We start from the raw sequence: 230686 nt of genomic DNA, 5'->3' as shown, positions 1-230686 counted from the left end.
ACCTTATTACATTAATGGCCAGTTTGCTGGGGTGGCGACCGTGGATCTCTCACTGGAAAACTTGATCGGATTTGTGAAAAACAAAGCCAGAGAACACGATCTCGGTGCGATTGTGCGCGATGCCAACCAGCAAGTGATCACAGAGCACAACTTTCGTATCGAACGCGACATTTACATTAGCCAACAGAGCTTTGGAGACTTCAACTGGAGCCTAGAAGTGGTTAATGCCAGAAGGCAGGTGGCCGATGAAGTGTCGGACATTGTAAAGAGTGTTGAGTTAGGTATTGTCCCTGTGATGCTGCTTTGTTTGATGTTTGGCTACTACCTCATCAATCAGTACCTGATCAAACCGATCGCGGTGATCGCCAAAGAAGTCGACGAGTCACGCCACAGCGGCAGCATAGATATCAACTATCGCAGTCCAGATGAGATCCGCTATCTTATCGACAGTTTTAATCAAAAAACGGTCTACCTAGATCAAGAACGCATGAAGGCGCAAGCCTCTACCAAAGCTAAAACCGCGTTCCTAGCCACACTCTCACACGAGATCCGCACCCCGATGAATGGTGTACTCGGCACGGCACAGATTCTACTTAAAACCGATCTCTCGGTAGAGCAAAGAAAGCACCTTAAGACACTTTATGACTCTGGCGATCACATGATGTCGCTGCTGAATGAAATTCTCGACTACTCCAAAATTGAACAGGGCCACATCGAGCTCGATAGCCACCCGTTCCCATTGAACTCTATTATCGGCAGTATGCATAGTGTGTATCACACCTTATGTAACGAGAAAGGGTTGAAGTTTAGTGTCTATTCCGATGTCGAGGACGAGCGTTGGTATCAAGGCGACAAAGCGCGCTTGCGCCAGATTTTGTTTAACCTGCTCAATAACGCCGTGAAATTCACCTCACAAGGCACAATAGAAGTGTACCTGTCTGAACAAATTGGTGCCGAGAGAAACACATTAACCATTCGTGTGAAAGATACCGGTATTGGCATTCCTCCAGAAGCGCAGGCTCGTATCTTCAAGCCTTTTGAACAAGCTGAGTCGAGCACCACTCGCCGTTTTGGTGGTACTGGCTTAGGGCTGGCGATTGTTAAAGAGATCGCCCTTGTCATGGGGGGCGACATCAAGCTGACGAGCCAAGAAGGCATGGGGTCCGAATTTGAAGTGACGGTGCGACTGGCCAGCTGCAAACCTAAACCACTGGACGTGCAAATTGAGCTCAACCTTGATTATCGCGGCCTTAAAGCACTGATTGTGGAAGACAACCGTACCAATACCATCATTATTGAAACCTTCATGAAGCGAAAAGGCTTTATTACTTATTCTGTGGTCAATGGCGAAGAAGCGCTGCAAGCAGTCGCCACACAAAGTTACGACCTGATTTTAATGGATAACCACATGCCCGTTATGGATGGGGTGGAAGCTATCGCAGGCATTCGTAACATGCCAGGCCGAGAAAAAGACACCCTTATCTTCGGTTGTACTGCCGACGTCTTCAAAGAGACCCGCGAACGTATGATGGGCGCGGGGGCAGACTTTATTGTCGGAAAACCGATTGATGAGCGCATTCTCGACGATGCGCTGTACCAGTTCGCCAATAAACTGTTTCAGTTCAGCGGCCGTAAAGACAGCAATGTCACTTCGCTAGGCGTTTCCAAATAATCTTCATGTTCTGGTACCTTGCAGGGTAACGGAATTACCATAAAGCGCCTCTCTCGCACTCACCCCCGAGCTAACCACGGATAGTCGCTAGCAAACCTAGCTTCTATCGCCCTTGAATCTGTTATTAACCTACAAAATTAAATCGATAACCTGCTGACGGATAGGGGTTTAGCGTAATAGATGTAATAAAACTACAACAAATAGCGAGTTCCACTACTTTGAATGCCGAAATTGGTGATAAATTTACCTTGGAGTTAAAAATACGGCAGGTAAAACTAGTTAAATGGTGATTTAATAGCGGCGTAATCTGGATGAATGTATATATCCAGTCATATGGGTTGCTATTCAACTTTATGTTAGTTTATTGTCCTGTGAGATTGTAAGTGAAACCGAAAGCTCCTTTCTGTATTCGTAACGCGGCTGCCGACACCTTTGCGATGGTCGTGTTCTGTTTTGTATCTGGTATGTTGATTGAAGTGCTTGTCTCTGGCATGACCTTTGAGCAATCATTGGCGTCACGCTTGTTGTCGATCCCAGTGAACATTGCCATTGCATGGCCATACGGTGTATTTCGTGACTGGGCACTGCGCCAAGGTGCGAAAGTCTCCACTTCAGGTGGCATGAAAGCGTTCTCGGACTTGATAGCGTATGTCGCATTCCAATCGCCAGTCTACGCAGCGATTTTGTTTACTGTAGGCGCATCAACAGACCAAATCATCACGGCCGTGTCGAGTAATGCTGTTGTATCTTGCGGAATGGGCGTTCTATACGGCTACTTCCTAGACTTATGTCGCCGTTGGTTCCGCGTACCAGGCTACTACCAAAGCGTATGATTTGCCGATCATTTGATCGAATTAATCACAAAGTAAGCAAACAATTAAAAAAGCGCACCTTTTTTCCCTTTTAGGGTTGACCAAGCGGGACGGAATCATTAAATTACCACCCCGTTAGCCAAGAGCGCTAACCAAATCAAAATACGGTGAGTTGTCCGAGTGGCTGAAGGAGCACGCCTGGAAAGTGTGTATACGGCAACGTATCGAGAGTTCGAATCTCTCACTCACCGCCACATTCTAAGCCCCAGCAGAAATGCTGGGGCTTTTTCGTTGTATTTACCTGAACAAAAACAAAAAAATGCCGTCATCCTCATGCAAATGAGGATCTTCTAAAGCGAGTGACTACCTTAAAATATTTCGTAATCTGATAGCGCGTTAACGTGGTAGCTAGAAGATTAGAATGACTGCCTTTGATACAAAAAAGGTGCTCACGTGAGCACCTTTTGTCTACTTGTCAATGTCTAAATTACGGCTCGCAAGAGTCACCCGTTTTAGCTGTCCAATTCGCCCCTGCGTCGTAAGAACACTGCTCAGCATAAGTGCCGTTCGTGTATGTCAGAGTGCGAGACCAATGGCCTGCCTTGTTGTGAGATGTGGTACGTTGGGCCAGTTCAGCGGTTGGCTCGTACTCTGCCAAGATACGCCCCCATGAATAGGCACCATAGTCATTAGTGTTATTAAAATCTGTACTGATGAAGTTGACGGCATCAAATTCACTGGCGCCTACAGAGTTTGGGTTAACCATGACAAGATGGCCTAGACCGGTTTCTGTTGTGCTGGCAAAGAAGTGTTGTGAGGTCGCGTTGCTATTGGCGGTTTGCACTCGCGTAGTTAATTGCTGTTTTACCGTGCCAGCAAGCGCTGACCAGTCTTCATTGATACAATTATCGGCTTCGGTAGCGCTTGAACTAAACACGTTGAGAACCCCATAGGCCCTAGCGGAGGTTTGCTCAATCCACTCCATTGCAGAGCAATCGTTGGTTGACTCGTTGTCATTGAAAGAAATACTCCACTCGTAAGTGATATCTTCTAAATCAATACGATAGCCAGAGTTGTACTCGATGGTATTTAACACGGTTCTGAGATTGTCTGATACCGCCTCGGTTGTGGTTGACCACCCCTCAGCATCACCCAGGTTCAGGTATGTCTGTTTGTACCAACCTTCAGCGAAATGACCACGCTCATCCCAATCGCCATTAAAGTACTCAACCCATGCTGCAATGGCATTTGGGTTATCTGCTTCAATCGCTACGGTATCGGCATAAGACGCTTTCATCGACGGGACTAACGCCGCTGCGATGGCATGAAGGTTTGTATCTCCTGATTTAACATAGTCACCGTATAGCTCATCAACGGTCACGTTGTAGCGTTGGGCTACGCGAAATTCCTGCTCACTTAAACGATCTTTTATTCGCTCACGAACGTCATAACTGGCCTTTATGTTGTCACAGGTGAGCTTTTCACCTTCTGCATGAAGTTCTTTTTGAATCGTGCCCCAAACAACGGTCGTCAAAGGCGTGGTGTTCTTGATTTCCTGATCCGAAGCAATGGCAAAGGCTGGTGGATAGGTCATCTGATATGCATCTGTTACTTCGCCATAATCAGAGTCAGTAGCACCCACAGGCACATTAACGACCAACGGAACATATTCTGAGCATTCAGCGTATGTTCCACTTGTTAGCAGTTCCCATGAGCCATCTTCACCAGTGATAACTCTTGGTTCTCCGTTATTCAGTTTGCCATCAAAGTTGACGTCTAAGAATACAGTGGCCCCAGTCAGGTAACCATCAATAGCCGTGCCCTTTAGAGTTGCAGACGCTGGTGAGTCGCTGGTAGAACCACCACCTCCGCCGCACGCAGCAACTGCGATCGATAGAGATGTTGTGATTATAAGTTTATTTCTATTATTCATTCTGACAGTACCGTTTTAATGCTTATGCTAGCCAAGTCGAGCGCTATGATAATTAACATGTATCCATACATGCTGTGAGCTTTGTTGAGTAATTACTCTTTTATTACTTTTTTTGCTCAAACTTAAGATGACAGATAAAGAACTCGGTACAATGAATCTTCATTTTAGGGTCATCTACTTGAGTAACTGTCTGACTTATAAGGCAACGTGTCGGAAAAAAACTTGCGAGGTTACCAGCAGTTGATAAGCTGTTTGGCTTATGTATAAGCGTATAGTCATTTGATTGGCTAAGCGTTGTCATTGCAATCTTTGGCTGTTTTGGGGCAATCCATTGGGATAAAGGAGATAAAATGCGGCAGGTTGGAATTTATGAGCAGCTAGTAACACAGCTTATTGATAGTCGAATTGACCGAGAGCGCTTCTATGTGGGTGAACGTGAGCTCAATAGCAGTGAAGCATCAAGTTGGTTATCTCGTTTTCTAGCACACATACTTGAGTATGCCATTGGGGCTGTGCCTGTGAGTGATGACCGCCTACAACATCAAATTGCTTTATCCAACCAATTGTTACTGTGGTTAAAAGAGCAAATTCAAGATGAGGATTTTATCGAAGATAATTTACTCGTCAGCCAAGGCAAAATTCTTACCGCGCTATACGAATTAGAGAATCCCGTCTCAGCCGATTTAAAAAATTATATTAACGAAATTTTTCCTTTAACCGGACTAAGTCAAAGCGAGCTGTTTTGTGGCAGTAATGCTGGATTGTCGCTTGAATCTGAACTAAAGCGAGAGATCTTGTCTGCGGATAAAATCTACTGGTTGGTATCCTTTATTAAGTGGGCAGGGATACGAATTTTTCGTAAAGAGTTAGAGGAATTTACGTCTAGCGGCCGCGAGCTAAAAATTATTACCACCTCTTATATGGGGGCGACTGACTCTAAAGCGGTTGAGTATTTGGCGAGTTTACCTAATACCGAAGTGAAGCTGAGTTACAACACTGAGCGCGAACGTTTACATGCAAAGAGTTACCTATTTTTGCGAAATACCGGCTACCACACCGGATATATCGGATCTTCCAATCTTTCCCATTCAGCGTTAACCAACGGTTTAGAGTGGAATTTAAAAATTACCTCGCAAGAAATCCCACACATCATCAATAAGTCATTGAGTACCTTTGAAACCTATTGGGCATCCAACGAATTCGAACACTTTAGTGGGGATGCAAAGAGCAGCGAAAAACTCAAAAAATCGTTGAGCCAGCAGCGGGGGGATTACGAGACCAGTTCAACCCATTTTTTTGATATTTCGCCTTTTCCTCATCAAAGTGAAATCCTAGAGCAACTTGCAGTTGAGCGAAGTATTCACCAGCGATTTCGTAATTTGGTTGTTGCGGCAACAGGTACTGGCAAAACCCTTATCTCAGCCTTTGACTTTGCGCGCTTTTTAAAAGAGAAGCCACAAGCTAAGTTTCTGTTTGTCGCGCACCGAGAAGAAATTTTGAAGCAAGCCAGGGCCGCGTATCGCGGCGTATTGCGTAATGGCACTTTTGGCGAACTATGGGTTGGAGGTAATACGCCTGAGCACTATCGACAGTTGTTTGTTTCTATCCAAACACTGAACAATCATTTAGATCAGCTTAACCTAACCGCTGACTATTATGACTACATTGTGATTGATGAGGTGCACCATATTGCCGCGATAAGCTACCGCGCACTACTAGAGCATTTTTCCCCTGCCATATTACTTGGCCTTACCGCAACACCAGAGCGCCATGATGGTGGGGATATTCTAGCGGATTTTGGTGGTGTGATTGCCGCTGAGATCCGTTTGCCGGAAGCGATTAATCGTCGTCACCTTTGCCCATTTCAGTATTTTGGTATTGATGATGATACAGACCTTCGCAAAATTGCGTGGAGTCGTGGGCGTTACGATATAGCTCAGTTGACCAATCTTTACACCCACAACCAAGTCCGCTTGGACAAGATTTTGCTGAGTATGCAGGAGATCATCACCGATACAGACAAAATGAAAGCATTGGCCTTCTGTGTGAGCAAAGAACATGCGCTGTACATGACACAACAGCTTCTATTGAAAGGCATTAAAGCGGATGTGTTGACTAGCGATAACTCCCACGAGAGGCAACAAAAGCAGCAAGCCATTCGCACTGGTAGCATTAACGTGTTATGTGTGGTTGATATCTTCAACGAAGGTGTCGATATTCCGGAAGTGGACACGTTATTGTTTTTGCGGCCGACAGAAAGCTTAACTATTTTCTTGCAACAGCTTGGCCGCGGCTTACGTTTGGCTGATGGTAAGGAGTGCTGTACTGTGTTGGATTTTGTTGGCAACTCGCGTCCTGAATATGATTTTGCAAATAAACTTAGAGCGTTAGTGGGTAAAAGTCATCGAGCGATCAGTGAAGAGATAAAGCAAGGATTTCCACACGCGCCTCTCGGTTGTCGCATTGAGTTGAGTAAGCGCACTCAAGAAATGGTACTCAGCAATATCCGCCAAGCTTCGTTAACCCTAAGGCGTTTAGTTGCAATGATCCGCCAGTATCCACAGTATTCGTCACTGCCACTAACGCTGTCGAATTTCCTAACCCTAAATCCTCATATCGACTTGAATGAACTTTATAAGCGAGGGAGTTGGTCGCAGCTGGTTCAGCAAGCCAAAGAAGAAATCAACAAAAATACGCTTGATGAAAATCTCCTTATGATGCTTAAAAAGGTTATCCATAATCGAATTTTGACCTGTGATGATCATGCCTATTTAAGTTTCTTAAAGCAGCTTTGCCATAGCAACTTTGCAGTAGATGATTTGAGTCACCGCCATGCTTTGATGTGTCATTATGATTTCTGGCAGAAAACGGGGCCTGAATCTGGATTCGATTCCATAGAACAGAGCTTAGCGAAACTAAATTCTAGTGAATTAAAAGCAGAGTTATTGGATGTTGTAAATTGGCAACTAGCACAGACCAAGCATGAACAGCCGCCAATGCATGCTTTACCTGAGGTTTCATTAAGGCTGCATGCTCGCTATGCACGTGAACAAATATTGGTTGCGTTTGGTGCGACCACGTTTGAGCGCCAACCGCCAGCTCGCGAAGGTGTATTTGTGCTGAAAGAGCAGAATATTGAACTGATGTTTGTCACCTTAGACAAAAATGAAAAGCAATTTTCACCAACCACCATGTACCACGATTACGCGATTAACGAACATCTTTTTCACTGGCAGTCGCAAAATAGTGCACGCCCAGACAAGGGGCGTGGTTTGGAATACATCCAACATCAATACATTGGTAAGCGTCTGTTTTTATTTGTGCGTGAACAAACCAAAGATGAATACGGCCGTACTATGGGTTTTGTGAATTACGGCGAAGTAGAGTATGTGTCACACACGGGTTCACAGCCGATGAGTATTACTTGGCAGTTAAAAGAGCCAGTACCGCACTTTATGTGGCAACAAGCGGCTAAGTTGGCAGTGGGGTAGTTGAGTTGACATTGGCATTAGGTGAGTTACGTGGCCGCGACAATCGCATGCACTGTGGTATTACTTGCCACAAAGCCCGTTCTAGCATTATGCAACCAAGCCATATACTATTGAATCAAATCAATAGCAGGTTAGAAAGATGTCCATAACTCGCTCTTTTTACGATAAAAACGCAGACTCCTTGGCGGCACAATACAACTCAGTAAAGTTTGAGGATGTGCATGCGTCGTGGAAGCCGTATTGGCCGATTCAGGGCGATATGGTGTTAGATGTTGGCGCGGCGTCTGGGCGTGATGCGAGGTGGATGGCGGAGCAGGGAATGGAAGTCTTTGCGCTGGAGCCGTCGCAAGCAATGATGGATATTGGGAAGGTTAATACCGGAGATGAAGTGACATGGTTACAGGATGAGTTACCTGGCCTCAAAAATGTGCAAAGTCTTGGGATTCGTTTTGACCTTATCCTAGTCAGCGCGGTTTGGATGCATATCGCTCCAGGCCAGCGAAGCAGGGCATTTCGCAAATTGTCTAACCTACTTGCACCAAATGGTAGGCTGGTTATTACATTGCGTCATGGTTCGTTCGCTGATGATCGTGTTAGCTTTCCTGTTTCGGTGACGGAGATAGAAAAGTATGCCAAAGATACGGCTTTGCTCGTAAAAGATATTAGTGATTCAGATGATTCTTTAAATCGTGAGCAAGTGAGCTGGCAGACGGTGGTTCTCAGTCTACCTGATGACGGTTCGGGAGACCTCAACAAAGTACGCCATATCATTGTAAATGACAGCAAAAGTGCCACCTATAAACTGGCGCTGCTCAGGGTGTTGTTGAGAATCGCGGATGCACACCCAGGGTGCGTGAGTGATCATACGGATGGGGAAGTTGCCATTCCATTAGGACTCGTAGCATTATATTGGATCAAAGCATACAAGCGACTTATCGACTATGGAAAGCTTCAACAAAGTAGTGACCCCAACAAAGGGTTAGGCTTTGTTACTGATGATGGTTGGAACAAGCTTAAACACCTGTCCGCAGACGATCTTGCAGTAGGCAACATATTCTTTGGTGATGATGCAAAAGCTCTGCAAAAAGCCATTCAGTCGACCATCAAAACGATGAAAGAAGGGCCAATAAAATTCATTACCACAGGCTCTAGTCACGAAAAGGAGCGTGAGTTTTCTACAGTCGCTTCTGCGAAAAGGCGTAGGTCCCAAGATACTGTTTATTTGAATACGGATTTCTTCGAAAGCTATGGTTTTTTTACCCTCAAACAGAGCCTTTGGGAGTGCTTTAGAATCTATAACGCATGGATTGAGCCACTTGTAGTGAATCAATGGGTGATGCAAATGCAGCGTTTTGAATTGAATAGAAAAAATGAAATTTCGCTGCAAACCTACCACAATTGCTTGGTTTGGTTAGATAAAGATCGTGACACGCGAGAAGTACGAAAAAGAGTTAGTGAGTTGCAACAAAGCAAGCAACGAGTTTCGAGTGTTTGGAGCAATACCAAATTGAGAAAGGCGTTTCACGTAGATCACTGTTTACCTTTTGCATACTGGCCGAACAACGATATGTGGAATTTGATGCCTGCTACTGAAAAAGAGAATACAAGCAAGAATGATCGACTACCGAGTAAGCATAGGCTTGCGGAGTCTAAACATCGAATCATAGAGTGGTGGAACCTTGCTTGGGGAGAGCAGGAGCATGATACACGGCGATTTTTTACTGAAGCCTCGCTGTCTCTGCCTAATCTTCCCGTTCATTGCCAAGATTTCGAAGAAGTGTTTGAAGCTATGGGGTTGCAGATTCGTGGCTTGAAGAGCCGGTTATTGATTGCTGAGTGGTAGATTGGCTGAAGCGTTTGTTGAAACCAATGCGCCTATTTACTCCTGCATTTATCCACCTTTTACGTTATCGCCCCTATATCTTAGGGGCGGCTTATTAATCTATTCTTTATCCTGCTTCCCTCACACTCCGATACTCATAAGTCTCCGAGAACCTCGACAAAATCCAATCTCCTGCTGTGATAGTGGGATAACGGGATTCTTCACCGGGTGATAAACATGAGTCCAACGTGGTGACTGGGGTATCAAAATCCGGTTCGACAAAGAACGGCATTGAGAACCGCGTAATGTTGTCGGTTGGGCTGACCACTCTGTGCGGCGTGGATTTGTAGCGGTTATTGGTCCAGCGCTGCATTAGATCACCAATATTAACCACAAAGCTATTGGCAACGGGCGGCGCATCCAGCCAGGTGCCATTTACGTCCTGTACTTGTAATCCACCAATATTGTCCTGATACAGCAGGGTAATGCAGCCATAGTCGGTGTGTGCGCCAGCCCCATTGCTGTTTTGGGCCTGAGGCGGGTAGTGGATCAGACGAAGCACACTGATAGGGCAGTTGAAATATTGAGTGAAAAAGTCTTCCGGTTGATTAAGGGCCAGTGCCATCGCTTTAAGTATCTTAAGGGCGACTTGCAGAGTGAGGTCATAGTGCTGCTGCATGACTTGTATGAACCCCTCGAGGTTGGGGTACTGGTTAGGGCCGTACAGCTGAGGGCATCGCGCCACCTGGGGGTGATGCTCACTTAAATCGAGCGCCATATCAAACGTCTCTTTAAAATCCTGAGGGCCAGACGGGTCGAGCTGTTCGGCGTTCACCTGGCCCCAACCACGATGGTTGGCAGACTGTTTAATATTGATTTGTTGTTTTTCATTTTGGTCCAAAGCAAAAAACGCATCGGCTATGGCTTGGACTTTGGTAAATTGCTCGGCGGGGATGCCATGTCCCACCACATAGAAAAAGCCTTTATCACGGCAGGCGTTATCGATTGTCGTGATGACCTCCTGCCATTGTTTGGGGTCAGAGCCGGAGAGTGTGGATATATCGATAATGGGTAAGCTTGCATTCATAGAGTCGTCCCAATTTAGCCCAATTGATATTGGGCTAATGTTTTTAGTCGTGTTGTGAAGTGGTGTCTTGTTATTTTGGAATGGTCGCGTCGATGCCTTCGACATACCAGTTGACTGCGGCCAGTTCTTTGTCGTTGAGGGTGTAACCCGCCGCAATCACTTCTTTACCGGTGTTATCGACCATAGGGCCAGTGAACGGGTGGAACTCGCCAGATTTGATTTTTGCGTGAGTTGTCTTAATCGCTGTTTGAATGTCTGCAGGCAGATCAGGGTTGATAGAAACGATCTGTAAGATGTCTTCCTGGAATCCACCCCAGAAGTCTTCTGGTTTCCATGTTTTTGCCATTACCTGCTTAACGGTATCGATGTAATGAGGCGCCCAGACATCGCGAACGGAAAACATGTGCGCTTTCGGAGCAAATTGGCTCATGTCAGAGGCTTGTCCAATACCCATCACGCCACGTTTTTCAGCCGCGATGAGCGGTGCTGGGCTATCCGTGTGTTGAACAATGATGTCTGCACCCTGGTCGATCAGGGCATTGGCCGCGTCAGACTCTTTGCCTGGATCATACCAGGTGTTTACCCAGACAATCTTTATCTCGATATCAGGGTTCACGCTTTTCGCACCAAGATAGACGGAGTTGATGTCACGAATTACTTCTGGAATCGGGAACGAAGCGATATAGCCAATGGTGTTGGTCTTGGTCGCCATGCCGGCTGCAACACCAGAAACATAGCGGCCTTCATAGGTACGCAATCCATAGGTTGAGACGTTCTTTGATTGTTTGTAGCCAGTTGCGTGTTCGAAGGTGACTTTCGGGAAGCGTTTAGCCGCTTTGATGGTGGGGTTCATGAAACCAAATGAGGTGGTAAATATCACATCATGACCAGATTTCGCCAATTGGGTGATGACGCGCTCTGCATCCGCACCTTCAGGTACATTCTCCACAAAGGTCGTGGTGACCTTACCGTCAAAATACTGTTCCATCTCCTGTCGTCCCTGATCGTGCTCATAGCTCCAGCCGTGATCCCCGACCGGGCCGACGTATACAAAGCCCACTTTTAGCGGTGACTCTGCCAGCGTTGAGGTGGAAAAAATGGCAGACATGGTTAATGCTGCCGTGGTCATCCATTTGTTCAGTTTCATGAAATTCTCCATTTCTCTTTATGATTGTTGGAATGTGCCCTGTGCTACTGCAAAATACTGACCAACTTGTTGCTATTGTGTTAATTGTTGATTTGTGGCGGTGCAAGGCTTATTTGATAGGGGGTAGCGCTCTGTTCAGGCGAGTTACTCGTTGGCCAGTAGAGGCCGTGCAAGACTCATTTGAAAGATAATGGTGAAACGTAGCTGATGATGCGCACCAAAGCTGTGCGAACGGAATGTGGGACAGGGGACTGGAGAAATTGCCCTTTGCACGCTTTGGCACAAAGGGCGACGTTAAAGGTGAAAGGCCTTTAGTGTAACTTGGGGTCAAAGGGCTTGCCTAAGCTCGCTGGTGTGGCCAGTTTTTGCTTAAGCGCATCTGAGCTGATGATCACCATCACCACGATGGTCGCCAGATAAGGAGTCATGGCGAGCAGGTTAGGGGAGATATCAAAACCGAAGCCTTGCATCAGAAGATGCAGGATGGAAGCCGCGCCAAACAAATAGGCTCCCAGCACTAAGTATCCGATTCGCCACGACGCAAAGACAACCAGCGCCAGAGCAATCCAACCACGGCCGGCCGTCATGTTCTCCATCCACATGGGGGTATAGACCAGTGACATGTAGGAGCCCGCGAGTCCCGCCATGGCACCACCGAAAAGAGTGGTCAACATACGGACTTTCAATACGTTGAATCCGAGCGCAGTGGCAGAGTGAGGGTTTTCACCAACTGCCCGTAATGTCAGGCCGATGGTGGTTTTATTGACGACCCACCAACATACTCCGACCAACAGCAAACTCAGATAGATAAACACGTCTTGACTGAATAGCAGCGGGCCGAAAAACGGTATGTCCGACAGAAGTGGGATGTGGATATCCTGAAACCCTTCGATGGTAGTACCGACCAGACTGGTGCCAAGAAAAGCACTTAATCCGGTACCAAAAATAGTGAGCGCCAGTCCAGTGGCGACCTGATTGGTATTTAAGACCTGTGTCAACAGACCGAAAATCAAAGCCATCATCATCCCTGAGAAAATCGCCAGGCAGACACCAAAAAACAGATTGCCGGTGTAATAAGCACCTGCAAAACCCGCCATGGCCCCCATGAGCATCATGCCTTCCTGTCCTAAATTCAGTACGCCGGATTTTTCGCTGATCAGTTCGCCGAGTGCGATCAACAGCAAAGGGGTACCCGTTTTCAACGTCGCGATGAGGAACTGTTGAAGCAGTATGATATCCATTAGAGTACTCCTTGATTTTGCGATTCAGATTGAGTGTTTGATGCTGTGGACGTCACCGCATTGATGGACTGACGTGAGGCGGACCTTTTGGAGAGGTAGGCTTTCGGGGACATGACTTTGATGCGATAGAAAATCAGAAAATCGCAGGCCAATAAGAAAAACAGTAAGCAGCCCTGAAATAATCCGGTGATGGCTGTGGGCAGTCCGAGTTCAATTTGGGCTAAATCACTGCCCATATAGAGCGCGCCCATAAAGAGAGCAGAGACAATGATCCCATAGGGATTCAGTCGCCCCAGATAGGCGACAATGATCGCGGCGTAACCATAGCCGGGCGACACCGAAGGGATCAACTGACCAATGGGGCCGGTGACTTCGGCGGCACCGGCAAATCCGGCTAACGCTCCTGCAAATAGCATCACCCCCCAAATGATTTTGTTACCGCTGAATCCGGCATAGCGTGCCGCAAGCTGGTCTTCACCGTAGACACGTATTTTAAAGCCGGGCAGGGTCTTGAATAAGGTGAAGCCACACAGCAGTGCCACTACAATCGCAATCAGAATGCTGACCGACGCGCGTCCTTCATCGAGTATCAGAGGGAGCAATACGCTGTCAGAGAACATCACCGACTCGGGAAAGCCAAACCCTTGTGGATCGGCAAGCGGGCCATGAACAGCCCAAAGCAGGGTATAAAGCCCGATATAATTGAGCATGATGGTGGTTAAAATGATGTTGGTATGGAAGGCCCGGTTCAAAAAGGTGGGTATCGCTGCCCAAAACATACCAGCAGCGGTACCTGCAAGCAGAGCCAGAAATAGCAGGCCGAACCCACTGGTTTCGGTGGCATTGATTGCTACGTATGTGGTGGCGATGGCGCCGACGAGTAGCTGTCCCTCTGCACCGATGTTCCAAATATTGGCCCGATAACAAATCGCGAGTCCAACGGCACACAGTAATAGGGGCGTCGATTTAACCAGCAGCTCGCCAATATTATAAGCATCGCTAAACGGTTGGATAATAAACACATTAAAAGCTTTGACGGGACTGACATCGAGCAGCATAAAAATGAGGCTAGAGGTCAGCATGGTCAAAACAATGGCAATAAATGGAGAAACCCAGGCCATCGCTTTCGAGCTCTCCACCCTTGGTTCTGCATTAAGCATACTGACTCTCCTTGTCTTGAATGAACCCGCCAGCGATCCATTTGCCGATTTCTTCTATGGTGGTGTGTTGAGTGTTGACGGTAGGGGACAGTTGCCCTTCGTAGATAACGGCCAGCTTGTCGCAGATGACAAACAGTTCATCAATATCCTCGGAGATAACCACAATGGCGGTGCCGGCATCTCTTAGTTTAATGATCTGCCTGTGGATGGCGCTTGCTGCACCTATGTCTACACCCCAGGTAGGGTGGGCACAAATCAGTACCTGTGAGGCTTGTTTTACTTCTCGGCCGATGATGAATTTCTGGAGGTTGCCACCGGATAGGCTTTTTGCCTGTGAATAGCGATCACGGCATTTGACGTTATTGTCGGAGATGATCTGCTGCGCTAATGACGCCAGTTTACGATTCTGAATAAGACCATGTTTGGTCAGGGTATCAGAATTGGTTAGAAGGGTATTGTCTTCCAGCGACATCTCAGGAACAGCCCCTTGACCGAGTCTTTCTGCCGGGACGTATGCCATACCCAGTTTGCGGCGTTTACCGGCGTCGAGATGACCAATTCCACGCCCTTTAAACGTGATGCTGTCACTTTTTGCACGAATGTCTTCACCGCTTAACGCCGCCAACAGGTCCTCTTGCCCGTTACCGGCGACTCCGGCGATACCAAGGATCTCTCCTGCGTTCAGCTGAAACGAAACATTGTTCAATCCGCACCCAAATGGATGAGAGGGTGTTAGCGACAGCTGGTGGATCTCAAGTGCCGTTTTATCGGAGATCTTTTTCGGATAGTGTTCAGAAAGCTCCGCGTCGGACCCGACCATCATCCGGGCGATGGAGTCAGCGGTTTCATTGGCAGGGATGCATTCTCCGGTTACTTTACCCGCGCGCAGGATGACTGCTCTGTCACACAGTTCCGTTACCTCTTTGAGTTTGTGGCTGATAAACAAAATGCTGCAGCCTTCTTTGGCAAGTTTTCGCAGTACACGAAATAGCCCGGTGACTTCCAGAGGGGTTAATACCGATGTTGGCTCGTCCAGTATTAGCAGTTTCACGTCTTGCATCAGGCATCGAACGATCTCCACTCGCTGACGTTCGCCAATGCTCAGGCTGTGTACATATCGGTCTGGATCGACGTGAAGGTCATATTTCTTGCTGATGTCGAGAATGTGCTTACGCAGGTCGTCAATTTCTTTGCGAAACTCTTTGTCGAGGGCAAGCTCGATGTTTTCTTGGACGGTTAAGGTTTCAAATACAGAGAAATGCTGGAACACCATGCCAATGCCCATCCGCCTCGCCTGGCTGGGGGAGTCAATGGTGACTTCATGGTTATTCCATAAAATGGCACCGCTGTCTGGCTGGTTAGTGCCATAGATCATTTTGACCAGCGTCGATTTTCCTGCACCATTTTCGCCCAGTAGCGCAAGAATTTCCCCTTTATTGAGCATTATGTCGACATTGTCGTTGGCGATCACGCCGGGAAAAGCCTTACTGACGTGCCAGAGTTCCAGTAGTGGTGGGTTTTTCATTACGCATAGAATCCTTTCAAATGCTTAAGGTGAAGAGCTCAATGCAATAACCTGACCAAGTTTTGTCGTATCGACTGGCCAACGCTTGATCGCTCATCTTTGAAAGGCTTGGGATTTACTGTTCAGTTTGGTGCGTATGCACCAGCTTGGTTGGCGCAGTGGGTAGGTGAGTCATCCAATGAGCTTTGTTGCTTAATTCAATCTATTGAACTAAGCAACATGACAGTAAAGGGAAGGGGGATGTATAGCGCGGAGCTTGTTATTCCAATGAGTCTCTGGCTGACTTGGCTCACTAAAACTCACTATCAACCTGAAACACCAATCGCTCCTTACTATAAGGATGCTCAAGTTCCAACTGCTCCGCGTGCAAATGCAAACGATCGGCCTTCTCACCATATAGCGTGTCGCCAACCATAGGCATATTTAACCCAAGATGGTGAGCGCTGTGGACACGAAGTTGATGGGTTCGACCGGTTTTAGGATACATGTACACTTTGCTTCGGCCATCACGCACTTCAATCAACTCCCAGTGAGTCTCTGCTGGCTTACCATGTTCGTAACACACCAGTTGTCTTGGTCGATCATCTGGGTCGCCACGCATGGGCAGTGAAATGTCACCTTCACTTTGAGTAAGCTCACCTTCAAGTAACGCTACATAGCGTTTTTGTACACCACGGGTAATGAACTGCTTTTGTAAGCTTTTATTGGCGCGTTTGGTTAAGGCGAACACGAGTAATCCAGATGTCGCCATGTCTAGGCGGTGAATCACGTATGGGCCTTCAACATCAGGGAACAGGGTTTGCAGGCGCGTATAGGCAGAGTCTTTAATGGTTTTGCCTGGCACGGACAGTAGACCTGATGGTTTGTTGATGACCACCATCGCCTCATCCTGGAACACAATTTCCAGCTCTTTATCTTTTGCCCAGTTCTCTTCAAGCGGGTTCGGCTCTACGTTCAGGCCTTGCAGCATATGCCCTAAGATAGGCTGGCATTTGTTATTGCATGATGGGTAAAAACTGCCGTGCTTGCGAATTTCCGATTTGGGCGATGCGCCCCACCAAAACTCGGCCAGCGCTAAGGGTGTAAAGCCGTGCGTATAGGCATAGTGCAGCAGTTTGGGCGCGGCACATTCGCCTGCACCGGCTGGTGGGATTGGGGTTGTGGTTGCCGCGAAAATATCAACCAAATCGCGCGTCTCACCCTGTTGATTTAAAAAGCGATACTGCTTGTGAAGCTTGTGCTGCAACGCGTTAGAGAGCGCTTTATGGTGCTCTCTAAGCTCTGCAAGGTTGATTTCAAGTTCCGCTAGGCGCTGCTCTTTAACCGCGAGCTGATCTTCCCACTTGAGCTTTAGGTATTTGAGCGTGTTTTTTTCTGCGACACTTTGCTTGCCGAGCTCGTCGAGTAGGGTTTGAAGGACGTCGCCACTGAGGGTTTGCTGCGCCTCTTTTCGTTGCAGCTTACGCGTGGCACGTCCCTGAATCATGGTCTCGCGATGCGCTTGTTCTTCTTGTTGGTAAGCGGCGCGCTCCGCTGAGATTTGCTCTTTGAGCGTTGTAATTTCTGGCGCATTGGCGAAGGTTTTGTAGGTCGCAAGCGCTTTGGTGATAGCGTCGGTGTCTTCTCGGAAAAAGCCGTCTTCAGTGAGCATATCGAAGACAGGCGGCACAAAACCTGGTAGGAGATTTTGGTCTGCAATCTTGCCAGAAAAGGCATTCAAAAAGCCGATTTCACCCTGCGGGTTTTGTACCAGCAAAACGCCGAACATTTTGCCTCGACCCTGGCTGTCATCATCTATTCCAAAATCATGTTCGAAATCGGTTTGCGTTTGCAGATACTGCTGAAGCTGTTTTGCTGCCAATACGCACAGCGGGTGTGGCGTGTAGTAGAACGGAAACGTAAATTGTTCTGGTAAATCATAGCCTTCGATAGCAACGTCAAATCGGTTAAAGCAAAGGTGGGGCGAGTGCATATTAAAGGCCGTAGGGTCGTAGAAATTTGAGCACGGATTGTACCTATTTTTTTTGGAATTTCCTATGTTCGATCCCGTTAGCAACATGCTTGCTGAGAGGAGGCATTGTAAATCCAGATGCGTAATGAACGATTGGTTGCGGCATTAAACATCAACCTAATGCGGACAGTATCTGGATAGACCATTGCGCCCTCCGTCATCAGTTATACTTCGCCCAGTTTCTAGATTAATAGTGTCGATATATGTTTCTAACACCTTATATTTCAAAAGAAAATTCGAAGTTTCAGTTTACTCGTCAGCAAGCCAGTCATTTTGCGAAAAAAGTGGCAGGGGACTTTAACCCTATTCACGATGAAGACAGTAAGCGTTTCTGTGTGCCAGGTGATCTGTTATTTGCTGCGCTACTGGACAAAGAAGGCATTAGCCAAAAGATGCGTTTCGAGTTTTCTGGAATGGTGAACGACGGTGTAGAGCTTGAGGTGCAACGGAACAGTGACAGTGAGTCGGTTGTAGTGGATGAAAGTGGTAAAGAGTATTTGCGCTTTTCTCACTCTGGCGAGCAGAGCCGTTCGGCGGAATTTATTGAACATGTGGTTTCGAACTATGTGCAATTTTCTGGCATGAACTTCCCGCACATCATGGTGCCGTTGATGCAAGAAAAGCAGATGATGATCAACTGTCAGCGACCGCTAGTGATTTATGAAAGCATGGAAGTGGAATTCTCGCGACTGGACCTTACTTCTCCTGAGGTGGAGTTTAGCGGCGCCACGTTTGATATTGAAGGTAAGCGCGGCATTGTGACTTTGAACTTTAACTTTAAAGAAGACAGTGTTGTCATTGGTAAAGGCGTGAAGCGCATGGTGGCGAGTGGTCTTAAGCCGTATTCGGATCAAGCGATTGATGAGCTAGTTGAGCGATTTAATGCGCGTAAAGATGCGTTCTTTATGCAGCAAGCGGCTTAACTTGTCTGGATCCAAATTACTCAGCAGCCAATTTTCTTTAAGCAATTTTTGTTAAAGAACAAAGTTTGCTAGTCTGGACGTCAAGACGTCGTCCAGTGCGGATGATGAGTTTTAGAGGAAGGGCAAAACACACTTCCTCTTTCCAAGGACAGGAAACATGACCCCGAGTAAAACCAAAACTTCATTCTATCGCCGTTTATATATCGCCCATCTGATAGACTCTGGTTGCAACACCATCCCCAAAATCCAATCCAATATCGAAATCCCTCGCCGCACGGCTCAAGATACCATTAATGCCTTACATGAGCTCGATATCGAATGTCAGTTCACGGGCGCGCTAAAGAATGGCCATTACCAGATAGTCTCTTGGGGGCCGATTGATTTAAATTGGGTTACTGCTAATGCAGAGCGCATAGCGGAGACATTAGGATACTAATAAAAGTAATGTGGCTAATCTATTCACCCATCATTTGGAGAGATTAGCTCGGCTGCAGTTCCGCCTGCCAACGCATAGAATATTGAGAGAAATGCCCAAACCACACCTAGACCACAACAAATGACGACGATGTTCATTATATCGCTACGTAGAATCCATGGATTGTCAAATACACTTAGGAAGTAGTGCGTAATTTGTCGGTCATTGTTGTGCGCTCTAAAGTTAATTTTAGAGTACGGTGTTTTTAATGTATGCCGTATTCTATTAGGTGTTTTTTATTAAGCGATTTCTGAAAAATAGTAATTGTTGAAATTAACCAAACTTATTAGCTAGCGCAGTGTAAAGTTTCAAAGACGCTTTCTATTCGAGTGTGTTTACCCTATCGCAACTGGTAATTTGGTTGCTGATTCATTGTATAGTGATTTTGTATCTTCAATTTTATGGGTTGCTGTGTGGTTGTGCAACTGAGTATTTACCTTGTAAATAAATTACTCTTTATGATAAGGTTTTTCGAGTCAAATCAGTCTGATAGCAATAGTACTTTTTAAAGATTAATTTCTAAGCGATATTTTATTGTCAGCTGAACCGAGAATTCAAAATATTTATAAGTCGACAAGGTGGTAGGGGTATATGCAAGAACAAGGCTCAGCACATTTCGAGAGCATTAAAGAGTTTAAACGCGCATTTTTGCCGATACATAAAGCTAGGGTGGAAGCGGGTAAGAACATTGAAAATAGTGAAGAGGTACTCAAAGATAGTATTCACTCAATTCGTACACACACTCGGTCATTTAAAGGCGTTTTATCTTCAGTTGAAAGCTACTTGCCAAAGAATGCTGTATTACTCGAATCCTCGTTAGAAAAATATATTAAAGGTGGTAAGCCTTCACCATCATTCGAGGAGGCTCAAAAGCATGCTCAAGCGTTTAATCATCTTAACAATCATCTAGGTCAGCTCAGTAAAATCCCTCTCAGAAGCCGACTGTCTGCAGATATTACTAATCAGCTTACTGAATACAGCCAAGCGCTCCCTTCGAAGTGGAAACCCGTTCAGGATATTTTGGAAAGTATTCGCGAAACAGAAAACGAGTTTTTTACACACTATCGTTCACTGCTGAAACAAAAAGAAGAACAGCAAAGGCGTGAGCGTGAAGAAGAAGAACGTAAAAAAGCGGAAATCGAAGCGCAAGCTGCATTGGTAGCGGCACGCCGAAAGAGCTTAAAGAAGAAACTTATTTGGACGATGTTGTTCTTAGCCGCTCTTGGTGGCTTCATCCAAACACAGATGGTTTAAGGTTTACCCAATGATTGAATTTGATACAACACTAACAGAAGCGGATCAGAAGCGAAAAACGCTTGGCCAACAACTAAAACAGATAGTGAATGGCAAATTCGCTGGGCTTCACGATCTGGTGAACTTCCTAGAGAATGATGTTGAGAATGACGCGAGAGCAGAAGCGGAAAAAGCACTGGCACAAGAGCAGGAGCAATTGAATAACAGCATTAAAGAGATGCAAGAATTGCTAGCCCGTTTGCCTGAACCTTTGCGTCCTTGGCTAAAGAGTGTCAATTGGAATGACTACGCGTTTGACCAGAACTTTTTGCCACGAACGCTAGTAACCGGCATGGAAGAAATTGTCTACCATGATGGTCAGCAGTTAGAACATCGCGTTAAAGTGCCAAAAGAAATTCCATTCTATGGTTCGGACAACTGCTATTACTTCCACACGGATGAGCATTCGGTCAGTAGCATCAATGCGGTTGTATTTAGATTAGCGACCATGCTGCCTTATTCTTCTCAGTTTACGTTGATCGATCCGATCAAAATGGGACAAAGTTTCCCATTCACTAAACGTTTGCCTTTTAAGCGAATGGTCGACAATGACGTTTCCCGCGTGCTGGAAGAGATCCTTACCGATATTGTCCGTATTCAAAATAGCTACCTAGACAACAATACCGAACGTTTGATCGATGTCGATGAGGATATCTTGGGTAACGCAAAGTTTGAGCTTATCGTCGCGAAGGACTTCCCTAAAGCTTACGACAGACGCTCGATAGAGCTGCTGGCGAAAATAGCCAACACGGGACCAAAAGCGGGCAAAATGGTATTGCTTGACCTTGATCCTATGGCAGAATTACCGAACGGATTGTCTCTAGATGATCTGTTTGCGCAGCGTCGTCATATGTACGACAGAGGTAACCAAACGAATTGGAATCTGGGCGATAGCTATCGTGACAGTGTCGATGATTCTGAGGTGATGAATGCGATTCTAGATGGTCTTGGACGTGCAAAACCGAAAGAAACGAAACTGGGCTTCTCTGATGTGATTGCTACTGACCCAGAGATGTGGTGGCAGGAGAGTGCGACGGAAGTCATCTCAGCACCTATCGGTGGTTCCGGTAGCCGTAAGAACGACATTGAGCTTTGGTTTGGTGAGCGTAACAAACAGCCGTCTTCACACGGTATGTTGGCGGCAATGACAGGTGCGGGTAAATCTAACCTGTATCATGCATTTATCCTTTCTATGGCGAGCCGCTACAGCCCAGAGGATGTTCAGTTTTATTTGATTGATGGTAAGCAAGGGGTAGAGTTTCAAAACTATCCGCAACTCCCTCATGCGCGCGTGGTGTCTCTCAATACCAGCCCTCAGTTAGCTCGCAGTGTTCTTCAGGAACTGCTTGATGAAATGAATCGTCGAAACGATATGTTTAAGGAGCTAGGCTTCTCTGATTTTATCAGCTATCGAAAAGCGGGTTCACCGAAAGGCAAGCTGCCTCGTCTAATGCTCATTATCGATGAATATCAAACTCTGTTTGAAGATGACAAAACAGGGTTAGGCTCACAGCTCATGATTGCCATTGCTTCGCAAAGTCGAAGCGCAGGTATTCACATGTTTGTCGGCTCACAGAAGTTTGTTGTACCGGGTATGTCACAGCCGCAAGCGACGTTTAGTAATATTAACTTGCGTGTCGCGATGAAAATGAGTGGTGAAGAGATCACGTCTTTGCAAGAGTTCGGCTCTAAGGGCAAACAGTTGATTCGTGGCTGTACTGAAACCGGTCAAGTGGTAGTGAGTCACAATGGTGGTGTTGATGAAGTGCCATGTGACACCGGACGCGTTGCCTACATTGAAGAATCACAGCGTCAAACCTTGATTGACCAATTGATTGAAAAGTGGGAGCAAAGTGGTGGCAGCAATCATACCGTATTGCTTGATGGCTCTGAGCAACCTCAACCAGAGGATAACTTGCAACTGAATACACTCTTTAGTCGTTATCCGCAACGCCCAGATGAAGACGCTTGGATTCAGTTTGCGAACCAACCTCAACACCTAGGGGGCCTGAACGAACATGAATGGTACCCGATTGAAAAACCGTCTGTTTTTTGGCTAGGTAAAGAAATGAATATTCACGGTCAGGCAAAAGTCGTGCTTCGCCGTCGTTCGAATGAGCACATTTTGCTAGTGGGCGACAGTAATGAAGCGCGCTTGGGAATGCTTGGCTATATCGTTGCACAAATGCCTGTCAATGCAGCCAATGAGCACTATGAACTCCACATTTTGGATCGCAGTATCAAAGGGTCACAATGGTACGGTGTGATGGAGAGTGCGAATGAAAAAGCATTGGCAAGCAAAGCAACGGTTTGTGAAATGTATAAAGACTTTGCTCCTCAGCTCGATACGATATGTGCTGAATTGGAGAAGCGTCGTACTATGGATGAAGAGGAGATGCTGTCTGAACCATCTATCTACATCGTGATCAATGAAGCTCAGCGCGTTAAAGAACTCGCCAAGCAAGATAACGCCTTTGGTATGAAGGCGCACGCTGATGAGAGCGCCGCTCACTTTTCGACAATTTTGGAGCACGGCTCAGAGTATGGCATTCACTTAATTTTGAGTTTCGATAATGTCCGCTCATTGACGAAGGCATTTGATCGCAATGAAATCGAAAGCTTCCGCAATAAAATTGCCTTGCAAATGTCTGAGGAAGACAGTTTCCGCCTGTTGAAGACCCGCGATGCAGCGAAGCTTCAAGCGGATGGTAAGAAACCGATTTATGCCTTGTATATCGACCAAATGCAAAACCGCCCTATGAAGTTCAAGCCGTATTGTTACTCTCAAAAGAGCATTCTTGAAGAAAACCTATCTTACTTTGCTCGCTTATATGAGAAGTGGAGCTAGGTATGTCATTAGATCGAGTTGAGGAGCAACTTCCTTTATTGCTGACGGAGTTAGAAGCGTTTAGCAGTCAAGCGAAAAAGCATATCGGTCTTCTTAGTGTTCAGGCAGAAAGTTTTCTGCCTGATCTTCCTGAAGAGCTGCAAATGAAACTACAAACTGAACTGTTGGAAATAGAGGAGTTAGTGAGTCAAATCGCAAACTCTCGCTGTACAGAGCTGTCTGACCAACTCCGGCTTAGGTTGGCTTTGATAAGGAGCTACCTGCATGAGTAAGTTGCGTCAAAGAGAAGCGTTTCAAGAGCTGGCTATTGCCGCGAATCAGACCCACACGCAAGTAGAAACGTCCGTTGACCTAGTGAAGGCTCGGTGGGCGTCACTGCGTGAGCATTACGCTGGGGTGGCGGCGGAAGATGTCGAATCGGAAGTGACGACCATCGTTGCGTTGACGGAGCAATTGCTGGATAAGTTGACAGACTGGAGAGATTGTTGCCAGTTGTACCAAGAGAAAGTAGTGACGGACGTTCACGATTCAGAAAGCCAAACTGAGGAGGTTGGGGAGGCCGTATGCAGCCAAGATGGTTAGTCAGTCAGTTAGAGGAGTTAGATTATCAGGCCGACTATCAGCTCGATTTAGTGATGTCGTTGTTGCAACAATCACAGTCGATGAATGCTCTAACACAAGACTATATTGGTTTGGCTAAGTCCGATGTCTTTGCCTGTCATGAACTGTATGAAGCATTGCTGAAGGGTTATGAGCAAACAAGAGAAGAAGCCCAAACCCGCCACGCGCGTGTTGAAGAGCAATTGGATCACGCCAGTGAGACCGAGCGAGCGAGTACCCGAAGCTTAGAAGATGCGCACAACTTGTGTTCCAAATGGGGTGAGCAGAAAGACAAGGCTGAGCGTTGGTTGTCTCGTGCCAAAGCTCATCTCGCACACTGCCAAAGTGAAGTGGCTAGAGCCCAAGGGGACTATAGCCAAGCTCAACACGTATCGCAATTGGCGTTGGCTGCTCTTGAAGCTGCACGAGCTCGGCCTCCAGTCAAAGTCTACGATGGGCAAGATAGCAACGGTAATGCTCGATATCGCTATGAAAAGCCAAGCACACACGCGGAAGAAGCAGCTCTAGCCGCCGCTAAAGTTCATGAAGCGAATTGTCTCCAAATACTGAATGCGGCAATCAAGCAGCGCAACTTGGCTCAAAAAGAGTGTGATCGTGCGGAGCATCAGGTGAATGGTGCGACTAGAGCCTTATCGGAGTCTCGGCAGTCTGTTGTGCTTGCAGACCAGACGTTAGCTGTTTCAAGTGATGCAAAGCGTCAGGCAAATCAGAGTCTAGATTATTCGATGAAGTGCTTGGCGCTATTAGAGCAGGTCAAGGAGCTTTTGGAAGCGTTCGAAGCGACTTGCCTAGACCAAACTCACACTGTGTCAGGCCTTCAAAATAATGCCAACCAAGCCTTGCTTGAGTTACGTGACCTAGAAAATCAGCAAGAAGCAATTCAAGGTGAGGTGTTTTCGTTAAAGTACACCTTGCAGGATAAGGTTTCGCTATTAATTGCCTTTGATCAACCGCTAAATCATCGCTAAAGCTCAGAGTGAAATATGCCTTCATTTGAACCCGGATATTATAGAAACACACTTACCCATTTAGAAGATGAGCGTGAGAATACCTCATACTCAAAGTCAAACTTTGAGGAACATTGGGAGACGCTGCGAACCCAATGGAATGATGCGGCCGGACGTACCGTTGATACACGCACTATGATTCCTCTTGTCGATGCTTACTCAGAAAAACTGATAAAGAGTAAAAAGTACAATGAGACGATTCAACAGTGCGCCGAGCAGTTTGACAACCTTACTCGATTATTGGTGGACGCATCGCATCATCACGAGCAATACAATCGCTTGATTGCCGAAGTGAATAGCCAAAGCGAAGAGCGAGATCGAACCTTACGTGGTAGCGAAAATACCGTTAAGCAAGCAGAACAACAGCAAGTGGAAGTCGATGAAATCAAACGTTCAGCAGACAGTCACGTTCCGTTAATTTAAGGATGAAATGATGGGGCTAATAAGGGCAACCCTAATTAGCTTGAGCATCTTATTGTTTGGATGTTCTAGCAGTAATAATGTCACTCAGGTTGAAACGACACCACAAGATCAGGACAAAGTGGCAGGCCTAGCCGGTTTGCCAATTGGTGCTGAAGGGCGAGTGCTTAAGTTTTCACCGTACACATTGGAAGAAGTTCAAGATATTCAGTATGCATTGAATGCGCGCGGTCTATATTGGACGGCGGCGCAAACGCCAGCGTATCTCAACAATCAGTTGTGTCCTATACACGTCTACGCACACCGTGGGCATTACAAATACCCTGAAAATTCCTCGTCTTCCGTTCTGATGGGCGCCATTGGCGGTTTTGATGGGGTTGAGGTGGATGTCATGTTGACGCGTAGTGGCTCTTGGGTTGCTCACCATGACAGTCAAACAGGTAGAGCGACCGGAAGAAGCGATGGTAAGCGATATCGAATGTCGCGTATCAATGATAGCGAATGGAACACTTTGGCGGTACGCGGGAAAGATGGCCAATTAACCAATGAGCGTGCCCCTTATGCAATTGATGTGTTTAGGCAGTGGAGAAACAGTCATCACTATGGCCAGCAGCTCAATATTGAGGTCAAAGGTGAGGCGGATATTGTCGAGCTTAACCTTCTGCTAACCACGGCCAGACAAGTCCTCCCAACCGGCAGTTATTTCTTTAGTTCTATGGAATTTGACGTTCTAAAAAAACTCAGGGAGCTTGATAAGCATGTGTACTTGGGATACGTCTGGGAACCGCACCCGACATCCATTGCTAAGGCAAAGCAGGCGGCTCGTTCGGCAGTTAAATCGGATTCGATGTATCAGCGATATAGTCGGGAAGTGAACTGGGTATCCGACTACGAATCACGTAGGCGCTCACGCAAGCAATCGAACAAGCATTCGGCTAAAACAGTGAGAAATGCCCTCGGCACTAATAGTGGTTTACATGTTGATATTCGTAGTTTTGTAGGGGCGCCGACTATCTATACCCGCTCACGTCAAGCTGGGCTGATGCGCGTTGTTACTTACACTATTAATGGCTCTGACTATCATCAATCCGAGCTTGCTTCGCTTAAACGGAAGGGACGTCAGTTGCCGGATGAGACGATAATGGATACATCGAAGTTCGAGGCGTGTCATCGGCTTTATCCGGAGTTAGTCAAACCGACCCGAGATTACAAGGCTCGGACACGCTATGGCGAGGCCATAATGATGTTGCCTAACGATGCTGATTTCAAGCGATTAGACGATCAATTGATGTATCTAGAAGATGATCATTACATTACATCGACGGGGCGAGTTCGTTCTATTAAGCGAGCGAAGACTTCTACTCGGTCGAAACCAAAGACAACCACTAAAGCTGAAACATCTGCCTTTTTTATACCGGAAGATGAGAGCCTGATATTGGACACCAGCCCAATTAATATTGAAGTTCCAAAATAAGAAATCAGTATGGATACAAAGATTAATAAAAATAAAATGAAAAAGTCACAAAACAAGAAACCTAGATGGTTGGCGATTACTTTCTTCGTTATGTCGCTCTGCTATTTGGTACCTGAGGTCGTGTTTAATGCCAAACTGGTGGAAGTGACTGGTGGGGTCGACGTAGATGATGAGACATTACATCTCATTGAACTGTTTGGCCGCTCTATCTCTGGTATTGGTGTTACGCTTCTCGTTGCTGACCTGTTACTTAAAGGACGTTGGGTCAGTAGCATCCCAAGAGCAGTCATGAGCTTCAGCCTTGTTGCTCTATTAATATGGCCAACGGTTTTCTTTGGACAAAAACTCCTGATTGACAAGTTGTTGATAGAGCCTTCAACGGCGAAGCAGCGTCAGGAAGCGTTTTTCTCTTCCATACTACGTTCGAGTTTGGCTGCGAATGCACTGCAAATTCAAGGGTTGCCGTACAACGCTAAACATGCAACATCTTCAACAGAAATGACCTTCTTAGCCATGATGGGAGGGTTGGTTTATGCCAATGATGACTTTATCCAACACGTCGATGATAAAAAGCGTCAGATTCTAAATCGATATATTGAGAATAAGGCGAATAATCAGTTTGAAGAATATTACCGTCAGTACAAAGAAATGAGAGTGCTGGTCTCGGACAACTTCAAAGACTATCAGTCGGGTGTTAAGCAATACAACAAAAATATGGGCAGTATTGCTTCGGTGGCGAACGATGCTTGGGAAGACGTTGAAACGCAAATAGCCAAGGGCTGGAAGGACTATCAGAAAGCTGAGAAAGCCTATTTTGCGCGAGCGGAAGCCCGTGCTCAAAAAGTAGCCCCGAAAATCTATTCTCACTTTGAGTCACGAAACAGATGCATTGATTCTTATGGTGGTAGAAGCGGTAATCGTGAATACTTAAATAGATGTATCACCAACGTCGAAAAGCAGTACGCCAAAACACTAAAAAATGCGGGTATACCTTTTAAGGACATGGATTACTGGCTAAAACGTGAATACCGCAGGACGAAAGGTGAAACGTCATTGGGTGAAACCTTTTCTACGCTCGGACTGTCGGCAATCTTGGCGGGCTTAGAGATTGCCACAGGTGATGGTGGCAAAGAGGATGTCCGTGAAGTGTTCACAAATGAAGTGGCTCACTATACACCTCGCATCCTCGTCTTGTGGAAAGACAAGTTTAAGCGAGAAACAGGTTATCCTATGGGCATAGCTGGTATGAAGGCGTTTCGCCATCACCCTGTTACTGCTCAGAAGGTACGCTCTCGCGCAGCCAAAAAGGGTATTCACCTGAAGAAGAGCTGGCAAGTGTCGCAAATTACCAGCTTTAAGAATACGGTGAAGGCGAAGGTTAGAAAGGAAGTCAACAAAGAGTGGAATGCGAAGATGGCAGAACAGGGGGTTGATATGAAACCCAACTTGTCATGGACAGCATTTCAAAAACACCCTGTTATTCAGGCGCAGATTTTAGAAAAAATGGGTGAGCGCAATTACGTGAAACCTATGATGGCCAGTTGGAACAATAAGCAGTTCTATGACAAGGTCATGCGCGTCAACATCGAACGAGAAACTCGCTACTGGCTTCAGTACATTGAGTCAGCTAGGTCACAGTTCGAAGATGGAGGGCCATTGGCGGAGAAGAGTAAAGCGGCGTTGAGATCCATTATTGTGCCCCCAATTTCCATGACGCTGTCGTTGATGTTGGTCCTGCTTACGTTTGTTAAATTGCCATTTAAGTTCTGGGCACTCATTGACTATGATAAGGACTTTTCAAAACACAGCAAGCCTTGGGAAAAGTACGTTGGACCTTGTTTGTCTGTTCTCTTAATGGGCGCCGTATTCGCACTGCCGTTGGCCGTTGGCAGTTCGAAATTTACCGCCAATGAGTCAACCACGCGCTATTTCCTAGATAAGTTTGATGACTCGGTAACGCCATTTGGTTCGGTAGCATTGAGATGGGTTTTGCATACTCAGCCAATCGTGCAGCCTATCGGCGCGCGCCTAGATCAGAACATGAAAATTACGGACTGGTTTAAAAACTCGGTAGAACATTCGATTGCTGAGATGGATAATTTGGTTATGGCGAAATTCAGTACCAATGAGCCACAGCAAACGAATGAAATGCAGCAAAGTTTCGAGGATCAAAAGCAGGCCATTGTTACTACAGGTCAGTTAGTGGAAGTGCCATTTACGGTGGATACAAATGCACCGAACTTTAAGGTGAGGGTAATGAACATTAAACCCCGCTACACCTCTGGAATGAAGTTACCTGTGGGAAATTATGATGTGGAAGTCAGTGCTCCGGGGTATCAATCGAAACGAATCTGGGTTGCGCACAATAAGCAAAATCAGACACACCGAATCGAATTATCTAAAGGCTAACTTAGCCATACAATAAACCAAAATAGTGACAGTAAAAAGCCCCTGATATCGTATCAGGGGCTTTTTGTATGTGTCGAGAAGTAGTGTTAAAACGAAAACCCGGCCATAAAGCTTAATGTCGTCGCATCGAAGCCGGAATCAAGTTTTTGGCCTTCAACCTCAATGGTGTCGATGCCTCTTAAATGTGCGTGTACGTTAAGTGAAATACGCTCGCTAACGTGATAGCCAATACCAATGAAAGGCTGGTATTTACGCTTGTTAATATCGTAAATAATTTCGGACGTGACATTCGAGGCGCTATCGGAGCCGTAAACGTCTTCGCTGACATTGATGTTCATTTGCGCGATACCGAGTCTGAGCGCCAAACCGTCGAACATGCCGTCATTAAACCGGTAGCCAGTGTACAAGCCGTAATGCTGTGCCGATTTTTTACTGGTAAATGTGGGGTTGGTAATACCAGGGTAAGAGCCTGTTTGAGTGTTGCTCTCGTCAGAAGAGCCTAAATTGAACTGGCCGCCGATAATAAAGTTGTCGTAGACCACAGTTTCTAAGCCGCCAGCAAAACCTTTATGGCTGTCGACGCCAATTAAAAACTGTACTGGGCTTGCGTAACTGGTCGCGGAGGCTAGGAGCGTCAGTGTAAGAGTGATACGAGAAAGAGACACTGTAATTCCTTTTGAATGCGTGTAATTGCAATTAGGCTAAAACAGCTAAGCAGTGAGTTGCAATACAAAATTTCTAGTTTTGCACTCAATAGCAAATAAGGCGCAATATATGTGGGTAAAGACGAGACACTGACTGAAAATAGCCTAAAGAAAACTCCGCCAACCTGTCGGAAAAAGCGGAGTTCTATGTTGTATGCCTTCGACGTTTGCGCTCAGTTCGCTTTGGCTAACCTTCCTAATGAGCGGCTTACCAATTAGTGACCGGCAAATTTAACGCGGATCTTGCTGCCACCAAACATGGTTAGGTTTAGCTCTTTAATCGCTACCTTTGCTTCTTCAACTTCAGGCATAGTTACAAACGCGAAGCCCTTCGACTTTCCTGTCTCTTTGTCTAGTACCAGTGTGCACTCGGTAACTCGGCCGTACTCACGGAACTGAAGGCGTACATCGTGCTCTGTGGTTTCGCGAGATAGGTTGCGTACTAAGATTTGCATAATTGACCATCTGTAATCAAGGGTGAATAACGGGCGGATTGTCGCAGGTTATGCCTTTGAAACCAAGTGATTCCTGCCCGTTTCTTCGATTTTCTTCCCTTCTTTACATGACTTCAGCGCTCTTGCACAAAGGCTAAGGCGTGATGTCACTAAAGCTTACAGCCTGAACCTTGCCATTATTGAGCGATGTAGTCTTGTTTACTTTGCCTTGGTAGTAGTATGGCGTGAAGCTTGGGAGTGTTTCATCTTTGACCGCGTAATACAGCGTCACGGGGTTATGATTAAGTGAACCTGACGTCAGTGTGCCAATGAGCGCGTGTTCAAATTGGTGATAACCATTTCCCCAATGGAACGCTTTGGTCGATTTCGGGTTTAGGCCCACGCCGCCATATTTATGGTCAACCCACACATTCATAAAGCCAGTAGTGGTATCACTGAGCGGTGCTTTAACTTTGTCGGCATCCATAGAAAGCGTCATAGCCGCTTGGTCAAGCTCTGCCCATTCCCAAGAAGAGGCGCCACCACTGTTGGGTCTGCTTTGCCATGACGGGATAGTGGTTCCCTTAAGCGCTGCTTGTTGCTCTTTGGGAAAGTAATGGGCGACATAGTCAAATGGCATATTGTACTGGGCTCTTTCTAGCGTTACTTCCATACCTTGTTTGGCGAAGGCTTCCCAGTCAGGCTTATCGAGTAGCTGTGCGGTGAGATAGGTCATCCAATACGCTTTAATGGTATGACCGAAGTCATTATGTTTAGCGTTTTGCTGCATTACAGCTTTGTGGTGTATCGCTCCGTAGAAGCGCTGCTCGTCATCAGAGTGGTAATCATTAACCAAGACTTGTGTTAGCCATTTGAGATCCGCTAGCCATTTGGTTTTGTGAGGCTCGGGAAGTAGGGGAGCCACGAGTAGCATGTAGCCATTGATTTGATCAAGCTGTGCGACGAGTTCATGTTGTTTGGCACTTTGATCATCACCGTCTTCTAATACCCAAGCTAAGCCAACGTCGTCGTTGAGTTTGTATTTATCAAAGATAAACGCTTGTTGTTCGATGAGCGCCTTTTCTACCTTAGGGTCACGCGTTAGGTAGTAGTACATGGCCAGACCGACAAGGGCGTAAGCTTGGTCTTGTGAGGTGCGTTGTGTCCACTTTAGACCGGGTTTATCGTCTTCGGTGAAGGAGATAAATCCACCGTTCTCGGCGTCTTGAAGTTGGTCAATGAGGTAGTAAGCCCCGTCTTTGGCAAGCTCAAGCGCTTTAACATCGCCGGTAAGGTGAAATAGAACTCCATAAGCGTAGGTCTGACGCGACTTCATACGTGTGTATTCGCGTCCAAAGTGAGGCATGATCCAGCCGTGTTGCAGCTCTGGGCAGACATTGGAGACGTCGAGTAACTCTCCGTTATCGCAGCGAAATGTTGGGAAGTTGCCAACGGGCACACCTTGCGCTGCTTCATGCATCCAATAGGGAGCGAGACCTTGTTTCGCATGTGTGAGCCAAGCTTGTGTGGTTGGGAATGTACCTTCTGGTGTCACTGGTGTTTGTTGCGACGCCATCGCAGCACAAGAGGCAGCAATAGAAAGGGCTAAAATTGAGGTACGAAGAGAATAAGACAACATGACGTATCCTTGTTTTTTATAAGTGTTTGAATTGCTGAAACTATAGCGCCATGACACCTATACAAACTGTTGTGCAGTTCAAGACTTTAACAATGAAAAAAGCCAAGCAGGGGGCGCTTGGCTTGGTCGTAACGCTTTATCAAGCGCTGGTTTTGGAGAGGGGGTGTTGTTTACAGGTAACGTCTTTGATTTTCATAAACAGAATGATAGAAGCAAGCAATAAGGTGATGGCGTTAGCGATGATAATAGGAGGATCGGTCACTAACACCCCATACGCGAGCCAGAGCGCGACACCGGTGACGAAGATGGAATACATTGCGAGAGAAATAGATTGGGTATCTCGGGTTTTAAGAATGTGCAGCACTTGCGGAATGAAGGAACAAGTAGTGCAAAAGGCGGCGATATAGCCCAGCGTAGTAATGTCTAACATTAACCGTGCTCCGTAAAATGCCCTGTCGAGACAGGGCATTGTTTATGATTTAGCTGAAGTATAGGAGGGAAATGAATTATTTCATTTCAACCCAGTACTCCTTGTTGGCTTCAATCAGGTCATCCAAAATCGCTTTCGCTACTGTTGCGCTTGGAATGGTTGCTGAAAGAGTCAGTGCTTGCCATAGTTTTTGGTAAGAGCCTTCTACGTGTGCTTCCACAACCAGCTTCTCAACCGAAACCTGTTGGCTCATCATGCCTTTTTGGAACTCAGGAATCGCACCAATTTGAAGTGGTTTCGCACCTGTGTTGTCAACGATACATGGGATTTCCACCATGGCTGTTGGGTCAAAGTTCGCGATTGCGCCATTATTTGGAACAATGAGTAGCATGCGCTCTTTGGTGTTGAATGCAATCGCTGTAGCTAGGTCAACAATGTAAGACGCGTGCTCTTCGACTTCGATGGTTGTGTCGACAGCTGTACCAGCGGCAATGATGCGGTGACATTCTGTGAACACTTCTTTTTCACGGCCTTCCATGACTTCGTTAGCACGAGTGAACTCTTTGTTTGAGTGCTCAACCACGTAGTCTGGGTACATGTAGTACTTAAGGTATGTGTTCGGAATCGTTTCTGGGTCAAGTGCGTACACGTCACGAACTTTGATGAAGGTTTCCTTCCAAGACTCATCAGTGTGTTGTGCTCCGTTCATTGCGCTTGGTGGCAAGTAGCCGTTCTCTTTGATGTACTCTTTGATGCGTGGCATCAAATCTTCACCTGTTTTCGCATCTTTGAACTCTTTCCACCAACCGAAGTGGTTTAGACCGTAGTACATGATGTCGAACTGTTTGCGATCTTCGTAACCTAGGATCTCTGCGATACGTGTTTCGATACCGATTGGCATGTCACAGATATTCAGAACTTTTGAGTTAGGGCGCATTACGCGACACGCTTCTGCCACGATAGCTGCTGGGTTTGAGTAGTTCAGCATCCACGCGTTTGGCGAGTATTTTTCCATGTAGTCAATCATTTCGATAACTGCAGGGATTGAGCGAAGGCCGTAAGCTACGCCGCCAGCGCCACAGGTTTCTTGACCGACACAGCCATGGCGTAGTGGGATCTTCTCATCTTGTTCACGCATTGCGTAAAGACCAGCGCGAATGTGAGCCATACAGAAGTCGATGTCTGTGAACGCTTCTTCTGGGTCAGTGGTGTATGAGAACTCAATGTGTGGTGCGCGCTCTTTTAGCAAGATTTTACATGCTTCAGCGATGGTTTCTTGGCGCTGAGCGAAGTTGTCGTAGAATTTCAGTTTGCGGATTGGGAAACGCTCTTGGTTTTCAAGCAACATCATAACGATGCCAGGAGTGAATGTTGAGCCGCCGCCTGCGATAACTACTGAGAATTCTTTTTTCATGATATGCCTCACTTGGACTAGGGCGGCACGCTACCGCCCTTTGGTCATTGGTTATTAGTTTCTATTTTGTTTACAGTATTGGGCTAGATTGTCGTTCTAGACCTAGGTGTTCGTTGATGGACTACGTAGCGGGAGCTAGCGTCATGTCGACAGTTTTGGAAGCGCCGTATATCTTTTCGCATTCTTCTCGTAGCTGAGGAACATTCAGTCCAATGATGACCTGGATGGCTTTGCCGTTTTTCACGATATTCACCGCTCCCGTCTGCATAAAGTACTCTGCAGATTCAACTTTGCTTGGGTCTTTCACCGTAACGCGCAGTCTGGTTGCACAGTTGCTTAAGTCTTCGATGTTTTGAGCGCCGCCCAACCCTTCGATGGTTTCAATTGCCTGGATTTGCAGTGGTGTTGCGTTGCCTGCGTCACCTTTGCCAGTGATACCGTGCTTCTCATTGAAGTCTTTTTTGGTGTGCAGTTTCATTTCTGCATCGCCGCGACCTGCAATTGGCACATCAAACTTCACGATGAGGTATTTGAATGTCACGTAGTAGATCACTGTGAAGCAAAGGCCAATGGCGATTTGAGTCACGACCATGCCAGTGTGGTTGCCCAGCAGTGGGATCCAGTTACCTGTTGCAAATTCAATCAAGCCACCACCCATGTTGCCAACCACACCAAAGGTGTACATCACCATCGCCATCGTGCCTGCTAGAATCGCGTGGATAGCGAATAGCCAAGGCGCAATGAACAGGAAGGTAAACTCAAGTGGTTCAGTGATACCTACCAACACTGCCGTTAACGTTGCTGGGATAAGAAGTGCCGCTACTTTCTGACGGTTTTCAGGTTTTGCTGTGTGGTACATTGCTAGCGCAATACCAGTACAACCGAAGATCTTAGAGTTACCGTGCAGTGCAAAGCCGCCAGCAGGGAAGAGATCTTTCATTGATTGCGTTGATTGAGTGAACGCTTCTAGGTTGGTAAACCAGTCAACGGTGATGCCGTTAGGTGTCGCTACGTTACCGAACACAAATGGTGCGTAGACGAAGTGGTGCAGACCTGTTGGGATCAAAATTCGTTCTAAGAAGGTGTAAAGCCACACACCGAATGAACCTGAGCTGACCAAGAAGCCTTGTAGGTTAAGGATGCCGTGTTGAATTGAAGGCCAGATGTAAAGCGTTAACCAAGCCGCTGGCAGCATTGCAAAGAATGAAATCATCGCGACAAATGACGCACCTTGGAAGATCCCTAAGTACGCTGGTAGCTGTTTTTCAAACGTACGGTTGTGGATCCAGGTAACAAAACCAGAGATGATGATGGCACCAAAAATACCCGTATCTAAGGTTTTAATACCTGCAATCTCAGTTAGGCCCGATGTTCCACCAATCGTTTGAGAGAAGTCGACACCGAAGAACTCACCCCAGAATCCACCCATTGCCCCGACAAAGTAGTTGAAGGTTAGGTAAGAGACCATGACCACCATAACGGCACGAGCATGAGCGGTTTTCGCTAGACCAATCGGCAGACCGACGGCAAAAAGTAGCGCCATATTGCGGAAGATAGTCCAGCCACCTTCTTCAATGACTTGTAAAACTTGATAGTACAGACCGTCTTTATCAGCGAGGTCGCCAACAAATATGGGGTTTTTGAGAACAATGGTCAGTCCCACTAAGATCCCGACAAAAGGAAACAGCAAAACTGGGGTAAACATTGCTCCACCTAAGCGTTGTATAGCACTTAACATGGAAAGGTCCTTTTTTATTATTGGTGTAGATATTTGTTTTTGTAATTCTTGTGTCTCTCGACAGGTCCTAAATTACTCCTGAAAATAAAATATGACAAAAGCATGATAAGTAAAGTGTGATTGAGTACAAATAAAGCATGTATTTTGTGATTCATGGCATAAAAAGAGACCTATAGATGATGTTTGTCGCTTTTTTGTCCTGACCTGTGACCAATGTAGGGTGATTGGTTATTGATTTGTATCTTTTGGGGTGATAGCGTGAGGGCTAAGAGGTGAGAACATGCTATACAAAAAGGTAATGCAGGATTTAAAGTCCCGCATTGATTCGGAAGAGTTCGCGATTGGCGATACTCTGCCTACCGAAAAAGACTTGATCGACGCGTATTCAGTAAGTCGTATTACCGTGCGCAAAGCGATAGAAGAATTAGTAAAACTTGGCTTGGTAGAGAAGCGCCAAGGGGCCGGCTCTACCGTGATCGGCAAAACCATGACGGGCTCCATGTCGAGTTTGCGCAGTACAAGCGAATATATGAGCGATACCGGGACCAAACTTGAATACCAAGTCGTCGAGTTTACGTTGATGGACCCTGATGAAGAGGTGGCATCGGCACTGAATATTGGCACCGACGATAAGGTGTATTTTATTCGTCGCTTTAAGCTGATAAATGGCGTGCCTGCTATCTATGAAGACTCGTTTATGCCAGTGGCGATGTTTCCACAAATGAACATCATGTCGCTTCAGGGCTCGAAGTACCAATATCTTGAAAAAGAGTTGGGCTTACACATTGACGGTGCCCTTCAAGACTTTGAAGCCGTGATGCCGGGCGAGCATTTATGTGAAGTGTTTGAATTGTCACCTGAAGTGCCGATTATTTGTTTGCTTTCAACTGGCAAACTGGGGGACGGTCGTATCTTTGAATACACTAAGCTGTACTTCAAACCGAATACCTACTCTTATAAACACTATTTGAAACGTTAGCCTAAACCATACAGAGGGCGCATCCCCTCTGTATGGCCTTTCTATGCTGATACTTAAGCCACGGTTACTCAACCGACAGCTTTCGATGACTCGGCGATATACCTTGACTCACTCATACCCAGTTCAATACAAAGCATTACACGTCTTGACGGCATAAATATATAGACTAATTGTTAATGTGCGGCCGGTAATTCTCTAGGTTCATGAACAAATGGGGAATTTACAGAGAATTGACCTAGTTTACTTTTCTCATACGCTTAACCTGAGTACAGTTTGCCGCCAAACCCCTGAAATTAACTGAATCCAAGGGCGTCTATGCTTTCGACTATTCTTCATTTTGACCAACCTTCAAACTCACCAAACGACATTGCACGCTCGCATCGCGCCGCGATGATTTGGTGCTTTGTCTATGCTGTTGCTTGGGCGCTGGTTTCCTATCATCTTGATCCTACGGTACCTTATGATGCCGTCGAAGCGTTAAACTGGGCCAGTAATGGAGAATGGGGAAGTCCAAATAACCCATGGTTTGTGGGTTTCGTCGCCCGTATTTTGCTGATTTCTTCGTCAACAGAGTTTGCATCGGCGTTTTGGTATGTGGGGCACTTTAGTGTGGTTGCTATCGGTATGCTTGGTTGTTACCGATTGGCCTATAAACTGACGGACTCGATTGCTCTTGCTTGGCTAGGTATGTTGACCCTGAACCTATCCGGTGTGATCAACTTTGATGCCATTCCTTATAACGACAACTATTTGTTGTTTGGCTCTTGGTCATGGCTATTGCTGATGTTTGTAAAGGCGGTGTACGAAGATTCAAAATGGTGGATCCCGTTTGGTATTCTGGCTGGTTGCTCAGCGATGGCGAAGTACACCACATTTGCCCCCGTGGCGATGATCTTCATTCTAAGCCTGACAGTACCGAGTGTGCGTCGTAACTGGAGCGATCGTAATTTTTATCTTGGTATTGCCGCCTTCCTTGCCTTGGTAACACCAAACTTCTTTTGGATGTTCGCCAATAACTTCTCATCGGTGAAATGGGTAAGTGGTCAAGTATCGGCTCAACTAAGCCCTGGCAGTTGGCTGGCACTGCTGTCGGTATTTTATCCGCTGATTTTACTTGCAGGTCTGTTGGGCAAACGAGGCTTACGTTTTACCAATAAGGTCCCAGAAAAAGTATGGCTGACAACATTCGTCTTACTTGCTCCACTGGTGGTCATCATGGGGTGGTTTACCTTTCATAAGGGCGGCCGATTAGTGGAATGGTTGCACCCGTTCTTTATGCCGGCACCAGCGGTATTGGTCGCGTTTTTAGCCAAAGATGTTATCGGCAAGCTGTCACGAGCATACAAAGTATTGGTGAGTATGGCGCTGCTGATGATTGTAGGTTATAGCTCGGTGATGGTCTTCAATGTGCGCAATGCTGGTCAGAACTTTGAAGGTATTAAGGTTTTGGCTCATGACGCTGAGACATTTTGGTACGAGAATACAGACAAGCCTCTTAAGCTGGTGGGCGGCGCTGAGATTTCTGAATGGTTAACTTTCTACATCGCACCGCATCCAGAAATGTCGAACCAATGGAGTAACGAGACTCTGCCGAACGTTTACAACCGCCATATCACTGCGGAAAAGATTGAATCACAGGGTGTATTGTTGCTAAGCCATGTAGGACAGAGCTGTGAAGCTCAAACGTTTAGCCGCTTTACCAATGAATGGCCACAGTTTGAAGTGGCGGTGACCAAGCAGATTGATTACCAAGATTCACCTCAAGAACCGGTTCAGGTGATTTGTGTAGGTATGATTGCGCCTAAGGAGTGAGTGTAAGGGACGCTGAACTGATCACCCGCTCACTTAATTCCCTGAGGACTTAATGACCTAATAATCGATGCGATGTCTGAGGCAAACCTCTGACATCGCATACGAAATACTTTACCGTGACAGTGCGCTAGCACGTGCTACGCGACTTTAATCCCTTCTAAATGCTGCTTACACTGCGCTCTTGCGGTACTAAAAAACGCCTGCAGATAGTGCTTATCTTTTTCTCCATTCCGAACGGCTGCAAACAGTCTGCGCCATAGTCCTTCATCTAAGGGTTTGCTGGTGATTAAGCCTTGACGAGAAAACTCACTGACGGCCCAGTTTGGTAGGGCAGCAACGCCAAGACCCGCAGAGACCATTTGTACAAGCATCAGAGTATTGTCCGCTTGCTTCCATTTGTTCGGTTCCACACCTGCGGGTGTTAGGAAGTGTTTAACGACATCCAGGCGCTGTTTTTGGACCGGATAAGTTAAAAGGGTTTGGTCGGCTAGATCGCTTGGCTCGATATGATCTTTGCCTGCTAGCGGATGAGAGATTGAGGTAACAAGGCGCATTTCGAAGTCAAATAGGGGCTCGTAGTGGATTTCTGAGCGCGGTTGAATGTCTGAGGTGATCACCAAATCCAGTTCGCCACCGACGAGAGCGGGAATAGGTTCAAAACCAAAGCCTGAGGAGAAATCCAGTTCTACATGCGGCCAAGCAAGTTGATATTCTTTCAAAGCGGGCATTAACCATTGGAAGCAGGAGTGACAGTCGATAGCCATGTGCAGGCGGCCGTTGACGTCTTCTTTGAGTCCGGCTAAATCCCCCTCCGCTTGTGCGATACGAGGCAATACGTCATTGGCGAGGTTGAGAAGTATTTCACCTTCAGAGGTAAATTTGACTGGCCGAGTTTTGCGAATAAACAGTGGTGAGCCAATGCGTGCTTCGAGATCTTTAAGCTGATGAGAGAGAGCCGATTGCGTGAGGTGCAGCGACGTCGCTGTAGCAGTAAGTGATCCGGTATCGCGCAGTGACGCCAGTGTTTTTAAATGTTTTAGCTCTATCATGAAAATCCCTCATCCTTTATCCCTTCTCATTAACTTACCGTGCTTTTAGAGATATGTAAACGTCTAGACGTCTAAAAGAACAATTCTTGATGCATGAGAAAATTTCATAACTTGAGTGAATGAATTGCGATTGTTCATATTGGCTCAGTGGGCGATGCTTTAGCCATCCAGACTGCTAATGAATAAAAAGGACAACATCATGACGGCAACACATATTCTCGGTTATCCACGCATCGGCGAAAAGCGTGAACTCAAATTCGCGTTGGAACAATACTGGCGCGGTGAGCTTGATCAGCAAGGCTTAAAACAGGTCGCATCGGAAATCCGCAAACAAAATTGGGACCGACAAAAGCAAGATGGCCTCGACTACGTAACGGTGGGCGACTTCGCTTGGTATGACCATGTACTCGGTACCAGTCTTCTTTTAGGTCATGTGCCTAAGCGACACAATAACGGTTTCCCAGACCTAGACACTCTATTTCGTATTGGTCGTGGTCAGTCTCAAACAGATTGTGGCTGCGCAGGGGAAGCCGCTTCGGATATGACTAAGTGGTTTAACACCAACTACCACTACATTGTTCCTGAATTTTCCTCAGATGATCAGTTTAAAGTGAGTTGGACTCAACTGTTTGATGAAATTAACGAAGCGCAGCAGCAAGGCCATAAAGTGAAGCCTGTGCTTCTTGGTCCGTTAAGTTACCTTTACCTTGGTAAAGAGGTCGAAAATGGCTTTGATCGCCTGTCGCTACTACCTCGATTACTGACTGCTTATCAGGCAATCTTCGCTAAATTTGAAAAACTCGGTATCGAATGGGTACAAGTGGATGAACCTATCTTGGCGCTTGAGCTTGAAAAACCGTGGTTAGATAGCTTTAAGCTCGCTTATCAGGTGATCCGTAGTGATGTGAAAGTGCTGTTGGCGACGTATTTTGACTCTGTTGTAGACTCTTTGGATGCCATTTTGGACCTCGAGGTCGATGGCCTGCACATTGATTTGGTGGCGGCGCCTAACCAATTGGATTCGGTGGTCAATCGACTGCCAGCCGATTGGGTTCTGTCTGCAGGCATTATTAATGGTCGTAATGTTTGGCTTGCCAACCTACACAGTGCACTGCAAACACTTAAGCCCGTGAAAGCGGCGCTAGGTGAGCGTCTTTGGGTTGCATCGTCATGTTCGCTACTTCACAGCCCTGTGAATGTGGAATTAGAAACTAAGCTACCAGAGGGGACTCAGCACTGGTTCTCGTTTGCAAAACAAAAGGTGTCTGAAGTGTCATGGCTTGCTAAAGCGTTAGATGGAGACCAACAGGCGATAGAGCATTGTGCCCAATACAGTCAACCTATCTTACATCGCGCGCTCTCTACATGGGTGAATAAACCGCATGTTCAAAAGCGTGTGGCGACATTGGCGACCACCAACGGTGACCGAACTGCGCCATACGCAGAGCGTGCTCATCACCAACAAGAAGTGTTGAATTTGCCTAAATTGCCGACGACAACGATCGGCTCTTTCCCGCAAACGGTCGAAGTGCGTAAAAGCCGCGCGGCTTTCAAACGTGGCGACATCACTGTGGCAGAATACGAGTCGTTGATGAAAGGGTTTATCAAAGATACTGTTCAGCGCCAAGAAGCGACAGGACTTGATGTTTTGGTTCATGGTGAGGCAGAGCGAAACGATATGGTGGAGTACTTTGCCGAAAACTTGTCGGGCTTTCAAACAACAGAGTTTGGCTGGGTACAAAGTTACGGCTCCCGCTGTGTTAAACCAGCGATTGTGGTCGCTGATATTGAGCGTGATAAACCGATCACGGTGGAGTGGTCCACTTACGCACAGTCACTCACGGACAAACCAATGAAAGGCATGTTGACGGGCCCCGTAACTATTCTATGTTGGACATTTCCTCGTGAAGACGTTTCACGCGAGACCATCGCCAATCAACTGGCCTTTGCACTGCAAGATGAAGTGGATGCGCTGCAACAGGCAAACATCAATATTATCCAAATTGATGAACCTGCGATTCGAGAGGGGCTGCCACTGAAAAAACGCGATCACAAAGAGTACTTAGATTGGGCGGTGAAGGCATTTAAAGTGTCTGCTGCAAGTGCGCGACCTGAAACACAAATCCACACTCACATGTGTTACAGCGAGTTTAATGAAATTATTGAATCAGTGGCCGCGCTGGATGCGGATGTGATTACCATTGAGACGTCACGTTCAAACATGGAGCTTCTGAACGCGTTTGAAGAGTTTAACTATCCGAATGAAATTGGTCCTGGTGTGTACGATATCCACTCACCAAACATTCCAAAAGTGGAGTGGATTGAGCAGTTGATTGAGAAAGCAGCGACCCGTATTCCAGTAGAGCGACTTTGGGTGAACCCAGACTGTGGTCTTAAAACTCGTAACTGGGAAGAAACGGAGGCTTCGCTGACCAACTTGGTACAGGCGGCGAAGAACCTAAGAGAGCGTTTGCTGTAATTGAAACCAGTCATTACAGAATGAAAAAGAGGCTTGCATCTGCAAGCCTCTTTGTTTTGATAGGTTGAGCAATGTGATCGTTTTACTACTGTAGAAGTGGTTTATCACAGTACTGCTGATTGACGATTTGGTCGATCATCAACTGACCACGCGCGTTGCGGATCATGATGCGGTAAGCGAGTCCTAGGTCTAGATTTGCCTTTACTTCGCGATCGGTGCAGTAGTAGTTCATGCTGTTGCGAAGAACTTGGTCTAACGGCAAGGCACCCTTAGCATCGGTGTTATAAATCATCATGATTTCAACAATGCCTTTGCTTGCTGAGGCTTTCATGATGGATAGCGGACCTTGTTCAATCGGCAACCCAGAAGAAATCACGCTGGCGCGGCTCTGCGCCAACAGCTCGAGTTTACGGCGTTCATCGTCGCCATTGCTTGAGCAACCCACTAGCGTGGTTAGCGTAGCGATTGCAAGCCAACTTAGTGTTTTTTTCATTATGCTATGTATCGCTTTTAGAATACTTTCTTAAACGGTTTGACGATCACGTTTTGATAAACGCCAGCTTCAATGTATGGATCGGCATCGGCCCATGCTTGTGCGGCGTCTAGAGAGTCAAACTCAGCAATGACAGTCGAGCCAGTGAATCCAGCTTCGCCTGGATTGTCACTATCAATCGCTGGCATTGGACCTGCGGTTAATAGGCGACCTTCGTCTCTAAGTGCTTGAAGTCTTTCTAGGTGCTGTGGGCGTACACTCAGACGCTTTTCTAGCGAGTTCTCGACATCTTGAGAAAAAATAACGTACCACATATTTGTATCCTTCAAATAGTTCAGTAACTTAATCGTCCTATAAGATGTCACTTTTTCACTGAAAAGTCATCGTTAGCCGTCGCTTAATTTGGATTAATTGGACGTGGGCGCCCATTTACATCGATAGCAACGTAATTGAAGGTCGCCTCACATACTTGATAGCGTTCACCAACACCTTCAACTCTAACTGGTTTCACCCAGACTTCAAGGTTGATAGACATCGATGTGTTACCAATCTTGGTACACTCACCGTAGCAACATACGACGTCACCTACCTTAACTGGGTGTTTAAAAGTGATCCCTGATACGGACACGGTGACGATGCGGCCATGAGAAATCTCTTTGGCAAGAATACCGCCAGCAAGATCAAGTTGAGACATGATCCAACCACCGAAAATATCACCATTAGCATTGGTGTTTTCAGGCATCGCCAGTGTGCGAATGATTAACTGGCCTTTAGGAGTGTTCGATGTTGTATTCGTCATGTTTATTGTCTTCCAGAAACAGCACAGCGACCCGTAGGTCGCTGATTCTTAATCGTTCGCGGAGTATACAAAAGATCCACCAGTGATCAAGATGTATGATCTTGGTTCTCATTTTTGGTGGCTTTATCCTGCGCGTCTTTTGGCATGTGCTTATAGATGTAAATCCCGGTTATCACGGTAAATAGCAGTGTTGCTGTCAAGAGCCCAAACACCTTGAAGTTGACCCAAACATCAAGGGGTAACGCGAAGGCCACATAGATATTGAGGCCAGCGCAAAACGAGAAAAATCCGACCCATGCATAATTAACTTTAGTCCAAACGCGCTCCGATAGCGTGATCTCTTTACCCAGCATGCCTTTGATCAAACCACGGCCCATGGCATGAGTGACGGTGAGCGCAATCGCAAACAACGCGTAAACAATGGTGACTTTCCACTTAATGAAGTTGTCATCGTGGAAGAACAGGGTCATACCGCCAAAAACAGCGACCATCGCAAAAGTAATCAGCTGCATTTTTTCAACGGTTTTATATAACCAATAAGTGACAGCAACTTGCACCGCGGTGGCGACGATAAGTGCTCCGGTAGCGACATAGATATCCTGCATCTTATAAAGAACGAAGAAAATAATCAGAGGGATGAAATCGAGCAGTTGCTTCATGGCTCAGTTAGACCTTTCTATAAATCGTGTGGTTAGTGTAACCAAATGCCGCTTGAGAGCAAACGTCAGTTAACTATTGTAAACAAGAACACAGTTTTCAGTGTTATGATCCACTAGCACTTCAATGTTTGCAAAAAACAATAAAAAAACGGGTTGCCACTAAAGGTGACAACCCGTCTTGGTATCCACTAGTTAATACTAGGCTTGTTGTTTTTCAAGCTGTGCTTCTTGCTCAGCTTCTTCTTCAACCAATGCATCAACGATAACCGCACATGCCGCGTCACCTGTGATGTTTAGCGCAGTACGGATCATGTCAAAGATACGGTCAAGAGCGAACAGTAGCGGTAGACCTTCGATTGGAATACCTGCCGCTAGCAGTACTGCTACAACAAGGAATGAAGGACCAGGAACACCTGCTTGACCAACTGCGCCCAGGGTAGACGTCACGATGATGGCAATGTAAGCACCCATTGATAGGTCAATGTTGAACAGCTGTGCAAAGAAGATAGCAACTAGACCGTAGTAGATCGCGTTACCAGACATGTTGATCGTCGCACCTAGAGGAAGAACGAATGATGCGGTAGAGTTCTTAACACCAAGCTCTTTCTCTACTGTGTCCATAGTGACAGGTAGAGTCGCCATTGATGAAGCCGTTGATAGGGCAACAGCTTGCGGCTTTTTCATTGCACTGATGAACTTCTTAGCCGAAGTCTTAGTGAACAGTTGAATCATCAGTGGGTAAGCTACGAAGCCGAAGATTAGGATAGCAGCGATGTAAACCACGAACAGCTTGAACACAACCATGAGTGCGCCAAAACCGAATGTACCGACCGCTTCTGCCATTAGACCAAATACACCGATTGGTGCGATGATCATTACTTTGTTGATCATCCATACCATCACGTCAACGATAGCGTTTACACCGTTAAGTAGTGGGTCGCGGCGAGTTGCTTCAAGCTTAGATAGACCAATACCGAAGAACAAACAGAACACTAGGATCTGCAGGATGTTTGCTTCATTAAGCGACTGGAAAACGTTGGTTGGGATCATACCGGTTACGGTAGCCCAGAAAGTGGGTAGTTCACCTTTTGAAGCGTATTCAGATGAGAACATGCCTTCGATACCAGCTGTATCGATGTTCATGCCTGGTTGGAACACTTCGCCCATGATAAGAGCCAGTGCGACGGCAAGCGCCGAAGTAAGACCGAAGTAAGCGAGCGTTGTAACACCAACTTTACCTGCGTTGCTGCTGTTGCCAAGGCCTGCTGCACCAGAAATTAGGGCAACGGCAACCAGAGGGATCACCAACATCTTGATTAGATTGATGAAGATGGTACCAAGTGGCGCAAACATAGACGCAGAGTCACCCATAGAGGCACCAACGAAGGTACCGAGGATCATTGCAATCACGACCTGGATGCCAATGTTATTTAGCATCAACTTTTTCTTTAACACTTCCTTAACTCCTGTGCTAATTATTTATCAATTCCTAGGATAGTCTTCTATTTGAACGGTAAATGTCAGACTAATCGTCGATGGCAATTTTTACACTTATTTAGCACTCTGTGCAACCTCATAAATCGAAATCACAAGAAAAACCGCGAAAAAACCGAATAAATGGTGAACGAATACTCGAAAGCAAACGTTTGCTATTGGTTGGTTGAATTAGTGTTGGTTAAGGTTTGTTCAGGAAAATGGATGATGAGGTTGGACGGAAAAGTGATATGTAAAAAAAAGGTTGCACCTAAAGTGCAACCTCTCAAAGTGATATTTGAGCGATTAACGTTGAGTCGCTGCTTTCATAGATTTAACAAATTGAGCCAGCTCGCTCAACATGGTTTCTGGTGCATCGAGGTTTTTCTCGATGATTTTTACAACCGCCGAGCCTGAGATTGCGCCAGCAGCACCAGCGTCGAGCGCTTGCTTAACTTGCTCTGGCTCTGAAATACCAAAACCAAGCAGCGATGGCGGTGCATCAAACTTATTGAGTTTGTCGAGTTGAGTGTTCATCGGCATGTTTGCTTTGGTCTCTGTGCCGGTTACACCTGCGCGAGAAAGCAGGTAAGTGTAGCCGCCGCCAAGTTTCGCTACTTGCTCAATCGTCGCTTCGCTTGCTGTTGGTGGAGCAATGAAGATAGGGTGAACACCGTGTTTATGTGCTGCTTCTACAAACTCTTTGCTTTCGTTAGTTGGAACGTCGGCAATCAGTACCGAGTCAACGCCTACATCAGCACATTGTTTGTAAAAGGCATCTAAGCCTTTTGAGTAAACTAGGTTGGCATACATCAGTAGGCCGATAGGTGTCTCTGGGTATTTTTCGCGAACTTTAGCTAGCAGCTCGAAGCAGATCGTTGGTGTTGTTTTCGCGTCCAATGCACGGATGTTTGCACCCTGAATCGTTGGACCATCTGCCTGAGGATCTGAGAATGGCATACCCAGCTCTAGCGCGTCAGCACCAGACTCAATCAAGGTCTCCATGATTTGTAGTGACAGTTCTGGGCTTGGATCGCCCATAGTGACGAAAGGTACGAATGCGCCTTGGTTCTTCTCGCCTAGGCGAGCGAACATCTCTTTATAACGGTCTTGATTCAGGCTCATTACATTACTCCTTTGTCTTTTAGAATGTCGTGTACAGTGAAGATATCTTTGTCACCACGACCAGATAGGTTGACGACAAGAAGCTGTTCTTTTTCTGGGTTTTCACGCGCCATTTTAAGGGCGTAAGCTAAGGCGTGAGAAGACTCAAGCGCTGGGATAATACCTTCGTGGCGTGCTAGCTCCTGGAATGCATCTAGTGCTTCATCATCGGTAATAGCACCGTATTCAGCACGGCCAGTCGCATTTAGGTGAGCGTGTTGAGGGCCCACAGATGGGAAGTCCAGACCTGCTGACACCGAGTAAGACTCTTCAATCTGGCCATTTGGATCTTGCATTAATGGCGCTTTCATACCAAAGAAGATACCCGTTGTACCATGTTTAAGTGGCGCACCGTGCTGATCGGTGTCGATGCCTAGACCTGCTGGCTCAACACCAATGAGGCGTACAGATTCTTCTTCGATGAAATCTGCGAACATGCCGATAGCGTTAGAGCCACCGCCCACACAAGCAATTACCGCGTCAGGCAGTTTGCCTTCGCGCGCTAATACTTGGTTCTTGGTCTCTTCGCCAATCATGCGCTGGAATTCACGTACGATGGTTGGGAATGGGTGAGGACCTGCTGCAGTACCAAGTAGGTAGTGCGCATCTTCGTAACTTGCTGACCAGTCACGCAGTGCTTCGTTACACGCATCTTTTAGTGTTGAAGAGCCAGAGTGTACTGGAATCACTTCTGCGCCCATTAAGCGCATACGGAATACGTTCGGACTTTGACGCTCAACGTCTTTTGCACCCATGTACACGCGGCATTTCAGACCCAATAGAGCACAAGCAAGAGCCGTCGCTACGCCGTGTTGGCCAGCGCCCGTTTCTGCGATGATTTCGTTTTTGCCCATGCGCTTAGCCAGTAGTGCTTGACCCAGTACTTGGTTGGTTTTGTGCGCGCCGCCATGAAGAAGGTCTTCACGCTTTAGGTACAGCTTGGTTTTAGTACCCTTGGTTAGGTTGCGAGTTAGAGTGAGTGCTGTTGGGCGGCCTGCGTATTCTTGTAGCAACTCCATGAACTCAGAGCGAAACTCTGGATCGTCTTGGGCATCAATGAAAGCTTGCTCGAGTTGATCCAGTGCTGGTACCAGGATCTGTGGCACAAATTGTCCACCGTATTCGCCAAAGTAGGCATCTAATTTAGACATGGTTAAATCCTCAATAGTCAACTTGCTCGAGCACTTGCGTGTGCGTATTGGTTATCGAGCAAGTTTTAATCATTCTTAGTGTTTTGCAGACCGTTAATAATCTCTGATTAGCGCAAACGCTTGGTTCAGTTTCTCTGCGTCTTTCTTTCCTGGTGCTGACTCGACTCCTGAGTTTAAGTCTAGTCCGATGCAGCCAAGGGTACTGGCTTGCTTAACATTGTCTGGAGACAACCCGCCGGCCAGCATCACATCATTCGTATCGTTTAACAGTTGCCAATCAAAGCGTTGACCCGTACCACCGGACTGCTCGCCAACTTTTGCATCCAGTAGATGGCGGTCGACCTTGATGGTTGTTAAATCTGGCATAGCATCGGTTACGCCGTGTGCTTTCCAGATTTTTACGTCATCGCTGAGAAGAGTAGTTAACGCATCCACATAAGCTTGGTCTTCGTCACCGTGAAGCTGAACTGCTGATAGCTTTAATTGATTCGCGGTGTTAGCGACGAACTCGACATCGTGGTTTTGAAACACGCCAACAAACTCAAGAGGTGCGCCGCTCATTACCATACGAGCAGCCTCGACATTAACGTAACGAGGTGACTTTTCAACAAAGATAAGACCGCCTTTTACCGCACCAGCTTGGTAAGCCTTCGCTGCATCATCGGCATGAGTTAGGCCGCATACTTTGTTTTCACCTAGCAGCACTTTACGAACGGCAAGTTCAAGGTTGTCTTCTGCCATGAGCGAGCTGCCGATTAGGAAGCCGTTTGCGTAGTGGCAAAGATCACGAACCTGCTGGTGGTTGTAGATACCAGACTCAGAAATAATGATGGTGCCTTGTGGCAGTTTCGGTGCCAGTTCCTTGGTGCGATCTAAGTTAACCGACAAATCGCGAAGGTTGCGGTTGTTAATACCAACGACCTTAGCGCCAAGCGCAATCGCACGCTCAAGCTCTTCTTCGTTGCTAACTTCAGTCAAAATGTCTAGCTCTAGTGATTCAGCGACTTCAGCAAGCTCACGGTACTCGTCATCATTGAGTACAGAGAGCATGAGTAAGATAGCATCAGCATTGTAGTGACGAGCGAGATACACTTGATAGGTATCGATCATGAAGTCTTTACAAAGTACAGGCTGCTTAACTTGACGGCGTACTTGCGGCAGGAAGTCGTAGTTGCCTTGGAAGTACTTTTCATCCGTCAGTACCGAAATTGCGCTAGCGTGGTTGTTGTAGACCGAAGCAATGTAGTCGAGGTCAAAGTCATCACGGATAAGACCTTTTGATGGTGATGCTTTTTTGCACTCTAGAATGAACGCGGTTTTACCTGTCGATAGCGCGCCATAGAAGCTGCGATCTGACGGAACAAGATCCGCTTTAAAGCTCTCTAATGGCTGAGTTTGCTTGCGCTCCTCAACCCAAATCTTCTTATCATCGACGATTTTTGCTAATACTGTTTCCATTGTTTCTTCCTGTTGATTCGTCGAGTTACTTGCCGTGTGCTGCCAGCTTTTGAACCAGCTCGTAAGCTTTACCTGAGTTCATCGCTTCGATGGCTTGTGCTGCATTGGCTTTGAGGTCTTCGTGACCAAATAGTTTCATTAGCAGCGCAACGTTTACCGCAACTGCGCCTAACTGCGCGTCTGTTCCTTTACCCGTTAGCATATTAGTGATGATGGCGCGGTTCTCTTCTGGCTCACCACCTTTAATTGTTTCGAGTGGGTAAGACTCTAAACCGAAGTCTGCAGGCGTTAGCGTGTATTCGGTGATCTTGCCATCTTGAATTTCAGCGACCAGAGTTTCGCCGTGAATAGCAACTTCATCCAAGCCACTACCGTGAACGACGGCTGCACGCTTCATACCCATTTGTAACATGGTTTCGGCGATAGGACGAACCAGTTTTGCATCATAAACACCCATCAACTCGATGTTAGGGCGCGCTGGGTTAATCAGTGGGCCTAAGATGTTAAAGATGGTGCGAGTTTTCATGGTTTGACGCACTGGCATGGCATGGCGTACGCCACCGTGATATTGCGGCGCAAACAGGAAAGCGACGCCAATTTCATCGACAGCGCTGCGGGTATCTTCCGCAGACATTGCCAAGTCGATACCAAATGAGTCAAGAAGATCGGAAGACCCAGACTTGCTCGATACGCCACGGTTACCGTGTTTTGCCACTTTAAGGCCGCACGCCGCTGCCACAAACGCTGCTGTGGTTGAGATGTTGATGGTGTTGGCACCGTCGCCGCCTGTGCCCACGATATCGGCAAAGTGATAATCCGGACGAGGGAATGGGTTGGCGTTAGCAAGTAGCGCTTTTGCCGCACCTGCTATTTCGTCAGGCGTTTCGCCTTTGATTTTCAGAGCTGTAAGGGCCGCAGACATTAAGATTGGGTCTAGCTCACCTTTAATAATAGTGTCAAACAACGACTGGCTCTCTTCTTGAGTTAGATCCAGTTGGTCGTAAAGTTTGTTGATGATGTTTTCCATAATTACGATTCCTTGAGTTGTTTGATTTGTTAAGCCGATTTTGATTCAACAGACTGTTCAGTTGCCCACGCGATAGCATTACTCAGCAGTGTCGCACCATATGTCGTCATAATTGACTCAGGGTGGAACTGGAAGCCACAGATACGATCTTGTTCGTTCGCCACTGACATCACTAGCCCATCTACTTGAGCGGTCACTTCTAGTGACTCAGGCACTTTTGTTGCCACCAGTGAGTGATAGCGCGCAATGGCTAGCGGTGAAGGTAAACCTTGGTAGATGGCATGATTGTCATGCGCCATCATCGATACTTTACCGTGAATGATTTCACCGGCACCAGCAACGACACCGCCGTAGGCTTCGACAATCGCTTGGTGGCCAAGGCAAATACCGATCATCGGTACTTTGCCACGAAGGGTTTTAATTAGCTCAGGCATGCAGCCAGCATCTGATGGTGCGCCAGGGCCAGGGGAGAGCACGACAACAGGGTTCTCTAGCTCTAGTACGGCTTTGGCGATTTTTTCCGCAGCGATATGGTTACGATAAATCTTTACGTTGTGGCCTAGGCTTCGGAACTGATCCACCAAGTTGTAGGTGAATGAATCAAAGTTATCGACAAAAACGATATTGGCGAGTGTGTTAGTCACTGACTTTGGATTATTAGACATCGTGATTACCCCTTGTGCGCCGTTTTGATTGCTGAAATGACGGCTTGCGCCTTACCACGAGTTTCGTCCGCTTCAGATTGAGGGTCAGAGTCGAATACGACGCCAGCACCCGCTTGAACTTGAGCAATGCCATCTTCGACATAAGCAGAGCGGATAACGATACAGGTATCCAAATCACCGCCGCCATTCATGTAGCCAACTGCGCCTCCGTAGCTGCCGCGAGTTTGACCTTCAAATTGACGAATCAACTGCATAGCACGGATCTTTGGTGCGCCGGTTAGCGTTCCCATGTTCATACACGCTTGGTAACCGTGCAGCGCATCCAGGTCACCGCGAAGCTGACCCACTACGCGTGATACCAAATGCATCACGTGACTATAACGGTCGGTCTTCAAAAGATCGGCTACGTGGCGAGAGCCTGGTTCAGCAATGCGAGCCACGTCATTACGTGCGAGGTCAACCAGCATCATGTGTTCTGCGTTTTCTTTCATGTCGCTACGCAGTTCGAGTTCGATGCGGCTGTCGAGATCTTTGTTGATGCTGCCATCGGCGTTTTTGCCGCGACGGCGTGTACCTGCGATCGGGTAGATCTCAATTTGGTTGGAATCTTTACCGTACTTCAGTGCACTCTCTGGCGAGGCACCAAACAGAGTAAACAGCTCATCTTGCATGTAGAACATGTAAGGGCTTGGGTTGCTTTGCTTAAGTTCTTTGTATGCCGCAAGTGGAGAAGGGCACGGTAGGGTAAAGCGGCGAGACGGGACCACTTGGAAGATATCGCCGCGAACCACGTATTCTTTAAGGTCGCGAACAATTTGGCAGAAGTCTTCATCAGAGATACTGACTTCTTCTTCAATGCCAGCAACTTTCGTTGCCGCTGGTACCGTTTTTAGGTTCTCACACTGCTGGCTAATCTCTGTGATTCGGCCACGAATACGCGCAAGCTCAGCGTATTCGTGGTTGAACAGTGTCGTTTGCAAATCGCAAGATTCTTTCTGATGGTCTACGACCAGAAGGCTTTCAGCGACATAGAATACGAAGTCTGGGCATTGGTTCGCTTTGTCGGCATCACCAAGTGGTTCAAAGTTTGCCACGATGTCGTAGGCAAACAGACCGCCCATGAAAATCGCGTTTTTATCAAGACCCGTAAGGTCAAAGCTGTGCTGAACAAGACGAAGCGCATCAAACGATGAAGCCTCACGAAGGCGAGAGTCTTCATCAAGCGTGTCGTCTGGCATTTCAAACTGAACGATGAGCTCTTTTTCTGTCAGCGTATGCTCAATATCTTGGGTGATGTTTTGAGCAATGATGTTAAGAAGATTCACACCGTTAGTGGTGAGCGCTTCGTAGCGTACTTTGTGTCCTTCACAAACTATACGAACCGCGGAATCGACAATCAGTAAGCTTTGCAAGTCTTGCTTCGAGTCGATTTCAGCAGACTCAAGTAGCAGACTATCAGTTTTGTTTTCACACAAAGTGTGAAACAGTCTGGTTGGGTCTTGCGCGTAAGGCACTTGGAGAGAAAGTACTTCCAATCGACCCTGTTTATTGATGCTAATGGCTTTATTCACAAAAGCTCCTTTTATCTTGAATCTGCTGTTGCAACAATCTTGGTACACCTATTGGTTATCTAGGTATAGTCGCACAATTAAAACGTTTGCCCAACGTTCAATGTTCCCAAATTGTTGCTAAAATAATCGTTTAAATTGAAATCTTTGTAAGATGAATCGAAAAACAAAAAAGCCCACTCAGTTGAGTGGGCTTTAATCAAATTCGGGTTTGATTATGCACGCAAAAAAGCCCACTCGGATTGTGTCCAAGTGCGCCACCAACCTACTAGAGCGTTAACCCCACGGTTTAAAGGTTTTTTGAATGTATGAATATCGAGTAACATACGTGCCTAATCTCAAAATCTGTATCTGCGTACTAGTTAACTAGTTCGAGATATAAAAGTCAACCGAAAATGTGAAAAAATGAAGATAGATTTACACAGTCACACAACCGCCTCTGATGGCCGATTATCGGTTGCTGAGCTCTTGGACAGAGCCATAAGCTTTGACGTGAAAGTATTAGCGATTACCGACCACGATACCTTAGATGCATTGCCTACCGCTCATCAGCTAATTGAAGAGCAGTCACTGCCAATTGAGTTGGTGAACGGTATCGAGATTTCGACGGTTTGGCAGAATAAAGATATTCATATTGTCGGGCTTGGCGTAGACATTGACTCCCCAGCGCTGAACGCGTTGATTCGTGCTCAGCAAGCAAGAAGAGTAGAACGTTCCGAGCTTATCGCTCACCGATTAGAAAAAGCGACCCGAGAAGGTTTGCTTGAGGAAGTCAAAGCGATCGCGGGTGATGCGCCTATAACACGTGCTCACTTTGCCAAATGGCTAGTGGACAACGGCTACGCGAAAAATATGCAGCAGGTGTTCAAGAAGTTTATGACTCGTAATAACACCGGCTATGTGCCACCAAACTGGTGCACGATGGCTGAAGCGGTGGAGGCGATTCATCAAGCGGGCGGTGTGGCGGTACTCGCTCACCCTGCTCGATATCAATTGACGGCGAAGTGGCTGAAGCGCCTATTAGCGGCCTTTGTTGAAGCGAATGGTGATGCTATGGAAGTCGCTCAGCCACAACAAAGTCAACAAGAAAGGCGCAACCTCGCGGATTATGCGATACAATACAATCTATTAGCTTCACAAGGGTCAGATTTTCACTATCCTTCCCCTTGGATGGAGTTAGGTAGAAACCTTTGGCTGCCATCCGGCGTAGAGCCAGTATGGGATCGCCTATCATTAAAGACAGCAACTTCGCTGACGACCACTACAATTGAGAGTGGTGCAGAAGATGGTGAAAAAGAATAACGACGTCGACCTTGTAGCATGTCGACCTTGAAACATGTCGACCTTGAAACATGTCGACCTTGGAACAAGCATCTTCACCGCACTTTCTTTTGATTCATTATTGTATTAAAGCGATAGCTCTTGAAGTCGAACGACAGGGAAGGTCGTACCGAGAGCGTCCTTAAGTTTGAAGGAATAACAATGAGCCAATTTTTTTATGTACACCCAGAAAACCCGCAAGCGCGTTTGATCACTCAAGCGGTTGCCATTGTTCGTAACGGTGGTGTCATTATTTATCCAACCGATTCTGGTTACGCACTAGGCTGTCAGTTAGAGAACAAACAAGCGCTTGAACGCATTTGTCAAATTCGTCGTCTTGATGACAAACACAACTTTACTCTGTTGTGTCGTGACTTATCTGAGTTATCTCTTTACGCACGTGTCGATAACACGGCGTTTCGTCTGCTAAAGAACAACACTCCTGGACCATACACCTTTATCTTCAAAGGCACCAAGGAAGTACCGCGTCGTTTGATGAACCCAAAACGTAAAACCATCGGTATTCGTGTTCCAGACAACCAAATTGCCCTAGATTTGCTTGAAGCATTAGGTGAACCGTTGATGTCAACGTCTCTGATTTTGCCTGGTAACGAAGTGACAGAATCGGATCCGGAAGAGATCCGCGACAAGCTAGAGCATGCGGTTGATTGTATTCTAAACGGTGGTTATTTGGGCGAGCAACCAACCACCGTGATTGACTTTAGTGATGACGAAGCAAAAGTTCTGCGTATTGGTGCGGGTGACCCTGAACCATTCGAGTAGAGTTTTGAATGTTTTCTTACTAAATTAGTGAAGAAACTTGGTGCGTGAACCAGGTTTCTTTGCGATAATACGCGACCGCGATTTTTAGGTCGCATTATCTGGTTTCGACGTCTGTGAAGACGACATTATAGGTAGGTAAATGAGCGAAAAATTACAAAAAGTGCTTGCTCGCGCAGGCCACGGTTCTCGTCGTGAACTTGAAGCCCTGATTAAGTCTGGGCGCGTGAGTGTGAATGGTCAGGTAGCAAGACTGGGCGAACGTCTGGAAGACGAAAATGCGGTCATCCGTATCGATGGTCATACTGTTTCTGCCAAAGCACAAGAAGAAGTGGTTTGTCGAGTTCTGGCCTATTACAAGCCAGAAGGTGAGCTATGTACACGTCACGATCCTGAAGGCCGTCGTACTGTATTTGATCGCTTGCCGAAAATCCGCGGTTCACGCTGGATTTCAGTTGGCCGTCTTGATGCCAACACATCAGGTCTACTTCTGTTCACCACCGACGGTGAGCTGGCTAACCGCCTAATGCACCCAAGCCGCCAAGTTGAGCGTGAATACCTAGTACGTGTATTCGGTGACGTTAACGAGCAGAAAGTTCGCAACGTAGTAAACGGTGTTGAGCTTGACGATGGCATGGCGCGTTTCGAAGACGTGGTTTACGCAGGTGGTGAAGGTATGAACCACACCTTCTACGTAGTTATCAACGAAGGTCGTAACCGCGAAGTACGTCGTCTATGGGAATCTCAAGACACTACGGTAAGCCGTCTTAAGCGTGTTCGTTACGGTGACATCTATCTAGACAAGAAACTGCCTCGTGGCGGTTGGATGGAACTGACTCTGAAAGAAGTTAACTACCTACGTGAGCTAGTAGAACTTCGTCCAGAGAAAGAGACCATGCTAGACCAAAGCCAGAACACTTCTCGTCAACGTGAGCGTTCTCGCAGCCAGAAGATCCGTCGTGCAGTACGTCGTCACGAAGAGCGTGCAAATGCACCAAAAGGTCGTAGCAACCAACAGCGCCGCAATAAGAAGTCTTCAGGCGAGCAAGGCTCTCGTAATAAGACGCGTCGCTAATCCGGTATAAGTGTTAAAAAGCCAGCTTGTTAGCTGGCTTTTTTGATCTTAATAAGTTCGTCATCCCCATTAATCGCGTCACCCTCTTAAAGTTCGTTATCCTCTTTAAATTCGTCATCCTCATGACAATGAGGATCTCTTCAAGCGCCTGACTCTTTCGATTAGTGCGCTGAAGTAACAGCATAGTTTGGCTTTATGGCGCGTTGAATGAGATTCCCTTTTTCAAGGGAATAACGGGCTGTTGAGGAAGGGTAGGATTTTCTACTGATTGTAAAATGTTATCCTACCGATGCATCGGACTCTTCATAAAGTGACTCTCTACCATTCGCTGGGTAACAATGTGTTGAGGGTTAGTAATGACATCATTGGTGTTCCCATACTCCACAACGTCACCTTCGTGCATCACCATGACCTTGTCAGTGATGTGTTTCACTATCCCTAGGTGCTGAGACACGTAAACAAACGCGACCCCCATCTCTTCCTGAAGCTCCAGGAACAGGTTAATGATCTGCGAGCGCATCGCCATGTCTAAACCATTCAGCGCTTCATCAGCGACGATAATAGATGGCTGGAGTATTAACGCTCTCGCCAAACAAACGCGTTGTTTTTGTCCGGTGGCCAGCATTTGCGGATAGAAATACGCGTGCTCTGGCAGCAGCCCCACACGGATCAGCGTATCTTTAACGCGCTGCATGCGCGCTTCTGGCGGCATGTTGGTGTTTCGTTTGAGCGGGCCTTCAAGGATGCGACCAATCTGAATGCGCGGGTTTAATGACGTATTCGGGTCTTGGAAGATCATGCGAATCAGTTTGCATCGCGTCGAATAGTCTTTGTGTTCTAACAGGTCACCATTGACTCGAATTTCACCCGAGGTCGGTTCGACCACACCGGCAAGCATACGTGCCAGTGTCGATTTCCCAGAGCCGTTTTTACCAATGAAGCCGATAGTTTGACCCGCTTCAAGGCTAAAACTGACCGGTTTTACGGCGTGCTGCACCTTTCTCTGGAACAGCTTAGAACGTGTCACAAAGTCTTTTTTTAGGTCGGAGACTTCTAACAAAGAACTCATGCTTTTTTCTCCGTGTTCAGTGGAAAGTGACAACTGAACTTATGATTCTTAATTCGTTTTGCTTCGGGAATTTCCACACACTGCCTTTGCGCGTATGGGCAGCGTGGCCCCAAACGACAGCCAATAGGTAAGTGTTGCAGTGGCGGAATAGAACCAGGAAGAGATTGCAACTTCTCTTTGTGAGGGATCCATTCACCAAAGTCTGGCATCGCTTTCAGCAGAGCCACCGTATATGGATGTTTGGGTTTCGCCAAAATCTTAGCGGTATCTGCCGATTCGACCGATTGTCCGCAGTACATAACCGTAATGCGCGTCGCCCATTGGGTAATGGTGGTTAAGTCGTGACCAATCAACACTATGGTGGTGTTATTGAGCTGGTTCATACGACTCAGTAGTCGCAAAATTTGCGATTGAGTAATCGGGTCTAAGTCGTTGGTTGGCTCATCGGCAAGCAGCAGTTTTGGTTTCGCTGCAATCGCCATCGCAATCATGATTTTCTGACACTCACCGTCCGTCAGTTCGTATGGGTAGCTGTTCATGACGCGAGTGTGTTCTTTAATGCCGACCTTGTGAAGTAGGGCAATGGCCTGTTTTTTGCGCCACTTGAATCGCTCCCACCATTTGCCTTCAAAAGAGCGAGACGGAATGGATTCAATAAGCTGTTTGCCCACTTGCTCAGAGGGGTCTAAACAGGTGGTTGGCTCTTGGAAAATCATCGCCACATCACGAGCAATCACTCGGCGGCGCTCGCGCGGTGTTAATTGCAGCAAGTCAATGTTACCAAGGCGCATGCGGTCTGCAGTGACTTTCCAGTTATCTTTAGTCACGCCAACAATCGCCTTGGCAACTAAGCTTTTTCCTGAGCCCGACTCGCCTACAAGGCCACGTATTTCACCTTCGTTGATGGTGAAACTCATGCGATCCACCGCTTTCACTAACCCCTGAGGGGTTTCGATTTCGATGGTGAGATGTCGAATATCTAATACTGGCATTATTCGATCCCCGCACTTAGTGCACTTCGGATACCTTCTCCGACGATGTTAACAACCACAACGGTAAATAGGATCGCAAGACCCGGCAAGATAACGGTCCAAGGCGCAAGGTAGAGCAGCTCGGCTGCATCGCCAAGTACTGCGCCCCATTCACTGCTTGGCGCTTGGGCACCAAGGCCCAAAAAGCCGAGGGCAGTAATATCAAGAATCGCGATAGACAAAGCGAAGGTGACCTCTGCTGCAATCACTGTTAATAGGTTGGGAAAAATTGAGTTCCACAACAAGTAAAACTCATTCGCGCCATCGAGTCTGGCTGCCATGATGTAATCTTTTTCGACTTCAGTGTGCACGGCAACGTAAATTGAGCGGATAAAGCGAGGGATCAACGCTAAGCAGATCGCCAGCATGATGTTGAACTCACCAGGCCCTAAAAAGGCGACGAAGATGATTGCAAGCAATAGCGATGGGATAGACATTACTGTGTCGAGCAAGTGGTTGAGCGTGCTCGACAGCAGACCGCGCGTCATACCGGCCAATATACCGATGAAACACCCGACTAACGTTGCGATCATTGTGATGACAATTGCCGCGCCAAACGACAAGCGCGAGCCATCGATGATGCGCGACAAAATATCGCGCCCTAAGTCATCAGTACCGAAGAAGAAATCGACAGTACCTTTCGGATCCCATGATGGCGGCACTAACAGGTTAGAGCTTTGTGCCATTGGATCGTATGGGGTGATGAACGGCGAAAGCAGCGTGATAAGGATGATAAAAATCAGGCACCATAAGCCAAACATCGACAAGCTGTTTGAGCGATAGCTACGCCAAAAACGCTCAAGCTGAGTAGGAATGCGCTCTTCCTGATACACGTTATCTGACAGCATACCATTCCTTCCTTACTAACGGGTTGATCATCGCTCCAATCAAATCAGATACAATACTCGCAGCCAATACAATCGTTGCCACCACTAATACACCGGCTTGAATTGACGCGTAGTCCTGATTGGAAAGTGCGTCGAGAAGCCAACGACCCACACCAGGCCAGTTGAAGATAGACTCTGTCATAATGGCGAGCGTGATCATGCTAGAGAGCTGCACCCCAAGTTTAGGGATGATAGGTGGAATCGCGTTACGAAGTACGTGCTCGATAACAATCTCGTAGTTAGAAAGACCGCGAATACGTGCCGCGCGAATGTAGTTTTGTGCCATCACTTCTGTGACCGAGGTTCGCATCATTCGAATGACTTGCATAGTTGGCGACAGTGCCAACACCAAGCAAGGTAGGATCATATGCTCGATGACACTTTGTAGTGCCTCTTTACGATATGGTCCCTCAGAGAGCAGGGCATCAATCAACGCGAAACCGGTGACATGGTCGATTTCGTACAATAGGTCGTACCGCCCGGCCACAGGGAACCACTGATAGTTGAGAGAGAAATACATGATCATCAATAACGCTATCCAGAACAGTGGCGCGGCATAACCGACCATGGAAGAAAATGAGATCACATTATCCAGCCATTTACCTTTGCGCATACCCGCGATGGTTCCGGCAGGAATACCCAAAAATACCGAAATGGTAAAGGCGGCAAAACACAGCTCTAATGTAGCGGGTAGCACAGAAGCGAGTTCTTCAGTAATGGGAACACCGGCTTTGGTTAGACCAAAATCAAGCTGAACAAGTTTGCTCAGATATTCAAACCATCCTGAAAGCATCGGTTGTGTCGCCCATTGCGATGATGGGTCGAGCCTTACTAAGCTGTATCCGACAAAGGTGAGGAGCAGCAACGTGATAATAAATAGATTAAGGCGACGTATTGAATACCAGAACATTTACTTCAACCTCACCACTTGATCAAACGGCTGAGCATTAAACGGACTGGTTCTGAAACCGGTCAGATTGTCATTGTGCGCTTGGTATTTTTGTCCGTGAGCGATAGGCAGCACAGGCACTTCCTCATTTAGAATGTTTTGCGCTTGGCGATATAGGTTAATGCGATATCTTGGTTGGTTGACCTCAAGCGCCAAGTCCAAAATAAAATCGAAGTCGTCATTGCACCACATTGAAAGGTTCAAACCTTCACGTTTTGAGGTGCAAGAGAGCAGAGGTCGCAAATAGTTATCCGGATCGCCGGTATTGCCAACCCAGCCTGTGAGCAACATATCGACAGACTCGATATTAGAAAGCTCTTGGCGATCGACGCGGTCGTCGGTCAACAAATTAAGTGTGACGCCAATATCTGCAAAGTTAGCTTGGATAAGCTCTGCGGTTTTACGTGGGCTTGGGTTATAAACTCGTGGCTCTAGTGGGACTGCCATAGTCAACTCCAAACCATGCGCGTAGCCCGCCTCTCGAAGCAATGCCATTGCATAGTTACGATCGTAGCGAACTTGCACCGTGTCTTTTTGGTGAGCCCAGGAGCTTGGTGGAAGTAGGCTATATGCGGTTTCACCACTGCCAAAGTAAACGGCCTCTAAAATGGTGTCTCGATTAATTGCCAAATTAAGCGCTTTACGAACGCGAGGGTCGCCCAGTGCGCGATGTTGAGTGTTCATGGCAACAAACGCTACGTTCATTGCTGGCTTGGCTTGTAAGACGACTGAGTCTTCTTCCAAGATCACCGGAATTTGGCTCGAAATCGGTGAATTGAGCACATCACACTCGTTACGCAGTAATTTCGCGAGTGCGCCGGCACCTCGGTGCGAAATATCAAATACAACCTGAGACATCTGAGCCGGTCCACGCCAATACTGCTCATGACGTTTTAAACGCACCAAATCGGCTACCTGATATTCGTCTAGGTAAAAAGGACCTGTACCAACCGGCTGGATATCGATATTGAGTTTGTTGTCCGTCTCGAGCAACTGGCTTGCGTACTCGGCAGAGAAAATCGGCGCGTGCGCAGTAGAAATGTTCGACAAAAATGAGTTATCAGGTCTCGAAAGGGTAAATTTGACCGTCACATCGTCAAGCGCTTCGACCTTTTCAACTAGGTTGGCGAAATCGATGCCTGCAAACCACGGGTATACACTACCGCCCACTTCATGAAATGGGTGATTCGAGTCTATGATTCGGCTAAAGCTAAACACAACGTCGTCTGCGTTCAATGGACGAGATGGTGTGAACCAATCTGTGCTCTGAAACTGCACATCATCTTGTAGCGTGAATGTGTATTCTGTACCGGCTTTATTCACGTTCCACGCTTTTGCGAGACTAGGCACAGGTTGATGTGTACCGGAGTTGAGCGTAAGCAAAGTGTCGAACAGTTGCGGTGCAATTGATTCGACGGTAATGCCACCGTCCACGAGTTGTGGATTGAACGAACTCGGTCGGCCTTGGTCGCAATAAACGAAACCGTCTTGTCGTATTTTGGAGTGGTCGACTTTGTCTTCACATCCAGCGAGCAAAATTAAGCCACAGAGCCCGAGTGATAATTTGATTAATGCCTTCATAAACACGCTACATTCTTTGGCGAACGTAATATACCCAAATGACCTAAACCTGTATCTTGAGGTTACTTGGGTATACCTATATTCAGATCAGGGTAATTTACCACTAATTCGCTTGCTAAACCAATAACGACAATTACTTATCGCTGAGTTTGTTAGATAGGTAGCCTCAGTCACCCATCAATATCAAACCAGTTTATACTTTCGCACTAAGCCTCTTAGCTGGTCATAACTCAAGCTTAGCAGTTTGGCTGCACCACGTTGATTGTATTGAGCTTGTTTCAGTGCTTGGTTTATCAATTTAATGTTCTGCTCATCTTGCCAAGACTTAAAGTCGAGAGGGAAGGCCCAGTCGGTGTCTGTTGACTCAGTTTGAGCCTCTACTGACATTGCTGAGTTCTCACTAGATTCTTGTTCTGTTTCTTCGTCTTTGCGTGCCATGGTGCCCAAATCTCCGAATTGGCTGACAAACGGATTGAAAATGAGTGACTCGATGGGTTGTTCGTTGGTTCCTTGCTGATAGACCGCGCGCTCGACGACATTTTTCAGCTCACGCACGTTACCAGGCCAATGGTACTCATGAATGCTTTGCCACGCATCGTCGGTGAAACCTACGAAAAAAGGCAAGCCTAACTCGCGGCACATCTTAATTGCGAAAAACTCGGCGAGCAGAGGGATGTCTTCTTGTCTGTGTCGTAGCGGTGGGAGGTGAATGACATCAAAGGCGAGGCGATCAAGCAGGTCGGGGCGAAACTTTCCTTTCTCAGCAAGTCTCGGTAAATCTTCATTGGTCGCGCATACTAAGCGGACATTGGCCTCTAGCGCTTTGGCGCCGCCAACTCGCTCATATTGACCATATTCAATTACCCGGAGCAGTTTTTCTTGTACAGATAGAGGCGTAGTGGCGAGTTCATCGAGAAAAAGCGTCCCGTTTTCAGCACGCTCAAACCGGCCTTGATGACGACCTTTAGCGCCAGTAAACGCACCAGACTCATGGCCAAACAATTCTGAATCAATAAGCCCTTCACTTAGGGTCGAACAATTTAGGGACACTAAAGGTTGGTCCCAGCGTTTGGATAGATAGTGAAGTCTCTGAGCAATTAACTCTTTACCAGTTCCGCGTTCACCAATGACCAGTACGGGTCTATCGATCGGGGCTAGTCTGGAGACTTTGTCTAATACCGCTAAAAAAGCCGGAGATTCACCGATTAAGTTCTGCGCCATGATTCCCTCTTCAATGTTGGTAAAAAATACCAATTGTTGGCTTATGCATCTTAGCATGGCGACTGGTGAAAGCGAGTGATTAATGTTAAGTTATTGATATGTAAGAAATGAAAATGTTGGCACGGTACTTGGATTACTGCTATCAACAACCAAAGAGTTCATTGGCGAACTCATCCAGATAGGAGATGTATTATGGGTATTTTTTCTCGTTTTGCCGATATCGTAAATTCAAACATTAGTGCCTTGCTTGATAAAGCGGAAGATCCAGAAAAGATGATTCGCCTCATCATTCAGGAGATGGAAGATACGCTTGTTGAAGTTCGCACCAACTCCGCAAAAGCCATTGCTGATAAAAAAGAGCTGGCGCGTAAAGTAACTTCGATTGAAGAGCAAATTGCAGAATGGGCGCAGAAAGCAACATTAGCACTGACTAAGCAACGTGAAGATTTGGCGAGAGCCGCGCTTATTGAAAAGCAAAAGCTTGAAAACGTTGTAAAAGGCTTGCACGATGAGCAGACCTTAGTGGAAGAAACCATTGACAAACTGACCAACGAGATTGCTAAGCTAGAATCTAAAATCACGGAAACTCGCGCTAAGCAGCAAGCATTGGTGATTCGTTCGGAAGCGGCGAGTAACCGTCGCGATGTACAAAAACATTTGCACACAAGCCGCACTCACGAAGCGATGGCAAAATTTGAGCAGTACTCACGCAAAATTGATGAGCTGGAAGCGGAAGCGGATCTGTACTCCAAAACAGGTAACGCCAAATCTCTCGACCAAGAATTTGCTGAGCTGCAAGCCCAAGATGAGATCGATCAAGAGCTTGCCAAACTTAAAGAGCAGATGAACAAAGACAAATAACAACGGAGTAGGAGAAAAACATGTCGACTTTTTTAATTGCGGGTCCATTAATTGTCTTTCTGATTTTTGTCGCACCGCTGTGGCTTTTTCTCCACTACCGCAGCAAACGCAAGTCAGAGAATGGATTGTCTGAACAAGAGTTTCAAAAATTGCAGTCTTTGTCGCAGCGAGCAGAAAAAATGCAAGCTCGAGTCGACAATCTAGAGCGAATTCTAGATGCAGAGGCACCGAACTGGAGGCAGAACTATGACGCATAGAGAGCTGTATAAAGATCCGGTTAACGGAAAGCTCACCGGTGTCTGTGCAGGATTGGCCAATTATTTTGGGCTTGAGGTGTGGCTGGTACGCATTCTGGTTATCTCCGCTGCTTTATTAGGCGGAAGCTTTTTGGTCATTCTTGCTTACGTGGCCATGAGCTTAATGTTGGAAAAGCAACCTGATAATTTTGTTCAGGCAATGAAAACGAAGCAAGAGCACTCTCTAAAGAGTAAACCTTGGCAGCAAGGACAGACAGCTAAGGATCTCATTAATACGTTGGAACGCGACTTTGACTCAATGGAGCATAAAGTGCGAGACATGGAAGCGTATGTCACATCCGAAGCGTTTAAGGTTAATCGCGAGTTCAGTAAGTTGTAAGCAAACAGGCACAGCTTGTTTGGAATGTTAAAGGCGCTGCGGCGCCTTTTATGTGTTCGGTAATTTATGGCTAATGGGGTGATATTAATCTCAGATGGGTATGCCTTCATCACTTAACAGCGATTTGATCTTTCACTTGACTCTGAGCGAACTCTAATCGCTTGAGCTACGCTATTTTGCGACAAATTCATTAATTATTAATAACTTGGTGGCAAGCACTGACTCTCTAGACTATGTTTAAAAGTACAATTAAAACAAGGTAGTTAGAGAATGAATAGTAAGTTTACCTTGCTGGTGGTCATCACAAGTTTCCTCAGTGGTTGTGGTAAGGAGCCACCACCTGTTCCAGAGCCAGAATCTCGTCCCGCTAAGCTTTTCACCGTCTCCGTCGGCAACAGCCAATTTGAACGTACCTTTCCTGCCACCTCGGAAGCTGGAGATAAAGCAGTACTGGCGTTTCGCGTTCCTGGGCAGCTTGAGGAGATTGCCGTCCGATCGGGCCAGCGCGTTACCAAAGGCGACTTTCTAGCCGGCCTTAATCCAGACGAGTATCAACAACTAGAAAAACAGGCACAGGCGAACTTTAGGCTTGCGGATGTGCAATATCAGCGATCACTTAAGCTTCGCAAAGAGCAAGTCGTCTCTGAACAGGATTTTGACCAAGCGAAAGCGAACATGAACTCTGCCCGCGCTAATTGGTCACAAGCTAAAGCCAATTTAGGCTATACACGGCTACTCGCCCCTTATGATGGCACTATTTCGATTATTCCTGCCGACAACTATGAATACATCCAAGCCAAAGAGGGCGTGATGAATATTCAGTCTAATCAGCTACTCAAAGTGAACTTCCAATTGCCTGATGCGTTACTCAACCGTTTTCAAAGCGGCGCTAAAGTTGAAGCGACGATGAAGTTTGATGCCTACCCAAACAATGATTTTGAACTGACTTTTCAGGAAATTGATACTGAGGCTGATCCGAAAACCGGCAGTTATAAAGTGACCATGGTGATGGAGCGCCCATCAGATGTTGGCATCTTACCGGGTATGGCTGGTCAAGTTCGAGTGATAGCAAAAAGCGCGACAGCGACTGTGATACCAACATCGGCGTTATTTATGGAAGCAGACAAGCAGTGCGTTTGGCGCGTTAATGGGCAAGGTATCGTGGAAAAAGTTGCGGTAGAGCTCAACGAAAAACGTCAGGTAGTGAGTGGATTGAATGATGGCGACCAAATTGTGATTTCCGGGGTGCAAGGCATTGATGCCGGCATCAAGGTTCGCGAGTGGGTCAAAGAGAGAGGGCTGTAAGATGAAGTGTCACTATATGACTACACTTTTGCTTGGCCTTGCCGTTGTTGGTTGTAGCAAACCTGAAGTTGGTGAGCGAAAAGAGGTACCTAAAGTACGAGTGGTAGAACTTGGCCAAACTGAGTTAAAAAACCGGCTCTACTTTCCTGCGTTGGCGAGCGCTGCTGATCGCTCTCACTTGAGCTTTCGGGTTGCGGGTGAGATCAGCTCAATTGATCTCAAGGAAGGCGACTTTGTGAATCGCGGCGATGTGTTGGCGGTGTTGGACCCAACTGACTACCAGCTGGCGGTCGATAATGCGCAGGCTCGCTATACCGTGATCGACAGTCAATACCGACGTTCGAGTCCGCTTGTTAAAAAAGGGCTACTGGCTCAGTCACAATTCGATGAGATAGCTGCGCAGCGTGCTTACGCAAGAGCGGAGCTGGATCTGGCTAAACTTCGTTTGTCATTCACTGAATTAAAAGCACCAGTAGATGGCATTATTTCTCGCGTTTCCGCGGAGAAATTTGAGAATGTGCAAATTGGGCAGCAAGTGGTGAACATTCACAGTGTTGAAGAGGTAGAAGTGGTGCTGCAACTGCCAGATAGCTTCTCGCTCAACCAACCTAAACAAGAAGATATAACCAACATAGAAGCTCTGGTCCGCGTGCCATCCGGTAATGAGTACGCTGCATCACTAAAAGAGTTTACGACTGAGCCTGATCCGGCTCTGGGTACTTTTACTGCCACTTTAGTGCTGCCAATGCCTGAGAACGAATACATTCTTGACGGTATGGCGGTGGATGTAACATCGAATGCATCGGACGTTGGAATGAACTTTAGTGTCGGCGTTAGCGTGCCTATTGAGGCGCTCTTCAATCAAGATGGTGATAGTTTAGTCGCGAATGAAAAATTTGTCTGGGTGGTGAATGACGACAGTACCGTTTCAAAACAACAAGTTGTGACCGGTAAGGTATCCCAGTCGACGATACAGATCCTGAGTGGGCTGGAGGCATCGCAACAAATTGTTGTGGCAGGGATTGCACGACTCAGGGAAGGCTTGAAGGTCGAAGTATTACCGCAGGAGGCGAAGTAATGAGCCAAGAACAACAAAAATCATTACCGCAATCCGATGATGAAATCACAGGGGTAGCGGCGTATTTCATTCGTAATCGCGTCATCAGTTGGATGGTATCGCTGATCTTTTTAATTGGTGGGGTGTCAGCGTTTTTTGGATTAGGTCGACTGGAAGATCCGGCGTTTACTATCAAAGATGCAATGGTGGTTACTTCTTATCCGGGGGCGACGCCTCAGCAAGTTGAGGAGGAGGTGACGTACCCGATAGAGAAAGCGATCCAGCAACTGACTTATGTCGATGAGATCAACTCCATTTCCAGTCGCGGCTTGTCGCAAATCACCGTGACCATGAAAAACAATTATGGTCCGGATGACTTGCCACAGATTTGGGATGAACTGAGACGAAAAGTGAACGACGTCAAAGGCTCTTTGCCACCAGGCGTGAATGAGCCGTCGGTCATTGATGATTTTGGTGATGTATATGGGGTGCTGTTTGCATTAACGGGGGAAGGGTATAGCTACAAAGAAATCCTCGATTATGTGGATTACTTACGTCGCGAACTCGAGCTGGTTGATGGCGTGAGTAAGGTATCCGTGACAGGAGATCAGCAAGAGCAGGTCTTTATTGAGATTTCCATTAAGCGAATCAGTGCGTTAGGTATTGCGCCAAGCACCATATTTAATCTTCTTCAAACTCAGAACATTGTTTCTAATGCCGGTGCCACTCGTATTGGCGATAAGTACATTCGTATTCAGCCAACCGGTGAGTTTACGGACGTTTCCGAACTTGGCGATTTGATTTTAACCGAAGGTGGTGCGCAGGGGCTTATCTTCTTGAAAGATGTCGCGGAAATAAAGCGTGGCTTTATCGAAGTGCCGAACAACATTATTACCTACAATGGTGATGTTGCGCTCAATGTGGGCATATCGTTTGCCTCTGGTGTCAATGTTGTCGAAGTGGGTGATCGTTTGTATCGACGACTCGCTGAACTTAAATTTCAGCAGCCTGTAGGTGTCGAAATCAATGAAGTATATAGCCAACCAAAAGAAGTCGATAAATCCGTTCGTGGCTTCGTCGTTAGTTTGGGTCAGGCTGTTGCGATAGTCATTATTGTACTGCTGTTTTTTATGGGGCTTCGCTCAGGGCTATTGATAGGCTTGATATTGCTGCTAACAGTACTTGGTACTTTTATCTTCATGCAATACATGGCTATTGATTTACAACGAATATCGCTCGGTGCACTGGTTATAGCATTAGGGATGCTGGTGGATAATGCCATTGTGGTGGTCGAGGGGATATTAATAGGCACCCAAAAAGGACGAACCAGGCTCCAAGCTGCCACGGACATAGTAACTCAAACCAAATGGCCCTTGCTCGGAGCGACGGTTATTGCCGTCACTGCGTTTGCACCAATTGGGTTATCGGAAGACTCCACGGGTGAGTACTGTGGTACCTTGTTCTCCGTTCTACTGATATCACTGATGTTGAGCTGGTTCACGGCTATCTCTTTGACTCCATTCTTCGCCGATATCTTTTTCAAAGGTCAGAAGATGAACGAGGGCGATGAAAGTAAAGACCCTTACAATGGGTTTGTGTTCGTCGCCTACCGTAAGTTCCTGGAATACTGCATGCATCGTGCATGGTTAACGGTGGTGGTGTTAGTTGTCGCATTGGTGGCGTCTTTGTATGGCTTTACCCAAGTGAAACAATCGTTCTTCCCTGCATCTACAACTCCTATGTTTCAAGTAGACGTGTGGTTGCCAGAAGGGACCGATATCCGTGCGACCAACACCAAACTCAAAGCGATAGAAACTTGGATTGCCGAGCAGCCGGAAACGGATCATATTACGACGACGGCAGGTAAGGGTTTGCAGCGCTTTATGTTGACCTATGCCCCAGAGAAGAGCTATGCCGCTTACGGGGAAATCACCACGCGAGTGAATAATTACCAAGAGTTAGAACCATTGATGGCGCGTTTTCGCGACTATTTGGATGCGACATTCCCAGAAATCAATTACAAGCTTAAACAGATTGAACTGGGCCCTGGTGGCGGTGCGAAAATAGAAGCGCGTATCATCGGATCGGATCCAACGGTACTGCGTGGTATTGCTTCGCAAGTCATGGACATCATGTATGCCGATCCTGGTGCTTACAATATTCGCCACGATTGGCGCGAGCGTACACAAGTACTGGAGCCTATCTTTAACGAAAGTCAGGCAAGACGTTACGGCATCACAAAATCGGATGTTGATGATGTTTTGATGATGTCGTTTTCAGGAAAAAGTGTCGGTTTATATCGTGATGGCACTACGTTGATGCCGATAGTCGCACGACTGCCTGATGAGGAACGTGTGGATATTCGCAACATAGAAGGAATGATGATCTGGAGCCCGGCTCTTAGCGAATTCATTCCATTCCAACAAGTGACTCAAGGTTATGATACTCGCTGGGAAGATCCTATTATTGTGCGCAAAAACCGTAAACGCATGCTAACCATTATGGCGGATCCTGATTTGTTGGGTGAAGAGACCGCGGCTACGTTACAAAGCCGTCTGCAGCCGCAAATTGAAGCCATTGAGCTTCCACCGGGTTATTCATTGGAATGGGGCGGCGAGTATGAGTCGTCTGGTGATGCACAAGCATCGTTGTTCCAGACCATGCCTCTTGGTTATCTGTTTATGTTCCTCATCACCATTTTCCTATTCAACGCGGTGAAAGAGGCGTTAATCGTGTGGTTAACGGTGCCGCTTGCGGTGATTGGTGTAACTACGGGGTTACTGGCGCTGAATACACCATTCGGCTTTATGGCGTTGCTTGGGTTTTTGAGCTTGTCAGGCATGCTTTTGAAGAACGGCATTGTACTGCTTGATCAAATTGAGATAGAGATGAAGTCGGGCAAAGAGCCGTACTTAGCGGTAGTGGATGCCGCATTAAGTCGTGTGCGACCGGTATGTATGGCGGCGATCACCACGATACTCGGTATGATCCCGTTGTTGCCAGATATTTTCTTTAAACCCATGGCGGTGACGATCATGTTTGGCCTTGGCTTTGCGACAGTGCTTACTTTGATTGTTGTTCCTGTGTTGTATCGGATTTTCCATAGGGTGAAACCGATTTAGCTCAGCCAATAACAGTCGTTGCCCTTTTTTGCTTCTGCGTTAAATAACAAGACGCAGCAAGAGAGGGCAACTCTCCCCCATTTTATAATTCTTTCACCCGCACTCGTTTCACTTTCTCCTCCCTACAATATGAGTGTTAGGTCATATTTTTGCGAGCTAGGTTGGCTCGTGCATCCCTTTATTGAACAGTAACTTAGCCCCTCTCGCAATTAACGATAAAAGTGTGATTTCGGTTCAGAATTTCTCTAGCTTCCAAGATGAAATTCTGTTTAGATAGTTTTTGGTTGATTTATCAAGAATTTGAATAGGTTCATGCGGATATTAATATGTGATGACTCTAAAGTCGCACGCAAAAGTTTAGCAAGCTGTATCGATGCGAGTTTCGCGGGCGATATCGTGTTTGCTGCAAACGGGCATGAAGCCATTGAAATTATCGACAATCAGTCGATTGACGTTGTATTTCTCGATATCACAATGCCGGGTATGGATGGCTTTGAGGTACTTGAGGTTTTACGCCAGCGTCAATGCTCCTCAAAAATCGTCATGGTGTCGGGTGATATTCAAGAGTTAGCGCAAGAGCGCTGCTTTGAGCTTGGTGCGTACGCGTTTATCCAAAAGCCATTAACACCAGAAGCGGCATTGCCGTTGTTTGGTGATTTAAATTTGCCTTTCAATCAACCTGAAGTTCTGCATACTCAGTTCTCTAAAGCGCAGATGTTTGAGCGTTTTCAAGAAACGTCCAATATTGCGCTCGGCGCGGGCGCAGCAACAATTTCCATGTTGCTGAAAGAGTTTATCTTATTGCCAGTCCCAACCGTTGGCGAACTATCATTCAGTGAGCTGACTATGATGATTCAGGACACGTTAACTCGCGAAAACAGTTGTGCTGCAGCGCAGCGCTTTGTGGGAGGCGGACTGCATGGTGAGGCACTGGTGTGTATTGAGGGCGACTCCATTGAGCAGGTCGGTGAGCGTCTTGGGTTTTGTAGCGGCGATGTCTCGAATGATGAGATAGTCGTTAACCTTGTGAATGTTTTGGTGTCGTCGTTCCTAGTGTCTTTGTCTGAGCAGTTGTGCCTTGAGTTTTCCCTTCGAGAGCCCCTTAGAATTAATGACTTCAGCCCGGATAATTCTATGTTAGGTGACAACGAACACGTCTTTACGGTGGAATACACGTACGATGCTGAAGCGTTGGATCTATTTTGTTCGGTATTGTTTATGTTTGACGAAGAGTCTGTGGATATCATTCGTCGCCAAATGGAGCTTCTACAATGACAACCATGACTTTAGATCTCTCCGATTTCCACTGGACGATGCAACTACTGGATACATTGGATGCAGGGCTCGTTGTGATTGATCGTGATTATCGAGTTTGTGCTTGGAATAGCTTTATGCAGAACTACAGCGGTATTCATGCAGAAGCCATCATGGGTAAGAGCTTGTTTCACAGTTGCCCAGATTTGCCGGAAAGCTGGTTACGTGCAAAGTTAGAATCCGCCAGTAAATTGAAGACTCGAGGGTTTTCAAATTGGGAAGATAGACCGGTCGTGTTTGAGTTCAAGAACTTTTCACCTGTATCCCAAGGATTACTAAAAATGTACCAGAACATGGTGATCACTCCGCTAAAATCACCGACCGGCGATGTGACGCACTTTGCGATTATGCTTCAAGACGTAAGCGATGTAGCGAAGAGTAAAATGCACCTAAAGCGCTCAAACGAAAAACTTACCGAGATTGGCCGCACAGATGGCCTGACCGGACTGTTTAATCGTGCCTTTTGGGAAGCCAACTTTGTGGATGAATTCCACATGGTGCAGACCACAGGGCAGGTCTCTTCACTGGTGATGTTCGACATTGACCGCTTCAAGCGAGTCAATGACACCTATGGTCATGCGTTAGGCGATAAGGTGATCAAAGAAACCGCCAAGCAACTAATGAAAGCAGCTCGCGGCACCGATGTGTGTGGCCGTTACGGCGGTGAAGAGTTTGCGGTATTGTTATCAGGTACCACAGCCGATCAAGCGAAGTACTTTGCTGAGCGCCTGAGGAAAAAAATCGAGCAAACGCCCGTAGTGCTAGATGGCAATGAGCTTAACTATACCATTAGCCTTGGTATTACTGAGTGTCGTACCGATGATGCCAATCATCTTCAATGGCTAATGAGAGCGGACAAAGCCCTTTATCAATCTAAAGAGCGTGGCAGAAATAAAACCTCAGTGATTTAGGCCAGTTGCTGGAGCCTATCTTTTAAAGCGTTAGTGTGCGAGCAAGCCGTTAGGAAGGGCTGCTCGTTGTGACAACCGCTTGATGCTTGCGCCTAAGTCCAATAATGATCACTGCCAATACAGTAATGACCACACCGCTGACTAACAAGAAGTTCATCACGCCTAATATGTTTTGCGCATCAATCAGTACTCCCACACAATAAGTGCCTACCGAAAATCCTAGTGAGACGGCAGCAGCCATGTAACCTTGTGATGTTGCAGGAGAATAAGGGCTAATTTGATCTGCGAGTGCGGCAATGGAAATGTCATTCCAGGCGCCATTTATGATAGAGAGTAAGATAAGAGAAAGAGGTAGTATCGCCACGATTTGATTGCCATACATTCCCCACATGACGACTGCAACAAATAGATTAATAACAATGGTGACGAGCCAAAGCGCTTGGGAGCCATGTTTTTCCATCCATTTACCCGCAGGTGCCAGAGAAACCAGTGTGATCATGGCTGCGATCGCCATCCCAAATGCACTGCTTGCCACGCTAACTCCAAATGCTTGCTCAATGATGACGGGGCCAAGCTCAACCATGTTAGAACCGATAAACATCGACAGTGCTACGCACACAACAAAGCCAAACCAAATCGCAGCAGAAGGTTTACGACTTTGCGATACCGTTACTTCGTCATTAGCCGGCTCAAAATTGATAGTAGCAGGCGGGGCAATCGCAATGAGTATGAGCAAAGCAAAATCAAACACAATGAGTGAGACTATTTGTGCTGTTTGCGACAAACCAAAATAGTTGAGTGTTCCGACGGATACCCCAGCAATAGCAACCCCCAACATTTGTATCTGAAATAGACGCTTCAGCGCCCGCGTCTGCATCGCTGGCTGATTATTAAGTTTGAGTGCAAATGTCGGGTTTAGAATAAGGATGAGGTTGCTACCTAATCCCACCAAGATAGCGATCAGCCAGTAGTGCCATACTGTTTGACTTGCCCAGAGTAATATCAGTAACGCCTGACAGTGACAGGCAAGGGCGAAGAAGTGTAATTGTCGATGCCATGAAAAACGATCAGCCAACGCGCCTAGTACCGGTGCAACTAGGCCGATAAGACCCAGAATGAGCATGACTTGACCTACTAAAATCGCGCTTCCGGTACGAGACAAAATAACCGGGGCAATGATGATCGCGACCCCAATCCATTGGACAATGCCCATAGAGGCTTGAGAGAACTGCCAAAGGTTGTTTTTATTCATAATAATCATGGCTAAAGAGTTGAAGCATGATTATATAAAAAGGCGAGCACGGGGACGTGCTCGCTCACTGTCAATAAAATTGAAGCCTAATTGAAAGAGCGGTTATTAGCTCAGTACAAGGCGAGGGTTGGAGACAATTTGCTGCCAACGTTTTTTATGATCTTTAAGGTTTAAGTCGAGCTGTTCGAGTCTTACTCGCAGAAGTGCTTGCTCATATTTCTCTTTAACGCTGGACTTCGCTGAATCGATAACCTGGCTTCGCAATTGATCGTATTCCGTCAACTTACTTAGCAGTAACTGAAACTCTTGCTCTAAGGCTGCTTGAAGCTGGTCTGCATTGGGCAACGTAAAGATTTTATCTTTAGCGTTTGCCATGGTCTGCATCAATCTTGCTTTCTCAATTCGGTATGCTGACACGGTTTTCAGATTTGAAGTTAGGCCTAAGCTCGCACACGAGCGAATCAACCATTTGGTAGGATCGAATTGCCACCAGCGAATACCATTGCGGTAGTCGTGCTCGAAGATGTGATGGAAATTGTGGTAACCCTCCCCGAAGGTAAAGAAGGCCAAAATGCCATTGTCTCTCGCGGTGTTTTTACTGGTGTAAGGTTGAGAGCCCCAGATATGCGCTAGAGAGTTAATGAAAAATGTGGTGTGGTGACTGAGTACTAAACGTAAGGCGCCAACAATCAGCAAAAAGCCCAAAACATCACCGTACCAAAGTCCAAGTGCGAGAGGGATACCAAAGTTCGTCGCCAGAGCAAGTAATACATAATGCTTGTGTTGCCACATGACAATCGAATCTTTTTGTAGGTCGCGACAGTTTCGGTAGTCTTCGTAGCGCTCGGCTTGATATTCTCGAAGCATCCAACCTATGTGTGAGTACCAGAAACCACGCTTGGCAGAATAGGGATCTTTGTCGTTGTTATCGACATGCTTGTGATGGACGCGATGGTCTGAAGACCAATGTAAGGCACTGTTTTGTAGTGCAAATGCTCCGCCAATTGCAAAGAGGAACCTTAGAGAGCGATGAGCTTGATAGGTCTTGTGAGACCAAAGGCGATGATAGCCTGCGGTAATTGATATGCCGCAAAACACGAAAGCAATGACGAGCCAAATCCAGTGAGCTGCGCTGTAGCCTTCAACCATGCCGTACCAAATAACACCGACTGTCGCCAGAATAAATGTGCCTAGAAATATCGTCACATTTAGCCAAATTACCGGAGGCTTTTTCACCGTTTCCATTTACCAACTCCATTTAAGCTTACAACTGTTCGCTAGAATATCAGCGTACACGTGTAAGTCAAAGAGTAAGTTGTTAATTTGTTTGTCGATATTTGCATCAATTGAGAAAAAGCATGCAACTTTTCAGTGCATTCTTAGTGAGTGAGTCTTTGTAACTTACTGACTTTATTGAGTTCACATGAATGGCACACATATTGCTCACCATACTGTCGTTAGTTTGTATACAATTAAAAATACAGAAAGGAAGTCATATGGAACACGACAAAGGCGATCTCATTTATGGATTGGACGACAAACCGTCAGTCAAAGCAGCAAGCTATGCGGCACTGCAGCATGTGCTGGCGAGCTTTGTAGGGATCATCACACCGACACTTATCATCGGCGGCGTGCTTGGTTTGGGCGAGCACGTACCTTACTTGATTAGTATGGCGTTGATGGTTTCGGGCGTCGGTACGTTTATTCAAGCTAGGCGTATAGGCCCTGTGGGCGCGGGCATGATTTGCGTACAAGGAACGAGCTTTGCGTTCTTAGGCTCAGTATTAGGTGCGGGTTTCTTAGTCAAAGCCAATGGCGGTGGTCCTGATGAAATGTTGGCGACGATTTTCGGCGTTTGCTTTTTTGGCGCGTTTGTCGAGATAGTGTTGTCTCGTTTTATCGATAAGCTCAAAGTCGTCATCACACCAGTCGTGACCGGCATTGTTATCACTACCATTGGTATCTCTCTAATTAAGGTCGGTGTAACAGACATCGCGGGTGGTGTCGGTGCAGAGGACTTTGGGTCAGCGAACAACCTATTATTAGGCAGCCTAGTGTTAGGCATTATTGTGGCGCTTAATATGAGTCGCAACATTATGGTAAGACTGTCCTCAATTCTTGTGGGATTGTTAGTGGGCTGGTTAGTGGCTTTGATGATAGGAAAAGTATCGATGGCTGATTTCTCTGCTCAGCCGCTATTGAGTATTCCTATTCCGTTTAAGTACGGCTTTGCGTTTGATTGGCAAGCATTTTTGCCTATCGCTTTTATCTATTTAATTACCGCTATCGAGTCAACCGGTGACCTGACGGCTAACTGTATGTTCTCGAAACAGCCTATCAGTGGAAATGGTTATCTGCAGCGCATCAAAGGTGGCGTTCTAGCGGACGGTATTAACTCGCTAATTGCTGCTACTTTCAATACGTTCCCAAATACTACATTCAGTCAAAATAATGGGGTGATCCACTTAACCGGGATTGCGAGTCGATACATTGGCTATTTCATTGCCGGGATCTTATTCGTACTCGGTCTGTTTCCTGTATTGGGGGCGGTATTGATGACTATTCCAAAACCCGTTCTTGGTGGAGCAACACTGGTTATGTTTGGCACTGTTGCAGCGGCGGGCATCAAAATCATCGCTAACGAAGAACTCGACAGACGCAAGATCATGACGATTGCTATCTCATTCGGTTTAGGGCTGGGCGTCATGCTAGTTCCAGACCTGTTGAAACAAGCCCCTAAGTTGGTGCAAACCGTGTTGGGATCGCCTGTTACTATGGCGGGTGTTGCTGCATTGACAATGGCCGGCTTACTGTCGCTAGTCCCAGAGTCGGAGAAGTCGCCAAAGCAAGTTGAAGCGTCTGAGGCATAATCTAAAAAGAGACATCCTGCGGGATGTCTCTTTCGTTTTCACTTAGCGAGAGTTGATGAGCATTTCGGCCAACTCGGCAAAGCCATAGCCCCCGTTACCTGCCGTAACAAAGCTTGGTAGTGTGCTGAGTTTTCCTAACAGAGGAGTAATGTTGTTTACCCCAAACGTCACAGGAAGCCACTCAAACATCGCTTCATCGTTGAGTGAGTCGCCAATATAAGCCACATTGGACAGATTCAACGTTGCAAAATCTGGCTGTTGCTTAAGGTAGTGTTCACTTGATATGCGCTTACTGTGTTCTCCAACCCAAACGTTAATGTGAATGGAGCTTTGAGTGGCTTTCACCTTCTGTCCATTCAATGTCAGTTGGCGAATCTCACTGAGCAGCTTTGCTGCTACATCCTCTTCAACAGGGTCGCGATCTTGCCCAAGATTAATCGCGACATCGCAGAAGCGAAAATCCTGATCACTGGCAAAGTCGATACCGGGATAGTCGCGTAGCAACTGAGTCAGCTGTTTAATGAGAGCTTGCTGTTGCGCTCGCATCGTGGGAAGTGGGCTGAGTGACTGAGTATGGAAACCGGACTGATTCTTCTGCATCCAAAATGCACCATTTTCGCCGATAACACCATGAAGCGGCCACAGTTTCGCAATTTGGTCACACCAACCAGCACACGCACCAGTAACGGCGACAACCTTGATGCCTGCTTTTTGTAGTTTCGATAAAGCGTCGAGTGTTTCTGGCGGAAGTTGTCCTTGCCACGTCAAAGTATCATCGACATCGGTTAGTAACCATTGGATCTCTTTTGCCTGAGCGTGAGACAGCGCTGCTAAAGACTTAGGCATTCATAACCTCTTGTGGTTGCGTTTTGCTATCAAAGTGAATGCGTTTTGATGTTTTACTATCAAAAAGGTGGATGTGTTCTACATCGATATCAAGGCCTAGTTTGTCGCCAATGGCGATTTTTGAGTGCCCCTCAACACGTACGACAAGTTTTTGAGGTTGTGAGCCGAGTGTTTTGCAGTAGAGCAGTAAGTCGGCACCCAGCGCTTCGATGAGCTCCACTTCGACATGGAACCAAGGATTGTCCTCATTGAGAGATAAATGCTCTGGCCTTAGACCTAATTTTATCTCGCCAAGCCCAAGCGACGAGGTATTGATATCCATACGCGCGTCATCAAGTTCAATACCTTCAATGGATACACTGGCATCAAGGATGTTCATTGACGGTGAACCAATAAAGGTCGCCACAAAGAGAGAGGCGGGATTATCGTAGATTTCAAGCGGTGTTCCGACTTGCTCAACGTTGCCTTTGTTGAGGACGACAAGTTTGTCTGCGAGTGTCATAGCTTCCACTTGATCGTGAGTCACGTAAACCGACGTCGTACCTAAGCGGCGCTGTAGACGTTTGATCTCCAGGCGCATTTGAACGCGTAGCTTTGCGTCTAGGTTCGAGAGAGGCTCATCAAATAAGAATACTTTGGGTTCACGAACGATAGCGCGCCCCATGGCAACACGCTGTCGTTGACCACCAGACAGCTGCTTAGGTTTGCGATCGAGCAGACCATTTAGTTCGAGCATGTCTGCCGCCTCCGATACCAAGCGTTGGATTTCTGCTTTTGGTGTCTTACGATTTCTTAGGCCATAAGCCATGTTGTCATAGACGGTCATATGTGGATATAGCGCATAGTTTTGAAACACCATGGCAATATCACGCTCGCCTGGTTCGAGATTGTTAACGGTTTTATCGTCGATTTTCAGGGTGCCAGAGGTAATCTCCTCAAGACCCGCGAGCATACGCAGCAGTGTCGACTTGCCACAGCCACTTGGACCAACCAAAACGACCATTTCGCCGTCTTCAATGTTCAAATTAATGTTTGGGATCGCTTGGTAGCCATTTGGGTAACATTTAGCGATGTTTGAAAGAGTAAGTGTAGACATTTATTTCTCCGAATCTACCAAGCCTTTGACGAATGCTTTTTGCATAGCAATCACAACAATGACGGGTGGCAACATTGCGATGATGGTGGTTGCCATAATTTTGTTCCATTCAATGACGCCATCCACCACACCGAGCATCTGCTTAATCCCCATGACGATGGTGTAGTACTGGACGTCGGTTGTGATCAATAGCGGCCACAGATACTGGTTCCAGCCATAGATAAAGGTAATCACAAATAGGGCAGCGATGTTTGTGCGAGACAGTGGCAGCAAAATATCAAAAAAGAATTTAATAGGGCCGGCGCCATCGATTCGTGCTGCCTCAACCAACTCACTAGGGATCGTCATAAAGAACTGACGGAACAAGAAAGTGGCTGTAGCACTGGCGATCAATGGAATCGTTAGGCCATAGAATGAGTTGAGCATATTGAGGTTAGTAATGACCTCAAATGTCGGCATGATCCTCACTTCAACGGGCAGCATTAGGGTGAAAAAGATCATCCAGAACGCGATCATCCGACCGCGAAAGCGAAAGAACACGACGGCGTACGCGGACATAATCGAGATCACAAGTTTTCCAAGCGTGATACACAGCGCCATGATTAGCGAGTTGGTCAACATGTGTGTAATCGGCAACGCACTGTTGTTAAAAGAGCTTTGGTTACTGAGTAGTTCACCAAACACACTCAGGCCAAGGTCACCAAACCACAGAGGAGTTCCGGTGGCGAATGCGGTATTGTCGTGTGTAGTCGCAACCAAGGCGATCCATACAGGGAGCGCTATAGAGATAATGCCCAGCGCCAAAATGACATGACAGAAAATCGTGAATAGGGGGCTTCTTTCTACCATTAGTACGCCACCTTCTTCTCAACATACTTAAATTGAATCACCGTGAGTAGCGCGACAAGAATCATTAGGATGACCGATTGCGCGGCGGATGAGCCGAGATCTAAACCGATGAATCCATCGTTATAAACTTTGTAAACCAGAGTAGAGGTACTGTTGCTTGGTCCACCTTGAGTCATAGCATGAATGATGGCGAACGTATCAAAGAAGGCGTAGACAAAGTTTACGACCAACAAGAAGAAACTGGTGGGTGAGATAAGAGGGAAGCTGATGGTTAAGAATCGCTTAATTGGACCGCTGCCATCAATAGCTGCCGCCTCATGCAGTGATTTCGGTACCGATTGCAGCGCTGCCAAAAAGAATAGGAAGTTGTAGCTGATCTGCTTCCACGTTGAGGTGATAACGACCATCCACATTGCATGAGTGCCATTTAGAGTCGGGTTCCAGTTAACACCGAACCACTTGAGTATATCTGTGATAACACCAATTGTTGGGTCGAACAGAAACAGCCAGAGTGAGCCTGCGACCACCGGTGCGACGGCATAAGGCCAAATTAAGAAAGTGCGGTACATGGTCGCGCCCCGCACTATATGCTCGGCAAACGCCGACAAAATCAAGGCGCTCACCAAGGCCAATACTGCTACGCAAACACTGAACTGTATGGTGGTAAAAAAGGAGTCAAGGTAATAGCTGTCATTGAGTAGTTTGCTGAAGTTTTCTAACCCGACAAACTCTCGACTAATGCCAAATGCGTCTTCCAATTGTGAAGATTGGAAAACGGCCTGACCGGCTGGCCAGATAAAAAATACGATTGTGATCACCAACTGCGGCGCTATCAGCGCATAAGGCAACCACTTATTTTTGAATACAACTTGTGAAGACATAAACGATACCGAAATGCCGCCACTCAACGACAGTGGCGGCGTAGACAAGACAACGGGTTATTTCTGTGTGCGCTCAAAGCGACGAAGCTGTTCGTCACCACGGCGAACCGCGTTGTTCAGTGCAGATTTAGCTGAGGCTTTGCCTGCCCAAACCGCTTCTAGCTCTTCATTGATGATGTCGCGAGTTTGCAGAAAGTTACCAAAGCGGATCCCTTTAGAGTTGGCCGTCGGCTCCGTCGATGTCATTTGAATGACCGCGGTGTCCGTGCCAGGGTTCGCCCTATAGAAGCCTTGTTGCTTGGTGAGTTCATACGCCTGTTTAGTGATCGGTAGGTAGCCAGTGAACTGGTGCCAATCAGCTTGGACTTCTGCGCTTGAAAGGTAGCTAAAGAATTTCGCTACACCTTGGTATTCTTCAGTTGAGTGACCGCGTAATACCCAAAGAGATGCGCCGCCGATAATGGTGTTTTGTGGCTTTGCAATCAGTGCATCATCGTAAGGAAGCTCTGCAACACCGACATCGATGCCTTTCATGTTCTCTTGGATACCAGCAAGGCCAGCAGATGACCCCATGGTCATTGCACATTCCTGAGTGTAGAACAGTGGCATACCATCCGATTGGCGGCCACCATATTTATACAAACCTTGTTTTGACCATTCGCCAAGCTGCTCAATGTGTTTTACATAAGGTGCAGCGTTGAACTTAAACTCGGCGTCAAAACCACCAAAGCCATTGTTTTGGGTCGCAACCGGAATGTTGTTGCGCGCGCCAAAGTTCTCGATTTGAGTCCAGGATTGCCATGTGGTGGTGAAACCACACTTGGCACCAGAGGCCAGCAGTTTGCGAGACACCTGTTCCATCTCTTTCCAGGTTTTTGGTGCAGACTCGATACCGGCTTTGGCAAACATATCTTTGTTGTAGTACATCACTGGGGTCGAGCTATTAAACGGCATCGACAGCATTTGACCATCGTTGGTGGTGTAGTAGCCCGTTACAGCAGAAAGATAGTTTTCTGGGTTGAACGGCTCTTTGGTATCGGCCATTAGCTCATAGACAGGGTAGATGGCTTGTTTTGCGCCCATCATCGTTGCTGTGCCTACTTCAAACACCTGCACAATAGCTGGCTGCTCTTTCGCGCGAAATGCCGCAATGGCACTGGTCATGGTTTCAGCGTAGCTACCTTTATAGACAGGTTTTATTTCATAGTCATCTTGGCTGGCATTGAAGTCAGCAGCGATGTCATTCACCTTTTGACCTAGAGCTCCGCCCATTGCGTGCCACCATTCGACTTCCGTTTTCGCTTGAGCATTTGTGCTCATTAGCGCCACTGCCACCGCCATTCCAGTGAGGTGTTTTATAGACATATCGTTTCCCTTTAACGTGAAAGTTTCTATTTTCAGTTCGAAAAAGCAGAGGTTCACTTGATGTAGAGTCACTGCTTCAAAATGTTCAAGTGAAAGTTAAACCGGACAAATGACGATTAAGTGACAATTAAATGAACTTATTTGAAATCTTTTATGGCCATTGAAACGCCATAAAAGCGCAATAATAGTGTCACAGAGAGTTGTAATGCTTTCATTTGAATGTAAATGAAAATGGTAAAGGAACCGATGAAATTAACAGCGCATCGCGGCGTATCCAGTCTTGCACCCGAAAATACCTTGGCGGCGTTTGAACAAGCGTCATTGTTGGATGTTGAATGGATTGAGATAGACGTTCAACTCAGTCAGGATAAGGTACCCGTTGTTATTCATGACCGAACGGTCAACCGCTGCACCAATGGCAGTGGTCGAGTCGCCGATTTGAGTGTGCAGGCGCTTAAATCTTTGGACGCGGGGCTTTGGTTTGGTGATGCTTACCAAGGAGAAACGATCCCTACTTTGGCGGAAACCTTACTGTTGGCGCATCGTCATGGCCTGACGGTCAATATAGAACTAAAGCATTATGAAGGTGACGATATAGAGCTTTTGTGTGAGCAAGTCAAAATGGTGATGACAGAGCTAAATGTTGCTTCCCAGCACGTGCTGTTTTCCAGTTTTTGTACCCAGGCCTTGCAGACTATGCAGCGTATTATGCCCACAATACGCCGCGGTCAATTATGGCAGCAAATACCTGCTGATGCGCTGAGCCTGTTGAGTGACCTTGACGCATACAGCGTGCATTGCGATTACCGCTTCCTCGATGAAAAGACCGCACGATGGATAAAGTCTTCGGGTTACCAGCTGTATTGTTACACTCCTAACCATCCTGAGTTGGTTGAGCCACTGTGGGGTTGGGGGGTGGATATGATGATCAGCGATGCACCGCAGGACTATCTATCGCAATCCTCTACGCAGCGTACTCAAGAGCCTGTAGAAGCGTAATATTGAAGAGGGGGGGGGTGCCATTGCTATGCACAATTTGAGTTTACGGCAAAAAAGTATGATTGATCTGATTCATACTCAAGAGTATTGCACTATCGAGGCGCTAGCGAGTCACTTTGATGTCACGACTCAAACTATCCGCCGAGATATTAATCAATTGTGCAGTCTTGGACTGGCGCGTCGCCATCATGGCGGGGTGGGTTTACCAACGACGTTAAGTAATCGCAGCTTTACCTCGCGTAGTGCGACTAATTTGACGGAAAAACAACAGATCGCCAAGCAAGTGGTGTCGAAGATCCCAGATGGCTGCACGTTATTTCTTGGTATTGGCACCACGATTGCCGCGATAGCTGAGCAACTTGGCGATCACAAACATTTGCGAGTCGTCACCAATAACTTTCAAGCTGCGCATATCTTAGCTGAATTCGAACAGGTAGAAACCTGGCTTGCTGGTGGGCGGTTACGCACGAATGATGGCGATGTGGTTGGCGATCATGTGGCGAGCTTTTTTGGCCAGTTTGCTGCTGATATTGGCATTGTGTGCTGCGCGGCGGTGAATAAGGTCTCTAGCGTCACGGACCTGACGGCTTTAGAGCCCAACAAAGAGGAGTTTGCTTTGGAGCATGAACTACGTGAAGCCGCGGTTAGTCAGTCCATTCTTGCAGGAGCACAGCAAAGATGGCTGGTGGCAAACAGCACAAAGTGGCAAAGCAAAGCCAGTGCACGGGTAGCACCATTAAGTTACTTTGATCGTGTATTTGGTCGCCCTAAACTGTGAGGCACTGTGCGTTAAGCCACATGATCTTCCGATTCCGTTTGAGGTGGAAAAGTATGATATATGGCTTTAAATCGCTCTAAATTGTTGAGTAGTGTATCAACCAGCAGTGGATCAAATGCGGCTCCAGCCTGTTCAGTAAGGTATTGCTGAGTGTCTTCAAGACTCCAAGCTAACTTATAGCTTCGTTTACTAAGAAGTGCGTCAAAAACATCGGCTATGGTGATAATTCTTGCTTCTAAAGGGATATCTATTCCACCGATCTTGGTGGGATAGCCAAGCCCATTGAATCGCTCATGATGAAAGTAGATGATGTTCTTAAGGAACGTTACTTCAGCGCTTGAGGCACTCACTACATCGATATCGGCGATCACTTCATCAATGATATCGACGCCATAATCAACATGCTTGTTCATGACCGCGCGCTCTTCCGGTGTATAACGGTGTGGGCTGAATAAGATGTGATCGGGGATACGGTATTTGCCGATATCGTGGAACGGTGAATAAAGCTCAATCCACTGAATGAATCGGTGATCGACAGGCATTTTATGGGCCAGCAACTCGGCCAAAAGTTTGCTGTATTGACTCATACGCTGTAAGTGATCCGCAGTTTCTGGATCTCGTTTATGGCTGATCTTTAGTGCTAGCTTTAAAGCCTGAACAAACATTTGATGCTTATAACGGTCATGGCAAAGTAGGCTGATGATCACTTCTCTGACAAAGAGAAGATCGGTGTGCAAAGCGCCGTTATCAAAGTAATCAGTCTGAGTGGCATTAAAAAACAGCACCGCGCCAAAGCCGCTGTCGATATTAAGCCCCATGGTAAAGCTGCTTTGATGTCCAAGCGCTATAAGACGTCTGTTGCGTGCGTTTGAGTTGAGCTCTTTTAGATTGCCAACGACTCTAATTTCTTGATTTTCAATGATCCTCATCAGTGGGGAGCACTGCGCTGAGTGCATAGCGATCACATCAAATTTATCGGAGTCATCTTGAAAGTCGATGACATGAAAGTTCTCAAGGTGATCGGCTGACGTTACCGCGAGGCACAACCGTGATAGCTGTGGGTATTTGGTTTTTAGAGTGTTAAATAAGTCATCAATGCCGTTGCGGCAACTCAGAGCTCTGTTGGTGCTGGCAATACAATCAATATAGTCCATACATTATTATCATTAGTTTTAATATGGTTAATTAATAGTAGCCAGTGAGAGGCTGTTCCGACAAGTGATCGATTTCACAGCAATGGATGCAATCACGTGAATATCGAAACTGTCGAGGTCACTCGCAACTGGAAAAGCTACTTCTTGGTTTACTAGTACATTGATTCCTTAGGCTCTTAGAGTTAATAATATGCAAATGTATGTTTATAGATGCGGACGTTTGTTCTATGACTGAGCGTGAACAACAAATATTAGATCTGATCAAACTTGACCCGATGATTGCCCAAAGTACGTTGGCAGACATGCTCAACATTAGTCGCAGTGCGGTGGCAGGACATATCACGAACCTGACTCGAAAGGGCTTTATTCAAGGTAAAGGTTATCTTATTGCGCCGGATCGTTTTGCCGTTGTTATTGGTGGAGCGAACATGGACTTGTGCGGTCGTTCTTGTTCAGACTTGGTGATGGGGAGTTCGAACCCTGGCACATTAACAGCAAGTGCTGGTGGGGTTGGACGCACGATTGCTGAGAATATCGCTCGACTCGGAAGCAAAGTTGAGTTTGTCAGTGCGGTTGGCGAAGACTTATGGGGAGAGCAATTATTAGACTCTTGTCGTGACGCCGATGTTGGGGTTGAGCACTGCTTGATCGTTCCTGGCAGAGCGACCAGCACCTATCTCTCGATTCAAGGGCCTGACGGCCAGTTGCAAGTGGCGCTCAATGATATGGCACTGTTTGAGGAGCTCAATGCAGAGCGGCTCGCAAAGCGCTCACCGCTGCTAAATCGTGCAACAATCATTGCTGTTGATGCGAATCTTACCGAATCAGCCTTGGAGCATGTGTTTCAAACACAAGCGGCAAAGCCTATCTTTGTTGATCCGGTCTCGGTACTGAAAGCTGAAAAAATCAAACCTTTCCTGTCGTGCATTCACACCTTAAAACTGGAGTTGGCGGAAGCTGAACTACTCGCAGGGTATCCTGCTTCTCAGCATCATCATCTACCTAAAATTGCCAACAAGCTCCATGATATGGGGGTAAAGCAGCTGGTGATCAGTCTGGGTAATAAAGGCGTGTTTTCGAGCCAAGATCGAAAAGGCCATTTTCACACTTGCAGTGACTCCACGGTCAATTTAACTACAGATGGACGAGAAGGACTGCTGGCTGGCTTGGTTCATGGCTATTTGCAAAGCACCAGTTGGCAGCAAAGTGTGGAGTATGCGTTGGTCTCGGCTGGGCTTGCTCCGCAGAATGATTATGCGAATCTCTTAAAACAAGGAAGACACGGTAGCCAATATCGCACTGCGGACAAGTTTGAAAATGATGCTGACCTTGGACTGTATTACGACTAAAGAGCTCCTGGGAGCTTAAGCAGCGATTACATCTTGCTCAATCGTCGAAGTGGTGACTTTAGGGCAGCCGGCATCATGTATAACATCATTAGCCGCATCACGTGATTGATGGCAACAAAAGCAGGCTCTAGTCCTAATAGCAGCGCTACCGCGGTCATGGCTTCAACACTTCCCGGCACCCAAGCGAGCAATAGCACCTGCCAATCTACGTCTGTAACAGCATGAAAAATGGCGGCAAAACATAGAGTGACGCTCACACCTAGCAATGCAACGATAAACCCAGCTTTAGAGTAGCTCAGCGCCTCTCTCCACGTGGTTGGTGCCAAACGAACCCCAATCAGTACGCCCAAAATAGCAGTAGCAAACATAATCAGAGACTCGGGTACGCTTAAATTGAGCTCTGGCAGTGAACTATGATAGACAGTCGCTGCGATAAGGCTGGTGAGCAAATAGGGCGCAGGCACCCCCAACTTTCCCAATACTTTACCTAGTAACCAGCTCGCAACGGCGAGAAAAGTGAGATGCCCAATGAGCGTGAGGCTAAACGACTGGCTAAGCTTAGAAGCACTGTCTTCGCCGGTCGAAGCGATGACACCTGCCAATACCACCAGTAGCAGCAGACGAATAGAGTGCGAAAAGACAATTTTGGGTGATGGTTTTTCCTGCTCTTCACTTATCACTAATATCGCCGCCATGGCACCTGGGATCGCGCCGAGCAAGGATTCAAATGGTGTCCACTTTTCACGTTTGTAAAGCCAGAAAAAGTTTACGGTGGTTTGTGAAAGCATGCATAGCACCAAACCAAAAAACAGTGGTAGGGAGAATGAGCCTGTCAGCTCAGCGACGGGAACCGTGATTCCAATGCTCATACCAAGTATCAGCTGGATGAGGGTGAGAATGAAATCGGGAAGCTTGATGATTTGGTGACTGCACCGCAGATAAACGATGGTTGCAAATGCCGCTGCGAACAGCTCAGACAGTGGCAGTGGGATCGGGCTTGCGAGCACTGCGCCAGCCAAACCTACCAAGATGGTTTTCCATACCGCCATAACTAGTCCTTTGATTCGATTTAACTTTCTGCTGTCGATTATATACCCAACTCCGTACCTACAGCGAGGATAGTGAGCAATACCTAGACACGAAACTCATCTGCTATTTGTTTGGCAATACCCGTTAGGATACGGCACAATGCGCACTGAAAAGGGCATTGACCTGTTTTGGAAGCACTGACTAAAGAGAGAGAAATGAATTTTAAAGCTGCGATTTTCGATATGGATGGTTTGCTGTTGGATACAGAGAATGTATGCAAAGGTATCTTTGAGAAGGCTTGCGAGGCATTAGGGGTGCCATTTCTCGAAGAGAAGTACTTGTCGATTATCGGCTGTAATTCCAAAACCATTCACGCCAAACTCGGCGAGGCTTACGCTGGAATCATTGACTATAAAGTAATTAATGACGAGTGGCGTCAGCGCTATACGAATGTGGTGTTTCATCAAGCGATTCCCAAAAAGCACGGTGTTATTGAGCTGCTTGATTGGCTTACGTCCAAAAACATTCCAATCGCTGTTGCGACCTCTACTCATCGCGATGTCGCCGAAAAGAAACTGAAACTTGCGGGCTTAGACGGCTATTTTAACTGTTTGGCTACTGGATGTGAGGTGACGCATGGTAAGCCGGATCCAGAGATCTACCACTTAGCGGCAGAGCGACTTGGCGTTGCTTCAGAGCACTGTTTGGCGTTTGAAGATTCCAATAACGGTGTCAAAGCGGCCGTGGCTGCGGCCATGCATACTTATCAAGTACCGGATTTGGTTGCACCATGTGAGGATGTGAAAGCTCTGAATGTGCAAACCAGAGCGTCACTGTTTGAAATATACCAAGAACTGTCAGGTTGTTATCCAATCCGCTAATATCGCTCAATACTCAGCTCGGACATTTCCTGTTTTCCGTTCGAAGTAATCAGCTCCGTGAGTATGTCCGCGGATCCGCAGGCCATTGTCCAGCCTAAGGTACCATGTCCGGTATTCGTATACAGGTTGTTCAGCTGAGTTTTGCCAATAATCGGTGTTCCGTCCGGGGTCATCGGGCGGAACCCAGTCCAGTATTCTGCGCGCCCCAAATCTACGCCTTTAGGAAACAAATCACTGACCACGTGGTTTAGGGTTGCTAACCGTTTGTCTGGGAGTGCGGGATCAAATCCGGCTAATTCTGCTGTGCCCGCCACACGAATGCGATCATCAAAACGAGTCACAGCGACTTTGTAAGTTTCATCCATGATGGTCGACGATGGCGCGTGGCTTGGATCGATAATGGGCAGAGTAAGTGAGTAACCTTTGACGGGATAAATTGGCAGGTCAATGCCATGTGGTTGTAGTAGAGCTTTCGAGTAACTGCCCAGCGCCACCACAAAGTGCTCTCCAGTGATGGTGCCTTGAGAGGTTGTTACACCGACAACACGGTGTTTCTCAGTTATTAGGGCGTGGACTTGAGTATTGAACAGGAATTTTACACCCGATTGCTCCGCCATCTTTTGCAGTTGTTGGCAGAAAAGGTAGCAGTCTCCGGTTTCGTCGTCGGGTAGGTAAAGTCCACCAACCAGATCCCCATTCATATTTGCGAGCCCCGGCTCTTGTTGCAAGCACTGCTTGGTATTAAACAGCTCGAATCGAGTTCCGCTTTCCGCCAATAACGCCATGTCTTTTTCAATCGCGTCCAGTTGCTTGTGAGTACGGAAAATTTGCAACGTTCCTTGTGTCCGTCCCTGGTATTGGAGATTGAGGTCTTGGTTTAGCTGCGCTAAACAGCGACGACTTCGATTGGCAATGGTCAGCATACGGGATTTATTCAATTTATATTTGTCGAGCTGACAGTTGGTAAGCATCTGGCTTGCCCAGCGAAGAAGCTCAGGATTCAGGCTCGGCTTTATCTTAAGCGGCGCGTGTTGCTCAAACAGCCATTTAATGGCCTTAGTGGGAATACCCGGGGCAGCCCAAGGTGAAGAATAGCCATAGGAAATTTGTCCAGCATTGGCGAAACTGGTTTCTTCGCCAGCTCTAGACTGTCTGTCGACAACCGTCACGTCAAAGCCTGCCTGAGATAAATACCATGCACTTGTGAGTCCGATGACTCCGCTTCCCAATACAATGACTTTCACTATCGCTTCTCGCACTTTTGAGTTTTACTCAGAATGAATAATTTACATCTGATTAACAATCGATAAGAATTAATAGTAGGTTTTAGAAATTTTAAAGGCTTGAGATGAAGTCAGCATTGCTAAACGGAGTAAATTTGGTTTGTATAGTTGCTCGGCATGCCAGTATTACCAGTGCAGCCAAGCACCTTAATCTAACGGTCGGTGCAGTGAGTCAGCAATTGCAGCAGATAGAAGATAAGCTAGGTTTTAGTGTTTTTGAACGACATGCTCGTGGAATACGACTGACAGAGCAGGGGACTCGGTTGGTGGATGCGACGAGTCATCACCTGACCGCTATCGAGGAAAATGTATTCCAACTGACTCGTGTTTCTGAGCGTAAACAGATCAGGCTCAAGCTTACTCCCTCGCTTGCGTTTAAGTGGCTAGTGCCAAGGCTTGAGGACTTCCATCGTCGTTATCCTGATGTTCAGATCCATACCTTTGCAGAGGGAGCGCTGGTGGATAGCGACAATCGGGACTTTGATATTGCCATTGATTATGGACCAATCCCCTATAAGCGCATAGAGGCTGAACTGTTGATGGAGGAGTGGCTGATTCCGGTATTGAGCCCAGACTATCTAACAAAACATCCTGAGCTACAGCAAGGAAGTGAGGCTTGGCGGCAGGTAACACTGCTTCACGACATTATGCCGTGGCAGGGGGCACCCAAAGACTACGAATGGCGATTCTGGGCTACTGAGCACTGCTTCGATTTGGAGACCAATAAAGGACACTTTTTCAATCGAACTGATATGGCGATGTCAGCGGCGGAGGCGGGTGTAGGCATAGCGTTAGCCAGACAGGCATTGTTGGGGAGTGAAATTGAACAGGGACGATTGATCGCCCCGTTTGCTCCGATAGCGGCTCATGCTGGGTACTTCATCATTACCCAATTCGATGATCCGTACACTAGGTTATTCAAAGACTGGCTTAAAGAGCAGAGCCAGTCTTTGATGCGCTAATCTAACGCTGACAATAATCGATGTGGTCACCCATTTCGATAAGCTTGTCTAGAATGCGCTCTCCATCGGCTCGCAACCCATTATGTTCATACTCGTTGGTGATCCAAGCTTTCGAGTTAGGGATGTTGGCGAGTGTTTCACGGCTGATGTCCATCTCGACAAACATATCGTCAGCGTAGACGGCGCAACTGACGGGGACGCGGTTTTTCGCCAATACTTCAGCATCGTAGAGTGGGCCCCAATCGTCTTTCTGTGCCAGTTGGTCGGCAGCTTCTTTGAGGGGCTTTAAGCATTCGTATTGCTCAAACATCCAAGGGAACACCATCTCCCCAGTAAAGTAGAAACAGTCGTCGCCCGATCGGTAGTTAAACTCATCATGCAGCTGACGAACTCGCTCAGCAGACCAACTCGAAGCAAAACCTTGGCAATAAATCGACTCGTGCAAGAGCGCGTAAATAGGGTTGGTTTGAAATGCCTGTTGCATCAGCATTTCATTCAAGAATTCATAACGTAATGTTGGTTTTCCATCCACTTCAATGAACGCATTTTCAAGAGAATAATAGGTTGGAAGGAAGGTATCGCTGACACCAAAATTAATCCCGATTTGCTGAAATTGTTCCACAGTGAAAACTTGCCCATTCGGCAATAGCACCTCGTTTGTCGCCAGATGGTCAGCAATCTTTTTACATAGCGACTGGGCATGTGGGAACTGATTGAAAAATTCTTGGTTTTTCTCTTTGGTACGCTTGAACGTCGCCTTATAAACATCATCAGGATGTCGTTCTATTGAGGGCACGCCGCCTGTTATGTAGGCACGATTTAGACTGTCGGGAAACAGTGACAGATAGGTTAGCGAGCAAAAACCACCAAAGCTCTGCCCCAAGATTGCCCATTGTGTGACCCCAAAAGCCTGGCGGATAAATTCCGCATCACGAACAATATTATCGGCTCGGAAATGGCTTAGGTAGTCAGCTTGCTCACCAGGAGACAGATGAGCCAAGGTCTGATGACTAATCACACTGCTGTTGCCAGTCCCGCGCTGGTCAAGCAGCAGCACACGATAGTCCTGAAGGGCGCGTTTTAGCCAGCCGCTGTGACCGTTCGGGCGCGGAGATGGAAAACCAGGGCCGCCTTGAAAAAAGACCAGCCACGGCTTGTCAGCGCAGTCTTTCGCAATAGAGACTTCTCTTGCGAAGAGTTGCAACGAACCTTTGTTTGGGTCTTGGTAGTCGAGAGGAACCGTAAAGTAGTGTGGGGTATATTTTAAACCACCATCAATAAAAGCAGAGGAAGTGTGAGTCATATTCAAGCATCCGTGAAGAATAACAGTACATTTAACAATAGAATCAACGCGCTGTTACTCTGACAGCGCTCGCTGAAGTTAGCGGTTTTCTTGGGAAAACACCACCGTTTAGTGCTGATTCTTTTGATTCGTTTAGCAAGTTAGACTAAGCGGGCGCGTGTCATTTTTAGTCCGTCACGAATGTTGAGCCCCATCAGAGTGAGATTGGTAAAGCCTGCCACAAGTTCGATGCCCTGTATCACGTAGAAGGTGGTATCGAAACTTCCAATACTCGCTAGGTGCTGAAGATAGATAGCGGCAGGAAGCAAAATCAGAAGACCATTGGCGGCAACAAAAGGCATACGCTTTTTCTTCGCACCAATGAGCCCGTTTGTTGCCTTTGGCGCGAGCTTGGCGCCAGTAATTCCCGCTGTCGCCATCGCAGGGATGAGTAACAACACTGCATAACAAATGTAGGTCTTAACCGTTTGAATGGCGTTGTACCCTCCAAAAATTTCGACCAGAACCGTGCTTAGAAAAAATGACAAGATCAAAAGAAATGCCGTTAAAGCGGCGGTGCGGTGTATTGTTGATAGCGTTTTTTTCATACCAATAGTCTCACAGTTGAGTGTTGAGTAAGAGATGATGAGGTGGTCATCACTCGATGAGATATAGATTACGCCGCAATAGTTGCAATTGCAACTATTGCGGCGTAAATGTTTTAAATTAAAATTTATCAGGCTAGGAAAATAGGTATTGATTCAGGGGTGGAAGCAAAAAAACGCACCCAGCGGTGCGTTGTTGATCTTGAATAAATCTAACTGCTTTTGGTTCGCCCAATGGCAGCCAACCAACCGCTGTACAGAGTCTCTCGTTTGTCGCGCTCTAACTCAGGACTAAAGGTGCGCTCAATCTCTTTTTTATCGGCGAGTTCTTGTTGGCTGTTCCAATAACCGACCGCCAGTCCAGCAAGCATTGCCGCACCCAGCGCCGTGGACTCGCGAACTTTCGGGCGAACCACTTTGCTGCCCATAATGTCGGATTGAAATTGCATCAAGAAATCGTTGGCGACAGCGCCACCATCGACACGTATCTGGTTGAGCTTTATGCCTGAATCCTCTTCCATCGCCAATAACACATCTTTACTTTGATACGCGATGGCTTCCAGTGCCGCGCGAATAATGTGATTGCGATTGGTACCGCGAGTCAGGCCAACTAGGCTACCTCTAGCATGAGGATCCCAATAAGGCGCGCCCAGCCCGACAAAAGCTGGCACTAGGTAGACACCGTTTGAGCTGTCCACTTGTGTAGCGAAATACGCCGTGTCTTTGGCGTCCCGAATCAACCCTAACTCGTCCCGCAACCACTGAATCGTGGCACCGCCCATAAACACGCTACCTTCAAGGGCATACGCGACTTCATCGCCAATTTGATAGCCCACTGTAGTGAGTAGGCCATGTTGAGATTTAACGGGCTTGTTCCCGGTGTTCATCAGCAAAAAGCAGCCAGTTCCGTAGGTGTTTTTCACCATGCCTTTTTTCACACATTGCTGACCAAATAGCGCAGCTTGTTGATCGCCTGCGATACCACTGATGGCAATCGCATGGTTACCGCCGCCTATTTGTGTATGGCCATAGATTTCGCTCGATGACTTCACACTTGGCAGCATGGTTCGAGGAATATCAAACAGCGCGAGCAGTTCGTCGTCCCATTCTAGGGTGTGAATGTTGAATAGCATGGTTCTGGAGGCGTTACTCACGTCAGTTACATGCGTTTTACCGTGGGTTAGCTTCCAAACTAGCCACGTATCCACCGTACCGAACAGCAGTTCGTCTTTATCGGCTTTTTCGCGTGCACCTTCGACATTGTCTAGGATCCATGCAATTTTCGACGCCGAGAAATACGCATCCACCACTAAGCCCGTTTTGTTTTGAATCATTTGCTCGTGGCCATTGGCTTTGAGTTTGTCGCAGTAATCGGCGGTGCGGCGACACTGCCAAACGATCGCGTTGTAAATCGGTTGGCCTGTGTTTTTGTCCCACACTATGGTGGTTTCCCTTTGATTGGTAATGCCAATCGCGGCGACTTGGTCACTGCCGATGTCTGCTTGAGCAAGGGCTTCGGTGAGTGACGAGCGCTGTGTTGCCCATATTTCCATAGGATCATGCTCAACCCAGCCTGGCTGTGGGTATATCTGGGTAAATTCTCGCTGAGCGGTGGTGATGATATTAGCGTCATGATCAAAGACGATCGCTCGCGAGCTGGTAGTGCCTTGGTCGAGAGCAATGATGACGTTTTTGTTATTCATAGAGTGTCCGTCTGTCAATGAAGGTAGATGAGGGTGCCTGTTCGTTTTCGACCACAGGTCGAAGGCGACGCAAAGCGCACTAACTGAAGATAATAGTGTTGTTGCCGAGATTGTTCAAAGAGTGTGGCGGAATGTGTGAGCGAAGTGATGGAAATGAACAAATTTAACATTTTGCTATCAAAATGCTCGCAATGTTCGTTTTCGCGCATTATATTGTTCGTATATGCTCATTTTAGATCTTGTATAGTGGAGGCGAACGGTAATGGGGCAAACGAACAATAGTTACGATGTGATAGTGATTGGTGGTGGTATTAACGGAGTTGCTGTCGCTGCCGATGCAGCAGGGCGTGGCTTGGATGTGGCGCTCGTTGAAATGAACGACCTGGCTTCTGCGACATCATCGGCCAGCAGTAAATTAATCCATGGCGGACTTCGATATCTTGAACATTACGAATTTCGTCTGGTTTCTGAAGCGTTGGCAGAACGAGAAGTGTTGTTAAAAAACGCCCCTCACTTAGTTGCTCCACTGCGCTTTCAGTTGCCTCATCGTCCCCATTTAAGACCCGCGTGGATGATTCGCGCGGGCCTGTTTCTCTATGATCATTTGGGCAAACGTGTGTCGCTACTGGGCAGCAACAGCGTGAAGTTTGCTGGCAATGACAGCCCACTGTTGCCGGAAATGAAGATAGGGTTTGAGTACTCAGATTGCGCCGTGGATGATGCTCGCTTGGTTGTCACCAACGCTATGATGGCACGGGATAAAGGCGCTTCCATTTTCACGCGAACTAAATGTATGGGCGCGCGCAGAGTCGCCGATGGTTGGTTAGTTGAAACGACAGACACGTTAACGGGTGAAAGCCAATCCTTAAAGGCAAAAGCCTTGGTGAATGCGGCTGGCCCTTGGGTAGATCGCTTTTTTGATGATCAATTGGCGCTGCCATCACCGAGGCGCATTCGACTGGTCAAAGGCAGTCACATTGTTGTCCCTCGTATGTATGAGGGCGACCATGCTTACATTTTGCAAAATGAAGACAAGCGTATCGTGTTCGTTATCCCTTATATGGATCGCTACTCTGTGGTCGGCACCACCGATGTCGACTATCAAGGCGATCCAAGCCAGGTTGCTATTGATGCCAGTGAAACTGAGTATTTGTGTGAGATCGTTAATCAACACTTCAAGGTGAAAATCAGTCCACAAGACATTGTTTCAGATTGGTCCGGTGTGAGGCCATTGTGTGAAGATGAATCTGATGATCCGCAAGCCGTTACTCGTGATTACACGATTGAACTTGACGATGAACTTGATGACGCCCCATTGCTATCAATTTTTGGTGGCAAGCTCACGACTTATCGCAAACTTGGCCAAGCTGCGGTAGATAAATTGGCTCCGTTTTTTCCTCATATGGGATCGCCTTGGACCCAAACGGCAACTTTGCCAGGGGGTAACTTTTCCACTAGAGATGCTCTTGTTGAGCAGACGGCTAAGCGCTATCCGTGGTTGGATATAGGCATAATCAAACGCTGGGTGCGAGCCTATGGAACGAACTTAGAGCGAATTGTTGCAGGTGCCGAGGAGTTAACAGCGCTTGGAGAGCACTTTGGACACGGCCTTTACCAAGTTGAAGTGGATTACTTAATGAAGAGCGAGTGGGCGACCAGTTGCGCAGATGTTTTGTGGCGAAGAACCAAACTTGGGCTTGAGTTTAATGATCTTCAAATCGAAAAGCTGACAACGTATGTGGAAAGGAGCGTGTCTGTCACGCGATTGGCGATGCTTAAATGTGCAGGTGAATAGCACGATGAGCGCGCACTCGCGCGCTCAATCTTTTCTAGGTTAGCGCTTCTTAAGCGTCACCAGAGAGCTAAGGCGATAAAATATCAGTGAGCCGAGCAGTAACGAGCAACCAATAATCTTGTTAAGTGGCATCGGTTCATCGTAGATAACGACACTTAAAATGAGCGTCCATATGGGCTCTAGAAGCATAAGTAGCGCTGCATTCGTCGGATTAGCCAGTTTCTGTCCGGTGGTTTGCATCAGATAGCGTAAACTCGTTGCCAATACCACACTGAGTGCAAACCACTGCCACGTTGTCGCTGAAATTTCCGTTGGCCAAGTTTCGGTGAATGATGAGAGGATAAGCCCTAGTACGCCCGTTGAAAATAACTGCAGTGTCGCAAGAAGAATAGGGGGCAAGCGCACTGAGTATTTGCTGTTGAAATTGAAATGCAATGCAAGACCGATGGCAGAAATGAAGAACCAAATCTGGCTGGCATTGAACGTCCAGCTTCCTTTCCACGACAGCAAAAACAGTCCCGTTATGGCAATGGGCAATGAAAACCAAAAAGCACGGATAGGTTTAGCTTGAAACAGCACCCAGGCAACGATAGGTACAATCAACATCGAAAGGCTCATGATAAAAGCGCCTTCGCCTAGTGTGTCACTAATGGATACTGCGTAGATCCAGCTAAAAATGGCGGCGCCTAAAAAACCTCCCACGCTTAGCGCACGAAGGCAGTCAGACATCGGCGCTGCTTTGAGCGCTTTGAGACAAAATGGCAACAACAATAGTGACGCTAGTAGAAAGCGCAGCCCGATAAAACCAAAAGGTGGCAACCCAGCAATGGCTTCTTTGGAAAACACCCATCCGGCACCCGCTAGCAGCGTAGTAAAAACTAAAATCAATTCAGCGCGATAGTTCAAAATAGAGAGGTCTTTGTGGTTTTTTGCTTATTCTGCGCCAAATTGTTTCACTTAGCCACAGTAAAGTAAGGGGCAAATAGAATCATTGCTTCATCGGCTACTGTTTGTTGTCGAATGGTGTACGAATAAGTAAATGGACTATATTCATAAGTGCAGAAGTAAAAAAATTTGAATAACCGCACACATCTTGGCTAGAGGTGTTTATGACTTTCGCAACATACAGCAATGATTCACTGACCGTTATCGAGGTCGAGTCGGCTAGGTTTGACGCCAAACTCGTTACTCAGTTTCGCGACTTCGTCGACAATCTTCCAGAAACGGGCAACAAGCCCATTTTACTCGATTTGACTCATGTGAATTTTATGGACAGCAGTGCTTTAGGGGTCGTGATGGCCTTTAAGAAGCATCATCAACATTCTGATATCTCCATAGTGACGGAAAGTGCACCGGTGCTGCAACTTTTCAAGATCACCAAAGTCGATCAAATCGTTAAAGTATACAGTGATTTAGAGCAGGCTATTATGGCTGGTTAGCATACTACGCTCAAAAACAATACAAATCGTACATGCAACTTTCTGTTTTTGTTGACGACTCTCTCGGAGTCATACACACTTAGTGTCAACAATTCGTGACACTTTCTACAGGAACATAAAGTGCGTTTAGAAGTCCTTTGCGAAGACAGACTTGGGTTAACTCGAGAGCTGCTAGATATCTTGGCATCCAATAGTATCGACTTACGCGGTATCGAAATCGATACTACGGGCATTATTTACCTCAATTGCCCGGATATAGACTTTGAAACTTTTCGCGACCTAATGGCCGAAATTCGCCGAATTTCAGGTGTGAAAGACGTGCGTAAAATTCAGTTTATGCCGAGTGAGAGGCACAACACTGAGCTGGTGTCTCTGCTGACGAACCTTCCTTACCCAGTGCTGTCAATTGACCTCAAAGGCGCCATCGATATGGCTAACCACGCGGCTCTCAAACTGCTTGCTAAAAGTGAAGAGGAAGCGATGGGTCAGTTGATCTCTCAGCTACTGCCTAGCTTCAATTTTGCAAAGTGGATTGAAGGTGATATCGCCCGACAGAAGCAGGCCATTGTCATTGATGGTTTGGATTACACCATGGAGATTTTACCGGTCTACATCACCGGAGAGTCTAATGAAACAGTCCTTGCTAGCGCGGTAATGAGTATCCACCCAACCACGCATGCTATGACAACAGAGCCATTGGCAGACAGCAACACATTAGGCTTTGAGCATTTTGTCGGTCTATCTAATCGCCACAAAGCGCTAATGAGTCAGGCTAAGAAACTCGCCATGCTTGATCAGCCTCTATTGATTGAAGGTGAAACGGGCACAGGTAAAGAGATGCTGGCTAAGGCGTGTCACAATCGCTCACACCGTGCCTCTCAGCCATTTTTGGTGCTTAGCTGTGCGTCAATGCCAGACGATGTGGCTGAAACGGAGCTATTTGGTCATGCACCTGGGTCGTTTAATCATCAACATGGTCATAAAGGGATTTTCGAACAGGCCAACGGTGGCACTGTGCTGCTGGATGAAATCGGTGAAATGAGTCCTCACCTACAGATAAAACTTTTGCGCTTTTTACAAGATGGTACTTTCCGTCGTGTGGGTGAAGAGCACGAAGTGCATGTCGATGTGAGAATCCTCGCTTCAACTCGCCATAATTTGGCCGACTTGGCTGAGCAAGGTGCCTTTAGAGAAGATCTCTACTACCGTCTCAACGTCCTCACACTAACCATTCCTCCACTACGAGAGCGCGCCAGTGATATTGCTCCGCTTTTGGAGTTATTTGTTGCAAAACACAGCACCAAGTTAGGGATCACCAAACCAGAAGCTGATGAGGAGTTGCTTGATGCATTAAGCAACTACCCATGGCCTGGTAATATGAGACAGCTAGACAACATGGTGCTTCGCGCGCTGACTCAGGCAAGTGGCGCTAGACTCAAACTCGAAGACTTTAACCTGCCAAAACTGGAAGCGGTGAGCGCGGGTAACGTGAATTTGAACATTGACGGGTCTCTCGATGACATCATGAAAAACTATGAATCAAAAGTACTTGAGAAGCTGTATCAGTCATTCCCGTCCAGTCGTAAGCTAGCGAAGCGTTTGAATGTGTCGCATACGTCTATTGCCAATAAGCTACGTGACTACAACATCAGGAAGAATTAATGGAAGACAGAAGCTCGGCGGTGCAACTGCATCGCTCTGAGGGTAATGTGTTAGTTCGAAGCTCTTCCCCCTCTGATGCTTACACGGTTGCTCAATACTTTCGTGATAACCGCGAGTTTCTAGAGCCGTGGGAGCCCAAGCGAGAGCAAGGCTTCTTTCAGGTCGATACCTGGGCGAATAAGTTACTTAAATTGGAAGAACTGCATCGGCTTGGTTTAGCTTATTACTGTTTGATCTTCGATGCGGATACCAAGGAAATGAAAGGGACAGTGTCGTTTAGTAATTTGGTCCGCTTTCCATTTCACTCCTGCAATTTGGGCTACTCTCTGGCTCAAGATGCGCAAGGGCAAGGGTATATGCGCCGTGCCTTGTCCATGGCTATTCCTTACATGTTCGAATTTCAAAATATGCATCGTATCTCCGCCAGTTACATGCCTCATAACAAACGCAGTGAAGCGGTTTTACAATATATGGGTTTTGAGCGTGAAGGCTTCGCGAAAGATTACCTGCTGATCAATGGCCAATGGGAAGATCATGTACTGACGGCGCTTCACAATCCAAACTGGAAGGAATCATGACCAATAGATTAGAGCAGCAGTTGAACTTACTGATGGAGTTGGACAGGCTTAAGTCTGTTCTGCGCCGAACTCGTATCCGCAGTGCGGAAAGCCGCTTTGAAAACAGTGCCGAACACAGCTGGCATGTGGCGATGATGGCGCTTCTGTTTCAGGAGCACGCGAATGAGCCAGTGGATATTACAAAAGTGATAAAAATGCTGCTTCTGCACGATATCGTTGAAATCGATGCGGGTGATACATTCGTCTACGATACACAGGCATCAGAGCTACAAGAGCAAAAAGAGCTGGAAGCGGCGGAGCGATTGTTTGGTATGTTACCAGATAAACAAGGCGAAGAGCTGTTTGCCACCTGGCGCGAGTTCGAACAAGCAGAGTCAGCAGAGGCAAAATTTGCCAAAGCGCTCGATAGACTAATCCCTATGTTACTCAACTATCACAATCAAGGACAAAGCTGGATTGAGAATGAGGTAACCGCAGCTCAAGCTATTCAGGTGAACCAAAAGATAGAAAAAGGTTCACAAGTGCTGTGGGATAAAGCAAAATCCCTTATTGAAGAAGCCGTCGAAAATGGCTGGTTAAAGAATTAGGAAACTGAATGTCGTACACAACTTTGGATGAATACCAAAGAAAATGGATTTTTACTCATCAATCAATGCCAGTACCAGAGTCTGACTGGCCCCAAATCAAACCTATGACGCAAGCACGTGCTGCGCAGTTTTGGAAAGAAAACATCAGCGCTCAAAGCCCAGATGCAGAACGTTTGAGCAGCCAAGATTGGCCGATGAAAGACAACAACTGGTGGGACGAAGTTGATTGGATGCAGGCGTGGGACGCCGATGAAAATGACTTGCCGGAGGCGGTAGCGCAATTCATCGATTGGCAAGATGATGTGACGGTGTACTTCTGCTATGAAAAGTACAATGTCATCGAGACCAAATGGTCGACGTTTAAGCGTTATTGGAAGAACTTCCTATTTTACGATGATGGTCCAATCCTGTTGGGCCGACGCCGCTCAGAGGCGCTATGGTTCTCAACCGATGGCACCGTAAAACTCGGTAAGCGTAAATAAAGAAAGCCAGCGATATATTCGCTGGCTTTTTTGATTTCGCTCGCTGTGAATAGTGCGCGATTAAAATACCAAACCAAGCTTACGCAGTGAGCTGCCTGCTTGCTCTGCACTGACAAATTGAATGGCATGCATGCCGTTTTTCAGTGCTCCATCGACATTGTAGGGCATGTCATCAAGGAACACGGTTTCACTCGCTTTCAGCTTATTGTGACTAAGTAGTGCTTGATAGATGTCATCGCAGGGTTTTAGCACTCCAAGCTCAGCAGAAACGGTGGCATGTTCAAACAGAGTCCAGAAATCGTAGCGCTGTTTAAGGTGGGTAACAATCTCATGAACATTATCAGTAAGTGCGAAAATACGGTAGCCGGCTTGTTTTAGCTGCCTTATCAGAGCGAGCGTGCCATACAATAAAATCTGCGTTTCTTTCACATAGTAAAAGAGGCGGTCACACTCATCACGAGTCAACCCTAGCTCAGATTGGTAGCGCACTTTCGTTTCTTCTTCGGTGAGATTGCCTTTGTTGAGCTCTAGCCAGGTGTCACTTTGGAAAATCAGCTTTGCTCGCTGGTGGGAGGCGTCGCCTTGCGTGCCAAAGGTCAAATTGACGATCTCGACAGGTGACCATCGAACAATCACATTCCCTACATCAAAGACCACATTTTTTATCGACGTGCTATTCACGATCTGTTCCTTGTTCATCGGGTAGTGAAAAAGCGTATCGTGGTTTGATGACAATTACTGTGTTTTCCAGTCAAAAATCGAACAAAACATAACGTTGCATTCTAGGGAAAAAAAACGGCCGCCTTAAAGGCAGCCGTTTTATGCTAAAGCACGATGTTGCGCTGTTTCATGGTGGTTCGCTGAGCCACGATTATTCGCAAGGCGGCGCTAAATGAATCAACGCCAAACCACCCTGAGAGGTCTCGCGATATTTCTTGTTCATGTCTTTACCCGTTTGGTACATGGTATCAATGACTTTATCGAGAGAGATTAGGCACTTGCTTGTGCGCTTAAGCGCCATACGTGAAGCGTTAATGGCTTTCATCGCGCCCATCGCATTTCGCTCAATACATGGGACTTGCACTAAACCACCGATAGGGTCACAAGTCATACCCAGCGAATGCTCCATAGCGATTTCTGCAGCGATGCACATTTGCTCATTACTGCCGCCACGAAGTGCTGTAAGACCTGCTGCTGCCATGGAAGAAGACACGCCCACTTCGCCCTGACAACCGACTTCAGCACCTGAGATAGATGCATTGGTTTTGTACAAGATACCAATCGCACCCGATACCGCGAGGAAGTCTTTAAGCTGCTTAGTGTCGAGCTCTTTGATGAATCTGTGGTAGTACATCAGAACCGCTGGGATGACGCCGGCTGCGCCGTTTGTCGGCGAGGTAACTACCTGACCGCCTGCCGCGTTCTCTTCACTGACAGCAAAAGCGAACAAGTTAATCCAGTCCATGACTTCCATAGGATCGTTTTCAATCGCTGCATTCGCTTCGAGCTTCTTAAGAAGATTGGGTGCGCGGCGTGTGACATTTAGACCACCGTCTAAAATACCTTCTGTTTCAAAGCCACGTTCCATACAGCGTGTCATTACACGCCAAATTTGTTCGGTTTTTGCGTTAATATCTTCGATGTCTTTAAACGCGAGCTCGTTACGAAGCACCAAACCACCAAGACTCATACCATTTTTTTCAGCCAGAGCGAGCATTTCATCGGCACTGGTAAAAGGGTATTCAACGTTGACGTCTTGCTCATCTTTGCCGTGTTGTAGCTCATGTTCTGTAGCGATAAAGCCGCCGCCAATAGAGTAATAGGTTTCAAAACCAATACGATTGCCTTCGCCATCAAACGCAGAGATGGTCATGCCATTTTCGTGGAGAGGAAGGTTTTCTTCATGAAACAGCATATCGGTTTTGTAGTTGAAAACGATGTTGTGAGTGCCCGAAAGAGGCAGTTCACCTTCATTGATCGCTTTTCTCATTGCTTGATTGGCACTTGAAATCTTAATGGTGTCGGGTTTGTTTCCAAGTAGACCTAGAATAGTGGCACGATCAGTATGGTGGCCGATACCAGTTAAAGAGAGTGAACCATAAAGATCAATTTGCACTCTTTGCACGTTATCGAGTTGGTCTGCGATTAACGTTGTGAACTGATAGCCAGCGATCATTGGGCCGTTAGTATGTGAACTTGAAGGGCCGACGCCAACTTTGTAGATGTCGAATATTGAAAGCATGTTTACTTCTCTTCACTTAGTAGTGTTAAGTCTCTGCGCTAGGGCAAGTTATCTTTATATTATATTGGAGTCTGACATAGTTGACGAAGGAATGTGGTCTGTTTTGCTCACAACGTGAGAGTAATCGCTTGGTTGCTCGGTTCTATCTTTCTGTATGTGCTACTAGTTTATTAATGACGATTGGTTTGCCAAACCTAACTGGTCGGAGCTTATATATCTAACGAATTTACCTATCTTTCTTATAGGCAAAACTTATTTTCTTTTTATCTAGCACGCTGTTAACATTGGCGTCCGCTAAACAATTGCCCCCATTGTCTAAGGAAAAAAGATGGTAATACCTGAAAACAGTAGCATCGTTATTTTTGGTGCTTCAGGCGATCTTACGTATCGTAAGTTGATTCCTGCTCTTTACCATTTGTATGCCAGCGACCAGCTGCCAAAATCATTTGCTATCCTTGGCGTCAGCCGCACCCAGTATAGTGATGAGTCATACCGCGAGAAGCTAAAAGCTTCATTGCAAGAGATGGAAAAAACCGAGCCAGAAACGCTCGACGCATTTTGTAACCATCTTCACTATCAAGCGATTGATACCTCAGATACTCAAGACTACGCGAAACTCGCGACCCGCCTTGATGACGTTGCTGACCAATACGGCTTTGAACAACGTAACACGCTATTCTATTTGGCGACGCCGCCAAGCCTTTACAGCATTATTCCAGCGAGCCTTGCTGCTCACGGTCTTAATGATGAAAGCCAAGGCTGGAAACGCCTCATTATCGAAAAGCCATTCGGTTATGACCTAGCGTCAGCTCGTAAGCTCGATAAAGAGATCCACGAGCACTTCCAAGAGCACCAAATCTATCGTATCGACCATTACCTTGGTAAAGAAACGGTTCAGAACCTTCTTGTTCTGCGTTTTTCGAATGCGATGTTTGAGCCGCTTTGGAACCACCAGTACGTTGACTATGTCGAAATCACTGGCGCGGAATTCCTTGGTGTTGAAGAGCGTGGTGGTTACTACGATGGCTCTGGCGCGGTGCGCGATATGTTCCAAAACCACTTGCTACAAGTGCTAGCGATGGTGGGTATGGAATCTCCGGCACAAATTAATGCTGACGCGATCCGTAACGAAGTGGTTAAGGTGCTGCAATGCCTGCGTCCATTATCTGATGACGATTTGCGTAACAACCTTGTATTGGGTCAATACACAGAATCGAACGTTCGCGGCCAGTTCCTTCCAAGCTACCGTGACGAAAATGGCGTGGCGGATGATTCACGTACGGAAACCTACGTTGGTTTGAAGATGTTTATCGACAACTGGCGTTGGAATGGCGTGCCTTTTTATGTGCGCACAGGTAAACGTTTGCCAACACGTGTGACTGAAGTTGTGATTCACTTTAAACAAACGCCGCACCCAGTGTTTGGTAAAGATGCGCCAGAAAACAAACTGATCATTCGTATTCAGCCGGATGAGGGCATTCAAATGAGCTTTGGCTTAAAAGAGCCGGGTGCTGGTTTTAATGCAAAAGAAGTGAAGATGAACTTCCACTATGCGTCACTTCAAGAAACGCAAATGCTCACTGCATACGAGCGTCTTCTTCTTGATGCGTTAAATGGTGATGCGACGCTGTTTGCCCGCAGTGACGCAGTTGAAGCGTGTTGGGAGTTTGTACAACCAATCTTGGACTTCAAGCAAGACCCACAAGCGCTATTTGGCTATGCATGTGGTACTTGGGGGCCTAAAGAGTGTGATCAGCTGCTTCAAAACGACGGTCGCGCATGGCGCTTCCCTTGTAAGAACCTGACAGATACAGATTACTGCGAACTGTAATCAAAAAATTATGTCGCGCTGGGAGAGCTGCACAACTTGGCACGACCAAAAATTTCAAAGCAGCAAGTTAAGTTGCCGAATTGATGGAGAGAATGATGAAAGGTGATATTGGTGTAATTGGTCTGGCGGTAATGGGTCAGAACCTTATCCTAAACATGAATGACCATGGCTTTAAAGTTGTGGCTCACAACCGTACTGCTGCAAAAGTTGACGAGTTCCTAGAAGGTCCAGCAAAAGGCACTAACATCGTTGGCGCATACTCACTAGAAGAGCTAGTTGAGAAGCTAGAAACGCCACGTAAAGTGATGCTGATGGTACGTGCTGGTGACGTTGTCGATAAGTTCATCGAAGCGCTAGTACCCCTACTAGACAAAGGTGACATCATTATTGATGGCGGCAACACAAACTACCCAGACACAAACCGTCGCGTTGCAGAGTGCCGTGAGAAAGGCATCCACTTCATCGGTACTGGTGTTTCAGGTGGTGAAGAAGGTGCTCGTTTCGGTCCTTCAATCATGCCAGGCGGCGCGGCTGAAGCTTGGGAAGCGGTTAAGCCTATCTTCCAAGGTATCTCTGCAAAAACTGACGCTGGTGAGCCTTGCTGTGACTGGGTTGGTAACGATGGTGCAGGTCACTTCGTTAAAATGGTACACAACGGTATCGAATACGGCGACATGCAGTTGATCACTGAAGCGTACCAGTTCATGAAAGACGGTCTAGGGATGTCTGCTGACGAAATGCAGGCAGTGTTTGCTGACTGGAACAAGACTGAACTAGACAGCTACCTAGTAGAAATCACTGCTGATATCCTTGGCTATAAAGATGAAGACGGCGAGCCACTAGTCGAGAAGATCCTTGATACTGCGGGCCAAAAAGGCACGGGTAAATGGACTGGTATCAACGCACTAGACCTAGGTATTCCACTAACGCTTATCTCTGAGTCTGTATTCTCTCGTTGTCTGTCTGCTCTTAAAGACCAGCGCGTTGAAGCTGAGTCTCTATTCGGTAAGACAATCACACCAGTAGAAGGTGACAAGCAAGAGTGGGTTGATGCACTTCGTCAAGCGCTACTAGCTTCTAAGATCATCTCGTACGCTCAAGGTTTCATGCTAATGCGTGAAGCATCAAACGAGAACGGTTGGGATCTAAACTACGGTAACGTTGCACTAATGTGGCGTGGTGGCTGTATCATCCGCTCTGCATTCCTAGGTAACATCCGTGATGCGTACGAAGCGAACCCAGATATCGCATTCCTGGGTTCTGATGAGTACTTCAAGAACATCCTACAAAGCAGCCTAGCGGCGTGGCGTAAAGTAGCAGCGAAATCTCTAGAAGCGGGCATCCCAATGCCATGCACGATTTCAGCGCTGTCTTTCCTAGACGGTTACACTACAGCACGTCTACCAGCTAATCTGCTTCAAGCTCAACGTGACTACTTCGGTGCTCACACTTACGAGCGTACTGACCGTCCACGTGGTGAATTCTTCCACACAAACTGGACTGGTACAGGCGGTGACACAGCGTCAACGACGTACGATGTGTAATTAGTTCGACACGTAAAGTACTTACTATTAAGCCTCGCTAATTAGCGCAATGTAGATCAGATAAGGATCGGTTGACCGATCCTTCTGATGAGAGACAATCGGAAACCTGTTTATAGGTTTCCGATTTTTTATGTCTATTCAAAACTGTTTTGCCGATTTCCTCGAAGAAAACCCTGTTGATATCGCCCAACTCACCACCTTCTCTGAACACATTCCGGATGAGAGGGTCGTTAAAGCAGCCTCTCTGTCTGATAAGGCGACAATCCGTCGACGCCGATTACCGAGTGATATGGTTTTGTGGTTAATTGTTGGTATGGCTTTTTTCCGTAATGAACCCATTGCCGAAGTCGCACGGAGAATGAACGTCTGTGCTGATGGCCTTGCTGATGAAGAACTGCTGGCAAAGAGTGCTTTAACCCAAGCAAGACAGCGCTTAGGTAAAACAGCACCAGAATGGCTGTTTAAGCAATGCGGAAAAACATGGGGGCTTGAGCGATACCCTGATGATACTTGGCAAGGCCTACAGGTTTTTGCTGTAGATGGTGCTCTTTTTAGAACAGCTGATACACCCGAACTAAGAGAACATTTTGGCTCTGGTAATACGTCTAGCAATAGACAAACACCTCATCCAGTATTGAGGGTTGTGACCATGATGAACGTTCGCTCTCATGTCATCGTTGATGCAGCGATAAGCCCTTATCGCCGAGGTGAAATTCCTCTAGCGATGCCCTTCATCAACGCTTTACCAGACAACTCTGTGACGTTACTGGACAAAGGTTTTTATGGCGCAGATTTACTACTTTCTCTCCAAAACAGTGGAATAAATAGACACTGGCTTCTCCCTGCAAAGAAAGGAGTCAAATACACCCTACTAGACGATAAAGAAAGCAGTGACATGCTTGTGGAGATGAAGACCTCACCGCAGGCTCGTAAGCAGAACCCTAGTCTTCCTGAGAAATGGACAGTCAGGGCGGTCACTTACGAGGTCCAAGGTAAATCCAAGACGGTGTTTACCTCTCTTCCTAGAGATAAGTACGATGCTCAATCCGTGGCAAAGCTTTATCATGAAAGGTGGGAGATCGAATTAGGTTATCGTGACATCAAGAGTTCGATGCAACATAACGCTTTAGTGTTGAGAAGCAAAACAGTCGAGCTTGTCTATCAAGAGTTATGGGGACTGCTACTCGGTTATAACTTGGTGAGACGAGAAGCTAGTCAAGCCGCCGTTGAACACGGACGCTTACCCAATGAAATAAGCTTTAAGTATGCTTGCCAATTTATAGCCAGCCAGCTCAAAGTGATGAGTAGAGCGGTATCTTTAGGTAACACGCCGAAACGCCTAAAGAGCCTTCGAGGTGATTTGTCTATCCTCTTCATAGACAAACGCCCTAAGCCAAATCGGCCTAGGGCGGTAAAAATATCAAAAACCCGATACCCTGTTAATCGCAACGCAGCTCCTCTTAAATGAACTACGTTGCGCTAATTAGCGAGGCTTTTTTTCAGCTGTGGAAAAGAAGCTGAAGCGCGTCGCAAGGGTTCTCTATTTGAATGCGAGACCTATTCGAAAGTGATATACCTTTTAATTAACGGAGGGATGTGGCGGCCTGTCATAATGGAAGCTCTCTATTTGGTGATACAGGAAGTTCATCAAAATGACCATTCGAAAAGGAAATAGTATGAGTACTTACCTCAATATTCTCTCCGCTGATGCGGCACTAATGCACTCTATCATCTGTGCACCACCGTTGGAGGACATTGAATTCATTGAGCTGCCGTGTCTAGACGGCAAGCCTACTGTCGCATTCTTTGGTTCAAAATTCGAAAACCACTCGATCTTGGAGCGGCTGTCCAAACAAGTGAAGGATGAAGATATCTATTATCGATATACCAACACAGGGCGAAAAGGCGCTGACAGTGCGTTAGTGCACTACAGAAATGGTATTACTCGCGTCTTATTGAAGTTTTCTGATGATCAGATCGATGCACTGCGCTATCAAAAGGAGTTAATTGCGGAAACGCATCTATTGAACACTTAGGCTAAATGGATACTGTTTAGGTGATATCACGTCAGTCAATGAGCCTGACGTGATGTTTGGGTCATTTATTTTTTCTTCATCATGTTGGCGAGATCGGCAAAAGGGTTATGAGTTGCAGCTTGATGATTGTCCTCTCCAGGTCTAACCTCGCTGCCGTATCGCTCATGATCGGTGTATTTTGAATGCTCATGATCATGACAGTAGAGGCAAAGTAGCTCCCAGTTACTTCCATCTTCGGGGTTATTGGTATGGTCGTGATCCTTATGATGCACAGTCAGCTCACGCAAGTTTGAATACACGAACTCTCGTGCGCAGCTACCACATACCCAAGGATAAAGCTTGAGCGCTTTTTCTCGATAATCACTTTCTTTGCGTGCATACGCGGCACTGGTACCAAAATAGTCTGAAGACATTATGTTCCTTATTCTTTTAACGTGTGAAAGCCAGAATAAATACGTGTAAACGTGGTAAACCAACAGGCTATGCCAAACACAATCGCTATTGGGGCAAAGTGCTGCGGGAGTAGGCAAAGTAGCACAAAACAGCCAATGGTTTCTGTGCCTTCGGTCAAACCACTCATGTAATAGAGCGATTTGTGTTGATAGACAGGGTTCTCAATGCCACGTTTTCCTGCCATGACGGCAAAAGCCAAAAAGCTGGTGCCAGTACCGATAAAGGAAAAAATCAGAAACGCACCCGCTACGCCATTTTGCTCTGGGTTCGCTACCACAAAGCCAAAGGGGATCAGTGAATAAAAAAGAAAATCTAAGCTGATATCTAAAAATCCACCGGCATCAGTAATCCCTTGTATTCGAGCCAGCGCCCCATCTAATCCATCACAAATACGATTAAGCACAATGCAGACTAATGCGAGATCATAGTGGGCATAGGCGAGGGCAGGAAAGGCCATACAGCCTAATGCAAAACCAAATAAGGTAGTTTGGTTTGCCGTGATACCGGCCTTATCCAGCAGCTTAGCAGATTGGGCTAACGGCCATCGGATAAGTTTAATACTCAGTCGGTCAAGCATGTGCACCCTCCCATGGCCATTTTAATACTTGGCTATTAGGGGGGATATCATCTTCATCGTGTGTCACCATCAGGGTGGGAATATTGGCTTCGGCGAGCTGCGTCATCACCCAGTCACGAAACTGAGTCCTCAGCTCTTTATCGAGCTTACTAAAGGGCTCATCAAGCAGTGCGACGTTGGGTTTCGCAAGTAGCATACGGGTTAGACTGATACGGGCTCTTTGACCTCCTGACAGCTGCTCTGGGTATTGCTCAGCAACCATTGAGAGTTGAATTTTCTTAAGTGCTTCTATGGCCTGCTGTTTGCGTGCCTCACCTCTGACGCTATTTGGCAGGGCAAAGGCAAGATTTTCCCATACGTTGAGATGAGAGAACAACAAGTCGTCTTGGAATAAAATGCCCACATGACGCTTATGAGGTGCCATCGTATCAATACGTTGGTCATTAAGAATGACCTTGCCAGAGTAACGAAAATCTGGTGCTAAGTGGCCCGCTACGACATCAAGTAACGTCGATTTGCCACAGCCACTGGGTCCCATAAGCGTAAGTATTTCACCAGGTTGGATGGTGAAGTGACAATCAGAAAACAGCACCTCACCATCTTGCTTACGGATGGTGAGGTTTTCTAGCGACAGCGTCATTGAATAGCAGTCCTTTAATTTGAATTCGACGGTAACGAGTGTGGAAGCGGTTAACCAGCACCGCTAGAGTGAAAAAGAGCAAAGGTAATATTGCTTGGAACAAGGCGTAAATAGCGGTAACACGTCGGTCAAAGCCACTGGATAAAGCGACAGCTTCGGTAGTAATAGTTGCAATCCTCCCCGCACCAAGTATCAGTGTTGGTAAGTATTGAGCCAAAGATACGCTGATGCCAATGGCCCATGCAAACACGACCGCTGGCAATAACGGAGGCAGCTTTACATGCCACCAAGTATAAACCGGGCTCTTACCTAAGCTGAGAGACACTTGAGTAAACTTGGTATTGTAGCTGCGCCACGGACCATCTAAAGACAAGTAAACATAGGGGAAAGCAAAGAAGACGTGTGACCAACAAACCCAAAATAGGTAGTGCCCCTCACTGAACATAAGTGTTACCACTTGCAACCCGAATAAAATGCTGAGCTGGGGTAACAACATGGGGATGGCAATCACATACCCAGGGATTTGAATGCGATGCTTGATGCGGTACTCATGGCCAATTATCGCCAGCAATAGAGCAATAGTGGCAGAGATCATGGCAATCGTAAGGCTTTGGGTCATTACGGAGGACATGCCCTCCCACTCATACTCCCAGAAGCGCAAGGTATAACGGGTTGGCAATATGTCTGGAAAGCGCCAGCGTTGGGCAAATGTCCAAAGCAGAGTGAGAGGGAGCATGGTACCAACAATGACGATGAGCGCGAGGAATATCGATTTGCCCGGAAGATGAAGCGCACCGCGACCTGAATATTGCCAACGATTGTGGTAGTTGATCACCACAAACTCAATGCAACGAGCAACTCCAATCAGCAACGAGGCAATGATAAATAACACGACAGCCCCCGCGCTTGCTCTAGGCAGTAGGCTGAGATCCGGATCGTTGAACCATTGCCACACTAAAACCGCGAAGGTGGGAGGGTTGGTTGGCCCAATAATCAATGCGACGTCCACGACAGATAGGCTATAGGCAATGACCGCGAGCATAGGGAAACGCAGTTTAGTAAACCATTGAGGTAGAATGACTTTCCACCAAGCTTGCGACTGAGAATAGCCCAGTGATGCTGCTATTTTGAGCGACTCGTTAACCTTGAGTTGGCGTAAAATAGGAATGCTCATTAGCAATAAAAAAGGGACTTCTTTCATTGCTAACATCATTGTTAGGCCAATGCCATAAGGGTCTTTCACAAGCCATGCCATTTCATCGACACTGTTTGTGGTCTCAAGCCCAATCACGTCAACCAACGCGCGCACGCCAAACCCGGTCGGTGAAAATAGAAAAGCAAAGCCAATCGCAAAGGCCACATGGGGCAAGGCGAGTAACGGCGAAAGGGTGAGTTCAATTGTATTCCACCAACGGCTGTTCCAACTGGCCGCTAGGATTGCAAAGCAGACAAGACACGCAAGATAACTACTCACCAGAGCAGTACTGAGCGTGAGCAGAATCGATGTCTCAACACCATGCCACGCAAACACCTTAGCAAAGCCTGCGAAAGAGTAGTCCGTTAAGCCTAAAGGGGGAATGTAGCCAAGAGACGCCATCACCACCCCGAGCAGTCCTGGGATGGTGGGGAGAATGCAGACAACCACCAAAAAGGTGTACAACAGTCGTAGCATCATAGCTGACTCAATCCCTTATCAACTGCCGTAACGCTTAAGCCACTCTTGCTCAAGAGCACTTTGCCAGCTTGGGTGAGGCTCGGCGACAGACTTAAACTGTTGGGTTTTTGCTGCGCTTCCTGTTAGATGCTGTTTGTTGAGCACTGAAGGGTCACCCCAGATGTTGATGTCTCCTTTGCGCGACTGTGCTTCTGGGCTAAGGAGGAAGTTAATGGCTACTAAAGCCCCTTCCTTAGCATTTGCATTCCATGGAATTGCCAAAAAGTGAATGTTAGACAACGCGCCGCTTTCCATCGCGTAAGCGGTGGTGGTGTCGCTTAAATTGCCGCTAGCTTGCGCTGAGTAAACTGCGTTTGGATTGAATGTGATGGCAAGATCTAACTGACCATCGTCGAGAAGCTGAATGGTTTCTGCCGTGCCGGCAGGGAATTGTTTGCCACCTCGCCAAGCGACTTTGTGAAATTCATCTAGGTAGCGCCAAAGCGGCTTGGTCACAAGGTCGAAGTCGGCCTCAGATACAGGCATAGCGAGAGATGGGTCGTTATCGGTGAGCTCAATTAACAGTGATTTAAGAAAACTCGTACCATGAAACTCTGGTGGCTTAGGGTAGCTAAGCTTGTTCGGATAGGCCTTCGCGTAATTGAGCATCTCTGTGTAAGAGAGAGGAGGGTTATTAAGGCTTTGTGTATCATGAATAAAGACCAGCTGACCTACGCCCCAAGGCGCTTCTAACCCGTCGGTCGGCTCAGAGAAATCGCTATCAACAGGAAGCGACTGGTCTACGTATTGCCAGTTGGGTAGCGTCGATACAAATGGGCCATACAGTAGAGTATTGTCTTTCATAGACTTGAAGTTTTCGCCATTGATCCAGACCATATCTACGCTACCGCCGCTATTCTTACCAGCCGCTTTTTCGGCCAGTAAGCGTGAGCCTGTTTCTGAGATATCGGTGACCTTAACGTGATTAAAGTTAACGCCGTATTGCTCTTTTAGCTCTTTACCGGCCCATTGAAGATAACGGTTTATCTCTTGGCTTCCTCCCCAGGCGTGAAAATAGACTGATTGGCCATCCGCTTGTTGGACGATGCTTTCCCAAGAGGGTTGTTCAGCAACAGCATATGAGGAGCTAATGGCGGAAGCGATTAACGCTACAGAAGAGACCACTGACGAGTTGAGCATAAAATTTTTCATGTTGTAATCCGTATCTTTATTGTGTTTGGCTAACCTTGCCAGATGAATGACACAAGCAATTTGTGTGTAACTAAATGATAGTAAAGGTTAGAGCACGTTTATCAATACTCTTGTGCTAACTAAATGGTTATCACAAAAATAGATTCAACGAACCTGACCGACTCATCGCAAAGAAACTTTCATCAACAGAAAAAAATTAAGTATGGAAGTCATAAATGGTGATTTATTGCCGTGCTTGAACGCTGAGCTAGCCAACGCTGTTATAACCAGTGGCCGTCTATGAAGTGGTGTATTTTGGTTTTTAGATAAGTACGGTATGAACGCACTAAATGGCCACGCTCAAACACATCGACTCGAGCATAGTGACACTCTTGTGCTTCACACTCGACTGAAAGCTCATCGAGCAGCATACTGAGTTGATAGAACTCGAGGTCAGTTTGATAAAGTGGTATGTGGCTGTCACCAGCATAAAGTTTGACGTGCGTTGACATACGTATTTTCCTTTCGCTCCTATGACAAAGGCACCCTACAAGACCAAAGCAAAAGGGAAAAAATTTCAGTTATCGTTATTTATGTGACGTCAATAGCTAGCTCGCTGCGTTTTTACTCACCAAACCATTGCGCATCAAGCCGCGTCTAACGCTGCTGCAAAGTTTGGCGAAGCGCCGAAACTGCTCAAAATTTGGTGCCACGCCGCGCTTTAGCGAACTCTCCCAATAACTCACATCTGTTTCTACGAGTTCCATGAGTTTTTTAGGACACCCAATACAGCTATTATCGGGCCCACATACAAAGGTATCTTCGTTATATAAAGGGAGCTCGGCTTTTACTTGTTGGATCAACTGTTGCGTGGCAATGGCGAGTGTGGGTTTGTTGCTCAAGGCTCAACTCCGAAGCTGGAAAGAGCGATATGATATGCGATACCTATGCCCCAGAACATTCTACTTTGGAGTTAAAGCAAACAGCTGTTTGAGGTTGTCTCAATTTTGAGTATATGATTAATAGACGCTTTTTCGGGTGGGATAACTCTTTTTAACTGTTGCACTATGTATAGGAAACCAATTTTTTCAGGGGTCCATCCGCCGATGTGATGTCATACAAACGATATTCATCATAGCGGGTGTTGGGTGAGGAGGGAGCTAATGGACAAGCCTTTTGCGAGACTCGACGAGTCGATATCGCGTTTGTTCGACGTGACGCCAATTCCCACGGCTATTACATGCCCCGATGGGCAGTTAATCTATGCGAATCCCGCACTGTGTCGTTTTCTTGGTTACTCACCCGCGGAGCTGATGTCCAACGACATAGTGATGACTCACCCGAATGATTTGGAGCTCAACAGGCGCATTCGCAGCCAACTCAGTCATAACCCTCACATGCCGATACAGCTAGAGAAAAGGTACATCCACAAAAATGGCCATACGCTTATTGCTCAACTTAACATTGCAGCCGACGTGAGCGCATTGGGTAAGGTTCAGCACTTTGTCTCACAGATAGTGGATTTGTCCGCAACCCGAAAATCCCATGCGACTGAGCTACTGCTCACACAAATGGTCGAAAAGTCTTCGGATGCTATCTACGTTGTTGGCATCGAGTATGGGCAAATCCTGAATTGCAATGAGCTGGCGTATAAGCGGCTTGGATACAGTAAAGAAGAGCTGCTTCAATTGACCGTTACTGACATTAACCCTAGGTTCAGTAAAGAAACAACTTGGAGTGAGCATGTCAGGCGTATGCGGCAAGCCGGTGAAGCGTGTATTGAGGCGACACATAAACGAAAAGATGGAACCGAGCTGCCTATCGAAGCCAGCGTAAACATGGTTGAATTTGCTGGGCAGCAATATTTGCTGGCGATAGTTCGTGACATTTCTGAGCGCAAAGAAAAGGAGCTAAAAGCGATTGAGGCACAAAACCTAGACCCTTTAACGAATTTGCCAAATCGACGTTTATTGGAGTCACAACTTAAGAGGCTCGCTCGAGAGTGCCGCAAGCGATCTGAAAAAGTCGCGTTTATGTATGTTGATATCGATGATTTTAAGTCTTTAAATGATCGGCATGGTCATTTGGCAGGGGATAAAGTACTAGTGGAGTTCGCCAAGCGGTTACAAGATTTTACCAGACAGTCCGATTTAGTGGGACGTCTTGGTGGTGATGAGTTTTTGGTTGTATTACCCGGAATGAAAAACCGTGCTCATGTATTGAGTATCGCTCAGCATATCCTGCAAGTCACGTCACATCCCATTGACGTTGGCACTCAAATGCCTATTCAAATTAATGTGAGTTTAGGGACAACCCTTTGTGACAGCGAGGGACTGGACTGCACCCGAGCAGTGAGTGTGGCGGACAAAGCCATGTATCAAGCCAAAGCACAAGTGGGTTCTGCCTGTCACTTCCTTGACCTAAACCAAGAGTAGCGAACCTAACAGCCTTGCAGTGCTGACTCTTATGCAGAATTTCTTACAAAAAAACTAAACCAAGTTGCCGTTTTTATTCTAATTTGTGGATAGAGGTTATGAATTTTGGCTTCGCGTCTTATTCGTTTTTCAAATCCGTAAAAGACGGCGAAGCTCTCACACTATAAGGAGTCCGTGAGATGAGAAAACCAATGTCTGTTTTGCTTGCGTCGTTAGCGCTTTGCTCATCGGCGACGGCTTTCGCGTTGGTCACCCCAAATCCACCATCATTGAATGCTAAAGGCTATATTCTAATAGACTACCAGTCTGGTGAAATCATTGTTGGCGGCAACCAAGACGCCGCACTTGCACCAGCTAGCCTAACCAAATTGATGACCGCTTATGTGGTTGGAATGGAGATAGCTTCTGGTCGCACGGCGTGGGACAGTAAAGTCGCCGTCAGTGAAAATGCCTGGTCGGTAAAATTTCCTGATTCGTCAAAAATGTTCATCAAGCCTGGCGACGACGTGACGGTCGCGGATCTGATGCGCGGCCTGATTGTACAATCCGGAAATGACGCTGCCGTTGCCCTGGCCGAGCACGTAGCTGGCACAGAAAACGGGTTTGTCGCGCTGATGAATCAGTGGGCGATAAACCTAGGAATGAACAGTTCTCAATTTATCAATGCGCATGGGCTGGATGGCCAAGGTATTCATACAACACCACAAGATATGGCGATTTTGATGAGACGTATCATCGAAGATGTGCCAGAGGTGTATAAGTTGTACTCGGAAAAACGCTTTGAATGGGCGGACATCAAACAGTACAACCGAAATAGATTGTTGTGGGACAACTCTCTGAATGTCGATGGTGGTAAAACAGGCTACACCTCTGATGCGGGTTACAGCTTAGTGAGTTCAGCGACACAAGGGCAGATGCGCCTGATCTCCGTGGTAATGGGAACGCCAAGTGCTCAGACTCGCGTTGAAGCATCAAGGCAATTGCTCAACTACGGTTTCCGCTTCTATGAAACCGATCAACTTGCAGAATCAGACTCGATTGAAGTGACGGCAAAAGTATGGAAAGGGTCAAGTACTTCGATTCCTTTGGGCTTTGAACAAGACGTCTACGCGACGTATCTTCGAGGTAATAGCCGAGGGGTTTCTAAGGAGGTCGAGGTATTCGCACCTCTAATAGCGCCAATCAATCAAGGCGATATTATCGGCAGTGTGACTTGGAAAGTGGGGAACGATGAAATTGCCACTGAACCTTTAGTCGCCAAATCGAGTGTAGAACAAGGTTCTATCTTCAAGCGTGTTTGGGATACTGCGGTGCTTTGGTTCAAATCGCTATTTACCGACACCAAAGATCTTTGGGAGCAGTAGAATAGGCTAGCAGCACGATATTAAAATAAATCCGTCATCCCCTTGAAAAAGGGGATCTCACCCAGCGCGTTGTAAAGTTGATTGACGTGACTTAGTTGAGTTATTTCATTTGGCTACGCGCTTTGAGAGATCCTCACTTTCGTGAGGATGACGGGATTGTGTTGAGGATGACGGGATTGTGTTGAGGATGAAGGGATTGTGTTGAGGGTGACGGGATTGTGTTGAGGATGAAGGGATTGTGTTGAGGGTGATAGGGTTAAAGCTAGGAAGCGTGGTTGTGGTGAGTAAAACGGCCCACATTCCACGATATGAATCGTTACCTAATTACATCGGTTCTTTATTTCATCTCTTAGCCTCGTTAGAATAGCGCGCTCTTTGATAGCAACACCGCAATGGTTATGAGCCCATATCTCAAGTACATATCAGGTTATCCTCAACATCTTGTCGAGCAGATCGATGGTATGGTGTCGTCGGGTCGTTTTATTCAATGGTTTGAAAAGCGCTTTCCAGAACGTCATCAAATTAAGAGCGAAAAAGCGCTTTTCGATTACACTATGGACATTAAGCAGCGTTACATGAAAAAAACGCCGCCCATCTCGAAAGTCATTTGGGACAATAAGATCCACCTCATCAATAATGCGCTTGGTCTGCATACCTATATCTCGCGCGCGCATGGTGGCAAACTCAAGGCAAAGAACGAGATCCGCATAGCGTCCGTGTTCAAAGATGCACCAGAGCCTTTGCTGCGTATGCTGGTGGTTCATGAACTCGCCCACATCAAAGAAAAGAACCACGATAAAGCGTTTTATCAACTATGTTGTCATATGGAACCTGACTACCATCAGCTTGAGTTCGATGCGCGCCTTTTTATGATCTATAAAGAACTTCTCAATGACTCGTCAAAATAAATTTAATCAACGACCTCGCAAGCAAGATAAGCCCTCGACTATGGTTGTCGACAAGCGTAAAGCAAGCGGGCTTCATGCCAACAACAAACACCAGGGCCGCTATGACTTTAAACGTCTGATTGAAGCGGAACCTGGATTGGCAGACCACGTGGTGAAAAACCCACATGGCGATATGAGCATTGCGTTTTCCAATTCCGAGTCAGTAAAAGTGCTCAATCGCGCTCTGCTAAAAGCGTATTACGGATTAAGCCACTGGGATATTCCAAATGGGTATCTGTGCCCACCGATCCCAGGACGCGCGGACTACATTCACCGACTCAACGAATGGTTGCAACACGACTTAATGCAAGACCGTCCTGCTAAAGCACGCCTTAAAGTGACCGCGTTGGATATAGGCGTTGGTGCCAACTGCATCTATCCGATTGTTGGAGCGACCCAATACCACTGGAATTGGGTTGGAAGCGACGTCGATGAAGGCTCGCTAGAAAGCGCAAAAAACAACGTATTACAGAATGACAAACTGGCGAGAAAAATTGAGTTAAGACACCAAACTCAAAGTGAACACATTTTTGAGGGTGTGATTCAACATGGTGATGTGTTTGTCGCGACAACCTGTAACCCTCCGTTCCATAAGTCTGCGGAAGATGCGCAGAAGGGCACTGATCGTAAGAACGCGAATCTAGCTAAAAATAGAGAGCAGCGTGGCGATCTGTCACAGGAAGAGAGTCAGCCAGCGAAAAAGAGTGAAGGGCTCAATTTTGGCGGCCAAAATGCGGAGCTTTGGTGTCCAGGTGGTGAGGAAGCATTTGTTCTGAATATGGCAAACGAGAGTAAGAAGTTCGCGCACCAAGTGATTTGGTTCTCGACCCTGCTTTCTAAGAAGGACAATATTCGCCCATTGCAAAAACGCCTAGAGAAACTCGGTGCGACTCATGTACTTATTCAAGAAATGGCTCAAGGTCAGAAGAAAAGCCGCTTTGTGGCATGGTCATTTATGAGTCACGAGCAACGTCTGACTTTGAGTGGGCATTTGTTGTAATTAGCTATTTATTTGTGTTTATAGTTCCATAAAAACAGCGTCATCCTCGTGAAAACGAGGATCTTTGTCAGCGAGTGTTACCCCAGTTTGTGCGAGTCACTGGCTTTGAGAGATCTCCTTTTTCAAGGAGATGACGGAAAATGGGGATGACCGTGATAGTAGATGACGAGGTTGTTTCGGCAGCCAAGTCCACGCCCGTTAACTGTCATTTCTTAAGTCATCTAACAGCGCCTGGTACTTTTCAGCCAAAGCCACATTCCCCACCTTTCGCTCCAAATTACGAAGTACAGATAAGCTTGGTTCTTGATAGCCAAACCTATGATGGAACTTTAAAAGTCGTGCTCGCGCTTTGTTGTAATCACCTGCGTTGACTTCAATGGCTGCAAGCTGAATGGTCGCGTTGGGTCGATAAGGATCATGTTCTAATGCCTTTTCAAAAAACGTTCTCGCTTCTGTTGGCCGCTCTGCTTTAAGGGCACACAAGCCAGCGTTCTCGTAACTTTCGGCAATTTGGTAGTAATTTGGCTGCTCTGTGGCGGCGACTAACATGGCCTCTGCTTGATCATATTCACTACGCTTACAGAGAAAAGTGCCGTAATTGTGGTAGACCTCGCCATTATTTGGCGAGACCTTTAGCGCGGTTTGATAAGCATCGCTGGCGTGTTCAAACTCACCTACAGCCTCGTAATAGTAAGCCATAGACAGGTGGCTTCGGTGATACTTAGGGGCGAATTCGAGCGCTTTTTCGAAGTCTTGCTTGGCACGGCTGTATTGCTTTCGTTTCATGTAAGCAAGCCCCAGTTCTATTCGAGTTTCGGCGGCGTCAATGGGTGCCGCACTCATCTTCGACTCTTCACCGACGGTCACACACCCGGATGTGAACGAAATAATAAACGCAGATAACATTGCCAAGATGAGTTTCATTCGTTTTTACTCATATATTGATAGTCGTGATCATTTTAAAAGCTGGGCTGAACGGCGGGGAGGTGGCGGTATGTTGCTGCGACACACAACACAAACTCTGATCTGTGAATGACATAACTGCTTATAAAACAAGCGATCAAATTAGAATAATCACTCAATTCTTTAGTCCGCACCCCTTCTTAGATAAAGTAGCTAGGTCTAACTATGAAGGTATGAATTTGATGAGCAATGCGAACCGCAACGGACATAAACCTTGGCTAAAGACTTACCCAAGTGATGTGCCTGAATTTGTTGATGTTGACCAGTACGCCAACATCAATGAGATGTTTAAAGCGCCTTTTGAGAAGTTTGCCGATAACACTGCATTTGTGAACATGGGGCATTCTTTGACGTATCGTCAATTGAACGAAAAGAGCGATGCGTTTGCGGCCTATTTACAAACGGAACTTCACGCTAAAAAAGGCGATCGTATTGCACTGATGATGCCAAACCTTCTGCAATATCCTATTGCTATCTTAGGTGCGCTAAAAGCGGGTCTTGTGGTAGTGAACGTCAATCCGCTGTATACGCCGCGTGAGCTTGAGCATCAGCTTCGTGATTCAGGCGCCACCATCATTGTTGCCGTAACCAACTTTGGTAATAGCTTGCAGCAAGTGATTGAAAAGACCAGCATTAAGCACGTGATTTTAACCAGTATCGGTGATGCACTTGCGCCACATAAGCGCACCTTGGTGAATTTTGTCGTTAAGTATGTAAAAAAGATGGTGCCTAAATACAACTTACCCGGTGCCATCTCACTTCGCCGTGCACTGACGGATGGCAAACAAATGACCTTTGTTGAGCCAGAATTAACCCGTGATGATTTGGCATACTTGCAATATACAGGTGGGACAACTGGACTTGCTAAAGGGGCGATGCTGACACACCGCAACATTATTGCCAATGTGCTTCAGGTATTTGGGCACTTCGGACCGCGCACCGCGAAAGATCAAGAGCGCGCGGTGACGCCACTACCGCTTTACCATATCTTTGCTAACTCGGTCAGCATGATGCTAATGATGTACATGGGAGCAAGTAATCTATTGATCACCAACCCTCGTGATCTGAACAGCTTCGTTAATGATTTGAGTAAGTATCCGTTTACCATGATCTTTGGTTTGAATACCTTGCTTGCGGCACTTAATAAGCATGAGAAGTTCAAAACGCTCGATTTTTCAAACGCAGAATTCACGATTGCTGGTGGCATGGCGACTCAAAAGCATGTTGCCGATGAATGGCAAAAAATCACGGGAATGCCAATCATCGAGGGCTATGGTCTGACAGAGTGTTCACCTGTCGTTGCGGGCGGCGTACATACTCAGCAAGCCTACGTTGCGGCGGTTGGTGTGCCGTTGCCAAGCACGGAATTGCGTATTGTCGATGAGCAAGGTCAGTCGCTTGGCGTGAATCAAGTGGGTGAAATTCAAATTCGCGGCCCACAAGTGATGAAAGGCTACTGGAAGCAAGATGCTGAAACCCAAGCGATTCTTGCAGAAGACGGTTGGCTCTATTCTGGTGATATTGGCCGAATGGATGAGGACGGCATTTTTTACATTGAAGATCGTAAAAAGGACATGATTTTAGTGTCTGGCTTCAATGTGTTCCCTACAGAAGTTGAAGAAGTTGCAACCTTGCACCCGAAAGTGACCGAGGCGGCGGCAGTGGGGATTCCAGATGATGTCGCCGGTGAGCGCGTGAAACTGTTTGTCGTTGCTAACGGCAATGTCACCGCGGATGAAATTAAGCAGCACTGCCGCAAACACTTGACCGGCTATAAAATTCCAACGTTTATTGAATTTAGAGACGAGCTGCCAAAAACCAACGTAGGCAAGATCTTAAGGCGCGAACTGCGCGATCAATAGAACACAACGTTCAGATGAAGCGCCGCTAAACTGGCGCAATACGTACTACTAAGCCACACTTAAAATGTGGCTTTTTTTGTTTGAAGGAGATAGCGATGAGAAACGAACTTGATCCCAACAAAATTCTTCGAGCGTATGACGCGGTGATGGAGAACGGTACAGACACCGAATTTGGCAAAATCTATGAAGGCGTTGAAGCCTACTCCGATTACGATGGGTACAATGTCTATATGCGGGGCAATGGTGTAGAACTCAAAGTGGGCTTTCACAACACGTATCATCTTGAATATGACCAAGAGCACTTGCGTGATAGCTTTTTGAAAAAAGTGGCGCTTTTAGCGAAGTAACGTGCCCCCCAAAGTGGGAGGCACAAATTAGCCCGTTATTCGTCTTTGGTGAAAGCATCTTCACTGAAGTGATCCAGATCGTACGGCGTTTGTTGGTAAACGCAGTAGTTCAACCAGTTGGCAAATAATAGGTGTCCATGACTGCGCCAGCTTGCAACGGGCTTGTTGTCAGGGTTGTTGTTTGGATAGTAGTTGATTGGGATAGCGGGCTCCATTCCCTCACCAAGATCACGTACATACTCGTTATGTAGCGTGTTAGAGTCATACTCTGGGTGACCCGTAACAAACACATTGCGTTTATCCTTGGTCGCGGCAAGGTAGACGCCTGCGACATCCGATGTGGCCAAAATATCAAGATCAGTATGTGACTCTAGATATTCAGGTGAGAAATCGGCATATCGAGAATGCGGCGCTAGGAAAGTGTCATCAAAGCCACGTAAGATAGGGTGATACGGCTCGTGAATCTCGTGGTGGTAAACACCAGAGAGTTTTTCTTTACGAGTACGTTTTGGCAGATCGTAAAGTAGCTTAAGGCCAGCTTGGGCAGCCCAGCACACATAGAGTGTAGAGGTGACGTGTTTACTTGCCCAGTTCATGATGGTCTGAAGGTGCTCCCAATAAATCACATCCTCAAACTGAACCAAACCGAGTGGTGCACCGGTGATGATGAGACCATCGAAATTTCGATTCTTGATGGTTTCAAACTGGCGATAGAAGGTATCTAAGTGTTCCGTTGGTGTATTTTTACTTGGGCGATCGTCAATGCGCAGCAGCTCTACATCGACTTGCAGTGGGCTATTAGAGAGTAGCCTCAAAAACTGAGTTTCAGTTTCAATTTTCTTGGGCATCAAATTGAGGATCAACACTTTAAGCGGACGGATTTCTTGGGTCGCCGCACGCGTTTCCGACATTACAAAGATGTTCTCTTGTTGCAATACATTGGATGCGGGCAGTTGATCGGGGATCTTAATTGGCACAGCTTTCTCCCTAAGCTCTGTTTTGGTCTTCTGGACGTCTATACATCTAAACTAACGCAAACGTTATTTCTTGTCGATAATTAATTTTAGCTTACGTCCGACTGCACGCGCGCTACCAATGGTGTCAAGACAAGGTACAATGATGTCTTTGCATAAACTGATAGCGGAAACGAGTTTGAAACTAACGCTCATTCGTGGCTTGCCTGGCTCTGGGAAAAGTACGTTAGCCAAGACCCTCAACGCGGCTCACTACGAGGCCGATATGTATTTTGTGAATGCCGATGGCGAGTATTGTTATGATGCGAGTAAAATCGCCGATGCTCATGCCTGGTGTCAAAAGCAAGTGGAATCGGCGCTTGCTGCCAACCAAGATGTGGTGGTTGCCAACACGTTTGTTCGCTTGTGGGAGATGAAGATTTACAAAACACTCGCTAAGCGCTATCAAGCTGAGCTTGAGATCATCGTTTGCCGAGGTCGGTACCCAAATATTCACGGTGTCAGTGATGATGTCATAGCGTCTATGCAAAAACGCTGGCAAGATTAATCCCAACCATTAGTACGGAACATTAAAAGAAAAATCACCATGGCGAAACGTTCACCTGTTGTAGAAATGACCTCTTATGGCATTTACTCCACTTGGGATTCTGGCTCTAAAGATCTCCCGAAGATTCAAGAATTCACGACTATCGTGCCTGCGGATGAGCATATTGAATTTGGTTTTATTGTTAATATCAAAAAGGCCAAAGGGGAGAAGATTCGATATTGTATCTATCACCCTGGCGTGCTGAGTAAAAAAGGGCAAGTGTTAGCGCCATTTGATGGCGAAGAACATGTCGGTAGCAATGACTGGGACTTCTACCTTGGCGATACCATTCAATTACTCGATCCCATCAACGGCCTTGAAAGTAACTTGGGTGATTGGCGCATGGTGATTGAGATGCAAGGTAAAACCATTGCAGAAAAAACCTTTAAAGTCACAGCAAGAGATGAAGGTCAGTTTTGGAAACGTCGCGGTTTTTAGTGTCGGTAAGGCTGAACAGCTTCGTTCACCGCGTGGAAGATAAATCTATCGTCATGGCCTGCGCAGTGAAATATGGTTGTACGTTAAAGCGTATCCGGCGCTCTCGCAACTGGACGCTGAGCGGAGAGCCTTCTGCATTATCAAAGTTCTCTATCGAGGCCAATGTCGGCTGGATTTCTGTTGCGATAGATAAAGTCCTTGATGGCTACAAATCACCCATTCAAGAACTCCTTGAGAGGGAGCCGGAGATCACTGTGGCTGATTTGATGTATCAATCTGGGTGTACGCTGGCAGAAGCTCGTGCGGCGATTGATGAGTTTGAAGATCTGTGATGATAAAAAAGCCGCCTCGCTGAGAGCGGAGGCGGCTTCTATTTTTACTGTGTGATTAAGCAGTTACGTAGCTAATCACAAAGTCAGTGATCTTCACCATGTCATCAACAGCGATGAACTCTTCTGTGGTGTGTACTTTAGACATACCGGTAGATAGGTTCACAGTTGTTAAACCTTTCTCGTTGAAGTTGTTCGCATCGCTGCCACCGCCAGTGTGCTTAGTGTTTGCTTCCACGCCGTTTGACGCAAACACTTCTTTGATCTTCAGAACGTGTGCATCATCTTCAGCAATAACAAACGCGTCGTAAGCGCGAGTTGACTCAATCTCAACCTCTGCACCAAACTTCTCAGCAGATGCTTGGAACGTCTCAACCATGTGGTTAACTTGTGCGGTTAGCTTGTCGCTATCAAGAGAGCGCGCTTCTGCAACAACGGTTAGCTCAGGCATAACAATGTTTGTTGCTTGACCGCCGTTAACTGAGCCGATGTTTGCTGTGGTTTGCTCGTCGATGCGTAGCAGCTTCATGTTAGCGATAGCGTCTGCTGCAACCATAGCGGCACTGATGCCTTCTTCTGGCGCTAGGCCTGCGTGAGCTGGGCGACCTTTGATCTTAGCAACGATTTTTTGCTGACCAGGTGCACCAGTAACGATAGTGCCGATTGGGCCACCTGTATCTAATACGATCGCGTTTTTCGATTGAATGTAAGACATGTCGAAATGCTCAGATCCAAACAGACCACCTTCTTCATGAACGGTGAATGCAACTTCAATCGTTTTGTGTTCGCGGTTTTGTTCCTGTAAGCAACGAACGGCTTCCATCACTGCCGCAATACCTGATTTGTCGTCACCACCAAGGATAGTGTCGCCCTTTGAGCGGATGATGCCATCTTCGATGATAGGCTCGATACCGATGCCTGGTGTTACTGTGTCCATGTGAGCACTGAAGACGATGCTGCCTTCTTGTTTGCCCTCTAAACGTCCGTAGACGTTAAAGCCGTTGGTGTATTGCTCTGGTACTGGCAATTTGCTTACCACAAAGCCTAGCTCACCAAGTTGTTCTGCGATTGCTTCAGCGACGGCTTTTTCGTTGCCAGATTCACTGTCGATTTTTACTAGTTCACAAAAATGGTTTACGAGGCGCTCTGTATTTACTTGAGTCATGGGGTCACTTCACGTTATGAAACAGGGAAGACCACTTTACACGTTACTGAACACACCAAGACCTGAGATAAATCAATAAAAGTGTCGCCATATAGTTAATCTGACTGTCGTTCGGACTATTTTTGTTCTGAAAATTTGTAACAAGCTGCAATCGTAGTGGTTATGACAATGAAGCACCCTAACCATTGCACTGGAGACATGGTTTCACTTAGGAACAGGCTAGCAAACAGCAATCCAAACATTGGCTCAGTTCCCATAAGCAGTGATGCCTGACTGGCGGGCAAGTGTTTAACGGCGTAGTTTTGGACAAAGAACGCCAGCAATGTACAACAAAGTGCTAGATAGAGTAGGCTCACCCAATCGTGACTATTGAGTGTTTGTAGAATGCTAATCAGAGCCGGTCTATCAGAATCTAATAAAACGAGACAGAAGCTGACCAGCGTCACCACCGACAATTGAATTAGGGTGATAATTTCGATTTCTAATGGCGTTTTAGTAAACGCTTTACGGCACGCAACCACCATCACGGCTCGGAGCAGGGCTGCGATGATCACCAATCCAACCCCGAGGTCTAAGCTCAGCTCATTAGGGCTTGCTATCATCACCATGCCAGTAAAACCTATGAAGCAAAACAGCATGATTCCCTTAGGAAGTTTGACTTTGAGCCATGCCGTTTCTAGCAATGGTGTGAAAAGCACGCATAGGCTAATCAATACCGCGACTTGTCCAGCTTGAGCCAATTTAACAGCCCAGGTTTCGGTTAAGAAAATGCAGCTTAAGATAAGCCCTGTTGAGACTCCAACTTGTAGGTAACGACGCCACTGAGAAATGAACATTCTGATTTGTTGCTTGTAATAGATAACGCTCATCAGTACAGCGCAGCTAATGACAAACCGAATCAAAAGCAGTTCGACCACGGAGAGTTGATTCAATATTTGTTTGGAGACACCGTAGCTTGTGCCCCAAACAATGGATACGACAAGTAAGCCTATGATTGCCCAATGAAATGAGATCTTGTTAGCGAAATTTGTTTCCATATCCACTCTCACCATAAAGTTGAATGCATGTATCTATACGGTTATGCTAACTTATGAATATTAATGTGATAATACTTCCAAACTTCATAGGACTTGTGACTGATGGACACAAATAAGCTCATGGCATTACTACCGGACATTGTGGCGTTCGTCACTGTGGTTGATTCCGGTAGCTTTACGGCAGCCTCACAGCGTCTTGGAGTAACGCCTTCTGGTGTTAGTCGTCAGATTAGCCGACTAGAGACGGCTTTGAATGCGGATTTACTTGAGCGTACAACAAGAAAACAAGTGACCACGGAAATGGGGAAGATTGTGTATGAGTTTAGTCAGAAGATCCTAGACTCTGCTGATGATATTGTTCACGTGACCAGCCAAGAGCTAGGGGAGGTTACAGGGGAGCTTCGTATTGCAGCGCCGAAAGCATTTAGTCGCCGTATTCTCCAACCATTAATGCTCGAGTTTCTTGCCAGATATCCGAAAGCAAAACTGCGCCTTATGGTCAGTGATGAGTTTATCGACCCGTTTGGCCACAACCTCGACTTTGTGTTTGAGTTGACGCACTTCCCCAGAGAGAACTTAGTTGCGAAGTCGCTCGGGCATATCAACGCGGTTCTATGTGCTAGCCGCAGTTATTTGCAAATCAATGGCATTCCTTTTCACCCAGAGAACTTGTCTCAGCATAGCTGTCTCTATTTAAACGAGCAGCCTAATGACAATGTATGGCGCTTTTCCAAAGGGGACGAGAATGTCAAAGTGGAAGTGGAAGGGCCATATTCAGTCAATCATTCAGAAATACGTCTTAACGCGGTCAAAGAAGGGCTAGGGATCGGTATTTTTCCTGAGTTTGTGGTAGATGAAGCGCTGCGAAACGGTGAGGTGATTGAAGTGTTGCCAGAGTGGCGAGTGATCTCACGCTATCAAGGTGAGATCACGTTGCAATTTCCTCAATCTAAGTTCATGCCTGCTCGGCGGCGCGCATTTATAGACTTCATGGTCGAGTCGTTAAAACCTGACGCATAACTTAGTCGGACGTTAGAAACCGTGTAGGGTAATCGGTAAAGATGGCGTCTACTTTATCGAGGTGCTTGAATGACTTGGGATTGTTGACAGTATAGCACCATATCTCCACCTCAAGTTCGCGCAGCATATTGATATGGTTCGCGGTGAGCCACTTGTAGTCTAGATGACAGCTGAAAGCGTTAACGTTTTGAATAGTGGCGATGGCTTTTCGGTTTAGACGTTTGGTGAGTACCCCGAGGCGTACGTTTAAGTTGGCATCATAGAGCGCTTGCATTACATCAGCACTGAAGCTTGAGACAATAAGGCGTTCTTTGTTAATTGGGTGTTGTTCCAGCTCAGAGCGCAGCAGCGACACGACATGAAGCGGGTCGTGGCGATCAACTTTCACCTCTATATTGATACACATGTTGTTTTCATTACAATAATCCAACAACTGAGATAATGTCATGATAGGTTCGTGTTGAAAGGCCTCGCCCTTCCAGTTACCAAAATCCAGGGTGCTTAGCTGCTGCATCGTCAGTGCATCGACTCTCCCTTTGCCATCACTGCATCGGTTCACAGTGTGGTCATGACAGACCACCAATACATCGTCTTTGGTGGGCTGAACATCCACTTCAATCCATTGTAATCCTAGCGTGTGCGCCTGTTGAACACTAACCATGGTGTTTTCTGGGTGCGTTCCAGCTACACCTCTATGACCCACATAAATGACACTCATAAATGAACCTCAGTAAGCGATGACCATCGCTATATAGAATAGGGCTTGTTGCAATATTGTTAATAACGGGTTATCTTGCATCAAGGTTGTCTGACCAGTTAGCAAGGCTTATGAAAATCCATCAGATTTCAGGTTATATCCAACAGATCTATCTCGCTGAGTATCCAGATAAATTGCTGTTACTGGACGGTGCAAGCCGTGCCGATGTCGGGACAATTTTACGCTATATTCGAGACGAACTGAATCGTCCTATCGCGGATCTCAAAGCCATAGTTGTCACGCACATGCACCCCGACCACGCGGGAGCGGCTCATAGGTTGAAAGCGTTAACCGGCGCAGAAATTGTCTCCAGTGGTCAGCCAAAAGCTTGGTATGCGGGAGTTGATGGGGTGGTCATGCACCTAACGGATTTGGTTTTAGCCTGGTATATGGCAAGTCGAATGGGCAAGCCGAAACGTAACTTGTGGTATCGACGTAAACTCAATGTTGATCATGTAGTCAGTGACGGTGACACTTTGCCGTATTTTGAAGATTGGCAGGTGCTCACGACTCCAGGTCATACAGATCGTGATATTTCAGTATACAACGCCAAGCAGTCAACGGTTTATGTGGCGGATCTTATGGTGGAAGTAAAGCAGCGTCTAATCGCCCCTTTTCCTGTTTTTCACCCCAACCAATATCGAAGTTCGATCGACAAAGTATATAAGCTCAATGCCGAGCAGGTGTTGCTTGCTCATCGAGGCCCAGTTTCATTTGATGAAGAGGCCAAGCAACATATCCTGGAAACAGCGCCAATAAGGCCGGTAACCCATTGGCGCGTGACCAAGATTAAACTTAAAAGCTTGGTTAAGTCTTTGCTCGCAAGAGGTTAGCAAGCGAGAGTTAGTTCACTTTTGCTTTATCGTGATTTGGGAAGATCAAACTATCGGTAGCAAATCCGGCGCTTTTCGCACGCTCGACATATTGCTCAAGCTGACTGGCTTCAATCGTCGGTGTTCTTGACAGGATCCAAAAATAATCAGAGTTGTAGCCGCTTACCAATGCCACTGAGTAATCAGGTTCTAAGTAGTAGACAACATAACTTCCATAGAAAGGTCCAAAAAAGGATACTTTCAGATGAGCAATGTCCTCAGACTCTACAAACTTAGCTTTGCCTTCCGCTTCTGACCACTCTAGATCCTCTGTATCCCAACCACGGTTGAGCACTTTAACGCTGCCGTCTTCATTAAGTGAGTAGGTCGCAGATACATTATCTAGACCGCGCTCAAAGCTGTGGTCTAGTCTCGCGACTTCATACCATTTGCCTAGGTATCGGTCGAGCTCAAAGTTGGTTACGGGTTTAACCGTCTCTGGCATACCAGTGCAGCCCAAAAGGAACACGCTAATGGAAAGCAGAAAATAATGACCAAGTCGTTTCATCTTAAAACCTCAGTTAGATTGGTTACTTACTGAATATACGACACTTTGCACGAGTCAGTTTACAAAGATTGCATCTGGTGACTATTGCGCTTAATCTGGGCAAGTATTGTGTCTATTGCGATTGGGTATTGCTGAAAACATGTTTGAGATTTTTATTATCTTTGCTCTGCTGGTGGGCTTTTCCATGGTTGCGCTTAAATATTTTGTGAAACAGGAAGATACCAAGTCCTATCAGTACAAAGTGAAAGGCCCAATTTTGTCATCAGCACAAACCGCTTTTTATAACGCATTAAAAGAGGCGGTGGGGGAGCATGGGGTGATTTTAACCAAAGTCAGCATGGCCAATGTGGTGACTCCTCAACAAACAAAGAGCAAGAAGCAGTGGTTTATTGCTAATAATGTCATCGCTAAAAGCTACTTTGATTTTGTAGTCTGTGACCCAAGAACGATGCAGCCACGCGTGATCATTGAATATGATAATGGCCAGAAATTGCATAAAGGCAAAATTGAACGCCAGCGATTGATTATGCAAGTATGTAAATCAGCTAACATTCCATTAATCGGTGCTTCGGTGAAACTGAGCTATCAAGTGGGTAAAATTCGCCGCTTGCTCGCCGCACACATCGATTTGATTGAACCGGATAAAGAAGTGCGTTTTTGTAAACGTTGCGGCAGTCCAATGACGATCAAGACTGCAATGCAAGGTGAGTTTAAAGGTCGACGCTTTTTCACATGTAGCCGTCAACCACTGTGCCAGTATACAGAGAACTATAATGTGGTGTTTGACGATGAGGAATCGGCATAATCATTCCGTTTATCAGTTTCGATAAATAGCCAACAACCTGATAGCCTTCACATTTTTTCGCCACTGACGCATAAAAAAGAGTCGAATTGATGGCGAATAGACCAAACGGTACCAAAAACACAAAAATGTGCTTGCACAGCTCAGGTAGTCTGGTTAATATCCTTCTCGTTCCAGAGAGATGGGTCCGTAGCTCAGTTGGTTAGAGTACTACCTTGACATGGTAGGGGTCGGCGATTCGAGTTCGCCCGGACCCACCATCCTTCTCTGAATGCTTATTCAGAATGGAACAAAAATTTGGGTCCGTAGCTCAGTTGGTTAGAGTACTACCTTGACATGGTAGGGGTCGGCGATTCGAGTTCGCCCGGACCCACCAAATTTTCGAAAAAGCCCGCTTTTCAAGCGGGCTTTTTTTTATCCGAACATATCTACTTTTCTTTGCTTTTTCAGCACCCAATGCTCGTCGTTATATGATTGCCGGCACAATGCCGTTCTTATTTGTCCAAAACGGTTAAGCCTTTTAAACAGCCGATAGTGCGTGATATTTAGGTTGTAAATATCAGAAATAGATTGTGCCCTATAGTTTGAATAACTCGAGGCGTTTAGGATTTGCACATCTTAAAACATGAAGGCAAAACATCATGAAATTAACCTCGATTCACAAATCTAAACTAGTTTGCTCTGCACTTGCTGTCGCTTTACTTGCTGGCTGCTCATCAAGTGGCGGAAGCTCATCGCCGACAGAACCACTACCTGAGTTTGATGGTGACCTAGGCTTTGAGAATGTCGATCCTGGCTATGGTAACAGCGCGCCAGAAGGCTCTGAGCCAACAGAGCCTGATTTTGGCTTTGACTTCGGCTATGTTTACATTCCAGATTTGGATTTAGGTGTGCCTGTTCACCTACCAGAGTATGAATCACCGGTTAATCCGAATGCGAAGATCTCTACGGTCAAAGAGCGCGAATCGGAAGGAGAGACGCTATATTCCATTACATACAATGGTGTCCGTGTTGGTGAAATCGTAGTTCAAGGCGATGTGATTACGATCTCTTCGCTGCATACGGACCATACCATTACAGGCAGTAAAAACGATAATGGTACTTGGACGGTCCGAGGTCCCGATGGGAATGTTCGCGGTGATGTGAAGCGTATTGATGACGGTAAGTGGGTTGTTAGAGAGGAGATTAGCCGCGCATCTTATGTCGTTGTCTATCATGAGGGCGAATGGAAGGCTATTCCGGTGGCAGACATTAAGCCTCAGCTAAAACAGCGTATCGATAAAGAGCGTATCGACCGAGTTAAACAGCGCGTTAAGATGAGTCGTCCGAGCTAATTAATACCCCACACTTCAGAAAAGCCCATATATGGGCTTTTTTTGCTTTTCTGGTTATTTCACTTCTGAATAATAATTTCTTGTTTATTACTCTCATTGCACACTGTACCAATATCTCATTCGGTTAAACAAAATCTACCCGGCCAATCCCATCCAACATACTACTAACAGCAACGCAGGTACTTGTGTCTAACCTTTGCCTTTATCGCGCCCTATATGAGTTTAATTAAATAACAAAAACAACGTGTTAGCTCCGATTAAACATTGAACTAGACTGCCAATTAGTGGAACTAAGATCAACTTTTTGTTGTTGGGTTCTAACAGAATACACATTAATGGTAGAGAATTGGTTACCTTAGGCAATATCTTGCAACATCCTGAACTTATTGACATTATCCAAACTTAAGGAAATACAAAATGAATAAAGAAGACCAAAACAAGGAAGGCGTCTCAGTCAATCGTCGTAATTTCATCAAAGGTGGTGCAAGTGTAGCCATCGCGGGTATTGGCAGCACAATGTTCAGTTCAGCGTCAGCGGCGGATGAACTAGATAGCCACTGGCAATTGGGCAGCTACTCGAATGATGAAGAGTTTTGGGATGACGTTCGCTCTCAATTTATTCTCGATGAGTCGACAACTTACATGAACATTGGCACAACAGGTTCAATGCCTAAGCAGGTTTTGAAAAACTTCCATAAAAACAATAAAACGGTTGCCAAATACCCGTGGGATATGGATAACAAGTTCGGTAGTTGGCCATATGTCTCTGATATGGTCAATGACATTGCAGCAAGCTTTGGTGCTGAGCCTCATGAGATCATTCTAAGTCGCAATACCACCGATGGACTGTGTTCTATTATTAACGGATTAAACCTTCAGCCGGGTGACGTTATTCTTACCACGCATCACGAGCACGTCGCTGCCGTATCTCCGTTGAACGTTGTTCGAGAAAGGTTTGGTGTCGAAATTGTTGAGATACAATTACCCGTCTTCACTGGCAGCGAGAAAGTCAAAGAGCGTGACTACGTTAAAGCGTTCCGTAAAGCAATTAAAGAACATTCAAACGTTAAGCTGATTACTTTTTCACACATTACATATAAAACGGGCACCAGATTACCTGCCAAGCAAATTTGTGAATTAGCGACAAAACATCAAATTCCAACTCTTGTCGATGGTGCTCATACCATTGGTATGCTTGATCTCGACTTCCATGACATGGATTGTGACTTTTATGCAGGGTCGGGCCATAAATGGCAATGTGGACCTGGTGCTACAGGTATACTTTACGTCAGAGATAATATGAACCGTTTGAAGGAATGGTCAAATGGCGAAAAGCCTTACTGGGCCATCAACTCGTCACTGGGTCATCTTGACTTTTTTGGTAGCCAACTTCAGCTCCAATATATTGGTAATGACAATTATCCTGCTAAGCAAGCATTAGTCGACAGTTGCAAAATGTGGGATGACATTGGCCGTGATCGTATTGAAAAACGCGTTTTAGAACTGGGGTCTTTATGTAAAGAGCTACTGCAAGAAGCGCTACCTAACGCTTACATGTTTTCCCCTAACGAAAAAGGCTTAACGAGTGGATTGACGACCTTTAATCCGTTTGAGCTTGAAGACAAAGAGCTGCTTACGGAGTTTAGAGATCGTTTAAGAGAAGATTACGGCTATATTATCCGCACCACGGATTTTAAATTGTACAAAGACGATACCACAGACGCCAATGCACTGCGGATCTCTACCCATCTCTTCCATAATGAAGAGGATGTGAGAGGTCTTGTCTCTGCTATTCGTGATTTGTATGAGTACATGGTCTAAGAATTATGCGCCTAGTTGAGTTTGGACGTATACTTTAAGGGTTAGCAAGGAGGCTGCCGATGAAAATAAGCAAATTACATCGAAAAACACTTGGTATGGCGGTGGTGTTTTCACTCAGCCTTGCTTCCTCTTTGAGCTTTTCAATGGATTTAGACGAAGTGAAAAAGAGAGGCGTTTTACGCCACTTGGGTGTCAGTTATGCCAACTTCGTCTCTTACATTGATCAAAATGATCTTCAGTACCTAAGCGGACTCGATGTTGAAATCATGCAAGGGTTTGCCAAGTCATTAGACTTGGAATATCAGTATGTTCCTGCTGACTGGAACAACGTCTTTGGAAAACTGACCGGTCAAAATACTCAATTTACCAATAACCAACTCGTTTTCGGTGAAAAAACACCAATAGAAGGTGACGTCATAGCCAATGGCGTCACTATTTTGGAGTGGCGAACTCAAATTGCAGACTTTTCTGATGATTACTTCCCTTCGGGTGTATGGTTAATTGCAAAGTCAGATTCTGCGATGAAGCCTATCCACCCATCAGGCGAAATTTCACAAGATATTGCTCAGGTAAAAACGCTCATGCGTGGTAAAGATGTACTCGCTATGGAGCACTCTTGTTTGGATCCTAATCTATACAATCTTTATGAAACAGGAGCGAACATCATTTTGCCTGTTGAGCAGCGAAAGCTAAATGAAATGGTGCCCGCAGTGCTCAATAGTGATGCCGAAAGCACTTTGCTCGATGTTCCGGACACATTAATTGCTTTAGAGAAATGGCCTGGGCAAATCAAAGTTATCGGTCCGGTGTCTGAAGACCAGCGAATGGGGGCCGTTTTTAGAAAAGAATCCCCAAAACTGAGGCAGGCATTTAATCAATATTTATTAAAAATTAGAAAAGATGGCACTTACGAACAACTTGTTGAAAAGTACTACCCATCGGTTTTCTATTTTTATGGTGATTACTTTAAGGACAATAGTCAATCACAGTTATGATCAAGAATTTTAATAAAAACACCTATATTATCGTTGCTGCGTTGTTATTAGCTGGTTACCTTGTTTCAATTTTGGCGGTAACAAATCTGGGGCAGACTCGTTTGAACGAGTCACTACAGCGAGAGCTTGAGCTCAAAGTTGAAAACTATGCGAGTGCACTAGAGTATTTTTTCTACGTTACAAATGAAGATATTAATACTCTAGCTAAAGCGCCGGTCATGCATGCATTTTTTGCTAACTTGGCTTCTGGAATGTCCATGGAGTACGGTTTAGCTTCCAGTATCTTAGTCCTCGATAGAAAACTGGACTATACGCTTAAAAACAAAACCATAAGCCAGAAGAAAATATACGAACGATTTACCTTAATCAGTTTGAACGGTTCAGTCATCGCCGACACGTCACCAACGTCAGCAACCAACATTGATATCCAAGAGTTGAATAGGCACGCGAGTCGCCCCGCGTTTCTGAGAACAGTCACATATGCTGACAAGCATGAAATTCAGTTAGTGAAAATGGTGTTGTACTCAGGGGTGCCGACAGGTTACTTGGTTGCAACACTCAATAAAGATGTCATTTTTGAACAACTAACCGCGCAAGAATCGGAGCAAAGTAAAAGCCGAATCGAGTTGCTTTCTAAATATGGTCATTCATTTCTGTGGAATTCTCCATTAAATAGTGACGCACTGTTTACACAACAGCAGTTAGACAGCGCAATCAGTTTTAGTCTACCGATTGAGAATACGCCGTTTATTCTAAATAGCTGGTTCGAACCCGTTGAAAATAAAAGTATTTTAACTTCTACGTGGTTTACGCTTGGACTGTCGTTCCTCGCTATTCCCGTATTTGCAGGGCTTATTTATATATTCGTAATAAATAATGCCAATTTGGTTTTAAAAACAAAGGTTGAGGCTTCACGAAAACAACAAGGGGTACTGTCGCTCAAGAATCGTCAACTGGTCAAAGAGATTGAGAGAAGGAAAGAGTCTGAACTGCAACTTTCTTATCAAGCCTCACATGATGCTCTGACAGGTTTACCAAATCGAAGTTACGGCAACCAAAGGCTTGAGATTGAAATAGACAAAGCAAACTATAACAACTCAAAGTTGTTGGTAATGTTTATCGACTTAGATAACTTTAAGCAAATCAACGATACCTTAGGGCACTTAGCGGGCGACGAAGTCTTAAAACAAAGCACCGAGCGTTTAGAGAATGCCGTGGGCAACAAGGAGCTGCTTTCTCGACTTGGCGGCGACGAATTCCTATACATCATTCCCGAACTCGATGATCAGGAAGTATCGAAGAAATACGCAGAAAAGATTTTGAAGCTGTTCGATGAGCCGTTTAGTTGGAATAATCAAAAGTTCTTTGTCTCTATCAGTATTGGCATGTCTCGCTATCCGGAAGATGGCGATAATAACGAACAGTTACTCGCCAATGCAGATATGGCGATGTACAGCGTCAAGCAAGATGGGCGAAATGCCTACAGCTTCTATGATGCAGAAATGAGCAGTAATGTTCAGCGAAATCTAAGCCTAGATGGTCGTCTACGCTATGCGATCGCGAATCAAGAGCTAGAGCTGTATTATCAACCTATCATCAACCTTGAAACCAAAAAGATTATTGGCGCTGAGGCACTGATGCGTTGGAATGACGGCGAGTATGGAATGATTCCGCCTGATGAATTTATTCCTTTAGCCGAAGGTAATGGTCTAATTCACCAATTGGGTGAGTTCGCCATCCAATCTGCTTGTCAGCAAGCGGCTGAGTGGCAATCCATTGCACCTCTGCATGTCTCTGTGAATTTTTCCAGCGTACAATTTCGTTATTGTGAAAAGCTGTTTACGCAAATTCGTTATAGTTTGATGAAATCAGGTTTGAAACCTGAGTTGTTAGATATCGAGATCACTGAGAACCTGCTTTTCAATCATAACGAAGACGTCATTAGCTTGTTGGAAAAACTGCGCTCGATGGGTATTCAGTTGACGATAGATGACTTTGGTACGGGCTACTCTGCTTTGAGTTACTTGCAAAAATTCCCATTCGACAAGCTCAAGATTGATCGCAGTTTCTTGATGAATATTCGCAAGAACAAAGCAGACAGAGAACTGGTTACCGCAATAGTTGCCATGGCAAAGGCGTTGAATCTCACCGTTGTTGCAGAGGGAATAGAGGAGCAATGGCATACGGACTTTTTAAATTCCATCCATTGCGAATTTGGACAAGGTTTTTTCTATAGTAGGCCGGTTCCAGCGGATGAGTTTGAACAGTTATTAAAAGCAAACCTTCACTCAACCGCAGATGACCAGCCAGCTCTTAACGCTGTAACGTAGGCGAGTTTCATCGCGGTTTTTGGCACGTGCTCTCGGGACAACCTGAGAGCACTGTTCCCAATATCAACGACCTTTCCATTCCTGCTTGCTATCGTTGGCCTAAACTTCGTTTGGATCTGCAACTTTCATATTACATGCATGAATGCTAATAAGAAGTAGTGAGTATATTACACTCGCTTAGACAGCAGCAAATCAGATTGAGCGAAGAAGTGAAACGATTTTGAACCAACCAATTTGTATAGTAAGCACAAGAGATTTGACGTACTAATAGTAGAAGATAGCCTCAAAGCCGAGTCGCTTTGAGGCGAAGGGAAAAGTTAGCGAGTCAAACGTAAGACCAGCGTATCGTCTACAATCACCGCGTTCTCTGGCCTAAAGGTCGCGAGGTTTTCCGCAAAGCTCCAATTCGCCTTGCCCCAGCGGTTGCTGTCGAAGTAGTTAAAGTCATCACGCCACATTAAACGAAATTCGCCATTTTCGTAGCTATGGTATTCGATCCAATCGATAGTTTGCTCTAAGGGTAGGTCGCCAGAATTAAAGCGTCCAGCCCAATCAATGGAGTCCGCGACCCATAGATTCATGCGATAGCTTTGCGGAGTATCTCTCATCTGTTGTACTTGCAAAGATTGGGTCGCGAGCTCCTGATGAATAGTGACGCCATCAACTTGCCAGCGAATTTCCTCAGGTGTCCATATCAAGGTGTATTCGTGGAACTGGTCAATATCGGTGATGGTGTGGAGCTGCTCAGAGTGGATGCGGTTGTTAGCCTCGCCAGTAATTAAGTTGGTTTGCAGTAAGTCACTTTGTTTTCCGACAGATTCAATATCAATTTCGCGCCAGGGTAAGCCACCCACCCAGCTTTCATTGTCATAGGTAAAAAACGATGAGATTACCCCTGGTTTAGAGACCATCTTCATACGAATAACGAACTTGCCAAATAGCACTTTGTCATGGCTAAACACCTCTGCACCATACAGAGGTTTGTCAGTAGAATTAACGCTGGGAGTGGTGCTTTCGATATTAGAAAATGGGCTTTTGCTATCTGTGGTACAGGCTGTTGTGACGAGCGCTGGGATAAGTAATAAGAGTTTAAGCAACGTGTTCATTGTGAGCCTCGTAGGAGTAGGCAAATGGCCAGCGACTGCTGCTGGCCATGCAATTAAAAATTACAGAGGAGTAGCATTAATTGAGCTTTCCTTCATCCAGGGCTGAAGCAACCCAAACGAGTGGCGCATTCCAGTTAATGGTGATTTCATTGAGTGACCATGCCCCAATGTTATCTCGATAGCAGGTTTGTCCAATGCATTGCCCTTTCATTGTCGCAGCAATAGGATCAGAGAAACTGATTGAGTTAGGTCCGCCGATTAGAGCCCCAGGAGCGGGAGCCGGAGAATTCTCATCCGCGGCCTTTGCCCAAAAACGGTGATGAGGGTTTTGCGCCGCATGAGTACCGTAGCCTGTGACATAAGAAATATTCATAGGATTAGCGCCTAGAATGTAATCCATCGCATTGGCCGCGGCTTTGAGATACTGCAGCTCTCCACTGAAATCATTGGCATACACCAAGAACAGACTTCGGTTGACTAAATTGGAGTTGGAGCCCCAAGGGTATTGTTCTACAGAGTAAGGAATATTGTAGCCTTCCTTAGCAACTTGCGACGCATAGTTAGACGCTGTCTGGATAATGTTGGCTCTTGCCAGAGAGATCGCCTCTTTGCCCAGTTGGTTGGGAACCACAGCGAGGCTTATTGTGCCAAGTGGCGCGGTGTACTGCCAAAAGATGTCACCATCGGTAGCAATGTTACCTTTTGGTGTTTCGAGATAATGAGGTGAGCTTTTTAAAAACTCGCGATACTGTGAATTACCCGTAGTGATGAACAACTCACTAGCGGCCCAGTAAAACTCATCACTTAAGGTCAGATCATCATAGGGGCCAGAGCCTGTGAAATTATCGTACGCGAAAATATTTGGGTGTGTTAACGCCGCACTCCATGCACGCTCAGCAGCCGTTAAGCAACGTTCTGAAAACGCGGGGTCTATTGGCTTCCAAAGTCGCCCGCATTGAGCGCCAATGGCGGCTAGGTTCAGTGTCGCGGCGGTACTTGGTTGGCCAACATAACGTTTTTTGTCGTCTTTGTGCGGTGGTAATGGCATACCAGTCCACACTTCGTCGGCGACTTTATGAAACGCGAGATGAGAAGCATCAATGGCAGTCAGTTCAAGTGCTTTACTAGCAGATTGATCGCCAATAGGAACGCTAACATTTTGTCCTTCGGGTACTTGCATTGCCAGCATGAACTCCACATTCCAGCGCGCTTCCGACAGTACTGGATTAACATCTTGCGTAGCTTCGGGGATCTTTACTTCTTCGCCGTTAAACGGAAGCTTGGCATTATCAAGCCATAACCCGCGTTCATACAGGTTGAGTAGTGTCCATGTCGTGATGCCGCCATTAACCGTATATTTACCGTGATCGCCCGCATCATACCAACCACCGGTCACGTCGATAGAAAGTTCACAACCTGGCCACTGATTTCCCCATGCATCCTCTTTATCAAAGCAGGTTACTCGGTCGTTAGTATGCCCGGCTGGCCTCGCTAAATCGGCTCTTTGAACATATTCTTTTTGGATCTCAATTCCACTTCGGTTTTGATAGAAATAGGAGAAAGCATCGTGCTTAAGCGATTGGTAAAGGTTCTTTTGAATGCTAAACGGATAGCTGTCTTCGCCATCGACCGAGATCGTCAGTCCGGTTTGTTCAGTGGTTAGGTTTGATAAGTCGATTTGATGAAGGTGCTCACCAGAGGCTGGGTTTAGGCCAAATACTGATGTTCGACCGAGATCGATGTTGATGCCTTGATCATTTTTAAGCGTCCAGCGTAAAGGCTGTTTGGACTCAGAAGTGATAAAGATAAGCTTATCTGCTTGAGGATAAAAGCCGACTTGATTAGCGCGGATGGGCGAGGACTTAGACACTTCAAAATAGGGTTTTCCTTCGATTGATACATTGGTAACACACACCGAACCTGTTTTCTGTGCGCCCATCTGGAATTGGAATTCGCCTCCAGCATCACTGTCTAGCTGATGTGTAAACTCATATTGAAACGATTCAGGCTGGGTAGAAAGTACGGTTTCTGTGAGGAAGTAATGAGTGTAAGGAGGACCTTCATGTTGTATCAGAGTTTTCATTTGGGTATCGACGCTAGCGTAAGCATCAAAGCGAATGGAGTACTTCTCGCCTTGTTCCAAACCCACTCCGGCATGACCTAAGATCACGCTCCAAGCGTCACTGCCGGTGCTCTTTATATCCATGCAAGCGAAGCCATCTTTTTGCTCTGCGCTTGCACCCGCGGTCCACCAACCGTCGAGAGCACTACTAAAATTACCATTACGGATCATCTCATCACTCAGCGCGCCTGAAGAATGAAAAGCGGCACAAAGAATAACAGCACTTACCTTGTTTAGTTTTGTCATATGTCCTCCTTTATTTTGTTTAACCATATATTGGGTAGTGCCTAAGGCAAGGGACATTGGTGGAAAATTGAATTTAAATAAATGCTTAGCATTATAACTGTGAACAAATATACAACGGCCATCGTGCTGGTGAATAGTTTTCATGAAAATATTTATGTAGCCATGAAAGTGTATTGCGAGCTCGCAAGGATAATCGGGACAAAGAGCTGTCAGAAATTAACGTGACTAGCATCACGAAAATGGATATTTTACAGTTCTGTACTACTATTGTATTGACATTTACTTATTGGTTAATGTCGATGGAAGGGCATATTTTCTTGAAACCGGTTTCGTGTTTCAACGTGTCTTATTCGTCTTTTATAAGGTTAAGGAATATTGTTATGAGAGCAAAGTTAATTGCGTTGGCCATTATTGCATCAGCGGTTTCATTTACAGCAAGTAGCCAGGATGCGCTGGATTATATGACCATACAATCGATCAAAAGTAGTATGTCAAAAAGCGATATAGAGCAGGCGCTAGACAACTGGAGGAGCGCACAACTCGAAAACATAGAAGTACGCGCACGATACGTCTCTGACAGAGCGCCAAGGCAGTATGTTATTGATACCATTGAAAATGAATACCAAGTGGCGCGACAAAAACTAGGGCTATAGCCACTACTATTCTTATCATTGCAGTCCGTGCACTCGCTTCTTAGGCGTCTGCATGGGCATCTGTATCACTTAGGCCTCTATTTCCAAATCTGATTTCATGAAAGAGTTTCATGGCGAATGAAAAACTTGCCATTGCACTCAATATTCAGCAATTTCAGAAATTTCCCTTCAATTCCATGTGAGTTATATCACGCTTCACCGACCTCATATAAGAAATACTCTGCTTGAAAACGGTTTCATGCAGGGGCGTATCGAGGTTATTTTGGCGACTATCAAAGATGTTTCAGAGTTAGCAGGTGTATCTCAGGCGACAGTATCACGAGTCATTAATGGTACCAGCCGAGTGAGTCACGACAAAAAGCTAAAGGTTGAAAAAGCCATTAAAGAGCTGGCTTATAAACCCAACTCAATCGCCCAAGCGCTTGCGTTTAGTCGCACCGGAAGTGTCGGCATCATGGTGCCGGAACTGGGTGGTCCGTTTTACTCTGGGATACTTCACAACATGGAAGAGCACCTTAGGCGCTTTGGTTATCACGTCGTCGTCAGTGCGGGTTCGAATACGGAAGCGAGTCAAAAAGAGTCGATCGAATTCTTAATTAGCCGCCGAGTCGATGCGTTGATTGTTCATGCGCAAAATGTTCCCGATGACTACTTAATTCAAATTGAAGAGTCGGGCATTCCGCTTGTGATCATTAATCGATTCATCCCGGAAATGAAATCTAGTTGTATCACCATCGACAATGAACTTGGTGGAAAAATAGCAACACAATATCTCCTTAAAATGGGACACACGGATATTGTTTGTATTACCGGCCCTTTAGATAAATCCGATGCTAGAGGACGTTTGCAAGGTTATAGAAATGCACTGTTTGACGCAGGTATTGAATATGATGAAGTGCTTGTTGCCGAAGCGTCATTTACCGAAGAAAGTGGTGCCAGTGCAATGGAAAAAATAATAAGGAGGAAATGCCACTTTACCGCAGTATTTGCTACTAATGATCATATGGCTTTAGGTGCGTATGAGGTGCTGGCAGAGCATGGATATTCAGTGCCAGAACAAGCGTCACTCATTGGGTTTGATGACATTTTGTTCGCTCGCTATTTAACGCCAAAATTAACGACAATGAATTTCCCAATTGAACAAATGAGTTTAGAAGCTGTACAGCTTGTTATTCAAAAATTGGGAAATAATAAGTGTGACGTTAATTTTAAATTACTCCCTTCACTAGTGGTTAGAAATTCAGTTAAGGATCTACTTACTACCCTATAATTCTATTAAGGATATAACATGAAATTAAAGAGTTTAGTACTTTATAGTGCGATTTCGCTTGGAACAATTACCGCTGTTAATGCAGAAGAAGCGATTCGCTTTGATGGTTTTCCAGATTTTGACAGCAGCTTAAAAGTGCTGCTACCTGAGTTTGAAAAGGAAAATGACATCAAGGTTGATTATTTGATGAATAACCATGGTGACCATCACACTAAACTGACGACTAACCTAGCGACTGGCTCAGGTGCGGGTGACGTCATTGTTGTTGATGTGGAGAAAATTGGTCCATTTGTAGCGTCTGGTGGTTTGGTCAACCTTTCTGAAAAATACGGTGCAGATAAATACGCTGAGCGTTTCGCACCTTACGCATGGGCGCAAGGCAAGGGCGCTGATGGCAACATGTACGGCATCCCAGTGGATCTAGGCCCTGGTGTTATGTACTACCGTACAGATTTATTTGAAAAAGCGGGTATCGACGTGAAAGATGCCATCAAAGATTGGGACTCTTACATTGCTGCAGGTGAAAAACTGAAGCAACAAAACGTTCAACTGATCGCCTCTGCTGCGGATGTTGCACAAGCAATCATCTACACCACAGTACCTGAAGGCGAAGGTCTTTATTTCGATAAAGACGGTCAGCCAGTCGTTACATCTGAGCGCTTTGTACACGCTTTTGAAGTCGCGAAGAAAATTCGTGAAAAAGGTCTAGATGGCCGCATTTTGGCATGGTCAAACGAGTGGTATGAAGGCTTTAGAAATGGCACGTTTGCGACTCAACAATCGGGCGCATGGCTGCTTGGTCACTTGAACAACTGGATTGCACCAGAAACAAAAGGTAAGTGGGCAGTATCAAACCTACCTGATGGCATCTACGGCAGTTGGGGCGGCTCTTTCCTTTCAATCCCTACTCAGTCACAGCACCAAGATGAAGCGTGGAAGCTGATCGAATTCATGACAGCAGATCGTGACGCACAACTTAAGCACTTTGAAACAATTGCTGCGTTCCCAGCTAACGTAACGACTTACGACGACAAACTGTTTGACCAAGAAGTTGAGTTCCTTGGTGGTCAAAAAGCGCGTCAGCTATTTGCTGAAGTAGCGAACAACATCAAACCGGTGGCACCGGCGAAAGGTGACCACGTTGCTCGCTCAATCGTTCTAGAAAATGCATTGATGGAAGTATTGGATGAAGATAAAGACATCAAAACTGCATTGGCTGAGGCTGAGCGCCTAATTAAACGCAGAACGCGTAACCTTTAATCCGTTTTTGAGTTTGATTTAAGGAAGCGTGCTAGCGCGCTTCCTTCTTTAAGAGGTCGTTACTATGAGTCATTCAGCGAGCAACGTCATGGAAGCAACATCAAGGCAGAGTATTATTGCTCGTATTAATGCCAAGGCATTCGCCCCCTATGGGTTTTTGTTGCCGTTCCTAATTATTTTTTCTGTATTTGGTATTTTCCCACTTCTATTTTCAGTGTTTCTTTCTTTTCACGAATGGAACCCAGTAGAAGGTCTTGGCGCGATGAACTTCGTGGGACTAGAAAACTACCATATTGCGCTTACCGACCCGTGGTTGTGGCGCTCCCTTAAGAACACATTTTGGCTAGCAATTACTTCTGGTGTGGCGCAGCACTTAGTCGCAATTCCAGTGGCTTATATTTTGGTTTCCCTTGGCGACAGACTTCGCCATTGGCTGACGTCTGCGTACTTTTTGCCTTTCATCACATCAACGGTCGCCGCGTCACTTATCTTCTTCAATATGTATTCGCCAAGCTCAGGCATCATCAACCAAACGTTGATTTACTTAGCTGATACCACGGTTCTTGGTTGGGCATTTGCGTGGGTCAACGACTATCAGCCGATTCGCTGGCTTGACGATGCAACGTTAATAAAACCATCGATTGCCATCATGGTTTTCTGGAAATACACCGGTTTCAACATCGTTCTTTACACCACAGGTTTAATGACGATCCCTAAAGATATCTTAGAAGCTGCACGAATGGATGGGGCTAACGCACTGCGCCGCTTCTGGCATGTTTCACTACCCATGATTCGTCCTTTTGTCTTTTTTGCAGTCACCATGACCATCATCGGTAACCTGCAGTTGTTCGAAGAACCTTTCGTACTGACTCGCGGTGGCGGCGGTACTGGTCAGGCGGGTCTAACCATCTCTATGTACTTGTACAAAGTGGGTTGGGAATGGCTAGAAATGGGCACAGCATCTGCAATTTCATGGTTACTGTTCGCGCTCATCGCTGGTTGTACAACAATTCAATTTTTATTCTTTGGTAAGAAAGGTTTAGGGGAGCACTAATATGACGACTCTAACGCATAACTCGAATGCCGTAATGGCAAAACTAAAACCGAGCGATCGCACTGTAGAGCTGCTGGTGAAAGCGTTGATGGTGCTGCTTGCTGCGATACTCATCGTCTCTGCAATTATCACCGTGTTCCCGTTTATTTGGTCAGCACTGCTATCGACACGTGACCGCAGCGAAATCTTTGGCACTGGTATCAGTTTTGCCATCGGAGATAGCTTGGCAATTAACTACGCGAAGCTGCAAGAAATCATGCCTTTCTGGCAGGCGATGTTTAACTCAGTCTACGTGGCCTTTGTGGGCACCACCATTTCATTGCTGTTCTGCAGTATGGGTGGTTACGCTTTTGCGGTTCACAAATTTAAGGGTAAGAACATCCTATTTGGCATGCTGGTTGGCTCGATGATGATTCCACCAGTGCTGAGCTTGATTCCTTACTTTATGATCGTGAAGTTTCTAGGATTACTCGATAACCATGTCGCGGTTTGGCTTCCGTTTACTACGACGCCGTTTGGTATATTCCTGATGCGTCAGCACGTGGTGGCTTCGATTCCACGTGAGCTTCTTGAAGCGGCAAAACTTGATGGTGCTGGTGAACTGCGTACTTACTGGAGTGTGGTACTACCGCTGATGAAACCCGCACTAGCTACACTCGCGATTGTTCAATTTGTCTTCTTCTGGAACATGTTCATGCAGCCTTTGGTAGTTCTGAACTCTCCTGAAAACTACGTGATTACTCAAGCACTAAGAAGTGTACAGGGCATACCAAATACGCCATGGGGCGCGGTCATGCTTGGTACCACTATCTCAATTCTTCCCCTGGTTGTGACCTATCTGTTTGCCTCTAAACAGATGATTAGCGGTCTAACATCTGGCGCGGTTAAGGGGTAAATGATGGAACAGTTTCAACTGCCACTTGGCTCAAAAATGCGTGACCCACAGTTTGTCTTTGGTGTTGCTACCTCCTCTTATCAAATTGAGGGCGCGACGAAAGAAGGCGGGCGCTGCGATTCGATTTGGGACACGTTCTGCCGACAGCCGGGCAAGGTAGACAACGGTGATAATGGCGATATTGCTTGTGACCATTACCACCTGTGGGAACAAGATATCGAGATGATTCATTCTCTTGGTGTCGACGCGTACAGGTTGTCAATTGCATGGCCGCGCATCCTGCCTGAAGAAGACGCGGTCAACGCTCAAGGCTTGGCGTTTTATGAGCGCATTATCGATAAATGTCATGCTCTGGGTATGAAAGTCTATGTCACGCTTTACCACTGGGATTTGCCTCAATATTTGGAAGACCGAGGTGGATGGCTTAATCGTGAAACGGCGTATAAGTTTGCTCACTATGCTGAGGTAGTGAGTCGCTACTTTGGCAATAAGATCGATGTCTACATCACACTTAACGAGCCATTTGTATCCGCTTTCCTTGGTTATCGCTGGGGGATGCATGCACCTGGCGTAGTCGGGGAGTCCGAAGGGCTTTTAGCGTCGCATCACCTATTACTGGCGCATGGTCTAGCAATGCCAGTATTGCGTGAAAACGCGCCTGATTCATTGCATGGCATTGTTTACAACGCCACACCGTTCTATCCAGAAAGCGAGAAGGACGAAGGTGCGGCTATGTACAAAGACGCCGCGAATTATCACTGGTTTATGGATCCCGTGCTTAAGGGAAGTTATCCCGAATTAGTACTAGAGCGTGAATACGCCCACAAACCTATGGTGCTAGAAGGGGATCTAGAGATTATTTCTGCACCGGTCGATTACATCGGTATCAACTACTACTCACGTGGCGTGGTGCGATTTGATGAAAATGGCGATATCGAAGCCATCCCTCAAACAAACTCGGAGCACACCCATATCGGTTGGGAAATCTATCCACAGGGGCTGACTGATCTATTGGTTCGAATCAAGTCCCGCTATCCCAATCTGCCACCGATCTACATTACTGAAAATGGCGCAGCAGGCAATGATCAGTGTATTGAAGGAAAGGTGGATGACGAGCAGCGTCAGCGCTACCTGCAACAGCACTTGCTTGCTCTAGATAAAGCGATAGAAAGCGGCGTTAACGTCCACGGTTACTTCGCTTGGAGCTTAATGGACAACTTTGAATGGGCGTTCGGTTACGTCCAGCGATTCGGCATTGTGCATGTCGACTATCAAACACAAAAAAGAACACTGAAACAGAGCGCGATTGCCTATCGCAATATGCTTCTGGCGCGCTCTGAGGAGAACAAAAATGGCTAAAGTAGAATTTCGTAATATCAAAAAATCATTCGGCGACGTAGATGTTGTAAAAGAGTTCGACTTTACCGTCCAGGACGGTGAGTTCGTGGTGTTCCTAGGCCCATCGGGTTGCGGAAAATCGACCACATTAAGGATGTTGGCTGGCCTAGAAGACATCACATCAGGTGATATCTTTGTCGGCGACAAGCGCATGAACAAAGTGGACGCAAAAGACCGAGACTTGGCGATGGTTTTCCAGAGCTATGCACTCTACCCACACATGACAGTGTATGAAAACATCGCCTTTGCTCTCAAACTAAAAGGTATGGCTAAGCGTGATATCGACGTTGAAGTTCGTAAAGCCGCGACCATGCTAGAGCTAACGCCACTGCTCGATCGTAAGCCGAAAGAGCTGTCTGGCGGCCAGCGTCAACGTGTAGCGATGGGGCGTGCGATGGTGCGTACACCGAAAGTATTCTTGTTTGATGAGCCATTATCGAACTTGGATGCCAAACTACGCGGCACAATGCGAGAAGAAATCAAAGAGCTACATCGTAAATTGCAGACCACAACGATTTACGTCACCCACGACCAGATCGAGGCCATGACGCTCGCTGACCGTATTGTCATTCTGAAAGATGGCTATGTAGCGCAGGTAGGTACTCCGACAGATGTGTTTAAGCGTCCAGCCAACAAATTTGTCGCTCAGTTTATTGGTAACCCATCAATGAACATGCTGGATGCACAGCTTGTCGACGTTGACGGCGAGTTTGTTGTCGAACTTGGTGACGTGCATATCCCATTGCCAGAACGCTTTAAAGCGCACGCTTCCAAAAATGTCGCGCTGCATTTTGGTGTTCGCCCAACCGATCTTTATCTTCGCCCTGAACAAGTCGACCATGACCGTGTTATTCCAATTCCTGTTTCAATCAAAGACAAGGAACTACTCGGCGCGAGCATTCTGTTGAAAACAGAAATTGCCGGTCAGCCTTTTGTTGTTGAAACGCAAGCAGCAGAGGTCGATGTTGATGAGCTCACTCTTTATCTGGATCTAGATGCAATCCACTTGTTCGATGCCTTAAGCGAAAACTCACTCGCCATCGACTAGTCCGCAGACGAACGACTTTAATTTAACTTTGAATAAGCCCCTTTGAGAGCAAAGGGGTTAGGGAACACGACGATGAAATTTGGATATTTTGATGACGCGGCGAAGGAATATGTCGCCACGACACCGTGCACACCGATTAAATGGTGTAATTATGTGGGCACGCTCAATTTTGGTGGCTTGGTGGATAGTAATGGTGGAGTGCTGCTGTGTAAGGGGGACCCAGCACTCAACAGGGTCACCAAATACATCGCCCAGCTGCCAAACTCCGATTTTAAAGGGTCTACGACCTATATTAAGGTACAAGACACTGATGGTAATGTAGAGATTTTCTCGCCTTTCTACACGCCGACACTCAAGCCTCTGGAGCGCTATGAGAACCATACTGGCTTGTCGTACACCACCATCGTATCGGAAGGGTATGGAGTGCGTTGCGAAGCGACGTTCTTTGTACCGCACAACGACCCCGTGCTGCTGCAGGACATTAAAGTTACTAACATCTCAGACAAACCACTGCATGTAGATGTGATTCCGGTGTATGAGTTCACTCACTTTGATGCGTTAAAGCAGCTCCTTAACGCAGACTGGGTTCCACAAACCATGACGCTGAAAGCGCACAAGCAACAGAGCGGTCATACTGTGCTTGAACAATACGCCTTTATGAAGCGAGATTTTGCCGTAAACCTAATGACCGCAGACAGAATTGCGACTTCATTTGATGGTGATCGTCAGCAATTTCTTGGCAATATGGGCTATGGAAGTTGGGCAGCGCCGCAAGCGTTAAATCACCGAGAGCTGAACAATTCTGAATGTCTGCGTGGCGATAACATTGGTGCACTGAACCTAAGATTAGGCTGGCTAGAGCCAGAGCAGCAAGAGCGCACCGTGGTGCAGCTAACCCAGATGGAAAGTTTAGAGCAAGCAACTGAGCTTCTTGCCAAATATCGTGATCACCAAACGGTCGATGAAGCGTTTAACGCGCTGGCTTCTCATTGGAAGCAGTATTTAGCAACACTGCACGTCGACACGCCTGATCCGGCTATGAACTCAATGCTGAATGTACACAACCCACGCCAGTGTCACACCACTAAAAACTGGTCGCGTTACTTGTCGCTGTATCAGTTGGGTTATGGCGCGCGTGGTATTGGCTTTAGGGATTCTTCTCAAGATACCTTGGGTGTTATTTCTCATATGCCAGAAGAAGCTCGCGAGTTGATTGAGCGACTGCTAACAGTACAAAACACCGATGGTTCGGCTATGCACCAGTTCTTCCCGTCAACCATGGAAGCCAATGCTGGTGACTCACGGGAGGAAGAAGACCGTCCAGATTATTACGGTGATGATCACCTCTGGATTATCTTTGCTGTCACTCAGTACGTAAAAGAGACCGGTAATGCCGCGTTCCTAGATAAGGTGCTGCCTTATTATCAAAAGGATAAACACGGCAACCCTATTGAGTCGGCGAGTATTTGGGATCACTTGTGCCGAGCGATTGAGTTTACTTACAGCAATCGTGGCCAGCACGGTTTGCCGCTGTTAGGTTTTGCTGACTGGAATGATACGGTCAACCTGCCGACTGGGGCTGAGTCTATGATGATCGCCAACATGTATGGTAAGGCGCTACTGGATATGCTCGATCTCTGCAAACTGCGTACAGACAGTGCGTTAGAGTTGCGTTTTGAAGAGTACTATCAAGAGATGCAGCGTATCGTCAATGACTTTGGTTGGGATGGGCATTGGTACATTCGCTACTTTGATGAGAAAGGCGAGCCGATCGGCTCACATGTGAATCAGCAAGGCCAGATATACACTAATGGCCAAAGCTGGCCAGTCATTTCAGGTTTTGCGACGGAAGAGCGTGCGACTCAAGCGTTAGAGTCTGTGTATCAAAAGCTCAATACACGTAATGGTATTAAGTTGTCGACACCGGGCTACAACGGGTTTGATCCAAAATTGGGCGGTGTATCCACGTATCCTCCGGGCGCGAAAGAGAATGGCGGTATATTCTTGCACTCTAACCCATGGGTCATGATCGCTGAAGCGAAAATGGGCAATGGTGATAGAGCTTATGAATACTATCGTCAAATCAACCCAGCATCGAAAAACGATCATATTGATGTGTTTGAATCTGAACCCTACTGCTATCCGCAGAACATTTTAGGGGATGAGCATGAGCAATTTGGCTTAGGAAGAAATGCTTGGTTGTCGGGTACGTCGTCTTGGACTTATGTGGCGGGTACGCAGTGGATTTTAGGTGTTCGACCAGATGTCGACGGCCTGATCATCGACCCATGTATACCAAAAGCCTGGCCTGGATTTAAAGTGAAACGTCAGTTCCGCGGAGCCACTTACTGCATTGAAGTGACCAACCCAGAACACGTTTCGAAAGGGGTTACGAAAGTGCTGGTTAATGGCGAACTGATTGACGGTAACAAGCTCCCGGTGCTTGCAGGAGGTGAACACCAAATCGAAGTGACACTCGGGTAGATAAAAAAAGGGGGCGCTTAGCGCCCCTTCTGACGGTGTGGTGGTTTAGGCTTGATAGCTAACCTGACATTGCCAAGTAAAACGCTCCAGCTGGTTGGGGCATAGCTCTTTAAGACCGATATGATTGTTAAATGCATTCGCCGGGCAAGTCATTGGCTCAATAGCCAACGTGGACTCGGAGTTGGGTGTATAGAGCTGGATGAATGGGTAGCTTGCGTCTTGTTGGTAACGAATAGAGGCTCGTTGATCTGCTCGCTCAAGAGACAAGGCGATAGGGCGTGACAACTCGAACTGAAAACAGTGATTCAGCTCCGCGTCGCCCAACCAAGCGCCTTTGGTAAACTGGTCAAATGGTTTGAATGAACCAGTAGGAAGGCCAGATTCTGAAACGAGTTCTTGGCTTGACGGCATGGTTAGTTTTACTTGGTCACGCTCGCAGCCTAGCGAAAAGTATGGGTGCCATGCATCACCATAGGGCAGAGAGTTAACGCCGGTATTCGTGATTTCGGTGGTGCAAGTTAGAACACCATCACTATCGATACGATAGATGACATCTAATAGGAAGCTGTGTGGAAAACCAGCGCAAAGGTGCTCGGTGTTGTAGCGAAGAGTTACTTCGGCATAGTCAACATTGGCGTCGGTATGAAGGATTGAGAATGGTTGATTGTAAAGTAACCCGTGAACAGCATCTTGAGACCATGGAAAGTTAGCGGGTAGGGCAAATGTTTGTTGTTGGAATTGGTATTGGCCGTTTTCTAGGCGGTTTGGGAATGGAAACAGCTTGGCGCTACGAGAAAAGAACGGATGAGTTTTGGTTAATTCTTCCGCACTCTGATAGCCCTGAATAAATGAGAAAGGACTATTGTTGATAATGAGTTTATTTATTATTGCGCCAAAGTCTTGGATGATTTCCAATAATATTCCGCGCTTTGAATTTTTAATTTGCAACGAACCAAAGTGGCCGAAGTTATCTTGGGTTATTTTAAACATGTTCGACTCCATTTTTAATTGATGCTATCACAATAAAAAAGATATTCAATAAGGGATTGTTATGATTCTTAATATAGAAAATACGACTTACAAGGGCACAGTGAACGAACTGTGTGCTAAGGGAAATGCGGTTGAATTTATTCAACCATGGTACGTGCCTATCTCAACAACCCCAGACAACACCGGGATGGCTGTAGGTGGGATTGGAAGCGCATTCACGCTGACTCCGCTTGGTTCTACACCAAACTTTAGCTTTGTTCCGGGGATTTTTATCGATGTTGAATCTGAGGACTTAAACTTTAACGACTTCCACGTTTCCGTTATGGATATTCCGACGGTTGATAATTTGGAAATATCCGATGTTGACGGTTTGATTCAGTATCTTAAATATTATCCAGTTGTGTTGAATGGTAAATTGGCAACCGATATTTCAATCGAAAATCTAGAGGTTGAAATTAAACGCTCACTGCTCGACGCTACGTTTTATAGTGACAATAAAGATCGTTTTTTAAAATGGCACGTCGAATTTTCTGATAAAACACAGCGTGAGTTAGAGCTTGAAGCGAACAGTGTTTCAACGCAAGTGCGAGTTGCGGTTGATTTCTTTGATGGACATTTGGTCAACAAAACAGCTCAGCTTCGCTCGTTAAATGCAGTTAGCCAGTCGGCGATCGAAAGTGTGGCTCGTGAAGATATTCAGTACCAAGCCATGTATCCCATTGCGCAGTATCAGTATTCATCGTTTGAAGATATCAAACTGACTCGAAACGTGGTATCACCTATTGTTAAGGGCGACAAAACCCTGTGCTCGTTGCCGCTTCACTGGAACCTATTCTCAGCTGAAAATAAGGGTACTGAAACTAAAGTGGTGACGATAGTTCAGCCACTCACCAACCTTATTGGTTCTACTTATCGCAAAGGCCGCGATGGTGTGCAAGATTCATTTTGTACTCTGACGCAAAACCCTATCGATCAGTCGCACCGTCCTGTCACCATTACAACGGATAATTCGGTATTTAAAGGCGTGGCACTGACAAGTCAGTCACCTTATGCGTCTGATATTGAGGGAGAAGTTTGCTTTGGTGTTCTATCGGACTCGGATTTGCTTGAAAGCGGAAAAGTCACCATCTCCGTAAAACCGTCGCTATATACCACACAATCGCAAAAAGTATTGGAAACCAGTCTAAAAACTGGCCGAACCAATCAGTTGTTCGACAAAGGCATATACAGTGGCCGTGAGTGCTTACAGGGCTTGGTTTGTGTTCAAGTGGAGCTTGAGCCAGGTCAAACGGTCGATCTTCGTTTCGTTCAGGTCATGGATCACAGCAAAATCTCCCTTGATGGATGGGAGTCGAGAAAATCGTACGCTCAATTCTACCAAGAATCACAACCTGCGCAGTCGATACTTAAAGATACGCTGCCAAAACTGAGCAATATCGAACATCGAATTGTCTCGCAGCAACAGGCATTTTATCAAGAAGCTCAAGCGAACTTTGAAAGTAGTGAGAGCGCTGCCCGCTTTACCACCATGGCAATGAATACACTGTCGTTTCTAGCAGAGTCGACAGTGTGGGATTGGCAGGATAAGTTCTTGGTGAAAGAGTGCGTGGACTATCCTTTCTTTAACTCGCTTGATGTGTATTTCTATGGCTCATTCTCTTTGCTTTATCTATTGCCAGAGCTCGACGGTGTCGTTATGCGAGAGTTTGCAGACGCGATTATGGCATCCGATCCAACCAAGCGTCGCTATTGGGAGTATGCCGAAAAGCCAAATGCAGAACTATGTGATGCTAAATATGAAGGTGTACGAGCGATCAAGGGTGCGGTAATCCACGACTTGGGTAGTCCTTATGACATCCAGCCAGACGCCTATGATTGGCATAACGTGAAAGAGTGGAAAGATCTTGCACCCAAATACATTCTAATGGTTTACCGTCACTATGTGCATTCTAACGATTTGTCGGTCGTTCAAGCCTGCTGGCCTGCCATTGTGGAAAGCGTTGAGTATTTGACGGCGCTCATTGAAGAGGGTGATACACTGCCGCTGACGCGTGGTACCGATGATACCTTCGATAACTTGGCCTCTCATGGCATCTCCATTTACTGTGCTAGCTTGTGGTCTGCCGGACTCAAAGCCGCCAGTAAACTGGCTAAATTGATGGATGAAAAGGACTTAGCAGATTGGTATCAACAACGCTCGTCTGCTGCGTTAGACACGTTGGAGCGCGCATTGTGGGATGAAAGAAATGGCTATTACCACTTCTTCGCAACGCCAGTCCAAGCCAAGCATTTAACGGGTCAAACTAATGACTCTCTACAGTCATTAGGCCTATCACTAACTGGCGATAAAACTGAAGATAAAAAGGTGATCAACGCTTATTTGGATAATGTTGATCTCGAGTCTGAACTGAGCATGTTCGAGCAGCGAGTCTCCAAAAAGCATCGTTTGCTAGAGCTCGCCCCAGATGTGTTTACCGCGGCGTATAAGGACATCTTACTTGACTCAGATAACAGCTTTGGAGATGCCTTGCTTGCTGACAGTTACTTGAAACTGATTGGTGATAAAGGGCTGTTTGAAGATGACAAAGTCGCTCGTACCCTAGATTACATCTACCGTACAAACTTTAAAGAGAATAGCCCGAAGTTGGGCGTGGCTAACATGACCCTTTGCGATGGCGCACCCCATGATGCGTTTCAGGCACAAGACGTTTGGATTGGTGTGCAGTTCAGTACTGCAACGGCGTTAAAACTTGCAGGTAAGCAGCAGCAAGCTGAGGCTTTGATAGATTCTGTCTATACAGCGCTCTACCACTACGCGAAGATCCCATTCGCCGCGCCAGAAGGGTTTAACTGCTCAGTGGCGGTTTCTCAGTCTGATTTAGTCGAGCAATTTGGCCTAGCGGAATCCACGGCTGAGCAATGGCTGCAAAGTCTAATGGCGACGCACTGTATTTTGGCCGATGGTAGAGTAAATCCAGATTTGACGTCGGACTTTGCTGAGTTTCGTAGCGTGTTTACAGAAGCTATGCCTGACGAACAGGCGGTCAAGCTACATACTTGGTTGCTCAATACAGGGCTCAAATACACCGCTGGGCGCTACTTCAGACCGGGTATGATTTTCTCTTATTTATACTAATTGTTGAGAGAGAAAAGGGTTGGGAGCACATCCTAACCCTTTTTGCATTTATACTATTTTTCTATCACGTAAATAGAATTAATCTATATAGCCGTGTTCATGACTGGTTTGAGAAAGCTTTAGTTGTTGATGAGCTAAATGAATGCTAATTAAAGGGAAGGGATTTGATTAATTTAGACTGTTGGTTGGTAAGTGATATCTAAATACTATGTTGTGTTTACTATTATAATTTATAAAAATAAACCTCCATATATAAATGCATGGAGGTTTATTTTATAAAGGTTAATCTTTGTTGAAAATAGAACAAGTCGACTGTCGTGTGATTAAATCTATGGGCGGCATTCGAGCTTCATATTGGCCTTTCAAAACCATACTTAGAATAGAGTTTGCGCACACAGTTCCAATCTCTTCAATGGGCTGCCTTAGTGTAGTGAGGGCTGGCGTAAAGTATTTTGAAGTTGGCAAATCATCAAAACCAACCACGGAAACATCTTGCGGAACCTTAAGGCCATTATCATGCAGTGCCTTGATTGCGCCATAGGCGGTGAGGTCATTGGCGGCAAAAATTGCAGAAAAATAGATGTTGGAGTCGATCAGCTCTTTTGTTGCGCTATAGCCCAAATCCATACCAAAATCGCCTCTTTTGACCAGTTTGGAATTGACGGGAATGCTAGCTTCACTGAGCGCCTGTTTATAACCTTCAAAACGCGCTGCTGCGTCGGGCTGGGAAGATAACCCTTTGATATGTGCAATGTTTGTATGGCCTTGCTGTAATAGGTGTAGAGTCGCGATATAGCCGCCCATGACATTATCAAGATTGAGTGAACAAATGTTGTCTCCCTTTATGTCGTAGCCAACCGTGACGACAGGGATCGACTCGGCCGTCGCGAGAATTTTTTGGTTGTCTAAGTTGCCAGTCACGATAATGATGCCGTCAACATTACTCTTGATTAAGTATTCAAGTGCATGATTTTCAAGCTTGTTTTGCCAGTGTCCAGAGGCCATAACTAAAGAGTAGCCTTTGCTGATCAGTGTCTTTTCCATATCGTTGACGATAGTCGAGGTATATGGGCTATCTGGGTGTTGTACTAACACGCCGATGGTCATTGAACGTCGACTCAAGTCCTGTTGCATTTGGAAACTGGGCTTGTAGCCGGTTTTTTTAACCGCATCCTCAATGCGTTCACTTTTCTCGTCTGATACGTAGGTGGTACGGTTAAGAAAGCGTGAGACAGTACTGGGTGACACTCCGGCGAGTTTAGCCACATCGTAAACCGTGGCGGACTTTTTTTTCTTTTTCATTATTATGACTTAAGCAGCAAAGCGAAGGTATAAGTTGATATTAATATTATTACCCATTTTTTTGTTAGTTAGATTTACTGATTCTGTGCGGAGTATCAAGCTATTTCTTGGTTATGAAGATAGCTTAATATACCTAGTGCATGAATCTTTCATTAGGGTGGTGAATGTAAGTTATGTAACTTATCCTAACAATTCGTAGTTTTTTGCATTATTTGTTTTAATATTTTTAAATGCTTGTCTTGACTTTTTCCTTAGTCGATTAATGGTGCTATTTCTTTATCAGTCGGAAGCTTGAAATTAGCGGTCAGTGCCAACTGTTTCTCTGCCATTTGCTCTAAATTAAGACCATGTTGAGTGAGGGATTTAAATTTTTCAGCGCTTGATTCGGATAGCTTAAAAATATCATTGACACTGTTTGTTACCTCGCTGGCAACAGATTGGTGTTCTGTTGTCGCCGAAGCAATGTTGGTACTGCGGTTTTCAATATCGTTAAGTAGAAGGTGTATGCCCTTTAGATTCTGTTCGACGCTGCCTGCTTGAGTGATGCATTGGTTCATATCATGAGCACAGAGGTTGATTTGTGAGACAGCAAATTCAGTACTGGTTTGTAGCTGCTCTATCTTCTGCTTAATTTCAAAGGTTGAGTTGGTGGTTTTTGCAGCGAGTACTCGCACCTCATCAGCCACAACTGAAAATCCTCTTCCTTGTTCACCCGCGCGAGCGGCTTCAATGGCTGCATTGAGCGCGAGCAGATTGGTTTGCTCTGAAATTCCTGAGATGACTTCCAGAATTGTTTCGATGCTTGCGACTTCTTGTTCCAACTCTTCTATGGTTGCCGTTGACTCAGAAAGTCGAGCGGACAGAGTACCTAGCAGATTAGCATTGGCATTAATCGCACTTTGTCCTTGAGAAGAGAGGTCAACAGCTTCTGTTACAGTAGATAGAGTATCGTTGGCTGACTGAGCAATTTCCCTTACCGCACACTCAATCTGCTTCATTGCAGTAGCAACTTGAGTTGTTTGCATCGTCTGGCGCGTTATGTCCTCAGTCAGTTGGTCACTGGTGTGTTGGTTCTCGATAGATGCTTGATTAAGTTGATCTGCAGAGCTGCGTAGTTGGAATATCACTTCAGATAAGTGCTCTAAAACCAGGTTCACTTTGTTGGCAATGTTTCCAAACTCGTTGTGGCTTTGACAGTCCACTTTTGCCGAGAGATCTTTTTGTGCTAGGTGTTCTAGCGCAGTTTGCACTTGTTTGCTTGGCCTCCTAACTGAGGTAGCAAGGCGAATGGCAATAACAAGAGCAATGAGGATTGACGAAATAAGCACGCCAACCAAGACAGAAACCACGTGGTGAGCACTGGTTATCGCCTCCGTTTCTACGGTTTTTGTACTCGAGTCTGCATAGTCAGAGAGCTGTTGAATGGCTGTTAGGTGAGCGTCGATTAATGTCGTTAAGTGTGCTCTTTGTGTCAATAGTTGGTCGAATAGGTCGTAAGCCGCAATATGCAGACTCATAGCTCCAGATTTGCTAAATAGCTGAGTTGAGAATAGCTTAGTTGCTTGTTCGGTAGAGCGAGAAAGAGCAGGGGAAGCGGTTCGCAACACATCGACGGCTTGTTGAAAGCGCTCCTTGCGAGAGGAGAAGCTGCGCTTTGAGGCATTGAGCTCGACAATATCTTGCATCGAAAATGCTTTGTTGGCATCTACGCTGAGCACACTCAGTTGTGATAGTAAGCCTTGGATAGCAGCGCGCTCATTCGAACTACTTGCATTGGACAATCCACTAACGAGATCAGAAGTCAGTTGATTAACAATTGGCTGAAACTTTGATTGCTGGAAGTCATCTTGATCCTTTAGGTCGAGGAACTGCTCATACAAGCCGGTTACAGTCGCAATTTGATTCAGTACTTCAGCACTACCAGACTTAATAATAGAAAGTGTTTCTTGTGTATTTGTATTGGACTCTAAGTGTTGTGATATCCATTGCTCCTCGGTGTGGTAGTGGGCATTTTTTTCTTCAATGTCTGCTGCTAATGGTTCAAGCTCGTCAATATACATTGCGGCCAAATAGCGTGTGAGGCTTCGATTGATATCAAGGAAAGCGATGGTCAACGCCGATGTGTGCATCATGAGTGGCGTTGATTCATGGGTGATGGATTCAATTCGATCAGTCATTTTCGAAGTAGACTGAATCGCATACCAAGATGAAGCCATCATAATGGCAATAAGTAGAAAGAAGCTAATGTAAATTCGAGTGACGATTGATGACAGTTTCATCGAATAAACTCCTAGGTGGTCAATACAAATGGTGTGAATGTGGAGTTCGTAGTGCAGACAAAGAGTGGGAAAAAAGGGCCTGACGTGTCAGACCCAAATAGTGGGAACCCTAATTGTTCATTACCACCATGCTTCAAACATTGCGCCAGCTGCTAACGTATCTACCTTCTCAACGTCTGTCGCTTTAACGTCACCTGCTGTTACATAGAAGCGCAGCATTGGACGGCTCCATGGCAAACCACCAAGTGATACGTTTTGAGAAAGCGTCACTTTCCAACCTTTTTTCTCAGTGTCGTCATCGTGATCTTCCATCGCATAACCCGCTTCTAACCAGGTAGAATGAACGTCATCCCATTGGTACATTGGACGAGCAATAACAGAGTATTCATTGCGATCCGACGTGTCTTCACCGTTTAGTTGTTTAAAAGAGGCAAGGTAATCCACTTTAAATGCATCTGTCGGACTAATACCACCTTCTAAACTCGCGTAGATGACTTTAAGATCATCGTTCAAATCGAATGCGCTGTTGTCTGAGTTGTCCGCATATTTAAAAACGAACTTGTTTGATGCGCCTAGACCCAGCGTCGCCCCCAATTGCCAAGAGTTATTGTCTTGCACTGATACATCCGCTTGCTTGGATGCAAAACCATAGTTCGCGTACAGATCCAGGGCGCCAATGCCTAGGTCAATGCCGTGAAGTTTAGAGGTAAGTGCGTACTTACCGTTGTCGTTACCCAGCGCACCCGTCTCAGAGTCGACTTGGCCGACAATACCCATATCAAGTTTTACACCACCAAGGTTTAAGTTGTTGAAACCACCACCTTGGCCATCATGTGACATCCAAAAGTAATCATTTAGACCCTGTTGAGGACGTTGGTGGAAGTCACGACCTGCCCACATGTATAGCTCAGGCTGGCTTTCGAAGACATTAGTCACACCAGCGTACATTTTCTTAAGGTTGACACCGCCTTCAGAACCCCATGCGCGGTTACCCCATTGATCGAACATAGCAACAATATCCCATACTGCGCCATTGTCTGCTTTCTTCGCATACGCAAACTGGATTTCACCACCGTTTGCTTCGTTACCAAGACGACCCACTGCGCGACCGGAACTGCCGACATCAACATAAGCTGAGTCGCTATCCGAATAATGCATGCCATAACGAGCATAACCAGAGAAAATAAGGCCTTGAGGTGGCTCAAAATCCGGAGTAAGCACAGCTGGCTGTTGGTCATAAATATAATCCGTTTCTTGAACTTTGGTTTCAAGCTCTTGAATACGTTTTGTCAGCTCTTCAATTTGAGCCGCATTGTTACTTTCAGTTTCTGAAAAAGATGAAAAAGAGACCAGAGATGCAGCCACTGCTACGGCAACAGGAAGTTTTTTAAGATGGTACATACTATTTCCTTATAAGTTTATTTTGATACTTGGTTGTTTTTGTTATCAATAATCTTAAGGAATGAAATGAATGAAAATATAGATTGGCTTCACATCTAATTAGTGGGTGCGCAGTCCATGAAACAAATTCAATTGGAGGTTTTGTTGTAATGTGTTGATTTATATGTATTTTCCTTTGTTGTGATTTCGATGCTTTGTTTATGAATACGGTTTCGTTTCATGGGTTAGAATGTCATTTATCACAGCTTTTTTTATCTCTGCATATATATTGTGAATGTTTTATTTGAAAACTTTCAATATTGTGTAATGCCTGAAATATTTAGTGTGATTTATATTTGTCTTTAATTGATGGGAGGTGTTTAGTTGGAGTCTCAAGCGGAAAGGTGAGGGGGTAAGATGTGTTAAAGTCGTCGGGATATTACCCGACGACCTACTGTAATTAGAGTCCAATTGTTAATCTTAGCCAAATATGAAGCTATATAAATAACCTGCACTCACCGCCATGCCCAAAATTACCACCAAGAATGCGGCAATCATCTGGTTTTTGAAGATAGATTTAAGCAAGATAACTTCAGTCAGGCTTGCACCCGCACTACCAATAATCAGAGCCATCACTGAGCCTAGCGCCATACCTTTCTGCACTAGTGCCGCACTCAGAGGAATCACTGCTTCAGCACGAATGTATAGCGGAATACCAATGACTGCTGCGATAGGAATCGCGTACCAAACGCCTTCACCTGCGTACTCTGCGATAAGGTCAGTTGGAATAAAGCCGTAAATGAATGACCCAAGTAGAATACCCACCATTAGGTAAGGGAATACTTGTTTGAAGTCTTTCCAAGTTGACTTCCAGATATGAACCCAACGATTGTCTTCTTTTGGTGTTGCTACTGTGTTGTCGCAACACGCGCTGCCGTCTGCATTAATGCTAGCAATAGTCGGCTCTGGCTCTTTTTCTGTACAGCATGATGTTGCCGGTGCAGGTGTTGAGCAAGAACTGTCCGCTGAGCAGCTGCTTACTGCTGGCTTCACTGATTCAATTTTTGGTGAGCCACAGCTTGTAGATGTTGTGCATGACGATTCTTTAGTCGCAGCTGGTTTAGTATCGCCGCAAGACGTACCACAAGAGCTCGCCGTTTGTGCCTCGTATGCTTCAGGTTTTACATAACGCTCGAAACCCAACTTCTCTAATACATAGCCTGCTGTTACTGATACAAACATGGCAATCGCGAAGTAAAAGGCGGCGACTTTTATGCCAAATGTCACGACAAACAGACCAATGATCACTGGGTTTAGCAGTGGGCTGGCGAACAAGAACACCATCATAGGTCCAAATCCAGCACGAGCGCGCAGCAATCCTTTTAAGAAAGGAATCGTTGAGCACGAACAAAATGGAGTGATGGAACCAAGTAGTGCAGCAACAAAGTAACCTCTACCATTCTTTGAGCTAAGAATAGATTGGATCTTTTCTGGTGTTAGGAACTCTTGTAGAACACCAACAATGTAGCTGATAGCCAAAAATAGAATAATTAACTCGGTCGCTAAGAAGGCGAACATGTTGGCGGTTTCTTTGGCCATTGAAAGGAATTCAGGGCTCATATTAGTTTCTCCTAATAATTCGATATGTTTCGAATTATAGAAATAACTAAGCTGAGATCAAGCTTTATTTCGATAAAGGTGGAAATAAAATTTTAAGCTATTGAATAGAAACAAAAACAGCGCCGTAAGGCGCTGTTGTGTTTAGATAGGATCGCGAGACTAAGCTTTTGCTTCCTCGAGCGGCGCTTCTTTGTTTTTCAGTAAGCGGCTGGTGATTGTACCCGCCGTCATAGCACCTGATACGTTAAGTGCCGTACGTGCCATATCAATAAGTGGCTCAATTGAAATCAACAGCGCCGCAATGGTGACAGGTAGCCCCATCGCTGGTAATACGATGAGTGCAGCAAATGTTGCACCACCACCGACACCTGCGATACCAAATGAGCTAATCGTAATGATCGCAATCAACGATAGAATAAAGTTAAAGTCCATTGGGTCGATGCCTACTGAAGGCGCTACCATAACCGCTAGCATTGCAGGATAGATACCCGCACAACCATTTTGGCCGATTGTTGCGCCAAAAGAAGCGGATAGGTTTGCAATCGCTGGTGGTACGTTCAGTTTTGTTACCTGAGCTTCCACGTTGAGTGGAATTGTTGCCGCTGAGCTGCGTGAAGAGAAGGCGAATGTTAGAACTGGCCAAATCTTCTGGAAGTATTCTTTCGGACTCACACCGACAAAGGATACCAGCACGCCATGAACGATGAACATCAGGAAGATCGCAAGGTAAGACGCAACGATGAAGCCAAGCAGGTTTAGGATGTCGCCTGCGCTTGATGTCGCGACTACTTTTGCCATTAATGCTGCAATACCGTAAGGCGTTAATGCCATGATCATTTTAACCAAACGCATCACAATAGACTGAGTCGCTTCAACGAACGTGCGAATTGGCGATTCCAGCTCTTCTTTTTCAGCCATCACTTTACGAGCAGCGATACCAGTAAGTACGCCGAAGATAACAACAGCGATAATTGACGTCGAGCGTGACCCCGTCAGATCAGCAAATGGGTTAGTCGGAATAAAACTCACCAACATTTGTGGAATGGTGAGATCGCTAACGCGGTCTACGCGACTTTCAAGTACAGCAATACGAGCCGTTTCACGAGCGCCCTCAGTCAATCCTTCAGCACTTAGGCCAAATACCTGTGTGACCAAGATACCGATTAGCGCGGAGATCGCAGTTGTTGCAAGCAGGACAGAAATGGTTAATCCACTGATTTTGCCAAGTGAGCCGCCTTTTTCAAGCTTCACGACGGCCGCAATCATTGATACCAAAACAAGTGGCATGATGATCATTTTGAGTAGGCCAACATAGCCACGGCCAACGACGTTGACCCACTCTAGAGTGCCGCTGATGGCAGCATGGCCCTCACCAAAAATAAGTTGCAACGATAGGCCGAATGCGCTGCCTAAAACCAAGCCGAAAAGTACTAAGCGAGAAAGTGTGTGGCTCTTTTGCTGCTGTCCGTATAAAAAGTAGAGAATGCCCAAAAATACCGCGAGTGCTGCGATAACCGCAATTGACATATAAATTATCCTTTTTTGTTCAACTGACGAAGTCCCCACTTTGGATGTGGGAAATGGAAGTGTGGATGGCTAAAGTAACGTTTGACGACGTGAGATAACAATAAGTAAAAGTTATTACTTAGAGGTGTAAGTTATATAAGCCACGTTTGTTAGAAATATTGTGCGAGTCAGTTGGCGTAATTACTGAGCATGTCGCGCATATTTGCTGAATTATACGTGACATATTTGGCATTATTGGGTTGTAAAACGCTGTAGAGCATTGCCTTAGCAACCAGTTCAGCAGGTATGGGAGCAATAGAGCGAAGTGGGCCAAGCATAATGGGCGATAGGACAGAAAATAGCCTTTGCACCAACACTTCGTCATTTCGAATGTCGACCTCTCTGCCAGCCAGTGGGCCTGGCCTGACAAACACAACATGTTCAAATCCCATTTGCTTGATACGCTGTTCTACTCGGCCTTTGCACTTTAAGTAATGCGAGAGTGAACGTGGCGAAGCACCGAGGCTAGATACAACGGCAATTTGCTTCACCCCAACGAGTTTCATTGTTTGCGCTACTTCGCACACTAAATCGAGGTCTATTTTTTCTAGTGCCGCTTTGCTTCCTGCTTTATGTAGTGTGGTTCCAAGGCAGATAAAACCCAAGGTTGGGGTGGGGAGACTCTCATCCCAATCCGTAATTCGCAGAGCGCCATCCATAATTTGGCGTGTTTTTTGGTGTTGGCTATCGAGTGGGGAGCGGCACAATGCATAGATAGTATCGATGTGGCTGGTTTGTTCTAGCAAGGCGAGCAGTTTGCTACCGACTAGTCCCGAGCTACCAGCGATAATGGCGTTATAGTTGTGCTGCATAAAAAGTCCCACTCAACAAGGTGTAGTGGGACTATAGCCAATATCTAGATAACGTGTTGTGATATAGACAAAACTAATCAATTTCAGCCGCGGTTAGGTTTTGTTTTCTCAGTTTATCTCGAAGTGTTTCCATGGCCACTTTTTGGATTTGTCGTACCCGCTCGCGGGTGACTCCGACGATACTTCCTACTTCCTCGAGGGTTTTAGGTTCATCATCAAGAAGACCAAAACGGTGATAGAGAATCACCTTGTGTTTGTCTGGGAGACCATCGACCAAGCTGACGAGTTCTTTGTTTAAATTTTGCGTGACAATGTCACGTTCTGGAAGTTCAAACACATCGTCATCATCGATGGTTTGGAAATGGTCCTTTTTATCGCCATCGTCATCCCAGCCATTATCAAGTGACAGTGACTGTTCTGACAGTTTCATTAACTTGCTTACTTCATCAGCAGAGCGTCCAGTTTTCTCGGCGATTTCTGCAAATGTGGGTTCATGCTTGCCTTCTTTTCGCAACAGGTGGGCTGCTTTGCTGCACTCGCGGATTTGCTTTGTGATATGAACCGGCACCCGAATGGTACGGCCTTGATTCATGATGGCGCGGTCAATAGCTTGTTGGATCCACCAAACGGCATAGGTTGAAAAGCGATACCCCAGCTCGGGGTCAAATTTATCAACGGCTTGAATGAGGCCGATATTTCCTTCATTGATGAGATCGTAAAAGTCGAGTCCGCGATTGGCATAGCGTTTAGCGGTCTTTATGACAAGTCGTAGGTTAGCATTGATCAACTGCTGTCTTGCTTCAACATCACCCGTACGAGCCTTACGAGCAATGAGTTTTTCTTCTTCGGCGGTGAGCAAATTGTGGCTGGATACTTCTTTAAAGTAGCTAGTACCAATATTGACAGTTTCGTCCTTGTTTTTGGAGCCTTGTTGAGCACGGTTTTCTTCTAATTTCAAAATAACCCCTTACCAACTGCGTCATTGGTTTATTATTAGTCTTATAGTTGATGTGAATCCATGTACACATCAATGTTATAAATTACTATAACCAAGTAACAATGAACAGCGTACGTTAATCATGGTTTTATACACAATTGCAACATAATGTATTTGCTGTTTAGGGCCTTTCGCGGTAGTAAGGAACAATAAGAATCGTTCGTATCTAGAGGTGGGGTTTATTTTCTGATGATGTGGATGTGTATCATATTGAAATAACAGAGTATTAGGCTACTGATAAATTAGAGTATTGCAGCTAACTTAGTTGCCGACTAATTATTGAGTAAGTTGTAAACCTATATCTAGACTTTAAGTTGACATGTGACTTGTAAGTATTTAATGGCGACTTTTGATTGAGAGATTGCTTTTATTTGGATTTAATCACTAAGATTTTGGGTTTGGGCTATGATTTTTGTTTTGAATTATCCACCTTGTGGTGATTTGTACTGTATTTATGGTTTTTGTTTGTTTGTGTGATTCTAAGTCAAAAAATCAATGTAATAAATACTGTGTTACTTCATGATTTTACAGGGAATTTACATTCAGTACTTGTTTTATAAATTAATTGATAAATTCGAAAGTACGAGCGTTCTATCATATTCAAATAATAGTGACTCACTTGGGTACATTTAGTTAAACTTTAGTCTAAGCTAGCGTTAAGAATAATAAATAATAGTTTGGACACAGCAGAATGAATACAGAACTTAAACAAAAAATCGAAGAATTGTTGTTGCTCGCCAAGTCTCAAGGCGTTTCTATTATTGGGGTCGTTGATTCCCCTAACAGCAGTGACTGCCGTATTTTTAAGTCTCTTGAACTGGATTGTAAGGCAGGCACGCGTAATTTGGATAGTTTGTTGATGGGGCAGCACTGCAAAATGGATAAGGAGTGCTGTAAAACCTGCAACTTGGCGAAACCTCGCGTTTCAGATGACGGTTTAGCGGTCTTGTTTTCTGAGTTGCGTGAGGAAGATACGGTCTGACTTACCTTTTAGCTGCTCCTAGTGCATGGGTTACTAACTATAATGATGGGTGTTGATATTTCTTATTCCTATCTGTGTTGGTGGCCTGCTGCATAACCTGCCTCTTTTTCTGCTCTTGTATTATCCGTTATCCCTATAATTGAATCCATTTCATGTGGTTACATCATCAACTTCAGTTGGTTTGAGTGCCGGACATGCGTACACTATTAACCACTACTTTAGGATCAAGTGAGGGTGTAGCTTGCTTGAGACAGACATAGCGAAATGGACACAATGCTAAACAATCAATTTAACTCTCAGATACAACATCATATCGATCAGAAAACCAAACCCCTCGGTGCGCTCGGTGAGCTGGAGCAAGTCGCTGCGCAACTCGCCAAAATTCAAAGCCACGCTCATGGTAAGTTTGTAAGTAAAATAGCGTTGTCTAATCCTAAGGTTGTTGTCTTTGCCGGTGATCATGGCATTGCTTCACAGGGCGTCAGTATTGCTCCGAGTGCCGTAACTCAGCAAATGGTGGCCAATTTTCTTGCGGGAGGTGCGGCGATTAACTGCTTTTGTCGCGCCAATAATATTGATTTTCAAGTGGTCGATTGTGGCATGATAGCCGCCATTGAAACGCAATCCTCCCAACTTGTTCTTAATCGTCTTGGCTGCGGTACGGCAGATTTTTCGAGTCAACCGGCCATGAGTGAATCGCAATTAGAGCAGGGGTTAGATGGCGGAAGCTCCGTTGTTCGCCAGTGTGTGGCGCAAGGTACTGACTTACTGATTTTTGGTGAGATGGGCATAGGTAATACCAGCTCGGCATCTGCCGTGCTCTCTGCGTTAACGGAACTAGCCGTTTTTGAGAGCGTTGGTCTTGGTACGGGGATTGACCCTGAGCAGTTAGCGAGAAAATGCGATTTGGTCGAGCAAGCTCTTTCGCGCTTTGAAGAGCGAGATGTGATGACTGTACTCGCGCAGCTAGGCGGATTTGAGATTGCCCATCTGGTGGGTGGGTTTCTAGAGGCGCGCCGGTTACAGGTACCTGTGCTAGTCGATGGCTTCATTGTTTCGGTTGCCGCCTTAGCCGCTTGCAAGCTTGACCCTGCGGTTCGTGACTACCTGATCTTTTCTCATGTTTCCAACGAAGGTGCTCATCGTTTTATCCTTGAGGAGCTGGAAGCTTCTCCGTTGCTTGACTTGTCATTACGTCTTGGAGAGGGCACTGGCGCAGCATTGGCGCTTCCTCTTATTCGTTGTGCGGTTGAGTTTTACAATGAGATGGCGAGCTTTGAAAGTGCTGGAGTAACCGTGTGAGTGAGGCAACATCCTTTTGGCGTTATCAGTGGCAACTCTTTTGTCTAGCGCTAAGCTTCTTTTCGAGATTACCTATACCCGCTAGCACGCCATACTCTAGCGAAAGAATGAATCGAGCAGGACGCTACTTCGCGTTGGTGGGTTTGTTATTGGGTGGCTTGTGCGGTGGGTTTTATATTATTGCCGAGTGGGTGTTGCCATCGAGTGTCGCCATTGTCTCCACTATGGTATTCAGCCTCTTGCTTACTGGTGCATTTCATGAAGATGGACTCGCAGACATGGCCGATGGCATTGGCGGTGGAATGACACAAGAGCGCCGGCTTGAAATTATGAAAGACAGCCGTCTTGGCACTTACGGTGTAGCGACGTTAGTCATGGCTCTGTTGCTAAAATATGCTGCGTTGGTGGAGCTGTCTCTACAAACCAACCTCGTTGCGGTATTTGTCATCGCTTATGCTTTTAGCCGTGCGGTTGCGGCTTCACTCATTTCCGCTATGCCTTATGTCTCCGATCCTGAGGGAAGCAAAAGTAAGCCTCTAGCGAACAAACAAACGTCGAGCGAGTTGGCTTTTTTAGCGCTATGTGGGGTGCTTCCCGCGTTGTTGTATGACGCCACTTTGGCTGCAGGGCTTGTGGCCTTGGGGCTGGGATTTCGCTTTGCCTTTACTAAATGGTTAATGGCGCGTTTGGGCGGTTTTACCGGTGATTGTTTGGGTGCGGCGCAGCAATTGGTTGAGCTGCTCACTTACATCGTGGTGTTAATGTACTTGGTGCCATAATGAGGAAAAGATGACGGTTGAGTTAGTTTTAGGCGGTGCACGCTCGGGTAAGTCGCGCTTTGCTGAACAAAGAATCGGCGAGTTATGCGAAGGCAGAGTGACGAGTAAACAGCACGTCACTAAGCATTATGTTGCGACGTCAGAGCCTTTGGATGAGGAGATGCAGCGGCGTATTGCTCATCACCAGCAGCAGCGTGGAGAAGGCTGGCAAGAGTGGGAAGTCCCTCATGAATTGGCGAATGCTTTAGCGCAATTTTCTAGCGATGATGTGGTACTGGTAGATTGCTTAACCTTGTGGCTTAACAACGTTATCTATTACTCAGAAGGTAATGAGAGTGATAGGGAGCCCGCGATTGAACAAGCCATTACCTCTTTAGTACAAGCGCTTGAACGTAGTGACGCGCATATTGTGCTGGTGTCCAATGAAGTGGGGCTTGGAGTCGTGCCACTAGGAGAGGTCTCTCGTTTGTTTGTCGACAATGCGGGGCGAATGAATCAACGGGTTGCCGCAGTTGCACGGCAGGTGACTTTGGTGGCTGCAGGATTGCCTTTGGTCTTGAAAGGAGATGCAAAGTGAAAGTAAACCTACTTTTGCTGCGTCACGCTAAAGTGCAGGGCGCAGCGGCGCTGTACGGTCATACCGATGTGGGGGTTGAGGCTGAACTTAGTCACCAAGCATTGCAGTCGTTGTTATCGATTCAGACAGAAATCAACCGTGTGGTTAGTTCGCCACTGTCGCGCTGCACTAGCCTCGCTAGGCCATTCGCTGTGCGGGCTGATGTGGAGCTGACGATAGAGCCTGCGTTGGCTGAGATGGATTTTGGAGACTTCGATGGTGTTCCGTTTGACAGCATGTCGTCACAACAATGGCAAAAGCTCGAGCCATTCTGGTCAGCGCCAGCAACATGCGTTTTACCTAACGCCGAATCCCTAGAGGATTTTCATCTTCGTATACGCCAGGCATGGCAGCGTATTACTCAAATACCTCAACATACATTGGTCGTTTGCCATGGTGGCGTCATCCGTCAGATCCTCGCCGATGTACTTGGGCTCGATTGGCGAAACCCTAAGCTTTACGCCGGACTTACGATAGGCAATGCGACAATCACTCAGCTTCAGTTCGATTCACGTTATCCAGAATCCATACACGTAAAAGTGATTGGGCAGCCCATTAAGCACTTCCAACTAATTCCATAGAGCTAACACCAGTAATACAGACAGGATGAGAGATATTCGCTGCCAGAATAAAACTGGGTTTCTTTCAGCTATAGGCAGTCTAAGGTGTATCTGACTACTTGGGTTGGGGTGTTTTAGGTCATACATAAACTCTGAGATCACAGGGTATCGCTTCGTTGGTTCTATGCGTAGCGCATTGTGAAGCGCATAATCAACCCATGTTGGAATCGCTTTATTATGGCTGTATGCGGGGACGTAACGAAGTTTCTGTTGTGCTTTAGCCGTTGTTGCTTTGGCAATATCGGTGCCATACGGAAAGTGCCCTGTGAGCATGTAATAAGTGAGTACCCCTAAAGAATAAACGTCAGAGCAGGTGTTCCCTTCATGACCGAGAAAATACTCTGGAGCTGAAAATTGAGCGGTACCAGGAATAGAAGTCTCGGGTACGGTCATTTCTGAGAGCCCCATGACATGGGTCGAGCCAAAGTCGATAATGATAGCGGTACCATGTTCATCAATCATGATGTTCTCAGGACGTAAATCTTGGTGCAACATTTGCTGTCGATGCATCGTTTGTAGACCTGATGCTACTTGCATCACTATATTTCGCACTTGGTTTAGTGATGGTGTTGGATGGTCATCTAGCCATTGGCTTAAGGTGGTTCCTTGAACGTATTGAGTAACGCTGTATATGGCAGAGGGGGGCGTTTGATTAACGTATGGCTTTAACAAGTAAGGACTATGTAGGCGCTTGGCAATCCAGTTCTCCATTAAAATTGAATCGGTATGCTGCTCATTAGTACGGCTCTCTATAGAGGGCGTTTTGATGACTACGAGCTGATCATTTAGGAGGGCTTTTGCAAGAAAGACATGGCTTCTACTCGTAATATGAAGTGCGCGTATGATTTTGAATTCATCGATTTGATGACCCGGCTCTAATACTGGGGGCAGTGGAAGTGAAAACAGAGATGCTTTCCATTCTCGCAGTGTATCGTCTGGTAGCGACTCAATGTGAGCAATGATAACCGAGATGTTATCCTTGCTGCCGTTGGCGAATGCTTGACGGACGAGTTCATCGGCTTTATGAGCCCCCTTTAAATCATGATTATTTAGGACTTGGCTTATCTCAGTCTCTGTCAGGAACTCATATAATCCATCTGTGGCGAGTATCAATGTGTCACCGAGGTTAAGTGGAATAGTGTGGTAATCAAGTTCAACAGAAGCGCTCATTCCCAATGCGTTGGAAAGATAACTTTTTTCAGGATTTAAGTATCTCCGGTGGTCACGGGTGATTTGCTCTAACTTACCGTTGCGCTTGATATACAGTCTAGAGTCACCACAATGAAAAACATGTGCAGATCGTGCTTTTATTATAAGGGCACTGGCGGTACACACGTAGCCTTCGTTGAAGTTGAAACGATATGGACTGTTTTGAGTCTGCGCATATAACCAGTGATTTATCGCTTCGAGTACCTTTTTTGCGGAGTGTTTAACAGTCCATGCTTCTGATGTGGCGTAATAGTCATCAAGAAAGCTTGTCACAGCGGTGGCACTAGCAGATTGGCTTACCTTGCTGCTACTAATGCCATCGCAGAGGATCGCGGCTATCCCTTTAGTATTACGTTCGGAAGTTGAGGGTATGTGAAAGCCCGCGCTATCTTGGTTGATAGGCTTCCGTCCAGAGACGGAAGCCTGACAAACGCTCACTTTTAGTTGGCGTGACAAGTTAGAATCCTACTGAGTTAGTTTACTGAACTTTTGGAAAGTGACATTTTGCGCTCTGGGTTTGTGCGTACGTGTGTCAAATAAAGCGGTAAACCAACCATTAGGAATCCACCCACTAAGTTGCCCAATGCGGTAGGAATTTCATTCCAAATCATGTAGTCCATAATGGTAAATTCACCACCCATGATCATCGAGAATGGGAAAAGGAACATGTTAACGATTGAATGTTCAAAGCCCATAAAGAAGAACAGCATGATTGGCATCCACATTGCCATCATTTTTCCACTGGCAGAGGTTGAAATCATCGCGCCAACAACCCCCATAGAAACCATCCAGTTGCACAACATTCCGCGAATGAAAATCGTAAACCAACCAGCCGTGCCATGTTCTTGATAGCCGAGAGTACGAGACTCACCGATCGTACTTACCTTGGCCGCTAATGTGCCGCCATCGGTGTTGTAGCCGTATGTAAGGATAAATGAGGCAAAGAATGCGACGGTCAGCGCACCAGCAAAGTTACCGACGAAGACTAAACCCCAGTTTCGAAATAGCTGGTCCATCGTACAGCCACGGCGTTTATCAATGACAGCGAGTGGAACGAGTGTAAATACCCCAGTCAATAGATCAAACTTCATTAAATACAGCATGATGAATCCAACAGGGAACAAGATGGAGCCGATGAGTGGACTGCCAGTCTTGACTATTACTGTGATTGCAAAGAAGGCGGCGAGCGCCAAAATGGCGCCGGCCATAAAAGCACGAACCAGGGTGTCTTTTGTTGACATAAACACTTTCTGCTCACCCGCATCGACCATTTTAGTCACAAACTCGCGCGGTTCTATATATGACATAGTTTCTCTCCTTAGAATAAAAGTCACTTACAGGGAGTGCTATTTTTGTGCCAAAGTGGATAAGTGCAGTGAAATCAATGGGTTGGGTTTTTCTTGGGTGGTGGGGCTTATTAAGTGATGTGTTAATGATGCAGAGCGCACTACAACAGGGCATGTTGGACTAACCCTAAAGTGGTATATCAATTCAAGCGGAGAGGGGGAGGTAAACCTATTGATTTCTTTGAACCGTAACCCCATATAAGGTGTTGAAAAATAAAGTGTGATAATCGAATTTTAATGAGATGTGCTTTTGAGTGCCTGGAAACATCAAATTGACGGCGTCCTAAATCATATCTAGACATACTAGGGAAAGCTTATGAAAAACGCGGTTTGGGACTTATCGATTGCCTATCAAGGATTGAATGACCCTAAGGTTGAACAAGACATTGAGCTGATTCAGCGCTCAATTGCACTACTGACTCATCATCAAGAAGAGCGTCAGCATGTCGTTGCGATGCAGAATGCGATTCAGACCATGGAAGCGGCGAGCACCTTACTTAATACGGTAAATACGCTGGCAAATTGTCATGCTTCGACTAACGCACAAGATACGCAAGCAAAACAGTTGATTGGCAGACTATCCCAATTGGGTTCAGAACTAGAGCAGGCGTTCAGTCCTTATGAAAACGTCCTTGCCTTCGCCGATGTGGCTTTTATCCAGCAGGTTCTGAGTCATGACAATGCCTCTGTTGCCGGCCAAGGTTTTCAGATTGAATTGTTGCAGCGCAAGGCTCAGACGCAACTAAGTATTGCCGAAGAGCAATTGCTATCAGCGATGCAAGTGGATGGGCGTGACGCATGGGGACGCTTGTATGACAACATTACTGGTTCACTGACTATCACCATCGAAACTGAACAGGGCTCAGAAACGTTGGGCTTTTCCGCGGCGGCAAGCCTTTTGTATGGCAGCGACTTTGAAAAACAAGAAGCTGCGTGGAAGGGCATTCAAACCGCAATGAAAGCGAATGAAACGTCGTTCGCCGCCATTGTTAATGCGTTAGCTGGTTGGCGACATAATGAAGGTAAGAAACGCTCTCACAGTATTGAAGAGCAATTTTTAGATCCAAGCCTAAGAGCGAACCGCATTCAACGTGAGACCTTAGATGCCATGATGTCAGTGGCGAAAAACCACCGCATTATTGGTCAAAAGGCGGGCAAACTTATGGCAAAGGTGCATGGTTTACCGCGTATGACGCCTTGGAATCATTTAGCGGCGATGCCACCTTTAGGCGATGGCGAAGCGAAAGTCTATGAGTTTGAAGAGGGCATTGAGGTTATAAAACGCGCCTTTGAGCGAGTAAACCCAGAGATGTCTGAGTTTGTGCAAACTATGGTTGATAATGGCTGGATTGATGCAGAACCATCAGAAAACCGTCGACTTGGTGCTTACTGTACACAACTGGCCGCGACTCGAACTCCGTTGGTGTTTATGACCTGGGGCGGCAGCCGCTCTGACCTATTAACTCTTGCTCATGAACTTGGTCATGCGTTCCACAATTGGGTGATGCGTGACTTACCTCTTTGCCGCACTAGTTATCCGATGACGCTTGCTGAGACGGCTTCTATTTTTGCTGAGAACATTGTTCGTGATTATTTACTTGAACAAGCGAAAACCGTCGAAGAGAAGTTAGAGATGCTGTGGGAAGAGCTGTCATCAGCGTATGCACTGACCATCAACATCCCTGTGCGTTTTGAGTTTGAAAAAGCCTTTTATCAAGCAAGACAAGACAGCGAGCTGGATGCCAATCAGTTGTGTGAGTTGATGTCGAAAACATGGGCCGATTGGTATGGTGATTCAATGCAAGGTACCGACCCATACTTCTGGGCCAGTAAATTGCACTTCAGCATTTCAGAGTTAAGCTTTTATAACTATCCTTATTTGTTTGGTTACTTGTTCAGCCAAGGTGTGTACGCGCAGCGAGAGCAAAAAGGGGCGGATTTCTACCCAGATTATGTTGCACTACTCAGAGATACCGGGTCATACCTTGCTGAAGATGTGGTATTGAAACACATGAATAAGAACCTGACGGAATCCGAATTCTGGGAGGAAAGTATGCAAAGCTTATCAGCGAAGGTGGATGAGTTTGAAACACTTCTCAATGAGTTGAGTCGTTAATGCTGCATAACCCCCATTGGCAACAAGGTTTTGCTGCTGGTGGGGGGAAACTTTCCAAATGGCCTGTTTTTTGAACAGTTTGGAGTTTTTCTCTCAAAGTTACGCGACTTACTTCGATAAACGCGATCATATTCGTATAATTTTTTCTCTTGTTTCATTACCATACCGCTGTTAGATAGGGAGCAGCGCATGACGAAATCGTTTTTTCGCCAGTCATTTCTGAAAGATACTTTAGAAACTGAAACTGAGTTCACCGCAATATCAAGAACTACCGCCGACGGGGTCAAGTTTGATCACCGTTATCGTGGTGTATTGGAAGTAACACCGAGTGAATTGGATGAGGGGAGTGAGCACATCATTCTTTCTTGTGGTATTCACGGTGATGAGACCGCGCCAATGGAGCTGGTCGATAAAATGGTTGACGATATTGAGTCAGGTTTTTTAAAGCTGAAAGCACGCTGTTTGTTTATCATTGCTCACCCAGAAGCCACCAACCGTCATACTCGTTTTATCGATGAGAACTTAAATCGTTTGTTCGGCAATAAAGAACGCTCGGTAAATCGAGAGGTTGCTATCGCTAAGCGATTGAAAAAACTTGTCGATGAGTTTTTTCAAGGCACCAAAGTAGAGCGTCGTTGGCACCTCGATCTTCATTGTGCTATTCGAGAGTCCAAGCATTACTCTTTTGTCGTGAGCCCTAAAACCCGTCATGCCGTTCGCAGTAAAGCGCTGTTTGATTATGTCTCCAGTGCTCATATGGATGCGGTGTTACTGTCCAATGCTCCTTCCAGCACGTTTAGTTGGTTTTCCGCAGAGAACTATGGCGCACAGGCACTGACCATGGAGCTTGGCCGCGTTGCACCGATAGGTGAAAACGATTTGAGCAAACTACTGGCCTTTGACTTGGCGACACGTGATTTGCTGGCAGCAGAAAAACCGGAGCATCTGGCTAAAACGCCGATTATTTATCGTGTTTCCCGCACTGTGGTTCGCCATCACCAAGACTTTGATTTCTTGTTTGATGACGATGTAGAGAACTTTACCGAGTTTAAACATGGCGAAGTTTTCGGCCACGATGGTGATAAACCACTAATGGCGAAAAACGATCATGAAGCCATTGTGTTCCCAAATCGTAAAGTGGTAGTGGGTCAACGAGCAGCGTTAATGGTGGTTAAAGTGGCAACTCGCTATGAGGATGACCAACTGGTCTACGATTAACAGAAAATCAGTGGCGTTCTTGAGCGCGGCTGTTATGCTCCTCTTATGGAATTCAATCAGTTACTGAATCAAAACCAAAGACGCTGGCACATCCTTATGATAGTGATGTTAGGCGTCTTATTTACTTGCGCGCTACTTCACCTTTCTGTTGGTGAAGTGTTTATTAATCCTTTTTCCCCACAATCGGCGTTAGAGTCCCGTCTGCTGTATGATCTTCGCATGCCAAGGCTATTTGCGGCCGCCGCGATAGGCGCTGCTCTAGCACTCTCTGGAGCATCGCTTCAGGTTCTATTAGGTAACGTGCTCGCAGAACCTGGAGTGCTGGGTATTTCCGGTGGTGCCAGTTTAGGCATGGTTTTGGTTTTGTTTGCTTTTCCGGCAGCGGCCACACCAGCTGGATTCATGGTAGCTGGCGTTCTGGGCGCACTTGGTTTCACGCTTATCTTAGTATCGATGGCGAAAACTCTTCGACTGACGACAACTCGGTTACTGTTAGTAGGGGTGGCACTTGGCATCTTATCGGGTGCAGTGGTGACATGGGCCTTCTACTTCAGTGATGATTTGAGCATTCGCCAGTTAATGTATTGGCTGATGGGCAGTGTAGGAGGCGTTGGCTGGTATCAGCATACTCTCACTATTGCTATGATCCCGGTTGCGATTTGGTTATGTAGCAAAGGTGCAACACTCGATAAACTGATGGTCGGTGAGATCCATGCGAAACAGTTGGGTATCGATGTCATTCGAATTCGTTGGCAACTAATACTTGCTGTATCGTTACTTGTAGGTGGTTCGGTCGCGCTTGGCGGTGTGATCAGTTTTGTTGGCCTCGTAGTACCGCATTTACTGCGCTTGGCGTTTGGCACTGAAAATCGTTATTTGCTGCCGTTGTCGGCGCTAACAGGCGCAGCCTTATTGGTCGTGTCGGATATTTTGGCGAGAACCGTCCTTGACTCGGCAGAGCTGCCTGTCGGTGTAATGACGACAACTATTGGTGCACCAGTATTTATTTGGATGTTGTTGAGAAACCATGATTCAGGCTCATAACCTTGCCATTGGCACTCGACTTTTACCCGCAAGCCTTTCTTTTCCAGAAGGGCAGTTAACGCATGTTATTGGCCCTAATGGCAGTGGCAAAAGTACTTTGTTGGCGGCGCTGGCGGGGGTATTGAATTACGAGGGTAAGGTGGAGATCGCTGGCATGGATTTGGCCGAGATGTCACTGCCAGACATGGCTAAGGTTCGTGCATACTTACCTCAAGCGGCGCGGCCCGCGTTTAATATGCCTGTCTATCAATATCTTTCTTTATCAATCCCGACTGAACATCAAAATGGCAGTCGTGAGCTTGATGACGCGATAGCAGAGATCACGGCGCTGCTTAAGCTTGATAACATGTTGGTGAGAACGGTGCATCATCTATCTGGTGGGGAGTGGCAGCGAGTCAGATTGGCAGCATGCTGTTTGCAAATATGGCGTCCTTTAAATCCATTAGCACGCTTATTGATCCTCGATGAACCGGCCGCTCCACTTGATGTGGGGCAAGAGAAATACCTCAACCAATTGATTGAGTTAGTGACGAGCCAAGGAACGTCTGTCGTGGTGGCGAATCATGATTTAAATACCACACTGAGACGAGCAGACCATGTGGTGATGTTGAACAATGGCGTTGTTGAGGCAGTAGGGTGTGGTGATGAGGTGCTGACACCGGATAACATAGGCTCTGTCTATCAGACATCCGTAAGCAAAATAGAAGTCAACGGGAAGCCGCTACTGATCTTCAATGAATAGCCCCCCTTTGGTAAGAAGAATTGCGTATCCATCGATGAAAAAAACGGCCTCTCATTGAGGCAATGTAGATCAGATAAGGATCGGTTGACCGATCCTTCTGATGAGAGACAATCGGAAACCTGTTTATAGGTTTCCGATTTTTTTATGTCTATTCAAAACTTCTTTGCCGACTTCCTCGAAGAAAACCCTGTCGATGTAGCTCAGCTCACCACATTCTCTGAACATATTCCTGATGAGTGGGTCGCTAAAGCAGCCTCTCTGTCTGATAAAGCGACAATCCGTCGACGCCGACTACCGAGTGATATGGTTTTGTGGTTAATTGTTGGTATGGCTTTTTTCCGTAATGAACCCATTGCCGAAGTCGCACGGAGAATGAACGTCTGTGCTGATGGCCTTGCTGATGAAGAACTGTTGGCAAAGAGCGCTTTAACCCAAGCAAGACAGCGCTTAGGTAAAGCAGCACCAGAATGGCTGTTTAAGCAATGCGGAAAAACATGGGGGCTTGAGCGATACCCTGATGATACTTGGCAAGGCCTACAGGTTTTTGCTGTAGATGGTGCTCTTTTTAGAACAGCTGACACACCCGAATTAAGAGAACATTTTGGCTCTGGTAATACGTCTAGCAACAGGCAAACACCTCATCCAGTATTGAGGGTTGTGACAATGATGAATGTTCGCTCTCATGTCATCGTTGATGCAGCGATAAGCCCGTATCGCCGAGGTGAAATCCCTCTAGCGATGCCCTTCATCAACGCTTTACCAGACAACTCTGTGACATTACTGGATAAAGGGTTTTATGGAGCAGATTTACTACTTTCTCTTCACAACAGTGGAATAAATAGACATTGGCTTCTCCCTGCAAAGAAAGGAGTCAAATATACCCTACTGGACGATAAAGAAAGCAGTGACATGCTAGTAGAGATGAAGACCTCTCCACAGGCTCGTAAGAAGAACCCTAATCTTCCTGAGAAATGGACAGTCAGGGCGGTCACTTACGAGGTCCAAGGTAAATCCAAGACGGTGTTTACCTCTCTTCCTAGAGACAAGTATGACGCTCAATCCGTGGCAGAGCTTTATCATGAAAGGTGGGAGATAGAATTAGGTTATCGTGATATCAAGAGTTCGATGCAACATAACGCTTTAGTGTTGAGAAGCAAAACAGTCGATCTCGTCTATCAAGAGCTATGGGGACTGCTACTTGGTTATAACTTGGTGAGACGAGAAGCTAGTCAAGCCGCAGTTGAACACGGGCGCTTACCTAATGAAATAAGTTTTAAGTATGCTTGCCAATTTATAGCCAGCCAGCTCAAAGTGATGAGTAAAGCGGTATCCTTAGGTAACACGCCGAAACGCTTAAAGAGCCTTCGAGGCGACCTATCCATCCTCTTTATAGACAAACGCCCTAAGCCAAATCGGCCTAGGGCGGTAAAAATATCAAAAACCCGATACCCTGTTAATCGCAACGCAGCTCCTCTTAAATGAACTACGTTGCTCTCATTGAGGCCGTTTTTTTTAACTTTCTAAACCAGCGGCGATAAGTCCGCAGGGCGGTAGTAAACCGACTTCAAGACTTTGCCTTTGCGGATGGTTTTCGCTTCTGATACGAAATCTTCGGCACATTTAGCAATAATGTATTCACCTTTGGTCACCGCCATTAGTTTGATACCTTGCTCAGCATAGTGCGCTTCCGTTTCCTGGTACTCTTTCTCGTTGCGACATACTTTGCTCATGTTGCTCGAGTGAATTTCATCCCAGCATGTAATGAAGTCGATATCACGGTTAGCCGCGACATGTAGCAGCAGTTCGATGAGGTAGCTAATCGCAATGTTGTCTTCGACTTTGCTGTCACCAAGATGAACCAGGCGGCCCATTAAGACATACACGGAATCGATAATTGCGTCTGCTTGTTCTACTTTACAGTCAGCTTCAGCAAGCTCGGTCATCTCTTCAATCGCCAGTGAGCTATGTAGAGTGTCAGCTGCATCATCCAGTGACTCAGCATTATTCACTGGTAAGTCAAAGGTTGTACGAAATTCGGTAATGTCACGGTACAGGTGATCAAAGATCGGTTGGGTAAGTTTGGTTAGTTTCATCGATTTTGCTTTTTAATAACTGATGGCAAGATCCTATCAGAGCTGAGAGGGCTTCGCTACAGTGATGAGCATTTTCTTCAGGCTGGGATATTGAACTACACTTATGTGCAGTATTCAGATATTGTTTTAGCGGGTGATTACAGTTAATATTCGCAGACAATTCAAATGGTTGCTCATATTGTAGTCACATAACCCAAAGAACATAGGGATGATGGTGTTGCATTGGATTGCCATCATGCCAACAGTTTCAAAAAGTACACGTACTTTTTGGAAAACGACGTTTCGGATTAGGGTCCCGAGTCGTCGTATTTAAAGGCCACCTTTCGGGGTGGCCTTTTAACCTTGTTGGAACTCCTCATAGAAGTGATCAAACTTTCCCCACATTTCCAGTAACTGGCCGACGTATCGCGTTTCGATGAATTTACTATCAATATGGTTGTTACCTTCCATGATAACTAGGTAATGCGTTGTCACCTCTGTGGCTCTTGGTATTGCGTCCCAGACGTCAACAGCATGTGTAGCAGAAGGTGCTTGATAGCTTGCTAGTTCAACACCGCTCTCGCCAGCATTAGTAAAAATAGTGAGTGCCAGACTCATTGGCTGTACTTATAAATTAAAACCTATAGATTTGGATAGGCTATCAATGGAGAGGGCGTTAGGGAAGTATGGAATGTAAGAATTTTATCAATTTCTAATGTGCCCAAGTTGTTAAGCTCACTGATATTGAACCTTGAGGATACTTGGGCAGAGAATAGACAACGATTTATTGTGCTTGCTCGACAACGGACGGTGGTGTTGCCGCTTGGCTATGGTCGTATTGATCTACGACGTCATAGATCACAACGTAGCTGACCAAAAGGGCGAGTGGAATAAACTTGAACCAAGATTTCATAGTGATGCTCATCTTTAGACTAATGTCGCTACCTTAACAGCGACGCCAGTCATTGAGTATCTACATTATCGTAACCTAATATTGAGCCAATCTTTCTTTCTGTCAGTGACCAAGATCCCCATAAAGTCATGTCTGTTATCAAGCGCCACTTACGAAAACAGGTACGGGAACAGACGCTTTCTCTCGTGCTCGTCCAGATCACTCACTCGCGCAATGTTGTTGTCAGGGATGGCCTCTGGATCAGGGTAGTGTTTCAGTACGCGTTCCATACTCTCTTCGCGGATAAGGTGGAAGATTGGATACGGTGAGCGATTAGTGAGATTTTCTGGATCTTCTGGCTCGGCGCCCCCAAAACAGTAATTGGGGTGGAAGGTGGCGACTTGGTAGATGCCTTCCCAGCCATTTTGCTTAATTAGGGCTTCAACCCAATCGATGAAGAAGTTGTAGTCGACAAAATCATGCAGCATTTTAGGCACGACAACCAGTGTGGTTTCCAAATCTTTTGCATCGGTTTGTTCAAGCAGCATCAGCTCACTTAAAATATCCTCAAGTAACCCTTCTTCCTTATCAGCAAGGCTGACAAACGTCTTTATCTGCTTATTGCGCTCAGGTTTCGCTGCAAACGGGCAAAGATTTAAACCGATGACCACGTCTTTTAACCATTGTTGAACTTGTTGCTCGATCTTTACTACTTCTTCACGTAACGACATAACATTTACCACTTGTAACACTGTGGCAATTATATGCTGCTATGGCGCCGATAGCGAACGTTTATGTCATTGAGTAAATCGACTGTGTCGCTATGCTGAAATTGGCGAAGTAATCGCTCAATCGCTACGAAGGGTGGTTAATCGGCTTATCGGCGAGTGAACTGCGCTGATTAACGTGATACAGCTTATAGCAAAGGGCAAATAGCGCAATGTAGAGCAACGCACCCCCTTCAACCACGCCCGGCCACCGACCCACTTGCCAGCAATAGAGCAAGAAAAATCCACCCAAACTGCCGCCAATATAATAGTGAACGAGATACAGCGCGGTCGCGGTGGCTTTTGCGTGGGTGGCTTTTTGGCTTACCCAAGCATAGGCCAGCGTATGAGTGAAGAATGCGCCGCCACTAATGAGTAGCAGTCCCAACAGCATCGCGGGTATTACCTCAAATAGAGCGATGAGCATGCCAAGTAGACTTAACAGCGTACCAAGCACCATTCCGGGTATTGGCGGATACTTCTTGCGCCAGTTCGCGCTCACTTTAGAAGTGACGGTACCTGCCAGATAGCACAGGAATATTAACGAACTTAATGCGATGGGGAGGCTATGGGGCGCTTCGACCAATCGAAACCCCATCACCGAATAGAGGTTAACGAACAGCGCGAAGTTGATACCGCCTATAAGCATTGCTATCCAGACGGTAGGATTGGAAATATGTGCAACCAGGCTGCGGTTGTGGTGATAGAACAGGCCACGTGTTGGCTTAAAGTTTTGTTGTTTGGGCAGCATCATGACCACGACGAGAGCCGAGATTAAAGTAAACGTCGCGATCGCAAATACCGCCGTCTTCCAATCAAAATAGTCAGTTAAGATCCCACCGGCTACGCGACCTGCAATTCCCCCGAGAGAGTTAGCAGCAATGTAACCACCAATTGCCTTAGTAAATGCGTCTGGAGAGAGCTCTTCTACCATATAAGCCACCGCCACAGAGGCAAATGCCGCGAGTCCTACGCCCATAGCCGCTCTAAGGAGGACGATCGCAGTTAGGCTGTCGGTAAGCATCATCGCATAGCCTATGAATGGCAATGACAGGAGCCCGCCTAACATGACAGAGCGCCTTCCGATGCTCTCTGAGGTAATCGCCCATGGCACTAAACACAAGGAGAGCGCAAGTGTAGAAGCTGCGAACACCCAGTTGATCTCGGTTTCTGATACGCCGAAGTGGCTGCTGAGTTGTGGCAAGATAGGCTGGAAAACATAAAGATTGCAAAACACCAAAAACGAGCCCAATGCCAGTGCTAAGGTAATGCGTCGATATTGAGGAGAGTGCAATTCAATCACGGTGAAGCCTTACTGCTTTTCGGTTAACTATGTGATCAAATTAGCATTGTGTTTGAGATTAATGAAATATATTAAAAATATGGATTCGATATATTTTATTTATAGTGGACATTAAGCAGCTTACTCATTTTCTTGCGGTGGTTGACCATCAGAATTTTACTCGTGCCGCGCAAGCGGTGAGGATCGCCCAGCCTGCGCTTAGTATTTCAATTCGAAAGTTTGAGCAACAACTCGGTATTCAACTTTTTACCCGTATCGATAAGCAAGTTCGTCTTACTCAAGAGGGACGAGCACTTGAGCCTCATGCTCGCAAAGTGTTGCAGCAAATCGAGGATGCGAAACTGGCGGTAGATGAAATGAAAGGGTTGTTAAAAGGTGAGGTTCGATTAGGAACGCCGAGTATGATGGGGTCGTATTTTTTTCCAGAAATCGTCATGGCGTTCAAAAGTGCTTATCCACATCTCAAGATGACGGTCGTTGAGGCGGGCACTCAAGATATCCGTAGAATGCTGCTAAGTGGTGAAATAGATCTTGGCGTGATTAGAAACAAAGAGGTACCGGAAGATTTGGAAGTCGATCAGATCTTTCGTTCAGAGATGGTGGCGGTTGTGAGTGAGCACCATCCCTTCGCTACTCGACAATCACTCGACTTTGCTGAGTTTTTCGATGAGGAACTCGTCATGTTTAAGCCTGGATACTTTCACCGTGATTTCATTGATGAAGAATGTAAACGTAGGCAGGTCGACGCTAAATTTTCTTTCGAAACCAACTTATTGCCGATGATTCTGTCAATCGTAAAACATGAATACGCCATCACTGCACTGCTTGAACTAGTGACTGAACACGAGCCAGAAACTCGCGGTGTTTCTTTTGAACCGCCGGTGTATGTCGACCTGGCTTTAGCTTGGCGTAAAGATGGCTATTTGTCTCGCGCAGATAGGAGCTTCATCGAATTCATTAAAAAGCAGGTGTAGTGCAGAGCTGCTGAGGCGTTAATCGACTCAGCGCCGCTTCTATGGGGGTCACTTGATAGTAAGTGCGGCCTTGGATTTGATGATTGCTGGTAACCATGCCTATTAAAGTGCTCGATGTGCCTATCAGACTGATCACCGGGGTGCCCGCCATCAGCTTGCTCATTTCATCACAGTCGCCTAGCGTAAGGTTGCCCTCTTGACTGGAATCCAATAAGCAGGTTTCAACAGACAGTGTATTTCGCGCGTTATCCCATACGGCGACTTGAACAGGTTCAGAATTCCAGCCTTGTTCTGGCATCACCAAGAGCGCGGGTAACTGCTGGTGGCACCCCAGCTCAGTATTCACTTCTATAATTGCCCAGTCTTGCTCTGTGGTGACTTCGGCGAGCTTTTGATGATCGGTTGTAACTGATACCACATGCGCGTAACTATATCTATCATCTTGAGAGAAGAGTGGCGTGAGTCGAAGGTGGCGTAAAGGGTAGAGAGTAGACTCGGTTTCTGAAAACAAACAGCGGGCGGGAGTCACAAGGGTGCTATTACCCACTTGAGTTGCCAAGCAGTTCAATGACGGGTCTTTGGCCTCATTGAACTGCAGCATGTAGAGCCGCTGGTTGGCGATTCTTGCTTCATCTAAGGCAAGAGCTGCATGAGCAAAGGAAAAAAACAGCGAAACCATTAGCATGCTCATCAAACAAGCCATCAAAGGTATGGCAATGTGACGTTGCATTTGATGCCCCTTGTGTTTAGCGGATAGGTTAGCTAGATAGGGGCAGTATAGGAAATGTAGAACTAATTGCTGTTATACATCTTCTCGAAATTTTTTGGGTTCCAGCCAATCATGTAGCGGTCACCAATTTTCAATACAGGTAATGAACGAGCACCAATCGCGTCGAGCTCTTTTCGGCCACGCTGCATTTTCGCGTTAGTTAAGCGATATTTATACCCTTTGCTGTCTAGGTAGCGTTGAGCGTCTTTGCAATGTGGGCATTTGTCTTTTACGTAGAGGACAAGTCGTTTCATGTTGATAGCGCTGTTATGAAAAAGTGGCCGTATGGTACGTAGTTCACCTAAGAACCTCAAGCCACTTTCGATGAAATCGGGGGCAAGCTTAGCCTTGTTTGGCTAAACTGGCTAATCGGTGCTGTTTGACGGCTTGCAGAGTCTGTGGCACCAAGGACATCATGATCATGCCAATCATCAATGCATATTGGGTTTGCGTAAATGACTCGCTAAGCAGCACCATACCACACACAATACCGGCGATAGGGTTAGCGATGCCGCCAAAGGTAAAGTCGACCACACTCATGCGTTGCAGCAGCCAAACGTACATGCCATAACTTAACGCGGTATTGAGACCCACAACCCAAAGTAGCCCCATTAGGTTCTGAGTGGAAAAATTGTCGATCACCGATACGTAGATTTGCGGCTCGAGCGCTGCGTGAACGCCAGATGCGAGCCCAAGTACAGCACCACCCAAAATCAACTGCCAAGTCAAAATCGTCCACCAATGGATACGTCCGCCGAGTGTTTTGGTCATGCCGCTACCAACAACAATACACATTATCGCTGCCAACATGGCGCCTAAACCGATAGGGTTGAGCGAGATTGAACCTGGTGAAAACAGAAAGAAAGCGAACAACACAAGCGCTAGACCGCTGAGTGTTTGCAGCCAGCTTGGACGCTTCTTATTCACGAGCCACTGATACAACATGGCGAATACTGGTACAGACACCATGCCAACGCCGGAAATCGTTGACGGTAGGGTTTGCGCCATGACAAAGATAAGGCCAAAGAAGGTCGCAATGTTTACGGTGCCCAAGATAAACAAAATTTTCCACTCGCCCTTCTTAGGCAGTGAAGGTTTTACTAATAGCAATAACAAGCCCGCTGGCAATGCGCGAAGTGCACCCAGTAGGATCGGCGGCCAGTCTGGAAGCGTAAACTTGGTGACCGCATAGGTTGTACCCCAGAAGAAAGCGGGGATCATAGCTAAAAGTATATTCATTCAATTTATCTTTACGTTAAGATATCTACCGACACTTTAACCATCTTTGAGCTGTCTGTAAAGTATCTTTATGTTAAGCTAGTTTTTCTGAACCTAAATAGTGAGAACATATTGGAATGGACGCGATAGATCGATTGGTCGAACAGTGGGCAACAGAAAAGCCAACACTGGATACGGATCCGATGGCGATGATGGGAAGGCTCATGCGTATCGCTAAGTACATGGAAACCAAAGTGGCAGATTTACACAAGAAGTATGATCTGAAGCTAGGTGAATTTGACGTGATCGCAACACTTCGCCGTAGTGGTCAACCATACTGTCTAACGCCGTCTGAGCTGATTGATACAATGATGCTGACGTCCGGCGCGATGACCAACCGACTCGATAAACTAGAGAGTAAGGGCCTGATCTTGCGTGAGCATAGCAAAGAAGACCGTCGCAGTGTGACGGTGCAGTTGACGCAAGATGGTTTGGTGCTGATTGATCAGTTAATTGAAGAGCATGCCGACGTACAAAAAAATCTCGTGAAATCATTGAGCGCGGCGCAAAAGAAACAAGCTAATCAGTTGCTCAAAGTGTGGCTAAGCCAATACGAATAAATAATAAAGGTCTAGTGCCCTAGACCTTTCCCTTTGATTACGCGGCTTGCTCGTCGCTACATAAATCCGCGGCTGCGATCCCAACTAGTGCGCAGCGCTCGTCGGTATCGGACAGATCGCCACTGACACCGATAGCGCCAATGACATGCTGATCTTTATCTCGAATCAGCAGACCACCAGGTACGGGGACCATGTTGCCGTGTGCCAAGACGTTCACCGCTGAGATAAACGCAGGTCTTGCATCCGCATCTTGTGCCAGCTTCCTAGACGAACAACCAAGCGCTAGTGCTCCCCAGGCTTTCGCAATCGCGATGTCGGGTCTCATCATGCTAGAACCATCCTGGCGTTGCAGAGAGATGAGTTTTCCACCGCTATCGAGTACTGCCGCTGTTAACGGTGCACATGCATCTTTTTCCCCTGCCTGGAAGGTGCCATCAATGATCGTTAGTGCTTGGTTAAGAGTTAAACTTCCCATGTTGTTTCCTCATCGTCTAGTCGCTTGCGCTATTCTCCTCAGTTGGATTAGCCAGCACTTGATCGGCTGGCTAAAGCCAAAACTTAAAGTAGGGAGTAGCTTGGAAGAGTCAGGAAGTTGGCGAATTGTTTCGATGTCGACAGCTCATAGAAAAGGTCAGCAGTTTCTTCAAAGCGTCCGGCATAGTAACGAGTGTCGCCTACTTCCTGTTGAATGGTTTTTAGCTCTTGGTAGAGCCAAGTGTGAAAAAGATCTTTGTTAAACGCCTGACCATCATCGAGCGTGATACCGTGGTGGATCCATTGCCAGATGTTGGCGCGAGATATCTCGGCAGTAGCGGCGTCTTCCATAAGACCGTAGATAGGGACACAGCCATGGCCTTGGATCCATGCTTCGATATAGTAGAGTGCGATGCGAATATTCTTGCGAACGCCAGCCTCGTCGCGAGTACCTTCACAAGGCTTCAGTAGCGTTTCTGCGCATATATCTGTCTCAGGGCTAACAAAATCGAGTTGATTAATCTTGCCGTTGAGCTGCTCATCAAACGTCGACATCGCCAAATCAACCAGAGCAGGGTGCGCGACCCAGGTACCATCATGGCCGTTTTGAGACTCTCTTTGTTTGTCTTCGATGACTTTTGCGGTCACTTTGGCCATTTCTTGTGGGTCTTTAGCAGGGATGAATGCAGACATTCCACCCATAGCGAGAGCACCGCGTGCGTGGCAGGTTTTAACCAGCAGCTGGCTGTAGGCGTTCAGAAACGCCTTATCCATGCCGATACCGTGACGGTCAGGAAGAATACGATCTTTGTGATTCTTAAGCGTCTTAATGTAGCTAAAAATGTAATCCCAGCGACCGCAGTTCATAGCAACGATATGGTCTTTCATTGCATACAATATTTCATCCATTTGGAACACTGCGGGAAGGGTTTCGATGAGCACGGTGGCGCGGATTGTGCCTGTCGGTAGGCCAAAATAGTTTTCAGTAAATGAAAAGACATCATCCCACCATTTGGCTTCTTCCATACACTCTAACTTGGGAATGTAGTAGTAAACACCAAGCCCTTTCGCTGCTCGTGACTGATAGTTGTGGAAGAAGTACAGAGCGAAGTCCATTAAACAACCGGCGATTGGTTTATTATTAAACTGAATCGAGTTTTCTGGTAAATGCAGCCCGCGTGGTCTGGCGATCAATAACGCGGGATCCGCTGTGAGTGTGTAGTGCTTGTTCTTGTTTTCATCGTAGTGGCTAATGGTGCCGTTGTTGGCGTCCCTAAGGTTGATTTGACCTTCCACCATGTTTGCCCATGTGGGTGAAGAAGCATCTTCAAAGCAGCACATAAAGACTTTGGCGCCAGAATTGAGGGCATTGATCACCATCTTGCGGTCAACCGGGCCAGTAATTTCTACTCGGCGATCCAGTAGTGGCTCGGGGATAGTGTTCACTTGCCAGCTTTTGTCTTGTCGGATCGATTCGGTGTCGCTACGAAAACTTGGTAACTCGCCAGCATCATAGGCCGCTTGTTTAACCTCTCTTTGCTTGAGAAGTGCTTCTCTGCGATCGCCAAAATGTGCCACTAAGGTATTGAGAAAACCTAAAGCTTCCTCATTGAGAATCTCTTGATAGTCCTTGCTGTTCATCGACCCTGTTACATTCAGCCGATTCGCGGGTGCTGTTTTCATTCCTTCGATGGTGGCCATAGCCTGTCTCCTTTACACAATATTATTATTTTTTGTATACAAAAATGTTTCTCATATCTACTTATATGAGAAAACCAACAAATGATCAAAGACTATTTTTCATAAAATTAACCGCAGATTCTTTGAAAAATATTTTTACGTAAAGATATTTTACATAAAGCATTGTTTGTGAGTGTTTTCGGGGTTAGTGGCCACTTAGTGTATGAGCTCTAGGTAAGGAATTTATGAATTTTAGGCTTGCGAATACTCGGAATTGGTTCATAGTACACAAAGTGATCGAAAATTGTACACAATTCAATGGGGGGAGTTGCAATGGCAAGAATGAAGGCAATAGAAGCCGCGGTAGCGGTACTTAAAAAAGAAGGGATCCAGATTGCATTTGGTGTTCCTGGCGCGGCAATTAATCCGATGTATGCTGCGATGAAGAAACTAGGAGGTATCGAGCACGTGCTTGCTCGTCACGTGGAAGGTGCCTCTCATATGGCTGAAGGCTTTACGCGCACCGAGCAAGACAACATCGGTGTGTGTATTGGAACATCGGGTCCTGCTGGTACGGATATGATTACTGGCCTTTATTCCGCATCAGCGGACTCGATCCCTATTTTGTGCATTACTGGTCAAGCGCCACGTGATCGCTTGCACAAAGAGGATTTTCAGGCGGTAGACATTGAATCTATCGCCAAACCCGTCACTAAGTGGGCGACAACGGTATTAGAGCCAGCTCAGGTTCCTCGTGCCTTTCAAAAAGCATTTCATTTAATGCGCTCGGGACGCCCTGGCCCAGTGCTGATTGACCTGCCCCTTGATGTACAGTTGGCCGAAATTGAGTTTGATATTGATACCTATGAGCCGTTAGAGGCCTTTAAGCCGTCGGCCACTCGTGAGCAAGTAGAGAAAGCGCTCGACATGCTCACGGAGGCAGAGAAGCCCGTCATTGTTTCTGGTGGTGGGGTGATTAATGCTGGTGCCTCTGAGCTGTTGCAGCAGTTTGCTGAGATAACGGGTATCCCAGTCATTCCAACGCTCATGGGGTGGGGTTCAATCCCAGATGATCATGAGCTGATGGCGGGTATGGTCGGGCTGCAAACGGCGCATCGATATGGTAACGAAACGCTGCTCGAGTCTGATTTTGTATTTGGTGTCGGTAATCGCTTTGCGAATCGACATACAGGTTCTCTAGATGTTTACACTAAGGGACGAAAGTTTGTTCATATTGATATTGAACCGACTCAAATTGGTCGAGTGTTCTGCCCCGATCTTGGGATTGTCTCGGACGCCAAAGCAGCATTGGAGCTAATGGTCGATGTTGCGAAAGAACGCGCGGCGAACGACATGCTTCCAGAGAGATCGGCTTGGGTTGGACAATGTCAGCATCGTAAAGCCACCATGCTGCGCAAAACTCATTTCACTGATACGCCGATCAAACCTATGCGTGTTTATGAAGAGATGAACCAAGCATTTGGAGAGGACACTTGCTATGTCAGTACGATTGGCCTTTCACAAATTGCGGCAGCACAGTTTCTTCATGTTTACAAACCAAGGCATTGGATCAATTGCGGCCAAGCCGGACCGCTAGGTTGGACCGTTCCAGCCGCACTGGGCGTTAAGGTTGCCGATCCCCAGCGCAATGTGGTCGCGATTTCAGGCGATTACGACTTCCAGTTCATGATAGAAGAGTTGGCAGTCGGAGCTCAGTTCAATCTCCCTTATATTCACGTTGTAGTGAATAACTCTTATTTGGGACTGATTCGCCAAGCACAGCGTCAGTTTGATATCGACTACTGCGTGCAACTAGCATTTGAAAACCAAAATTCACCAGAAGTGGAAGGTTATGGTGTCGATCATGTGAAGGTCGTTGAGGGTTTGGGCTGTAAAGCCCTGCGTGTTACAGACCCAGCCAAGATACAGGCGGCTTTCGCACAGGCCCGCTCGTTAATGGCAGCCCATCAAGTACCGGTAGTGGTAGAAGTCATCCTTGAGCGAGTCACGAATATCTCCATGGGGGCAGAAATCAATGCCATCAATGAGTTTGAACCTCTTGCGGATAGCGATGGTGATGCTCCTACGGCATTGGCAAAACGCGATCGAGCACAATAAACGCTGCTTTAAAACACGATAACTAAGGAGAGTATCATGCCCAAATTTGCTGCCAACCTGTCGATGTTGTTTACCGAATTCGATTTTCTAGAACGCTTTGAACAAGCCGCATTGGCGGGGTTTAAGGGGGTTGAATATCTGTTTCCCTATGACTTTGAGGCTCAGACGATAAAGACTCAATTAGAGAACCATCAACTTGAGCAAGTTCTGTTTAATTTGCCTGCTGGTGATTGGGAGTTGGGGGACCGAGGGATTGCCGTTGACCCAAATCGAATTGAGGAGTTTCAGCTTGGTGTCGCGCAAGCGATTGAATACGCGAAGGTATTAGGAAATACACAAGTGAACTGCCTTGCTGGCATCGTGCCGGAAGGTGTCACTGAGCAAGATGCTCATACGACGTTTGTGATTAACCTTCGCTATGCGGCTCAGCAACTCGAGGCTGCAGGCATTGCGCTGGTGATCGAAGCAATTAATACCCGAGACATTCCTGGCTTCTTCCTAAACACCACAGAGCAAGCGCTGGAGGTGATCGCTGAAGTGGGCAGTGACAATCTGTCGCTGCAGTACGACATCTACCACATGCAGATCATGGAGGGCGACTTGTCGCCGACAATAGCGAAGAACCTGTCAAACATTGCTCACATTCAATTGGCGGATAATCCAGGGCGTCATGAGCCCGGAACCGGAGAAATCAATTATCACTTTTTGCTGCCGCATCTTGATGAACTTGGTTATCAAGGTTGGGTTGGATGTGAATACAAGCCCAAAGCCAGTACGCGTCAGGGGCTATCGTGGTTGAACGATTTTCAATAATTTAGAACGTTAAGGAGAATATTCTATGAAAATAGCATTTATTGGTACAGGTATTATGGGACTACCGATGGCGAAAAACCTGCAAAGTGCCGGTTACGAATTGGTACTATCGGATCACTTTACGCCGCCTCCAGCAGAGCTAGTCGCGCGTGGCGCAACGGTGTGCCATTCACCAAAAGAAGCGACCGCTATCGCAGATGTCACGATACTCATGCTGCCCAATACACCGCAAGTTGAAGAGGTGCTATTTAACGCACACGGTGTAGAGGAGGGTCTAGAAGGCAACGCCAATAAGCTGATCATTGATATGAGCTCAATTTCACCGATGGCCACGCAGTCATTTGCTAAGCGCATCAAAGAGAGCGGAGCTCAGTATCTTGATGCGCCAGTGTCCGGCGGGGAGGTCGGCGCAGTCAATGCAACATTGAGCATTATGGTCGGTGGTGATCAATCTGCTTTTGATACCGCGAGACCTTTATTTGAAGTGCTGGGCAAAAATATCACGCTGGTGGGTGATAGCGGTGCAGGGCAAACTTGCAAAGTGGCCAATCAAATCATTGTTGCGCTGAATATAGAAGCGGTGTCGGAAGCCTTGGTATTTGCCTCAAAAGCGGGTGCCGATCCTGCTCGGGTACGCCAAGCACTACTGGGCGGATTCGCTAGCTCAAAAATCCTTGAGGTTCACGGAGAGAGAATGATTGAAGGTAGCTTCAACCCTGGTTTTAAAATCGCACTCCATCAAAAAGATCTCAATCTTGCATTAACGGGTGCAAATGAATTAGGAGTGGCGTTACCCAATACTGAGACGGCGCAGCATCTGTTCGATGAGTGTGTCGATCAAGGGGGTGAAAATTGGGACCACTCCGCGTTAATCAAAGCACTTGAAATGCGCTCTGCACATTCTATTCGTAAGTAGAGTCAGCAGAGACAATCTATCCAAATAGTTTCCGCCTCAATCGCGTAGTTTTGTCTCCTTTTATACGCGTTCCCGAAGTTATACTCATTGCGCTGAAGTTGTCGGCTTCAAACTTCACTAATCAGAGCGCAACGAGTATTGGCTTCGGGATTTTTTATGCCTTGTGTTTGTTCTGAAATCACACCTTAGGCTTTGTACTTAGTTTTTAAATTCATTAAGATAAGCCAAGCATGAGTAACGACAGTAAGGACAAACATGTCGCGCATCCGCAGGAAGAATCAAGATTTGATCATTGAAGTGGCCAGTGAGCAGTTTGCTACCCATGGCTATGCTGCAACCAAAATGGTCGATATCGCCAAGGCGGCAGCTATTCCTAAACCTAATGTGTTTTACTACTTCAGTTCGAAAGATAAACTCTATTACGCGGTGCTAGAAACCGTTACCCAACCCCTTCTTGAAGCATCATTGCCGATCGAACAGCTCGATGATCCAGTTGAAGCGCTTACCCAATACATTCGCACCAAGCTGATGATTTCCAGAGACCACCCACATGCATCCCGTGTATTTGCCAGTGAAGTGATGTCGGGTGCTAAGGTGTTGCCTGAGGGTATTCGCTCTAAGCTATTTCAACAATCACAACTTATTTTAGAGAAGTTCGCCAATTGGGCAGAGCAGGGCTTAATGGATGACGTACCACCGCATCACCTTATGTTTGCCATTTGGTCGGCTACTCAAACGTACGCAGACTTTAGCTGGCAGATATGCAGCGTACTCGACAAGCCAGAGCTATCCGACAGTGATTTTGACGAGGCGGCGACGTTTCTAACTAAGATGGTGATTCAAGGGTGCGGAGTGAAAAGCAGCTAGTTCGTGGCTTTGGTATACAGAATTACACTAATTCACGATGAGCCATAGAAAAGCGGCAAACGAATTTACGTTTGCCGCTTTTCTGTTTATCTCATTTGAAAACGACAGCTTAGCCAATAAAGACCAGCTTCGCGATGAACACGGCGCTCAGGATATACATTGAGATCGAGACATCTTTCGTTTTACCCGTGGCGACTTTTAGTACTGTGTAGGTGATAAAGCCAAGCGCTATACCATTAGCGATTGAGAAGGTCAGCGGCATCATGAGTGCTGTAATGGCAGCAGGTGCACCATTAGTAAAGTCTTTCCAATCAACATGCTGCATACTACTCATCATGACAAAGGCCACGTAAATAAGAGCGCCAGCGGTCGCGTAAGCGGGGATCATACCTGCAAGAGGCGATAGGAAAATAGCCGCAAGGAATAGTACAGCAACGACAATGGCCGAAAGACCAGTTCTCGCCCCTGCAGCGACACCTGCAGCACTTTCAACATAACTGGTTACCGGCGGACAACCTACGCAAGCTCCCGCGACACTAGAAATACTGTCCGCTTTCAGTGCTTTGCTTAAGCCTTCGATTTTACCGGTTTCTTTGTTAACGAGATTTGCACGCTCAGCCACGCCCATAAGCGTACCAGCAGTATCAAACATGTTGACGAATAGGAACGCTAGGATAACGCTCACCATAGAAACATTAAGCGCACCGGTAATATCCATAGCAAGGAAGGTTGGCGCAATGCTTGGAGGTGCTGAGAAAAAGCCATTGTATTGAACTATTCCCATCATCATACCGATCATAGTGACACTTAGAATGCCGATAAGTACAGCGCCGAAAACGCGGCGTTCACTTAGCACGGCAATGATCAGGAACGCCACGGCTGCTAGAAGCGCATCTGGTTTAGTAAAATCACCTAAAGAGACCAATGTTGCTGGGTTTTCGACGACGATACCTGCAGTTTTAAGACCAATCAGACCCAAGAATAGACCTACGCCTGCGGTCATTGCGTAACGAAGACTTTCGGGGATACTCTCAATAATCCATTGTCGTATCTTGTAGAAACTCATCCCTACAAACAACACACCAGAGATAAATACCGCACCTAACGCCACTTCCCAGCTATAACCCATTTCACTGACGACGGTAAATGAGAAAAACGCATTAAGACCCATGCCCGGTGCTAAGCCTACAGGCCAGTTAGCAAACAAGCCCATCAGCAAACAGCCGATGGCTGCGCCAATACAGGTCGCGACAAACACCGCCCCTTGATCCATGCCCGAAGCGGCCATGATGCTTGGGTTTACAAAGATGATGTAGGCCATGGTAGCAAAGGTGGTGACGCCACCTAAGAGTTCGTTTTTAACACTTGAACCGTGTTGCTTGATTTTAAAATAGCGCTCTAAGAGGCTGTTTTGGGATGCTTCATTGAGCACTTCTGCTTTGGTTTCATTCATTTGAGTAAGTCCTTTTCGCATTACCCTTGAAGGTTGAGTGGGTAAAATTTCTATTGCTTATCCTGAAATTGAAAACAGCAGTCCCCATGACTCTGTTTGCAAATAAAAATGCAAAGGAAGAGCCATGCCTCTTGAGAGGTGGTTCATTTCAATTTACTGGTAGTGCGCAGTTACGCGCGCCTCATACAAAGCTGCGTGAGACAACTTTTAAGAGTCGGTTGATACCTGGCTAACTGCCTCGGTAGGTCGAAAAACTAAACGGGGAGACCAACAATGGAACGTGATAGTGAGCGTCTTCATCATTCAGTCCAAAGCGGATCACCACGTCGTCTAAAAATGGTACTTCGTCGAGCTCAACGCCTTTTTTCTGATAGTACTCTGCGACATGAAAGACGAGTTGGTACTTGCCCGGTAGAAATGCGTCATTTTCCAATATAGGTGCGTCGGTGCGTCCATCAGAGTTGGTGAAAACTCGTTTAATGAACTGGATGTCGTCTCCTTGCACGCGAAACAGCTCGACTAATATTTCTGCGCCTGGGACACCGTTTGTTGTATCCAATACATGTGTAGTTAGTCTTCCCATAATGCCCTCGTACTTTCGTACGCTCCTTGATTGGTCAGTATTATCTTGTATACAACGAGGTCGTACCAAGAACTCTATTGATATTAATATGTACACAATTAAACCGAATAGTAAAGTTTTCTGTTATAAAAATGTTGGTGATGACGCCTGCTTTTTGGTGGTGCAAAGTGCACTGTTATGTGGCAAATAAAGATGTCTTGTTTTTTAAAACTCTGATTTTAATGAATTTAAAATTAAAATATAACTCAACAAACAAAATCTTTACATCAAGATAATTTATTGTATACAATTAAGTTAAAGAAATGATGAATAACGCGCAGTAGCGAGTTGAGAGAGACGCATAAGGAGCCAGTGGATGAATAAGGATTATTCTCGCAACCTCGTCGGTTACGGAGCCAACCCTCCGAACCCCAAATGGCCGAACAACGCACGAATCGCCGTATCCTTTGTATTGAACTACGAAGAAGGCGGGGAGCGCTGTGTGCTTCACGGCGATGACGAATCGGAAGCATTTCTTTCTGAGATCCCTGCAGCAACCCCCATCAAAGGTGAGCGTCACATCAGCATGGAATCCATTTATGAATATGGTAGCCGAGCCGGTGTGTGGCGTGTGCTTCGCCTATTTGAGCAATACGACATACCTCTGACTATTTTTGCTGTCGCTATGGCCGTCGAGCGCTATCCCGAAGTCGCGAAGGCAATGAAGGAAGCCGGACATGAGATTTGCAGCCACGGGTATCGCTGGATTGACTATCAGTATATGGATGAATCCGAAGAGCGCGACCACATGGCAAAAGCGATTTCGATTATCAAAGAAGTCACTGGTGAGCGCCCTGTGGGTTGGTACACCGGACGTACCGGTCCAAATACTCGTCGTCTCGTCGCTGAAGAAGGCGGCTTCTTGTATGACTCTGATGCATACGATGATGATCTTCCGTATTGGCATACAGAGACAGGCCGACCTCAGCTAGTGATCCCTTACACATTAGACGTGAACGATATGCGTTTTGCCACAGTGCAAGGTTTTAACTCTGGTGAGCAGTTCTATCAGTATCTCAAAGATACCTTTGACACTTTATACGAAGAGGGCGAACACGCACCAAAAATGATGTCGGTTGGTTTGCACTGTCGTTTGATTGGTCGACCAGGAAGAATCGCTTCTCTTCGACGCTTTTTAGACTATGTCAGTCAGTATGAAGACGTATGGCTATGCCGCAGGGTCGATATTGCCAAGCACTGGCATCAGCATCACCCGCACAACTCGAATCAATAACAACAATCACAAGGAGCAAAGTGATGACGCGATTTAAACGCTGTAAGCCAACGGAAATGGTTCGAGATGAGTTTGTCTCATGCTTTGCGGATATTTATGAACATAGTCCCTGGGTTGCTGAGTCTGTATTTGATTCAGGACTTGATCCAGACGATGACCACATTGAAAGCCTGCATTTAAAGATGTCGATGGCGTTATTAAATGCAGCCGAGTCTAAACAGCTCGATTTGATTAATGCTCACCCAGACTTAGCTGGACGAGCTGCCATAAATGGCGAATTAACCGCGGCCTCGACGGCTGAACAAGCTGGTGCCGGAATTGACCAGTGTTCAGAGGAAGAGTTTGCCAAATTTACCACCTACAACAACAGCTACAAAAGTCGCTTCAACTTTCCCTTCATCATGGCAGTCAAGGGAGCCAATCGTTACCAAATTCTTGAGTCGTTCGAGATGCGATTAGGCAATGATAGTGAAACTGAGTTTGTTACAGCGCTTAACGAGATCAACAAGATAGCGTTATTTCGCTTAAGAGATATGTAAGTCAGGGAAACGGCAGCTATCTCTCTCATTTTATTATTTATTGAATAATTGAACTGGATGACAACAAATGTCTTTGAAAATTGAACAATACATTAATTTAGCAGATGACAAACTGGGCGCAGAAGCGCTCTACGCCACGGATGACTTTTTTGCAGACAAGAGCCGCTTGCTCAGTCGACTAGACCCGGTGTGGAAAGATGATGTCTATGACGACAACGGTAAGTGGATGGACGGCTGGGAGAGTCGTCGTAAGCGTGGTGAAGGTTATGACTACTGTGTCGTTAAACTTGGCTTAGCGGGCACCATTGCTGGCGTGGATATCGATACTTCTTTCTTTACGGGCAACTATCCGCCATCAGCTTCAATCGATGCCATTTACAGCCCAGAAGCGGACCCGACGAACTCCGCAGAATGGGAGGAGATTTTACCGTCTCAGAGCTTGTCTGGTGACAAGCACCATATCAGCGAGATAGCGAGTGAAAAAGTCTACACCCACGTGAGACTGAATATCTATCCGGACGGTGGTGTGGCACGTCTGCGTGTTTATGGTACGCCAAGCGTTGACTGGGATGCTATCGATGAACTGCAACAAATTGACCTCGCCGCCGTAGAACATGGTGGAAGAGCGTTAGCATGTAGCGACGAGCACTACGGGAATAAGTCAAACATCTTAGGCCCGGGCCGCGGCGAAAATATGGGGGATGGCTGGGAAACCGCCCGCCGAAGAACGCCTGGCAATGACTGGGTTATCGTAGCCTTAGGACATGCTGGTAATGTCGGTCGCGTGGTGGTGGACACTGCCCACTTTAAGGGTAACTACCCAGATAGCTGCTCGATTCAAGCTGCGTATGTGAAGGGGGGAACCGATGATCAAGTGGCGACCCAAAGCTTGTTCTGGAAAGAACTCCTGCCCTCTCAAAAGCTCGAAGCTCACTCGATTCATGAGTTTGTCTCTGAGGTGAATGAGATTGGCCCCATTACCCATGTACGATTGAACATTTTCCCTGATGGCGGTGTCAGTCGCTTGCGCCTCTTTGGCACCAAGGCAGACTAAACTTAGTAGAGGGATTTTATATGAGTAATGGTATACGTCGAATCAAAATAGAGCTTCTGGACAAGCGCACATTTGCCGAGTTTGGTGATGTGATAGAGGTGGATAATAGCGACTACTTTATGATCAATAACGGGTCGACACGTCGTTATCACAAGCTTGCTGAGGCTGACGTGGAAGAGCAAGGTGGTAAAGCCATCATCAGTATCTTTCAAGCGACGCCTCTACAGTATCCACTCACGATTGAAATGCTAGAAAGGCATCCTTTGGGCTCGCAAGCATTTATACCATTACTTGGACAACCGTATCTTATCGTCGTCGCGCCGAAGGGTGATAACCCGTCTTTAGCGAACTGCCGTGCATTTATCAGCAACGGTAAGCAAGGGGTGAACTACCACAAAGGGGTTTGGCATCATCCAGTATTGGCTCTCACAGACCAAGATCAGTTCTTGATTGTTGATAGAGCCGGGGGGGGTAACAATTGCGATGAAGTGTTTTTCAGTGAAGGGTTGGTTCAATTGAGCCTAGATGATTTACCTAGCTTCGCCGATAAGATGCAAAAAGATAAGGATGAGCAGCAAGTCTCTGTCTAAGCTGCTGACGAGGAGTGTGTTATGGATCCGCACGTAACAGAATGGCTGAACCTGATTATTCGTTGGGTTCACATGATAGTAGGGATCGCATGGATTGGTGCGTCGTTCTACTTTGTATGGTTAGAGAATAATTTGAATCGCAGTAACCCCCGTGATGGCCTATCGGGCGATCTCTGGGCGATTCACGGTGGTGGTATTTACCATCTTGAAAAGTACAAACTCGCGCCCCCAAAGATGCCAGAGAACTTACACTGGTTTAAATGGGAAGCGTACTTCACTTGGATCACTGGCGTACTGCTGTTGGGCGTGGTCTACTATCTGAACGCAGAAATCTATCTAGTCGCGCCAGGCTCTGGTATCGATGCAACCAGCGCGATCATAATTGGTGCGGCCTCACTAGTTGCAGGCTGGGTCATTTACAACCTACTGTGTAACTCGCCTTTAGGTAAAACACCGATTGTCCTAGGTATTGTATTGTTTGCTGGGCTAGTGGCTGCCGCGTATGGACTTAGCCAAGTTTTCAGTGGCCGTGGTGCTTATATTCATGTTGGTGCCATCATAGGTACTATCATGGTCGGTAACGTCTTCTTCGTTATCATGCCGGCCCAGCGCAACTTGGTGAAGGCGATTGAAAATAACCAAGAGCCAGACCCAGCGCTGCCTGCGAAAGGACTGCTGCGTTCAAGACACAATAACTACCTAACGCTGCCTGTGCTGTTCATTATGATCAGCAACCACTTTCCGAGCACCTACGGTCATGAGTACAACTGGGCGATTCTAGCGGGCTTGTCAGTGTTTAGTATTTTGGTAAGACACTACTTCAATACGCGCCATGGCAGCCAAAAATTTGCTTGGACAATTCCAGCCGCCGCATTGGGTATGGTGACACTTGCATTCGTTTCATCGCCGTATGCGAATAAAGCACCAACGCCGGTTGTTAAAGCACCAGTGACACAAACAAGCCCTGAAGTGGCGCAAACGGGCAGTGAACAGATAGCTCAATCATCAGCACACGATGGCTCGATTCCGTTTTCACAGATCAATCAAGTGATTCAAGAACGCTGCTCGGTCTGTCACTCGGCAACCCCAACGCATGCCGCGTTCCAAACAGCACCGGGCGGTGTGGTACTCGACACGCCAGAGGAGATCAAAGTGAATGTCCCACGCATCGTCGCTCAAACGGTCACCACCAAAGTGATGCCACTTGGTAACCTGACTCAAATGACCGATGAAGAACGTGCGCTTATTGGAGAATGGGTGGAGCAGGGGGCTCAGCTACAGTAAAGGTAATACAATGCAAAAAGCCGCTCTTTGATAGAGCGGCTCTTTTACGTTAGCAAAGGTGCGCTATTAATTTACGGAGACGATACGCTTGTTAATAAAGCACAACTGTTCATAAAGCGTCGTTGTCTTTGGCATAGAGACGCCTCCTTGTGCAGCAAGTTCAATCGCATTCTTGTACATATATTGCAGCTCAAGCTCGCGGCCATTGCGCCTGTCTAACAACATACTAGTTAAATATGGCTTCATCTTGGCGGTATTGCTTAGCATGGTGTCGATGAGTGAGCTTGGGATTTCAGTATCGGTGGTTTGAGCGGCTTGCTGCACTTCTATCATGATGTCTTTTGATAGGCTGACGAGTTCCGGGCAGTCCATTATTTGCGCTGTGTCGGAATCGAGCACGGTTGATAAGCCATTAAAGGGTAAGTTCCAAAGAAGTTTCTTCCAGCGAGCATCAATGATTTTAGGATCGATATCCACTTCAACACCACTGCTTGTTAGGTCTTTAGCGAACGATTCCAGTGGTTCAATCCCATCCTCGCCGTATACGCCGACGGTAATGCGGCCGTAATCGATGTGGTCTATGTGACCAGGTGCGACTTTATTTGAACAGATAAAGCATAAGCCACCACCGACGTAGGGGAGATTAAATGTCTCGGCCACTTCTTGCTCTGCGCCAATGCCATTTTGCAGCAACATGACTAAGGTATCCGGTTTTAATAGAGGGCGAATAAGCGCTTTGAGTAGGTGATTTTGGGTGGTTTTTAGCGCGACGAGAATAACATCGGCTTTAGGCATACCTGCCGACTTATTGTAAGCATTGATATCGTTAGCCGTGATGGAGTAATCACCGTAGTGAGAGTCGACTCTTAATCCGTTATCAACCACATGCTGGTAGTCGCTATTGAAAAGGAAGTGAACGTCGTGACCACCATGATGGAGTCTTGCCCCATAGTAACCACCGATAGCGCCTGTACCAATCACTGCGAATACCTTTTTGATCATGTTCTGTCCCTGTTTCCAAAATGTGCTCGTACTACTGTACAGGAAAATAGTTGGGAATGAAGTGCTACGCTTGAAAGAGTGCGGTGATAAGGAAACGAACAGTGGCAAACTTTACGGGTGTGATTCTTATTTTGCTCAGTGTGGTGGTGGGTACGACGTTAGCGTCACAAGCGGGTGTTAATGCACAGCTACGCACCGGTTTGGGATCGCCGCTTCAAGCTGCGTTTATCTCATTTGTGATCGGTACTTTAGTGTTAGGCACCTTGGTGATGCTAGAGGGGAAGCCGTGGTTTCCAAATGGAACACTTAAAAACCTGCCATGGTGGGCTTGGCTAGGGGGATTTTTGGGGGCGTTTAATATTGCAATGTCTATTTATCTAGCGCCTAAGTTGGGAGCGTTGGCGCTGGCCATTGCGATTGTATGTGGCCAAGTGACGGCGTCACTTATTTATGATCAGTATGGGCTTTTAGGGTATCCCAAAATAGAACTATCGCCCCAACGGATCGGTGGGGCGATATTGATAGTACTTGGGGTAATTTTGGTGGCTTATCACCCCAGTAAAGGCAGTTGAGTGCTGTTAGTCGTTAGCCAGCGATAGCAACGCGTTTTACTTCGATTTTGGTGTCTTCAAATGCATCTTTGTCTACACGACCAGAAATAATCACTTTGTCGTTTGGTGTTACATCAACACCGCGCCAGTCATCGTTGTCGATTTCAATCACAATAGTGTTTTGACCGTCGGTGAATTGATACTCTTCATCACCAATAGATTGGGTAATGTTGCCGGTAATTTGAACGGCAGTGTCGTCTTTTGCTTCTAGTGCTTGAGCAACAGTCGTTTGTGCACCAAGAGCAGGGCCGTTAAAACCGCCTTGAGCAGGCATAGATTTAGCTGCTGCGAAACCAGACGTTAGGATAAGTGCTGTAGCGATGATAACTTTTTTCATAATAACCTCAATGTGGACATCTTTGTTTAGTTGACGATGTCAGTATGCGCTTGTCTAGATTAACTAACCTTGAAACGAATATTCAGAATTCGTTCATGTTTGAAAAAAGTTTGTTTTTCGGATTTGGAATAGTGGTTGAGGTTTGGTGCGCGCTTAAATAAACCCCTGCCTGAACAGGCAAGGGCTAGTGGGGGACGCTTGTTTGTTGTAGAGCAGTTGTCTGCCTTTAACTTACCAATCGCTTGTCACGTTCACCTTTAGCATCATAGGCAAGGTCGCCATAAATATATGTCTCGCAAACGGTTCGGTCATCGCCAAGGCTCATTAATACGAATAGCTTCTCTTCCAGAGTTGTGGCTTGATTCATTCTAAAGCGCATCAACTGTGTAGCATGCAAATCGAGAACGACGAAATCTGCTTCCTTACCTACCTCTAAGTTGCCGATTTTGTCCTCGAGGTGAAGGGCTTTCGCGCCGCCTAGTGTCGCGAGGTACAAAGATTTAATAGGGTGCAGTTTTTCCTGTTGCAACTGCATGATCTTATAGGCTTCACTCATGGTTTGTAATATGGAGAAACTTGTTCCTGCGCCCACGTCGGTGCCCATGCCGACTCTGATCCCTTTGTCTTCCAGTTTGTTGAGCTTAAATAAACCAGAGCCAAGAAACAGGTTGGAAGTCGGGCAGAAGGCAATAGCAGATTCCGTGTCGGCTAAACGCTGGCACTCACAGTCAGACAAATGGATACCATGAGCAAAAACAGAGCGCTTGTGAAGCAGACCATAGTGGTCGTAAACGTCTAAATAGCTGTCTCGCTCTGGGAATAAGTCGAGAACCCACTCAATCTCCTTTTTGTTTTCAGAGAGGTGGGTATGCATATAAACATCTGGGTATTCCTCAAGAAGTTTACCCACCATTGCGAGTTGCTCTGGTGTACTGGTAGGAGCGAATCTTGGTGTGACAGCGTAGTGAAGCCTGCCTCGATTATGCCATTTTTCAATAAGCTCCTTAGAGGCTTGATAGCCTGACTCTGGAGTGTCGGTTAAGTAGTCAGGCGCGTTACGATCCATCAATACTTTGCCACAAATCATACGAAGGTTACGTCTCTCTGCCTCACCGAAGAAAACGTCGACAGACTCTTTGTGTACGGTGCCAAAGACGAGCGCTGTGGTCGTACCGTTACTTGCGAGTTCGTCCAAGAAAAGTTTGGCGACTTTGAGTGCGTAAATAGGGTTTTGAAAACGACGTTCTTCTGGGAAGGTGTAGTTTTCTAGCCAATCTAAAAGCTGTTCACCGTATGAGGCGATCATTCCGGTCTGAGGGTAGTGGATATGAGTATCAACAAAGCCGGAGGTGATGAGCTTATCCTTGTAGGTTTTAATCTTCATTGGCCTGGTGTGTCTAGCCAATATATCGGTTGCACTGCCGATGTCGACGATGTGACCGTTTTCTACGACGATCATGCCGTCTTCAAAAAATTGGTATGAGTTTTCCAGCCCCACATCTTTGGGGTCAGCAATGCTATGTAAAATGCTGGCACGGTAGGCCTTGCGTTGTGTTGTCATGACACTTCCTTTCTCTGCCCCAAATTTCTGGGCAGTATTATTATTTTAATCCTTTCGCGGCTTTTTAGCCTGCTTGGTCTAGCTCTTGGTGTGAGTGCTCTTGGCGAGTGGGCGCTGGGCGCTTTTGCTCAATAGGGTTACCTTGATAGTGCGAAATCAGCTCGCCGGCTACAGAGACGGCAATTTCTGCAGGGTGCTTACCAGTAACAGCTCCGATGCCTATTGGGCAGGTCATGGTGTTGATCTCATCTTGACTGAAGCCTCGCTGCGCCAAACGGAAGTCAAACTTCTTACGCTTGGTCAGTGAGCCAATCATCCCAAAGTAGGCGCTGTCACCGCGCTTGATAATCGCTTTTGCCAGGTCGAAATCGAGTTGATGATTGTGAGTCATCACTAGGTAATAGCTGTTTGGTGGCATTTGGGCGATTTCACCTACTGGGTCGTCACTCACGAGCTTGTTGATTCCTTGCGGCAACGTTTCTGGAAACTCTGCCTCACGTTCATCAATCCACGTTACTCTAAAGGGCAGGGTAGCAACAATATGAACCAGTGCTTTTGCCACATGGCCTGCACCAAAAAGTACCAAATGCTTTTGCGAAGTGCCAATGGGTTCAAAGCTGAGTGTTGCCATACCACCACAGCATTGACCTAATCGAGCACCCAAGTTAAACCGTTCTACTTTAAGGCTTTGCTCTCCTGAAAGAAGCATTTCTCGTGCCATTTTAGAGGCGACATGTTCTAAATGGCCGCCACCAATGGTCGCGATGATGTTATCGCGAGTCACTAGCATTTTTGTCCCTGCGTCTCGCGGCACGGAGCCGCGATCTTCAAGTACGGTCACCATGACACAAGGTTCGTGTTGTTCTTCGAGCCTAGCCAGCTCATGAATCCAGTTGTCCTTAAACATAGTGACCTCCTGTTAATTGGTTTCCGTGAAGGATGCCGTGTTAACACTCTGTCCTTGTGTCACGGCTTGCACCGCCATTAACACTCGTTCTGGTGTCGCGGGGGTATCCAGTTTGGGAATCGCACCATCAACGGCAACATAAGAGATGGCGTCTTTGAGTGCGCTCCAAACGGACATACCTAGCATGAATGGTGGTTCACCCACCGCTTTGGAGTTGAACACGGTGTCTTCAGGGTTACTTCGGTTTTCAAGAAGATGCGTTCTAAAATCGATTGGCATGTCTGCAATGGCCGGGATCTTGTAGCTTGCTGGGCCGTTCGTCATCAAACGTCCTTGCTCATTCCAGACGAGCTCTTCGGTTGTCAACCAACCCACGCCTTGAACGAAGCCTCCTTCCACCTGACCAATGTCGATAGCCGGGTTAAGCGACGCGCCCACATCATGCAAGATATCCACGCGCAAGATTTTGTACTCGCCAGTGAGAGTATCGATGATGACTTCGGAACACGACGCGCCATAAGCGTAGTAATAGAAAGGGCGGCCACGTGCTTTCTCATGGTCATAGTAGATTTTTGGGGTGCGATAAAAACCTGTGCTCGACAGTGAGATTTGGTTCATCCACGCCAGCTGCGCAAAGTCTGCAAATGTCATGATCTGCTCACGGATTTGTACCATACCATTTTTGAACAGTACTTCTTCTGGAGTCACCTTAAAGTGAGAGGAAGCAAATTCAATCAGACGCTGTTTAATGGTTATTGCGGCGTTTTGTGCGGCTTTACCGTTGAGATCGGCGCCCGATGAGGCCGCCGTGGGCGAGGTGTTCGGCACCTTGTCGGTGTTGGTAGCGGTGATTTGGATACGGTCAACATCTACTTGAAACTCCTCTGCAACGATTTGCGCCACTTTGATATTCAGACCTTGTCCCATTTCAGTACCACCGTGGTTTAGGTGGATACTGCCATCGGTATAAATGTGAATCAGTGCGCCGGCTTGGTTTAGAAACGTGGCGGTAAACGAGATACCAAATTTGACGGGCGTGATAGACAACCCCTTTTTCAAAATCGGACTGTTTTTGTTGAACTCAGCGATCTCTTTCCGTCTTGCGTGGTAATCACTGCTTTGCTCTAACTGCTCAGTGATTTCAGGAAGGAAGTTATCTTCCACTGTTTGGTAGTAGTGGGTAACGTTTCGACCTTCTTCACCGTAGTAGTTGGCTTTGCGGACTTCTAACGGATCTTTGTTAAGGTAGCGGGCGATTTCATCCATGATGTGTTCAATGGTCATCATACCCTGAGGTCCGCCAAAACCACGGTAAGCCGTATTCGAAGCGGTATTGGTTTTACAGCGGTGTCCGGTAACAGTCACATCACCTAAGTAATAAGCATTGTCAGAGTGGAACATGGCACGGTCGACAATCGAACTCGACAGATCTGGCGAGTAACCACAGTTACCCGCGACAACAATATCGGCACCTTGAATCACACCGTTATCATCAAAGCCAATCTTATATTGGTTGTAGAATGGGTGACGTTTACCGGTCATGGTCATATCTTCATTACGAAGCAGGCGCATCTTGGTTGGTCGACCGGTTAAATGAGCGATCACTGCCGCCATACAAGCTGGTGCTGCCGCTTGTGTCTCTTTACCACCAAAACCGCCGCCCATGCGGCGCATGTCGATCACCACTTTGTGCATCGCAACTCCAAGTACCTCAGAGACCAGTTTTTGTACTTCGGTTGGGTTTTGCGTCGAGGTATAGACAATCATGCCGCCGTCCTCGGTTGGCATTACGCTGCTAACTTGTGTTTCGAGATAGAAGTGTTCTTGACCGCCAATTTCGATTTCACCCTCGATCACGTGTTTAGCGTTGGCAAGGGCTTTGGCTGAGTCACCGCGCTTTTGCTGGTGGCTTTCCGTCACGAAATGCTTTTTCGCGAGTGCTTCTTTGACATCCAGAATGGCAGGTAGCGGTTCGTATTCAACGATGGCGGCGTGCGCTGCTTTTCTGGCAGTTTCGAGGTCGCTCGCCGCCACTGCGATGACAGGCTGACCGTAGTATTCGACAATACCATCGGCAAGCAGAGGATCACCGGGAAGGATAGCGCCAATATCAAGCTGGCCTGGCACGTCTTTGGAGGTAATCGCAATAGCAACGCCAGCGAAGTCATAACAAGGAGAGACGTCTATCTTAGTGATTTTTGCGTGTGCTTGTGTGCTCAGTAGCGCGTAGACATGAAGCTGGTTTGGGAACTCAAGTCTGTCATCGATGTAGACAGCCTCGCCCGTCACTTGTTTTGGCGCGCTATCGTGCTTTACGCTTTTACCAACACCTGTTTTAAGATCTTGTTTGACGATAGCAACCATCTCTTCGTGAGTCAGCTGCTGATGATTCACATTAGACATAAGATGTTACCCTCGTTTCAATCAGATTGTTGGTGTTATTGGTTTCAATGTAATAGCGTTTGAGCATATTGGCGGCGGTGAGGCTTCGGTACGTTTGGCTTGCGCGAAAATCTGATAGAGGCTCAAAGTCGTTACTAAGCGCTTCCATTGACTTGCTAATAGTCTCTTCATTCCAAGGCTGCCCGACTAACTTCTGCTCACAAGATATTGCTCGTTTAGGAGTTGCTGCCATACCACCAAAGGCGATACGAGCACTCACTACATTGTTATCTTTCACTTGAATGCTGAAAGCGCCACAAACTGCTGAAATATCGTCATCTAAACGTTTAGAGAGCTTGTAAGCGCGGAATGTGCTCGATGATGGCTTAGGTATAACTATCTTTTCGATAAACTCGCTAGGTTGCTGCGCGGTGACCTTGTAGCTGATGAAGTAGTCCTCAATAGGCATGACGCGTGTCTCATCACCGCAGCGTAGTTGGATTTTTGCATCCAGAGCGATGAGCAGAGGAGGTGTGTCTCCGATAGGAGAAGCATTAGCAATATTGCCACCTATGGTGCCTTGATTTCTAACTTGCAAAGAGGCGAAGCGGTGTAACAGTTCACCGAAGTCGGGGTAGTGCTTGTTTAGCAGTGTATAGGCATCGCTGATTGGTAGGTTTGCGCCAATCTCTAGGTTGTCCTCTGTCTCTTGGCAGACTTTCATCTCTTCCACAAGGTTCACGCTGATGAGCGTTTCTATCTCGCGATGAAATTGAGTGACTTCGAGTGCTAAATCTGTTCCGCCAGCAACCAACTTGGCTTGTGGGTGTGCCTTGTAGAGCTTGGCAAGTTCGTCTGTGGTTTTAGGAGAGAACGCGGTGAGGTGTCCAAGACGCAGACTCGCTTCTTCATTTTGAATCTTTTCCAATTTTGCGATGGTCGCTCGTTCAAGTTCTGAGAATTGATCAACGATTTGCTCTTCCGAACAAAGCGACAATGCAGAATCGACGATAGGTCGATATCCCGTACAGCGGCAGAGATTGCCAGCCAGTGATTCCATCACATCCGCTTTATTTGCGTTCGGCTTGTTCTTAGTAAGTGCGAACATCGACATGATGAATCCAGGCGTACAGTAGCCACACTGGGAACCATGGAAATCGACAATGGCTTGTTGAACGGGGTGAAGTGACTTATCGCGAGCTTGCAGATCTTCTACCGTGATAAGTTGCTTGCCGTGAAGAGCAGAAATAAACGTCAGGCAGGAGTTAACGCTACGATACTCGAGCTTGCCATCAACAAGCTCACCGAGTACCACGGTACATGCACCGCAATCACCAGAACCGCATCCTTCCTTGGTGCCTGTTTTTTTTACATGAGTGCGAAGATAGTTCAGCACCGTCATGTTTGGGGAGACATTTACTTCCTGTCTGATTTCTTGATTGAGTAAAAAGGTAATCAAGAGACCTCCTTGTACAGTGTATTCTTGAAAATGATTTTTTCTGACCTTCAGGTCAATAATTGGCTAATTTGACCAATAGGTCAACTATTAATTTACAAGTTGGCAACATTTCTAATGCATTGAGATCAAGGTCAAATTAGGTAGTGCAGCTAGGTTGTTGGTTTGAAGGGAGTTGTAGGTGATGTGTGCCGGACTGTTTGATACAAAAAATCATCGTTGAATCTGGGTGAGATTTTGGCACCTATGTCGTCAGCCCTTGGAAAAGCGGATCTTTTGTAGCGTGTTAGCAAGCCGATTTGGCAAGGTATGTACATGTTTGGGGTGGGTAACGCGCGTCAGGAGATCCTCACTTGCGTGAGGATGACGAGTGAATTTTTGGGGTGTGACAGCGTCGTTTTAGGTGGTTTTAAGTTAACTCACTTTGTTCTTTAACACATCTGAGAACACGACATGCAGATCGTTGGAGGCTGTGTTGTCATCTAAGTTAAGCTTAGAGCGAATATGTTCAAGGTGCTCGCCCATAAGACCCAACGCTTTTTCTTTGTCGCCAGTCTCGATGGCATTGAGCAGTTCGCTATGCTCATCTTGAGAGCAGTTAGAGTGGTTGCCTGTTTCGTACATCGCAATAAGTAAAGAGGATTGGGAAACGATGCTTCGTTGAAACGCAAGTAGTGGGGCGTTATCTGCCATTTCGGCCAGCTTGATATGAAATTCCCCCGATAATCGAAGCCCCTTGCCATAGTCGTCTTTGGCGAACGCTTGATTCTCTTCTTCTACGAGTTTTCTGCACTCAGCAATTTGTAACTTGGTCGCATTAACGACGGCCAGTTCAATAATAGCCATTTCAAGCACTTCACGTGCCTTAAATATCTGTTTCGCTTCTTCAACAGAAGGGGCAGAGACCATCGCGCCTCGGTTTGGTCGTATATCGACAACCTTTTCCATAGACAACCTTAAAAGGGCACGGCGGATGATGGTTCTGCTGACACCAAAAATTTCTGCCAATGCTTCCTCACTGAGTTTGGTTGCAGGGGGAAGTCTTTGTTCGAGAATGGCATCGAATATATGGCAATAGACCACGTCATCTTGAGTCTGTCCTGCGACTTTAGTTTTGACGCCTTTGTTGACCGAGTTTTTCAGGTTTCCCATATGGTTACAGCACTCTACAGTTTTTAATTCTCATTAAGACAATAATACTGCACTTTGTATACAAATGGCCACTACGACCAGATTCTGTGAAATAGCTGGCATTAATGGCGTCTTAAGGTTGAAAGAGTGCTGGTGTAGGTGTGAGGGGGATGCGTACCCCCTTCACTTAGAGGACGAACGGCACACTAGAGCCCGAAGTCGTAACCTTGATAGATATCAGACAGTGCTTTGGGCTTTTTGATAGGTTTTGGATGCGAAGAGTGGCATTGAGTTTGTAGCGCTTCGGCATGGGCTTGCGCAGATTTCATGAATTCAGGATTGGCCATCGCTTTCTTACGCAGCTCGTTGATGCGTTCTAGTCTTTCTTGCAACATAACTACACCTCATGAATTACTGTATGTAAAAACAGTATAAGCGCGGACTGTATAAATATCCAGCATTTGTTTTAATGCAGTTGTATTTAATGACTTTTGGGGCAATTGGCAGAGAAATTGTCGAATCAGGTGGAGCGAAATTGACGAAAAATGGCTGAAAGCTGACGAAAATGTGTGATTTAGATCAAACAAATGTGATTGTCTTCGGGTGCAAAAATTGAGCGCTTTAACATAACTGGTGCAGCTGGTTGCATTTGTTTGCTTATTTTCTAGGTGGTGGTGATTATTCGGGTTATCAAGGTGTTAAATTCAAAAGCTCGTCTTGTAACTAATTGAAACTTTGGAGCAATGTTTGATCTGGATGTTTTTTCGAACAATGTTTTTCACGGGTTATGGGTGTGAACTATGCATTGCCTGCCATGATAAATAGTTAACTATTCATGCCTAGTGCGTAAAAATTGTTAAAATTTGTGACCAGAGAGGGTTGTCGGTATAGTCTCGGCCAACTACCAAAATGTGTCTAATTGTTTCAAATAGACATCAGTTAAGGAGATTTATCGACATGATCACTAATGATGCTGTCATTATGGGATTGCTTGCCGTTATTTTAGGCGGCGTGTTTATTACTGAAAGCAGTAAAAACCTATTCTGGAAAAAGTTCTATTCCGTCGTTCCTGGTCTGTTGCTGTGCTACTTTGTACCGTCATTACTCAATACCACGGGCTTAATTGACGGCTCAGCTTCTAATTTGTATTTCGTTGCCAGTCGTTACCTTCTTCCGGGCGCACTGGTACTGCTTATTGTTTCTGCCGATCTGAAAAAGATATTCGGTTTGGGCTCTAAAGCCGTCATCATGTTTTTGACCGGTACGCTGGGCATCATTATCGGTGGTCCAGCAGCGATTGTTATTCTCGATTTCATTAGTCCTGATTTAGTCTCCGGTGACGTGTGGCGTGGCCTAACGACGGTTGCCGGTTCTTGGATCGGTGGCGGTGCTAACCAAGCAGCTATGAAAGAAGTGTTTGGTGTGGGCGATCAGCTATTTTCTGCGATGATCACCGTAGACGTTATTTGTGCCAATATTTGGATGGCGATACTGCTTATTATGGCTGGTCGTCAGAAGAAAATGGACGCGTGGCTAAAAGCCGATACAACTTCTATCGATGAGCTCAAAGAGACGGTGGCTAAGTACGAAGAGGAGAACTCTCGACCAATTACCACTACTGATATGATGAAGGTTGTAGCTATTGCGTTTGGTCTTACTGGTCTGGCTCACTTTGGTTCTGATTTGATTGCTCCTTGGATTGCGACTAACGCTCCTGAGCTTGAGAAATACAGCCTGACGTCTGGCTTCTTCTGGCTGATTGTGCTGGTCACCACGTTTGCACTGATTGCGTCTACCTTTAAATCAGCTCGTACCCTTGAGCATGCTGGCGCATCAAAAATTGGTTCAGCGTTCATCTACATTCTGGTTGCGACCATTGGTATGCAAATGGATGTCACGGCGATTCTTGATAACCCAGGTTACTTCTTTATCGGTATCACATGGCTGACTATTCACGCACTATTGATGATCGGTGTTGCGAAGCTGATTAAAGCGCCACTGTTCTTTATGGCTGTAGGTAGCCAGGCGAACGTTGGTGGTGCAGCGTCAGCGCCAGTTGTTGCCGCTGCTTTCCACCCATCATTGGCTCCAGTTGGTATTTTGATGGCGGTACTTGGCTACGCGCTTGGTACTTATGGTGCCTACATCTGTGGCATTATTATGCAAGCCGCAGTTGGTGTGGTTGGTTGATCCAGTAATATCTGAAATCAAGCTTTGTAGAGCAGTACCCTTGGGTGCTGCTTTTTTTGTGCTCTAAAAAGCATTATAACCCTCGTGTTTTGCTGGTGATGGGCTTGCGTTTCACCCAATTTTCAGACAAGGTGGTGAATAGTTATTCAATTATTTACAGGCAGGGAGCCAAATGAAACCGCAAATCAAACCCGCTAACCCCAATTTCTCTTCAGGGCCTTGCAGTAAGCGCCCGGGTTATCAACTATCAAACCTTGATACCAGCTCTTTAGGTCGCAGTCACCGTTCTTCTTTAGGTAAAGCGGTATTGGGTGAATCTATCGAAAAAACCAAGGCCGTTTTGGGCATCCCAGAAGATTATCGTGTCGGTATTGTGGCTGGCTCGGACACGGGGGCAATGGAGATGGTGATGTGGTCAATGTTAGGCGCACGCCCGGTCGATGTATTTCACTGGGAATCATTCGGATCTGGTTGGTTAACTGACATCACCAAACAGCTAAAACTAGAAGAGGTGAATAGCTACTTAGCCGACTACGGTGAGTTGCCCGATTTATCTCAAGCTAACCCGAGCCACGATGCTATTTTTACCTGGAACGGTACGACTTCTGGGGTCAAAGTACCTAATGGTGACTGGATTAGTGATGAGCGTGAAGGCTTAACGATTTGTGATGCGACATCCGCTGTATTTGCGATGCCAATGCCTTGGGAAAAGCTCGATGTGGTGACCTACAGCTGGCAGAAAGTGCTTGGCGGAGAAGGCGGTCACGGTGTGATTGTGTTGAGCCCGAAAGCGGTCGAGCGCCTAGAGAGCTACACGCCGTCATGGCCATTACCGAAGATTTTCCGCATGACTAAAGGTGGCAAGTTAATCGAGGGCATTTTTAAAGGCGCTACTATTAACACGCCTTCCATGCTGTGTGTTGTGGATTACATTGATGCGCTAGATTGGGTTGACGGTATTGGTGGTGTTGACGCGGCCATTGAGAAGTCTCAAGCCAACCTTGCGGTATTGACGAACTTTGTTGAAGCACGAGACTGGATTCATTTCTTGGCGAAACAACCAGAGCAGCGCTCTAACACCAGTGTGTGTTTGACCTTGGATGCTACGGAAGAGCAAGTCAAAGCGATGATTAAGCTGCTCGATAACGAGCAAGTGGCCTACGACATTGGTGCTTATCGTGATGCGCCAGCAGGTCTTAGGATATGGACTGGGGCAACGGTGGAAGCTACGGACATAGAAGCGCTCCTACCGTGGTTAGATTGGGCTTACGCAGAAGTCACTAAGTAAAGAACAAAGCACCTGCTTATCAGGTGCTTTGTTGTCTCTGGCACAACAGAAAAACGCCAGTATTGGGACGAGTAAAGTGCACTGATGGGTAGAAAGGGATTTTCAACTTAAAGTGGAACCAATAATGAAGCAGATAAAAACCTACAACGCGATTGCCAATAAAGGATTAGATAAGTTTTCTCGTGATGAATATGAAGTGTCGAGTGAGTTTAGTGCGCCAGACGCGATTCTATTAAGAAGCCAAAAACTGCATGATGAACCGATTGCACCCAGTGTTAAAGCCATAGCGCGCTGCGGGGCAGGGGTGAATAACATTCCTATTCAGGCCTGCACCGACAATGGCATTGTGGTGTTTAACACACCGGGCGCCAATGCGAATGCTGTTAAAGAATTGGTATTAACTGGTTTGCTGCTTTCTGCGCGTGATGTTTGCGGCGGCATGCAGTATTCCCAATCTCTCACTGAACTTTCTGATGCTACGGCGATGGACAAGCTATTAGAAAAAGAGAAAAAGCGCTTCTCTGGTTCTGAGATCAAAGGTAAGACGCTTGGCGTTATTGGCCTAGGTGCAATAGGCGCGTCAGTCGCGAACACGGCGATTGATTTAGGCATGGAAGTGATTGGGTTTGACTCTGCGCTGAGTGTTGAGGCGGCGTGGCGCTTATCGAGCCGTATTCAACGTGCTGACAACTTGCAATCACTGATCAGCAAATGTGACTTTGTCACCGTACATGTTCCGGCGCTCCCTGCCACTATCGGATTGATTAGCAGTGAGTTACTGGCTGCGGCCAAACCTGGCCTAGTGCTACTGAATTTTGCTCGTAAAGAGATCGTCGATACTGATGCGGTCATTACCGCACTTGAAAACGGCCAAGTAGGGCAGTACGTGACCGATTTTCCAACGCCATCTTTAATTGGGCGAGAAGGAGTCATTCTGATGCCGCATATCGGCGCGTCAACGGCAGAAGCGGAAGAAAACTGCGCGGTGATGGGGGCGATGCAGCTCATTGACTTTTTAGAGAACGGCAACATTACCAACTCAGTCAACTTTCCTCAGATTACTTTAGAGCGAGCTGAGGGCTATAGGATCACATTTGCCAACGATAATGTCCCTAAGGTGCTGGGTACGGTACTGTCTCTATTGGCCGATCTTAATATCAACGTGTTGGATATGCTCAACAAGAGTCGTGACGAAGTGGCTTATACCATTTTGGATATTGAGAATCAGCCGACTGACGAGTTGCTATCGGCGATCAGTGGTGTAGAGCATGTGTTTAATGTGAGAGCACTATAGCTATTCGTCACCGCAAGTAAATTTGACGCCCGGTGTTGCATTGTTGTGACGCAGGGCGTTAATGAGAAAGGATTTAATCATATAGTTTTGTTATTATTCCCCCATCAAAGGATGTAAATAACTCTATGGATGGCACACTCAGCAAATAGGTGTTGCTATGCAAACGTATCAAATCGGTTCTTCTCTCGTTGGTTCTTCTTTTTCTGATCAATTGGAGGCATCTCGCATTTCAATGATGACCAACGCGCTTTCTCTCCCTACGTCTGTGTCTGTTGTCGGTGAGCCAATGAATGCTCATAGCGTAGTGGTGTTCTCTTCCCAAGCTTCACTGCACGAACTGGAAATGTTCGCGGCGATTAAGCGTGAGTTTTGTGAGTCTTATTCGTTTCTGGATGTGTACTGCGATGCCACGATTGCCGACCTGAGTGTGTCTCGTCAATCTGCGGTGAGTACTCTGCCAATGGACGTGAATGCGTCACACTGTGAAACAGCACAACAAGTTTTAGAGCGCTCAATTGGCCGTAATGTGGTGGTTGTCGCTAGTGATAGCAATATTGATTTATGCGTTACAGCTTGTGAGCTAGAAGGGCTCAAGGTAGTGAGCACCGTTTCTCTGTGCACCAAGCGCCCAGATCTGCTGGCTCTGCAGTCATAACACTGCTCTAGCCCTAGCTAACATATTGGATAGTAACAACATCATGAGACAGTTATGATGTTGTTTTTTTATCCGGGCCAACTATTCTTGAAATAACAGTCATATGAAACTTAGGTGGCGTTATTTCAAGCAACCAAACTCTGTCATCGTTGAGTCAGTATTCGATTCTATTGGTCGAAGACGATGCTGTTATGCGCGCCAGGCTACGTATGCTGCTTGAAAAACGTGGCTATGAAGTCATAGTCGCGAGCGACGGAGTTGAGGCCTTGGCGCTGCTCTCGAAACATAAACAGATTCAATTTGTCCTTAGTGATTGGGTGATGCCCAACATGGACGGCGTTGCCTTGTGTCAGTCGGTCAAATCCAATGACTATCATCGCTATCTGTTTTTTATGTTGCTCTCTTCTCAAGATGACCATAAATCGATCACGTTGGGCATTAATGCCGGTGCTGATGATTTTGTCGCTAAAAATACCCCCGTCGATGAGCTTGATGCGCGCATTAGGGCGGGGTTTCGTACTCTTGATCTTCATAATGAGCTGGTGGATAAGAATCGGGCGCTTAACCAAGCTTACGCTCAAATTAATAATGATTTATTGGTCGCCAGTGATTTGATTGGTACCTTGCTTCCTACTGAAAAAGCTTATTCGGGTGTTGATATTGCGTACGTGTATCAACCTTCAGCAGCCATTGGCGGCGATATGCTGGGCTGTATCGAGCTTGATGAGCGCTACATGGCTTTTTATGTATTTGATGTTTCTGGCCATGGTGTCGCGTCTGCGTTACTTTCTTTTTCTATTCATCATACTTTGAACACCTTTCAGGGTGAGTCCGTTACTATGACCACAAATCTAGGTGGTGAACGTCAGGTAAGAAAAGCCAGTGAAGTATTAACGTCGCTGAATGCTACCTACGCACAGGATGACAATCACGGCCTCTATGCGACTATGGTTTACGCTGTCCTTGATAGGCGAACGGGGGAACTTGATGTTGCTTTTGCGGGTCATCCACCGCTGATCAAAGTGAACGCTGCTACTAGGGCCGTTGAACGGATAGGAGAGAGCGGCTTTGTGGTTGGAATGTTTGATTTTGCAACGTATGAATCGTTTTCTATGACGCTCGAAGCCGGGGATGAAGTTTGGTTTTATACCGATGGCATTACCGAAGCCAACGTTGGGAAAGAGATGTTTGGGGAAGAAGCGTTGGAAAAAATGATTGCTACAACACAAGATATTTCTATACAGCAAAAGCCTGGGTTGATCATGGAAAAGGTGACCGCACGGCTTGACGGTAAAGAATTTGACGATGATGTGAGCTTACTTGTGGTGCGCTGGCTTGGAGGCGTTAATGGCTAGTTATCAAATGCGGTTTAACTCATCGATTGATACTTCTCGTGAAATTGCGGCGGCCTTGTTGGCATTTTGGCAACGAGAGGGTATTCAGGCTCCGCTGGTTCATGATCTCGAGTTATGTGTGGTTGAGCTTGCTAACAATATTTATGAACATGGGTATCAAGAACAAAACGGCAAAGTGATTGATGTGAGCTGCACAGTGTTAGCGCAAAAGATTGAAATTACCATGAGTCACGCTGGCCTTTCACTTAAGCCCGACCGTATGGATGAGATGCTCAGTACGCCACTTCAAGAACTCGATCCGACTGATCCGCTAAGCTGGGCGACTTCTGGACGAGGTTTTTTTATATTAAATACTTTAATGGACGAAGTCTCCGTCCATGAAAACAAAGGGCTGACATCGTTTACGTTAATTAAGTTACGTCCTTAGCTCCTCTCGTTTATCAAATTACGATTGTTATTTTGTACGCATTGGTTAAAATGGCCGCTTGCTTTGGATGGTGCATCCGTATTTGCATCAAAAAAGGCAACCATTCATATGAAAACGCGGCAATTATTTTCAACTCAATTGCCAGACAATAAAGCATGTCTTGCTTGGTGTGCAAGACCACTGTAATAGGACTTTATATGCCTGTAATTACTCTTCCTGACGGTAGCCAACGTCAATTTGATAACCCAGTATCCACTATGGATGTCGCTCTATCTATCGGTCCTGGTCTTGCGAAAGCAACCATCGCTGGTCGTGTAGATGGCGAGCGTGTTGATGCGTGTGATCTGATTGAAAATGACGCAAGCTTAGAAATCATCACAGTAAAAGACGAAGATGGTCTTGAGATCGTTCGTCACTCATGTGCTCACCTGCTTGGTCACGCGATTAAGCAGCTTTATCCAGACGTCAAAATGGCGATCGGTCCAACTATCGACAGCGGTTTCTACTATGACGTTGATTTAGACCAGTCTCTAACAATGGAAGACGTGGAAAAAATCGAAAAGCGCATGAAAGAGCTAGCAAAAACCAAGTATCAAGTTATCAAGAAAAAGGTTAGCTGGCAGGAAGCGCGCGACACATTTGAAAGTCGCGGCGAAACATACAAGATGGAAATCCTTGACGAGAACGTTTCTAAAGACGACCGTCCAGGCCTATACCATCACGAAGAATACATCGATATGTGTCGTGGCCCTCACGTGCCAAACATGAGCTTCTGTCAGCACTTTAAACTGCTGAACGTAGCGGGCGCATATTGGCGTGGTAACAGTGACAACAAGATGCTTCAACGTATCTACGGTACTGCATTCCACGATAAGAAAGCTCTTAAGGCGCACCTAACTCGCCTAGAAGAAGCAGCGAAGCGCGACCACCGTAAAATTGGTAAGCAGTTGGATCTATTCCACATGCAGCAAGAAGCACCAGGTATGGTGTTCTGGCACCACAACGGTTGGTCTGTATTCCGTGATCTAGAAGTATTTATCCGTGAAAAACTGACTGAATACGGTTACCAAGAAGTTAAAGGTCCACTCATGATGGATCGCGTTCTTTGGGAACGTTCTGGTCACTGGGACAAGTACGCTGATGCGATGTTCACTACCTCTTCTGAGAACCGTGAATACGCCATTAAGCCAATGAACTGTCCAGGTCATGTACAGATCTTTAACCAAGGTCTAAAATCGTACCGTGATCTACCGCTACGTATGGCTGAGTTTGGCTCATGTCACCGTAACGAACCATCAGGTGCACTACACGGCATTATGCGTGTACGTGGCTTTACTCAGGATGATGCTCATATCTTCTGTACTGAAAGCCAAATTCAAGACGAAGTAACGTCTTGCATCAAGATGGTGTACGATACGTACAACACGTTTGGTTTTGATAACATCGTTGTGAAACTGTCAACTCGCCCTGAAAAGCGTGTTGGTAGCGATGAAATCTGGGATCGCTCTGAAGAAGCACTAAAACAGTCTCTTGAAGCAATGGAAATTCCATACGAGATTCAAGAAGGCGAGGGTGCGTTCTACGGTCCTAAGATTGAGTTCACACTATATGACTGCCTAGATCGTGCATGGCAATGTGGTACAGTTCAGCTAGACTTCAACCTACCGGGTCGTCTAGGTGCAACTTACGTGGATGAAAACAACGAACGTCAAGTTCCTGTTATGATTCACCGTGCAATCCTAGGTTCTCTTGAGCGTTTCATCGGTATTCTTATCGAAGAATACGCTGGCTTCTTCCCAACGTGGTTGTCGCCAGAACAGGCTGTTATCATGAATATCACTGACAAACAGTCGGATTATGTTCAAGAAGTAACACAAAAACTGCAAAAAAGTGGAATTAGAGCCAAAGCGGACTTGAGAAATGAGAAGATTGGCTTTAAAATCCGCGAACATACTTTGAAGCGTATCCCGTACATGCTTGTTTGTGGCGACCAAGAAATGGAAGCTGGCGAAATCGCAGTACGTACACGCAAAGGTAAAGACCTCGGCAAATTTAAAGTGGATGACCTCATTTCATACATCCAAGACGAGGTTTCAAGCCGTAAGCTCAATCTGGAGGAATAAGCTATTAAAGGCGGAAGACGTGGCCAACAACCGGCCAAACAAAACCAGCACCGTTTAAACGGTGAAATTCGTGGCGTTCGTGAAGTTCGTCTAACAGGTGCAGATGGTGAATCTGTTGGTGTTGTTTCTATTCAAGAAGCACTAGATGCAGCTGCAGAAGCTGGTATGGATCTCGTAGAGATCAGCCCTAACGCCGAGCCACCAGTTTGTCGTGTGATGGACTATGGTAAGTTCCTCTTCGAGAAGAGCAAAGCTGCGAAAGAGCAGAAGAAGAAGCAAAAGCAGATCCAGATTAAGGAAGTAAAATTCCGTCCTGGAACTGATATTGGAGACTATCAGGTAAAACTACGCAACCTGACGCGTTTCCTAGAAGACGGCAACAAAGTGAAGGTAACAATTCGCTTCCGTGGCCGCGAAATGGCTCACCAAGATATTGGTGTCGACGTTCTTAACCGTCTGAAAGAAGATACTGTAGATTTAGCTGTAGTAGAATCTTTCCCGACTAAGATCGAAGGCCGCCAAATGATCATGGTATTGGCCCCTAAGAAGAAGTAATTAACGGCTTTACAAGTAAGAAAACCTAGCCGTTTTCGAATGGCTAGGTTTTGTTCGCCCTAATTACTAATGTTTAACAACTCAACAATGCGGAGTTATTCATCATGCCTAAGATGAAAACCAACAAAGGTGCTGCTAAGCGTTTTAAGAAAACTGCTGGTGGTATTAAATTTAAGCACGCTACAAAACGTCACATTCTGACTAAGCGTACTACTAAGAACAAGCGTCAGCTTCGTCCAAATGCAATCCTTCCTAAGTGTGAAGTGGCTGCAGTTGTTCGTATGATGCCATACGCTTAATTCTTTTTAGTTTATCAATCGTTTAGTTTAGGAGAGACATAATGCCTCGCGTAAAACGTGGTGTACAAGCTCGTGCACGTCATAAGAAAGTTCTAAAACAAGCTAAAGGTTACTACGGTGCACGTTCACGTGTTTACCGCGTAGCTTTCCAAGCAGTTACTAAAGCTGGTCAATACGCTTACCGTGACCGTCGCAACAAGAAACGTCAATTCCGTCAACTGTGGATTGCACGTATCAACGCGGCATCTCGTCAAAATGGTCTATCTTACAGCCGTTTCATCAACGGTCTTAAGAAAGCATCTATCGAGATCGACCGTAAGATCCTTGCTGACATCGCGGTATTCGACAAAGCTGCATTTGCAGTTCTAGTTGAAAAAGCGAAAGCTGCTCTTTAATTAGCAGTTTAGGTCTATGTAAAAGGGGAGCGTAAGCTCTCCTTTTTTGTGTCTATAGAATACTGGATAGCGGGCTAGTCACACCGCTTGCTCCTCTATTTAATACATGCGTGTATATTTGTGTTGTCTTCACGTCGGTATGGCCGAGCTGTTCTTGAACCGTGCGAATATCGGCTCCACTTTCCAGCAAGTGTGTTGCGAACGAATGACGTAATGTATGGCATGTCACTGGCTTACTTAAGTTTGCTTTTTTGGCCGCGGCTCTGACCGCTCTTTGCAAAGTCGAAGGGTGTACATGCTGCCTTCGAAGTAAGTTGCTTCGCGGATCCTGACTTAACTTGGCCGAAGGAAATAAGTAGTGCCAACCGAAATCAAGATGCGCATTGGGGTATTTTCTCGTTAAAGCATGCGGTAGATAGACACCAGCGTAGCCTTGAGTGCGATAGTCCATCTGATAGTAGCTCCTAGCTCGATTAATTTGCTCCTCTAACGATCCACGCAGCTCATTGGCTAAGGTGACCACTCTGTTCTTAGCGCCTTTCCCTTGCCACACGCGCAAAGCGCCATAATCAAAATCCACATCGTTAACTCTTAACCTAACGCATTCCATTACGCGTAGCCCCGAACCATACATGAGCTGCATCGGCAAAGAAAAATTAGGATTAGTGCATTTTATTAGCTGCGATACTTCTTGTTTGGTTAAAACTACCGGTAATTTTGTTTCCTGGACAGAACGCCTAAACTTCAGTTCTTTATCTAAGGGTGTTTTTTGTATCTCTTTATACAAGAAGTGCAGAGCATTTAGCGCTAGCTTTTGTGTTCTGGGAGCAACGTGCAGCTTGGTTGCGAGGTAAGTAAGATAGGCCTCTACCTCCTCAGACCCCATGTCTCTTGGGTGCTTCATCCCATGAAAAATGATGAATCGTTTAATCCAATATAAATACGCTTCAATCGTTCGTTTCGCGTACTGACTGGTGTACATATATTCCGAGATGTGTAACAGATAGAGTGATTTCATAGTAAATAAAGATATGTATAAATGAACAGTATCTTTGATTTTAGAGTATGCTAGAAGCTATATAAGCATAATGTTGCTTATCGTGAGTGGTGTCACATTAATAGGAAACGTAAGGTACTGATTACATGGGATGTTCGTGGTAGATTGGTGGCTTACTGTTCTAAGGCAGGGGCGGTAGCGTCGGGGAGTTATAGGTGCGTGGTGCGGGCTAATATATGTTAGCTGCATTACGAAATATGAGTCAGTCTGAGAATGTATAAGTTAGAAATCTTTTGTAAGCCAGAACAGCAAGATATTGTTTTGAGTATTCTGCATGAGAGTGGTGCAGACAAAATAGGTAATTATGATCACTGTTGGGCTATTGGCTCTGTTACTGGTTCTCATCGTGCCTTGGCTGGTTCAAATCCGATATTTGGAGTCAAAGGAACTGTAGAAAATTACTCCCTCATAAAAGTCGAGATTAACGTAAGTCGAGATATGGTCAAACCAATCGTGGAACAACTCAAGACATGCTTAGGTTGGGAAGAGCCTATGGTCAATATCTTCAAAATCCACAACGCAGAGTTTGGCCTATAGCAGCTAACAAATTGTTCAAGCAGACAGCTAACGCTTGGCGATTTTGGTTTGAATTGAGTTTAGTGATTCCGGTGGCTTTGTTTGGGTGCAGTGGCAGTTAGCTGCTACTTAACAAGGCGTTAGCTTTCTCGGTTAAGTTCATTGGAGTAGGTGGTCATCGTTCTAGCTTTACACCTGCTCGTCAGTGCCAAATCGCAAAACCGCGCGTGCTGTTTCTTTTGCTTGGAAAGGGCGTAAATCGACTTCGATTATGGTGCACTTGGCAGTCAGCTTTAGCGCAAGAGCCGTGAGTCGCCTTTAACTATCGCCATCTTTGGCAGCAAGTTGGTGGACAGTTCAATGCTTCTGTATTAGGTGCGTCAGCGGCGTCAGTTTTGGAGTGTTTCTTTAAGATCTTGGTGCCAAACGTCGGCTTCATCGCACGGAAAAAGCTAACAAATTGCTCAAGCAGACAGCTAACGTTTGGCGATTTTGGTTTGGTTGAGTTCAGTGATTAAGGTGGCTTTGCTTGAGTGTTGTGGTCGTTAGCTGCAACTTAGCAAGGCGTTATGCGCTAATAGGAAAAACGATGAAAGGAGTTCAATAAGTGGTTACTTGTTACCTAAGATATATCATTGATCCATCAAAGGTTAGTGAATTTGAAGAATACGCGAAAATGTGGATCCCACTCGTAGGGAAGTTTGGTGGGCAACATCACGGCTATTTCTTACCTTCTGAAGGTGCTAATAATGTGGCCTTAGCTTTGTTTTCATTCCCAAGTCTCGCAGCTTACGAAACATATCGTACTGATTCTTTTAAAGACAAAGAGTGTATTGCTGCTTTTCAATTTGCTGAAGATACAAATTGTATCATTAGCTATGAACGTAGCTTTTTCAGACCAGTGCTCGACTAACCACACGCATAACAAATTGCTCAAGCAGACAGCTAACGTTCGGCGATTTTGGTTTGGTTGAGTTCAGTGATTACGGTGGCTTTGCTTAGGTGTTGTGGTCGTTAGCTGCAACTTAGCAAGGCGTTAGAAAACTAGGAAAGTACGGATGATCAAGGAAGTTGGAAGCACAGTAATTCAAGAGTTTCACAAAGCCCAATGTCATTGTGGTTTAGTTGAGTTTGAGCTGCACTTGCCACAGGGCATCGAAAAGCCAAGGCGTTGCGATTGCTCGATATGCCGTCGTAAAGGAGCAATAGTAGCCTCAGTAAAATTGGATGGTATTCGTATTTTAAAAGGCAAAGAACATTTAAAACTTTATCAATTCAATACGAATACAGCAAAGCATTACTTCTGTTCAAACTGCGGCATTTATACACATCACCAAAGGCGTTCAGACCCAAGTGAGTACGGCTTTAACGTGGGGTGCTTAAACGGGGTAAATCCCTTTGATTTAGGTGATGTTGTAACAAATGATGGGGTTAATCACCCAGCGGACAAATAGTTTTCTAACAAATTGTTCAAGCAGACAGCTAACGTTTGGCGATTTTGGTTTGGTTGAGTTTAGTGATTACGGTGGCTTTGTTGGGGGGAGTGGTAGTTAGCTGCTACTTAACAAGGCGTTAGCTTTCTCGGTCAAGTTCATTGGAGTAGGGGGTCATCGTCCTAGCTTTACACCTGCTCGTCAGTGCCAAATCGCAAAACCGCGCGTGCTGTTTCTTTTGCTTGGAAAGGGCGTTAATCGACTTAGATTATGGTGCACTTGACAGTCAGCTTCAGCTTAGGATCCGTGAGTTGCCTTTAAGTATCGCCATCTTTGGCAGCAAGTTGTTGGAGAGTTCAATGCTTCTGCATTGGGTACGTCGTTGGCGTTGGTGTTGGAGCGTTTCTTTAAGATCTTGGTGCCAAACGCTGGCTTCATCGCACGGAAAAAGCTAACAAATTGCTCAAGCAGACAGCTAACGTTTGGCGATTTTGGTTTGGTTGAGTCCAGTGATTAAGGTGGCTTTGCTTGAGTGTCGTGGTCGTTAGCTGCAACTTAGCAAGGCGTTAGCTTTCTCGGTTAAGCTCATTGGAGTAGGGGTTCATCGTCCTAGCTTTACACCTGCTCGTCAGTGCCAAATCGCAAAACCGCGCGTGCTGTATCTTTTGCTTGGAACGGGCGTCAATCGACTTCGACTATTGTGCACTTGGCAGTTAGCTTCAGCGCAAGAGCCGTGAGTTGCCTTTAAGTATCACCATCTTTGGCAGCACAAGTTGGTGGAGAGTTCAATGCTTCTGCATTGGGTTCATCGGCGGCGTTGGTTTTGGAGTGTTTCTTTAAGATCTTGGTGTCAAACGTTGGCTTCATCGCACGGTAAAAGCTAACAAATTGCTCAAGCAGACAGCTAACAGTTGGCGATTTTGGTTTGGTTGAGTTCAGTGATTAAGGTGGCTTTGCTTGAGTGTTGTGGCAGTTAGCTGCAACTTAGCAAGGCGTTAGCTTTCTCGGTTAAGTTCATTGGAGTAGGTGTTCATCGTCCTAGCTTTACACCTGCTCGTCAGTGTCAAATTGAAAACCCGTACGCGCTGTTTCTTTTGCTTGGAACGCCCACAAATCTACTTTATGTATGGTGCACTAGGCATTCAGCTACAGTGCAAGAGCCTTGAGTTGCCTTTAAGTATCACCTTCTTTGGCAGCAAGTTGGTGGACAGTTCAATGCTTCTGCATTAGGTGCGTCAGCGGCGTTGGTTTTGGAGCGTTTCTTCAAAATCTTGGTGCCAAACGTCGGCTGCATCGCACGATAAAAGCTAACAAATTGCTCAAGCAGACAGCTAACAGTTGGCGATTTTGGTTTGGTTGAGTTCAGTGATTAAGGTGGCTTTGCTTGAGTGTTGTGGCAGTTAGCTGCAACTTAGCAAGGCGTTAGCTATCAATGTACTCTCACGCGAGTTGCGGCACCTTTTAAGTGACGTCATAGCCAAAAACAAAAGCCATTTGATAAAACCCTTGGAAAACAAAGCTACTATCCTCATAATTTTTATTCGTTATATCAATGAATTGAAAATGAAGGAAACTATGACTGATCTTGTAGGTGACCGTTTTGAAGCGCCAACTGTAGAACTTTGGTGTGCTAGAGATGAGTTAATGTTAAAACTCAACTCAGAAGCATTTATGCTAGCGAGACAAGCAGTATCGAAAGGAAAGCACTATAGTTACGGCTCAGAAAATGAAGGGTACTTTCAGCATCAGCACCTTATATGGGAGCTTGAGGGCACTTATCGGTGTGGAAACTGGTTAGCTTCAATTTCCATGTCTGCTGCTGTTGTCGAAACGTTTTTAAGTAGTTACCTATCAAAAGGGAATAAATCAGAACAATTTCTTAAGTCGATAGCTTTTCCAAACATGCAAGATTATAAAGAGTTAATTGATATGCGTAACTCAATAATGCACTTACGTAATCGTAGTTTTATAAAGTCGGCATATAACAAACCAGACAAAGAGTACTTTGATATGGCGACAAGGTTTCTTTGGTTGACGTACTTTCTCAAAGATTACGTACTGTTTTTCTTCCATAGCGATGATAGCTAACAAATAATTTAAGAGTGATTCAGCACGCTTGGCATTTTTGGTTTGAGTTAAGTTCAGTGATTACGGTGCTCAAGTTAAGTGTGGTGGTCGCGTGCTTCACACCTTAATTAGGCGTTAACTGGCTAGGAGGGTGACGTGAATTCGTATACAAAGCATCATATACATAAATTTTTTGATAAGTATCTAGAACGTGAATTCGACCAAGATGATGTCGCTTTGTTTATTGTTTTGGTTAGGGATTACACCCCAAAACCAAGCATATTTCGAGAGTTAGGAGATTTCCTGGCTCATCCAGAACAAAAAGATTGTGGTGTTGTCATTAATAATTTCAAGCCAGTAACTTCATATTTTGAACGAAAAACTGAGCATGTAATGGATGGTGGAAAAATTCCGATGAGACGACCATCAGGCTTAGGTGTGCTTGAAGATGTGCAACAAAGTTTAGGGGCTATTTTTAAGGAAGTTGAAATTACAGGCTTTGTGAATGATAAAAATGATCCTTCTTTTCGCGACTTTATTTTTTGTCTAATTTTTTTGCTTAGTAACTTTAGGTTGAAAATTAAGAATCAACTTGTTGATATGAATGTAAAATTTGGAAACTCATTAAGCTTATCAGTCTCTTACGAAAGTTCGAAATTTGAGCGAAACTATATATCTTTAACTGTACTCTGGCTAAATGCTGTTTGGGTAACTTGCCCTAGTGGATTTAACGAAGAACTGAAAGGCTATATTGCACGTAGATTTTCTAATGGTCTCTTAGGTGCCATTCCATATGAAGCAGATACCAATAGCCTCTCAACGAACATGGAAGATATACCACAAAATCAAATCTGGCCTTTAGTTGACAGGCGAGTAGCCAGTTAACAAGTTGTTCAAGCAGACAGCTAACAGCTGGCGATTTTGGTTTGATTTGAGTTTAGTGATTACGGTAGCTTTGTTTGAGTGTAGTGTTAGTTAGCTGCTACTTAACAAGGCGTTATGCGCTAATAGGAAAAACGATGAAAGGAATTCAATAAATGGTTACTTGTTACCTAAGGTATGTCATTGACCCATCGAAGGTTAGTGAATTTGAAGAGTACGCGAAAATGTGGATCCCACTCGTAGGGAAGTTTGGTGGGCAACATCACGGCTATTTCTTACCTTCTGAAGGTGCTAATAATGTGGCCTTAGCTTTGTTTTCATTCCCAAGTCTCGCAGCTTACGAGACATATCGTACTGATTCATTTAAAGATAAAGAGTGTATTGCTGCTTTTCAATTTGCTGAAGATACAAATTGCATCATTAGCTATGAACGTAGTTTTTTCAGACCAGTGCTCGACTAACCACGCGCATAACAAATTGTTCAAGCAGACAGCTAACAGTCGGCGATTTTGGTTTGATTTGAGTTTAGTGTTTACGGTGGTCTTGTTTGAGTATGGTGGTGGTTAGCTGCTACTTAACAATGCGTTAGAAAGGTTGCTGGAACATAAAGCAAATGGTAGTAATTGGTTCGTCGTTCGCTGATGCGGTGAGCACAATCTAAGCATCAAATTCGTGTTGGTCATCGCAGTTTCTTTGGTGTTGTCGCCATTTAGTTTTGGCGCAAGGGTAATATGCCATTGTATTTGGTCACATCCAACTCGTTGTTCTAGTGGCAATTACCTTCACCGAGAGTTATACGGGTGGCTTGTTCTAGCAAACCTCAAGTGTAAACAATGTTGAAAGTATGCTCTAGTTAAGAGCAACGTGCAGCAACCCAGTTGCTTTGAGTTTAACGGCAGTAGTTGCTTTGTCAGTGTTGTAAGACGTTCGTTCACGGCGAGTGAGTTTCTAACAAGTTACTCAAACGGACGCCATACGCTTGGCGCTTTTGGTTTGGAGTTGCGTGCGCTTGGTTAGTTAGTCGCAAGCGCCGCTTAGTAAGGCGTTATATTTTTAGGAGGCTTCAGTGGATCATGAACTGAAAAAAGAAATCGGAAAAATTGAAAAGCTGAAGAAAAACAAGAAATTCGAGTGTCTTTTTCCACATTGTTCAAATATGTCAATTGGCTCGCATTCACAGCAGAGAGGTGGACAACTCAAAGTCATAAGTAGAAATGACGAAGTCTATGCGATGAACTTCAATATGTATGAGGTTTTAACTAAAGGAGAAAGTGCATTTTCCTTAATTAAGACTCGGATTAAGAATGCTTCGATATACCCAGGTTTCTGCCAAAACCATGATGGACAGGTTTTTGCTCCGGTAGAAAAACGCCCTCTCCAGGTTGATGATTCTCTTCAAGCAGCAACGTTATTTCTCAGAACAATTACATATGAAGTTACTAGGAAAAAATTGGTACACTTCAAAACTCAGAAAATAATCGAAAATTGCTCCAAGTTGCTCCCCGAAGAAGTCTTGAACCATTTTAAGCTTCAAAACTTAGGGCGCAAAAAGTTCATAGAGAATGACTTACCGTTCTACCTTGACAGAGCATACTCTGTCTATAATTCACCTGACTCGGGAATAATTAAAACTAAATGGGTTGTTATAGACAAGGTCATCAAAGCTTCTAGCTGTACGGTTTTTTCACCGATGCGAGATGCTAATGAAAGGTTTCATCATCAAGCAATGGCTTGTCCTCAAGTTATGTCCACTTTTAACCTTATTCCAACTGATAATGAAACCCATGTCGTTGTTTCTTGGTTAGCTGAACATCATGATGATAATGAATGGATTGACGGGGTAATGGAAACAGAACTCGAAAAGTTCATCAACTATGTAGCGATTTGTGAGTCAGAGGATATTTGTTTGGGACCAGACCTTTGGGACTCCATTGATATCTTCACTCGAGAGAGGGTTCATGAAGCAATTCACCATGAATTACATCGCGGTCCCCTTGATGAGATACCAAATGTAATCAAAATATAACAAAGCATTTAAGACGGATTCTCAACGCTTGGCAATTTCAGCCTAGGTCAGCTTCAGTGCTAAATGTGGCAAGGTTTAAGCTTGGGTTGTCGCGTTGTTCACCACTTAATGCGGCGTTAGCTTTCTCGGTTAAGTTCATTGGAGTAGGGGTTTGTCGCTCTAGCTTTACACCTGCTCGTCAGTGCCAAATCGCAAAACCGCGCGTGCTGTTTCTTTTGCTTGGAAAGGGCGTAAATCGACTTCGATTATGGTGCACTTGGCAGTCAGCTTTAGCGCAAGAGCCGTGAGTCGCCTTTAACTATCGCCATCTTTGGCAGCAAGTTGGTGGACAGTTCAATGCTTCTGCATTAGGTGCGTCAGCGGCGTCAGTTTTGGAGTGTTTCTTTAAGATCTTGGTGCCAAACGTCGGCTTCATCGCACGGAAAAAGCTAACAAATTGCTCAAGCAGACAGCTAACGTTTGGCGATTTTGGTTTGGTTGAGTTCAGTGATTAAGGTGGCTTTGCTTGAGTGTCGTGGTTGTTAGCTGCAACTTAGCAAGGCGTTAGCTTTCTCGGTTAAGTCAATTGGAGTAGGTGTTCATCGTTCTAGCTTTACACCTGCTCTTCAGTGCCAAATCGCAAACTCGCGCGTGCTGTTTCTTTTGCTTGGAAAGAGCATCGCTTAACCTCGAGTATGGTGCACTTGGTTGTCAGCTTCAGCGCAAGAGCCGTGAGTTGCCTTTAAGTATCGCCATCTTTGGCAACAAGTTGGTGGAAGGTTCATTGCTTCTGCATTGGGTGCGTCGGCGGCGCCGGCTTTGGAGCGTTTCTTTAAAATCTTGGTGCCAAACGTCGGCTTCATCGCACGCAAAAAGCTAACAAATTGCTCAAGCAGACAGCTAACAGTTGGCGATTTTGGTTTGGTTGAGTTCAGTGATTAAGGTGGCTTTGTTTGAGTGTCGTGGTAGTTAGCTGCAACTTAGCAAGGCGTTAAGTTTCATCAAAGAAATGTGGCAGTAAATTAACCGTATTCTTTGTTGTCATAGGTATTTGTCTGGTGCAGGTTCAGCAATTTTCGGTTTCCAATCTCTTAATATCTTTGGGTTGCTTCATTTAACTTCAGGGTTGGATTGTTGTTAGGCTTGTCGTCCTAAGTGTCGCTGGAAATGTAATTGCCAATTGAAATTGAATGTTGTTTTTTGTTTCGTGCATTTGGTGGTCAGTTTGGTCTGTGCCGTGTGAATTGGGTCATAAACTCCGTTAAATCAACCAGTTCATTGCCAAGTAAGATGCGCGTTTATGGTAAAACTTAACAAGGCGCTCAATTTGACAGCTAACGCGTGGCATTTTCGGTTTGGTTGAGTTTTGTGTATACGGTGGTCAGGTTGTGTGCGGTATTGCGTTAGCTGCAACTTAGCTTAGCGTTAGCTTTCTCGGTTGAGTTCATTGGAGTAGGTGTTCATCGTCCTAGCTTTACACCTGCTCGTCAGTGCCAAATTGAAAACCCGTACGCGCTGTTTCTTTTGCTTGGAACGCTCACAAATCTACTTTGTGTATGGTGCACTAGGCATTCAGCTACAGTGCAAGAGCCTTGAGTTGCCTTTAAGTATCACCTTCTTTGGCAGCAAGTTGGTGGACAGTTCAATGCTTCTGCATTAGGTGCGTCAGCGGCGTTGGTTTTGGAGCGTTTCTTCAAAATCTTGGTGCCAAACGTCGGCTGCATCGCACGAAAAAAGCTAACAAATTGCTCAAGCAGACAGCTAACAGTTGGCGATTTTGGTTTGGTTGAGTTCAGTGATTAAGGTGGCTTTGCTTGAGTGTTGTGGCAGTTAGCTGCAACTTAGCAAGGCGTTAGCTTTCTCGGTTAAGTTCATTTGAGTAGGGGTTCATCGTTCTAGCTTTACACCTGCTCGTTAGTGCCAAATCGCAAAACCCCGCGTGCTGTTTCTTTTGCTTGGAAAGGGCGTCAATCGACTTCGATTATGGTGCACTTGGCTGTCAGCTTCAGCGCAAGAGCCGTGAGTTGCCTTTAAGTATCGCCATCTTTGGCAGCAAGTTGTTGGAGAGTTCAATGCTTCTGCATTGGGTACGTCGGCGGCGTTGGTTTTGGAGCGTTTCTTTAAAATCTTGGTGCCAAATATCGGCTTCATCGCACGGAAAAAGCTAACAAATTGCTCAAGCAGACAGCTAACAGTTGGCGATTTTTGTTTGGTTGAGTTCAGTGATTACGGCGGCTTTGCTTGAGTGTCGTGGCAGTTAGCTGCAACTTAGCAAGGCGTTAGCTTTCTCGGTTAAGTTCATTGGAGTAGGGGTTCATCGTCCTAGCTTTACACCTGCTCGTCAGTGCCAAATCGCAAAACTGCGCGTGCTGTTTCTTTTGCTTGGAAAGGCTATCAATCAATTTCGCGCTTGGTGCACTTGGCAGTCAGCTTCAGCGCAAGAGCCGTTAATTGCCTTTAAGTATCGCCATCTTTGGCAACAAGTTGGTGGAGAGTTCAATGCTTCTGCATTGGGTGCGTCGGTGGCGTTGGTATTGGAGCGTTTCTTTAAAACCTTGGTGCCAAACGTTGGCTTCATCGCTCGCAAAAAGCTAACAAATTGCTCAAGCAGACAGCTAACGTTTGGCGATTTTGGTTTGGTTGAGTTCAGTGATTAAGGTGGCTTTGCTTGAGTGTCGTGGTTGTTAGCTGCAACTTAGCAAGGCGTTAGGTGACAGGAGGTAGCTTGAAGTCATTTATACTGGGTATTCTGTATGCGTTGATATCGATAGTTCTCATTGGCGCTATTGGGCGTTGGTTAGTTCCATATTTGGAATCAATCGCTCTGGTTGATTACGTAGCATTCTGTGGTGTTTTTGCGATTGGTATAGCCTATTTAGCTTACGACGGTAGCAGCCCCGCCAATCAAGATGTCATGTCATTAATTACTCACCGTGAATTAGTCAGCCGTGACATAGATGCTCAGGATAGACATAACCAAATCAGCTTTACTTTTTCGGTGGGTATCGCCGGCATTTTGTTGCTATTAGCTAGTGGCTTAATGGTGTGGTTGTCGTGAGTGATATCACCTAACAAATTGTTCAAGCAGACAGCTAACGTTTGGCGATTTTGGTTTGGTTGAGTTTAGTGATTACAGTGGCTTTGTTTGAGTGTAGTGGCAGTTAGCTGCTACTTAACAAGGCGTTAGGCATCTTTTCGAACCTAAGGGAGTAGGTATGTCGAAATTATTAGTTTACTTAACTGCGCTATTCTTTTTGCTCTACGGAGCTATTTTTGCAGTGTTCCCGGTAGAAATGGCAAACTTAATTACAGGCTCAAGCCCTAATTCTACCTCAGCGACTATTGATTTTAGGGCTACGTATGGTGGTGCCCAGTTTGCAGTCGGTCTTGCTTTGATACTCGTCCTCAAGATTAAGCAAGATGTAACTTTGGCTTTAGTCATTGTAGCTATTACATTGTTATCTATGGCGTTTGGTCGTCTAATTGGTATCTTGCTTGATGGTCAACCTAATACACTAATGTATGTTTATTTAGTTGCAGAGTTACTTTTTGGGTCATTGGCTCTATACCTCAGAAAGTCAGAGGCACCGGAAGCCAATGCCTAACAAACTGTTCAAGAGGGATTCGCAACGCGTGGCATTTTTACTATGCGTTGGTTTAAGTGATTAAGGTGGTATGCGGCGGCTTCGATATTGCGTTGCTCACCCCTTAACAGGGCGTTAGTTTTCTCGGTTGAGTTCATTGGAATAGGTGTTCATCGTTCTAGCTTTACACCTGCTCGTCAGTGCCAATCTGCAAAACCGCGCGTGCTGTTTCTTTTGCTTGGATAGAGCGTCGCTCAACTTCGAGTATGGTGCATTTGGTTGTCAGCTTCAGCGCAAGAGCCGTGAGTTGCCTTTAAGTATCGCCATCTTAGGCTGCGAGTTGGTGGAAAGTTCAATGCTTCTGCATTGGGTTCATTGGCAGTGTAGGCTTTGGAGCGTTTCTTTAAGATCTTGGTGCCAAACGTCGGCTTCTTCGCACGAAAAAAAGCTAACAAATTGCTCAAGCAGACAGCTAACGTTTGGCGATTTTGGTTTGGTTGAGTTCAGTGATTACGGTGGCTTTGCTTGAGTGTCGTGGTTGTTAGCTGCAACTTAGCAAGGCGTTATACGAATGGAAGCAAGCATGGACTTTAACGATTTAATACCAGAACTACTTGTGACCGATATTGGTGTAAGCGAAGAATTCTACACTGCCGAGTTGGGTTTTAGTGTGGCTTTTCGACGAGATGGTTTTGTTTTCTTATCATTCAACAGTACCCAACTAATGATCACTCAACTAAAGTCGGATTCTTGGGTAAATGGAGAACCTGTCGCTCCTTTTGGCCGTGGTATGAACCTAACATTCAAAGTTACGTCGGAGTGGCTTGATTCAATGGTATTTTCTCCAAATGATGTCTTCTTACCGCTGCAAAGTGAAAATTATCAAACTGGGGATGTGGAGACTGTTGTTAGGCAAACCATAGTGAAAGACCCTGACGGCTACTTGATTCGTTTTATCTGTCAAAGCTCAGCGTGAGCAATCGTATAACAAATTGTTCAAGCAGACAGCTAACAGTCGGCGATTTTGGTTTGAATTGGGTTTAGTGATTAAGGTGGCTTTGTTTGAGTGTAGTGGTAGTTAGCTGCTACTTAACAAGGCGTTAGGTAACTAGGAGTGAATATGGAAGTTTTTCTCAAGCCAGCGTTAGATTGGGAGTTCGCTGAAAGTCTAACGAAAGCAAATATGGCAGAGTATTATCAGCGTTATGACATTTCTTGGGATAGGGAAATGTTCGCTGATAGTTGGAAAAACTTAGACAATTTTGAGGTTTATGCGAACGGAGAACGAGTGGGTGTCATTCGCTTTAGTTACGCAGACACGACCACTTATCTTAGAGACTTTCAGCTAATCAAAAGTGCTCAAGGAATGGGTATAGGGACTACTTGCCTTACCTTAGTTAAAAAGCACGCAAAACAGCACAATTCAGCTGAAGTTGCTCTTAGGGTATTTCCCGATAATCCTGCTGTAAGTCTCTATAAACGCGCAGATTTTCTTGAGTCAGGCACTTGTGGAAATGTAATTGAAATGAGGTGTTCCCTTTGAGTTCGTTACCTAACAAACTGCTCAAGAATGACGGCTAACCTTTGGCATTTTTGGTTCGGTTGGGTTTAGTGATTACGGTGGCTTTGTTTAGGTTTCGTGGCAGTTAGCCGCATCTTAGCAAGGCGTTAGGTGAATAGGAAACTATGCAAGCAACGATTGATACGAATAGACTAACTCTTAGACCCTTCACAGAACTTGATGCAACAAGAGTCGCGGAACTAGCGGGTGAAAAAGTCATCTCGGATATGACAGCGAATATTCCACACCCATACGAGTTAACTGATGCTGTTGACTGGATTAGAACGCATAAAGATTTATTCAACACTGGCAAAGGTGTCGTTTACGCTCTGGTTCTAAAGAATAGCAATACTCTA

At 46.2% G+C, this 230686-nt stretch carries 207 protein-coding genes, 3 tRNA genes, 2 pseudogenes and 1 other annotated feature (2 of these 213 only partly in view); of the genes and pseudogenes, 118 read left to right on the top strand and 94 right to left on the bottom strand.

The genetic code is table 11. From position 1 onward, the window contains the following. From AAA946_RS10165 to AAA946_RS10155, 3 genes are all read left to right on the top strand, one after another. On the top strand, positions 1-1672 hold the 3' portion of the coding sequence (locus AAA946_RS10165; protein ID WP_445206074.1) for an ATP-binding protein. It extends 572 nt beyond the left edge of the window; the window shows 1672 of its 2244 coding nt (coding positions 573-2244); its start codon lies off the left edge, out of view; the stop codon is at positions 1670-1672. A 383-nt stretch (positions 1673-2055) separates the two neighbouring features. Further along, positions 2056-2505 carry an L-alanine exporter AlaE gene (locus AAA946_RS10160; protein ID WP_338164761.1) on the top strand — a complete coding sequence of 150 codons (450 nt, stop codon included), beginning with the start codon at positions 2056-2058 and terminating at the stop codon, positions 2503-2505. Positions 2506-2650: 145 nt separating this feature from the next. Further along, positions 2651-2738, top strand: a tRNA-Ser gene (locus tag AAA946_RS10155). A 233-nt stretch (positions 2739-2971) separates the two neighbouring features. Here the strand turns inward: AAA946_RS10155 and AAA946_RS10150 are convergent. After that, positions 2972-4417 carry a hypothetical protein gene (locus tag AAA946_RS10150; RefSeq protein ID WP_338164760.1) on the bottom strand — a complete coding sequence of 482 codons (1446 nt, stop codon included), beginning with the start codon at positions 4415-4417 and terminating at the stop codon, positions 2972-2974. A 350-nt stretch (positions 4418-4767) separates the two neighbouring features. Between AAA946_RS10150 and AAA946_RS10145 the strand changes: the two genes are divergently transcribed. Then, the gene (locus AAA946_RS10145) at positions 4768-7908 is read left to right on the top strand and encodes a DUF3427 domain-containing protein (RefSeq protein ID WP_338164759.1); all 3141 of its coding nucleotides are present in this window, start codon (positions 4768-4770) and stop codon (positions 7906-7908) included. Positions 7909-8047: 139 nt separating this feature from the next. Further along, complete coding sequence (locus tag AAA946_RS10140; protein ID WP_338164758.1) at positions 8048-9751, top strand: class I SAM-dependent methyltransferase; 1704 nt, start codon at positions 8048-8050, stop codon at positions 9749-9751. Between the two features lie 106 nt (positions 9752-9857). On the opposite strand, the gene AAA946_RS10135 is transcribed toward AAA946_RS10140, so the two are convergent. The 6 genes from AAA946_RS10135 to AAA946_RS10110 all read right to left on the bottom strand — a co-directional run bounded on the left by AAA946_RS10135 (position 9858) and on the right by AAA946_RS10110 (position 17862). Further along, positions 9858-10817: an isopenicillin N synthase family dioxygenase gene (locus AAA946_RS10135; RefSeq protein WP_338164757.1), complete on the bottom strand. Its 960-nt coding sequence runs from the start codon at positions 10815-10817 to the stop codon at positions 9858-9860. Between the two features lie 70 nt (positions 10818-10887). Continuing rightward, a complete protein-coding gene (locus tag AAA946_RS10130; protein ID WP_338164756.1) occupies positions 10888-11964 on the bottom strand; it encodes a BMP family ABC transporter substrate-binding protein in 1077 nt (358 codons plus the stop codon). 311 nt (positions 11965-12275) lie between these two features. Further along, positions 12276-13205, bottom strand: a complete 930-nt coding sequence (locus AAA946_RS10125) for an ABC transporter permease (RefSeq protein WP_338164755.1) — start codon at positions 13203-13205, stop codon at positions 12276-12278. Continuing rightward, positions 13205-14365 carry an ABC transporter permease gene (locus AAA946_RS10120; RefSeq protein WP_338164754.1) on the bottom strand — a complete coding sequence of 387 codons (1161 nt, stop codon included), beginning with the start codon at positions 14363-14365 and terminating at the stop codon, positions 13205-13207. Before AAA946_RS10120 ends, AAA946_RS10125 begins: the two co-directional genes overlap by 1 nt. Next, positions 14358-15890, bottom strand: coding sequence for an ABC transporter ATP-binding protein (locus AAA946_RS10115; protein ID WP_338164753.1), 1533 nt, complete (start codon positions 15888-15890; stop codon positions 14358-14360). Before AAA946_RS10115 ends, AAA946_RS10120 begins: the two co-directional genes overlap by 8 nt. A gap of 292 nt (positions 15891-16182) precedes the next feature. Beyond that, the gene (locus AAA946_RS10110; RefSeq protein ID WP_338164752.1) at positions 16183-17862 is read right to left on the bottom strand and encodes an RluA family pseudouridine synthase; all 1680 of its coding nucleotides are present in this window, start codon (positions 17860-17862) and stop codon (positions 16183-16185) included. A 242-nt stretch (positions 17863-18104) separates the two neighbouring features. On the opposite strand from AAA946_RS10110, the gene AAA946_RS10105 reads away from it, so the two are divergent. The 10 genes from AAA946_RS10105 (at position 18105) to AAA946_RS10060 (ending at position 29371) form a co-directional block, all read left to right on the top strand. After that, positions 18105-18824 (top strand): DUF3581 domain-containing protein, encoded by a 720-nt coding sequence (locus AAA946_RS10105; protein ID WP_338164751.1) that lies wholly within the window; start codon positions 18105-18107, stop codon positions 18822-18824. 157 nt (positions 18825-18981) lie between these two features. After that, on the top strand, positions 18982-19260 hold the full coding sequence (locus AAA946_RS10100; RefSeq protein ID WP_338164750.1) for a helix-turn-helix domain-containing protein: 279 nt from the start codon (positions 18982-18984) through the stop codon (positions 19258-19260). A 630-nt stretch (positions 19261-19890) separates the two neighbouring features. Next, complete coding sequence (locus AAA946_RS10095) at positions 19891-20553, top strand: hypothetical protein (RefSeq protein WP_338164749.1); 663 nt, start codon at positions 19891-19893, stop codon at positions 20551-20553. 10 nt (positions 20554-20563) lie between these two features. Next, positions 20564-23440 (top strand): FtsK/SpoIIIE domain-containing protein, encoded by a 2877-nt coding sequence (locus AAA946_RS10090; protein WP_338164748.1) that lies wholly within the window; start codon positions 20564-20566, stop codon positions 23438-23440. Between the two features lie 2 nt (positions 23441-23442). Continuing rightward, positions 23443-23712, top strand: coding sequence for a hypothetical protein (locus AAA946_RS10085; protein ID WP_338164747.1), 270 nt, complete (start codon positions 23443-23445; stop codon positions 23710-23712). Continuing rightward, entirely contained in the window at positions 23705-24022 is a 318-nt protein-coding gene (locus AAA946_RS10080; RefSeq protein ID WP_338164746.1) for a hypothetical protein, read from the top strand. The genes AAA946_RS10085 and AAA946_RS10080 overlap by 8 nt, the downstream gene beginning before the upstream one ends. Next, a complete protein-coding gene (locus AAA946_RS10075) occupies positions 24004-25029 on the top strand; it encodes a hypothetical protein (protein WP_338164745.1) in 1026 nt (341 codons plus the stop codon). Before AAA946_RS10080 ends, AAA946_RS10075 begins: the two co-directional genes overlap by 19 nt. Before the next feature lie 15 nt (positions 25030-25044). Beyond that, positions 25045-25491 (top strand): hypothetical protein, encoded by a 447-nt coding sequence (locus AAA946_RS10070; RefSeq protein WP_338164744.1) that lies wholly within the window; start codon positions 25045-25047, stop codon positions 25489-25491. Between the two features lie 10 nt (positions 25492-25501). Then, positions 25502-26962 (top strand): glycerophosphodiester phosphodiesterase, encoded by a 1461-nt coding sequence (locus tag AAA946_RS10065; RefSeq protein ID WP_338164743.1) that lies wholly within the window; start codon positions 25502-25504, stop codon positions 26960-26962. Positions 26963-26971: 9 nt separating this feature from the next. Further along, a complete protein-coding gene (locus tag AAA946_RS10060; protein ID WP_338164742.1) occupies positions 26972-29371 on the top strand; it encodes a hypothetical protein in 2400 nt (799 codons plus the stop codon). Between the two features lie 86 nt (positions 29372-29457). Here AAA946_RS10060 and AAA946_RS10055 read toward each other — a convergent pair whose 3' ends face one another. From AAA946_RS10055 to AAA946_RS10030, 6 genes are all read right to left on the bottom strand, one after another. Further along, positions 29458-30036 carry a hypothetical protein gene (locus AAA946_RS10055; protein ID WP_338164741.1) on the bottom strand — a complete coding sequence of 193 codons (579 nt, stop codon included), beginning with the start codon at positions 30034-30036 and terminating at the stop codon, positions 29458-29460. Between the two features lie 254 nt (positions 30037-30290). Continuing rightward, positions 30291-30530, bottom strand: coding sequence for an RNA-binding protein (locus tag AAA946_RS10050; protein WP_112461002.1), 240 nt, complete (start codon positions 30528-30530; stop codon positions 30291-30293). A gap of 133 nt (positions 30531-30663) precedes the next feature. Further along, complete coding sequence (locus AAA946_RS10045; protein WP_445206073.1) at positions 30664-32148, bottom strand: N-acylglucosamine 2-epimerase; 1485 nt, start codon at positions 32146-32148, stop codon at positions 30664-30666. A gap of 139 nt (positions 32149-32287) precedes the next feature. Further along, positions 32288-32578: a SemiSWEET transporter gene (locus AAA946_RS10040; protein WP_338164740.1), complete on the bottom strand. Its 291-nt coding sequence runs from the start codon at positions 32576-32578 to the stop codon at positions 32288-32290. 76 nt (positions 32579-32654) lie between these two features. Then, positions 32655-33992 carry a 6-phospho-alpha-glucosidase gene (locus AAA946_RS10035; RefSeq protein WP_338164739.1) on the bottom strand — a complete coding sequence of 446 codons (1338 nt, stop codon included), beginning with the start codon at positions 33990-33992 and terminating at the stop codon, positions 32655-32657. A 121-nt stretch (positions 33993-34113) separates the two neighbouring features. Beyond that, positions 34114-35730, bottom strand: a complete 1617-nt coding sequence (locus tag AAA946_RS10030) for an alpha-glucoside-specific PTS transporter subunit IIBC (RefSeq protein ID WP_338164738.1) — start codon at positions 35728-35730, stop codon at positions 34114-34116. Between the two features lie 280 nt (positions 35731-36010). Between AAA946_RS10030 and AAA946_RS10025 the strand changes: the two genes are divergently transcribed. Continuing rightward, positions 36011-36709, top strand: coding sequence for a GntR family transcriptional regulator (locus tag AAA946_RS10025; RefSeq protein WP_338164737.1), 699 nt, complete (start codon positions 36011-36013; stop codon positions 36707-36709). A 315-nt stretch (positions 36710-37024) separates the two neighbouring features. Then, positions 37025-38521, top strand: a complete 1497-nt coding sequence (locus AAA946_RS10020; RefSeq protein WP_338164736.1) for an ArnT family glycosyltransferase — start codon at positions 37025-37027, stop codon at positions 38519-38521. Positions 38522-38658: 137 nt separating this feature from the next. On the opposite strand, the gene metR is transcribed toward AAA946_RS10020, so the two are convergent. Next, complete coding sequence (gene metR, locus AAA946_RS10015; protein ID WP_338164735.1) at positions 38659-39570, bottom strand: HTH-type transcriptional regulator MetR; 912 nt, start codon at positions 39568-39570, stop codon at positions 38659-38661. Between the two features lie 196 nt (positions 39571-39766). Here metR and metE point away from each other — a divergent pair, with 196 nt between their 5' ends. Further along, positions 39767-42049, top strand: coding sequence for a 5-methyltetrahydropteroyltriglutamate--homocysteine S-methyltransferase (metE, locus tag AAA946_RS10010; protein ID WP_338165816.1), 2283 nt, complete (start codon positions 39767-39769; stop codon positions 42047-42049). Positions 42050-42134: 85 nt separating this feature from the next. Here the strand turns inward: metE and AAA946_RS10005 are convergent, their stop codons facing one another. The 11 genes from AAA946_RS10005 to AAA946_RS09955 all read right to left on the bottom strand — a co-directional run bounded on the left by AAA946_RS10005 (position 42135) and on the right by AAA946_RS09955 (position 52509). Continuing rightward, entirely contained in the window at positions 42135-42542 is a 408-nt protein-coding gene (locus tag AAA946_RS10005; protein ID WP_338164734.1) for a GspS/AspS pilotin family protein, read from the bottom strand. 17 nt (positions 42543-42559) lie between these two features. Then, the gene (locus AAA946_RS10000; RefSeq protein ID WP_338164733.1) at positions 42560-42856 is read right to left on the bottom strand and encodes a YciI family protein; all 297 of its coding nucleotides are present in this window, start codon (positions 42854-42856) and stop codon (positions 42560-42562) included. 83 nt (positions 42857-42939) lie between these two features. Continuing rightward, positions 42940-43341, bottom strand: a complete 402-nt coding sequence (gene yciA, locus AAA946_RS09995) for an acyl-CoA thioester hydrolase YciA (protein ID WP_338164732.1) — start codon at positions 43339-43341, stop codon at positions 42940-42942. A gap of 86 nt (positions 43342-43427) precedes the next feature. Continuing rightward, positions 43428-44000 (bottom strand): septation protein A, encoded by a 573-nt coding sequence (locus tag AAA946_RS09990; protein ID WP_338164731.1) that lies wholly within the window; start codon positions 43998-44000, stop codon positions 43428-43430. 198 nt (positions 44001-44198) lie between these two features. Continuing rightward, positions 44199-45437, bottom strand: a complete 1239-nt coding sequence (locus tag AAA946_RS09985; protein ID WP_338164730.1) for a dicarboxylate/amino acid:cation symporter — start codon at positions 45435-45437, stop codon at positions 44199-44201. A 342-nt stretch (positions 45438-45779) separates the two neighbouring features. Continuing rightward, positions 45780-46598, bottom strand: a complete 819-nt coding sequence (gene trpA, locus AAA946_RS09980) for a tryptophan synthase subunit alpha (RefSeq protein ID WP_338164729.1) — start codon at positions 46596-46598, stop codon at positions 45780-45782. Then, positions 46598-47788 carry a tryptophan synthase subunit beta gene (gene trpB, locus AAA946_RS09975; RefSeq protein ID WP_338164728.1) on the bottom strand — a complete coding sequence of 397 codons (1191 nt, stop codon included), beginning with the start codon at positions 47786-47788 and terminating at the stop codon, positions 46598-46600. Before trpB ends, trpA begins: the two co-directional genes overlap by 1 nt. Before the next feature lie 93 nt (positions 47789-47881). Then, positions 47882-49246 (bottom strand): bifunctional indole-3-glycerol-phosphate synthase TrpC/phosphoribosylanthranilate isomerase TrpF, encoded by a 1365-nt coding sequence (gene trpCF / locus AAA946_RS09970; RefSeq protein ID WP_338164727.1) that lies wholly within the window; start codon positions 49244-49246, stop codon positions 47882-47884. A 25-nt stretch (positions 49247-49271) separates the two neighbouring features. Next, entirely contained in the window at positions 49272-50273 is a 1002-nt protein-coding gene (gene trpD / locus AAA946_RS09965; protein ID WP_338164726.1) for an anthranilate phosphoribosyltransferase, read from the bottom strand. Positions 50274-50302: 29 nt separating this feature from the next. Further along, positions 50303-50938, bottom strand: coding sequence for an aminodeoxychorismate/anthranilate synthase component II (locus tag AAA946_RS09960; protein ID WP_338164725.1), 636 nt, complete (start codon positions 50936-50938; stop codon positions 50303-50305). A gap of 5 nt (positions 50939-50943) precedes the next feature. Next, positions 50944-52509, bottom strand: a complete 1566-nt coding sequence (locus tag AAA946_RS09955; RefSeq protein ID WP_338164724.1) for an anthranilate synthase component 1 — start codon at positions 52507-52509, stop codon at positions 50944-50946. Positions 52510-52672: 163 nt separating this feature from the next. Continuing rightward, positions 52673-52775 (bottom strand) — a sequence feature (Trp leader region). A 136-nt stretch (positions 52776-52911) separates the two neighbouring features. Here AAA946_RS09955 and rnm point away from each other — a divergent pair. The 3 genes from rnm (at position 52912) to rluB (ending at position 55681) form a co-directional block, all read left to right on the top strand. Beyond that, on the top strand, positions 52912-53808 hold the full coding sequence (gene rnm, locus AAA946_RS09950; RefSeq protein ID WP_338164723.1) for an RNase RNM: 897 nt from the start codon (positions 52912-52914) through the stop codon (positions 53806-53808). 180 nt (positions 53809-53988) lie between these two features. Beyond that, on the top strand, positions 53989-54609 hold the full coding sequence (locus tag AAA946_RS09945; protein ID WP_042499458.1) for an L-threonylcarbamoyladenylate synthase: 621 nt from the start codon (positions 53989-53991) through the stop codon (positions 54607-54609). A gap of 139 nt (positions 54610-54748) precedes the next feature. Further along, a complete protein-coding gene (rluB, locus tag AAA946_RS09940; RefSeq protein ID WP_338164722.1) occupies positions 54749-55681 on the top strand; it encodes a 23S rRNA pseudouridine(2605) synthase RluB in 933 nt (310 codons plus the stop codon). Positions 55682-55964: 283 nt separating this feature from the next. On the opposite strand, the gene AAA946_RS09935 is transcribed toward rluB, so the two are convergent. From AAA946_RS09935 to pspF, 6 genes are all read right to left on the bottom strand, one after another. Further along, positions 55965-56750 carry an ATP-binding cassette domain-containing protein gene (locus tag AAA946_RS09935; protein ID WP_112461022.1) on the bottom strand — a complete coding sequence of 262 codons (786 nt, stop codon included), beginning with the start codon at positions 56748-56750 and terminating at the stop codon, positions 55965-55967. Beyond that, complete coding sequence (locus AAA946_RS09930; RefSeq protein WP_338164721.1) at positions 56747-57742, bottom strand: peptide ABC transporter ATP-binding protein; 996 nt, start codon at positions 57740-57742, stop codon at positions 56747-56749. The genes AAA946_RS09935 and AAA946_RS09930 overlap by 4 nt, the downstream gene beginning before the upstream one ends. After that, a complete protein-coding gene (gene sapC / locus AAA946_RS09925) occupies positions 57742-58629 on the bottom strand; it encodes a putrescine export ABC transporter permease SapC (protein WP_338164720.1) in 888 nt (295 codons plus the stop codon). Before sapC ends, AAA946_RS09930 begins: the two co-directional genes overlap by 1 nt. Further along, positions 58616-59578, bottom strand: a complete 963-nt coding sequence (locus tag AAA946_RS09920; RefSeq protein WP_338164719.1) for an ABC transporter permease — start codon at positions 59576-59578, stop codon at positions 58616-58618. The genes sapC and AAA946_RS09920 overlap by 14 nt, the downstream gene beginning before the upstream one ends. Further along, positions 59579-61198 (bottom strand): ABC transporter substrate-binding protein, encoded by a 1620-nt coding sequence (locus AAA946_RS09915; protein WP_338164718.1) that lies wholly within the window; start codon positions 61196-61198, stop codon positions 59579-59581. It abuts the gene before it with no gap. A gap of 183 nt (positions 61199-61381) precedes the next feature. Next, positions 61382-62419: a phage shock protein operon transcriptional activator gene (pspF, locus tag AAA946_RS09910; protein ID WP_338164717.1), complete on the bottom strand. Its 1038-nt coding sequence runs from the start codon at positions 62417-62419 to the stop codon at positions 61382-61384. Positions 62420-62611: 192 nt separating this feature from the next. Between pspF and pspA the strand changes: the two genes are divergently transcribed. The 8 genes from pspA (at position 62612) to AAA946_RS09870 (ending at position 71625) form a co-directional block, all read left to right on the top strand. After that, positions 62612-63280 (top strand): phage shock protein PspA, encoded by a 669-nt coding sequence (gene pspA, locus AAA946_RS09905; protein ID WP_338164716.1) that lies wholly within the window; start codon positions 62612-62614, stop codon positions 63278-63280. A gap of 20 nt (positions 63281-63300) precedes the next feature. Beyond that, positions 63301-63537, top strand: coding sequence for an envelope stress response membrane protein PspB (pspB, locus tag AAA946_RS09900; RefSeq protein WP_338164715.1), 237 nt, complete (start codon positions 63301-63303; stop codon positions 63535-63537). Further along, complete coding sequence (gene pspC / locus AAA946_RS09895) at positions 63497-63916, top strand: envelope stress response membrane protein PspC (RefSeq protein ID WP_338164714.1); 420 nt, start codon at positions 63497-63499, stop codon at positions 63914-63916. Before pspB ends, pspC begins: the two co-directional genes overlap by 41 nt. A 270-nt stretch (positions 63917-64186) precedes the next feature. Next, positions 64187-65221, top strand: a complete 1035-nt coding sequence (locus AAA946_RS09890) for an efflux RND transporter periplasmic adaptor subunit (RefSeq protein WP_338164713.1) — start codon at positions 64187-64189, stop codon at positions 65219-65221. 1 nt (position 65222) lies between these two features. Beyond that, positions 65223-66299, top strand: a complete 1077-nt coding sequence (locus AAA946_RS09885) for an efflux RND transporter periplasmic adaptor subunit (RefSeq protein ID WP_445206072.1) — start codon at positions 65223-65225, stop codon at positions 66297-66299. After that, positions 66299-69400 (top strand): efflux RND transporter permease subunit, encoded by a 3102-nt coding sequence (locus AAA946_RS09880; protein WP_338164711.1) that lies wholly within the window; start codon positions 66299-66301, stop codon positions 69398-69400. Before AAA946_RS09885 ends, AAA946_RS09880 begins: the two co-directional genes overlap by 1 nt. 312 nt (positions 69401-69712) lie before the next feature. Then, a complete protein-coding gene (locus AAA946_RS09875) occupies positions 69713-70675 on the top strand; it encodes a response regulator (RefSeq protein WP_338164710.1) in 963 nt (320 codons plus the stop codon). Then, positions 70672-71625, top strand: coding sequence for a sensor domain-containing diguanylate cyclase (locus tag AAA946_RS09870; RefSeq protein WP_338164709.1), 954 nt, complete (start codon positions 70672-70674; stop codon positions 71623-71625). The genes AAA946_RS09875 and AAA946_RS09870 overlap by 4 nt, the downstream gene beginning before the upstream one ends. Positions 71626-71674: 49 nt before the next feature. On the opposite strand, the gene AAA946_RS09865 is transcribed toward AAA946_RS09870, so the two are convergent. Both AAA946_RS09865 and AAA946_RS09860 read right to left on the bottom strand, forming a co-directional pair. Next, on the bottom strand, positions 71675-72877 hold the full coding sequence (locus AAA946_RS09865; RefSeq protein WP_338164708.1) for a hypothetical protein: 1203 nt from the start codon (positions 72875-72877) through the stop codon (positions 71675-71677). Positions 72878-72982: 105 nt separating this feature from the next. Beyond that, the gene (locus AAA946_RS09860) at positions 72983-74122 is read right to left on the bottom strand and encodes an acyl-CoA desaturase (RefSeq protein ID WP_338164707.1); all 1140 of its coding nucleotides are present in this window, start codon (positions 74120-74122) and stop codon (positions 72983-72985) included. 251 nt (positions 74123-74373) lie between these two features. On the opposite strand from AAA946_RS09860, the gene AAA946_RS09855 reads away from it, so the two are divergent. After that, the gene (locus AAA946_RS09855) at positions 74374-75747 is read left to right on the top strand and encodes a nucleobase:cation symporter-2 family protein (RefSeq protein WP_338164706.1); all 1374 of its coding nucleotides are present in this window, start codon (positions 74374-74376) and stop codon (positions 75745-75747) included. A 42-nt stretch (positions 75748-75789) separates the two neighbouring features. Here the strand turns inward: AAA946_RS09855 and AAA946_RS09850 are convergent, their stop codons facing one another. From AAA946_RS09850 to ugpB, 5 genes are read right to left on the bottom strand one after another with little or no spacing between them, the layout of a single operon-like run. Next, the gene (locus AAA946_RS09850; protein WP_338164705.1) at positions 75790-76593 is read right to left on the bottom strand and encodes an HAD family hydrolase; all 804 of its coding nucleotides are present in this window, start codon (positions 76591-76593) and stop codon (positions 75790-75792) included. Further along, positions 76586-77689, bottom strand: a complete 1104-nt coding sequence (locus tag AAA946_RS09845) for a sn-glycerol-3-phosphate import ATP-binding protein UgpC (protein ID WP_338164704.1) — start codon at positions 77687-77689, stop codon at positions 76586-76588. The genes AAA946_RS09850 and AAA946_RS09845 overlap by 8 nt, the downstream gene beginning before the upstream one ends. Then, entirely contained in the window at positions 77690-78538 is an 849-nt protein-coding gene (gene ugpE / locus AAA946_RS09840) for a sn-glycerol-3-phosphate ABC transporter permease UgpE (protein WP_338164703.1), read from the bottom strand. Continuing rightward, positions 78538-79419: a sn-glycerol-3-phosphate ABC transporter permease UgpA gene (gene ugpA / locus AAA946_RS09835; protein ID WP_338164702.1), complete on the bottom strand. Its 882-nt coding sequence runs from the start codon at positions 79417-79419 to the stop codon at positions 78538-78540. Before ugpA ends, ugpE begins: the two co-directional genes overlap by 1 nt. A gap of 57 nt (positions 79420-79476) precedes the next feature. Next, positions 79477-80784 carry a sn-glycerol-3-phosphate ABC transporter substrate-binding protein UgpB gene (ugpB, locus tag AAA946_RS09830; RefSeq protein WP_338164701.1) on the bottom strand — a complete coding sequence of 436 codons (1308 nt, stop codon included), beginning with the start codon at positions 80782-80784 and terminating at the stop codon, positions 79477-79479. A 246-nt stretch (positions 80785-81030) separates the two neighbouring features. On the opposite strand from ugpB, the gene AAA946_RS09825 reads away from it, so the two are divergent. Next, a complete protein-coding gene (locus AAA946_RS09825) occupies positions 81031-81783 on the top strand; it encodes a glycerophosphoryl diester phosphodiesterase (RefSeq protein WP_338164700.1) in 753 nt (250 codons plus the stop codon). Between the two features lie 28 nt (positions 81784-81811). Continuing rightward, positions 81812-82561 (top strand): DeoR/GlpR family DNA-binding transcription regulator, encoded by a 750-nt coding sequence (locus AAA946_RS09820; protein WP_338164699.1) that lies wholly within the window; start codon positions 81812-81814, stop codon positions 82559-82561. An 11-nt stretch (positions 82562-82572) separates the two neighbouring features. On the opposite strand, the gene AAA946_RS09815 is transcribed toward AAA946_RS09820, so the two are convergent. Further along, entirely contained in the window at positions 82573-83715 is a 1143-nt protein-coding gene (locus AAA946_RS09815) for an HD-GYP domain-containing protein (RefSeq protein WP_338164698.1), read from the bottom strand. 227 nt (positions 83716-83942) lie between these two features. Between AAA946_RS09815 and AAA946_RS09810 the strand changes: the two genes are divergently transcribed. Further along, the gene (locus tag AAA946_RS09810) at positions 83943-85064 is read left to right on the top strand and encodes a PfkB family carbohydrate kinase (protein WP_338164697.1); all 1122 of its coding nucleotides are present in this window, start codon (positions 83943-83945) and stop codon (positions 85062-85064) included. A 26-nt stretch (positions 85065-85090) separates the two neighbouring features. On the opposite strand, the gene AAA946_RS09805 is transcribed toward AAA946_RS09810, so the two are convergent. After that, positions 85091-86113, bottom strand: coding sequence for an AbrB family transcriptional regulator (locus tag AAA946_RS09805; protein WP_338164696.1), 1023 nt, complete (start codon positions 86111-86113; stop codon positions 85091-85093). A 195-nt stretch (positions 86114-86308) separates the two neighbouring features. Here AAA946_RS09805 and AAA946_RS09800 point away from each other — a divergent pair, with 195 nt between their 5' ends. After that, positions 86309-86974, top strand: a complete 666-nt coding sequence (locus AAA946_RS09800) for an HAD family hydrolase (RefSeq protein ID WP_338164695.1) — start codon at positions 86309-86311, stop codon at positions 86972-86974. Here the strand turns inward: AAA946_RS09800 and AAA946_RS09795 are convergent. Beyond that, positions 86971-88218 carry a D-amino acid dehydrogenase gene (locus tag AAA946_RS09795; protein WP_338164694.1) on the bottom strand — a complete coding sequence of 416 codons (1248 nt, stop codon included), beginning with the start codon at positions 88216-88218 and terminating at the stop codon, positions 86971-86973. The two genes, AAA946_RS09800 and AAA946_RS09795, sit on opposite strands and share 4 nt — an antisense overlap. 104 nt (positions 88219-88322) lie before the next feature. On the opposite strand from AAA946_RS09795, the gene AAA946_RS09790 reads away from it, so the two are divergent. Next, positions 88323-89219 (top strand): LysR substrate-binding domain-containing protein, encoded by an 897-nt coding sequence (locus AAA946_RS09790; RefSeq protein WP_338164693.1) that lies wholly within the window; start codon positions 88323-88325, stop codon positions 89217-89219. 1 nt (position 89220) lies between these two features. Here AAA946_RS09790 and AAA946_RS09785 read toward each other — a convergent pair whose 3' ends face one another. The 3 genes from AAA946_RS09785 to glpK all read right to left on the bottom strand — a co-directional run bounded on the left by AAA946_RS09785 (position 89221) and on the right by glpK (position 92809). After that, positions 89221-90522: an alpha/beta fold hydrolase gene (locus AAA946_RS09785; RefSeq protein WP_338164692.1), complete on the bottom strand. Its 1302-nt coding sequence runs from the start codon at positions 90520-90522 to the stop codon at positions 89221-89223. 140 nt (positions 90523-90662) lie between these two features. Then, positions 90663-91109 carry a hypothetical protein gene (locus tag AAA946_RS09780; protein ID WP_338164691.1) on the bottom strand — a complete coding sequence of 149 codons (447 nt, stop codon included), beginning with the start codon at positions 91107-91109 and terminating at the stop codon, positions 90663-90665. 209 nt (positions 91110-91318) lie between these two features. Then, the gene (gene glpK / locus AAA946_RS09775; protein WP_338164690.1) at positions 91319-92809 is read right to left on the bottom strand and encodes a glycerol kinase GlpK; all 1491 of its coding nucleotides are present in this window, start codon (positions 92807-92809) and stop codon (positions 91319-91321) included. A 262-nt stretch (positions 92810-93071) separates the two neighbouring features. On the opposite strand from glpK, the gene glpD reads away from it, so the two are divergent. Beyond that, entirely contained in the window at positions 93072-94604 is a 1533-nt protein-coding gene (gene glpD, locus AAA946_RS09770; RefSeq protein ID WP_338164689.1) for a glycerol-3-phosphate dehydrogenase, read from the top strand. A gap of 39 nt (positions 94605-94643) precedes the next feature. On the opposite strand, the gene AAA946_RS09765 is transcribed toward glpD, so the two are convergent. Further along, positions 94644-95510, bottom strand: coding sequence for a DMT family transporter (locus tag AAA946_RS09765; protein WP_338164688.1), 867 nt, complete (start codon positions 95508-95510; stop codon positions 94644-94646). 203 nt (positions 95511-95713) lie between these two features. On the opposite strand from AAA946_RS09765, the gene AAA946_RS09760 reads away from it, so the two are divergent. From AAA946_RS09760 to AAA946_RS09740, 5 genes are all read left to right on the top strand, one after another. Further along, positions 95714-96043, top strand: coding sequence for an STAS domain-containing protein (locus AAA946_RS09760; protein WP_338164687.1), 330 nt, complete (start codon positions 95714-95716; stop codon positions 96041-96043). A 120-nt stretch (positions 96044-96163) separates the two neighbouring features. Beyond that, positions 96164-97705, top strand: coding sequence for a transcriptional regulator TyrR (gene tyrR, locus AAA946_RS09755; protein ID WP_338164686.1), 1542 nt, complete (start codon positions 96164-96166; stop codon positions 97703-97705). Continuing rightward, the gene (gene rimJ, locus AAA946_RS09750) at positions 97705-98283 is read left to right on the top strand and encodes a ribosomal protein S5-alanine N-acetyltransferase (RefSeq protein WP_338164685.1); all 579 of its coding nucleotides are present in this window, start codon (positions 97705-97707) and stop codon (positions 98281-98283) included. Before tyrR ends, rimJ begins: the two co-directional genes overlap by 1 nt. Then, positions 98280-98870, top strand: coding sequence for an HD domain-containing protein (locus tag AAA946_RS09745; protein ID WP_338164684.1), 591 nt, complete (start codon positions 98280-98282; stop codon positions 98868-98870). The genes rimJ and AAA946_RS09745 overlap by 4 nt, the downstream gene beginning before the upstream one ends. 8 nt (positions 98871-98878) lie before the next feature. After that, positions 98879-99352: a DUF2947 domain-containing protein gene (locus tag AAA946_RS09740; RefSeq protein WP_338164683.1), complete on the top strand. Its 474-nt coding sequence runs from the start codon at positions 98879-98881 to the stop codon at positions 99350-99352. A gap of 60 nt (positions 99353-99412) precedes the next feature. On the opposite strand, the gene AAA946_RS09735 is transcribed toward AAA946_RS09740, so the two are convergent. Both AAA946_RS09735 and AAA946_RS09730 read right to left on the bottom strand, forming a co-directional pair. Further along, on the bottom strand, positions 99413-100033 hold the full coding sequence (locus AAA946_RS09735) for an HAD family hydrolase (protein WP_338164682.1): 621 nt from the start codon (positions 100031-100033) through the stop codon (positions 99413-99415). 190 nt (positions 100034-100223) lie between these two features. Next, entirely contained in the window at positions 100224-101594 is a 1371-nt protein-coding gene (locus AAA946_RS09730; RefSeq protein ID WP_338164681.1) for an L-serine ammonia-lyase, read from the bottom strand. 328 nt (positions 101595-101922) lie between these two features. Between AAA946_RS09730 and zwf the strand changes: the two genes are divergently transcribed. From zwf to AAA946_RS09710, 4 genes are all read left to right on the top strand, one after another. Continuing rightward, positions 101923-103425, top strand: coding sequence for a glucose-6-phosphate dehydrogenase (gene zwf / locus AAA946_RS09725; protein WP_338164680.1), 1503 nt, complete (start codon positions 101923-101925; stop codon positions 103423-103425). Positions 103426-103520: 95 nt separating this feature from the next. Continuing rightward, a complete protein-coding gene (gene gnd, locus AAA946_RS09720; RefSeq protein WP_338164679.1) occupies positions 103521-104969 on the top strand; it encodes a decarboxylating NADP(+)-dependent phosphogluconate dehydrogenase in 1449 nt (482 codons plus the stop codon). 130 nt (positions 104970-105099) lie between these two features. Further along, on the top strand, positions 105100-106437 hold the full coding sequence (locus tag AAA946_RS09715; RefSeq protein ID WP_338164678.1) for an IS4 family transposase: 1338 nt from the start codon (positions 105100-105102) through the stop codon (positions 106435-106437). A 208-nt stretch (positions 106438-106645) separates the two neighbouring features. Beyond that, positions 106646-107005 (top strand): hypothetical protein, encoded by a 360-nt coding sequence (locus tag AAA946_RS09710; RefSeq protein WP_338164677.1) that lies wholly within the window; start codon positions 106646-106648, stop codon positions 107003-107005. Positions 107006-107070: 65 nt separating this feature from the next. On the opposite strand, the gene AAA946_RS09705 is transcribed toward AAA946_RS09710, so the two are convergent. The 7 genes from AAA946_RS09705 to AAA946_RS09675 form a co-directional block, all read right to left on the bottom strand. Then, positions 107071-107418 (bottom strand): YajD family HNH nuclease, encoded by a 348-nt coding sequence (locus AAA946_RS09705; protein WP_338164676.1) that lies wholly within the window; start codon positions 107416-107418, stop codon positions 107071-107073. A gap of 8 nt (positions 107419-107426) precedes the next feature. Further along, a complete protein-coding gene (locus AAA946_RS09700) occupies positions 107427-108035 on the bottom strand; it encodes a CDP-alcohol phosphatidyltransferase family protein (protein ID WP_338164675.1) in 609 nt (202 codons plus the stop codon). Then, the gene (locus AAA946_RS09695; protein ID WP_338164674.1) at positions 108028-108675 is read right to left on the bottom strand and encodes an ATP-binding cassette domain-containing protein; all 648 of its coding nucleotides are present in this window, start codon (positions 108673-108675) and stop codon (positions 108028-108030) included. Before AAA946_RS09695 ends, AAA946_RS09700 begins: the two co-directional genes overlap by 8 nt. Beyond that, positions 108641-110347: an ABC transporter permease gene (locus AAA946_RS09690; RefSeq protein WP_338165815.1), complete on the bottom strand. Its 1707-nt coding sequence runs from the start codon at positions 110345-110347 to the stop codon at positions 108641-108643. Before AAA946_RS09690 ends, AAA946_RS09695 begins: the two co-directional genes overlap by 35 nt. Positions 110348-110368: 21 nt before the next feature. Then, positions 110369-111541: an ABC transporter substrate-binding protein gene (locus tag AAA946_RS09685; RefSeq protein WP_338164673.1), complete on the bottom strand. Its 1173-nt coding sequence runs from the start codon at positions 111539-111541 to the stop codon at positions 110369-110371. Positions 111542-111801: 260 nt separating this feature from the next. Then, positions 111802-112032, bottom strand: a complete 231-nt coding sequence (locus AAA946_RS09680) for a hypothetical protein (protein WP_338164672.1) — start codon at positions 112030-112032, stop codon at positions 111802-111804. A gap of 96 nt (positions 112033-112128) precedes the next feature. After that, on the bottom strand, positions 112129-112422 hold the full coding sequence (locus AAA946_RS09675; protein WP_338164671.1) for a hypothetical protein: 294 nt from the start codon (positions 112420-112422) through the stop codon (positions 112129-112131). A 261-nt stretch (positions 112423-112683) separates the two neighbouring features. Here AAA946_RS09675 and AAA946_RS09670 point away from each other — a divergent pair, with 261 nt between their 5' ends. The 4 genes from AAA946_RS09670 to rlmF all read left to right on the top strand — a co-directional run bounded on the left by AAA946_RS09670 (position 112684) and on the right by rlmF (position 117266). Then, a complete protein-coding gene (locus AAA946_RS09670) occupies positions 112684-113955 on the top strand; it encodes a sensor domain-containing diguanylate cyclase (protein WP_338164670.1) in 1272 nt (423 codons plus the stop codon). Between the two features lie 179 nt (positions 113956-114134). Further along, positions 114135-115319, top strand: a complete 1185-nt coding sequence (locus tag AAA946_RS09665; RefSeq protein ID WP_338164669.1) for a D-alanyl-D-alanine carboxypeptidase family protein — start codon at positions 114135-114137, stop codon at positions 115317-115319. A 398-nt stretch (positions 115320-115717) separates the two neighbouring features. Beyond that, positions 115718-116227 carry a YgjP-like metallopeptidase domain-containing protein gene (locus AAA946_RS09660; RefSeq protein ID WP_112461191.1) on the top strand — a complete coding sequence of 170 codons (510 nt, stop codon included), beginning with the start codon at positions 115718-115720 and terminating at the stop codon, positions 116225-116227. Then, on the top strand, positions 116211-117266 hold the full coding sequence (rlmF, locus tag AAA946_RS09655; protein ID WP_338164668.1) for a 23S rRNA (adenine(1618)-N(6))-methyltransferase RlmF: 1056 nt from the start codon (positions 116211-116213) through the stop codon (positions 117264-117266). The genes AAA946_RS09660 and rlmF overlap by 17 nt, the downstream gene beginning before the upstream one ends. Positions 117267-117464: 198 nt before the next feature. Here the strand turns inward: rlmF and pilW are convergent, their stop codons facing one another. Further along, positions 117465-118190: a type IV pilus biogenesis/stability protein PilW gene (gene pilW / locus AAA946_RS09650; RefSeq protein ID WP_338164667.1), complete on the bottom strand. Its 726-nt coding sequence runs from the start codon at positions 118188-118190 to the stop codon at positions 117465-117467. 221 nt (positions 118191-118411) lie between these two features. On the opposite strand from pilW, the gene AAA946_RS09645 reads away from it, so the two are divergent. Both AAA946_RS09645 and AAA946_RS09640 read left to right on the top strand, forming a co-directional pair. After that, positions 118412-120091: an AMP-binding protein gene (locus tag AAA946_RS09645; RefSeq protein ID WP_338164666.1), complete on the top strand. Its 1680-nt coding sequence runs from the start codon at positions 118412-118414 to the stop codon at positions 120089-120091. Between the two features lie 95 nt (positions 120092-120186). Continuing rightward, on the top strand, positions 120187-120438 hold the full coding sequence (locus AAA946_RS09640; protein WP_112461074.1) for a DUF3081 family protein: 252 nt from the start codon (positions 120187-120189) through the stop codon (positions 120436-120438). A 35-nt stretch (positions 120439-120473) separates the two neighbouring features. On the opposite strand, the gene metA is transcribed toward AAA946_RS09640, so the two are convergent. After that, complete coding sequence (metA, locus tag AAA946_RS09635) at positions 120474-121415, bottom strand: homoserine O-acetyltransferase MetA (RefSeq protein WP_338164665.1); 942 nt, start codon at positions 121413-121415, stop codon at positions 120474-120476. Positions 121416-121554: 139 nt separating this feature from the next. On the opposite strand from metA, the gene AAA946_RS09630 reads away from it, so the two are divergent. Genes AAA946_RS09630 through AAA946_RS09620 form a run of 3 tightly spaced genes read left to right on the top strand, consistent with a single transcriptional unit; the run spans position 121555 to position 122768 of the window. Further along, positions 121555-121959 carry an ATP-binding protein gene (locus AAA946_RS09630; RefSeq protein WP_338164664.1) on the top strand — a complete coding sequence of 135 codons (405 nt, stop codon included), beginning with the start codon at positions 121555-121557 and terminating at the stop codon, positions 121957-121959. 39 nt (positions 121960-121998) lie between these two features. Continuing rightward, positions 121999-122436: a DUF3859 domain-containing protein gene (locus AAA946_RS09625; RefSeq protein WP_338164663.1), complete on the top strand. Its 438-nt coding sequence runs from the start codon at positions 121999-122001 to the stop codon at positions 122434-122436. Then, a complete protein-coding gene (locus AAA946_RS09620; protein ID WP_338164662.1) occupies positions 122415-122768 on the top strand; it encodes a ribosome recycling factor family protein in 354 nt (117 codons plus the stop codon). The genes AAA946_RS09625 and AAA946_RS09620 overlap by 22 nt, the downstream gene beginning before the upstream one ends. A gap of 55 nt (positions 122769-122823) precedes the next feature. On the opposite strand, the gene AAA946_RS09615 is transcribed toward AAA946_RS09620, so the two are convergent. Beyond that, positions 122824-123930 carry a M20/M25/M40 family metallo-hydrolase gene (locus AAA946_RS09615; RefSeq protein WP_338164661.1) on the bottom strand — a complete coding sequence of 369 codons (1107 nt, stop codon included), beginning with the start codon at positions 123928-123930 and terminating at the stop codon, positions 122824-122826. 116 nt (positions 123931-124046) lie between these two features. Beyond that, positions 124047-124967 (bottom strand): DMT family transporter, encoded by a 921-nt coding sequence (locus AAA946_RS09610; protein WP_338164660.1) that lies wholly within the window; start codon positions 124965-124967, stop codon positions 124047-124049. 102 nt (positions 124968-125069) lie between these two features. On the opposite strand from AAA946_RS09610, the gene AAA946_RS09605 reads away from it, so the two are divergent. Beyond that, entirely contained in the window at positions 125070-125987 is a 918-nt protein-coding gene (locus tag AAA946_RS09605; RefSeq protein ID WP_338164659.1) for a LysR family transcriptional regulator, read from the top strand. A gap of 1 nt (position 125988) precedes the next feature. Here AAA946_RS09605 and AAA946_RS09600 read toward each other — a convergent pair whose 3' ends face one another. Continuing rightward, positions 125989-126705 (bottom strand): glycerophosphodiester phosphodiesterase family protein, encoded by a 717-nt coding sequence (locus tag AAA946_RS09600; RefSeq protein ID WP_338164658.1) that lies wholly within the window; start codon positions 126703-126705, stop codon positions 125989-125991. A 110-nt stretch (positions 126706-126815) separates the two neighbouring features. Between AAA946_RS09600 and AAA946_RS09595 the strand changes: the two genes are divergently transcribed. After that, positions 126816-127577 (top strand): MBL fold metallo-hydrolase, encoded by a 762-nt coding sequence (locus AAA946_RS09595; RefSeq protein ID WP_338164657.1) that lies wholly within the window; start codon positions 126816-126818, stop codon positions 127575-127577. A gap of 10 nt (positions 127578-127587) precedes the next feature. Here AAA946_RS09595 and AAA946_RS09590 read toward each other — a convergent pair whose 3' ends face one another. Then, a complete protein-coding gene (locus AAA946_RS09590; protein WP_338164656.1) occupies positions 127588-128124 on the bottom strand; it encodes a lipocalin family protein in 537 nt (178 codons plus the stop codon). A 139-nt stretch (positions 128125-128263) separates the two neighbouring features. On the opposite strand from AAA946_RS09590, the gene AAA946_RS09585 reads away from it, so the two are divergent. From AAA946_RS09585 to AAA946_RS09555, 7 genes are all read left to right on the top strand, one after another. Then, positions 128264-128929, top strand: coding sequence for a DUF2726 domain-containing protein (locus AAA946_RS09585; RefSeq protein ID WP_338165814.1), 666 nt, complete (start codon positions 128264-128266; stop codon positions 128927-128929). A gap of 180 nt (positions 128930-129109) precedes the next feature. Then, positions 129110-129186, top strand: a tRNA-Val gene (locus AAA946_RS09580). A 39-nt stretch (positions 129187-129225) separates the two neighbouring features. Beyond that, a tRNA-Val gene (locus AAA946_RS09575) sits at positions 129226-129302 on the top strand. A gap of 265 nt (positions 129303-129567) precedes the next feature. Then, positions 129568-130260: a hypothetical protein gene (locus AAA946_RS09570; protein WP_338164655.1), complete on the top strand. Its 693-nt coding sequence runs from the start codon at positions 129568-129570 to the stop codon at positions 130258-130260. Positions 130261-130677: 417 nt separating this feature from the next. Next, a complete protein-coding gene (locus AAA946_RS09565; protein WP_338164654.1) occupies positions 130678-132081 on the top strand; it encodes an aminotransferase class V-fold PLP-dependent enzyme in 1404 nt (467 codons plus the stop codon). 59 nt (positions 132082-132140) lie between these two features. After that, positions 132141-133076, top strand: coding sequence for a transporter substrate-binding domain-containing protein (locus tag AAA946_RS09560; RefSeq protein WP_338164653.1), 936 nt, complete (start codon positions 132141-132143; stop codon positions 133074-133076). Next, the gene (locus AAA946_RS09555; protein ID WP_445206101.1) at positions 133064-135406 is read left to right on the top strand and encodes a putative bifunctional diguanylate cyclase/phosphodiesterase; all 2343 of its coding nucleotides are present in this window, start codon (positions 133064-133066) and stop codon (positions 135404-135406) included. The genes AAA946_RS09560 and AAA946_RS09555 overlap by 13 nt, the downstream gene beginning before the upstream one ends. A 317-nt stretch (positions 135407-135723) precedes the next feature. Here the strand turns inward: AAA946_RS09555 and AAA946_RS09550 are convergent, their stop codons facing one another. Together AAA946_RS09550 and AAA946_RS09545 are read right to left on the bottom strand one after the other, a co-directional pair. After that, positions 135724-136512 (bottom strand): family 16 glycosylhydrolase, encoded by a 789-nt coding sequence (locus tag AAA946_RS09550; RefSeq protein ID WP_338164651.1) that lies wholly within the window; start codon positions 136510-136512, stop codon positions 135724-135726. A 76-nt stretch (positions 136513-136588) separates the two neighbouring features. Further along, a complete protein-coding gene (locus tag AAA946_RS09545; RefSeq protein ID WP_338164650.1) occupies positions 136589-138880 on the bottom strand; it encodes a glycoside hydrolase family 9 protein in 2292 nt (763 codons plus the stop codon). A gap of 380 nt (positions 138881-139260) precedes the next feature. Between AAA946_RS09545 and AAA946_RS09540 the strand changes: the two genes are divergently transcribed. The 8 genes from AAA946_RS09540 to AAA946_RS09505 all read left to right on the top strand — a co-directional run bounded on the left by AAA946_RS09540 (position 139261) and on the right by AAA946_RS09505 (position 148942). After that, positions 139261-139533, top strand: a complete 273-nt coding sequence (locus AAA946_RS09540; RefSeq protein WP_338164649.1) for a hypothetical protein — start codon at positions 139261-139263, stop codon at positions 139531-139533. Positions 139534-139795: 262 nt separating this feature from the next. Next, the gene (locus AAA946_RS09535) at positions 139796-140803 is read left to right on the top strand and encodes a LacI family DNA-binding transcriptional regulator (protein WP_338164648.1); all 1008 of its coding nucleotides are present in this window, start codon (positions 139796-139798) and stop codon (positions 140801-140803) included. 18 nt (positions 140804-140821) lie between these two features. Beyond that, entirely contained in the window at positions 140822-142063 is a 1242-nt protein-coding gene (locus tag AAA946_RS09530) for an ABC transporter substrate-binding protein (RefSeq protein WP_338164647.1), read from the top strand. 64 nt (positions 142064-142127) lie between these two features. Next, positions 142128-143117, top strand: a complete 990-nt coding sequence (locus tag AAA946_RS09525) for a carbohydrate ABC transporter permease (RefSeq protein ID WP_338164646.1) — start codon at positions 142128-142130, stop codon at positions 143115-143117. Positions 143118-143151: 34 nt separating this feature from the next. Then, positions 143152-144012, top strand: coding sequence for a carbohydrate ABC transporter permease (locus AAA946_RS09520; RefSeq protein WP_418642273.1), 861 nt, complete (start codon positions 143152-143154; stop codon positions 144010-144012). Positions 144013-144015: 3 nt separating this feature from the next. Further along, the gene (locus AAA946_RS09515; RefSeq protein ID WP_338164645.1) at positions 144016-145371 is read left to right on the top strand and encodes a GH1 family beta-glucosidase; all 1356 of its coding nucleotides are present in this window, start codon (positions 144016-144018) and stop codon (positions 145369-145371) included. Then, positions 145364-146458, top strand: coding sequence for an ABC transporter ATP-binding protein (locus AAA946_RS09510; RefSeq protein WP_042499611.1), 1095 nt, complete (start codon positions 145364-145366; stop codon positions 146456-146458). Before AAA946_RS09515 ends, AAA946_RS09510 begins: the two co-directional genes overlap by 8 nt. A 72-nt stretch (positions 146459-146530) precedes the next feature. Continuing rightward, the gene (locus tag AAA946_RS09505; protein WP_338164644.1) at positions 146531-148942 is read left to right on the top strand and encodes a GH36-type glycosyl hydrolase domain-containing protein; all 2412 of its coding nucleotides are present in this window, start codon (positions 146531-146533) and stop codon (positions 148940-148942) included. A gap of 45 nt (positions 148943-148987) precedes the next feature. Here AAA946_RS09505 and AAA946_RS09500 read toward each other — a convergent pair whose 3' ends face one another. Continuing rightward, positions 148988-149932 carry an aldose 1-epimerase gene (locus tag AAA946_RS09500; protein WP_338164643.1) on the bottom strand — a complete coding sequence of 315 codons (945 nt, stop codon included), beginning with the start codon at positions 149930-149932 and terminating at the stop codon, positions 148988-148990. Positions 149933-149993: 61 nt separating this feature from the next. Here AAA946_RS09500 and AAA946_RS09495 point away from each other — a divergent pair, with 61 nt between their 5' ends. Beyond that, entirely contained in the window at positions 149994-153068 is a 3075-nt protein-coding gene (locus tag AAA946_RS09495) for a GH116 family glycosyl hydrolase (RefSeq protein WP_338164642.1), read from the top strand. 282 nt (positions 153069-153350) lie between these two features. On the opposite strand, the gene AAA946_RS09490 is transcribed toward AAA946_RS09495, so the two are convergent. From AAA946_RS09490 to AAA946_RS09460, 7 genes are all read right to left on the bottom strand, one after another. Next, positions 153351-154370, bottom strand: a complete 1020-nt coding sequence (locus AAA946_RS09490; protein ID WP_338164641.1) for a LacI family DNA-binding transcriptional regulator — start codon at positions 154368-154370, stop codon at positions 153351-153353. A 251-nt stretch (positions 154371-154621) separates the two neighbouring features. After that, on the bottom strand, positions 154622-156649 hold the full coding sequence (locus tag AAA946_RS09485) for a methyl-accepting chemotaxis protein (RefSeq protein ID WP_338164640.1): 2028 nt from the start codon (positions 156647-156649) through the stop codon (positions 154622-154624). A gap of 120 nt (positions 156650-156769) precedes the next feature. Then, on the bottom strand, positions 156770-158050 hold the full coding sequence (locus AAA946_RS09480) for a carbohydrate porin (RefSeq protein WP_338164639.1): 1281 nt from the start codon (positions 158048-158050) through the stop codon (positions 156770-156772). 459 nt (positions 158051-158509) lie between these two features. After that, positions 158510-159649, bottom strand: coding sequence for a permease (locus AAA946_RS09475; RefSeq protein WP_338164638.1), 1140 nt, complete (start codon positions 159647-159649; stop codon positions 158510-158512). Between the two features lie 159 nt (positions 159650-159808). Continuing rightward, entirely contained in the window at positions 159809-161176 is a 1368-nt protein-coding gene (locus AAA946_RS09470; protein ID WP_338164637.1) for an L-cystine transporter, read from the bottom strand. A 167-nt stretch (positions 161177-161343) separates the two neighbouring features. Further along, positions 161344-162027, bottom strand: a complete 684-nt coding sequence (locus AAA946_RS09465) for an oxidoreductase (RefSeq protein WP_338164636.1) — start codon at positions 162025-162027, stop codon at positions 161344-161346. Positions 162028-162100: 73 nt separating this feature from the next. Then, on the bottom strand, positions 162101-162985 hold the full coding sequence (locus tag AAA946_RS09460; RefSeq protein WP_338164635.1) for a sigma-70 family RNA polymerase sigma factor: 885 nt from the start codon (positions 162983-162985) through the stop codon (positions 162101-162103). 730 nt (positions 162986-163715) lie between these two features. Here AAA946_RS09460 and AAA946_RS09455 point away from each other — a divergent pair. From AAA946_RS09455 to AAA946_RS09435, 5 genes are all read left to right on the top strand, one after another. Beyond that, the gene (locus tag AAA946_RS09455) at positions 163716-164006 is read left to right on the top strand and encodes a hypothetical protein (RefSeq protein ID WP_338164634.1); all 291 of its coding nucleotides are present in this window, start codon (positions 163716-163718) and stop codon (positions 164004-164006) included. Between the two features lie 273 nt (positions 164007-164279). Further along, on the top strand, positions 164280-165308 hold the full coding sequence (gene cobT, locus AAA946_RS09450) for a nicotinate-nucleotide--dimethylbenzimidazole phosphoribosyltransferase (RefSeq protein ID WP_338165813.1): 1029 nt from the start codon (positions 164280-164282) through the stop codon (positions 165306-165308). Beyond that, the gene (locus tag AAA946_RS09445; RefSeq protein ID WP_338164633.1) at positions 165305-166087 is read left to right on the top strand and encodes an adenosylcobinamide-GDP ribazoletransferase; all 783 of its coding nucleotides are present in this window, start codon (positions 165305-165307) and stop codon (positions 166085-166087) included. The genes cobT and AAA946_RS09445 overlap by 4 nt, the downstream gene beginning before the upstream one ends. A 10-nt stretch (positions 166088-166097) precedes the next feature. Continuing rightward, positions 166098-166664 (top strand): bifunctional adenosylcobinamide kinase/adenosylcobinamide-phosphate guanylyltransferase, encoded by a 567-nt coding sequence (cobU, locus tag AAA946_RS09440; protein ID WP_338164632.1) that lies wholly within the window; start codon positions 166098-166100, stop codon positions 166662-166664. Then, positions 166661-167284, top strand: coding sequence for a histidine phosphatase family protein (locus AAA946_RS09435; protein WP_338164631.1), 624 nt, complete (start codon positions 166661-166663; stop codon positions 167282-167284). Before cobU ends, AAA946_RS09435 begins: the two co-directional genes overlap by 4 nt. Here AAA946_RS09435 and AAA946_RS09430 read toward each other — a convergent pair. Next, entirely contained in the window at positions 167273-168988 is a 1716-nt protein-coding gene (locus AAA946_RS09430) for a protein kinase domain-containing protein (protein WP_338164630.1), read from the bottom strand. The two genes, AAA946_RS09435 and AAA946_RS09430, sit on opposite strands and share 12 nt — an antisense overlap. Positions 168989-169005: 17 nt before the next feature. After that, positions 169006-169839, bottom strand: coding sequence for a formate/nitrite transporter family protein (locus AAA946_RS09425; protein WP_338164629.1), 834 nt, complete (start codon positions 169837-169839; stop codon positions 169006-169008). 355 nt (positions 169840-170194) lie between these two features. Here AAA946_RS09425 and AAA946_RS09420 point away from each other — a divergent pair, with 355 nt between their 5' ends. From AAA946_RS09420 to AAA946_RS09400, 5 genes are all read left to right on the top strand, one after another. Then, the gene (locus tag AAA946_RS09420) at positions 170195-171994 is read left to right on the top strand and encodes a M3 family oligoendopeptidase (protein ID WP_338164628.1); all 1800 of its coding nucleotides are present in this window, start codon (positions 170195-170197) and stop codon (positions 171992-171994) included. A 189-nt stretch (positions 171995-172183) separates the two neighbouring features. Next, entirely contained in the window at positions 172184-173212 is a 1029-nt protein-coding gene (locus AAA946_RS09415; protein ID WP_338164627.1) for a succinylglutamate desuccinylase, read from the top strand. Between the two features lie 45 nt (positions 173213-173257). Continuing rightward, positions 173258-174256, top strand: a complete 999-nt coding sequence (btuC, locus tag AAA946_RS09410; RefSeq protein ID WP_338164626.1) for a vitamin B12 ABC transporter permease BtuC — start codon at positions 173258-173260, stop codon at positions 174254-174256. Next, positions 174240-174998 carry a vitamin B12 ABC transporter ATP-binding protein BtuD gene (gene btuD / locus AAA946_RS09405; protein WP_338164625.1) on the top strand — a complete coding sequence of 253 codons (759 nt, stop codon included), beginning with the start codon at positions 174240-174242 and terminating at the stop codon, positions 174996-174998. The genes btuC and btuD overlap by 17 nt, the downstream gene beginning before the upstream one ends. 144 nt (positions 174999-175142) lie before the next feature. Beyond that, positions 175143-176480, top strand: coding sequence for an IS4 family transposase (locus AAA946_RS09400; protein WP_338163367.1), 1338 nt, complete (start codon positions 175143-175145; stop codon positions 176478-176480). 38 nt (positions 176481-176518) lie between these two features. On the opposite strand, the gene AAA946_RS09395 is transcribed toward AAA946_RS09400, so the two are convergent. From AAA946_RS09395 to AAA946_RS09375, 5 genes are all read right to left on the bottom strand, one after another. Further along, positions 176519-177091, bottom strand: coding sequence for a nucleoside triphosphate pyrophosphohydrolase family protein (locus AAA946_RS09395; protein ID WP_338164624.1), 573 nt, complete (start codon positions 177089-177091; stop codon positions 176519-176521). A gap of 336 nt (positions 177092-177427) precedes the next feature. After that, the gene (locus tag AAA946_RS09390) at positions 177428-177688 is read right to left on the bottom strand and encodes a hypothetical protein (protein ID WP_338164623.1); all 261 of its coding nucleotides are present in this window, start codon (positions 177686-177688) and stop codon (positions 177428-177430) included. Positions 177689-177854: 166 nt separating this feature from the next. Further along, positions 177855-177983, bottom strand: coding sequence for a hypothetical protein (locus AAA946_RS09385; protein WP_338164622.1), 129 nt, complete (start codon positions 177981-177983; stop codon positions 177855-177857). A 149-nt stretch (positions 177984-178132) separates the two neighbouring features. Beyond that, the gene (locus AAA946_RS09380; protein ID WP_338164621.1) at positions 178133-178693 is read right to left on the bottom strand and encodes a DUF1415 domain-containing protein; all 561 of its coding nucleotides are present in this window, start codon (positions 178691-178693) and stop codon (positions 178133-178135) included. A 124-nt stretch (positions 178694-178817) separates the two neighbouring features. Beyond that, on the bottom strand, positions 178818-180032 hold the full coding sequence (locus AAA946_RS09375) for an MFS transporter (RefSeq protein ID WP_338164620.1): 1215 nt from the start codon (positions 180030-180032) through the stop codon (positions 178818-178820). Between the two features lie 104 nt (positions 180033-180136). On the opposite strand from AAA946_RS09375, the gene AAA946_RS09370 reads away from it, so the two are divergent. Further along, entirely contained in the window at positions 180137-181006 is an 870-nt protein-coding gene (locus tag AAA946_RS09370) for a LysR family transcriptional regulator (RefSeq protein WP_338164619.1), read from the top strand. Here AAA946_RS09370 and AAA946_RS09365 read toward each other — a convergent pair. The 3 genes from AAA946_RS09365 to AAA946_RS09355 all read right to left on the bottom strand — a co-directional run bounded on the left by AAA946_RS09365 (position 180990) and on the right by AAA946_RS09355 (position 183014). Beyond that, entirely contained in the window at positions 180990-181736 is a 747-nt protein-coding gene (locus AAA946_RS09365) for a hypothetical protein (protein WP_338164618.1), read from the bottom strand. The genes AAA946_RS09370 and AAA946_RS09365 overlap by 17 nt on opposite strands. A 62-nt stretch (positions 181737-181798) precedes the next feature. Further along, positions 181799-182029, bottom strand: a complete 231-nt coding sequence (locus AAA946_RS09360) for a glutaredoxin family protein (RefSeq protein ID WP_338164617.1) — start codon at positions 182027-182029, stop codon at positions 181799-181801. Positions 182030-182117: 88 nt separating this feature from the next. Beyond that, positions 182118-183014 (bottom strand): DMT family transporter, encoded by an 897-nt coding sequence (locus tag AAA946_RS09355; protein WP_338164616.1) that lies wholly within the window; start codon positions 183012-183014, stop codon positions 182118-182120. Between the two features lie 116 nt (positions 183015-183130). On the opposite strand from AAA946_RS09355, the gene AAA946_RS09350 reads away from it, so the two are divergent. After that, positions 183131-183613, top strand: a complete 483-nt coding sequence (locus AAA946_RS09350) for a MarR family winged helix-turn-helix transcriptional regulator (RefSeq protein ID WP_338164615.1) — start codon at positions 183131-183133, stop codon at positions 183611-183613. Positions 183614-183650: 37 nt separating this feature from the next. Here the strand turns inward: AAA946_RS09350 and AAA946_RS09345 are convergent, their stop codons facing one another. Then, the gene (locus tag AAA946_RS09345; RefSeq protein ID WP_338164614.1) at positions 183651-184088 is read right to left on the bottom strand and encodes a GlcG/HbpS family heme-binding protein; all 438 of its coding nucleotides are present in this window, start codon (positions 184086-184088) and stop codon (positions 183651-183653) included. A gap of 83 nt (positions 184089-184171) precedes the next feature. Further along, complete coding sequence (gene aceB, locus AAA946_RS09340; RefSeq protein WP_338165812.1) at positions 184172-185770, bottom strand: malate synthase A; 1599 nt, start codon at positions 185768-185770, stop codon at positions 184172-184174. 330 nt (positions 185771-186100) lie between these two features. Between aceB and gcl the strand changes: the two genes are divergently transcribed. The 4 genes from gcl to AAA946_RS09320 all read left to right on the top strand — a co-directional run bounded on the left by gcl (position 186101) and on the right by AAA946_RS09320 (position 190481). After that, entirely contained in the window at positions 186101-187885 is a 1785-nt protein-coding gene (gcl, locus tag AAA946_RS09335; protein WP_338164613.1) for a glyoxylate carboligase, read from the top strand. 36 nt (positions 187886-187921) lie between these two features. Next, a complete protein-coding gene (gene hyi / locus AAA946_RS09330; RefSeq protein WP_338164612.1) occupies positions 187922-188698 on the top strand; it encodes a hydroxypyruvate isomerase in 777 nt (258 codons plus the stop codon). 25 nt (positions 188699-188723) lie between these two features. Beyond that, positions 188724-189614: a 2-hydroxy-3-oxopropionate reductase gene (locus AAA946_RS09325; protein WP_338164611.1), complete on the top strand. Its 891-nt coding sequence runs from the start codon at positions 188724-188726 to the stop codon at positions 189612-189614. Positions 189615-189869: 255 nt separating this feature from the next. Continuing rightward, the gene (locus tag AAA946_RS09320) at positions 189870-190481 is read left to right on the top strand and encodes a TetR/AcrR family transcriptional regulator (protein ID WP_338164610.1); all 612 of its coding nucleotides are present in this window, start codon (positions 189870-189872) and stop codon (positions 190479-190481) included. Positions 190482-190590: 109 nt separating this feature from the next. On the opposite strand, the gene AAA946_RS09315 is transcribed toward AAA946_RS09320, so the two are convergent. Together AAA946_RS09315 and uraH are read right to left on the bottom strand one after the other, a co-directional pair. Further along, complete coding sequence (locus tag AAA946_RS09315; protein ID WP_338164609.1) at positions 190591-191934, bottom strand: NCS2 family permease; 1344 nt, start codon at positions 191932-191934, stop codon at positions 190591-190593. A gap of 229 nt (positions 191935-192163) precedes the next feature. Next, entirely contained in the window at positions 192164-192517 is a 354-nt protein-coding gene (uraH, locus tag AAA946_RS09310) for a hydroxyisourate hydrolase (protein ID WP_338164608.1), read from the bottom strand. A gap of 355 nt (positions 192518-192872) precedes the next feature. Here uraH and puuE point away from each other — a divergent pair, with 355 nt between their 5' ends. From puuE to AAA946_RS24155, 6 genes and pseudogenes are all read left to right on the top strand, one after another. Further along, on the top strand, positions 192873-193790 hold the full coding sequence (puuE, locus tag AAA946_RS09305; RefSeq protein WP_338164607.1) for an allantoinase PuuE: 918 nt from the start codon (positions 192873-192875) through the stop codon (positions 193788-193790). Between the two features lie 23 nt (positions 193791-193813). Further along, positions 193814-194329 (top strand): 2-oxo-4-hydroxy-4-carboxy-5-ureidoimidazoline decarboxylase, encoded by a 516-nt coding sequence (uraD, locus tag AAA946_RS09300; RefSeq protein WP_338164606.1) that lies wholly within the window; start codon positions 193814-193816, stop codon positions 194327-194329. Positions 194330-194396: 67 nt separating this feature from the next. Then, the gene (alc, locus tag AAA946_RS09295; protein ID WP_338164605.1) at positions 194397-195383 is read left to right on the top strand and encodes an allantoicase; all 987 of its coding nucleotides are present in this window, start codon (positions 194397-194399) and stop codon (positions 195381-195383) included. A gap of 20 nt (positions 195384-195403) precedes the next feature. Beyond that, positions 195404-195973, top strand: a complete 570-nt coding sequence (locus AAA946_RS09290; protein WP_338164604.1) for an ureidoglycolate lyase — start codon at positions 195404-195406, stop codon at positions 195971-195973. Positions 195974-195994: 21 nt separating this feature from the next. Next, positions 195995-196934: pseudogene (locus tag AAA946_RS09285) on the top strand (urate hydroxylase PuuD); the annotation flags it as partial. A gap of 68 nt (positions 196935-197002) precedes the next feature. Then, positions 197003-197257, top strand: a pseudogene (locus AAA946_RS24155) (urate hydroxylase PuuD); the annotation flags it as partial. A gap of 66 nt (positions 197258-197323) precedes the next feature. Here the strand turns inward: AAA946_RS24155 and AAA946_RS09280 are convergent. Further along, the gene (locus AAA946_RS09280; protein WP_338164602.1) at positions 197324-198259 is read right to left on the bottom strand and encodes a 2-dehydropantoate 2-reductase; all 936 of its coding nucleotides are present in this window, start codon (positions 198257-198259) and stop codon (positions 197324-197326) included. 101 nt (positions 198260-198360) lie between these two features. On the opposite strand from AAA946_RS09280, the gene AAA946_RS09275 reads away from it, so the two are divergent. After that, positions 198361-198831: a DMT family transporter gene (locus tag AAA946_RS09275; protein ID WP_338164601.1), complete on the top strand. Its 471-nt coding sequence runs from the start codon at positions 198361-198363 to the stop codon at positions 198829-198831. Positions 198832-198844: 13 nt separating this feature from the next. Here the strand turns inward: AAA946_RS09275 and AAA946_RS09270 are convergent, their stop codons facing one another. The 7 genes from AAA946_RS09270 to AAA946_RS09240 all read right to left on the bottom strand — a co-directional run bounded on the left by AAA946_RS09270 (position 198845) and on the right by AAA946_RS09240 (position 207039). Next, positions 198845-199207, bottom strand: a complete 363-nt coding sequence (locus tag AAA946_RS09270; RefSeq protein WP_338164600.1) for a YgiW/YdeI family stress tolerance OB fold protein — start codon at positions 199205-199207, stop codon at positions 198845-198847. A 226-nt stretch (positions 199208-199433) separates the two neighbouring features. Beyond that, on the bottom strand, positions 199434-200768 hold the full coding sequence (gene guaD, locus AAA946_RS09265) for a guanine deaminase (RefSeq protein ID WP_338164599.1): 1335 nt from the start codon (positions 200766-200768) through the stop codon (positions 199434-199436). 64 nt (positions 200769-200832) lie between these two features. Continuing rightward, the gene (gene xdhC / locus AAA946_RS09260) at positions 200833-201675 is read right to left on the bottom strand and encodes a xanthine dehydrogenase accessory protein XdhC (protein ID WP_338164598.1); all 843 of its coding nucleotides are present in this window, start codon (positions 201673-201675) and stop codon (positions 200833-200835) included. Positions 201676-201687: 12 nt separating this feature from the next. Beyond that, positions 201688-204078 carry a xanthine dehydrogenase molybdopterin binding subunit gene (gene xdhB / locus AAA946_RS09255; protein WP_338164597.1) on the bottom strand — a complete coding sequence of 797 codons (2391 nt, stop codon included), beginning with the start codon at positions 204076-204078 and terminating at the stop codon, positions 201688-201690. Next, complete coding sequence (xdhA, locus tag AAA946_RS09250; RefSeq protein ID WP_338164596.1) at positions 204071-205516, bottom strand: xanthine dehydrogenase small subunit; 1446 nt, start codon at positions 205514-205516, stop codon at positions 204071-204073. The genes xdhB and xdhA overlap by 8 nt, the downstream gene beginning before the upstream one ends. 411 nt (positions 205517-205927) lie before the next feature. After that, positions 205928-206665, bottom strand: a complete 738-nt coding sequence (locus tag AAA946_RS09245) for a GntR family transcriptional regulator (protein ID WP_338164595.1) — start codon at positions 206663-206665, stop codon at positions 205928-205930. Positions 206666-206850: 185 nt separating this feature from the next. Beyond that, on the bottom strand, positions 206851-207039 hold the full coding sequence (locus AAA946_RS09240; RefSeq protein ID WP_338164594.1) for a hypothetical protein: 189 nt from the start codon (positions 207037-207039) through the stop codon (positions 206851-206853). A gap of 562 nt (positions 207040-207601) precedes the next feature. On the opposite strand from AAA946_RS09240, the gene AAA946_RS09235 reads away from it, so the two are divergent. The 10 genes from AAA946_RS09235 to rplT all read left to right on the top strand — a co-directional run bounded on the left by AAA946_RS09235 (position 207602) and on the right by rplT (position 217225). After that, positions 207602-208834, top strand: coding sequence for a DUF819 family protein (locus tag AAA946_RS09235; protein WP_338164593.1), 1233 nt, complete (start codon positions 207602-207604; stop codon positions 208832-208834). A gap of 172 nt (positions 208835-209006) precedes the next feature. Next, positions 209007-210122 carry a phosphoserine transaminase gene (locus tag AAA946_RS09230; protein ID WP_338164592.1) on the top strand — a complete coding sequence of 372 codons (1116 nt, stop codon included), beginning with the start codon at positions 209007-209009 and terminating at the stop codon, positions 210120-210122. 124 nt (positions 210123-210246) lie between these two features. Further along, a complete protein-coding gene (locus AAA946_RS09225) occupies positions 210247-211416 on the top strand; it encodes a phosphoglycerate dehydrogenase (RefSeq protein ID WP_338164591.1) in 1170 nt (389 codons plus the stop codon). 157 nt (positions 211417-211573) lie between these two features. Next, on the top strand, positions 211574-212071 hold the full coding sequence (locus AAA946_RS09220; protein WP_338164590.1) for a hypothetical protein: 498 nt from the start codon (positions 211574-211576) through the stop codon (positions 212069-212071). Positions 212072-212220: 149 nt separating this feature from the next. Then, positions 212221-213426, top strand: coding sequence for a PP2C family protein-serine/threonine phosphatase (locus tag AAA946_RS09215; protein WP_338164589.1), 1206 nt, complete (start codon positions 212221-212223; stop codon positions 213424-213426). Beyond that, a complete protein-coding gene (locus AAA946_RS09210) occupies positions 213419-213853 on the top strand; it encodes an ATP-binding protein (protein ID WP_338164588.1) in 435 nt (144 codons plus the stop codon). Before AAA946_RS09215 ends, AAA946_RS09210 begins: the two co-directional genes overlap by 8 nt. Before the next feature lie 197 nt (positions 213854-214050). After that, positions 214051-215976, top strand: coding sequence for a threonine--tRNA ligase (thrS, locus tag AAA946_RS09205; RefSeq protein WP_338164587.1), 1926 nt, complete (start codon positions 214051-214053; stop codon positions 215974-215976). A 3-nt stretch (positions 215977-215979) separates the two neighbouring features. Continuing rightward, the gene (infC, locus tag AAA946_RS09200) at positions 215980-216531 is read left to right on the top strand and encodes a translation initiation factor IF-3 (RefSeq protein WP_081935896.1); all 552 of its coding nucleotides are present in this window, start codon (positions 215980-215982) and stop codon (positions 216529-216531) included. A gap of 104 nt (positions 216532-216635) precedes the next feature. Further along, positions 216636-216830 carry a 50S ribosomal protein L35 gene (rpmI, locus tag AAA946_RS09195; protein WP_019275792.1) on the top strand — a complete coding sequence of 65 codons (195 nt, stop codon included), beginning with the start codon at positions 216636-216638 and terminating at the stop codon, positions 216828-216830. A gap of 41 nt (positions 216831-216871) precedes the next feature. Further along, positions 216872-217225, top strand: coding sequence for a 50S ribosomal protein L20 (gene rplT, locus AAA946_RS09190; RefSeq protein WP_004401084.1), 354 nt, complete (start codon positions 216872-216874; stop codon positions 217223-217225). 52 nt (positions 217226-217277) lie between these two features. On the opposite strand, the gene AAA946_RS09185 is transcribed toward rplT, so the two are convergent. Continuing rightward, positions 217278-218243: an integron integrase gene (locus tag AAA946_RS09185; RefSeq protein ID WP_338164586.1), complete on the bottom strand. Its 966-nt coding sequence runs from the start codon at positions 218241-218243 to the stop codon at positions 217278-217280. 252 nt (positions 218244-218495) lie between these two features. Here AAA946_RS09185 and AAA946_RS09180 point away from each other — a divergent pair, with 252 nt between their 5' ends. The 3 genes from AAA946_RS09180 to AAA946_RS09170 all read left to right on the top strand — a co-directional run bounded on the left by AAA946_RS09180 (position 218496) and on the right by AAA946_RS09170 (position 220252). Beyond that, complete coding sequence (locus AAA946_RS09180) at positions 218496-218819, top strand: hypothetical protein (RefSeq protein WP_338164585.1); 324 nt, start codon at positions 218496-218498, stop codon at positions 218817-218819. Between the two features lie 586 nt (positions 218820-219405). Next, positions 219406-219711, top strand: a complete 306-nt coding sequence (locus AAA946_RS09175; RefSeq protein ID WP_338164554.1) for an NIPSNAP family protein — start codon at positions 219406-219408, stop codon at positions 219709-219711. 148 nt (positions 219712-219859) lie between these two features. Next, positions 219860-220252: a GFA family protein gene (locus AAA946_RS09170; protein WP_338165811.1), complete on the top strand. Its 393-nt coding sequence runs from the start codon at positions 219860-219862 to the stop codon at positions 220250-220252. A 723-nt stretch (positions 220253-220975) separates the two neighbouring features. Here AAA946_RS09170 and AAA946_RS09165 read toward each other — a convergent pair. Further along, complete coding sequence (locus tag AAA946_RS09165; protein ID WP_338164584.1) at positions 220976-221098, bottom strand: hypothetical protein; 123 nt, start codon at positions 221096-221098, stop codon at positions 220976-220978. A 708-nt stretch (positions 221099-221806) separates the two neighbouring features. Between AAA946_RS09165 and AAA946_RS09160 the strand changes: the two genes are divergently transcribed. The 10 genes from AAA946_RS09160 to AAA946_RS09115 form a co-directional block, all read left to right on the top strand. Beyond that, the gene (locus tag AAA946_RS09160) at positions 221807-222319 is read left to right on the top strand and encodes a hypothetical protein (protein ID WP_338164583.1); all 513 of its coding nucleotides are present in this window, start codon (positions 221807-221809) and stop codon (positions 222317-222319) included. 135 nt (positions 222320-222454) lie between these two features. Then, entirely contained in the window at positions 222455-223183 is a 729-nt protein-coding gene (locus tag AAA946_RS09155; RefSeq protein ID WP_338164582.1) for a hypothetical protein, read from the top strand. Positions 223184-223335: 152 nt separating this feature from the next. Next, positions 223336-223641, top strand: coding sequence for an NIPSNAP family protein (locus AAA946_RS09150; protein ID WP_338164581.1), 306 nt, complete (start codon positions 223336-223338; stop codon positions 223639-223641). Positions 223642-224246: 605 nt separating this feature from the next. After that, a complete protein-coding gene (locus tag AAA946_RS09145) occupies positions 224247-225206 on the top strand; it encodes a hypothetical protein (RefSeq protein WP_338164580.1) in 960 nt (319 codons plus the stop codon). Positions 225207-227551: 2345 nt separating this feature from the next. Beyond that, entirely contained in the window at positions 227552-227842 is a 291-nt protein-coding gene (locus tag AAA946_RS09140; protein ID WP_338164579.1) for a hypothetical protein, read from the top strand. A gap of 68 nt (positions 227843-227910) precedes the next feature. Continuing rightward, positions 227911-228243 (top strand): hypothetical protein, encoded by a 333-nt coding sequence (locus tag AAA946_RS09135; protein WP_338164578.1) that lies wholly within the window; start codon positions 227911-227913, stop codon positions 228241-228243. A gap of 157 nt (positions 228244-228400) precedes the next feature. Beyond that, positions 228401-228790, top strand: a complete 390-nt coding sequence (locus AAA946_RS09130; RefSeq protein ID WP_074050579.1) for a DUF4345 domain-containing protein — start codon at positions 228401-228403, stop codon at positions 228788-228790. A 562-nt stretch (positions 228791-229352) separates the two neighbouring features. Continuing rightward, positions 229353-229745: a VOC family protein gene (locus tag AAA946_RS09125; RefSeq protein ID WP_338164577.1), complete on the top strand. Its 393-nt coding sequence runs from the start codon at positions 229353-229355 to the stop codon at positions 229743-229745. A 144-nt stretch (positions 229746-229889) separates the two neighbouring features. Beyond that, positions 229890-230312 carry a GNAT family N-acetyltransferase gene (locus AAA946_RS09120; protein WP_338164576.1) on the top strand — a complete coding sequence of 141 codons (423 nt, stop codon included), beginning with the start codon at positions 229890-229892 and terminating at the stop codon, positions 230310-230312. Positions 230313-230455: 143 nt separating this feature from the next. Next, positions 230456-230686 carry the 5' end (the start) of a GNAT family N-acetyltransferase gene (locus tag AAA946_RS09115; protein WP_338164575.1) on the top strand. The gene runs 285 nt beyond the window's last position, so 231 of the gene's 516 nt are visible here — the first part of the coding sequence; its start codon is at positions 230456-230458; its stop codon lies off the right edge, out of view.

Origin of the sequence: Vibrio sp. 10N, assembly GCF_036245475.1 — a bacterium.
GTDB lineage: Bacteria > Pseudomonadota > Gammaproteobacteria > Enterobacterales > Vibrionaceae > Vibrio.
The sequence above is the reverse complement of the archived record's forward strand: the minus strand, read 5'-3'. Positions and strand labels throughout refer to the sequence as shown.

What these genes read in the sequence shown, in the direction of transcription:
- AAA946_RS10150 (WP_338164760.1), bottom strand. Translation starts at nt 4,417, where the DNA reads ATGAATAATAGAAATAAACTTATAATCACAACATCTCTATCGATCGCA.
- AAA946_RS10145 (WP_338164759.1), top strand. Translation starts at nt 4,768, where the DNA reads ATGCGGCAGGTTGGAATTTATGAGCAGCTAGTAACACAGCTTATTGAT.
- AAA946_RS10140 (WP_338164758.1), top strand. Translation starts at nt 8,048, where the DNA reads ATGTCCATAACTCGCTCTTTTTACGATAAAAACGCAGACTCCTTGGCG.
- AAA946_RS10135 (WP_338164757.1), bottom strand. Translation starts at nt 10,817, where the DNA reads ATGAATGCAAGCTTACCCATTATCGATATATCCACACTCTCCGGCTCT.
- AAA946_RS10130 (WP_338164756.1), bottom strand. Translation starts at nt 11,964, where the DNA reads ATGAAACTGAACAAATGGATGACCACGGCAGCATTAACCATGTCTGCC.
- AAA946_RS10125 (WP_338164755.1), bottom strand. Translation starts at nt 13,205, where the DNA reads ATGGATATCATACTGCTTCAACAGTTCCTCATCGCGACGTTGAAAACG.
- AAA946_RS10120 (WP_338164754.1), bottom strand. Translation starts at nt 14,365, where the DNA reads ATGCTTAATGCAGAACCAAGGGTGGAGAGCTCGAAAGCGATGGCCTGG.
- AAA946_RS10115 (WP_338164753.1), bottom strand. Translation starts at nt 15,890, where the DNA reads ATGAAAAACCCACCACTACTGGAACTCTGGCACGTCAGTAAGGCTTTT.
- AAA946_RS10110 (WP_338164752.1), bottom strand. Translation starts at nt 17,862, where the DNA reads ATGCACTCGCCCCACCTTTGCTTTAACCGATTTGACGTTGCTATCGAA.
- AAA946_RS10105 (WP_338164751.1), top strand. Translation starts at nt 18,105, where the DNA reads ATGTTTCTAACACCTTATATTTCAAAAGAAAATTCGAAGTTTCAGTTT.
- AAA946_RS10100 (WP_338164750.1), top strand. Translation starts at nt 18,982, where the DNA reads ATGACCCCGAGTAAAACCAAAACTTCATTCTATCGCCGTTTATATATC.
- AAA946_RS10095 (WP_338164749.1), top strand. Translation starts at nt 19,891, where the DNA reads ATGCAAGAACAAGGCTCAGCACATTTCGAGAGCATTAAAGAGTTTAAA.
- AAA946_RS10090 (WP_338164748.1), top strand. Translation starts at nt 20,564, where the DNA reads ATGATTGAATTTGATACAACACTAACAGAAGCGGATCAGAAGCGAAAA.
- AAA946_RS10085 (WP_338164747.1), top strand. Translation starts at nt 23,443, where the DNA reads ATGTCATTAGATCGAGTTGAGGAGCAACTTCCTTTATTGCTGACGGAG.
- AAA946_RS10080 (WP_338164746.1), top strand. Translation starts at nt 23,705, where the DNA reads ATGAGTAAGTTGCGTCAAAGAGAAGCGTTTCAAGAGCTGGCTATTGCC.
- AAA946_RS10075 (WP_338164745.1), top strand. Translation starts at nt 24,004, where the DNA reads ATGCAGCCAAGATGGTTAGTCAGTCAGTTAGAGGAGTTAGATTATCAG.
- AAA946_RS10070 (WP_338164744.1), top strand. Translation starts at nt 25,045, where the DNA reads ATGCCTTCATTTGAACCCGGATATTATAGAAACACACTTACCCATTTA.
- AAA946_RS10065 (WP_338164743.1), top strand. Translation starts at nt 25,502, where the DNA reads ATGGGGCTAATAAGGGCAACCCTAATTAGCTTGAGCATCTTATTGTTT.
- AAA946_RS10060 (WP_338164742.1), top strand. Translation starts at nt 26,972, where the DNA reads ATGGATACAAAGATTAATAAAAATAAAATGAAAAAGTCACAAAACAAG.
- AAA946_RS10050 (WP_112461002.1), bottom strand. Translation starts at nt 30,530, where the DNA reads ATGCAAATCTTAGTACGCAACCTATCTCGCGAAACCACAGAGCACGAT.
- AAA946_RS10045 (WP_445206073.1), bottom strand. Translation starts at nt 32,148, where the DNA reads ATGTTGTCTTATTCTCTTCGTACCTCAATTTTAGCCCTTTCTATTGCT.
- AAA946_RS10040 (WP_338164740.1), bottom strand. Translation starts at nt 32,578, where the DNA reads ATGTTAGACATTACTACGCTGGGCTATATCGCCGCCTTTTGCACTACT.
- AAA946_RS10035 (WP_338164739.1), bottom strand. Translation starts at nt 33,992, where the DNA reads ATGAAAAAAGAATTCTCAGTAGTTATCGCAGGCGGCGGCTCAACATTC.
- AAA946_RS10030 (WP_338164738.1), bottom strand. Translation starts at nt 35,730, where the DNA reads ATGTTAAGTGCTATACAACGCTTAGGTGGAGCAATGTTTACCCCAGTT.
- AAA946_RS10025 (WP_338164737.1), top strand. Translation starts at nt 36,011, where the DNA reads ATGCTATACAAAAAGGTAATGCAGGATTTAAAGTCCCGCATTGATTCG.
- AAA946_RS10020 (WP_338164736.1), top strand. Translation starts at nt 37,025, where the DNA reads ATGCTTTCGACTATTCTTCATTTTGACCAACCTTCAAACTCACCAAAC.
- metR (WP_338164735.1), bottom strand. Translation starts at nt 39,570, where the DNA reads ATGATAGAGCTAAAACATTTAAAAACACTGGCGTCACTGCGCGATACC.
- AAA946_RS10005 (WP_338164734.1), bottom strand. Translation starts at nt 42,542, where the DNA reads ATGAAAAAAACACTAAGTTGGCTTGCAATCGCTACGCTAACCACGCTA.
- AAA946_RS10000 (WP_338164733.1), bottom strand. Translation starts at nt 42,856, where the DNA reads ATGTGGTACGTTATTTTTTCTCAAGATGTCGAGAACTCGCTAGAAAAG.
- yciA (WP_338164732.1), bottom strand. Translation starts at nt 43,341, where the DNA reads ATGACGAATACAACATCGAACACTCCTAAAGGCCAGTTAATCATTCGC.
- AAA946_RS09990 (WP_338164731.1), bottom strand. Translation starts at nt 44,000, where the DNA reads ATGAAGCAACTGCTCGATTTCATCCCTCTGATTATTTTCTTCGTTCTT.
- AAA946_RS09985 (WP_338164730.1), bottom strand. Translation starts at nt 45,437, where the DNA reads ATGCTAAATAACATTGGCATCCAGGTCGTGATTGCAATGATCCTCGGT.
- trpA (WP_338164729.1), bottom strand. Translation starts at nt 46,598, where the DNA reads ATGAGCCTGAATCAAGACCGTTATAAAGAGATGTTCGCTCGCCTAGGC.
- trpB (WP_338164728.1), bottom strand. Translation starts at nt 47,788, where the DNA reads ATGTCTAAATTAGATGCCTACTTTGGCGAATACGGTGGACAATTTGTG.
- trpCF (WP_338164727.1), bottom strand. Translation starts at nt 49,246, where the DNA reads ATGGAAACAGTATTAGCAAAAATCGTCGATGATAAGAAGATTTGGGTT.
- trpD (WP_338164726.1), bottom strand. Translation starts at nt 50,273, where the DNA reads ATGGAAAACATCATCAACAAACTTTACGACCAACTGGATCTAACTCAA.
- AAA946_RS09960 (WP_338164725.1), bottom strand. Translation starts at nt 50,938, where the DNA reads ATGTCTAATAATCCAAAGTCAGTGACTAACACACTCGCCAATATCGTT.
- rnm (WP_338164723.1), top strand. Translation starts at nt 52,912, where the DNA reads ATGAAGATAGATTTACACAGTCACACAACCGCCTCTGATGGCCGATTA.
- AAA946_RS09945 (WP_042499458.1), top strand. Translation starts at nt 53,989, where the DNA reads ATGAGCCAATTTTTTTATGTACACCCAGAAAACCCGCAAGCGCGTTTG.
- rluB (WP_338164722.1), top strand. Translation starts at nt 54,749, where the DNA reads ATGAGCGAAAAATTACAAAAAGTGCTTGCTCGCGCAGGCCACGGTTCT.
- AAA946_RS09935 (WP_112461022.1), bottom strand. Translation starts at nt 56,750, where the DNA reads ATGAGTTCTTTGTTAGAAGTCTCCGACCTAAAAAAAGACTTTGTGACA.
- AAA946_RS09930 (WP_338164721.1), bottom strand. Translation starts at nt 57,742, where the DNA reads ATGCCAGTATTAGATATTCGACATCTCACCATCGAAATCGAAACCCCT.
- sapC (WP_338164720.1), bottom strand. Translation starts at nt 58,629, where the DNA reads ATGCTGTCAGATAACGTGTATCAGGAAGAGCGCATTCCTACTCAGCTT.
- AAA946_RS09920 (WP_338164719.1), bottom strand. Translation starts at nt 59,578, where the DNA reads ATGTTCTGGTATTCAATACGTCGCCTTAATCTATTTATTATCACGTTG.
- AAA946_RS09915 (WP_338164718.1), bottom strand. Translation starts at nt 61,198, where the DNA reads ATGAAGGCATTAATCAAATTATCACTCGGGCTCTGTGGCTTAATTTTG.
- pspF (WP_338164717.1), bottom strand. Translation starts at nt 62,419, where the DNA reads ATGGCGCAGAACTTAATCGGTGAATCTCCGGCTTTTTTAGCGGTATTA.
- pspA (WP_338164716.1), top strand. Translation starts at nt 62,612, where the DNA reads ATGGGTATTTTTTCTCGTTTTGCCGATATCGTAAATTCAAACATTAGT.
- pspB (WP_338164715.1), top strand. Translation starts at nt 63,301, where the DNA reads ATGTCGACTTTTTTAATTGCGGGTCCATTAATTGTCTTTCTGATTTTT.
- pspC (WP_338164714.1), top strand. Translation starts at nt 63,497, where the DNA reads ATGCAGAGGCACCGAACTGGAGGCAGAACTATGACGCATAGAGAGCTG.
- AAA946_RS09890 (WP_338164713.1), top strand. Translation starts at nt 64,187, where the DNA reads ATGAATAGTAAGTTTACCTTGCTGGTGGTCATCACAAGTTTCCTCAGT.
- AAA946_RS09885 (WP_445206072.1), top strand. Translation starts at nt 65,223, where the DNA reads ATGAAGTGTCACTATATGACTACACTTTTGCTTGGCCTTGCCGTTGTT.
- AAA946_RS09880 (WP_338164711.1), top strand. Translation starts at nt 66,299, where the DNA reads ATGAGCCAAGAACAACAAAAATCATTACCGCAATCCGATGATGAAATC.
- AAA946_RS09875 (WP_338164710.1), top strand. Translation starts at nt 69,713, where the DNA reads ATGCGGATATTAATATGTGATGACTCTAAAGTCGCACGCAAAAGTTTA.
- AAA946_RS09870 (WP_338164709.1), top strand. Translation starts at nt 70,672, where the DNA reads ATGACAACCATGACTTTAGATCTCTCCGATTTCCACTGGACGATGCAA.
- AAA946_RS09865 (WP_338164708.1), bottom strand. Translation starts at nt 72,877, where the DNA reads ATGAATAAAAACAACCTTTGGCAGTTCTCTCAAGCCTCTATGGGCATT.
- AAA946_RS09860 (WP_338164707.1), bottom strand. Translation starts at nt 74,122, where the DNA reads ATGGAAACGGTGAAAAAGCCTCCGGTAATTTGGCTAAATGTGACGATA.
- AAA946_RS09855 (WP_338164706.1), top strand. Translation starts at nt 74,374, where the DNA reads ATGGAACACGACAAAGGCGATCTCATTTATGGATTGGACGACAAACCG.
- AAA946_RS09850 (WP_338164705.1), bottom strand. Translation starts at nt 76,593, where the DNA reads ATGCCTAAGTCTTTAGCAGCGCTGTCTCACGCTCAGGCAAAAGAGATC.
- AAA946_RS09845 (WP_338164704.1), bottom strand. Translation starts at nt 77,689, where the DNA reads ATGTCTACACTTACTCTTTCAAACATCGCTAAATGTTACCCAAATGGC.
- ugpE (WP_338164703.1), bottom strand. Translation starts at nt 78,538, where the DNA reads ATGGTAGAAAGAAGCCCCCTATTCACGATTTTCTGTCATGTCATTTTG.
- ugpA (WP_338164702.1), bottom strand. Translation starts at nt 79,419, where the DNA reads ATGTCTTCACAAGTTGTATTCAAAAATAAGTGGTTGCCTTATGCGCTG.
- ugpB (WP_338164701.1), bottom strand. Translation starts at nt 80,784, where the DNA reads ATGTCTATAAAACACCTCACTGGAATGGCGGTGGCAGTGGCGCTAATG.
- AAA946_RS09825 (WP_338164700.1), top strand. Translation starts at nt 81,031, where the DNA reads ATGAAATTAACAGCGCATCGCGGCGTATCCAGTCTTGCACCCGAAAAT.
- AAA946_RS09820 (WP_338164699.1), top strand. Translation starts at nt 81,812, where the DNA reads ATGCACAATTTGAGTTTACGGCAAAAAAGTATGATTGATCTGATTCAT.
- AAA946_RS09815 (WP_338164698.1), bottom strand. Translation starts at nt 83,715, where the DNA reads ATGGACTATATTGATTGTATTGCCAGCACCAACAGAGCTCTGAGTTGC.
- AAA946_RS09810 (WP_338164697.1), top strand. Translation starts at nt 83,943, where the DNA reads ATGACTGAGCGTGAACAACAAATATTAGATCTGATCAAACTTGACCCG.
- AAA946_RS09805 (WP_338164696.1), bottom strand. Translation starts at nt 86,113, where the DNA reads ATGGCGGTATGGAAAACCATCTTGGTAGGTTTGGCTGGCGCAGTGCTC.
- AAA946_RS09800 (WP_338164695.1), top strand. Translation starts at nt 86,309, where the DNA reads ATGAATTTTAAAGCTGCGATTTTCGATATGGATGGTTTGCTGTTGGAT.
- AAA946_RS09790 (WP_338164693.1), top strand. Translation starts at nt 88,323, where the DNA reads ATGAAGTCAGCATTGCTAAACGGAGTAAATTTGGTTTGTATAGTTGCT.
- AAA946_RS09785 (WP_338164692.1), bottom strand. Translation starts at nt 90,522, where the DNA reads ATGACTCACACTTCCTCTGCTTTTATTGATGGTGGTTTAAAATATACC.
- AAA946_RS09780 (WP_338164691.1), bottom strand. Translation starts at nt 91,109, where the DNA reads ATGAAAAAAACGCTATCAACAATACACCGCACCGCCGCTTTAACGGCA.
- glpK (WP_338164690.1), bottom strand. Translation starts at nt 92,809, where the DNA reads ATGAATAACAAAAACGTCATCATTGCTCTCGACCAAGGCACTACCAGC.
- glpD (WP_338164689.1), top strand. Translation starts at nt 93,072, where the DNA reads ATGGGGCAAACGAACAATAGTTACGATGTGATAGTGATTGGTGGTGGT.
- AAA946_RS09760 (WP_338164687.1), top strand. Translation starts at nt 95,714, where the DNA reads ATGACTTTCGCAACATACAGCAATGATTCACTGACCGTTATCGAGGTC.
- rimJ (WP_338164685.1), top strand. Translation starts at nt 97,705, where the DNA reads ATGGAAGACAGAAGCTCGGCGGTGCAACTGCATCGCTCTGAGGGTAAT.
- AAA946_RS09745 (WP_338164684.1), top strand. Translation starts at nt 98,280, where the DNA reads ATGACCAATAGATTAGAGCAGCAGTTGAACTTACTGATGGAGTTGGAC.
- AAA946_RS09740 (WP_338164683.1), top strand. Translation starts at nt 98,879, where the DNA reads ATGTCGTACACAACTTTGGATGAATACCAAAGAAAATGGATTTTTACT.
- AAA946_RS09730 (WP_338164681.1), bottom strand. Translation starts at nt 101,594, where the DNA reads ATGCTTTCAATATTCGACATCTACAAAGTTGGCGTCGGCCCTTCAAGT.
- zwf (WP_338164680.1), top strand. Translation starts at nt 101,923, where the DNA reads ATGGTAATACCTGAAAACAGTAGCATCGTTATTTTTGGTGCTTCAGGC.
- gnd (WP_338164679.1), top strand. Translation starts at nt 103,521, where the DNA reads ATGAAAGGTGATATTGGTGTAATTGGTCTGGCGGTAATGGGTCAGAAC.
- AAA946_RS09715 (WP_338164678.1), top strand. Translation starts at nt 105,100, where the DNA reads ATGTCTATTCAAAACTGTTTTGCCGATTTCCTCGAAGAAAACCCTGTT.
- AAA946_RS09710 (WP_338164677.1), top strand. Translation starts at nt 106,646, where the DNA reads ATGAGTACTTACCTCAATATTCTCTCCGCTGATGCGGCACTAATGCAC.
- AAA946_RS09705 (WP_338164676.1), bottom strand. Translation starts at nt 107,418, where the DNA reads ATGTCTTCAGACTATTTTGGTACCAGTGCCGCGTATGCACGCAAAGAA.
- AAA946_RS09700 (WP_338164675.1), bottom strand. Translation starts at nt 108,035, where the DNA reads ATGCTTGACCGACTGAGTATTAAACTTATCCGATGGCCGTTAGCCCAA.
- AAA946_RS09695 (WP_338164674.1), bottom strand. Translation starts at nt 108,675, where the DNA reads ATGACGCTGTCGCTAGAAAACCTCACCATCCGTAAGCAAGATGGTGAG.
- AAA946_RS09690 (WP_338165815.1), bottom strand. Translation starts at nt 110,347, where the DNA reads ATGCTACGACTGTTGTACACCTTTTTGGTGGTTGTCTGCATTCTCCCC.
- AAA946_RS09685 (WP_338164673.1), bottom strand. Translation starts at nt 111,541, where the DNA reads ATGAAAAATTTTATGCTCAACTCGTCAGTGGTCTCTTCTGTAGCGTTA.
- AAA946_RS09680 (WP_338164672.1), bottom strand. Translation starts at nt 112,032, where the DNA reads ATGTCAACGCACGTCAAACTTTATGCTGGTGACAGCCACATACCACTT.
- AAA946_RS09670 (WP_338164670.1), top strand. Translation starts at nt 112,684, where the DNA reads ATGGACAAGCCTTTTGCGAGACTCGACGAGTCGATATCGCGTTTGTTC.
- AAA946_RS09665 (WP_338164669.1), top strand. Translation starts at nt 114,135, where the DNA reads ATGAGAAAACCAATGTCTGTTTTGCTTGCGTCGTTAGCGCTTTGCTCA.
- AAA946_RS09660 (WP_112461191.1), top strand. Translation starts at nt 115,718, where the DNA reads ATGAGCCCATATCTCAAGTACATATCAGGTTATCCTCAACATCTTGTC.
- rlmF (WP_338164668.1), top strand. Translation starts at nt 116,211, where the DNA reads ATGACTCGTCAAAATAAATTTAATCAACGACCTCGCAAGCAAGATAAG.
- pilW (WP_338164667.1), bottom strand. Translation starts at nt 118,190, where the DNA reads ATGAAACTCATCTTGGCAATGTTATCTGCGTTTATTATTTCGTTCACA.
- AAA946_RS09645 (WP_338164666.1), top strand. Translation starts at nt 118,412, where the DNA reads ATGAGCAATGCGAACCGCAACGGACATAAACCTTGGCTAAAGACTTAC.
- AAA946_RS09640 (WP_112461074.1), top strand. Translation starts at nt 120,187, where the DNA reads ATGAGAAACGAACTTGATCCCAACAAAATTCTTCGAGCGTATGACGCG.
- AAA946_RS09630 (WP_338164664.1), top strand. Translation starts at nt 121,555, where the DNA reads ATGATGTCTTTGCATAAACTGATAGCGGAAACGAGTTTGAAACTAACG.
- AAA946_RS09625 (WP_338164663.1), top strand. Translation starts at nt 121,999, where the DNA reads ATGGCGAAACGTTCACCTGTTGTAGAAATGACCTCTTATGGCATTTAC.
- AAA946_RS09615 (WP_338164661.1), bottom strand. Translation starts at nt 123,930, where the DNA reads ATGACTCAAGTAAATACAGAGCGCCTCGTAAACCATTTTTGTGAACTA.
- AAA946_RS09610 (WP_338164660.1), bottom strand. Translation starts at nt 124,967, where the DNA reads ATGGAAACAAATTTCGCTAACAAGATCTCATTTCATTGGGCAATCATA.
- AAA946_RS09605 (WP_338164659.1), top strand. Translation starts at nt 125,070, where the DNA reads ATGGACACAAATAAGCTCATGGCATTACTACCGGACATTGTGGCGTTC.
- AAA946_RS09600 (WP_338164658.1), bottom strand. Translation starts at nt 126,705, where the DNA reads ATGAGTGTCATTTATGTGGGTCATAGAGGTGTAGCTGGAACGCACCCA.
- AAA946_RS09595 (WP_338164657.1), top strand. Translation starts at nt 126,816, where the DNA reads ATGAAAATCCATCAGATTTCAGGTTATATCCAACAGATCTATCTCGCT.
- AAA946_RS09590 (WP_338164656.1), bottom strand. Translation starts at nt 128,124, where the DNA reads ATGAAACGACTTGGTCATTATTTTCTGCTTTCCATTAGCGTGTTCCTT.
- AAA946_RS09585 (WP_338165814.1), top strand. Translation starts at nt 128,264, where the DNA reads ATGTTTGAGATTTTTATTATCTTTGCTCTGCTGGTGGGCTTTTCCATG.
- AAA946_RS09570 (WP_338164655.1), top strand. Translation starts at nt 129,568, where the DNA reads ATGAAATTAACCTCGATTCACAAATCTAAACTAGTTTGCTCTGCACTT.
- AAA946_RS09565 (WP_338164654.1), top strand. Translation starts at nt 130,678, where the DNA reads ATGAATAAAGAAGACCAAAACAAGGAAGGCGTCTCAGTCAATCGTCGT.
- AAA946_RS09560 (WP_338164653.1), top strand. Translation starts at nt 132,141, where the DNA reads ATGAAAATAAGCAAATTACATCGAAAAACACTTGGTATGGCGGTGGTG.
- AAA946_RS09550 (WP_338164651.1), bottom strand. Translation starts at nt 136,512, where the DNA reads ATGAACACGTTGCTTAAACTCTTATTACTTATCCCAGCGCTCGTCACA.
- AAA946_RS09545 (WP_338164650.1), bottom strand. Translation starts at nt 138,880, where the DNA reads ATGACAAAACTAAACAAGGTAAGTGCTGTTATTCTTTGTGCCGCTTTT.
- AAA946_RS09540 (WP_338164649.1), top strand. Translation starts at nt 139,261, where the DNA reads ATGAGAGCAAAGTTAATTGCGTTGGCCATTATTGCATCAGCGGTTTCA.
- AAA946_RS09530 (WP_338164647.1), top strand. Translation starts at nt 140,822, where the DNA reads ATGAAATTAAAGAGTTTAGTACTTTATAGTGCGATTTCGCTTGGAACA.
- AAA946_RS09525 (WP_338164646.1), top strand. Translation starts at nt 142,128, where the DNA reads ATGAGTCATTCAGCGAGCAACGTCATGGAAGCAACATCAAGGCAGAGT.
- AAA946_RS09520 (WP_418642273.1), top strand. Translation starts at nt 143,152, where the DNA reads ATGGCAAAACTAAAACCGAGCGATCGCACTGTAGAGCTGCTGGTGAAA.
- AAA946_RS09515 (WP_338164645.1), top strand. Translation starts at nt 144,016, where the DNA reads ATGGAACAGTTTCAACTGCCACTTGGCTCAAAAATGCGTGACCCACAG.
- AAA946_RS09510 (WP_042499611.1), top strand. Translation starts at nt 145,364, where the DNA reads ATGGCTAAAGTAGAATTTCGTAATATCAAAAAATCATTCGGCGACGTA.
- AAA946_RS09505 (WP_338164644.1), top strand. Translation starts at nt 146,531, where the DNA reads ATGAAATTTGGATATTTTGATGACGCGGCGAAGGAATATGTCGCCACG.
- AAA946_RS09500 (WP_338164643.1), bottom strand. Translation starts at nt 149,932, where the DNA reads ATGTTTAAAATAACCCAAGATAACTTCGGCCACTTTGGTTCGTTGCAA.
- AAA946_RS09495 (WP_338164642.1), top strand. Translation starts at nt 149,994, where the DNA reads ATGATTCTTAATATAGAAAATACGACTTACAAGGGCACAGTGAACGAA.
- AAA946_RS09490 (WP_338164641.1), bottom strand. Translation starts at nt 154,370, where the DNA reads ATGAAAAAGAAAAAAAAGTCCGCCACGGTTTACGATGTGGCTAAACTC.
- AAA946_RS09485 (WP_338164640.1), bottom strand. Translation starts at nt 156,649, where the DNA reads ATGAAACTGTCATCAATCGTCACTCGAATTTACATTAGCTTCTTTCTA.
- AAA946_RS09480 (WP_338164639.1), bottom strand. Translation starts at nt 158,050, where the DNA reads ATGTACCATCTTAAAAAACTTCCTGTTGCCGTAGCAGTGGCTGCATCT.
- AAA946_RS09475 (WP_338164638.1), bottom strand. Translation starts at nt 159,649, where the DNA reads ATGAGCCCTGAATTCCTTTCAATGGCCAAAGAAACCGCCAACATGTTC.
- AAA946_RS09470 (WP_338164637.1), bottom strand. Translation starts at nt 161,176, where the DNA reads ATGTCAATTGCGGTTATCGCAGCACTCGCGGTATTTTTGGGCATTCTC.
- AAA946_RS09465 (WP_338164636.1), bottom strand. Translation starts at nt 162,027, where the DNA reads ATGCAGCACAACTATAACGCCATTATCGCTGGTAGCTCGGGACTAGTC.
- AAA946_RS09455 (WP_338164634.1), top strand. Translation starts at nt 163,716, where the DNA reads ATGAATACAGAACTTAAACAAAAAATCGAAGAATTGTTGTTGCTCGCC.
- cobT (WP_338165813.1), top strand. Translation starts at nt 164,280, where the DNA reads ATGCTAAACAATCAATTTAACTCTCAGATACAACATCATATCGATCAG.
- cobU (WP_338164632.1), top strand. Translation starts at nt 166,098, where the DNA reads ATGACGGTTGAGTTAGTTTTAGGCGGTGCACGCTCGGGTAAGTCGCGC.
- AAA946_RS09425 (WP_338164629.1), bottom strand. Translation starts at nt 169,839, where the DNA reads ATGTCATATATAGAACCGCGCGAGTTTGTGACTAAAATGGTCGATGCG.
- AAA946_RS09420 (WP_338164628.1), top strand. Translation starts at nt 170,195, where the DNA reads ATGAAAAACGCGGTTTGGGACTTATCGATTGCCTATCAAGGATTGAAT.
- AAA946_RS09415 (WP_338164627.1), top strand. Translation starts at nt 172,184, where the DNA reads ATGACGAAATCGTTTTTTCGCCAGTCATTTCTGAAAGATACTTTAGAA.
- btuC (WP_338164626.1), top strand. Translation starts at nt 173,258, where the DNA reads ATGGAATTCAATCAGTTACTGAATCAAAACCAAAGACGCTGGCACATC.
- btuD (WP_338164625.1), top strand. Translation starts at nt 174,240, where the DNA reads ATGATTCAGGCTCATAACCTTGCCATTGGCACTCGACTTTTACCCGCA.
- AAA946_RS09400 (WP_338163367.1), top strand. Translation starts at nt 175,143, where the DNA reads ATGTCTATTCAAAACTTCTTTGCCGACTTCCTCGAAGAAAACCCTGTC.
- AAA946_RS09395 (WP_338164624.1), bottom strand. Translation starts at nt 177,091, where the DNA reads ATGAAACTAACCAAACTTACCCAACCGATCTTTGATCACCTGTACCGT.
- AAA946_RS09390 (WP_338164623.1), bottom strand. Translation starts at nt 177,688, where the DNA reads ATGAGTCTGGCACTCACTATTTTTACTAATGCTGGCGAGAGCGGTGTT.
- AAA946_RS09385 (WP_338164622.1), bottom strand. Translation starts at nt 177,983, where the DNA reads ATGAAATCTTGGTTCAAGTTTATTCCACTCGCCCTTTTGGTCAGCTAC.
- AAA946_RS09380 (WP_338164621.1), bottom strand. Translation starts at nt 178,693, where the DNA reads ATGTCGTTACGTGAAGAAGTAGTAAAGATCGAGCAACAAGTTCAACAA.
- AAA946_RS09365 (WP_338164618.1), bottom strand. Translation starts at nt 181,736, where the DNA reads ATGCAACGTCACATTGCCATACCTTTGATGGCTTGTTTGATGAGCATG.
- AAA946_RS09360 (WP_338164617.1), bottom strand. Translation starts at nt 182,029, where the DNA reads ATGAAACGACTTGTCCTCTACGTAAAAGACAAATGCCCACATTGCAAA.
- AAA946_RS09355 (WP_338164616.1), bottom strand. Translation starts at nt 183,014, where the DNA reads ATGAATATACTTTTAGCTATGATCCCCGCTTTCTTCTGGGGTACAACC.
- AAA946_RS09350 (WP_338164615.1), top strand. Translation starts at nt 183,131, where the DNA reads ATGGACGCGATAGATCGATTGGTCGAACAGTGGGCAACAGAAAAGCCA.
- AAA946_RS09345 (WP_338164614.1), bottom strand. Translation starts at nt 184,088, where the DNA reads ATGGGAAGTTTAACTCTTAACCAAGCACTAACGATCATTGATGGCACC.
- aceB (WP_338165812.1), bottom strand. Translation starts at nt 185,770, where the DNA reads ATGAAAACAGCACCCGCGAATCGGCTGAATGTAACAGGGTCGATGAAC.
- gcl (WP_338164613.1), top strand. Translation starts at nt 186,101, where the DNA reads ATGGCAAGAATGAAGGCAATAGAAGCCGCGGTAGCGGTACTTAAAAAA.
- hyi (WP_338164612.1), top strand. Translation starts at nt 187,922, where the DNA reads ATGCCCAAATTTGCTGCCAACCTGTCGATGTTGTTTACCGAATTCGAT.
- AAA946_RS09325 (WP_338164611.1), top strand. Translation starts at nt 188,724, where the DNA reads ATGAAAATAGCATTTATTGGTACAGGTATTATGGGACTACCGATGGCG.
- AAA946_RS09320 (WP_338164610.1), top strand. Translation starts at nt 189,870, where the DNA reads ATGTCGCGCATCCGCAGGAAGAATCAAGATTTGATCATTGAAGTGGCC.
- AAA946_RS09315 (WP_338164609.1), bottom strand. Translation starts at nt 191,934, where the DNA reads ATGAATGAAACCAAAGCAGAAGTGCTCAATGAAGCATCCCAAAACAGC.
- uraH (WP_338164608.1), bottom strand. Translation starts at nt 192,517, where the DNA reads ATGGGAAGACTAACTACACATGTATTGGATACAACAAACGGTGTCCCA.
- puuE (WP_338164607.1), top strand. Translation starts at nt 192,873, where the DNA reads ATGAATAAGGATTATTCTCGCAACCTCGTCGGTTACGGAGCCAACCCT.
- uraD (WP_338164606.1), top strand. Translation starts at nt 193,814, where the DNA reads ATGACGCGATTTAAACGCTGTAAGCCAACGGAAATGGTTCGAGATGAG.
- alc (WP_338164605.1), top strand. Translation starts at nt 194,397, where the DNA reads ATGTCTTTGAAAATTGAACAATACATTAATTTAGCAGATGACAAACTG.
- AAA946_RS09290 (WP_338164604.1), top strand. Translation starts at nt 195,404, where the DNA reads ATGAGTAATGGTATACGTCGAATCAAAATAGAGCTTCTGGACAAGCGC.
- AAA946_RS09280 (WP_338164602.1), bottom strand. Translation starts at nt 198,259, where the DNA reads ATGATCAAAAAGGTATTCGCAGTGATTGGTACAGGCGCTATCGGTGGT.
- AAA946_RS09270 (WP_338164600.1), bottom strand. Translation starts at nt 199,207, where the DNA reads ATGAAAAAAGTTATCATCGCTACAGCACTTATCCTAACGTCTGGTTTC.
- guaD (WP_338164599.1), bottom strand. Translation starts at nt 200,768, where the DNA reads ATGACAACACAACGCAAGGCCTACCGTGCCAGCATTTTACATAGCATT.
- xdhC (WP_338164598.1), bottom strand. Translation starts at nt 201,675, where the DNA reads ATGTTTAAGGACAACTGGATTCATGAGCTGGCTAGGCTCGAAGAACAA.
- xdhB (WP_338164597.1), bottom strand. Translation starts at nt 204,078, where the DNA reads ATGTCTAATGTGAATCATCAGCAGCTGACTCACGAAGAGATGGTTGCT.
- AAA946_RS09245 (WP_338164595.1), bottom strand. Translation starts at nt 206,665, where the DNA reads ATGGGAAACCTGAAAAACTCGGTCAACAAAGGCGTCAAAACTAAAGTC.
- AAA946_RS09240 (WP_338164594.1), bottom strand. Translation starts at nt 207,039, where the DNA reads ATGTTGCAAGAAAGACTAGAACGCATCAACGAGCTGCGTAAGAAAGCG.
- AAA946_RS09235 (WP_338164593.1), top strand. Translation starts at nt 207,602, where the DNA reads ATGATCACTAATGATGCTGTCATTATGGGATTGCTTGCCGTTATTTTA.
- AAA946_RS09230 (WP_338164592.1), top strand. Translation starts at nt 209,007, where the DNA reads ATGAAACCGCAAATCAAACCCGCTAACCCCAATTTCTCTTCAGGGCCT.
- AAA946_RS09225 (WP_338164591.1), top strand. Translation starts at nt 210,247, where the DNA reads ATGAAGCAGATAAAAACCTACAACGCGATTGCCAATAAAGGATTAGAT.
- AAA946_RS09220 (WP_338164590.1), top strand. Translation starts at nt 211,574, where the DNA reads ATGCAAACGTATCAAATCGGTTCTTCTCTCGTTGGTTCTTCTTTTTCT.
- AAA946_RS09210 (WP_338164588.1), top strand. Translation starts at nt 213,419, where the DNA reads ATGGCTAGTTATCAAATGCGGTTTAACTCATCGATTGATACTTCTCGT.
- thrS (WP_338164587.1), top strand. Translation starts at nt 214,051, where the DNA reads ATGCCTGTAATTACTCTTCCTGACGGTAGCCAACGTCAATTTGATAAC.
- rpmI (WP_019275792.1), top strand. Translation starts at nt 216,636, where the DNA reads ATGCCTAAGATGAAAACCAACAAAGGTGCTGCTAAGCGTTTTAAGAAA.
- rplT (WP_004401084.1), top strand. Translation starts at nt 216,872, where the DNA reads ATGCCTCGCGTAAAACGTGGTGTACAAGCTCGTGCACGTCATAAGAAA.
- AAA946_RS09185 (WP_338164586.1), bottom strand. Translation starts at nt 218,243, where the DNA reads ATGAAATCACTCTATCTGTTACACATCTCGGAATATATGTACACCAGT.
- AAA946_RS09180 (WP_338164585.1), top strand. Translation starts at nt 218,496, where the DNA reads ATGTATAAGTTAGAAATCTTTTGTAAGCCAGAACAGCAAGATATTGTT.
- AAA946_RS09165 (WP_338164584.1), bottom strand. Translation starts at nt 221,098, where the DNA reads ATGAAGCCAACGTTTGACACCAAGATCTTAAAGAAACACTCCAAAACC.
- AAA946_RS09160 (WP_338164583.1), top strand. Translation starts at nt 221,807, where the DNA reads ATGACTGATCTTGTAGGTGACCGTTTTGAAGCGCCAACTGTAGAACTT.
- AAA946_RS09150 (WP_338164581.1), top strand. Translation starts at nt 223,336, where the DNA reads ATGGTTACTTGTTACCTAAGGTATGTCATTGACCCATCGAAGGTTAGT.
- AAA946_RS09130 (WP_074050579.1), top strand. Translation starts at nt 228,401, where the DNA reads ATGTCGAAATTATTAGTTTACTTAACTGCGCTATTCTTTTTGCTCTAC.
- AAA946_RS09125 (WP_338164577.1), top strand. Translation starts at nt 229,353, where the DNA reads ATGGACTTTAACGATTTAATACCAGAACTACTTGTGACCGATATTGGT.
- AAA946_RS09120 (WP_338164576.1), top strand. Translation starts at nt 229,890, where the DNA reads ATGGAAGTTTTTCTCAAGCCAGCGTTAGATTGGGAGTTCGCTGAAAGT.